Here is a 173024-nt window from a genome sequence, read left to right as displayed (position 1 = left end):
GACTGCCTCCTTTCGATGAGAAATGCTTTCCCCTAGTGTACCATAAATCCCAAAAGTTTTCCACAGACAAAAAAACTAATTCACATTGTTTAAAAAAGTTTTCCACAATATGTGGAAAATATAAAAAAGACTGGTAAGACCAGCCTTTTCTGCTTCTTTTGTCTGTGTACAAGCCTGTCGATGAAAAATTTCCACTCACAGGGTTATTTTAAGTTGTTGATAAGTCTTTCTAATTCTTCTAGGTTTGAAAAGTGGATGGATAGCTTTCCTTGCCCATTTGCTTTTTGGTGAATCTGAACCAGAGTTCCAAAACGCTTGCGCAGTTGGTTTTCGATTTCTTGTTTGAACAGATCTTGTTTAGCTACTCCTTTTTTCTTTCGAGGAGCCAAGATACTTTCTAGTTTTCGAACACTCATTTCCTGTTTTTCAATTGTCTCAATCCAGTCTTGCTGCTCCTTTTCAGACAATCCGATGAGAAGTCGAGCATGTCCCTGGCTCAGCCTGCCACTTTCGACTGCTTCTTGACTGGCTGGACTGAGCTGCAAGAGTCTGAGGATATTGCTGATATAGGGCCGTGATTTTCCCATTTGTCCAGCAATATCGTCATGGGTCATACCCCGCTCAATGAGCCGTTGATAGGAATGGGCTTCCTCGATAGGATTGAGATCTGAGCGCTGGAGATTTTCGATAATGGCTTGATTGAGCAACTCCTTATCTGTCAGCTCCTTGACAATAACAGGAACTGTCTCTAAGCCAGCTAGTTTACTTGCTCGCAACCGTCTTTCACCAGCCAGCAATTCATAGCCATGGATAGCCGATTTTCGAACAATCAAGGGTTGAATAATCCCGTTCATCTGAATAGACTGGGCCAATTCCTGAAGCTTGTCAGGATCAAATTGTTGGCGTGGTTGATAGGGATTGGGAATAATATCAGTTGGAGATAGATAGATTAATTCTTCCATAAGGCTAATTCTAGCAAAAAAAACTCTACTTTACAATAGTGTAAAGTAGAGTTGGTCTTGACTATTCTGTCAAGTCTTCTGTTGAGTGTGTCAACTTGATGGAAACAGTTTGTTTTTGATTGTTACGATAGAAAGTCACTTCTATGCTATCGCCAATGCTGTGTTTATAAAGGGCGCTTTGTAAATCACTCTTATTTTCAATTGCTTGGCCATTAATCTCTGTAATGACATCATATTGCTTCAATACCCCATCAGCAGGAAGTCCTGCTTGTGTAGAAACGATAACAACTCCTGATGTAATGGAGAGATTGTCGAGACCAGCACTTGCTAGCTGACTAGTTGAGAGATCTGTCAAGTTGACCATATGAACACCGAGAGCCGGACGTGTGACCTTGCCAGCACTTTCCAGTTGATTGATAATAGTGACCACATCATTTGATGGAATCGCAAATCCCATCCCTTCGACAGAGACCCCAAGTCCAGAAGTTGAACTAGATGTAATTTTGCTTGAGTTGATTCCAATAACCTGTCCTTGAATATTGACTAAAGGACCCCCAGAGTTACCAGGGTTTATGGCTGTATCGGTTTGGATTGCATTTGTTGAAATGGTTTGACCATCATCAGTTTGCGAAGTGACCGTACGACTTAGACTAGAGACAATTCCCTGTGTCACAGAGTTGGCATAGACACTGCCGAGCGGGCTACCGATAGCAATTGCTACTTCTCCAACTTGAATGGTATCAGAATCTGCAAAGGTTGCTACTGTTGTCACTTTTTCAGAAGAAATTTTGATAACGGCTAGGTCAGAATAGGTATCCGATCCGACCAACTCCCCTTGGATTTTTTCGCCAGAGGCCAGCAAGATTTCAATTTTTTCAGCCCCATCAATTACGTGAGTATTGGTTACGATATAGGCAGTATCTCCATCTTTTTTATAGATGACACCAGAACCTTCACCAGCAACTTGTAATTCATCTGAACTTGCTGTATTAGTTCCAAAAATAGAAGAAAATGTTGAGGCACTTGCCTGTCGGTAGTTGATAACCGATACAACAGCATCTTGTACGTTTTCCACAGCCTGAGTGACAGAGGTTTCATTATCATAGCTGACCGTGCTGACCTGGGTCGTTCCAGCCTGTTGATTAGATGAATTCCCCTGGAAAAGACCAAGCGTTAAGGCACCAGCCAAGCCACCACCAAAACCAAATAGGAATAAAATGATATATTTGAGGTATTTTTTCATATAAGTACTCCTCCATATTTCTTAAGTTTTTCTTAATCATATAACCGTTTTCTTAATTATAACTTAAACGCTCAAAAATGCAATCCACAAGCTGTGGATAACTTTTGTGGACAAGCAGTTTAATATTTATCAGTCCAGTACTCTGAGTTTGTGGTACACTAGATATATGAAAGTAAAAGTGATTAGTGTTGGAAAACTAAAAGAAAAATATTTGAAAGATGGCTTGGCTGAGTACAGTAAACGAATTTCTCGCTTTGCCCAGCTAGAACTAATTGAGTTAGCTGATGAAAAGACACCGGATAAGGCAAGTTCAGCAGAAAACCAGGCTATTCTGAAAAAAGAAGCAGACCGGATTCTTCCTAAAATTGGAGAACGGGATTTTGTTGTTGTCTTAGCTATCGAAGGAAAACAATTTCCTTCAGAGGATTTTAGTAAACAGTTGGCCAGTGCTACCTTGCAAGGCTACTCGACCATTAGTTTTGTGATTGGAGGTAGCCTTGGTTTGGATCCTTCTGTAAAAAGCAGAGCGAATTTGTTGCTGAGCTTTGGAAAACTGACCCTGCCCCATCAGTTGATGAAACTTGTTTTGGTGGAGCAGATTTATCGAGCATTTATGATTCAACAAGGAAGTCCTTACCATAAGTAAGGTTTCACGTGAAACAAGGAAGAGTTTAGGAAATGAAAAAAACATATCGAGTCTATGAAGGATTGCGGATTGCCCTGAGTTTGACCTTTATGAGTGGCTATCTGAATACCTTTACCTACTTGACCCAAGAAGGGCGATTTGCTGGTGTGCAATCAGGAAATGTTATCTACTTAGCCTATCATCTGGCCTTAGGAAATCTCTACCAGGCCTTTAGTTTTTTGGTACCCATTATTTTTTTCTGTCTGGGACAATGGTTTACTTATCTGATGAAGAGGGCTTTCATAGAACGTAAGTGGCCTTGGCATTTTTCATCTAGCCTGGTCATCACAGGTTTGCTATTATTAGATTGTTTGTTGACACATCTCTTTCCCCCACTTTTTACGATTGCCATCCTTGCTTTTGCAGCTTCTATTCAGGTTGAAAGTTTTCGACACCTAAGAGGACATCCCTATGCCAATGTGATGATGACTGGAAATGTAAAAAATGCTTCCTACCTTTGGTTTAAAGGAGTTATGGAAAAGAATACAACTAATCTGAAACAGGGCTTGGCTATTTTTTATACAATTCTTTCTTTTATTTGTGGCGTCATCGTATCGACCCAGCTTTCTACTCGTTTTAATGAAGCGGCCCTTTATTTTCTCTTAGTACCTGCCCTCTTTATCAACTATCAATTATGGATGGAAAAACGAAAAGAGCCTTCAAAATGAAGACTCTTTTTTTGATTCCAGCAGGATTCGAACCTGCGACCGTTCGCTTAGAAGGCGAATGCTCTATCCAGCTGAGCTATGGAACCGACAACTCTTTCATTGTACATCAAAGAACTTTGGATGTCAAGTTGAGAAAAATGAAAAAAAGTGTTGACAAAGAATTTTGAATAGATTATACTAGATATTGTTCTGATTATGGTCCGTTGGTCAAGGGGTTAAGACACCGCCTTTTCACGGCGGTAACACGGGTTCGAATCCCGTACGGACTGTATCATCCGCCATAGCTCAGTCGGTAGAGCGCATGACTGTTAATCATGATGTCACAGGTTCGAGCCCTGTTGGCGGAGTAGTGCACCGTGAGGTGCTTTTTCTTTTTCAGCAGTGGAGATTGAAAAGAGGTCGAATCATTCGACCTCTTTTTTTATTGAAACATGGGGATGAGAAGACTAGGTCTGAGGCTTTAAAAGTGCCTGTTTCCATTTTCTTCTCCGCCATTCATAGAGAATAAACCCAAGCAGTCCCAGAATAGAGAGTCCTAGTCCCAGGAAAAATCCTTGAGGTATGAAGGTCAGTTGGAGTTTGCCTTGGCCAGCAGGGACATCTATTTTCATAAAGCCACCTTGTGCTTTTTTGATTGTGACAGGTTGACCATTCAATGTAGCAGACCAACCCTTATCATAAGGCAGGGTCAAGAGGACGGATGCTTCTTCTTGACTCGTGTAGGAGATGTCTACCTGATTACCTGAAACTGTTGTTGTAATGTCCTTTTCTTGTAAAACTAGGGCAGCTTCAAGAAAGTTCTGGGTATGTAGTTGGAAAAATTGAGGTTGGTCATAAGAAACCTGGCTATTTTGAGGGAAGGAGAGGGTGACTGTGATTTCTTGCTCTTCTTGGAAATAGCCTACGTTAAAGAAGGAGAAGCTATTGTCAATCCCATACTGCAGACTGGTGCTAGCAACAGAAATTTGGATGGATTCTGAGTTGCTGTTGGTAAAGGTTAGGTGTGGCAAATTGAGATAGACTTGGCTATTCGCAGGCACATGGAGTGTATAGGTAGCTGAAGCCATTTCTTGTCCATCAACTTGATTGACAGTCACACGATTTTCTAATACCTCTGTATTGCTAGAAGCTAGGATAGAGATAGGATAGAAGTAACGGAGATCAAGTCCAGTCAGCTGATTAAGGAAGTTGGTTTGGTTATCCAAGGTCATTTTGGTCAAATCAAAATCAGTGTAAACACCCTCTGTAAGAATGGCAAGTCCTTGTGCATATTGATTTTCATAGAGGCTAATGGTGTCCGTACTTTTTTCGAAAAGAAAGCCAAACTTCTCAGGATTTGTTTCATCTAAATTGTAACGAATACCAAAGAGACTGTCTGCAATGATGGTATTATTTTGGTAACGGAGGTTCAGATTGGTTCCATCTGAACGGAAGCCCAATTTGTCCAGAACAGAGCTGGAGGATCGGTTTCGTATAGAAGAAAACTGCGAAATTCCGTTATAGTTGAATTTCATACTATCATTACCAGTTTGTGGCGACAGTCTTTCCATCCGATAGAATTCTTCTTGCTCTTCTTTTGTATAGTTGACAAGATTGTCAATGTCTGTCAACTGCTCTTCATAATTGGAACGGCTTGGAAAATGCCATTCATTGGCTAGTCCAGTCACTTGATAGTAGGAGTGGAGAGAGATTTCCAAAAGACTAAAGAGTAAGCTAGACAGAGCAAAGAGCTGGAAAGAAAGTTTTCGATGGACCAAGACCCAGAAAAGAACGGCATAGGCGAAAAGAAATTCAAGGGTGTAAAGGAAGTTGACAGTCTCTAAAAATGCATAATGTTCTCTGAATAAATAGGTTGCTCCGATACCTGCTAGTAAGAAGCTAAAAATAGCATAGACAGCTGATTTCGAAATATCAGAAGCCCTGTTTAAGGCAGCAGCTGCGGTAAAGATTAGTAAAAGAGAAAAGAGCCAAGCATAGCGATGAAGAAACATATTTGGCGCGTGCATTCCCTGCCATAGTAAGTCTAAGAATTGCAAATAGAAACTAGCGATGAGGACAGCAAATACACCTGCATAAGCGAGTTTAACCCGACTTGGGATTGTAGAGATTGTAAAGAAACAAAGGGCTGCAATTACAGGAAAAAGTCCAACAGAGATCATTGGAATGGAGCCAAATTTTGTGGTATCAAAGGCGCCCACTAGATTCTTGGCAATGATGTCAAGATACCAGGAGTTTTCTGTAAACGTTCTTGACAACTCTGTAAATGTCTCACCGTGTGTTTTTAAATCTAGGTAGGTTGGTAACAACATGATGAGACTAGTTAGGGCAGCTAAGAGTGAGACCAGGGTAAAGTCTAGACAATTTTTCTTCCACTGGCTTGGCTGCCAGCTAACTTGAGCTAGGAACCATAAGCAGAGAAAGAGTGCCATCATATAGCCAAAGTAGTAGTTTTGAACAAACAGGCAGGTGAGGGCAAGATAGTAGAGCTTTCTTCCCTTTCCTTGAATCAACCAGTGCAAGCCCAACAAAATCAATGGTGCCAGAATAAAGACATCCAACCAAACAGAAATTTCTAACTGACTAGTCGCAAAACTCATCAAGGAAAAGCTGGTTGACAGCAGTAGCAAGAGATTGGTCAGAATGTTTTTAAAACACTGTTTTAGACTAAAGTAGGTTGACAGTCCTATCAAGCCAAACTTGACAATGGTTAACAGGTAGATGGCATCTGGCATAGTCTCCACGTCGAAGAAAAAAACAAGAGGGGAGAGGAAAGAACCTAGATAATACGAGGAGAGGGCATAGAAATTTAGACCGAGTCCACTTGTAAAGGTGTAGAATAAAGAACCATCTCCATGTAGAGCATTCCGAAGGGCCTGATGGAAAATGACATACTGATGGAAGCCATCACTTGCTAAAATTGTCGTATCACTTCCCCACCAGATTCCCTTGCTTGCTAAAATAGCTACCATAATAGTTGCAGGTAGGAAAAATGAAAGGAAATAAGGAAAGAAGGTTGGGTATTTTTTAAAAAATTTTTTCATAGTTTATAAGAAAAGGCGAGCTGACTCGCCTTGGTTCTATCTTATTTAGGCCTTCCACAATTCCTGTACCTTTGCTTGTACTTCTGCATTTTCTAGGAATTCATCATAGGTTTCATCAATACGGTCGATGACGCCATTTTTTGAAATAACGATGATGTGGTTAGCAAGTGTTTGGATAAATTCGTGGTCATGGCTAGCAAAGATGATAGACTCTTTGAAGGCTTTCAAACCATCGTTCAGACTGGAAATGGATTCCAAGTCCAAGTGATTGGTTGGATCATCTAAGACCAAGACATTTGACTTGAGGAGCATGAGTTTTGATAACATCACGCGCACCTTTTCTCCCCCTGACAAGACGTTGACAGGTTTGTTAACCTCATCGCCAGAGAAGAGCATACGGCCCAAGAAACCGCGCAAGAAGGTATTGTCATCTTCTTCCTTGCTGGCAAATTGACGGAGCCAATCAAGGATAGATTCGTTTGTATCGAAGTCACGAGTATTGTCTTTTGGTAAGTAGGATTGACTAGTAGTGACCCCCCACTTGACAGTACCTTCATATTCAATATCGCCCATAAGAGCACGAATGAGGGCAGTTGTTTGGATATCGTTTTGACCAATGAGAGCAGTTTTGTCACCTGGACGCAGGATAAAGCTGATATTGTCAAGAATCGTTTCACCATCGATGACAACTTTTAAGTTTTCAACTGTTAAGAGGTCATTACCGATCTCACGTTCTGCCTTGAAGTTGATAAATGGGTACTTACGGCTAGAAGGAATGATTTCTTCCAACTCGATTTTGTCCAACATCTTCTTACGTGAAGTAGCTTGCTTAGACTTAGAGGCATTAGCAGAGAAACGGGCAACGAATTCTTGTAGTTCCTTGATTTTTTCTTCTGCTTTTGCGTTACGGTCTGCTTGCAAACGGGCAGCCAATTCACTGGATTGTTTCCAGAAGTCGTAGTTACCAACGAAAATCTTGATTTTTCCAAAGTCAAGGTCGGCCATGTGGGTACATACTTTGTTGAGGAAATGGCGGTCGTGGGATACAACGATAACCGTATTTTCAAAGTCAATCAAGAAATCTTCGAGCCAGTTGATGGATTGGATGTCCAGACCGTTGGTTGGCTCGTCCAAAAGAAGAACATCTGGTTTACCAAAAAGTGCCTTAGCCAAGAGGACCTTAACTTTCTCACCGTTGGTCAATTCGCTCATGTTTTGGTAGTGGAGGTCTTCTGAAATATTGAGGTTTTGGAGCAATTGAGAAGCTTCACTTTCAGCTTCCCAACCACCAAGTTCAGCAAACTCACCTTCTAATTCAGCGGCACGAACACCATCTTCATCAGAAAAATCTTCCTTCATGTAAATGGCATCTTTCTCTTTCATGATGCTGTAAAGTTGCTCATTCCCCATGATAACGACGTCAATCACGCGCTCATCTTCATAGTCAAAGTGGTTCTGACGCAATACAGATAGGCGTTCATCTGGACCGAGTGAGATATGGCCTGTTGATGGTTCAATGTCGCCTGCAAGAATTTTCAAGAAAGTTGATTTACCAGCGCCATTGGCACCAATCAAGCCGTAGGTGTTTCCAGCTGTAAACTTAATGTTGACATCGTCAAATAATTTGCGGTCGCTAAAGCGGAGCGACACGTCTGATACTGTAAGCATAGTTTCTCCTATATTCTATCTATTGGATTCATTTTACTAGAAAGTGGGTGAATTTTCAATGAATTACATTGGAATTAAAATGTCTTGATCGTAGTTTTTTTGTAAGCTGAAGCCACGGCCACGAACTTGGCTGGCAGGCATGACCACCATAAAGGCAGTTTGATCAATGTTTAAAACTGCTGTTTCAATCTTCTGAAATTCATGGATGGAAATAGTGGTCATCAGCATGCGTTTTTCCTTACCTGTAAACCCACCGACAACAGGGAGTTCGGTCACCCCGCGATCTGCTGTTTCGGTAATGTATTTTTTAATTTCAGGAAAGTTTTCTGAAATAATCATGATGTTTCGAGAAGATTCTGTACCTGACATCATACGGTTGATAACATAGGTAATGGTCATTAGTGCCAAAATCGAGTACATGACGGTGTCTGTATCAAAGGCAATAAAACCAAGTCCGACAACAATTCCATCGCTGATTGACATAGCGAGACTGAGCGGAAGAGGTGTATATTTGTGGAGCAATTGGATGACAATCCCTGTTCCTCCTGTGGAAGAATTCCCAAGGAAGACCAATCCGAGTCCAAATCCGATAATGATGCCTCCGAAAATAGCTGCTAGAAAGATATTGTCTGTCAAGGTTGGTAAACCAGCTGTCAACTTGATACAAAATGGATAAACCAAGGAACCGTAAACGGTTTTGATGAAAACAGATTTTCCTAAAAAGACCCAACAAAGTATCAAGAGGGGAATGTTGCAGTAAAGGACAAAGTCAGAAGGGTTCCAGCCCAAGAGTTTGTTGAGGGCAATAGCCAAACCTCCAACACCACCGGATACGATATTATTTCCTAAAAATAGACTATTGAACCCAATAGCCATGACAATGGAACCAGCTGTCACAAGTGCAAAGTCTTTTAGTTTTTGTTGCATAGGTCGCAATACCTCACCTTTTTTTCTTATAAACTCAATCTCTATTATCGCTGATTCAGACAGTCTCGTCAAGGCTTGGAAGTATTGACTTTCTAATTTTTAAGCGGTATAATTGTATTCAATCAGAAGAGTAGGTAATCTTCCATTTTTAGAGAGCTTGTGGTCGCTGCAAACAGGTAATGGTGATTAGTGAATGGACTGATTTTGTAATGAATTCGAACCAATAAGGATTCGGCTAGCAGGCCTTATGTGCATTGAGATGGGAGTATGTTCTCCTAAGTAAGGTGGTACCGTGTCCTTGACGCCCTTGCACAGTTTCTGTGCGGGGCTTTTTTTATGAAAATTATCAGATGAGGTGAAGGAATGACCAAACCAATTATTTTGACGGGAGACCGTCCAACAGGTAAACTCCATATCGGCCACTATGTTGGCTCCTTGAAAAATCGTGTTCTACTGCAAAATGCTGGACAGCATGAACTTTTTGTCTTTTTAGCAGACCAACAAGCTTTGACAGATCATGCAAAGGAACCGCAAAAGATTGTTGAATCCGTTGGAAACGTAGCACTAGATTATCTAGCGGCAGGACTTGATCCAGCTAAGACAACGATTTTCATCCAGAGTCAAATTCCTGAATTGGCAGAGTTGACCATGTACTACATGAACTTGGTATCTGTTGCACGTCTAGAACGCAATCCAACGGTTAAGACGGAGATTGCTCAGAAGGGATTTGGCGAAGGAATTCCAGCTGGTTTCTTGGTCTATCCTGTATCACAAGCGGCGGACATTACAGCCTTCAAGGCAAATTTTGTCCCTGTTGGAAATGACCAGAAACCGATGATTGAGCAGACCCGTGAAATCGTTCGTAGCTTTAACCATGCTTATCAGACGGATATTTTGGTAGAGCCAGAGGGTATCTATCCTGAAAATGAAGCAGCTGGTCGCTTGCCAGGTTTGGACGGCAATGCTAAGATGTCTAAGTCACTCGGAAATGGGATTTACTTGGCAGATGACATGGATACACTCAAAAAGAAAGTCATGTCCATGTACACAGATCCTAACCACATTCGTGTAGAAGACCCAGGTAAGATTGAAGGAAATATGGTTTTCCACTATCTTGATGTTTTCGGACGTGAAGAAGATAAGGCTGAGATTGAGGCTATGAAGGAGCATTACCAACGTGGTGGCTTGGGCGATGTGAAAACCAAACGCTATCTTCTTGACATTTTAGAACGGGAACTGGGACCAATCCGTGAACGCCGCTTGGAGTTTGCACAGGATATGGGACAGGTCTATGCCATGCTAGAAGAAGGCAGTCGCAAGGCCCGTCAAGTCGCAGCTACTACCCTTGATCAAGTCAAAGGGGCTATGGGAATCAACTATTTCAAATAGATTAACAATCAAAGAGCAATGTTGAAAAAACGTTGCTTTTTTCATGTTTTTTAAAAGTAAGTAAAAACCAAACGTTCGATTTTCTAAAAGAAAGTAGGAATGAATTTTCTGAATTTTTATCTAAGAAGAGATTAAAGCGAATAATGATTGACAAATGATTTCAAAATGTTATCATAATTAAAATACAAATAGCAATCATGCTACATATTAAATAAGAAAAGAGGAAGAAAATGTCAAACTGGGACACTAAATTTTTGAAAAAAGGCTTTACTTTCGACGATGTATTACTTATTCCGGCTGAAAGTCATGTATTACCACATGATATTGATTTAAAAACACAATTAGCACCAAATTTGACCCTTAATCTTCCGATTATTTCTGCTGCCATGGATACAGTAACAGATAGCAAAATGGCTATCGCTATGGCGCGTGCAGGTGGTTTGGGCGTCATCCATAAGAATATGTCTATCGCAGAGCAGGCAGATGAGGTGCGTAAGGTAAAACGTTCTGAAAATGGAGTTATTATCGATCCATTCTTCTTAACACCAGAACACACCATTGCTGAAGCTGAGAAATTGATGGCTACTTATCGTATTTCCGGTGTGCCAATCGTTGAAACATTGGAAAATCGTAAATTGGTTGGTATTATCACCAACCGCGATATGCGTTTCATTTCAGATTACTCACAGCCAATTTCGACCAACATGACAAGTGATGAATTGGTAACAGCGCCAGTTGGAACAGATCTTGCGACTGCGGAAGCTATTCTTCACAAGCATCGTATTGAAAAATTGCCATTGGTTGATGAAAATGGTCGTTTGTCAGGCTTGATTACTATCAAAGATATTGAGAAAGTGATTGAGTTCCCAAATGCTGCGAAGGATGAATTTGGTCGTCTCTTGGTTGCGGGTGCTGTTGGTGTCACATCTGATACTTTTGAACGTGCAGAAGCCCTTTTTGAAGCAGGTGCAGACGCGATTGTCATTGATACAGCTCATGGTCACTCAGCAGGTGTTCTTCGTAAGATCAAAGAAATCCGTGATCACTTCCCAACTCGTACCTTGATTGCCGGCAACATTGCCACAGCTGAAGGAGCTCGTGCTCTTTATGAAGCTGGTGTTGATGTTGTCAAGGTCGGTATTGGGCCAGGTTCAATCTGTACAACACGTGTCATCGCAGGTGTCGGTGTACCACAAGTGACAGCTATCTACGATGCAGCTGGTGTTGCGCGTGAATATGGAAAAACCATTATCGCTGACGGTGGTATCAAGTATTCGGGAGATATTGTCAAGGCACTTGCTGCGGGTGGTCATGCCGTTATGCTTGGTTCTATGTTTGCAGGAACGGATGAAGCACCAGGTGAGACAGAAATCTTCCAAGGTCGTAAGTTCAAGACCTATCGTGGCATGGGCTCTATCGCTGCTATGAAACAAGGTTCAAAAGACCGTTACTTCCAAGCATCTGTCAATGAAGCCAACAAGCTTGTTCCAGAAGGAATTGAAGGACGTGTAGCCTATAAAGGCTCTGTTGCAGATATGATTTTCCAAATGGTTGGTGGACTTCGCTCAGGTATGGGCTATGTAGGTGCTGGTAACTTGGCTGAATTGCATGAAAATGCACAATTCATCGAAATGTCAGGTGCTGGTTTGAAAGAAAGCCATCCACACGACGTTCAAATTACAAACGAAGCTCCAAACTATTCAGTTCAGTAATGATTCAACAAAAAGACCCTGATTGACAGGGTCTTTTACACTTTTGTAAACAAAATTTACAAAAGTGTAAATAATTATTCTTGTGTATCAGAGATGTTTCCAGCCTGAATATGAAAGATTTTTAAACTTTCTGGGAGATTGACTAGATGGTCTAGTGAGGTAGTTGTGATAAAGGTTTGAATGGTATTAGAAATGGTTTCGAGCAATTTTAACTGGCGCCCATTGTCCAACTCACTCATCACGTCGTCCAATAGTAAGATAGGGTACTCTCTGGTGATTTCTTTCATTAGTTCAATCTCTGCTAATTTAAGAGAGAGGACGAGACTGCGGTGTTGGCCTTGACTGCCATAGTGGGCATTCATATCGTTGATGAAAAAGGCAATATCATCTCGATGAGGCCCCACACCTGTATTTTTTTTGAAAAGGTCCCTTTTACGACAATTTGACAATTCTGTCAAGAAAGTGTCAATCAAATTGTCAGTATCTGTAAAGTTAAAGCTAGCCTGGTATTGAATGGTCAATTGTTCAATATGGTTGGAAAGTTCATAAACCTTTTGACTACCAAACTCTTCTAATTTCTTTAGAAATTCGAGTCGATGGAGAATGACACGACTGCCATATTCCGCAAGCTGTTGATCTAAGACGGAAAGAAAGTTCTCATCAACTTTTTCTGTTGATTTTAGATAGGCGTTCCGTTGCTTGAGCGTATGATTGTAGTTGGTCAAGTCAGATAGATAGATAGGTTTGATTTGGCCCAGTTCTACATCCATAAATTTTCTTCGAAGGGCTGGAGCTCCTTTAATTAGCTGTAAATCTTCTGGCGCAAACAAGACAACGTTCATATGGCCGATGTAATCGGAAAGTTTAGATTGTTTGAGATGATTGACTTTGGTGATGCGGCCCTTCTCTGTCAAATGAATGTCTAGAGGGATGGTTCCACTAGTGCGTTCTAAGACTCCTTGTAAACTGAGGGTGGACTGATTGAATTGAAGGAGATCCTTGTCTGTTCTTGTCCGGTGACTACGTGTGAGTGCTAGAAAGTAGATTGCTTCTAGGATATTGGTCTTACCTTGGGCATTTTGCCCCAAAAAGACATTTAGCCCCTGATGGAAATCAATGGTCAGTTGTTCATAGTTGCGAAAATGCTGTATTTGTAGAGATTTTAGCCACATATTAGGTACCTGGGAAGCGGACAGGTCTTCTGTCAGTTTGTTCTGAGGTATGTTTAGTTTGCCTTGGAGCCCTTGCTTGTTTTTTTCCAATCTTTGTCTGCTTTTGCAATTTGTTTTGCTTGTTCATTTCCTTCACAATCGCTGCTACGCGCGCTTTTTCAGCAAGATCATTCTCATGTTCTTGGATTTCTTCTGGACTTGGAGCCGCCAAGGTGATTGTTTTAGCCTGTTCTGGTAGTTCTACAAGGTCTCCGACTCTTAATTTTTTGCCACGACGGTTTTCTTCCTGGCCATTGACCAAGACTTGGTTTTCAGCTAAGAAGGATTTGATAGCTCCTCCAGAGTGCAACAATCCTGTTGTTTTTAATAAAGATTGTAGGGTGATGTAGTCATCAAAAAGTTTGTATTCCATATATTCTCTTACCTCGTTTCAGAATATTATACCATAAAATGGTATAATGGAGGGCAAGCAAAAGAAAGAGAGTAAAGATGAAAATTCAAGAAGGTGTTTATCTTCATTTTATCGAAAGTAAACAGTTTACAACTAATACAATCAAGGTTCGCTTTACAGCACCTTTACAGTCTTCTAGTATTGCGGATAGGGTATTAGTAGCCAATATGTTGGAACAGGCTAACCAAGATTTTCCAAATCCCTTGCAACTAAGAAGGCAGTTGGCGAAATTATACGGAAGTCAGCTTCAAACTCAGGTCTCTAAGATGGGAAATAACCATCTCGTTGATCTCAATTTGACCTATGTTCAGTCAGACTTTTTACCAGACAAATGTGATGTCACAGAGGAACTATTGGAGCTGCTTCGTGCCAGTCTTTTTAGACCCTTGAAGAAGAGGAAGGAATTTGATTCTCATCTCTTTGAGATTGAAAAGAAGAACCTCTTATCTTTTCTATTGTCGGAAGAGGAAGATAGTTTTTATCTGGCTGATCGAGGGATTCGAGATCTTTTTTATACAGAGGAAGAAATCAAATTACCGTCTTACGCAACTCCTGACTTGGTAGCAGTGACCAGTTCCCAGTCGACTTATCAGGCCTATCGCAATATGCTTCGATCCGATCGCATTGACTTTTTCTTTACAGGTCAGTTTGATCGTCAACGTATGATTGATTTTGTGGAAGCGATGGATTTTGGCTACCGAAATCCAAAACTTTCCCCGACCTTTAGACAAGAACGATCTGTTATTATTAAGGAGCGGGTGGAACGTAAGGAAGTCAATCAATCAATTTTAGAATTGGCTTACCCTTTACAGGTGGTTTACAGAGATGACCAGTACCCGGCCCTACTTGTTTTCAATGGTTTGTTTGGTGGCATGTCTCATAGTAAGCTATTTATGGATATTCGTGAGAAAAAAGGGCTAGCTTATAGCATTGACAGTTCTCTGTCAATCTTTACAGGTTTATTGAAAGTTACAGCAGGAATCGATCGTTCCAATCGTTTACCCGTGATGAAGGCAGTCCACCAATCTTTACTGGCCATTAAAAAGGGGAAGATTGGGGAAGAAGAGCTTAGTATGACGAAAAAATTATTGATTGCAGCAGCCAAGCTTGGTCGTGATAGTCAAGATCATGAAATGGAACTCTTGTATCGAAAGGAACTCTTTCAGCTGGAATCGATTGATTTGAAGGACTGGATTGCTTCCATAGAGGCTGTGACGATTGAGGATATTGTCAACTTGGCGCAACCAATTCGTTTACAGGCCATTTACTTTTTAGAAGGGGTAGATTCATGAAAACCAAACAAATTACTCTATCCTTTACACAGGAGAAAATAAGTAGTTTCGAACTTGACAACGGATTGACAGTATGGTTATTGCCTAAAAAGGGAATACAGGAATCCTATGGGATTCTAACCTGTCAGTTTGGTTCGGTTGACAAACTTGTCAAGGAAAATGGAAAAGTTATTCCTAAAGGGATGGCTCATTTTTTGGAGCATAGTCTGTTTGACATGCCAGATAAGAGAGACATGGTGAAGGAGTTTGCCCTACTCAGTAGCCAGGTGAATGCCTTTACCAGTCAGACACAGACCAGCTATTTTTATTCTACAACGGGTGAAACCAAGGAATCTCTTGCCCTTTTATTGCAACTGGTATTGACACCAGGTTTTACACAAGAGACAGTTGAAAGGGAGCTGGCAGTCATCGAGCAGGAAATTGAGATGTATCTGGATGATCCTGATCATCGATTGCATCTTGGTATCGTAGCAAGCCTGTTTCCTGAAAGTCCTTTAGCAGTTGATATTGCGGGAACCGTTGACTCCATTCAAGAAATCGATCTGCAATCTTTACAAGAAGTTTACAGTTATTTTTACCAGCCTAACAAGATGAATTTGGTTTGCATCGGAGATATGGATGTCAATGATATTGAAGCATTTTTAAGAACTTTTGAGATGCCTGCTCAGTCTTACCTAGCCAATGGTTGTCAACTTCATCATTTTGAAACAAAAGACCCAGTCGCGCATAGTCATATGGAGTTGGATGTGGCGACACCGAAGTTGGCTTTTGGTATGCGAAGTTTGGCACAACAGTCTATTCAAGAGTTACCGACCTATCGACTGGGCCTGCGTCTCTTTTTGGCTCTTCTTATTGGGTGGACGTCGGAGCGCTACCAAGATTGGTACCGTGAGGGGAAAATCGATTCTTCTTTTCAATTCTATGTTGATGTCCATCCTTCTTATCACTATTTGGTAATCAGTGGGGATACGGCGGAGCCAATTTCTCTGGCTTCTGCGATTCGTAAAACTTTGTTTTCTTTTGAAAAAAGTGCGGATTTCAGCCAAGAGCATCTAGAATTAATCAAGAGAGAGTGGTTGGGACAATTTTTGCAGTCGGTGAACTCGGTTGAATTTATCGGAACCTATCTGTCTGAACAGTCCCCTTTTTCAGTGGATTCCATTGATTTTCCAAGGATTTTAGCAGAAATTGATTTGGAAATGGTCAGGAAAATTGGTCGGGTCTTTCTTAAAGAGGCTAGCCATGCAGATTTCACGATTTTTCCAAAAAGTTAGGTACCAATCATCGAATTTTTTGTGGATTTTTGTTACAATATTGTATTGAAACTAGAGAATGTGCGAGGTTACTATGAGGCAAAAAAGTATCGGTGAAGTATTGCGTTCTGCTCGGGAAAGTCGTGACTGGTCTTTGGCGGAAGTTCAACGAATGACAAAAATTCACTCCAATTATTTGCAGGCTTTAGAATACAATGATTTTGATTATCTGCCGGACGAAGAGACGACGATTTCTGTCTTGCGCTCTTATGCAGATGTTTTGGACTTGGATGCAGATGTCTTGGTAGATGCTTTTGAACACCAAAGTCTTGTCCAGTATTTCGAGGCTGGTGAAGAAGTGGATATTGAACACAAATGGCGGAGACGTCAGAAAACTAAGCGAAAAGGCAAGTCCTTTTTACCGCTGGTTTATCTGCTTTTGTCTGCTTTGATGATTTTGATTTTTGTGACTTATGTCGTCTATCAACGTTATCAGATGCAATTGTTGGTGAATCAACAGACTTCCTCTTCATATGTGGTGTCATCTTCAAGCTCCTCAACAGCATCAAGTTCTCCTTCGAACAGTTCCAGTTCAACCAGTGCGACATCTAGTTCGACTACAACTAGTTCAACGACAAGTTTGACCAGTTCTGGAGGTGGCCAAGTCCTCTATGTGACAGTACCTCATCAAGAAACAGCGGTAACAGTCACACTATCCGTTACAGATGCAACTAGCTGGGTTAGTCTTTCCAATTCAGATATCGCTGGTGGGGTGACGTTGAGTCCAGAGAATCCCAAGGTAGAAGCAACTATTTACCAAGGAAGCACAGCAGCAGAACTTATTTTAGGTGTTGTGGACGGTGTTGAGGTGACAATTGCAGGTCAGAAGGTTGACACCTCCTCATTGAATGACACAGCTGCTAGTCTGGTTTTGACCCTAGAATAAAGGAATTTACATGAAAAAAGAAAATATTCCCAATGCCCTTACCTTAGGTCGCATTGCAATTATCCCAATTTTTATTATTAGTCTTACCCTATGGCAGTCAGGAGCTGGGATGGCCTTTGCTGCCCTTCTCTTTGCTTTGGCAAGTGCGACAGATTATCTAGATGGCTACCTGGCACGGAAATGGCAGGTTGTAACGAATTTCGGTAAGTTTGCTGATCCGATGGCGGATAAGATTTTAGTGATGACTGCCTTTATCATGTTGGTGGAACTATCCTTAGCTCCAGCCTGGGTGGTTGCGATTATCATCTGCCGTGAGTTGGCAGTGACAGGTCTGCGTCTGCTTTTAGTGGAAAATGGTGGGACGGTTTTGGCAGCAGCTATGCCTGGTAAAATTAAGACATTTTCGCAAATGTTTGCGATTATTTTCCTCCTCTTGCAGTGGCAGTTATTGGGACAAATCACTCTGTATGTAGCCCTCTTCTTTACCTTATATTCGGGTTATGACTATTTCAAAGGAGCGTCTTTCTTATTTAAGGACACGTTTAAGTAATGACAGAAATAATTCAAGTAAAAGATTTATCCTACAAATATGAAGAAGATGCTCCATTTTGGACATTGGATAAGGTCTCGTTTCACGTGAAACAAGGGGAATGGTTGTCGATTATTGGGCATAACGGATCAGGGAAATCAACGACGGTACGCTTGATTGATGGACTTTTGGAAGCCAATCAGGGTGAAATCTATATTTCAGGCGATTTATTGACCCCAGACAATGTTTGGGAAAAGCGTCGGCAGATTGGAATGGTCTTTCAAAATCCTGACAACCAATTTGTAGGGGCAACTGTTGAAGATGATGTTGCTTTTGGTTTGGAAAACCAAGGTATTCCCCTCGAAGAAATGCGTGAAAGAGTTCAAGAAGCCCTGGAATTGGTTGGGATGTCTGAATTTAAAACCAAGGAACCTGCTAGGCTATCCGGTGGTCAAAAACAACGGGTCGCCATTGCTGGAGTTGTTGCCTTGCGTCCAGCTATTATGATTTTGGATGAAGCAACCAGCATGCTGGATCCGGAAGGTCGCCTAGAGTTGATAAAGGTTGTTCAAAGAATTAAAGAAAAGTACAAGATTACGGTACTGTCCATCACGCATGATCTAGATGAGGTTGCCTTGAGTGACCGGGTTATTGTGATGAAAAAAGGGCAAATTGAGTCCATCAGTAGCCCCGGTCAACTATTTTTACGATCTGACCTGAATCAACTTGGATTGGAAGCACCTTTCACAGTCCAGTTAGCAGAAAAAATGCGGCAGGCAGGCCTTGCCCTACCATCAGGCTATTTTACGGAAGAAGAATTGGAAGAAGAAGTATGGGAATTAATCTCCAAGATGTAAGCTATATCTACCAGGCAGGGACGCCTTTTGAAGGTCGTGCCCTATTTGGTGTGGATTTGGAAATTAAAGAGGGTTCCTATACTGCCTTGATTGGGCACACAGGATCAGGAAAATCCACAATTCTACAGCTATTAAATGGCTTGCATGTGCCAACAAGTGGTAGTGTATTGGTAGATGGTGTGGAAATCCTTGCTGGATCAAAAACCAAGGATATTAAGCATATTCGGAAAAAGGTTGGTTTGGTTTTTCAATTTCCAGAAAGTCAAGTCTTTGATGAAACAGTTTTGAAGGATGTAGCATTTGGACCACAGAATTTTGGTATTTCTGAAGAAGAAGCTCAGGCTATTGCAGCAGAAAAACTGGCTTTGGTTGGTATTGGGAAAGAACTGTTTGAGAGAAGTCCCTTTGAATTGTCAGGCGGGCAGATGCGTCGGGTCGCGATTGCAGGAATTTTGGCTATGGAACCGGACTATTTGGTCTTGGACGAACCAACAGCTGGTCTAGATCCCTTGGGAAGACGTGAGTTGATGGCGATTTTCAAACAATTGCATCAAGAAGGGATGACCATTATTTTGGTGACGCATGTGATGGATGATGTCGCTGATTTCGCTGATTATGTCTATGTGATGGACAAGGGGAAATTGGTGGTATCTGGTCAGCCGAAAGAGGTTTTTCAGCAGGTTGAATTCTTGGAGTCTATCAAATTAGGTGTTCCAAAAATTACAAAATTTGCGGCTAATTTAGAACGTCGGGGGTTTGTTTTTGAACAATTGCCGATTACAATAGACGAATTTAGGGAGGTGGTGTCAGGTGGATAAACTCATTTTGGGTCGCTATATTCCAGGCAATTCTCTCCTGCATCGCCTGGATCCTCGTAGCAAACTCTTGGCTATGTTTCTCTTTTTGTTGGTGATTTTTTGGGCCAATAATTTGGTCACTAATCTGGTTTTAATCGGTTTTGTCTTCGGTCTGATTGGTTTGTCTTCCATCAAATTTTCCTTTTTCTTGAATGGTTTGAAGCCTATGATTGGTATTATTCTCTTTACCACTTTCTTTCAATTGTTCTTTACAGGTGGTGGCAGGATTTACTGGCAATTTTGGATTTTTCAATTGACCGAACACGGCGTGACTCAGGCAGCCATCATCTTTGCACGGTTCGTATTAATTATCATTTTTTCAACACTCTTGACCTTGACAACAACGCCCTTGAGTTTGGCAGATGGCATTGAGTCAGGCTTGGCACCTTTGGCAAGATTCAAGGTACCTGTCCATGAAATTGGCTTGATGCTGTCCATGAGTTTGCGTTTTGTACCGACCTTGATGGATGATACAACACGCATCATGAATGCGCAGCGGGCGCGTGGTGTTGATTTTGGAGAAGGCAATTTGATTCAAAAGGTCAAATCTGTGATTCCGATTTTGATCCCACTATTTGCGTCTAGTTTTAAACGTGCATACGCTTTAGCAACGGCAATGGAAGCCCGTGGTTACCAAGGAGGAGAGGGAAGAACCAAGTATCGCGTTCTCAAATGGACCTACTTAGATAGTCTCGCTATTTTAGTTATGCTCGGAATCAGTGCGGTCTTATTCATTTTAAAAAGTTAAAAAAGCGCTTTGTAAAGCGTTTTTTTAGTCCAATTCCAATTCAACTGTAACATTTGTTACAAATTCTACATCCAAAGGTAATAAAGGAGGCGTATGATAGGAGCAGTTGAAAGAAAGGAAACTTTTTATGATGAATTTTTCACTAAAATCAAACCTAAAACCCATTCTAACAGGAGCGGTTGCAACCATATCTTTAGCAACAGCAGGTCTTGTTAGTGCAGAAACCTATACAGTTCAAGCAGGCGATACGCTTTCTAAAATTGCTCTTCAGTACCAAACCAGTGTTGAAGCTTTGGTAGAGGAAAATAAGATCGCGGATAAAAACCTGATCCTCGTTGGTCAAGTGCTAGAAATCGGTGAATCGGAAGCAACCACACAGACAGCTACTACTGAAACAAGTAGTGAAACAACTGTTGCAACGACTACCAGCTATTCTTCTAATTTAAGTGCAGAAGATGCAGCTGCCAAAGAATGGATTGCCCAAAAGGAATCTGGCGGTAGCTATACTGCACAGAACGGAATTTATTATGGTCGCTATCAGTTGACCAATACCTATTTGAATGGTGACTATTCACCAGAAAACCAAGAACGTGTGGCAGATGCTTATGTAGCAAACCGCTACGGTTCTTGGTCTGCAGCCAAGGCTTTCTGGTTGGCAAATGGTTGGTATTAAGCTAACCAGAAGTACGTATGAGATATTCTAGGATGAGATAGCTAGGACAGGCATTTGCCTGTCCTAGCTTTTTTGAAGCAAGAAAACTTTACAAATAGGTGGATTTTGCTTATAATGTTGAAAAATTAAGGAAGAAAGTGGCAGATGAATTTACAAAAACGGATTTTTCGTCTCAATATGCTGATGTTAGGGATTTCTCTGCTTGCCATGTTAGCTATCAGTGTCTTTGTTGTCAATAACATCTATCTGAATCGGAGTAGTTTATTGTCCACCAGTCAGAAAACAGCGATGAGCCAAACCAATATTGAAGAGTTTTCGGGGACAGATTATGTCAGTCTGGCGGAGAAATTAGCAAGTGGAGGGGCTCACCTCTACGTGGAGAGCGATGGTTTTATCTTGTTTTCCAATATCCAGGAAGATGTAGAGGATGTAACAGCTGTTGCAATTAGTGAGACCACTCATTTGACCTACATTGATGAGGAAATTGTAATCAGTAGGCAATTGGAAACACAGGGACAGCTTGTTTCTCTCTATGCAGTGATTGAGGATACGGAGGACCAGCAGGATGCTAGGGAATTCCAGACCTTCCTGTTACAAATTGTGTTGATGGGTGGTACTGGCATTGTGGTTATCTTACTTTTGAACCTGATGGTTACCAAACGCATTCTGCAGGCAATTATGAAACCGATGGATGAACTCCACAAGGGGGTTGAGCGGATTCGAAAAGGAAATTACCAGGAAAATCTAGATTATAGCGGTGATCGAGAATTTGAAGAATTGACAGAAGGTTTCAACCAAATGCAGACAAGTTTGCTGGAGGCTCAAGAGAAAAATCGTCTGTATGAACAAAATCGAACCCAAATGGTAGCGGATATTTCCCATGATTTACGGACACCTCTCACATCGATTAAAGGCTATGCCAAGGGAATTTTAGACGGAGTTGCCAACACAGAAGAAAAACGGCAGAATTACCTGACCATTATCTATCAGAAATCATTGGTCATGGAGAAATTATTGGAAAAATTGTTCGTTTTCTCTCAACTAGAGACCGATAAATTGCCATTTGATACAGTAGAAGTCGATTTATGGGAGTTTTTTGAAGCTTATATCAGTGAGAAGAAGGCAGAATTGGCAGATGAAGCGATTGATTTCCGTCTAGAAGTGGCAGAAGAATTACCAGTAGAAATGGACCCAGTCCAGTTTAGACGGATTTTGGATAATCTGGTAGATAATGCACGAAAATATGCCAATACTAGTCCGCTCTTGTTGACCATTAGAGGCGCTAGAGATGGCAATCAAGTAGTCTGGACATTTGCTGATAATGGCCAAGGAGTATCTAAGGATCAACTAGGCAAACTCTTTACAGAATTTTATAGGGTAGATCAGGCCCGTCAACAAGTGGATGGACATGGTTTGGGGCTCTCTATTGTAAACAATATTGTGCATCGTCTAGGTGGCACAATCGTCGTTGAAAATAAGGCTGGCTTGATCTTTACCATTCGTCTGCCTAAGAAAGGATAAGAAATGACACGTATATTGATTGCTGAAGATGATATCGAAATTGCACAGCTTGAGCGAGATTATTTGGAAATGCAAGGTTATCAAGTTGATGTCGTAGCAGATGGTGCTCTAGTCGAAGAGCAGATTCGAACCGAAAACTACAATCTCTTGCTCTTAGATGTTATGCTACCCAATAAAACAGGCTATGATATTTGCCGCGACCTCCGCAACCAAGTAGATTTTCCCATCCTGATGGTAACATCTAAGCAAGAAACTATGGACGTCGTGCGAGGTTTAGGCTTAGGAGCAGATGACTATATCAGCAAACCCTTTGATCCCATGGAGTTGGTTGCGCGTGTGAAAGCCCATTTGACCCGCTACCAACGCCTACAACCTACCAAAGAGGAGAAGGAACTGCGGGTTGGTGATTTGGTGATTTATTTGGAGAGTTGGAAGGTAGAAAAAGCAGGGCAGCCGATCAAGTTGCCCAATAGGGAGTTTGAATTACTTGCCCACCTAGCCCAACATCCCAATCGGGTCTTTTCAAAAGATCAACTGTTTGAGACAATCTGGGGCTATGACTATGTAGGCGATAGTGCAACAGTAACGGTCCATATCAATCGATTGAGGGATAAGCTGGGAGCAGATTTGATTGAAACGGTTTGGGGAGCAGGTTACCGACTCAATGCATAAATTCTTTCGAATTTGTTTAGAAACTGTTTAGAAACTTTACCTAAAGTGTTGAGAATTGTCCTCTATAATAGACTTATCAGCAAAGAGCTGAAGAAAATAGTAAAAAAGAGGAAACACAAATGGAAAACCAAAACGAAAACAAGCAAATTATCGAGCAAGAAGTACAAACGGAAGAAAAAGCATCTCTCCTAACCAGTTTAAAAACAAAAGTAAGTAAGATGAGTAAAAAATCAATCATCTTACTATCAGCAGGAGCTCTGCTCTTAGTAACAGGAGGATTTGTCGTAGCTGAGGTCTATGAAAACCGTTTGGATGCTTTAGAAACTCAAGTTGAGCAGAGTCTAGGTCTATCAGATAACGATGATGACAATCAAGTTACGACAGCCCAGTCAGTTGTTGCAAGCTCTAACACAACAACGGCGAGCAGTACGACAGCAGCTTCTTCAGCGACTGCAACAGTAGTTACAGCTGAGCAAGTTGCAGCAAACTATGGCATTACCCTGGTTGAGAGCTCAGAGTTAGATGGTACTTATACGGCTACGGTCGGAAATGATAGCTATACCCTGACCATCAAAGGAAATCAAGGTAGTTTAGTTGAAGTTGACAATGATGGAGAACAAGATAGCGAATTGGTCGTTCTGGATCTTGAGAAGAAAATCGCCTACATTGATGGCGAAGCAGATATTTACAGCTTGAGTGGCTCAACCTTGACCTTGACAGAAGTTGACACCAATGATACTACTTTGGATAAAATCAGCTTTACAAAACAATAAGAAAAGGACCGTAATGGTCCTTTTGTCTTGACAGGATTGTCAACTTTCTCCGAAAATTTCTTGTGCGAGGCGACGCCCCGTTGGTGTTGCTGCAAGTCCACCTTCAGCAGTTTCACGGAAGGCAGTTGGGAGGGCTGAACCAACTTGGTACATGGCATTGATGACTTCGTCAACGGGGATTTTGGATTCGATACCTGCTAGTGCCATATCGGCAGCTACCATGGCGTAGCTTGCTCCCATTGCATTACGTTTGACACAAGGGACTTCTACCAGACCAGCGACGGGATCGCAAATCAGACCCAGCATATTTTTGATGACAAAGCAGATGGCTTGGCTAGCTTGGTAGGGGGTTCCACCTGCTGCAAGAGTTAACGCTGCGGCAGACATAGCAGAGGCAGATCCGACTTCTGCTTGACAGCCTCCTTCTGCACCTGAGATGGAGGCGTTGTTGGCAATGACCAGCCCAAAGGCTCCTGCTGTAAAGAGGAAGTCAAGTTGTTGGTTTTCGGTCAAGTTTAACTTGTCAATGGCTACTCCAAGAACGGCCGGTAAACAACCAGCTGATCCTGCTGTCGGAGTGGCACAGACTAAGCCCATTTTGGCGTTCAATTCGTTGACAGCCATAGCGTTTCTTGCTGCGGACAGGACAGCGGAATCTGACAGAGTTTTACCAGATTTCATATAGGCATCTAACTTGGCAGCATCGCCTCCTGTTAAACCAGATACAGATTTGCTTTCAGTAAGTCCATCTACGATGGAGGCTTTCATAACTGTCAAGTTTCTTGACATAATTGTCAATATTTCTTCGCGGCTACGACCGGTTAATTCAATTTCAGTAGCGATCATGAGTTCAGCTACATTACCAGAAAAGTTGTCTGCTTGCTGAACTAATTCTTCGATAGTATAAAACATGTCTTTCTCTTTCTAGTTGAAGAAGGTTACATTGTGCAAGTGTGGTATTTTTTCAATCTCTGCAATAGAATTTTCACATTGGCGAGCATCCACTTCAATAATCATAATGGCTTTTTCGCCAGCTTGTTCACGTGTCACGTTCATTTGGGCGATATTGATGTCATACTTAGAAAGGACATCGGTCACTTTCGCAATCATACCAGGGACATCTTGGTGAACAATGATAATGGTCGGTGTGTTCATGTTAAGATTGACAGAAAAACCGTTGAGCTCTGTTACTTGAATGTTTCCCCCACCTATGGAAACGCCTGTGGCTGAGATGGATTTTTTATCGTTTTTTATGATGATTCTGGTGGTATTGGGATGTGGGGTATTGCTGTCCTTGTTGACACGCCAGTAAACCTTAATACCTCGTTCTCTTGCAATATCAAGAGAGTCAGGAATGCGGGGATCATCCGTATCCATGCCCAGAATACCTGCTACCAAGGCTACATCGGTGCCATGTCCTCGATAGGTTTTGGCAAAGGAGTTGTAAAGTTGAAATTCAACCTCGGTTGGCTCATCACCAAAGATGGAAGACACTATTTTCCCAATGCGGACTGCCCCAGCTGTATGGCTGGAAGAAGGTCCAATCATAACAGGTCCAATAATATCAAAGACCGATTGAAATTTTAAGTTTGTCATAGTAATCCTCACGTTTTTCTTGGTACTATTATATCAAATTTTCCAGTTAGAGAATATGCCTAGATGAATGTGTTTTCTTATGTTAAAATCCTATCGCTTACCCTTTTTGTATGGTATAATACAAGTTGTTCAAAATCGTCAATCGTTTTTGGATAATCAAATTTTGGAATACGACCTTCAAATCGTTATTTCTACGAAAAGATGGGAGAAGATTATGTCAATTGACAATTCTAAAACCCGTGTTGTTGTCGGTATGAGTGGCGGTGTGGATTCATCGGTTACGGCCCTCTTGCTCAAGGAGCAGGGCTACGATGTCATCGGTATCTTCATGAAAAACTGGGACGACACGGACGAAAATGGCTTCTGTACAGCAACAGAAGACTATAAGGACGTGGCTGCAGTGGCAGACCAAATCGGCATTCCTTACTACTCTGTCAACTTTGAAAAAGAGTATTGGGACCGCGTATTTGAGTACTTTTTAGCAGAGTATCGGGCAGGCCGCACCCCCAATCCAGATGTCATGTGTAACAAGGAAATCAAGTTCAAGGCTTTCTTGGATTACGCTATGAACTTGGGTGCGGACTATGTGGCGACGGGCCACTACGCTCAGGTGTCACGCGACGAGGACGGTACCGTTCATATGCTACGTGGGGCAGACAATGGCAAGGACCAGACCTACTTCCTTAGCCAACTCTCACAGGAACAACTGCAGAAAACCATGTTTCCGCTCGGCCATTTACAAAAGCCTCAGGTAAGGGAAAAAGCAGAGCGAGCAGGCTTGGCGACCGCTAAGAAGAAAGATTCGACAGGCATCTGCTTTATCGGTGAAAAGAACTTCAAAGAATTTTTAGGGCAGTATTTGCCAGCCCAGCCCGGTCGGATGATGACGGTGGACGGTCGTGATATGGGAGAGCATACAGGTCTCATGTACTATACCATTGGTCAGCGGGGCGGGCTTGGTATCGGAGGACAAATCGGTGGGGACAATGAGCCTTGGTTTGTTGTCGGAAAAGACCTGTCAAAAAATATCCTCTATGTCGGTCAAGGCTTCTATCATGAGTCCTTGATGTCAACTTCTTTACAGGCTAGTCAAGTACACTTTACACGTGGTATGCCTGAAGAATTCACGCTGGAATGCACAGCTAAGTTCCGCTATCGTCAACCAGATAGTCAAGTAACTGTCAAGGTAAAAGGTGACAAGGCAGAAGTCATCTTTGCAGAGCCACAACGAGCAATCACACCAGGCCAAGCCGTTGTTTTCTACGACGGTCAAGAGTGTCTGGGCGGTGGCATGATCGACATGGCCTACAAGGATGGGGTGGCTTGTCAGTATATTTAATCAAAAATAAAAGCTTAGCACCCTCTGAACTGCCCCCAAAAAGTTGGACAAATAATTATTGAAAGGATTTAGTTCTGTATTGGACAGGACTAAGTCCTTTTAATTTTGCTTTTATTCGTTTGTTGTTGTAGTAAAAAATATAATCTGTAATAGCTTCTTCAAGCTCATCAAGTGATTGATAAGATGTCTCGAGTCCATAAAACATTTCAGATTTGAGAATGCCAAAGAAAGACTCCATCATCCCATTATCTGGGCTATTCCCTTTGCGGGACATGGATGGTCGAATGCCTTTGGTTTCCAAAAAGTAATGGTAAGACTGGTGCTGGTATTGCCAACCTTGATCGCTGTGGAGAATAGTCCCACTGTATAAATCTGCTGGAAAAGCCTTCGCAAGCATGGTTTGAACCTGTTTCAAGTCAGGTGACCGAGACAGGGTAAAATCAATAATCTCACTATTATAGCCGTCAAGAACAGGCGATAAGTAGAGTTTCCCTTCAGGCAAAGCAAACTCCGTCACATCGGTATAACATTTTTCATAAGGCTTAGATCCCTCAAACTGACGTTTAATCAGATTATCAGCCTTCTTACCCAACTCACCTTTGTAAGAAGCATACTTGCGCTTACGACGAATACGAGCCGCTAAGCCCATGACTGTCATCAAGCGCTGCACCTTTTTGTGGTTGATGAAGAAACCTCGATTTCTGAGTTCTAAATAAATCCGACGATAGCCGTAATTACCTTTATGGTCATCATAAATGGCTTGAATTTCAGCCTTAATGGCTTTGTTCTTGTCGGGTTTATCCAGTTGCTTGACTTGATAATAATAAGTTGAGCGAGGCATTTTAGCTGTCGCAAGTAGGAGGTCTAGTCGGAATCCTCCTTGGACCATATCTCTAATTGTTTCTGCTGTTCGCGCACTAGTGTTTCGTCCCTCAAGCGAAGTTCTCTCAACTTTTTTAGGAAGGCCACCTCAGTTCGAAGACGTTCATTTTCCTCTTGAAGGCGCTCTAATTCCGTCATCTCTTCCCAGGTTTTCTTGCGTTTACGTCCCATCTTGCTCGGTCTCCCTCTTGGTTTTTCAAGAATAGTATACCCGTTTTTCTTGTATTGTGCTATCCAATTGGGAAGCATTCCTCGATTTGGCAAGGCATAATCAAGGGAAACTGAGAGTTGAGAACACCCATGAATCAAGACCTTATCCATTATTTCTTGCTTTAATTCAGGTGAATAATACCTATTTTTACCTTTTTCAACGCTTTCCACGCCATATCGATCCATGAGTTTTATCATGTATGTGAGATTGGCAATAGTGACCTTGTATATCTGGCTAAGGTTGACCCACGACACGCCACTCTTTCTCAGCTCATATATTTCTAGTTTATCTTCATAACTTAATTTCATAAGAAAAACACCCCAATCGTTAGATTTTGTGTCTAACTTTTGGGGTGCAGTTCACCTCGTGCTGAGCTTTTTATCTTATCCCCAGAAAGCATCTTCGGCTTTTTGGTCGGCTGAGAAGAGCCAAACTTCCTTAATTTTGCCATCTTCAATACGGAAAAGGTCGATGCCATTCATGTTTAGTTCTTCACCATCTGTTCGAGTACCGAGGAATGTTACGTTAGCGGCAACAAGAGTATCATTATCGGATACCCAGTTTGTCACTACTTTGAAAGTTCCATTTGTTTTTTCGGCGAAAGTTGCTAGATGTGCTCCGAGTACTTCCTTACCAATTTTAGCACCAGATGTTGAATGATTTCCGGGTTGATGCCAGATAATGTCGTCTGCCATTGTTTCAAAAAGAGCTGCAAAATCACCAGCGATGAGAGCATTGTTATAGGCATTAAAAATTTCCAAGTTTGTTGACATTTGATGTCCTCCATTTTTTTGATATAGTACAATTATAGTGGAAGTAATCAATTATACAAGTAGGTACTTTTGCATTTGTTGGTATCAAAAGTGATACTATTGTGATAAATAAAGGAGAATTTTTTTGAAAAAAGTTAGTGAATATGGTATTTGCCCTTTTGCAACAACACAAAAAGTCTTGACTGGTAAGTGGGGATTGGTGATTATCTACCAACTCAGTACAGGAACGAAACGCTTCAATGAATTACAGCGACTGATTCCAGGTATTACTCAAACCATGTTAACAAGGCACCTTAGACAATTGGAGGAGGATCGCATTATTAGTCGCACGGTCTATGCAGAAGTCCCCCCTCGTGTAGAGTATAACTTGACTGAAATGGGCGAAAAATTTCGTTCGGTACTGGATGCTGTTGAGGCTTGGGGCTTAGAATATATTGAAACGTTAACGTAACACCAGATTTGAAATTCTACAAATCTTTTGATAGAATAAGGGTAACAATTATCATGATGGTCAAAGCTCATGGGAATTGTAGGCTTTTTGTCCTGCAGTTTTCGAGAGTTTTGGCTATTTTTTACTATTGGGGAGAGAAGATGGATTTCAGAACGAGACACGACAATCAAATCTTCGGTGTTCGTGCGACGGGATTGTTAGTAAAAGATGAGAAACTATTTCTTGTAAGGGCACCGGAGGGGAACTACTACACCTTGGGCGGAGCCATTCAGCTCGGTGAAACAACTGAAGAGGCTGTGCAACGGGAAATGCAAGAAGAACTTGGAATTGATGTGGAGGTTGGACCGCTGGCTTTCATCGTTGAAAATCAGTTTAGTTTGCAGGAGAAATCCTATCATCAGATTGAATTTCTTTATCTTGTTACCCCACTGTCTGATCCAGTTACCTATCTGGAAGAAGGTGATTCTATCCGTCAGTGTGAGTGGATTGCCTTTGCAGACTTGAAAAATCTTGACCTTAACCCTGCCTTTCTCAAAACGGAACTAGCCACTTGGAAGGGACAGTTGCAGCATTTTACTAATCGGGAAAGCTAGACTATCTAAATGAAATTTTAGAAAAGAGAAGGAAGAATGGATTTTAGGACCAGAATTGACAATCAGATCTTCGGTGTTCGTGCCACTGCATTGCTTATAAAAGACGGAAAAATATTTCTCACCAAGGACTCTAAGGGGCGTTATTATACCATTGGCGGTGCAATAGCAGTCAACGAAACGGCACAAGATGCGGTTGTTCGAGAAGTCAAAGAAGAATTAGGGGTTGACAGCTGTGTCAATCAACTAGCCTTTGTCGTTGAAAATCAGTTTACATATGAAGGAATAGATTTTTACAACATCGAGTTTCATTTTATCGTCGATCCTATTGGAGAAATGCCTAAGGAGATGATTGAAGATAGCTTGAAACAAGCTTGTGAATGGATTGAACTTGACAAGATTGTCAATCTAGATGTCGTACCAGCTTTTCTGGCTCAAGAATTGCCAAACTGGAATGGGCAAGTCAAACATATCATGAACATAAAGGAGAAATAAAAATGACACACACATTTGCAGAAAACTACGATGTCATCGTGATTGGAGCGGGGCACGCGGGTGTAGAAGCAGGCTTGGCAGCCAGTCGAATGGGCTGTAAGACCTTGCTTGCGACCATTAACTTGGATATGGTGGCCTTTATGCCCTGTAATCCCTCTATTGGTGGCTCTGCCAAGGGGATTGTGGTACGGGAAATTGATGCCCTGGGTGGCGAAATGGGTCGCAACATTGACAAGACCTATATTCAGATGAAGATGCTCAATATGGGCAAGGGGCCAGCTGTACGTGCCTTGCGGGCTCAGGCAGACAAGTCAGAATACGCAGCGGAGATGAAGCGGACGGTGGAGCGTCAGGAAAATCTGACCCTGCGTCAAACCATGATTGATGAGATTTTGGTGGAAGACGGTAAGGTTATCGGTGTCCGTACGGCTACCAACCAGAAATTTTCAGCCAAGGCAGTTGTGGTGACGACGGGTACAGCCTTGCGTGGCGAGATTATCATCGGTGATCTCAAGTATTCGTCAGGGCCAAACAACAGTTTAGCTTCCATCACGCTGGCGGATAATCTGAAAGAATTAGGACTTGAAATCGGTCGTTTCAAGACAGGAACGCCACCGCGTGTCAATGCTCGCACCATTAACTACGAGGAGACAGAAATTCAACCAGGCGATGAAAAGCCAAATCACTTTTCATTCTTGTCCAAGGACGAGGATTATTTGCAGGACCAGATCCCTTGCTGGTTGACCTATACCAATGCGACCAGCCATGAGATTATCAACAGCAATCTTCACCGGGCGCCTATGTTTTCGGGCATTGTCAAGGGGATTGGGCCCCGTTATTGTCCGTCAATCGAGGACAAGATTGTCCGTTTTGCCGATAAGGAACGTCACCAGCTTTTCCTAGAGCCAGAAGGCCGCAACACCGATGAGATCTACGTTCAAGGCTTGTCAACCAGTCTGCCAGAAGATGTGCAGCAGGACTTGATTCACTCTATTAAGGGCTTGGAAAATGCCCAGATGATGCGGACGGGTTACGCCATTGAGTACGATATGGTTATGCCTCATCAGTTGCGGGCGACGCTGGAAACCAAGAAGATTTCTGGGCTCTTTACAGCAGGTCAGACCAACGGAACCTCAGGCTATGAAGAAGCGGCAGGTCAGGGAATTGTCGCTGGTATTAATGCCGCCCTTAAGGTGCAGGGCAAGCCTGAATTGATTTTGAAACGAAGCGACGGCTACATTGGTGTTATGATTGATGACCTGGTAACCAAGGGAACGGTGGAGCCTTATCGCCTCTTAACCAGTCGGGCAGAATACCGCCTGATTCTGCGTCATGACAATGCCGATATGCGTCTGACGGAAATCGGTCGTCAGGTTGGCTTGGTAGATGATGAACGCTGGCAGGTCTTCCAAATCCATAAAAACCAATTTGACAATGAAATGAAACGCTTGGAATCTATCAAACTCAAGCCAATCAAGGAAACCAACGAAAAAGTTGTTGCTATGGGCTTCAAGCCCTTGACAGACGCTTTGACCGCCAAGGAATTCATGCGTCGTCCAGATGTGACCTATGCGGATGTGGTAGCCTTCGTTGGTCCTGCGGCAGAGGAATTGGATGCTAAAACCATTGAATTGATTGAAACGGAAGTCAAGTACGAGGGGTACATTGCCAAGGCCTTGGATCAGGTGGAGAAGATGAAACGCATGGAAGAAAAACGCGTTCCAGCCGACATCGACTGGGATGACATTGATTCCATTGCGACCGAGGCTCGCCAGAAATTCAAGCTGATTTCACCAGAAACCATTGGCCAGGCTAGTCGGATTTCCGGTGTCAATCCAGCGGATATATCCATTCTTATGGTTTACTTGGAAGGACGCAGTCGTTCCATTTCTAAAAACAAATCAAAGGACAGTCACTAAGGCTGTTCTTTTCTTCTGATAGGCTGGAGAAAGCTAGCAATTTAGGCCTATTTGTGGTAGAATGGCAGGAAGAGGTTTATAATGAAAAAATTTCGGTTTGTAACACTTCATTTTGTGATGATCGGTGTCATACTGTTTGGACTATTGGCAACTATCAGTAGTCTTTTTCCTGCGTCTAGCTTGATGCTACTCGCTCTCTTTGTCACCCTCCTACTCCTGATTGTTTTGTTTATCTACCAAAAGCATTCCTACGAGTTCAGTGAAATTGAGCAAATTGAATACTTAAACAATCAAGCCAATTCAGGCTTGATGCAACTTTTGGATAAGATGCCCGTTGGTGTGATCAAGGTGAGGATGGACAGCAACCAGGTAGAGTGGTTTAATCCCTATGCAGAGCTCATTTTTGCTCAGGAAAATGGGACCTTTGATCAGAAGAAACTGCGTGAAATTATCGATGTTGGGCTGGACCAAGATCGGATTTATGCTAATTTTTCCGGTAAACGGTACGCTGTCAATGTGGACTTTGAACAGGGGCTCTTTTACTTTTTTGATGCATCAACTGAGTACAAGGCAACGACCCACTTGATTGGAAGTCGTCCAGTTATCGGTATTATCTCTGTCGATAATTATGATGAACTTGAGGATAATTTTACCGATTCGCAGATTAGCCAGGTCAATTCCTTCTTGGCTCAATTTGTATCGGATTTCTGTCATGAGTACGACATTTACTACCGTCGGGGAACCATGGACCGGTTCTATTTCTTCACGGACTATGGTGTCTTGGAAAGTTTGATTGAAAGCAAGTTTTCTGTAATTGATAAGTTTCGTGAAAAAGCTAAAAATTTGGAACTTGCCTTGACCCTTAGTATGGGCTTGGCTTATGGCGATGGGAACCATCATCAGATTGGTCAAGTTGCTCTTCAAAATCTTAACATGGCTGAGGTTCGTGGAGGTGACCAAGCCGTCATCAAGGAAAATGATGAGAGCAAGCAACCGATATTCTTTGGTGGGGGCTCAGCTTCCTCTGTCAAGCGGACTCGCACCCGTACCCGTGCCATGATGACGGCGGTGTCTGACAAGCTTAAGTCTGTGGATAGTGTGTTTGTCGTTGGGCATAAAAATCTAGATTTGGATGCTTTGGGTTCGGCTGTGGGGATGCAGTATTTCGCCCAAAATATCATGAATAATGCCTATACGGTCTATAATCCCAATGAAATGGCGCCAGACATTGCCCGTGCCATTAAAAAACTATCGGATGAAAACTGTTCTAACCTCCTAACCGTTGAAGAAGCGATGAAGAAGGTGACCCATCAGTCTCTCTTGATTATGGTTGATCATTCGAAAACTAGTTTGACCCTTTCCAAGGAACTCTACGAAGAATTTAGTCAAGTGGTTGTGGTGGACCATCACCGAAGAGACTCAGACTTCCCGACAAATGCTATTTTGACCTATATTGAGAGTGGCGCTAGTTCAGCCAGCGAGTTGGTGACAGAATTGATCCAGTTCCAAAATGACAAGCACCATAAACTCAATCGTCTTCAGTCTAGTTTGCTGATGGCGGGGATGATGTTGGATACCCACAATTTTACTTCGAGGGTGACCAGCAGGACCTTTGACGTGGCTAGCTATCTCCGTAGTAGGGGGAGTGATAATCTGGAAATTCAACAGATTGCGGCAACGGACTACGAAGAGTATAAGCAAATCAATGAGTTAATCTTGCGCGGTCAAAAGGTGACGCCCCATATCGTTGTAGCCTGTGGGGATGAAAAGCGAACCTATGATAGTGTCGTAACCAGCAAGGCGGCAGATACTATCTTGGGCATGTCTGGTATTGAGGCGGTCTTTGTGGTGACGAAAAATAGCAAGGGCTATATAGCTGTCTCCGCTAGAAGTCGTAGCAAGGTCAATGTTCAGCGTATCATGGAAGAGATGGGAGGGGGCGGTCACTTTAACTTGGCTGCTGCTCAAATCTACGACCAGTCCATGACTGAGATTCAGGCTAGCATTATCGATAAGATACAAGAACTATTAAAAGAAAGTTAGGTAAAGCAGATGAAAGTTATTTTCTTAGCAGATGTAAAAGGTAAGGGGAAAAAAGGTGAAATCAAGGAAGTGCCGACAGGCTACGCCCAAAACTTTTTGATCAAGAAAAACCTTGCAAAAGAAGCAACCAACCAAGCTATTAGCGAATTGCGTGGCCAAGAGAAATCAAAAGAAAAAGCCCACGCTGAGATGGTGGCTGAGGCAGAAGCAATTAAGGCAAAATTGGCTGATGAAGCGACCTTAGTGCAATTTGTGGAAAAGGTTGGTCCAGATGGACGGACATTTGGTTCGATTACCAGCAAGAAAATTGCTGAAGAGTTAGGCAAACAATTTGGAATCAAGATTGACAAGCGCCACATCCAATTGGATCACCCAATTCGTGCCTTGGGCTTGATTGAAGTCCCTGTTAAAATCTACCAGGACATCACTGGTGAGATTCGTTTGAGCGTAAAAGAAGCCTAATACAGTCAGTTCAATGGAGAGGATGGAGGAGGTGAGAACTTGGCAGAAATTGATGAATTACGGGTTCAGCCCCAGGATATTTTAGCGGAGCAGTCGGTCTTAGGTGCCATTTTCATTGACGAAGGCAAGTTGGTCTTCGTTCGAGAATACATTGAGGCTGAGGATTTCTTCAAACATGCCCATAAGCTGATTTTCAAGGCCATGATTGCCCTGTCTGACCGCAATGAGGCCATTGATGCGACGACTATGCGCAACTATTTGGCCAATCATGGTGATTTGGAGAGTATTGGTGGCTTGGCTTATTTGGCAGAAGTCATCAACTCTGTACCGACATCCGCCAATGCGGAATATTATGCCAAGATTGTCGCGGAGAAATCAAACCTCCGGAAACTGATTGAGCGGTTGACGGATGCCGTCAACTCTGCCTATGAAGGTGCGGATGAGTCAGATGAGATTATCGCCCAGGCAGAGAAGGCCTTAATCGATGTTAGTGAGGGGGCTAGTCGAAGCGGCTTTAAGCGGATTGATGATGTCCTCAATACCAACTTTGAAAATCTAGAAATCCGGTCGCGGCAGACATCGGATATCACAGGGATTGCGACGGGGTATCCTGCTCTTGATGCCATGACAACGGGTCTGCATGAAGAAGAATTGATCATCTTGGCGGCTCGCCCAGCCGTTGGTAAGACGGCCTTCGCCCTCAATATTGCTCAGAATATCGGGACCAAGCTGGGCTTGACAGTTGCCATCTTCTCTCTGGAGATGGGTGCGGAGAGCTTAGTGGACCGTATGTTGGCGGCAGAAGGAGTTATCAATTCGCGTTCTATTCGTACTGGTCAGTTGTCGGATGAAGAATGGAAGAAGTTGACCATTGCCCAGGCTAATCTGGCGCGTGCGAGTATTTATATCGACGATACGCCTGGTATCAAGATTACAGAGATTCGTTCGCGTTCACGCAAGTTGGCTCAGGAGACTGGAAACCTTGGTTTGATTTTGATTGACTATCTCCAGTTGATTACAGGTACTGGTCGGGAAAATCGTCAACAAGAGGTTTCGGAGATTTCCCGTCAGTTGAAGATTTTGGCTAAGGAATTGAAAGTGCCAGTTATCGCTCTTAGTCAGTTGTCGCGTGGTGTGGAACAACGTCAGGACAAGCGTCCCGTCTTGTCCGATATTCGTGAGTCTGGGTCTATTGAGCAGGATGCGGATATCGTTGCCTTCTTGTATCGTGATGATTACTATGAGCGTGGTGAGCAAGAAGATGGTGGTATTCCAAACAATACGGTTGAAGTGATCATTGAGAAAAACCGTTCCGGTGCGCGTGGTACCGTGGAACTCATGTTCCAAAAAGAATACAATAAATTTGCAAGTATTTCCAAGAGAGAGGATGGATAGAGAATGAGTGATGCATTTACAGATGTTGCTAAAATGAAGCAAATTAAACAAGATATTAAAGACCATGAGGGACAAATTGTTGAATTGACCCTTGAAAATGGTCGTAAGCGTGAGAAGAATAAGCAGGGGCGTATTGTGGAGGTATATCAATCTCTCTTTATCGTTGAGTTTGAAGATCCAAACAATACCTTTGTGGAATCTTATACTTACTCGGACATTTTGACAGAAAAGATTTTGATTCATTATTTAGACTAATGTGATGACATGATGAAGTGTTTAAAACGGGCAGTTCTCCTACTGGTTAGCTGCATGCTCTTGGTAGGCTGTGTAGTAAACAACAATTCGGTTGCTCCTTCAGGTCAGCAAAGAACTGATATTTATAGATTGGTATCAGATGAAGCAGATAATGCTTGGACTTATTTCAGTATGACTCATGAGCAGGATGCTGTTCATCGATTCAAGGTCTATTACGAGGTGGAACTAACTGATGCCTATCTCGGTGAAATAGGAGCATCGAGTCCAAAAGAAGCTGGAGATATGTTAGAGGAGTTATTTTATGAGTACTCCCTTCCTGAATTGGCAGAGCTGGAAACAGTTGATGGAGTTGAGGTAGCAAGCCATTTTCCTAGGGAAAGAGTGTGGCGTCTGGTCATTGACATCGACCCTGCGATTGCTGATTTTAACATGATTTCACAAATTGTTGGAGAAGGTGATTTGGAAATGTTAGCGGATATCGAAACGACCACGGCTAGTGAGTTTGCTACGATCTTTTACTTTCTCGGATTTGAAAAAATGAATGACTAAAAGGCTTTACAGAGCCTTTTTTTTGTGATATACTAATCTTTGTGCGAAATAACAGCAGAGCAAAATGAAGCTCGTCAACAGAAGGTCAGCAAGAAGAGTAATCGTTGCTGTTTCGATGAAGGCCTCCTGCACGAATCAGGTTTGCTTAAAACGTTATTTCCTACAATAATATTTTTTTATTCTAGGAGGACATAGCTATGTCACGTTATACAGGACCATCTTGGAAACAAGCTCGTCGTCTTGGCTTGTCATTGACAGGTACAGGTAAAGAATTGGCACGTCGTAACTACGTACCAGGTCAACACGGACCAAACAACCGTTCTAAATTGTCAGAATACGGTTTGCAATTGGCTGAGAAACAAAAATTGCGTTTCTCTTACGGTTTGGGTGAAAAACAATTCCGTAACTTGTTCGTACAAGCTACTAAAATCAAACAAGGTACTCTTGGTTTCAACTTCATGCTTCTTTTGGAGCGTCGTTTGGATAACGTCGTTTACCGTCTTGGTTTGGCAACTACTCGTCGTCAAGCACGTCAATTCGTAAACCACGGTCATATCCTTGTTGACGGCAAACGCGTTGATATCCCATCATTCCGCGTTGAAGTTGGTCAAGTGATCTCAGTTCGTGAAAAGTCAATCAAAGTTCCAGCTATCCTTGAAGCTGTTGAAGCAACTCTTGGACGTCCAGCTTTCGTATCATTCGATGCTGAAAAATTGGAAGGTTCATTGACTCGCTTGCCAGAACGCGACGAAATCAACCCAGAAATCAACGAAGCTCTTGTCGTAGAATTCTACAACAAAATGTTGTAATATTTTAATGAATATGATAGGCTGTAAAGCCTTGAAATTAAGCACTTTAGGCCTCTATCCTAGAGTGCTTTTTTGATTTTACTACCCTTTTAGCTATCCCTAGCTAATTTTTGGTATAGTAAGAGGGTAGCCCTAAAGTGGGACACCCTTATTTTTTATAAATTGCTGATAGCTGCCTCAAAGATTGAGACGGCTTTTTTTGCACCTTCCCTGGTGGCGTGAACGTAAGTATTTAAGGTCATGGCAATATTTGAATGACCAAGCCTATATTGTAAGTCTTTGGCCTCTATTCCAGCGTAGAGCATAATAGTAGCGTGAGTATGGCGGAAACCATGAAAACTAATATCAGGAACGCCAGCAGCCTTAAAATGCTTTTGTAGTCTTTTTCTGAGTAGGCAAGCGTAGGCGTATTTGGTAGTAAATGGAGTGAATACAATACTTACAGACCTCCCCAACTTCCAAGCCTGAGCCTGCTGACGCTTTTTATATTGCTTGAGTAGTAATACAGTAGCCTTGTCTATTTCAATATCCCGTAGCCCTGATTCAGATTTTGGGGTATTCGTTTCTTGGTATCGATTGAGCGTTTTTGTTACGCTAATTGTACCGCTATCTAAGTCAATATCAGACCATTCTAACGCCAGAGCCTCACCGATACGGCAACCAGTGGCCAGTAAAGTCTTGTAAAGAACGTAGTCAAAGAAATCGCCATAATTTGACTGATCCAAGCTATCCAGGTAATCAAGAAACTGTTTCAATTCCTGATTGCTGAAGAACTTGACTTTTTGCCCTTTATTCTGCTGCTTACGTGGCACAATAACATCACGGGCTGGGTTATGTTGCAGCAGTTGCATAGTCACACCATATTGAAGAATACGGCGATTGATATTGTTTAGAAAACTGTAATTAGCATAAGCCCCTTTGACACCTCTATTGGCGTTGTCAGCCCATTTATTGACTTGTTGCTGGATGATAGGGGTAGATAGCCTATCTAGCTTGTAATCTCCAAATACAGGCAAAATATGAAGTCTAACAATGCCTTCCATAGATTGCTGGGAGTTTGGCTTGATGGTATTCTTGTAACTTTCCCACCACAGAGCGACAAGCTCCCGATAAGTAGTAATAGCTGGTTTCTCTTTGACACAATGACCGTTTTTCTCAAACTCTAGTTGTACTTGCCTAGCCTTGACCTTAACACCCTTTTTAGTGCTAGCCGTGACTGTAGTTCTAGCCTTTTTTCCTGTTAGTCTATCAACTCCTAAATAAACGCTAGTGCGGTACACGATAGTACCGTTTTTCTTTTTGTATTCTGTAATATTCATGATCATACCTTTCTAACATCAGTAAGCAAGTATGGGATTTAGTTAAGTATTTATGAATATTAGTGTTTATATGGCGCTGAGCGTTACGAGAACGCCCCTATTTTCGTTTGTATTAGGTAAGATGATAATTTATATTACTGAACGTTAAAATCGCTTAGAGGGCGTTTTAGGGGTTGTTTTCTTTGTTGAAATCTTCCAAAGCCTTCAAATCTTTAGCGTAAGCTAACAGTTTTTGTTTGCTCTCCTCAGAAAGGGCATTGATTAAATCTCTTAATTCTGAATGGCTGATAGAGTAGCCAATTATCTCAGGGATTGAGACACCGAAGTAGTCTGATAATCTTTCCAGCTGTTCGGCAGTATACCCTCCGCTATTACTTTCCCACTCCTTAATAAGAGTTAAAGGGATAGCAGTATCTTTTGATAATGTTTCTTGGCTGATACCTCTTTCTTTTCTAAGATTTGCTATGTTATCCTGCCAAACTAGATATTTAACAGGTTCTTTATATCCATAGCCTAGTAGGATTGGAACAGATACACCTAGCAATTCTGCTAACTCTTCCGCTTTATTAGGTTTGATATCAGTTTCTAAGTTTTCCCAACGGGAAACTGTTTTTACTGATATATTAAGTTCTTTTGCTATATCAGCTTGTGATAATCCTATCTTTTTTCTAAGTTGCTTTAATTTATTCATAGTCTTGCTACCTTTCAAAGAGCATTATAACACACTACGGCAAAAAAAGACAAAAAAGTCTGTTTTTTTGATTTTAATTCTTGACAAAGGACAAAAAAGTCTGTATTATATAATCGAAATCGGACAAAAAAGTCTGATTAGAAAGGAGATATCAATGCTAATTACAACTGAGTTAGCTGAAAAAGTACGTGTCAAACGTGCTAAAAATCAGCAAACGAAAAAAGCAGTTGCTGAAATTCTAGGGATTAAGCCGCAAACTTATACCAAGGTAGAAAATGGCGACTACGACGCTCCAAAGCGTATCTATCAGGCAGTTATGAGCTGGCTAGTAGAAGATTTATAAGATTTCTTGCTACCTTTCACTTAAAGAAATCTAGATAACAAAAAAGCCTTAGCAGTCGGCAAACTCACAAGGCTTTTCAATCAAATAACTAAAACCACAAAAAGCAAGTATGGGATTTAGTTAGGTATTTATTTAATTATATCACAAAAATAGTGATATGTGTTCAGACGGAGGGCGCTATCCCTTAAAACTAGACAGGGCAAAAGTATTAGATGCTGGTATCGGCATTAGGTTGTCATGGACCCAGAGCAACCTAAACCACCCTAAGAAAATTACACACAGCAAGGCTATTATTTTGGCACAGGCTTACTTGATAAGTCTGGAGCGGGTAACCGCTGGGAATAGTCTAGGCTTTGGATAATAAGGCTGCAGGAAAACATTCAAAAATCTTTTTGAACTCACGGAGAAAGCCCGCAAGGGTCACTACACAGATAAAATAAAATTATATCGAGGAAAAACATCATGACTGAAACAACTTACGACATCATTACTAAAAGTCTAGATAGAATTAGCAGAGAGTTGCACCTAGCAGATGAAAACAATGATTTTTCTAGGATATGGCTTTTATCAGGACAATTAGGAGCGCTCAAAGAAGACTTACAGCGTTTGCTATGGGTTGAACTTCCAGAGTTAAACGAAGCACAAAAACTAAGGGTGCTTTCTCAAAATACAACAGGAATGATTTTTAACCCTGGTATCTTTGAATTTGACGCTATGAGACAAGCATTTTTCAAAAGGCAAGCTAAAACATTCTTTGAAACCGAAGAGGAGCAACAAGCTTATATTACTTTCACAGAGGAGCAGTATTTAGGAGCTACACTCAATCTAAAAGAGATATATTTCAATGCTAAGCAGACAAACTCTAAAATTAGCTATCACGAAAAGATAACACAAGTAAAATCGGAGTTTGTGGAGGCTATGAACAGATGAACGAATTAAACACGACAATAAGGCAAACACCATAAAAGGAGAGGTATAAAATGCAGCTATTATCACGAGAAGCAGAGCTAGAGCTGCTGGAAAAAGTGGGCAACCACTTAGAAAAACGGCTTGAGCTTGAGAAACAGCATAATGACGGCTGGGATTTAATTTCTAGAGCTGATTTACTGGAGAAGTTAGGAATTAGCGGAACAACACTCAATAATTGGGAAAAACATGGGCTTAGGCCATATCAATCACCATTTGAGAATAGCAAGAAAATATATTATCGCAAAAGTGATATATACAATTTTTTGGCAGTTGAATAGGAGGGAAAAGAATGGCTAGAGAGAAAAAGGAATGGAAACCTAAAATCACTAACTTACGTAAAGTAATTGTTGATGGTAAAGAAGAGTGGGTAGAGTTTGATCCAGCAACTTATGTCATTCCAGCAGGTCATCCCTATTATGACATCATTGTAGGAATGCACAGGGGGAAATAATGGGAAACAGAAGAATGATAAGCAAGACAGTAACCCAAACTCAGCGCTTTTTACGCCTTCCATTAGAGGCACAGGCTCTATATTTTCACTTGATCCAGAACTCAGATGATGATGGGGTAGTAGAGGCTTTTCCTGTAGTCAGAATGATAGGGGTTAGTGAAGATAGCTTGGGCCTTTTGATAGTCAATGACTTTATCAGACCACTTAATGAAGAGATGGTGTATTTCATTACTGATTTTCATGAACAGAATACAGTTAGAAAAGATAGATATAGCCCTAGTATTTATAAACATTTACTGGAGAAACCACCTGAGAAAACCAACGGTTTACCAACGGACAACCAAACGGAAACCAATGGTTCACCCAATATAAGTCAATATAAGTCAAGTCAATATAATTTAAGTCAATCTAGGTCAAGTCAAAAAGACGAGGACGACAAAGGTAAAAATCTAATCTTTGAAAAACTAAAGTCAGCTTTTGGTGAAATGTCGGTTAATGGGACAATGATAGCAGAGGTAGAGGACTTGTTAAAAATTCATGGCCAATCATTGCTATTGTACGCTCTTGAAGTAACGATCTTGAACGCAGGTAAGTCAATCAGATATACTAGGACAATTCTTGCAAATTGGCAAGGACAGGGGCTGAGAACTGTAGAGCAAGTTAAGCAGCACGAGGAAAAACGACAACAACAAAAACAGTCCAACAATCAATCAGAGCCTACTAACTTTGAAGACTGGAAACCAACACAAGAAAACCCATTTTAGAAAGGAGTGACTATATGCTGACACAATCAGAAATTATCGCAGGAATAAAGACATTAGATGAACTTTGTCCCATTCACAAAACCAATCTGATACAGCTTGACAGAGTTGTCAAAATTGCAGGCGAGGAGAAACCACGGAAACCCTCTCCATTTTGTCCAGAATGTATAAAAGAGCAAAATGAAAAGCAAGAGCAAGAAGAGGTAGAAAAACACTTGAACGCAGGTATTTATCAGAAAACCTATAATGTGTTTATGCGAGACAGTACAATTCCTGAAAAATTAAATGACGCGACCTTTGATAATTTTATTGCTGAAACAGCCGAGGAAAACAAGCTACTAGTTTTTGCTCAAGGACAGGTAGATAAATATCTTGACGGTATGACTGGCAATACGCTTATAACAGGCTCTCCAGGCATTGGAAAAAGCCATCTAAGTATTGCAATAGCTAAGGCTTTGAACGAGGGATATAGATCTAAGGGAGAGCCTAAGAGCGTGCTCTTTGTAAACCTAACTGAAAAAATTAAACAGATTAAAGAGGGGTGGAATTATGGCAAAGGTGCAAGCTTGACAGAATTTGAGTTAGTGGATCAGCTGAAAAATGTTGATTTTCTTATCTTAGATGATTTAGGGGCTAAGAATGCAGTAGTAAGCCCTAAAAGTGACTGGGAGCAAGATTTATTATTTGATGTGCTGAATAGCCGTGAGAATACGATCATTAATACAAATCTAAACGCCGCAGAACTAAAAACAGTTTACAACGAGCGGAATTATAGCCGTATCCTACAGGGACTAGAAGGTAATTCTTTCAAATCATTTACAATCAAGGATAAGCGTTACTCAATCAATAGCTTAAAGGCTAAAATCGCTCAAAATTGAGCGAAAGTACACTAAAAAGGGTAGTAAAAAACGTTGAATAGCTGAGAATTTCAGCTGTATCAACGCTTTAGAACTACTGAGATTACAATAAGTTCATATATTTCAAGTAAAGGAGTAATCAATATGACAAATTACAAAGAACAGCACTGTTTCAGTTATAAGTTTGAAAATACTGAACACGCAAAGGCAAACAAAATAGCTGAGGTGGCAAATATTGCTATTCACGGTTATTTTATTGGAATTGGAGAAACTCTAGTAACAGAAACAACTATTAGTGGAGATGGGACAATCACAGTTGATTATCAAGGAGAAAGAGCAAAGGGTGCAGCCTTGGAGCGTATTTGTTTAGGTTTTGCTAACTACTATGAACATACTACAGAGGAGGTTTAGTATGATACAAAAGACAGAACAGCTTAAAGATTTGCTTGATAGAGGCTTTGTGTTATTCTCAAAAAATGGTATAATAAAGTCAGCCAAGTTACCAGAGTTTGGTAGTCTAATTATCACAACACAAGACGGTAAACCCATTCAAAAGGAGACAAGGCAAAAAGAAAAAATTTAGCTGCTGACTAGAAAACTAGAGGCATGATATAAGAGTTTTATCGCTCTTTGTCATGTCTCTTTTGTTTTGGTCTGGAAAGGAGGAAACTTTGGGAACTGGAGTGAAGGTAAAGATAGACTTAAAGGGTATTGAGCGCAAGGTATCACCCATGACTCTTGCTAGAGCTAAGGAGGCAGTGACTAATCAAATGATTATAGATATGCACCGCTTTGTACCTAGGAGATCTGGGGAACTTAGGGGAAACCTAACAAAGTTAAACGGGAAAATAATCTATAACGCTCCTTACGCAAGAATACAATTTTACGGTATGAAACGTAAAGGATTTGTTTCTGAGAAACAGCGTAAGTTTTTCTTTGCCAATAAAGAGGAATTACTTAAACATAAACCTATGCCTGGAACGGGCCCACGTTGGGACAAGAAGGCTAGTGCTCTATATTCTAGGCAATGGGAGCAGGTGGCAAAAAGAGCACTGAACTTAAAATAAGGAGAATTAACATGACACTACAACATATCAAAGCACAGATCGATAACCTAGGAACACGTAAGCAACAGCAGATTGAGGCTTATGGCACTATGAAGAAAGAACTTTCAGAAAAAGTTCGCAACCAACAGATGTATCAATCTGAGGCTGAGTTACGCCTAGAGAATTTCAAAAAAGAGGCAGAAAACTTTTCTAATACCGAGTACTCAAGTATTCTGGGGAAACTGGAGGCGATTGAAAAAACAGAGTTAGAGGCAATCAAATCAGAATATGAGACTGTTACAGCTGATAATGTAGCAGAGTTGAGCTTGCTAGGTACTATGAAAGTGTCGGAGCAAGAATTATTAGGTTACCTAGAGAAGTTCAAGCGTAACCCACTGGCCATTAAGAAATTACATGAAATCGGAGAGGCTAACAATATCACTTTACCTGGCTATATCATGAAAGAAGATAGACTGGCCAACTTACTACGGATTTTCAAACAGTATGCTAAGGATTATCACAATACCCCAATTATTGACAGCAACGGATCAGCAAGCGACCTGGCTTTCACGTTGGTTTTAGCTGGTGATGAAATGGCCACAGCCTTGGAAGAATATTCTAATCACTTTGATACAGCTCTAGGGCTTTCTGAGAGTTGATAAATCAATCAAAAGTATCAGTGATAAAATGCTGGTACGCTTTTTTAGAACGGTTTACGGAACGTTTGGAGCGTTCCAATGAAGTATAATTTACGAAACGAACACGGTGAAAGGGTGCTGCATGGAGAGAGATAATGGAGGACGTTTTTTACATGGTAATCAAGTAGCTAGAGGTAATCGAGGTAACAGAAAGCCGAAGTATGGTAATAATAACGCTATGAAACATGGTTTATATAATCGTTATACGGGTGTTTTACGCAGTAGAGGAGGCGGGCTGTCAATTTATAATAACGGGGTATATTTAGGCTCATTACCTGAGAAATACTACCACACTACAGAAACAGGGGAGCTAATGATAGATATTCTAGCTGTACAGTGTCTAGTAGAGGTTTTCGGTTTGCCTGGCAGTCTTTTCGGAGAACCTGAGTATGTTGAATATTATGAGTAAAGTTCATTTTTGAACATAACTAACAAGGAGGCACTATGAATGAATGTTGATGAAGTTAGAATTAAGCTAGAGGGAATTAAGTGGTTAGATGAAGAAATGAGGGGGCTACAGCTTGAATTACAGTACCTTGAGCAGGGGCTTTTTAAGAAGTCATCACTTACACAAACAAAGGTACAGACTAGTAGGGTAAACAATGCTGAAAATGAAGTAGTTTATGCTATTAAGCTAAAGCAAGATATAGAGGAAAGGCTGGCTGAAATTATTTCAGAGCGTTTAGAGAGTTCAAGACTGATAGATAAAGCAAGCAATCCACTAGAAAGGGCTGTTTTGAGAATGGCTTACGTTAACCGCTTAGAAATATGGGATATAGAGAAGAGAGTGAATAGGTCTAAAACCACTATTTACAAAATAAAGAGAGATGGTATAGAGAGTATTGCTAGAGCTATGAAAAATACTTAAAAATATTTTAGAAAGTTATTAAATATTTAGGATTATTTACGAATCAATTATGTAGATACTTCTAAAATTTTTAGGAATGGTATAAAATGTATACTAAAAATAGTGACAAAGTTTATTAATAAGTGTATAATTGACTGTGTATAGGGTTTTAAACTATATAATTCATTGAAACAAGGAGGCAAATCATGAATAACAAAACAACTTTTTTAGTTGCCAAAAATGATTTTATGTCAGGTATGTCTAGGGTTCTTGATATTGCATCCACAAGAAATAAAAGAATCTATAATACATCAAAATCTGGAGATGAAGCTGATAAAAAAGCCATTCTAAATGATTGGTATATGATTGGTAACGATATTAGAGGTGCATATGAGCAGTTCAAAAAAGAAAACAAAGCGCAAGCCTAACTCAGTTACTGTACATCAAGTTACGGAATTCATTGAGGAACAACCAGATGATATTCCAGAAGAAGTTGTGAAAGAATTGATAGCTCGTCGCTTTGAAAGTATGACCTATTCTGGGCCGATACCTCATCCACAACTATTAAAAGAGTTTAATGATGTCATCCCTAATGGTGCGGACAGGATAATGACGATGGCAGAGAAGCAATCTGGACATCGTATTATTTTGGAAGAAAAAGTAGTCAATGCAAATAACAGAGATAGCTTTCTAGGTGTTGTTTTTGCTGGGGTTATTGCCTTGCTTATTGTGCTAGGGGCGATATTTCTAATTTATAATAACAAAGATATACAAGGGTTTAGTTTATTGATTGGTACCTCAGTAGCATATATTAGTGTATTTCTTAAGAGTAAGTCGAGAGATGACAAAGACCTTAAGGAAAAAGAGTAAGAGCGCCGATATGGTGCTTTTTTTGTAAGCTTTTGCTATAATATTGTTTAGGAAATGAAGTAGAAAAATATCGGACGCACACGCACCCGAAAGGGTATCTGGGAGGTGGGAAATGTCCGTCCCACCATTTCCTATTGAGGCTATAAGCCTCTTTTTTAGAATTGAATGGGTGGAATTATGGAATTATCAGAGGCAATGGCTCAAATAGACGCTTTGAATTTGAAGAAGTCAGAAAAACTTATCCCCTCTAAGATGACAAATGAAGAACTGGCTAGACTACGGTTTACCTGGGTTTCTCCTGAGGAGGAAGAATTAGTAATAGCTGAACTTAGAAAAAGAGGTTTAGCATTATGAAATACAGTCAACAAGTCTTAGATATGCTAGAGCAGGCAGTCAGTGGTCAAATTGGTAATTTCTGGAATTTTTCTTTTGACTTTAACGCTCTCTTTGGCGAGAACGAAGAATTTGCTGACGCTTGGGAGGCTGAAAACCCTGAAATGTTTGATGCTCTCAATGATGTTGAATTGATGATGTTCCTAGAGGAACATGACCCAAGCGATAAACAGGGCTTTATCAATTTTCTAACGCCTTACTACGAAAAGGCGAAGCAATTAAATAAAAAGCACCCTTAACAGGTGCAATTTACTTGCTTACTGAACTCATCTTTTTAATTCCCTTTTTAGTTACCCTTTATGTTTCCTGTACTTGTCCAAGCGTTTGATTTTTTGATAGAATAGAGATAAACTCCAGTCAAAATAACCCCTATTTGTAGGTGCTGAAACATTGTCAGATAACAAAATGCTCTAAGATTTATATCTGTTTTTTCAAACCAGTCTATCTCAGGCTGGTTTTTTTGTTGCTCCTACTATTTTGATTATTTTTGTGAAAAAGTAAACAAAACTGCTTGAAAATCGCCTCTAAATTCTGTACAATCAAGTTACATAATAATATAACAGGAGGTCTTTTTATGAAAAAAAGATACTGGTTGGGCTTGCTTCTCAGCTTTATTGGAATTGTCTTTCTAGCTGCTTGTAGCCAGACTCAGTCCGATCAATCCAGTGCCCAGTCCTCAACTTCGACTTCTTCATCCAGTAAGGAAGAAACGGTTTCTGGTGCATCAGAAAAGGTTTATACAGATCCTTCGGAACTCAAGGATAGTTACGATGTCATTGTAGTGGGCTCTGGCGGTGCAGGTATGGCAGCGGCTATTTCAGCTAAGGATGCTGGTGCAGACGTTGTGATTTTGGAAAAAATGCCCGTTATCGGGGGCAATACAGCCAAATCCTCTGCAGGGATGAATGCTTCTCAGACCAAGTTCCAAGAAGCAGAAGGCATTGCGGATAGCAACGACAAATTCTACGAAGAAACCCTCAAAGGTGGCGGTGGAACAAATGACCCAGAATTGCTTCGCTACTTAGTGGACAATTCTGCCGCTGCTATTGATTGGCTAGATGGGCTTGGGATTACTCTCAGCAATATTACGACAACTGGAGGTATGAGCGAAAAACGGACCCACCGACCAGCAGATGGCTCAGCAGTTGGCGGCTACTTGGTGAACGGCCTCTACTACAATCTTGTTGAGAGAGAAGTACCGATTTTCGTCAATGCTGAAGTAACAGATCTACAAGAAGAAGCAGGTAGCGTGACAGGTGTTGAAGTGGAGATTGCTGGCGAAAGCAAAACTATCACAGCTAAGTCAGTTGTTTTGGCAACAGGTGGCTTCGGGGCAGACCTAGACATGGTTGCCAAACTCAATCCAGCCTTGGAAGGTTACGTGACGACTAACCAGGAAGGGTCAACTGGTGATGGTATTGCTCTTGCGGAGGACAAGGGGGCAGCAACCGTTGATATGGAACAAATCCAGATTCACCCAACTGTTGAGCAAGAAACTTCCTACCTGATTACAGAAGCCGTACGTGGCGAAGGGGCTATATTGGTCAATGCCAAAGGTGAGCGCTTCGTGAATGAACTAGAAACGCGAGATAAGGTTTCCGCGGCCATTAACTCCCTAGACCCCAACTATGCCTATGTCATTTTTGACGATGCCCTCAAGGATCGTGTGAAAGCCATCGCACAGTATGAAAGCAAAGGGCTGGTAAAAACAGCTGCGACCGTAGAAGAATTAGCTAAAGAAATCGATCTTCCAGCTACTACGCTACAAGCTACCTTGGATAGCTGGAATCAAGCTGTGACAGACAAGAATGACCCAGCATTTGGCCGAAGTTCTGGTATGGACCATGCCTTGAATACAGGAGCCTATCATGCCATCAAAGTCGCACCTGGTGTTCACCACACCATGGGAGGTGTGAAGATCAACACCAATACCCAAGTGTTAAAAGCAGACGGACAAGCAATTCCTGGTTTGTACGCTGCGGGTGAAGTCACAGGCGGTGTCCATGGTAAAAACCGAATTGGTGGCAATGCAGTTGCAGATATTATCGTATTCGGACGTCAGGCTGGAGAACAAGCGGCTACATTTGCGAAATAAGAGAAAAAGACCCAGACGGGTCTTTTTTCAAGCCTTTTTTGGAAAACTGTGGAAAAGTTTCGCTATTTTTCTGGGAATTACAGGCAAACATCTCTTAAATAAGCAGTAAAAAGGGAAGGAAAGGTTTGGATTGACGGGATTTATTCTATTTGTTCACAGACTTATCCACAGGCTGTGCATAAGTAGTTTTCCTCAAAAGAAGCTGAGCCTTATTTTAAAAAATGTGATAAAATAGTAACAAATTGTGCCAAGACGGAGAGAAAGATGACCCTACTAACCATTGCTATTCCCAGCTACAACGCCCAAGATTACCTGCACTACTGCGTTCACTCGCTGGTCATCGGCGGGGATGCGGTCGAGATTTTGGTTATCAATGACGGATCGAGCGATCAGACCCAGGCCATTGCCGAGGATTTAGCGGCCCGCTACCCAAATGTGCGTGCCATTTATCAGGATAATAAGGGACATGGCGGAGCGGTCAACACAGGGATTCGTGAGGCCAAGGGACGTTATTTCAAGGTCGTGGATTCAGACGACTGGGTTGATAGCAGAGCCTATCTGAAGATTTTGGAAAAACTACAGGTCTTGGAAGCAGAACATACGCCTGTTGATGCCTTCATTTCCAACTTTGTCTATGAAAAAGAAGGCCAGTCACGGAAAAAATCCATGTCCTATCAGGATGTTCTACCAGAAAATCGCATTTTTGGCTGGGAGGATGTGGGTGCCTTCTCTAAGGGCCAGTACATGATGATGCATTCTCTTATTTACAGGACAGACTTACTACGAGAAGTGGGTCTGGTCCTGCCAGAGCATACCTTCTATGTGGATAACATTTTTGTCTTTACACCTTTACAGGCAGTTCAGACCATGTACTATCTGCCAGTGGATTTTTACCGCTACTTTATCGGACGAAATGACCAATCTGTCAACGAATCCGTCATGATCAAACGGATTGATCAGCAGATCAAAGTCAATAAAATCTTGGTGGACCAGTTGGAGCTGGACCAGTTGACCAATCCTGACTTGCGGAGCTATCTGCTCAATCATGTGGAGATTACCACCATTATCTCCTGTGCCCTGCTCAACCGTGGCGGAACAGTTGAGCATATGATGAAGAAGCAGGAACTCTGGCATTACATTCGGGACAATAATCCAGCCCTTTTCAAGATTGTTCGCAAAGGCTTGTTGGGGCAGTTGACCAATCTCTATGGCTATCCAGGTCGTAAGATCTCCAACGCCGTTTATAAGATTGCCAAACGGATTTATGGATTTAATTAAGGAATGAAGGAAGCTGAACAACTGGGCTTTCTTCTTTTATTTTTCTGGAAGCAGGTTATTTCTGTTGACAAAGAAAAACGACAAGTGTAGAATAATAAAAAGAAAAGAGGATTTCACAAATGAATGAATTGAAACGATTGCCAGATGCGGAATTTAATGTATTGCGCGTCATTTGGCATTTACCCAACCCAGTAACCTCAGCACAGATTATCGGTCATTTAGGAGAGGATAATCACTGGAAACCACAAACCCTACTGACGATTTTGGCTCGTCTGACAGAAAAGGGTTTTTTGAAGAGTGAGCGAAATGGGCGCGAGCGCCACTATACAGCGATTATTTCTGAGGAAGAATACATGGCTGTTGAAACATCAAACTTTTTAGATCGTTACCAAGGTAACTCCTTAGGAGGATTAGTGAAGACTCTCTTCTCATCGAATGCCTTGTCAGAAGATGAGTTGGATGAGCTAAGGGGATTGTTGAACAAATAGGAAAAAGAATAATTGGGGGATTATTATGGCGTCGGCACTACTGTCTTTTTTGCTGATCAGTTTATATAAATCATTTTTGATTTTATTGTTTAGTGGGCTTTTTATCGTACTGAAAAATCGTGTGTCAGCTCGGGTTCGTTACTTGACCTGGTTGGTTCTATTGGTTAGCTTGATTTTTCCTTTCCGTCCACGATTTGGACAAGGATTGGTCACGATTGAACATGGTCAGAATCTAGCGACAAGCGCAGCAAGAGGTGTTAGCCAAACAGGGACAGAAGTAGCTACCGGTCAACCTAGCCTTTGGGAACTTTTCTTGGGGTTACCATGGGTAGAACTGTTTTTGCTTGTTTGGTTGGCGGGGTTCCTAGTGGTGATTGGTCGTGCAATCTTTGCCTATGTAAAATTTCGGAATTTGTTGAAACGATGGGGAAATCCAATTGCGGATGCTCGTATTTTAGCTAATTTCCAAGCTATTAAAGCAGAATTTGGAATTCAGAAGTCGATTCGACTTTTCCATTATCCGCAGGTCTCAAGTCCGATGCTCTTTGGCTTACGCAATCCAATCATTCTTCTTCCTGCAATAGATTATACGGACGAAGAGCTTGATTTGATCTTTGAGCATGAACTAACTCATTACCGCCACCGAGATATCTATGTCAATCTCTTGGTTCTACTGGTAAAAGCTGCCCATTGGTTTAATCCGATTGTGGCCTTTGCCTGTAAGGAGGTTCAAGAAGCTGCAGAGAGCTACTGTGATCATAGTGTCCTACATGAAAGAGACCAGGCTTATCGCTCCTTCTATGGCGAGACGATAATTACCATGATTCATAAGAGTCAGCAACCGATTTTGTTGTCTAGCTGTTTTTACTCAAATAAGTTCAATCTCAAGCGTCGGATTATTGGTATTATGGATAGCCGCTTACCAAAGCCTTCTCTTGCTATTCTTGTCACTTTTGTCACTAGCTGTGCCTTGATTTTCTCGGGTTCGATATTTGTAGTGGCTATGAGTGAAACGCAATTATATCAAGCACAGGAAGCAACCTTTACACAAGAGGATGCCATTCAAATATCCCTAAGGGACCAATCTCTCGAAGCGTCAGCTGTGACTGATGTCCACGCTAGTGACCAAGGAGATTATTACCTAATTGAATTTTCCCATGAAGAGACTCTATACCGTGTTCAAGTGGATAAGGCTAGTAGGTCAATAACAAAAATAGAAAAAGAGACACTAAAGCTAGTGGCAGAGTCTTCATCTTCTTCCACCTCAACTAGTAGTAGCCAAGCGAGTCAAACTGTTTCAGAAATGAGCAGTCAGCCGACAATTGCTTCTACTACTCAAACTGTAACAACAAGTAATCAACCCCAAACAACAGTATCTACTCCTGCTTCAACAAGTAGTCAGTCCACCCCAACCCCAACCCCTATTCCCCCAGTTGAAGAACCTGATACGGATGATGTGGAAGATACTGAAACAGAGGATGTGGAGGACTAGTTTGGTTTGAGATGCTTTTTTGTAGAAGATTAGTAGGAGACTACTGATCTTTTTTATTGAAATTGAACAGACAAAAATATTTGAAGCATAAGACTTGACTTTGTAAAACGACAAGTGTAGAATATAGTTATACTACAGATGTAGAAAGTGGAGTGGGAAACCACTCTATTCTAAAAAACTACTTACTACAAATGTAGAAATAACATCTTGGAGTTCTATATGAAACACTTAAAATTACTAACATTGACAGCACTAGTCGCAACATCAGTTGGTTTGCACCAAACCGTATCTGCTGCTCAAATCAAATCAGTAGAAGCAGCAAAATCCATCGCTTTAAAGGATCTAGGTTTATCAGCCAGGCAAGTTCGCTTCAAAGAAGTTGACCTTGAAAAAGGTGTTTACGAAGTTGATTTTGTGGCCAATAATGTGGAATATGATTATGACATTGATGGAATAACAGGGAAGGTTATCAAGAAAAAGATAGAATCACAAGTCGCTAAAACCACCAGTTCCCCCAAAAATCTAGTAGTGACCCCACAGCCCCAAAATGCTTCTGCTTTGCCAACTCTTACTGTTGAGCAAGTGAAAAAACTTGTGCTGAAAGATTTAGACCAGGCAGCCAATAATGTACAATTTAAAGAAGTTGACCTTGAAAAAGGGATGTATGAAATTGAGGTTGTTACGAATAACTCCGAATTTGATTACAAGATTAACGGAATAACCGGTCAAATTATGAAGAAAAAAGTGGAAGCAAAAAAGCTGGAAATAGATAAATGTCACAAGGAGTGGGAAACCACTCTTCTCTTAACACAATAAAACGACAAATATAGAAAAAAGGAGAATAGTATGTCGAAGAAAGTAGAAACCAAATTTAAACGAATTGAAACCAAGTATATTTTAGACCGTAAGCAGCTTGCAGCAGTTTTAGATGATTTTAAAAATCATTTAGTGGAAGATGACTATCCAACCTCTACCATTTCCAATATTTATTTTGATACCCCAAGCTATCAAATGATCCAAGATTCTGCAGAGAGATTGTGGAAACGGGAAAAAATTCGGATGCGGACCTATGATGCCTATCCGACAGAAGATAGTCAGGTATTTTTAGAAATTAAGAAAAAAGAAAATGGCGTAGGATTGAAGGATCGGTTGACTTCTCGTCCAAAATCGGTTTTGGATTTTATTCATCATTCGATTGTGGATGAAACGATTACCAATCCGACACTATTGGAAACAATGGCAGAATTGCGAGCACGCTATGGAAAAATTGAGCCAATGATGTATATCTACTATGATCGTTTTTCTATGAAGGGCATTGAGGATAAGAAGGTGCGCGTGACGATTGATCAAAATATTCTATATCGTCCATACGATGTTAGCTTGTTTGCAGGAAAGTATGGTTACCCATTGTTGGATGAAAATCAGGTTATTATGGAAATCAAGGTTCCAGAAGTCTACCCAACCTGGTTACAGGCCATCATCGATAAGTATGGCTTGGAAAGAGTTTCATTTTCAAAATATGGAACAGCACACACAAAATTGGAAGAAGAGTTAGCAGAGGAGAAATTAGTTGAAAGAGCAGTTGTTTAAGAGTGTTTTTGACAGTGCTTCAGGGGTAGCCGATCCCATTCAATTAGCTCTTAGTTTAGTGGTTAGTTTAGCATTGGGGATTTTGCTAGCGCTTGTTTACAAACACAAGACCCTCTATTCAAAGGAGTTTGTCATTACCCTGACCATGTTGCCGATGTTGATGGCGATGATTATTTTTATGGTCAATGGCAATTTGGGAACCAGTGTTGCGATCGCAGGAACTTTTGGGATGATTCGTTTTCGTTCCGCAGCAGGTGGAGCTAAGGAGCTCTTATCAGTGTTTATTGCGACAGGAATTGGCTTAGCTTGTGGCATGGGTTTTTTGGTCTTAGCTGTAATTTTTACAGTCTTTGTCTGTTTTGTACTCTTGATATTGGAGAATACAAGCTTTGCAAGGGTGAGTCAAACAAGACGGCAAATTACCATACGTGTTCCCCGAGATTTGGATTACGAGCTTTTATTCGAAGCGACTTTCGTCAATGCCTGCAAGTATGTCGAGCTAGTTGGCATTAAAAACGTAAAAAAATCCAACACGTTGGAATTATCCTACAATGTTGATTTGGATGCTTCTCTAACAGACAAGCAAGTCATTGACCGTCTTTTGGCAATTAATGAAGACATTGAAATCAATATTAGCAAGCTGGCACAAAAGAAAAAAACCTTGTAAGAGATTGGCAACAATCTCTTTTTTCGTATATAATGAAGTCAGAATAGGAGGCAATCACATGCAACAATTAGGACAAACAGGATTGGAAGTATCGCGGATTGGTCTGGGCTGTATGCGAATGGCCAGCTTAAGCGAGCAAGAAACGGCTAAGGTATTAGAAACCGTGGTGGAGCAGGGAATTAACTTCTTTGACCATGCCGATATTTATGGCGGCGGTGAGTCAGAAATCCGCTTTTCTCAGGGAGCCAAGTTGGCAGGACTCAAGCGTGAGGACATGATTCTCCAGTCAAAATGCGGCATTCGTAAGGGCTATTTTGACTTTTCCAAGGATTACATCTTGGAGTCTGTGGACGGCATTCTCAAGCGGCTGGGAACGGACTATCTGGATGTTTTGGCCCTCCACCGACCAGATGCCCTTATGGAAGCAGAGGAAGTGGCAGAAGCCTTCCGTTTCTTGAAGCAATCAGGCAAGGTCCGACACTTTGGAGTCAGCAACCAGAACATATACCAAATGGAGTTGCTCCAGTCCTATCTAGACCAGCCCCTAGCGGTCAACCAACTCCAACTATCCCCTGCCCACACGCCTTTGATTGATGCGGGGCTTCACGTCAATATGAAAGATGATGCGGCGACCATGCGGGATGGCGGCCTCATCGACTACTGTCAACTAAAAAAGATTACCATTCAGGCCTGGTCTCCCTTCCTGATTGACTTGCAGCAGGGGATTTTCGCCAACCACCCTGACTATGCATCCCTTAATCAGACCCTTGGGGAAATAGCAGAGCGGTACCATGTTTCACATGAAACCATTGTCGTAGCTTGGATTTTGAGACATCCATCTAAAATTCAAACCATTGTTGGCTCTATGAATCCAGATCGCCTGAGAAAGATTGCTCAAGCAAGCCAGATTACCCTAACTAGACCAGAATGGTACGAGATTTATAGAAGTGCCGGCAACATCTTGCCATAAGGAGAAAGAAATGAAGTGGAGCTTATGTAGCTTTGACCAACTGACCTTGGACCAGCTATACGCTATCCTAGCCTTGAGAACAGATGTCTTTGTAGTGGAGCAAGCCTGCCCCTATCCAGAAATAGACGGCAAAGACCCAGCCTCTTACCACCTTTTTGCCGAAGAAGCAGGAGAAATGATCGCCTATCTCCGTATCTTGCCAGCTGGACTAAGCTATGAGGAGGCATCGATTGGGCGGGTAGTCATCAGGGGAAGTCACCGCGGAAGAGGATTGGGTAGGCCTATGATGCAAGAGGCGATTGACTATATTGTCCAAGACTTGCAAGAAAGTCAGATTAAGATCGGAGCCCAAGCCCACCTAGAAGATTTTTATCGGTCACTGGGCTTTGAGCCAGTTTCGGAAGTCTATCTGGAGGACGGCATTCCTCATCTGGATATGTTGTATGTAAAACCAGCTTTATAAGGCTGGTTTTGTAATTTTCTTGCCAAATTCCCCCAAAAATCAACCGTTTTATGATAGAATGAATGAGTATATTAAAGAGTAAAAGAGGAAGAAAATGAAACGTTCTATGTATGCAGGACGTGTTCGGACAGAGCACATCGGACAAGACATAACTTTGAAAGGTTGGGTTGGGCGTCGCCGTGACTTAGGCGGTCTGATTTTCATCGATTTACGTGATCGTGAAGGGATTATGCAGTTGGTGATTAATCCTGAGTCAGTAGATGCAGAATTGATGGCAAAAGCAGAGGGGCTTCGCTCTGAATTTGTTATTGAGGTGACAGGAACTGTTGTAGCGCGTGAGCAGGCCAATGACGCCATTCCAACAGGAGCGGTTGAGCTACAAGTAACCAGCTTGACAGTTTTGAACACGGCTAAGACAACTCCATTTGAAATCAAGGATGGCATTGAAGCCAGCGATGATACCCGTCTTCGTTACCGTTATTTGGATCTTCGCCGTCCAGAAATGCTCAACAACTTCAAATTACGTGCGGCTGTAACCCACAGCATTCGCAATTATCTGGATGACTTGGAATTTATTGATGTGGAGACGCCAATGTTGACCAAGTCAACACCAGAAGGTGCGCGTGACTACTTGGTGCCATCTCGTGTGTCCAAAGGTCATTTCTATGCCCTTCCACAGAGCCCACAGATTACCAAACAGCTCTTGATGAACGCTGGTTTTGACCGTTACTACCAAATCGTTAAGTGTTTCCGTGATGAGGACTTGCGTGGGGACCGTCAACCTGAGTTTACACAGGTGGACTTGGAAACCTCATTCTTGAATGAAGTTGAAATCCAAGATATCGTAGAAGGCTTGATTGCTAAGGTCTTGAAAGATACCAAAGGAATCGATGTGACCTTGCCATTCCCTCGTATGGGCTATGATTATGCTATGAACTTCTACGGTTCAGATAAACCAGATACTCGTTTTGAAATGCTTTTACAAGACTTGACAGAACTTGTCAAGGAAGTTGACTTCAAAGTCTTCTCAGAAGCACCAGTTGTTAAAGCCATTGTGGTCAAGGGTGCGGCGGATAGCTACTCACGTAAAGACATTGATAAATTAACAGAATACGCCAAACAATTTGGTGCCAAGGGACTTGCTTGGGTTAAAGTAGACAAGGGAGAATTAGCGGGTCCAGTTGCTAAGTTCTTGACAGGTATTACAGATAAGTTGACAGCAAGTTTACAACTTGAAGATAAGGACCTGGTTCTCTTTGTGGCGGATGAATTGGAAGTAGCCAATAATACCCTGGGAGCTTTGCGTAACCGCTTGGCAAAAGAGCAAGGTTTGATTGACGAAAGCAAGTTTAACTTCCTTTGGATTGTAGACTGGCCAATGTTCGAGTGGTCTGAAGAGGAAGGTCGCTACATGAGTGCACACCACCCGTTCACCTTGCCGACGGAAGAAACAGCTCATCATTTGGATGGTGATTTGGCGCAGGTACGTGCAGTTGCCTACGATATTGTTTTGAATGGTTATGAATTGGGTGGCGGTAGCCTTCGTATCAACCAAAAAGACATGCAAGAGCGGATGTTCAAGGCACTTGGTTTCTCAGCTGAGGATGCCCATGAACAGTTTGGTTTCCTGTTGGAAGCTATGGACTACGGTTTCCCACCACACGGAGGTTTGGCAATCGGCTTGGACCGCTTTGTCATGCTCTTGGCTGGTGAGGACAATATCCGTGAAGTTATTGCCTTTCCGAAGAACAACAAGGCGTCTGATCCGATGACCCAGGCTCCAAGTACAGTTGCCTTAGCTCAATTAGAGGAATTAGCATTACAGATTGAACTTGAAAATGAATAGATTTTTCAGAAAACAACGAGTTGTTTTTTTGAGGATGGCTAGAAAGAACAAGTTCTGGTCGATTCTATCAGGAATCTCCAAAGAACGCTATGCGGAACGGATATCGGGGTCCATTATATATGGACTCCTATCTAGTATTGCGGTCAATTTCTTTTTTCGGCCAGGACAGGTGTATTCCTCAGGCGTAACAGGATTGGCTCAGATTGTTTCTGCTCTGGCTGAAACCTATGCCAACCTGGACCTTCCCATTGCCTTGGTCTACTACGGGCTCAATATTCCACTTTTGATCCTGGCTTGGCGAAAGATTGGCTACAAGTTTACCATTTTTACCTTTATCACCGTTACCTTTAGCTCGCTCTTTATCCAGTTCATGCCCCATGTGACCTTGACAACGGATCCCTTGGTCAATGCAATTTTCGGGGGGCTGATGTTGGGGACTGGGATTGGATTTGCCCTGCGGAATAACGTGTCTAGCGGTGGCACGGACATCGTGTCCATTTTGATACGGAAGAAGACGGGACGTCAAGTTGGCTCCATTTCCTTGATTGTCAACATTATGATTATGTTGATTGCAGGGATGACCTTTGGCTGGCAATATGCCCTATATTCAATGGTTGCGCTGTTTATCTCCAGTCGGATGACAGATGCTATCTTTGTCAAACAAAAGCGGATGCAGGCCATGATTATCACCAATCAGCCTGATCGGGTCATTAAAAAGATTCACAAGAAACTCAATCGTGGTGTGACCATTATCAACGGTGCAGAAGGAGCTTATAATCATGAGCAAAAAACCATTCTCATCACCATTATCACCCGTGCCGAGTTTAACGATTTCAAGCAGATTATGAAAAAGGCCGATCCCAAAGCCTTTGTATCTGTCGCAGATAATGTCAACATCATTGGACATTTCGTGGAAAGTGACTAATTGACAAAACACTACATATAGGAGTACAATAGTATTCGTATTCTATATGTAGTGTTTTTCTTTGGAGAGGAGACTTATGAAACCGACCATTTACCTCGTCTATATTAGCTTGAGTGGCAATACAGAAAGTTTTGTCAAACGCCTGAAAGGCTTTTTCCAATTCCAGACCGACTGGCAGGTGGAGCCCGTTCATGTCAAGGACCTGGTTAAGCAGGACATTCCCTTTTACCAGCTGGATGCTCCTTTTGTCGCCTTTCTTCCCACCTATCTGGAAGGCGGAAACGGTGTGGATAACGGAGATGTGGAGATTCTGACCAATCCCCTGGGCGATTTTATCGCTTTTGGGGACAATGCAGAGCTCTGTCTGGGAGTTGTGGGATCGGGCAATCGCAATTTCAACAACCAATATTGCTTGACTGCTAAGCAATATGCCGAGCGATTTGGCTTTCCTGTGATTGATAACTTCGAACTCCGTGGCCTTCAAAATGATATTGAACGAATCGGTCATAAGATTATAGCCCTCATGGAAGAAAAAGCATAGACGCAAAAAACTCACCGAGTAATCGGTGAGTTTTTAAGGAGATTATGAAAAATATTTAGGATTGACTATAGTATAACCAATCTCGCTCTCCATTTCCTCCGTCTCAAGTCCTATTTTAGCCATTTAAGACACAAATACTTTGTCCGGCAATGGTCAGGATTTGTTGGTCTGGATCATCTACAGCAGGGTAATTGAAGAGGACAGCCTTGTCTTCTTCTTTTTCATAGGTAAAATCGCTTGTAGCAAAGTTGATGATAAATTGGAGAACACCATCTGCTGTCTTGATCTGATAGCGGAGGACAAATTCTGTTAACCAGTAGAAATCACAGCTTCTCTCAATGGTCGTATAAGATGCTTGACTGAGTTCAGGGTACTGCTTGCGAAGAGCAATCAAGGCGCGGATGAACTGGATATGCTCTTGATAATGAACAGCACGGGTCCAGTCCAGGTGGTTAATGGCATCGGTGACATTGTAGGTATTGTCAATCTCATCTTTTGTCCGGAAGAACTCCTGTCCAGCATGGATAAAGGCCAAACCTTGCGAAATCAAGACAAGTTGCAGACCAAAGCTGGCAGCCCGTTTTTGCTGCTGCGGTGTCCAGTCAGGGTTTTCAATATGGAGATAATCAAAGACAGTCGCATTGTCATGGCACTCCAGATAGTTGACAGACTGGTCAGGCGACAGGAAGTGGCTGTAATGGCTACCTGCCAGCAGATGCTGGATTTTCTCATGCAAGTTCTTTTCTACCAGACGTTGCGGGTTGAGCAGGAGCTTCTTGAAGGTATCGCGGTAGTCATCATTGAAGAAACCAAGGTCTTCCATTTGACCAGCATTATACTGATGAGCTAGCAGGTCAAAGTCCAAACCAGTCCCCATTTTCCAACCTTCACCGTAGAGGTAGATGTTTGGGTGAAGTTCTTTGAGTTCCGCCGCAATCTCATTCATGGTCTGGATATCCAGGATACCCATGAGGTCAAAGCGGAAGCCGTCAAAACCATAGAGGCTGGTCCATTGACGGAGGGACTGCTTGATATAGTTGCGGACCATGCTTCGTTCGCTGGCGACATCGTTGCCACAGAAGGTTCCGTCCGTCCGGAAACCGTCTTGGTTGTAACGGTAGAAATAGCCGGGAACAATGCGTTCAAAGGCATATTCTTCTGCATGATACACGTGGTTGTAAACCACATCCATGATGACAGAAATATCCGCATCATGATAGGCCTGAATGGCAGTTTGTAATTCGCGAATGCGGGCATAGGGATCGTTTGGCTGGCTGGAGAAAGATCCTTCAGGAACATTGTACTGAACAGGGTCATAGCCCCAGTTGTAAACAGCTTGGGGTTTATTTTCATCCACACTACCAAAGTCATAAAGAGGCAGGAGTTGGATATGAGTTACACCCAGCTGTTTGATATAGTCCATGCCCAGTTTCATACCGTCTAGGACAGGTGATTCGGTCAAGCCAGCAAATTGACTGCGGTGTTGGAAACCAGCCTCTCTTTGTTGTGAAAAGTCTCGGACGCTCATTTCATAAACAATGGCTTGGGACATCGGAAGCTGTGTTTTTGCCCGACTTGGTTTAGCCAGTTTTTTGAGATCGATGATGTAGGAATCACCAGAATTGACTTTGGAAGATAGAGCATAAGGGTCGTGGACAGAAAGCCATTGGCCGTTGACCTTGTGGAGATAGTGGTAGGACTTGCCTTCCAAATCCCCTGTCACCTGCGCCTGCCAGACACCTTTTTCTGTCAGGGTCATGGCATGGGGCTGGCCCTCCACCACGACAAAGACAGCCTTGGAAATCGGACCCCAGAACTTGAAGGAGGTTTCTTGGGCAGTGTAGCTAGCTCCTAGGTCATTGCCTGAATAGGTAAAGGTCTTTTCAAATAAAGTAGAGCGGACAATAGCCCCATAGCCCAATTCCACAGCATTGCGGTCTTGGTCGTAGAGAGTATAATTCTCTTGAAGATTGAGGGCGTGAAGGCTGGTCAGATAGTAAATAACCTGCTGGTCATCTTCCAATCGGGAGTGGATAAAGAGATCTACATGTGATTTGGAATTTTCCAAAGAGAAGGACATGGAATCAGAGTCGAAACGCTTTTCCATCACCAAACGGATGCTTGCAACATCCTCTAGATATGCTTGAAATACACGAAGTGCCATGAGCCAAAAGGCTCCTTTCTAAGTTAGAGTTCAGTAATAGTATGTGGAATCACACGACGGTAGCAGACTTGCTTATTTTCTTTGCTATCGTTGATGATTTGGTGGAGAGTATTAAAGGCTACCCGGCCCAATTTAATGGCATGGACATCGACGTAGGCATCGATTGCTAGTTTTGGTTTGACAGAGTCAAAGGAAATAATGGGCAGTTTTACGCCGATTTCTGTGAGATATTGGACAATCCCTTCTGCAACAGAGGTATCGGTGGTCACAATAGCATCCGGTTTTTGCTTGATGAGCTTCCGTGTGATTTTATAGGCGCTATCTTCCAACAAGAAACCAGAGGTAAACTTGACCTTGTTTTCATCCAAGGGGATATTGTGGGCCTTGAGGGCATTTTTATAGCCTTGATAACGGTCTTGTGATACAACTAATTCTTTGTTACCTGCCACAAATGCGATATTTTGAAAACCTTTGTTGATGAAGTAGGTCGTCGCCTCGAATCCTGCTTGAATATTGTCATTATCGACTAAGGAAACAAACGGAGAAGAAGCCTTCCCTAGAATTAAGAAGGGGAAGTTATGCTGAATCGCCAGTTGTACAAGAGGATCATCCGGCTTGGAATAGAGAAAAATCAGCCCGTCAACACGCTTACCGTAGACCATTTGAGAAATAGCTTCTAGGCGCTGCTCTTCGTCCTTACCAGTACTGATCTGGATGGCGTAGTTGTAATCTGCAGCGACCTGAGAGATTCCTCGCAAGGCAGTTGGGAAGAAGGGGTTCTGGTAGAAAATATCCGAATCATCTGGCAAGACAAGGCCGATGACTTGAGTATAACTAGATACCAGACTCCTGGCATTGAGGTTGGGGTGGTAATTGAGTTCCTGCATGGCCTTGCGGACATGGTCCTTTGTTTTTTGGCTGATAGCAGGGCTGTTTTGAATGACCCGTGTTACGGTAGAAGGGGAGACTCCCGCCAATTTGGCAACATCTTTAATTGTTGCGCGCATAAAAACCTCCTAAACTTGATCTCTGAATTTTGTTTTGAAAAAGACCCAAATCAATACCAGAACAAAACAAATGTTTTGCAGGGTTAAGACGGTCGTGACAGCTTGTCCGAAAATCCCCACTAAACAAGCCAATAAGGTTGGCAAACCAAGGCAGTTTAGGCTGAGATTGTAAGCTTCTCGGAAAGAACCGATATGGAAAAAACGTGATTTTTTGGTCAGATAGAGGAATACGCTCGCACCGACAAGGATGAAGAGGAAATTGGTAGCCAATATCGAGGCAGATAGCAGGGTGATGGACAGACTAATTAGTAAAGGATACTCTTGAAACCAAGCCTTTGAGAGGCTAGCTGTCAGTTTTTCCTTACTATCGAAACTGCTGGCTGTGAACACTTGGTAGGGCAATTCTGCAAGAACATCTGTGCCACTACGAATGATTACCTTCTGTTTGCCGAATTGGTAGGTAAAACCACTAGCAGTGCTGACTTGCTCCCCGAATGTGACACTATCTGTCACACCTTGTCCTGTATAGGTTAATTCCTGATTGGTGAGTTGGGCATGCTCCTTAAGGTCTGCGACAACTGCTTCTGTAAGTGGTGTATAGACACCCTGAACAAAATTTTCCATAGGATAGGTGTCCCAAGAAAGAGGTTGCAAGGAGGCAGGAATGACCAAGAGAGCGATTAGAAAAATAGTCGTAAATAGCCCTTGCCAGACAGTCATTAGCCGGCGATTGGCAAACATCTTTCGAGGCTGGAAGATACTAGCAAAGTAGGAAAAGGGGTAAGGGAACATAAGCACCTTTCTCAATCATGTGGGGCGCTACTCTTATACAACAGTAAAAAACAACATATCAAGAGTAGGAAAAGGGAAAAGGTGGGACAAGGTTACCCCTTGTCGCCACCACTTGTTAAACCAGATACAAAGTTCTTTTGTAGGAAGAAGAACAAGATACAGATCGGAAGGGCAATCAGAATCGCACCTGCTGAGAAATAAGCAATCTTCAAGTTTTTCACATCACTAATGAAGGTTTGCAAACCAACAGCAACTGTATAGAATTCTTTTTCACGAAGCAAGAATTTTGATAGGATGTAATCTCCAAATGGTCCCATGAAAGCCCAAAGCGCCTGTACCGCAATCATTGGGCGAACAAGAGGAAGAACGATTTGCCAGAAACGTCTGAAGTGACCAGCACCATCGAGTTTTGCAGATTCATCGAGGGAAATTGGCACCGTATCGAAGTAACCTTTCATGAGCCAAGCGTTCATTGGGATACCACCACCGACATAGAGGAAGATGAGGAACCAGCTTTGGTTGAGCGCGTTGAGCATGAGGGCCATAACGAAGAAGGCAGTAAGAGCCGCCATGGTTGGCACCATTTGAATAATCAAGAAGAAGACCAAACTTTGCTTACGAGCCAAGAAGTTATAGCGGCTATAAGCATAACCGGCCAAGACCACAATGCTGGTTTGAACCGCCATGGTCACGAGGGCAATAATCAAGGTATTGAGGTACCAAGTGCCGTAAAGAGTTTCGCTAAAAAGTTTGCTGAAGTTTTCAAGGGTAAAGTTAACAGAACTATCTAACTTGAAGGCCACCACATTCCCTGTCTTGAAGGCTGAAAGAATCGTAATCAAGAGTGGGTAGATGATGATGACTGAGAGGGTAATCAAGTAGAGATAGGTCAAGGTCTGGTTGAGACGACGTCTAAATTTCACAGATAATTTCATCCTACACGTCCTCCATTTCAAAGGCATTTAATTTCTTAAAGGCAATCATAGAGATACTGATGACAATCATAGAGATAATCAAGGTTACCGCTGCAGCCATTGAATACTGAGGTGCAGTACCTGTTGTCAATTTATAAATCCATGAAATCAAGATATCAGTTGAACCAGCTCCCCCACCGACGCTACCAGGTCCACCGTTGTTGAAGAGGTAGATGATAGAGAAGTTGTTGAAGTTGAAGGTGTATTGACTGATAAGAGTTGGTGCAGCTACAGCCAAAATCATTGGCAAGGTGATGCTACGGAATTTTTGAATCGGTCCCGCACCATCGATATAAGCTGCTTCATACAAGTCGTTTGGAATAGACTGCAAAATACCCAAGGTCAATACGTAAATATAAGGGAAACCAAGCCAAGCCTGCATCATGATGAGGGCAACTTTTGTCCAGAATGGATCTGTCTTCCAAGGGATGAGGAAGTTATCAATAAATGGCAAGAACTTACTCAAAAATGGCAAGACTTGTGTGTTAATCGCGCCGACACTATCGTTAAACATGTTACTGAAAGTCAAGATAGTTACGAAGGCTGGTACAGCCCAAGGGAGCAAGAAGATAACACCGAAGATTCGTTTGCCCTTGATAAATGGCTGGTTGGCAATAATAGCCGTTAAAATACCGATGACAATTTGAGCGGTTGAAGCAGACAAGGCCCAGATAATTGTCCAAGATAGAACAGAGCCAAAGGCTGCACGGAAAGTGCTCAATTTCCAGATATTGGTAAAGTTGGTCAAACCAATCCAATCCAAGAGTTTTCCAGGAGGAAGATGTTGGAAATCGTAGTTGGTAAAGGCGATAAAGAGCGTTACGACAACAGGGAAGATAATCGCAAAGGTCATGGCAATGTAAGAAGGGATAATCAAAAGATATGGGAAGCCATTCTCATAGATACCTTTGACCATGTCGTTAAAGCTAGTAGCAACTGGGAAGCCGTTATTCCAACGCTTGGCTGTATCGTGTGCATCTTTCAAATTCAGAGCATAGAAAGCGAGGTACACGACGGTGATAATCAAGTGGAAGGAACCACGGATCAACATAAAGAGGGAATTGTCACGGCCACGCATGTCTCCCAAGGTAATCAAATTGCCCAGCTCACCTGCAGCAATCGTTACAAAGTAGAGAAGGAAAGCGATGGTGACACCCAAGAAAATGAACCCTTTGGCCTTCTGTTTGTTATAGATTTGTCCAAGTCCGGGAATAAGGGACAGGAGCAGGGCCTTACCTGGATTTTGTTTTGTCATCATAAAACTCCTTTTTTTGAAATGATCTGGAAAAAAACTTCAAGAAAGTCTTGCCAAATCAGCGCTAGTCAACAGAATTGTTCGGAAACTTCCTCTGTCTATTATAGCAAAATCTGTCTTATAAATAAAGGGGACTGGTCCTATCCAGCCCCGCTTCATTTACCATTTTTACTCGATGAATCTCCAGATGATTGGCAATCATCTGTGATATTAGTGAGTATTATTCACCGTATTTTTGTGCAATGGTATCTTTGATCAATGCAACTGCGTCGCTAGCAGCAGTTTTAGCGTCTTTCGCACCGCTAGCTGCTTCGAAGAGCATGTTACCAGCTGGTTCCCAAACTGTGCTCATTTCAGAAATGTTTGGCATTGGTTGTGCGTTTGCAAATTGATCGATAACAGCTGTTGTCAACTCATCGTTTTTGCTTACTGCATATTTACGAGCTTCTGTGTTAGCAGGAACTTCGTTTGTTGCGTCGTACAATGCTTGTTGTTGTTCTGTTGAAGTCAAGTAGTCAACGAATTTTTGAGCCATTTCAGGGTTTTGTGAACCTGCTGGGATAACCCAAGCCTTACCACCACCGAATGCTTCATAAGCGTTTCCGTTTGGAAGAGTAGGAATCATTGCAACACCGTAGTTCACGCCTGCATCTTTGTAAGACGCAGCTTTCCATGGACCTTCGATGATTGCAGCAGCCTTACCTTCAGTAAATTGTGTGTTGATCAAGTTGTTAGCAGCTGTGCCGTCTTGGAGACCTTGAGGCCATTTTTCATACCAAGTTTTTGCATATTCAATCGCTTGAACTGCACCTTCGTTTGCAAGACCGATATCAGATGGATCTGTACCGTTTTCACCAAATACATAACCACCGTAACCAGCTAGGAGACCGTAAGTGTAGTAGAAGTTTGTCCAGTCAGCAAGGAAGGCAGTTGTTTTACCACTTTCGCCCTCAAAAGCGTACTTGCTATCTTTTGCCAATGTTTCCAATTCAGCAAATGTCTTAGGAGCTTCTGTAATCAAGTCTTTGTTGTAGTAGAGAACAAGAGTTTCGATAACTGCTGGTGAACCATAGACTTTACCATCGTTTGTAACAAGAGCAGTTGTTGTTTCATCAACCATGCTTGTTTCAGCAAGTGTTACTTCGTTCAATTGTCCTTCTGCGCCAAGGCTACCTACTCGGTCGTATGGTGCCATCATCACGTCTGGAGCTGAACCAGATTGGTTGTCGAGTGACAAGTTGTCCAAACCAGTCAAGGCGTCACCAGTTTTAACGGTTACATCAACGCCATTTTCTTCTTCAAATGTTGTTGCAGCAGCCTCAACATAATCTTTGTAGCCTTCATCAACGTAAATCGTTAATGTTTGAGCCTCTTCTGTAGTTGACTCAGATGAGCTAGATGATGAAGAAGAGCATGCAGCAAGAACAGCAGTAGATGCAGCAAGAAGAGCAGCGCTCTTGAGCAATTTGTGTTTCATGGGATTTCCTCCAAGAATAAAATTTGATGATCTTCGTTCACTAACGCAAACGTTTTCTTAACTTGACATCATTATACACCAAAATGTATCCGCTTGCAAGCGTTTTTAAAAAAATTTTAAAAAAATTTTTTAAGGAGATACTAATTTAGGTGTAATATATAGAAGAAAGTTATCCTTTCGTTTTATTTTCAGGAAAAAATGGCAATTTTCCCTTGATTTGTTAGCGCTGTCATTATATAATGAAAAAGCGGAAACGTTTGCGCTTTCTTGTGCGCAAATACAAAAGGAGAATGCCTATGAAAAAGAGACAAAGTGGCGTATTAATGCACATCTCATCCTTGCCAGGAGGTTACGGAATCGGAAGCCTTGGTCAGGTTGCTTATCAATTTGTAGATTTTTTAGAACGAACCAAGCAACGGTATTGGCAAATTTTGCCTTTGGGACCAACAAGTTACGGAGACTCGCCGTATCAGTCCTTTTCTGCTTTTGCAGGAAACACACATTTTATTGATTTGGATGCCTTGATTGAAAAAGGTTGGATTTCCAATGAAGATTTGGTTGGTGTGGATTTTGGCCAAAATGAGGTAGAGGTCGATTATGCCAAATTGTTTGAGAATCGTCGCCCTATTTTAGAAAAGGCAGTGCAGAGGATGAAGGCGGAAGGACTGCCGGCTGACTATTGGTCTTTTGCAGAGGAAAATGGTTTTTGGTTGCATACCTTTGCGGAGTACATGGCGATCAAGGAGTATTTTGACCTCAAACCTTGGACGGAGTGGGAAGACCAGGGGGCTCGCCTACGATACCACGATACTCTAGAGTATTACCGTCATCTTTTGGCGGACCAGATGGATTATCACCGCATCACCCAGTTTTTGTTCTTCAGCCAGTGGCATGCTTTGAAGGCTTACGCCAATGCCAAAGGGATCGAGTTTGTTGGGGATATGCCAATCTATATTGCGGCTGATTCAGCTGATATGTGGGCCAACCCACACTTCTTCAAGACAGATGAAGAAGGTAGACCGAGCGTGGTTGCAGGATGCCCACCAGATGCCTTTTCCGAAATCGGCCAGCTTTGGGGCAATCCTATCTATGATTGGGAAGCCATGAAGCAGGACGGCTTTACTTGGTGGGTGGCTCGCTTGCGAGAATCCTTCAAGATTTATGACATGGTACGTATCGACCACTTTATCGGCTTTGCCTCTTTCTGGGAAATTCCAGCAGGCGAAGAGACAGCTGTCAATGGCTATCGTGTAGAAGCGCCTGGCTTTGAGTTATTTGAGACCATCAAGCGGGAGTTGGGTGATTTGAACATTATCGCTGAAGATTTGGGTTCTGTAACTGATAAGGTTATTCAGTTGCGTGAAACAACCGGCTTCCCTGGTATGAAAGTGCTCCAGTTTGCATTTGATCCAGAAGGGGACAGTATCGAAATGCCGCACAATCACCGTAACAATGTTGTGGCCTATACAGGTACCCATGATAACGATACAATTTTAGGTTGGTACCAATCAGATACTAGTCCAGCATCACGCGCATTTCTGGACCGTTATAGCAATCGAACAGAAGGTGAAACGGTTAACCACGCTCTCTTCCGACTTCTCTTTGGCTCCCCAGCCTTTATGACAGTAGTAACCATGCAGGATTTGCTGCATTTGGATGGTGCTGCGAGAATGAATTTACCAAATACCTTGGGAGGAAACTGGGCTTGGAGAATGACTGCTGAACAGTTGACATCAGAGGTTGAATCTATGTTGTTAGATCTGACGACAATCTACCGACGCGAAAATGTGAAGATAGCAGAAAAGTTGTCCTAGAGCTATTTTGTGTCGTTATAGTGCTATTTCTTGACCAATTTTTTGTAAAAGTGTATACTGGATATATCCAGTATTTGTTGTTCAAAACAAATACATGAATGGAATCTTTTTTAGAAAAAACGTGAAAAACCGGTTTTCCTAAAAATGGTTCCGGATATAAAGGTATTCGTTAGAGTTCCTTTCCTATCATTCCCTCAAAAAAACTGACCATAGGTCAGTTTTTTTGTTGCCTAGGTGTAATTGATTGCATAGAAAAAAAGCTGAGTAATCAGCTTTTTTCTTACATTTTTTCAGGAGCTTGCACACCTAGGAGACGAAGAGATTCTTTGAGGACAAGGCCTGTTGCATAAGCCAGAGCCAGTCGGCTATCGCGTTCAGGGCTTTCATCCAAGATACGAGTGTGTGCGTAGTACTTGTTGAAGGCTTGCGCCAGGTTAATAGCATACTTAGCGATGAGTGATGGATCAAACTTATTGCCAGCACGTTCTACAACAGTTGAGAAGTTTTGGATGTGTTTGATGATTTCCCAGCTTTCTGCGTCAGCTAGTTTGTAGTCATTTTCTGCGATTGGGATAAAGTTTGCTTTGCGCAGGATAGACTGGATGCGGGCGTATGCGTATTGCACATAAGGACCTGTCTCACCTTCAAAGGAAACCATGGCTTCCAGGTCAAAGTCGTAGCCGTTGTCACGGTCGGTTTTAAGATCGTAAAACTTAACAGCGCCGACACCAACTGCGTGCGCCACTTCTTCCTTGTTTTCAAGGTCAGGGTTTTTGGCCTCGATTTGAGTGAGGGCACGTGAAATGGCTTCGTCAAGAGTTGGCTCGAGCAGGATGATGTTTCCTTTACGAGTAGAGAGCTTTTTCTTATCCTTGGTCACCAAACCGAAGGTGATATGTGTCATATCGTCGCTCCAGTCGTAATCCATTTCTTTCAAAACGGCCTTCAGTTGTTTGAAGTGATTGATTTGCTCTTGGCCAACGACATAGAGGCTTTTCACGAAGTCATAGGTTCGTTTGCGGTACATAGCTGTCGCCATATCACGCGTGATATAAAGAGTCGCACCGTCTGTTTTTCGGATGAGAGCTGGTGGAAGATTGTAGCTCTCAAGGTCAACGATTTGTGCGCCTTTTGATTCTTTAAGGAGTCCTTTTTCTTCTAGGATTTGGATGCCTTCATCCATCTTGTCGTTATAGAAGGCTTCGCCATTGAAACTGTCGAATTGGACACCTAGCTTGTCGTAGATGCGGTTAAATTCGACCAAGCTTTCATCACGGAACCACTGCCATAATTCCAAGGCTTCTTGGTCACCATCTTCCAATTTTTTGAACCATTGGCGTGCTTCTTCATCCAATTCAGGTTTTTCTTCAGCTTCAGCATTGATTCGAACATACAGTTTGAGCAACTCAGCGATTGGATTAGCTTCGACGGCGGCCTTATCACCCCAGAGTTTGTAAGCAACGATCAACATACCAAACTGCTTGCCCCAGTCTCCCAAGTGGTTGATACGGATAGGATTGTAGCCTAGCTTTGCATGGATGTTGGCAAGGGCATCTCCGATAACGGTTGAACGTAAATGCCCAACTGAGAAAGGCTTGGCAATGTTTGGGCTAGACATGTCGATGGTAACATTGTGGCCTTGACCGATGTTGGCTTGACCGTACTGCTCTTTTTCAGTGATGACTTGGGTCAAAACCTGATGAGAGATTGCTGCTTTATCGAAGAAGAAGTTGACATAAGGACCAGTTGCAAGGACTTTTTCAAAACCAGAGGTGTCTAGTTTTTCAACGATATCTGTTGCAATGGCTTGTGGTGCCCTACGTTCGATTTTTGCCAAGGAGAAGGCGGGAAAGGCTAAGTCACCCATTTCTGATGATTTTGGTGTTTCCAGTAGAGAATAAATGGTTTCTAATTCTAGATTGGGTAAAACAGCTGCCAAACGTTCAGCAACTACTTGTTTTTGATTCATAATTCTTCCTCCAATTTCATTCTTCTATTCTACCACAAAATGTCAACAGATAGCGTAAAAAATGATATAATGGCACTATAAATAGACAGCAAGAGGTAGAAAAATGAGCAAGCGAATTCGTCACCAACGAATTAAGAAAATGATTACAGAGCAAAAGATTGGTCGCCAGGCAGACATTCAATTAGGGTTAGAGGCTGAAGGGATTCGAGTGACTCAAACGACCCTTTCGCGCGACTTGCGAGAACTGGGGCTGATTAAGCTCTATGAGGAGGGTCAGGCTTACTATGCCTTGCCAGAGAAAGAAGAAGTGACTGTTTTTGGACAACGCTTGGCCAAGTATGCCGTCAAGCTTGAACGCGCCAGCTTTATCCTTGTCTTGCACTGCGAAGTGGGAGAGGCTGCCCTGATGGCAAATATTATCGATGCTGAAAAGCCTGCCCATATCTTGGGGACCTTGGCGGGAGCAGATACGCTGTTGGTTATCTGTCGTGATGAGGCAGCTGCTCAGCAGGTAGAAGATGAAATCAGTGTTTATATTGATGGGGGAAGAGGGTAGGCTATGGCAGTAGAGAAAATTTCCCCAGGCATGCAGCAGTATCTGGATATAAAAGCACAGTATCCAGATGCTTTTTTGCTTTTCCGTATGGGAGACTTTTATGAGTTATTTTATGAAGATGCGGTAGAAGCGGCGCAGATTTTGGAACTGTCCCTGACCAGTCGTAATAAGAATGCGGAGAATCCGATTCCTATGGCGGGGGTACCGTATCACGCGGCACAACAGTATATCGACACACTTGTTGAATTGGGGCATAAGGTCGCAATTGCTGAGCAGATGGAAGATCCTAAGCAGGCAGTCGGTGTGGTCAAGCGGGAAGTGGTGCAGGTCATTACTCCTGGTACGGTAACAGACTCGTCCAAAATGGGAGCAGACAGTAACTATTTAGTTGCGATTGACCGTCAGGGAGTGCAGTTCGCACTTTCTTATATGGATGTGTCAACAGGTCAATTTTTCGTGACTAGTTTGGATGATTTTACTAGTCTTTGCGGTGAAATCCGCAATTTACGAGCACGTGAATTGGTCATCGGCTATGCTTTGTCGGAGGAAGAGGAGCAGGTCTTCTCCAATCAGATGAACTTGTTGCTGTCTTTTGAAGATGAGGTGACGGAGGATGTTCAGCTGATTGATAACTCCTTGACAGACTTGGAAAAGGCTGCGGCTGGGAAACTCCTCAGCTACCTGCACCGGACACAGATGCGGGATTTGAGCCACTTGCAGAAGGTGGTCCATTATGAAATCAAGGACTATCTGCAAATGGACTATGCAACCAAGTCCAGTCTGGACCTGCTTGAAAACGGTCGGACAGGCAAGAAGCATGGTAGTTTGTACTGGTTGCTAGACGAAACCAAGACAGCCATGGGTATGCGACTATTGCGGACATGGATTGATCGTCCCTTGATTGACCTTAAGCGGATTGAGAATCGTCAGGCTGTCGTTCAGGTTTTTCTGGATTACTTCTTTGAACGGAGTGACTTGGTCGAGGCTTTAAAAGGTGTCTATGACATCGAACGTTTGGCCAGTCGGGTGTCTTTTGGAAAAACCATGCCCAAGGATCTCTTGCAGCTCTCCCAGACTCTAGGAAATATCCCAGCAATCAAGAATATCTTGCTACAAATCAATGAGCCTGCTCTAGGCAATCTGGTAGCTGGATTGGACCCAATTCCAGAACTGCACGCTCTCATCAGCTCTGCTATTGACCCAGAAGCCCAAGGGACCATCACAGATGGAAACATCATCCGTACGGGCTTTGATGAAACGCTGGATCAGTACCGTCTGGTCATGCGTGAGGGAGCGGGTTGGATTGCGGAGATTGAGGCCAAGGAGCGTGAAGCGTCTGGTATCAACAATCTTAAGATTGATTACAATAAAAAAGACGGTTACTATTTCCATGTGACCAATTCCAATCTGGGCAACGTGCCGGACCATTTTTTCCGTAAGGCGACCTTGAAAAACTCGGAGCGCTATGGAACGGAAGAGTTGGCTAAGATCGAAGGGCAGATGTTGGAGGCGCGTGATAAGTCTGCTAATTTGGAGTACGAGATTTTCATGCGGATTCGCCAAGAGGTTGAGAAGTATATCGGTCGCTTGCAGAAGTTGGCTCGGACCATTGCAACTATCGATGTTTTGCAGGCCTTTGCAGTTGTGGCAGAGCAGCAACATTTGGTTTGTCCACGCTTTACAGATCAAAGAGAATTGACCATTGACCGTGGTCGTCATGCGGTGGTGGAGAAAGTCATGGGCAAGCAGACCTACATTCCCAACTCTATTCACTTGGATACGGATACGCATATGCAATTGATTACTGGTCCAAACATGAGTGGTAAGTCTACCTATATGCGGCAGTTGGCGGTTATCGTCATCATGGCGCAGATGGGTTCCTATGTGCCTGCGGATCAGGCTGCATTGCCGATTTTCGATGCTATTTTTACCCGTATTGGGGCGGCAGACGACTTGGTCAGCGGACAGTCTACCTTTATGGTTGAGATGATGGAGGCCAATAAGGCGGTCCGTCTGGCGACAAATCGTTCGCTCATACTCTTTGATGAGTTGGGACGGGGGACGGCCACCTATGACGGCATGGCTCTGGCCCAGTCTATCATCGAGTACATCCACGACAAGATTGGTGCCAAGACTCTCTTTGCCACCCACTACCATGAGTTGACAGACCTTAGTCAGACCTTGGAACACTTAGAGAATGTCCATGTATCGACCTTGGAGAAGGACGGCCAAGTCACATTCCTCCACAAGATTGCCCAAGGCCCAGCTGATAAGTCCTACGGGATTCATGTGGCTAAGATTGCGGGAATGCCAGAGGAGCTATTGCAGCGGGCGGATAGGATTTTGCAGACGCTTGAAAACCAAGCCCCTACTGCACCAACTCACCCAGCTCCGTCAGTTGTGGAAGAGCCGTCTGGTCAAATCGACCTCTTCGCAGACACGCCTTCTCACCCAGTCCTCGATGAACTGGAAAAACTAGACATCTACAATATGACCCCAATGGAAGTCATGATGAGGGTGGCAGAATTGAAGAAAAAACTATAATATAGTCATTTAGTTTGCTTTATTACTTCGTTAACTCACTTTGCCGTACTCCAGTACTGTCTGCAGCTCGTTGCCTAGTACTAAAAGCAAACTAAAAGACTATACATTGAAAGTCAGGACAGCTGTTCTGGCTTTTTTCCGTTTAGTGCAGGAAATCGACCACATAGCCAAAAGCCCTTGAAACCACTAGAAAAATGGTGTTTAATAGGGACAGAGGGAAAGAGAAAGGAGAACAGATGAAAGTAAAACTAGCTATTTCACCAGAGATTTTGGAAGATTTGGTGACTATTGAAGCACAGGCTATGTCTGAGCAGATTACTAACTTGGTGGCCTATGTTCAAAACCTAGACAAGCAGACTTCCAGATTGACAGTCAAAAAAGGAGAGCAGGTTTATCTTTTGGAGCATGGTGAGATAGTCAGACTCTACTTGGAAGACAAGGTTTTGCAGGTGGAAACGGTGGGAGATTCCTTCACTTCCAACTTACGCTTGTATCAGGTTAAGGAGGAATTGCCAGTCAATTTCTTACAAATTTCCCAGTCGGAAATCATTCACATCAAGCAATTGGATCACCTCAAGTTGACAGCCAATGGTCTGGTCAAACTAGTCATGAAAAATGGCTCTGTCACCTACTCGTCCCGTCGTTATTTAAAATCCATCAAAGAAAGGTTAGGACTATGAAAAAATACATCTTATCAGCCAGTTTAGGCCTTACAATCGGAACAATGATTTCTATCATCACATCGGCCGTCTTTGGACAGGGAGCTTATCTTCCGCTCAATCCTTTTTCAACCATGGGGGCTTACTACCTAAGCAATTTTAATCAGGTAACCGTCATGTTAATCTGTGTGCTGACTTGGGCAGCAATCGGTATCTTGTTTCAGCTGGCAGACAAGATTTTTGAACAGGATTGGAGCCTTTTGCGAATGACTGCAACGCATTTTTGCATCACAGCTTTAGGCTTCACACCGTTGAGCATTTTGGCTGGCTGGTTTCCGCTCAATCTTGCCTCTCTTCTCTTCTTCTGGTTTATCTTTGTCTTGGTCTACGTTTCTCTCTTTTTCCTAAATTATCGGAAAATGGAGCGGCACATCGAGGAGATCAATGGAAAATTGTAGGCGGAGGGCAATCTGTGGTATAATGGCTAGAAAGATTGGAGTGTTTATGAAAGTATTATTAACCATTTTATATAGCGTGGCTATCGGATACAACCTCTTGTACTTGGCTTATAATGTCCAGCGGACGTCGATGTTCAACCTCTTGTGGTCGGTGGTCATTATCATCGCCTGTTCGATCAACCTCTACTTTCTTTGGAAAAACAAGCAGCAGTCCGAATAGGGACTGCTTTTGCTTTGTGGTATAATAGGACTATTAAATATACAGGAAGAATATCATGTCACAAATTATTGAATTACCAGAGATTTTAGCCAACCAGATTGCGGCGGGCGAGGTGATTGAACGTCCAGCCAGCGTGGTCAAGGAGTTGGTGGAGAACTCGATTGATGCAGGTGCGAGCCAGATTGAGATTCGCATTGAAGAAGCTGGACTCAAATCCATTCAAATCACAGACAACGGAGAGGGGATTGCTCCTGACCAGGTGGCATTGGCCCTGCGACGTCATGCGACCAGTAAGATTAAAAATCAGGCAGACCTTTTCCGCATTCGGACCTTGGGTTTTCGTGGTGAAGCCCTGCCGTCGATTGCCTCTGTCAGTCACATGACCATTGAAACGGCGACAGATCAACATACTCATGGTTTGCGTCTGGTTTCCAAAGGCGGAGTGATCGAGTCGGAGGAGCCGATCAGCCGCCCAGTCGGCACCCAGATGACTGTTTCGGACCTGTTTTACAATACACCAGCCCGTCTCAAGTATGTCCGCAGTCAACAAGCGGAGTTATCGCATATCGCAGACATCATCAACAGACTGAGCCTGGCCCATCCTGAAATTTCCTTTACCCTAGTTAACGAAGGGCGAGAATTGATGCGTACAGCAGGAACAGGCAAACTTCGTCAAGCTATTTCAGGCATTTACGGCATCGCTTCTGCCAAAAAAATGGTGGAGATTGAGGCGGAAGACCTGGATTTTCGTGTATCGGGTTATGTTTCCTTGCCAGAATTGACTCGTGCCAACCGCAACTATATTTCCATTTTCATCAATGGACGCTATATCAAGAACTTTCTGCTAAACCGTGCCATTTTGGAGGGCTACGGTAGCAAGCTCATGGTAGGTCGTTTTCCGCTGGCTGTGATTTCCATTGAGATTGACCCCTATCTCGCTGATGTCAATGTCCATCCGACTAAGCAAGAGGTCCGCATTTCCAAGGAAAAGGAACTCATGACCCTGATTCGCGAGGCTATTATCAAGGCTCTCAAGGAACAGGATTTAATTCCCGATGCCCTTGAAAACCTAGCTCAGTCTAGCACCCGTCCGAGAGTAAAGGTCAAAGCAGAGCAGGGAACCTTGCCCCTCAAGGAAAGCAATCTCTACTATGATGCCCTTAAGCAGGATTGCTACTTAAAACCAGAAGTAGTTGCCGAGGAAATCAAACCCTTGGAAGAAGACACCAACTTGACAGAAAAGACAAAAGAAGTTGACAAGTCTGTCAATATCAAATTTGCGCAGAGATTAGAAGAGGAACTGGAAGATTTCGACCATCCCCACCTGTCTTCAAAAGAATTGGCTAAATTAGCAGATAAATTAGACCAAGAGGAAACCTCAACATTTCCAGAATTAGAATACTTTGGGCAGATGCACGGTACTTACCTGTTTGCACAAGGGAAAACGGGGCTCTATATCATCGATCAGCACGCCGCACAGGAGCGGGTCAAATATGAATATTATCGTGAAAAGATTGGTCAGGTAGATAACTCCGCCCAGCAGTTATTAGTACCGTATATCTTTGAATTTCCTCAAAATGATGCCATGAATCTGACTCACAAAATGGACGCCCTCCGTCAAGTTGGTGTCAACTTGGAAGAGTATGGTGTCAACCAGTTTATCTTGCGGGAGCATCCTATCTGGATGAAGGAAGAGGAGATTGAGTCAGGCATTTATGAGATGTGCGATATGCTGCTCTTGACAGACCAGGTGTCTATTAAGCAGTATCGGGCAGAACTGGCAATCATGATGTCTTGTAAACGGTCAATCAAGGCCAACCATGCCTTGGATGACTATTCAGCACGCGACTTGTTGCGGCAATTATCTCATTGTCAAAACCCTTATAACTGCCCGCACGGCCGTCCAGTTTTAGTTCATTTTAGCAAATCGGATATGGAGAAGATGTTCCGTCGCATTCAGGAAAATCATACGAGTCTACGTGAACTAGGCAAGTATTAACATAGTTGACAAAGAGTTGACACACTAGTAAAGGAAGTATATGTACGACTATATCAAAGGAATTTTAACAAAAATCACTGCAAAGTATATTGTAGTAGAAACGCATGGAGTTGGTTATCTTTTACAGGTAGCCAATCCCTACGCTTACTCTGGGCAGGTCCAGCAAGAAGTGACTGTCTATACGCATCAAGTGATTCGTGAAGATGCTCATTTGCTTTACGGATTTATGACAGAAGCCGAAAAATCTGTTTTTCTCAGCCTGATTTCTGTTTCAGGCATCGGTCCGACAACAGCTCTAGCGATTATTGCAGTTGATGATAACGACGGTCTGGTGCGGGCTATTGAGCAGAAGAATATTACCTATCTGACCAAGTTTCCAAAAATAGGCAAGAAAACAGCCCAGCAGATGATTTTGGACTTGGAAGGCAAGCTTGTCATGAGCGAAGAAGCGGGTCCTGTTCAACAAGTAGCACCATCCAGTGAAAATATCGCTCTTGATGAAGCTATGGAAGCCATGGAAGCCCTTGGTTACCGACCAGCCGAACTCAAGAAAATCAAGAAATTCTTCGACGGTACCAACGACACCGCAGAAAACTACATCAAGTCAGCCCTTAAAATGTTGATGAAGTAATAGGATACCAAGGCGTTAAGCGATACAAAGCAAAATAGGAAAGCTGACGCAGATGCTTTAGCATCTAGGAAGTCTTTATCTTTTTGCAAAGTATCGTAGCCGTGTTCGAGTAATAAGATACAAAGGACGTAAAGGACAAAGAGAAAATAGACGGCCGAACAGAAATTTTGCTAGAAATTTCGTTGTGAGACCTCCGCAATGACAGCTAGGTAAGAGGCGAGTTTTAACGACGCCTCTTGCCAGATATCAACTGCGTTATTCGGTGATATTTAGGATTTAGGGTTATGTTTCTCACAGTCCTTAGTCCGTGTTCAATTACCGTACCAGTATGATGGTTGCTTAAGCAACTCATCATACTACGGCAATCGCTATTGGCGACTTGCCTAGGTACCTTACTAACTCGCAACAAAAATAATATCGATTTTTGTGGCTCATGTCGTGTCCAGATACAAAGGAGTTAGGTGATACGAAGCAAGTAGAGACTCTCTTTGTTTTTACTGCAACTTTTAGCAAGTGTCCAGTTGTTTTTGATCTAGCATCTCAGTTTTTCTTACAAAAAGGAGATATTATGTCCCGTTGTGCTTGGGTCAATCCCAACAATCCACTCTATATTGCTTACCATGATGAAGAATGGGGCAAGCCGCTACATGATGAGCAGGCTCTATTTGAGTTGCTCTGCTTGGAGTCCTACCAAGCTGGACTTTCCTGGGAAATTGTCCTCAACAAACGCCAGGCTTTCCGCTCTGCCTTTTTCAACTACGATGTTCAAAAGGTGGCAGCTATGATAGACAGCGAGTTGGATAGACTTCTGGCTAACCCAGATATTATTCGCCATAAGGCCAAGCTGTATGCGACCCGTGCCAATGCTCAGGCCTTTCTTCGAGTACAGGAGGAGTTTGGGACTTTTGAACACTATATCTGGTCTTGGGTTGACTTTACACCGATTGACAACCCTGTCAAGTCCTTCCGAGAGCTACCGACAAAGAGTGACCTATCCGAACGCCTGTCCAAAGATTTGAAAAAACGAGGCTTCAAATTTGTCGGTCCTGTCTGTGTTTATTCCTATTTACAAGCGGCGGGTTTACTGAATGAGCATGAGGTAAATTGCCAATATCAATAAAATGAGCGGAATAATCCAGCTCATTTTTTGTAGAATTTTTCCAACTCGATACGCATGGTTTCTAATAAAGTTTCTTCCTGAGTTAATTCAAGAATTGTCAATCCTTAATCAATTAATTCCTGATTGTTCTGACAGATTCCCAGTCGAATGGAAGAAAATCATATTTTCAAACTTAGGCATGGATTGATTGTTCTCAATTTTAGCAAGAGTTGTCCGTGAAAGAACATTTCCACAGACTTGTTCCTGTGTCAGTCCCTTGGACTCTCTAATCATTTTATAAATACTTCCAAAATCCCAACGCATAATGCCTCCAAAATGTGAATAAAGTGTACAAATTTACTAATCACTACAGTTCTATTGTATAATAATATATAAAAAAGAGGTGAAATTTATGAACTGGTTCAAGAAAAAATTTCCATTTGTTTTAGCCTATCTGCTGGTACCTACCCTAGTTTATGAGTGGCTAGGTATGACAGGTGTAAATTATGCTTCGGAGTATTCAGTCGTGTATGCCATGCACTGTCTCGTTCTCATTATCGCGATAACCTTTGTTTACCTCACTCGTTTTCATCGATGAAAGGGATAGGCTGGAATCGATGAAATAAACTCTATAATTTATCAAAATCTCTTGAAAATTCAAGAGATTTTTGACATTTTATGATACAATGAACCAGATTGTGACGGATTTACGAATGAATAAATGAGCAGGTAACTGTATCTTTATCAGAGGAGGAATATGAAAGCAGAACTAATCGCGGTTGGGACAGAGATTTTGACAGGTCAAATCGTTAATACAAACGCCCAGTTTCTTTCGGAGAAATGTGCAGAGCTGGGAATTGATGTTTACTTCCACACAGCTGTGGGGGATAATGCAAACAGGCTTTTGTCTGTTCTGGAGGTGGCTAGCCAACGCAGTGATTTGGTTATCTTGTGTGGAGGTCTGGGGCCAACGGAAGACGACTTGACCAAGCAGACCTTGGCGGCCTTCTTAGGTAGAAACTTGGTTTTTGATGATGAGGCTATGGCAAAATTAGACCGCTTTTTTGCCAGTCGGCCAGGTCGTGTCCGTACGCCTAACAATGAACGTCAGGCACAGATTGTTGAGGGAAGCTTTGCCTTGCAAAATCCAACTGGTTTGGCAGTTGGAGGCATGATTGAGCAAGATGGGGTGTCCTATGTTGTCTTACCTGGTCCGCCTAGCGAACTTAAGGCTATGTTTACAAGAAGTTTACAGCCCTTGCTTATTCAGTCAAGTCAACAACTATACTCTCGTGTCCTACGCTTTTTTGGAATAGGGGAAAGTCAGTTGGTGACTGTTTTAGCAGATTTGATTGACAAGCAAACAGACCCGACTCTTGCTCCGTATGCAAAAGTGGGAGAGGTCACGCTTCGATTATCTACCAAGGCAACTAGCCAAGAAGTTGCAGATCAACGTCTGAATCAGTTGGAAGAAGAAATCTTGCAACGTGACAAACTGGCAGATTACTTCTATGCCTACGGTGAAGAAAATAGCCTGGTACAAACGGTAGCGGTTCGGTTGGTGGCGAAACAAGAAAGCATAGCCATCGTGGAGCAGGGTACAGGTGGCCTCTTGCAGGCTGAATTGAGCCTGGCTCTGGAAAATCAGGCTTATTTTAGCGGTGGGAAAGTCATCGGTCAGCAGGGAACGGGTTCGGGCAGGTGCTGGGAAGAAGCTGGTCGCATTCGGCAGGATTTGCAAGCGGATTTGGGGTTGTCTGTGTCGGTGCTTATCAAGCCAGAATCGACAGAGGACAACGTCCTTGCCAAGGTTTGTCTTGCTCTGGCAAGTACCTCTGGGATTGCCCAAATGGAGGTGGACCTGGGAGGGTATTCCTGGAGTCACATTCGTCAATTGGCGGTGATGCAGGCTCTTGATTTCGTACGAAAAACTTTGTGAAACAGTAAAACTTTGCTATAATGGATTGACTACAAAAGAGGAGAAAGAAATGGCAAAAAAACCTGGTAAAAAATTAGAAGATATTACGAAAAAATTTGGTGATGAGCGTAAAAAAGCGCTCGATGATGCCTTAAAAACAATTGAAAAGGATTTTGGTAAAGGTGCCATTATGCGCCTTGGTGAGCGGGCTGAGCAAAAAGTGCAAGTCATGAGTTCAGGTAGCTTGTCCATTGATATTGCCTTGGGTGCTGGTGGTTATCCTAAAGGCCGTATCATTGAAATTTATGGCCCTGAGTCATCAGGTAAAACAACCGTTGCTCTTCATGCGGTTGCACAGGCGCAAAAAGAAGGTGGAATTGCTGCTTTTATCGATGCGGAGCATGCCTTGGATCCAGCTTATGCGGCAGCTCTTGGTGTCAACATTGACGAGTTGCTCTTGTCACAGCCAGACTCTGGTGAGCAAGGTCTTGAAATCGCAGGAAAGCTGATCGACTCTGGTGCAGTTGACTTGGTTGTTGTGGACTCTGTTGCTGCCCTAGTCCCACGTGCAGAAATCGATGGTGATATTGGTGATAGTCACGTTGGTTTGCAGGCTCGGATGATGAGTCAGGCTATGCGTAAGTTATCGGCTTCTATTAACAAAACCAAAACCATTGCAATCTTTATCAACCAGTTGCGTGAAAAAGTGGGTGTTATGTTTGGTAACCCTGAAACAACACCTGGTGGCCGTGCGCTGAAATTCTATGCATCAGTTCGTATGGATGTTCGTGGTAATACACAAATCAAGGGTACTGGTGACCAGAAAGATCAAAACGTCGGTAAAGAAACCAAGGTTAAGATTGTGAAGAACAAGGTAGCTCCTCCATTTAAGGAAGCTGTCGTGGAAATTATGTACGGTCAGGGGATTTCACAAACTGGTGAATTAATTGAAATCGGTAGCAATCTTGGCATCATTCAGAAAGCAGGAGCTTGGTACTCTTACAACGGTGATAAGATTGGTCAAGGTTCTGAAAATGCTAAGAAGTTCTTGGCAGAAAATCCAGCTATTTTTGAAGAAATTGATCGCAAGATTCGTGTGCATTATGGCTTGATTGAAGATGACCAAGCGGAAGTTCAAGAAGAAGCTGCTCCAGCTATCGACAGCGTTGAAGATGTTGTTTTGGACTTGGATGGCGGCATCGAATTGGAAGATTAAGGAAGAAGTTTGGGGAAACCTAAACTTTTTTCTCTCATTTTTTAGGAAAACGGTTGAAAAAGGGGAAATTCTCCTAAAAAATCTAAAGAAATCGAAAAATAGGTCTTCAGACTGAGTTAGAATGTGGTATAATGGGCTATAATGTGTATAGGACGATGTAGCAAAGGAGTGCCTACATGATTAAAATTTATACTGTTTCTAGTTGTACAAGTTGCAAAAAAGCAAAAAATTGGCTGAATGCTCACCAGCTATCTTATAATGAGCACAACCTCGGTAAGGAATCCATTACCAAGGAAGAAATTTTGAATATCTTAACAAAAACAGAAAATGGGATTGCTTCAATCGTTTCTTCAAAAAACCGCTATGCCAAAAGTTTGGAATGCGATATTGAAGAATTGAGCGTCAGTGAAGTGATTGATTTGATTACTGAAAATCCGCGTATCTTAAAAAGTCCAATCTTAATTGACGAGAAACGCCTGCAGGTTGGTTATAAAGAAGACGATATTCGCGCTTTTCTTCCTCGCTCTGTTCGGAATGTTGAAAACGCCCAGGCAAGAATGCGGGCAGCTCTATAAGATGGATGGAAAGAACTCTGTTTTAAAGGGTTCTTTTCTGCGTTCTTATTGAGTTTTAAGCGCTTTTATGCTATAATGAATAGAATATAATAAAGAAGAAAGAAGGTGTGTGTATGGGATTTACAGAAGAAACTGTCCGTTTCCGTTTAGATGATACCAATAAACAAGAAATCAGTGAAACCTTGACCAATGTGTATCGCTCGTTAGACGAGAAAGGGTATAATCCAATCAACCAGATTGTTGGCTATGTATTGAGTGGAGACCCAGCTTACATACCACGCTACAATGACGCTCGTAATCAAATCCGTAAGTATGAGCGCGATGAAATCGTAGAAGAATTGGTTCGCTTCTACTTGAAGAACAACGGGATTGACCTCTAATGAGGATTATGGGATTAGATGTCGGTTCAAAGACAGTTGGTGTTGCCATTTCAGACCCACTTGGATTTACCGCCCAAGGTCTGGAAATCATCGCAATCGATGAAGAAAAGGGTGTCTTTGGATTGGACAGACTGCGTGAGCTGGTTGAACAATACAAGGTAGAAAAATTTGTTATTGGCTTGCCCAAGAACATGAACAATACAAGTGGTCCCCGAGTGGAGGCCAGTCAAGCCTACGGTTCCTTGGTTGAAAAGGAGTTTCAACTCCCAGTTGATTACCAGGATGAACGTTTGACTACAGTGGCTGCCGAGCGTATGCTGATTGAACAGGCAGATGTCAGCCGCAATAAGCGCAAAAAAGTTATTGATAAGTTGGCTGCCCAGCTGATTTTACAAAATTATTTAGATAGAACATTTTAAGGAGAATACCATGTCACATCATCATCATGACCATGACCACGATCACAACCACGACGAGCGCGAAATGATTACCCTCGTTGACGACCAAGGAAATGAAACCCTGTTCGAGATTCTTTTGACTATCGATGGCCAAGAAGAATTTGGTAAAAACTATGTCTTGCTTGTTCCTGCTGGAGCAGACGAAGATGAGAACGGCGAGATTGAAATTCAAGCTTACTCATTCATTGAAAATGAAAATGGTACGGAAGGCGATCTTCAACCAATCCCAGAAGATGCGACCGCAGAGTGGGATATGATTGAAGAAGTTTTCAACAGTTTCATCGAAGAAGAAGGCTAAACAGAAACGGTTGCGAAAGCAATCGTTTTTTGTGTAAATTTCAGAAAATCATCTTGTCGATACTGGATTACTTTAGTATAATATTAAAGAGAAAAAGGTTTTGGAGTAGTGCTATGGACGACAAGGAATTCGGAAGACGCTTGCGGCAATTGCGGCGTGAAAAGGGCTTGACCATGGAACAGCTGTGCGAGGATGAAAAAGAAATCTCTGTCCGTCAATTGGGAAGGATTGAGGCTGGAAAATCCAAGCCAACCCTATCTAAGATGAATAGTATTGCCAAGCGCTTGGGAGTCAGTCTCTATCAGTTGATGCCTGACTACAAACCCTTGCCTGCCGCCTATCTCCAAATCAAGTATGACTTGCTGCGGACACCGACTTATGGTCATCCAGACTTGCTGCAACAGCGGGCGGACTTGCTTCAGACGGTGTATGAGGACTACTATGATGACTTGCCTGAGGATGAACAGGTCGCCTTGGATGCCCTCCAATCCACCTATGATGTGATCGAGACCAAGACCAGTGATTTTGGGCATGGCATCATTGCTGAATATTTTCATCAAATTCAGATCAAGGATCGATTTAGCCTCAATGACTTGCTGATTATCCGACTGTTTGTGGAACATGTGCGCTATCATCCAGATTATTCAAACGCCAAAGAGCAGCTTTTGGCACTGATTAAGACCTTGCTGACGCAGCAAAATCATTTGGCCAAGGCCGATTTGTTTGTTTTGCGAGACCTCTTGTTTGCGATTGTTGGTCTTTTGGGAAATTGGCATGTCCACCATCCGATGCCGGATCTATTTGAAGCGATTGATCGTATCATGCAAGCCACCCAGGATTTTCAGAAAAAAGCTATCTTGTCCATGTTGCGCTGGAAATACGCCCGACATGTGGAAAAATCAGAAGAGCAAGCCTTTCATTATTATCAAGAAGCCATTGCTTTTGCTCAGTTGATTGGGAATTCGCATTTGGTAGAGCAATTGGAAGAAGATTGGAAAGAGGAAACCCAGTAACAGGACATTTATGTCCTGTTCTTTTTGTTATGGAAACAGTACACTAGTGGCAAAAAGAAAAGGAGTTTGCTTCTCATGTTTGTATTCTTATCTAGTCTGACAGCTGTATTGACCAATTGGAAGGATTGGTGGATTTCTTAGTTGACCTTTCTTTTGCAAAATTACCCGCAACTTGCTAGTATAGTAGGATGGAGGTGGCAGGTGAAAGAATGGTTAGATGGAAAACAAGGTCAGGTTTTCCGCTTTAAAGAAGAAAAGATGCGCTATGCCTTGGAACTCTTGGGCAATCCGCAGGAGAAGGTGCCACTTGTTCATGTGGCTGGTACCAACGGAAAAGGGTCGACCCTTGCTTTCTTGCAAAAAATCCTAGAAAGCCATGGACTCCGTGTGGGGCGGTTTGTCTCCCCCCACATGGTGACCATCGAGGACCGTATCTTGATACAATCAGAGCCGATTCCTACTCCTCGATTTTGGGAATTGGTTAGGCAAGTGCATGATTTAGAGGTAGCAGTCGCGCAGGTCTATGAGGGCTTTCGATATTTTGAAGTAATGGTTCTGGTCATGTTTCTCCATTTTCAAGACCAGGATTTGGACCTAGCGCTGATTGAGGTGGGCATTGGTGGTCTGCACGATTCGACCAATGTCATTGATCCGCTAATGAGTTTGATTACTTCAATCGGTTTGGATCATCAGGACTTGTTGGGGGAGACGATAGAAGATATTGCTTATCAAAAAGCAGGGATTATCAAACCACATCGTCTAGTCCTCCTGGGTGATTTGCCGCTAGAAGCCCAGCAGGTATGTCTGCAAGTTGCTAGCGCTAAGGAAGCGGAAGTCTATCAATTTGGTCGTGATTTTGGTTGGAATGAAGATTTATTCTGGTCAGAGGGTGTAGAAATCCATTTGGATCAACTTGGTTTGCAGGGGGATCATCAGCGCAAGAACGCAGCACTTGCTGTGGAGGCCAGTCGTTTGCTCTTGCCTTTGTTGGGGAAAGAATGGAAGAGAGAATGTATTGCGTTAGCTTTGGCAGAGACAAGCTGGATGGGGCGCTTGGAATTGTTAGTGTCAGAACCCGCAATTTATCTAGATGGTGCCCATAATCTGTCGGCTATTGAGAGTTTAGTGGCTTTTATCAAAGAGGAGGATGGGCCTCAGACGATTCTTTTTTCGGCTTTGAAACGCAAGGATTTTCAAGAAATGCTAGCTTGTTTAGAAAGAGAATTGCCGGATGTGACGCTTGTTTTAACAAGTTTTTCATATGATGGGGCTGTAAAAAAAGATGATTTGCAGTGGCAGGGGGCCTGGGCTGAGGACTACCAAGGTTGGTTAGCAACCTGGCTCAAAGAGGGGCAAGGCAGACTGTTTGTGACGGGTTCTCTCTATTTTATCTCAGAAGTTCGAAAATGGCTTTTGGATCAAAAAAAATAAGAAGATGGATGGCGAATGTCATCCTTTTTTCGAATAGATAAGTATGGAAACAAGAATACCCTATCAAACTGAGTCCCAGCCAAAGGTGACGGGATGGTATAGCTTTCGCCAGTTGGAACAATTGGCCCTGGTAAGGGAAATCAGGGAGAAGAGTGACAAGGAGCAGTCTTTTTGATATAATGATTGAGATTATAGCAAGGAGAAAACTATGACGGAATTCATTGCTTCTCATTCAGAAGATAGCCATTTGTCACGTACAGAAAGAAGAAAAAGGGCAAGCCGTGCTGTTGAAGAACCTACGGACTTCAACCCCAAAGATTACAAGGTCGCAGTTTGGTTGCCACTTTTTTGGAGCTTATTGTTGAGTCTTTTGAGTGTTGCCAATCCCTTTTTGACCTTTTTAGCGTCTAATCTTCAAAGCCAGAATCTGTATGCTGGTGTAGCCATGCAAGCTGGCCAAGTTCCTTACAGTGATTTCTTTGGGACTAGCGGGATTCTGTTTTATCTATTGACCTACTTGGGGAGCTTTTTTCAAACCAGCATCGGTTTAGCGCTTCTCCAATTTTTCTGTCTGGTCATTGCAGGGATTTATCTTCATAAGATTTTAGCCTATTTTGCGCGTTCAAGAGAGGTTGCGAATCAGTTGCTTAGCTGGTTCTACCTGTTGATTGGAGCCCTGAACATAGGTGGGATTACGGCTCCTTTGTATGCCTTGCCGTTTGTCTTGACCTCGGTATGGTTCTTGGTGCGGTATTTCGAAAGGGCTGTAAAGGATGAGAGCTTTATCCTATTTGGAATTGATGCAGCCTTGGTTTTCTTGATTTATCCCAAGGCCACTATCCTCTGGGTGGTGTCTCAGTTGGTCCTTTTGGTCTTCAATACCCGTCACCGTCAGCTTGCAAGGGGGATTTATCAAACCTTAGCTTCTATTTTTGGCTTCCTTTTGGTCCTATACTCTGTCGGCTACTATACCTTTATTGAACAGATTTTGGGTTTGGCTATCCAACAGACCTTCCTCTTTAACTTTGACTTTAGCTTCCAGTTGCAGTCTTCGCTCTATCTGGCTATCTTTTTGCTGGTTTCAGGTATTTTTAGAGGAATTTTCCAACCTCTTTTCCTCCCCAATCGTGCCTCAAATGCCTTTATTCGCGTATTTGTCCTACTGACCATGCTTTTGCAGACTGTTTTCATCGTCTATAATGCCAATGGTGACTGGAGTCAGGCGACGGTTTTGGTACCTTATGGCCTCATTTTGATTGCCATGAGTCTTAAGAAAGAGGAGGAGAGAGAAGACTTTTCTTACCTTGGCTGGTCCTTCTATCTGCCCCTTCTAGTCGTTGGATTTTTCATCGGGCAGCCGGTTTACCAGTACATTACTCAGGATTATGTTCGTGAAGAGCGACAAGAGGTGGCGCGGTATATTCAGGAAAATACTAGCCAGAGCGACCTTATCTTTGCTTGGGACGACAGTGCCCTTCTGTATCTAGATGCCCAGCGCTTTTCATCGGCAACGGTTATCACCGCTGAACCTTATTTGGAAACGGAGTTGAGCAAGTCAACCCTTGTCTATGATTTGAACCGGACCAATGCTAAGTATATCTTGGTCAACAAGGATATACCGGTTTTGGAGGAAGTTCAGGCTACCTTGGACTCCTCTTATTCGGAGTTGGATTTGAATTTGACGCAGTTCCGTTTATATGAAAAAAATAATTGAAAAATGATTGCAAATGCAGTCATTTTTTGCATTTTGAAACTATATATAGTGCATGTCGAACATTTTTAAAAAAAATTCCACAATATATTGATTAATTGTTTGTGAAATGTTACACTATAACCAGTGAAAAAATGGAGGCCAGTCAGATGAATGTGCGAGAAAACGACTTAGAAACCTTGGATTTGGTTGTCTTGAAACGAGATGGTCGGACGGTGTCTTTTGATGAGCAAAAGATTTTTTCTGCTCTTTCGCGGGCCAATCAGGAGTTAGAACACCCAGTGTCAGAGGCTGGTTTGCAGCTGGTTTTAGAGGCAAGCTTGCAAGAGATTGGACGCCGTTTTACAGGCGATATCCAAATTTATGAAATCCAAACCATTGTGGAGCAGGAGTTGCTCAAGGCTCATTTGTATGAGTTGGCAGAGCGGTATATTCAGTACCGGACCCAGCGGGATTTCCGTCGGCATCAGGCGACCGATATTAACTTTGAAATTCACAAGTTGCTGAGCAAGGATCAGGCCTTGGTCAATGAAAATGCCAATAAAGATGCGGATGTGTTCAATACCCAGCGGGATTTGACAGCAGGGATTGTTGGAAAATCCATTGGCCTCAAACTCTTGCCTGCCCATGTGGCCAATGCTCACCAAAAAGGTGATATTCATTATCATGACTTGGATTACAGTCCTTACACTCCCATGACCAACTGTTGCTTGATTGATTTCAAGGGGATGTTGGCTCAGGGCTTTAAGATTGGGAATGCGGATGTGGAGAGTCCCAAGTCGATTCAGACGGCTACGGCACAGATTTCGCAGATTATCGCCAATGTATCCTCTAGTCAGTACGGAGGTTGCTCAGCTGACCGCATCGATGAGGTGCTAGCTCCCTATGCGGAACTCAATTACCAGAAACATTTGAAGGAAGCAACAGACTGGGTTTTGCCAGACAAGCAGGAAGATTATGCCCGTGCCAAGACTCAAAAGGATATCTACGATGCCATGCAGTCTTTGGAGTATGAGATTAACACCCTCTTTACGTCCAATGGGCAAACGCCGTTTACTTCGCTTGGTTTTGGCCTCGGAACTTCCTGGTTTGAACGGGAAATTCAAAAGGCCATTCTCAATATTCGTATCAAGGGTCTGGGTCGGGAAGGTCGTACAGCTATTTTTCCAAAGCTGATTTTCACAGTCAAGCGGGGCTTGAACTTGGAGCCTGATTCGCCAAACTATGATATTAAGCAGCTGGCAGTGGAGTGTGCAACCAAGCGGATGTATCCAGATATGCTGTCTTATGACAAGATTATCGAGCTGACCGGCTCCTTCAAGGTACCAATGGGGTGCCGTTCTTTTCTTCAAGGTTGGAAGGATGAAAATGGCCAAGATGTGACATCTGGTCGTATGAACCTAGGTGTCGTGACCGTCAATCTGCCACGGATTGCTATGGAGTCTGCAGGAGCTATGGATAAGTTCTGGGAAATCTTTGCAGAACGCATGGCCATTGCCCAGGATGCCTTGGCTTATCGTGTGGAACGAGTAAAAGAGGCGACACCTGCCAATGCACCGATTTTGTATCAATATGGGGCTTTCGGCAAGCGACTGGCCAAGACCGATGCGGTGGATGAGGTTTTCAAAAATCGCAGAGCGACCATTTCGCTGGGCTATATCGGACTTTATGAAGTGGCGGCAGTTTTCTACGGTGGTCAGTGGGAGGCTAATCCAGAAGCCAAGGACTTTACGATTGCCATTATCAAGCGGATGAAGGAATTGACAGAGGCTTGGTCGGACCAATACGGCTATCATTTCTCTGTTTATTCGACCCCGTCTGAGAGCCTGACGGATCGTTTCTGCCAGTTGGATACGGAGAAGTTTGGTCTGGTTGAAAACATCACCGACAAGCAGTATTACACCAACTCCTTCCACTACGATGTTCGGAAAAATCCGACTCCCTTTGAAAAACTGGACTTTGAAAAGGTCTATGTAGAGGCAGGTGCCAGCGGTGGCTTTATCCACTACTGTGAGTACCCTGTCTTGCAACAAAATCCCAAGGCCTTGGAGGCTGTTTGGGACTATGCCTATGACCGTGTGGGCTATTTGGGCACCAATACTCCGATTGATCATTGTTACGCCTGTGATTTTGAGGGGGACTTTGAGCCGACAGAGCGTGGTTTCAAGTGCCCAAACTGTGGCAATAGCGACCCTAAAACAGTTGACGTGGTCAAGCGGACCTGTGGTTATTTAGGAAATCCGCAGGCCAGACCAATGGTCAAGGGTCGACACAAGGAAATTATTTCCCGTGTCAAACACATGAATGGGTCTAGTTTATAAAGAATGGACATGAGGGCTTCCGTAGTTTTGAGGAACTACGGAAGTTTGTTATAATAGTGGAAACAATTAATAGCTCTGCTATTTCATCGTCATCCAGTTTATCTTTTATTATGTCGTTAACTCGCTTTGCCGTACGCCAGTACTGCCTACAGCTCGTTGCCTAGTACTAAAAGTAAACTGAACGACTACATAAAAAGGAGAAAATAATGGGAAAATACCAATTAGACGACAAGGGCAAGGCCTTGGTGGCACGCTATCATGAGAAGCATTCCAATGTCAAACAGGACAAGAAGGCGCGTGTGCAGGAATTGCTCAAGCAAGCCAAGAATAAGAAAAAATAATATGGACTTTACAGATATCAGCATTCTCCATACCAACGATATGCATTCCTACATGGAGAATTTTCCAAAGAAGGCACAGCTGATTGCGGATATTCGAGCTCGTAATGAGCAAAAAAGGGTTCCGACCTTTGTCTTTGACAGCGGCGATCTTTTTTCGGGCAATATCTTTTTCAATATGTACCGAGGGGTCAAGGAAATCGAGCTAATGAATCAAATTGGTTGCCAGGCCATGACCTTGGGGAATCATGAATTTGACCATGGAGATGAGTTGCTCAGTCGCTTGGATGACTTTGCCCAGTTTCCAATTGTGTCTTCTAATCTCTGCTACCGTGACGAGGAGGCGGCTGATGAATTGGTGCCGCTTGAGGATATCCTTGAGTTTGATATGAATGGGAAAAGCCTCTATGTCCTCGGTTTGACTACCTTGGAAACCCAGGAGGTTGCGTCACCGTCGGAGAATGTGATTTTTGAAGACCATAGACAAGCTCTGCGGCGATTGGTGGATCAGATTGTGAGTCAGAATCCCTCGGCTCATCTGGTCGTACTCAGCCACCTAGGCTATGATGAAGATGTGAATCTGGCCAAGGATTTCCCTGAGGTCAATGTGATTTTGGGTGGGCATACTCACACAATCTTGAAAGAACCAACTCAAGTAGGGAGCGTCAGCATTTGCCAAGCTGGTCAATACGGTCGTTTTGTCGGTCATCTATCCCTGCGGTGTTTTGCAGACGGGCGACATGAAGTCCTGGCCTATGACTTGATTGAGGTGGAGAAACTGACCCAAGAAGACAGGGCGGTCAAGGCCATTATCGACCAGATGAAATCGGAACGTGACGCAGCTTTTTCCAAACCGATAGCGACTTTACCTCAGGCGCTAGACGGAGAGCGGGATAGCATCCGTCAAGGCCTGTCCAGTCTAGCTCCTGTCATCTGTCAGGCTCTTTTTGAGCGGGCTGGTCAGTTGGGGTTGCAGGCGGACGGTGCGGTCATCAACGGCTTTGGCATTCGGGCCTCCTTATCGGCGGGACCGATTTACTACTCAGACTTGGTTAAGGTCTTGCCCTTTTCCAAACGTGTCCTTCTGGTTGCTATCAAGGGCAGTGATTTGGTGGCTAGCTTGCAGACCGGCCTCCACCCTCAGATGTGGGGCATTATCCCAGACGGTGAGGGTTTTATGGTCAATGGCAGAGCAGTCGAGCCAGACAAGGTCTATCAGATTGTGACCAATTCTTTTGTCTGGAGCGGCAAGGACAACTATGATGATTTTCACAAGGCAGAAATTGTGCAGGACTTGGGACTGGATAGTGACATCATCAGCGAATTTTTCAAGAGACAATATGGAGGCTAGTATGGAACTAAGAAGACCGACTGTGGCGGATAAGGAAACGATTTTGGATATGTTGGCCGAGTTTGAAGCAGCAGGCTCTGCTATGGACGGAGGCTTTATCTCCAAAGATGTGGACTTTGAAGACTGGATTTTGCGAAACCAAGATTATGAAGCAGGCCTAAACCTGCCAGACGGTTTTGTTCCTTCCATTCAATATGTATCATTTGACCAAACAGGTCGAGCCCTTGGTTTTCTTAGTTTACGCCTACGACTCAACGATTTCCTGCTCAAAAAAGGCGGTCATATTGGCTATTCCATTCGCCCGACCGAGCGTGGCAAGGGCTATGCCAAGGAACAACTGCGACTTGGTTTGCAGGAGGCGGCTAGTAAAAATATCACCAAGGTCCTTGTGACCTGCTCGACAAACAATCAAGCCAGTCGCTGCACGATTGTGGCTTGTGGCGGTAGCCTAGAAGACGTCCGCGAAGGAGTAGAACGTTACTGGATTGGCTAAAAGAAGGAGGCAGCTATGACGGAACAGACCTGGAACAATCCCAAACCAGGCGAGTGGAAGAGCGAGGAACTCAGTCAGGGACGGATTATGGACTACAAGGCCTTTAATTTTGTGGACGGCGAAGGCGTGCGATGCTCCCTCTATGTCAGCGGCTGCCTTTTTCACTGTCCCGGTTGTTACAACGTCGCTACCTGGTCCTTCAAGGCCGGCATTCCCTACACCAAGGAGCTGGAAGATCGCATCTTAGCGGACTTGGCCCAGCCCTATGTACAGGGCCTGACCCTCTTGGGTGGCGAGCCCTTTCTTAATACAGGTACGGTCCTCCCACTTGTCAAGCGAGTTCGGGAGGAATTACCAGACAAGGATATTTGGTCCTGGACAGGTTACACATGGGAAGAATTGATGCTGGAAACGTCAGACAAGCTAGAGCTGCTCAGTCAGTTGGATATTCTCGTAGACGGCCGCTATGACAAAAACAAACGCAACCTCATGTTGCAATTTAGAGGCTCATCCAACCAACGCATCATTGATGTGCAAAGGTCGCTCAAACAAGGACAGGTAGTTATTTGGGAGAGGTTGGAGAAATGATGGGTATTCATTTCATTTATTTCCCAGATACTTGGAGTGAGTAGCAAAATTAAGGTAAATAAAAGCATAGTTCTAGGGAGGCAGTTGCCTCTTTTTACTTGTCCTTCTGCAAAAAAAGATTATAATAATATTCAAAATAAATTATATTGAGAAAGTGAGGAAATCTATGTTAGTGGTGAAAATTGACCAGTTTTCTTACGGTAAAAAGCTCATTTTCAAAGATATTCATATGGAAGTCCCGTCCTCGAAAATCATCGGTCTGGTTGCACCTAACGGGACAGGGAAGTCAACCTTGGTTCGAATTATTTCTGGGCATATTACTGGATCAGGGATAGAGGTGAACTATCATGGAAAGAGCTATCAAAAGGACAAGCAATATATGCGTCAACAAATTGTAAAAATGCCTGACCAGGCAGATTTGTACGACGAACTGACTGGCTTACAGCACTTGGAATTTTATGCTGCCATGTGGGGAGTAGATGTCACTTATCCACAAGAAATAGTGACGGTCTTAAATATGGGGACCTATATTCATAAAAAAGTTGGGACCTATTCATTGGGAATGCGTCAGCGCTTGTGTTTTGCTTTGGTAGTAGTGACTCAGGCTAGCTACATGCTCTTAGATGAAGTCATGAATGGTTTGGACCCAGACAATGTAGAAATGATTTCAAGTTTATTGAAAGACTTGCGGGCCCAGGGAAAGACCATGCTTATTGCTTCTCACTTGTTAGATAATTTAGACAGTATTGCTGACAGTATTTACTTTATCAAGGATGGTCATTTTTCAGTTGTTTACCACCCCCAGGAGCAGGCTTTGGAAACCGTATTGCTTTCCTTTTCATCTAAAAATGTGGTGCAGGAATTTTTAGCCTTAAATCCACACTTTACTTGTGTGAATAATGAGGAATGTCAAGCTACTATTCAACTGGATGAGCTGGGGGGAAGTCTTTCTGATGTTTTGGATTGGGCAAGTCGCAACCTAGATGATGTGAGAGAGATAAAGGTCGGTCGAAAAGGTAGTTATCTCATATATAAGGAATTATATGGGACCGAGGAGGAGGGAGATTAGTGGTGCGGACTTTGAAAACACAATTCCTGCTCATCATCAACAATCGTTTATTGAAGATGCAGGCTATCGGAATGCTTCTATGCTTGCCAATGTTGATCTTGTTCCTTTTTAGCTCTTTGGAACATCAGTCGATTCAGTATGCTGAAGATGTAGCTAGACAGAGTGAATATGCGCAAGAAGATATAGAGTGGATGAAAACGACCTATGATGCGTCCTTGCAAGAAAAACATGCAAGAGAATTCCAGTTAGATAGTATGGTGGTACAAAAGGCAGAGTATTTTGCAAAGGGACAGTATGTCAGTTATCTACAAGAAGCAGTCAATAGCTGGAAATTATTTTTCTCCCTCCAGAAGGTGAGAGGCTACAATATAACGGAAAGTCAATTTCCTGCACTTCATTATGGAACAAATATGGCCTTTGATGATGTTAAACGAGCTACTTTAAACATCAATTTTGCTAGGCAAAGAGTGGCCATTTTCGAAGGAATGCTAGCTTCTACCAAGGAGGTTACAATCAATGAACTTGTTGGTATTACTGCCAGAGGGCAATTTTATCGCTGGTTGGGTCACGCAGGCCCTGAGGTTTTGTATCTGCCCCTATTTTTCCTGCTGACACTTTTGTTTTCAAGTCCCATTTTTTTAGATGATAAGCAACATGAGAGCCTCTTGGAAGTAAAACCGATTAGTCACTTGAAGTATTTATTGGATAAAATCATTAGTTACTGGTTGCTGATCAGCGGTTTTGAAATCTTCTTGCTAGCCATCATTCTTTTTGCTATCAGTAGCAGGTTTGGAGCTGGCGATTGGACGCTAGGCATTTTGACCTTCGTGGGGCAAGAAGAAGTGCAGATTTCTTCAATGGAGTTTTATGGAAAAGCAGTTCTATTTTTCCTTTTAATCAATTTTTTTCTGATTACATGTTTGGCTTCTTGCAATAAGATTTTCTCCAACAAGCCCCTGACGGTCTGTCTAAGTGGACTTGTCCTATTTTTAGAACCACTTTTGCGTTTTTTGCAGATAAACTTTTTGGGGCAAGATCTTCTCCCTAGTTATTACATTAGTTTTGGTCCAGTCTTACATGGTGTGAAAGATTATTTTTTCTATAGAGGAGATTTTTCGGTTGAAAAAGGATGGATTGTTCTATCTCTTTGGACGCTAGTTCTATTTACAATGATGTATCTTAGTGTTCTTGTAAGGGAAAGGTTTCGACAGGAAAGAGGGAGAATATGGGGATAACAAAGATAGATTGGAATTTCTTGTGTTCAAAAAATTTTATTTTAAAGGCAATGTTATCAATCGGCTTCTTATTTTTGCTATTTGTAGGCTATAGTCTTTTTTTCCCAAGTCCAAGTCCTCGAGACTTAGTTGATCGCCAATTCAAAGTAATGGATAGTTTAGTGACCATTTATAAAAGCGACACGGAGCTGACTGCTGAAAGAAAGGAAGAAATAAGAGAACAAACTAACCGTATTTTTCAAAATTATGCCCAAGAAGATATGGTATATGTTTCAAATGATTCGGTTGAAAAATTAGTCCCAATCTTTGAAGAGCGCCTGACATTACTGGAGGAGTATGAACAACTATTTCCAGAATATTATCAAGAATATTTGCCAGATAAGAAATATGTAGAGCAAGAATTTATGGTGGTGCAATTTCTTGTTAAGCGTCATCAAGATTATACAATTTATAAGCTCTATGGTCCCTTCTTTGAAAAACTCTTGATCTTTTTGGGTTATGGGGGCAGTCTGCTGATTTTTACTTTATTGACTGGCTCCTATTTTCAGAGAAAATATGCTCATTATACTTTGTTGGAAATTCTTCCTGTCACGAGAAAAAGAGAAGTTCTTATAGAACTCCCCTATACAATCGTATTGTTTTATCTATTTCCGACATCCTTAATTTTTTTGTATGCTGGGCTGTACTCCATTTTCATAGCTAAGACCAATCTGTTTACCTATCCCGTCTATCAAATGAGGACCGAAGGACAAGTATTATTGTCCATGGCTGAACTTTCTATCACCTATCTCTTATTTCCATTTCTATCTTGTTTATTGATTTATATTTTACAAGATTATTTAATCGGGTGGATGAAAGATAGTACGGTGACTACCATTCTAATTTATGCTATTTCACTACTGTCCATATGGAATAAACACTTTTGGTCACCCTTGTTCCACATGTTTCCCTTGCCGATTTTACAGTCGGATACAAATATGTGGCTAAGCCTTGTAATTCTTTTGATAACGACTCTTGTTTTGCTTATAGGGAGAGAATATTTGTCGGTTAGGTCATTCCTCTTTCCAAACTAGTATAGCGTCTAGGCTATTCTAGAGGGAGTACTTTGACTGCACTGTTTCTAACCTCTAGCGATCTCCCAGATAGTTGGAGTTAAAAGCAAACAATAATAACCAGTTGTCCTCTTTGCCTGGGCAGCTGGTATTTTTTGACCAAAGATGACCAAATAGACATTTTGACACGCAAAAAGCCTTGTAGAACAAGGCTTAGGAGATATATGAAAATCCTCCCTGTAGGGATCGAACCTACGACCCACGGATTAAGAGTCCGCTGCTCTGCCAGCTGAGCTAAGGAAGGGCAAAATAAAAATGCTGTATTGGTACCGGTTATTCAAAGATTGTATTGATCCCGCACGCTAAAAGCAGGTGGGTGACGTGTTTCTGACTTAGTTGCTTCTGGGTGAACCAGCCTGCATACTGTCAAAAGATCTTTGTCTCCCTAGTAATACAAAAATAGTCGGTCAACACATAGGTATGAATTCGTATACCACAGCAGTTCTTATTTATGATTTAATATTACCATATTTTTTGGAAAAATCAAGAGAAAATCGGCAAAAAATGTAAGCGGTGTCACAAAAACTGGTAACACTAGCTTTTGGGGCTAACTTTTCCCTTTCAGTTGTTTGATTTTTTCTTGGGTCATGCCCAAGGCACGCTCGTATTTGCCGGTGTCGTTGGCGGTGAAGTAGTCCGCATTCAGTAACGTATCGGGCAGGTATTGTTGGTCCACCCATTTTTCAGGATAGGCATGCGGATACTGGTAGCCAGTAGCATTTCCCAGCTCCTTACTACCAGCATAATGGCCGTCCCGCAGGTGATTTGGAATAGGCAGATGACCGTTTTTCCGCAAATCAGCCAGAGCTGCATCCATAGCTAGATAGGCAGAATTGGACTTGGGAGAAAGAGCCAAATCGACTACTACATTGGCAATCAAAATCCGTGCCTCTGGAAAGCCGATTTTCTGGGCGGCTTCAAGGGCCGTCACCGTATGAATCTGAGCCTCTGGATTGGCCAAGCCGATGTCTTCGTAAGCAATGACCGTCAAGCGACGAGCCAGACTAGGCAGGTCTTCCGCCTCAATCAAACGGGCGGCGTAGTGGAGGCTGGCATTGACATCGCTACCCCGAATGGATTTTTGTAGGGCTGAGAGGATGTCGTAGTGGGCATCGCCGTTCTTGTCCATGCTGATGTAGGACTTTTGCAGGCTATTTTCCACGGCATCCAGGTCAATGTGGCGGCTACCGTCGTCGCTTTCTTTGGTCGAAAGCACAGCCAGTTCTAGCGAATTGTAAGCAGCACGAAGGTCACCGTTGGTGGCATTAGCTAGGAAGTCCAGAGCCTCAGGCTCAATGGTAATAGGGAAGTCAAAACCACGTTCGCTGTCTGTCAGAGCCAGTTCCAAGGCTTGTTGGATGTGGCTGGTTTGCAAAGGCTGCAATTCAAAAATCTGTACCCGACTGCGAATGGCAGGTAAAATTGAGAAGAAGGGATTTTCAGTCGTTGCCCCAATCATGATGATATTGCCATTTTCCAAAAGAGGAAGCAGAAAGTCCTGTTTGGTCTTGTTGAGGCGATGAATCTCATCGAGCATGAGGACCAGGCCACCAGAAAACTTGGCTTCTTCAGCGATTTCCTGCAGGCGTTTTTGGTTGTCGGTCGTGGCATTAAAGGTCCGAAAGGCATACTTGGTCGTGCCAGCAATGGCAGATGCAATCGAGGTCTTGCCAATCCCCGGCGGACCGTAGAGAATCATGGACGACAGCATATTGGCATCAATCATGCGACGGATAATCTTTCCAGGACCGACCAGGTGTTCCTGACCGATGACGTCATCAATGGATTTTGGCCGCATACGAAGGGCGAGATTGGCTGGCATAGGCTTCCTTTCGTTTCTTTTGTTAGCTGAATATGGTACACTTATTATAACACAAAATCGAAAGAGGACTGACATGGCAAAACATGGCTTTTTAGATGTGCTGGAAGCGGCACTGGATAAACATTTTACCTACGATTATGAACTTAACTGGGACAAGAAAAACCACGCAGTTGAGATGGCTTTTATCTTGGAAGCACAGAACTCGGCTGGGGTTGAAACAGTAGATGACGAAGGCAATGCCTCTGCGGAGGATATTTTCCTAGAGGAGTATGTCCTTTTCTACAACCAGGACAAGTCTCGCTTTGACGAGGAAGACTACCTAGTCGCTCTGCCATTTGACGCCAAGAAGGGCTTTTCAGCTGAGTTTCTGACCTACTTCGCAGGTTTTCTCAAGGACACCGCCGATCAAGGTTTAGACGACCTCATGGACTTTTTAGCGGACCCAGAAGCCCAAGAATTTGCGATTGTATGGGATAGCGAGGCCTTTGAAAAAGGCAGAGCAGACTTGGTGGAGGGAGAATTTTACCCATATCCGAGGTATTAGGAGGCGAGATGACTGTAAGCTTGGGTATGTGTCCCGAATTGGGAGAATTGAATAAATATCATTAAGAGAACGTGAGAAGCGTTCTCTTTTGTTTTTTATCAAATCCCTAGGAGGTCTGAAATGTCACCTAAAGAAAAAGAATCACGTGAAGCTATTATTTCATTCTTGATGAAGCAAACAGGCTTAACACGACAAGAAACTATTACGAGCATTACTGAATTGGAATCTTTTGGACTGATTAGCTTTAACTCAAAAGGTGACTTCAGATTGAAAGAGGTATAAGTCATGAAAGAAATTCAGATGATTAGTGCTAATGAGTATCAAACTTCAGAACGTTTTTATGCACTACCTAAAATTCTCTTTGAGAGTGATTACTACAAGGAAATGAGACTTGACACAAAAGTAGCTTATTCTGTTCTCAAAGATAGATTAGCACTTTCTCTAAAAAACAATTGGATTGATGAAGCAGGTTATATTTATCTGATGTATTCAAATTCAAAATTGATGGAGATTCTTAGTTGTTCAAAATCCACCCTTTTGAGAATTAAAAAACAGTTAAATGAATACGGCTTGATTCGTGAGGTTCAACAATCTACAAGTAAGTCAGGAAACCTTGCTAATCGTATTTATCTTGGTCAATTACAAGATGACCCAACCGTTAGAAACGTTGAAAATGCTGGTGATTCCAGTTTTGAAACTAGGGGGGTGTCAAATTTAGACCAGGGGGGTGTCAAAAAAACACTAGGGGGGTCTCAAATTGAAACCAGGGGGGTGTCAGTTTCAGCCCCTAATGATACTGAACTTAGTGATACTGAACTTAGTGATACTAAATTGATTATTTCTGAGGACGAGGAAGAAAAAGCAATTCAAAATCCTGAAGAAAAAAATCAAGATTCACTTTCTAGAAAAGTTGATAAAGTGACCAAGTATGATAAAGACTATATTTGGGATTTGGTTTATGACCAACTACTCAAAGAAAATTTATCCCCTTCAGTTGCAGATTACGCTATGATTCATTTTGATAACCGCTATCAGTATGCTTTAGAAAATATGAAATTTGCCCGTTCATCAGAAATGGTTGCTGAGTACGTCTTTAATGGCATCATGTCAGAATGGAACCAAGCAGTTAGAAAACAACAAGCAAAAGGGGTGATCTGATGGAATTGATTTCATTACCTCTCATTATCGCAGGAGTTCTGACTTGGTTGTTCTTACCAGATTTCCTTTTCAGAAAATTCAAGAACAGAAAGAAATAGATACTTTGACCTGAGCAAGTCATTAAACTACTTGAGTTCATTGACAACTGAATATCCCCTCTGCCCTGATACAGCGTGACTATGAGATACAAAATTGGGGGCGGAGTGTAAAGCTAGTAATCTAGTCTCAGTCACACATTGCATTATCGCAGGTTTGCCGTTTTGACCTTAAACGGTGCGTATGAAATACGGATATAACCAAGGAGGTTATACAGCATGGGTGTAAATCAACCTAAATTTATTCGAGAAGGAGAAAAGAATGAATAAATTTAAAGAACTAGCAAACAATGACGTTTGCATAAGAGATTTAAAACAGTTAGGTCGTGAAGGTGGTGCTTCAGCCTATCTTGATACAGGTGAAATCATGGTATTGAAACCAAAGTATGGCACGGTCTCAAGAAAAGGTTATGTAGCAGGAAAGTCTATGACCGTTGAGTTGAAAGTTGAATATAAAGACGTTTTCTCAGCAATTCGCACGATTGAAAGAAATGGAATTTTAGTTGCGAGAAGATGTCGGTTCGGACTGACTAGCGTTCTTAGATTAACTGGTACAGGCTATCACCGCACTAGAAAACAAAAAACAGGAGGTAGTACATGACGGATTGGCAAGCAGAAAAAGGTTGGAAAGACCAACAAGACAAAAATCAGTCAAGCCGTCATCCAACAAAAGATAATGATGAGCCTATCCGTTTCAAGGTTGTAGAACATATTGCCACGTTATCAACCAGTGAAACAGGATGGCACAAAGAATTAAATAAAGTTTCATGGAATGATGCCGAGCCCAAATATGATATTAGGTCATGGAAAGATGACTATTCACGAGTAGGCAAAGGTGTCACACTTTTTGAGGATGAAATGAAAGTCCTCGCAAATGCAATACAAAACTTAGAAGAAAAGAAAAAGGAGTAATTCTTATGGCAACAGCAATTTATGTATTTCGTGTAGTTCAAATCGTAGTAGGTGTAACAGGTCTTGTATGGGTTCTTTCAGGAGCTCTTGACTTCTTCGGTGGTCGTAACAACAATGACTCAATGCGCCAAGAAAAAGGCTCAAACGGTATGGTCAATGGTGGTGCTATTGGTCTTATCGGTACTTCAGTTTGTCAAGCAATTATCGCTTTGCTTGGAACAATTAGCTAAGACTGAAAGGAGCTAGAGTGAATGGATAATATCACAAATTCTCTAGCTGAATATAGTTCAACAGTCAATCAGTATGCCGATAAAATCAATGGTGCATTATTACCAGTTGCATCCGTCTTGATTCTGACCTTCTTTCTCTTTGATATTCTGTCATGGAATAGAAGGTTAGGACAAGAAGGAGGAGGGTTGACAGCTCAACTTTGGATGGAAGTAGCCTTGGGATATATTATCGCCTTTATCCTGGTTTACAATATTTCAGAAATTTTTGATTTCATCGTATTTGTCTTTAATAGAGCTATTGCTCTTGTTGATAGTGTTCTTCCCAAAACAGCATATAAGGCTGAGGTTGATACATCAGGTGTCAGTGGTTGGATAATGAAGCAGATAGTCAAATTAGTTGGTTGGGCTGCAGAATTTGTTGGGAATGTTAGCGCTAAAATTTTAGTCTTTATGAGATTTTTCCAAATGTATATTTTGAAGGCTGTCTCACCACTAATTGTCGCTTTCTTTATGTCAGAGCAGACAAGACCTGTGGCTATAAATTTTCTAAAGCATTTTTCAGCTTATGCTTTTCAAGGACTCTTACTTGTCATTATAGTCAAGCTCTATCCTGCTTTAATTACAGATGATATGCTAAAAGCAGGGAGCGGTGATTGGGTGACAGCTTTTGCATCAATCGCAAAAAGCATTGTTTATATTATAGCTTTGTTTGGTAGCCAACGTTTGGCAAAATCACTCTTAAATGCCATGTAAAATCAATCAAAATTTGGTACAATAGACTGATAGGAGGTGAGGATATGTCAGAAACAAAATATCACTTTAAACGGGAAGGAAATCACGTCAAAGTGAGTTCTCAAGCAGAATTATCCGTTCAATCTATTCCAACTGAACCTATTACTTCTAAACAGGTAAAGCGTTCAATTTGGTCTAAAATCGGAGCATTCTTTGGTGTACTTTTTTCAGGAATCATGATGATTCTAGGATTTCTGATAGCAACTCCTTTCTTCATTCTAAGCGTATTATATCATTGGCTAGTTATGTTTATTGGGCTCTCAATTTTTTGGGTAATTGCTTTTTTTGCCTATCAAGTATTTATTTTAGATGCAGAAACAGCAGGGAATCCATTTGATTCGGGTTGGACTGTATTGGCACTTCTGATACTCGCTTTGATTGGTGCTATTATGTCAAGTTTGGCTGAATAGAAATAAAACTGAATATGTTGAACAAACACTTTGCACGGCAAGGTGTTTTTATTTTAGCTAGAAAGAGGTTGTATGAATAAATTAGGAAGTGAGTTCCTGAAAGAGTTTGACAACTACGAAAGACCAGTAGCCTTTGGGTTAACTAAACGCCTACTGGTTTTGTTTTTAGGAATAGCGATAGTTGTTTCTTTAACAATTACAATTTCCTTGATGGAACTCTCAGATATTTTTACGTATCTTGTAACACTTATCATTGCCCCACCCTTCATTATCTATGGGTTAGGCTTTGATGAAGCTGTTAAGGACAAGGTCATGTTTAATCTCAAGGTTCAGAAAAGAGCCTTTCTAACAGAATTTGGGGAAGGAGATGAGTTTACAAAAGATGATTTTAAATCTTGGAAAAAAATCAAAGAATTTGACGAAAGCTGAAAAGGAACGTAAGGCACGCCTGAAACGTTCTTTAAAGGCTTCAACACAAAACACAATTAAATATAACAGTCTTTTTGAAAATGGGCTGATGCACATTGCCAAAAATGAATGGTCTCGGACTTATCGCCTGGGAGATGTTGCTTATATCTCAGCTAACCAGGAAGAAAAAATTGACGTGATTGATACACACGCTGAAGCCCTCAATTCACTAGATGCAGGGACGACTTATCAACTTTTGGTCATCAATCGCAGAATTGAAGATAATGCCGTTGAACAAATCAAATATGAAGAGGTCGGGGATGGCTTCGATAATTTCCGCAGGGAATACAATGAAATGATTGAGTCTCGCTTCTCAAGCGACTCAAAAAATTTCCAGGTTGAAAAGTATGTCACGCTGAAGACAGAAGCCTATAACAGAGGTCAAGCAGATGCAAACTTAAGCGAACTTGGAAACTCTCTTGAAAATCAGTATTCTCAGATGGATATTTCTTTTGAGGAAATGGATGGGAAAGAACGTCTGGACGTGTTTGCGGAGTTGCTTCTTGGTAAGCGTAAACTCCCTTATACTTTTAAGGATATTGCCTTGTCAGAATTGCACACCAAGGACTTTATTGCACCTAACAGGATTCATTTTTTGGAAAATCGTTTCCGAATCAATGAAGGGGTTGCTAAAGTCATGTATGCACGTAACTTCCCAACCTTCTTGACAGACCGCATGATTAAAAACTTGACGGATATTGGTGTAGAGTTGGCTATTACGGTTCAGGCTGAACCCTATGAACCTTCAGGCTTCATGAAGAAGATTAACAACGCTGACACAACAATCAAGGCTGAAATGGTCAAGGCACAGCGTTCAGGTGCTCAAGAAGGTGTCGATCAAGAATTGGCGGTCAGCGGTCGAGCACGTGAAATTTCAGAATCTACAAGACGTTGGAAAGAAGAAATTGACGACAATGACCAAAAAGCCTTCTCAGGACTGATTGCCGTGTATTTCAAAGCAGATAGTGAAGAAGAACTCTCAAGCATTACTGATAAGGTTCAGACGGCTTCTCGTAAGGTTGGGGTTGACTTCCAGGAGTGTTACTATTACCAGGAAGAAGGACTGAACACTATCCTTCCAATTGGTCATACATTCCTAAATGTGAAACGCCGTTTTGTCCGTGATATGACCACCGCTAACCTTGCAACTCAAGTGCCGTTTACCAATGTTGACCTCAAGTCAGAAAGTGAACGGGCGCTCTATTATGGTCAAAATCAACTGTCCAACAACGTCATCACAGTTGACCGTAAGGCTGACCTCAATACTGGTTCGGGAGTGGTGCTTGGTTCTTCAGGTTCAGGGAAATCTGTTACCGTGAAGACTATGGAAATTATCCCAACCTATCTGAAGAACCCTGAAGACCGTATCATTATTGTTGACCCTGAAGATGAGTATTCAGATATTGGGCGAGAATTTGGAGCGCAGTTGGTTGATATTTACATTGGCTCAAAATCTCACTTGAACTTGATGGATTTGCCTGATGTCAGTCAACTGAAGGATGGGGATGATGACCCTATCGGTGACAAGTCAAACTTGCTCATGGGTCTGTTTGAGTCTATCCTTGATGAAGTTGGGGACGTTCAATATACCATCATTGACCGTGTCACCCGTGAAACCTACAAGCGCTTTGCAGGTAGTGATAAGACTCCAACCCTTAAAGATTGGCATGATATTTTGGAAGAACAGCCTGAACCTGAAGCCCAGGAGCTAGCGCTTAAATCAGAAATCTATGCTAAAGGGTCGCAAAATATCTTTGCTCATGAGACTAATGTTGATATTACTGACCGTTTCGTAGTCTTTAACCTGAAACGTCTGTCAGGTAAACTCAAACCATTTGCTATGATGGTTATTCAAGACTATATTTGGAATCAGGTTGTTGCTTCTCAAGGAAAATTGACAACTCGCATCTACTTTGATGAAGTTCAGCTTTTCTTTAAAGAAGAAGCACAAGCTATCTTCTTTACTGAATTGTATTCACGGGTTCGTAAATATGGGGCGATTGCCACAGCCATCACTCAAAATATTGAAACCTTGATGAACAAGGAAGAGGGGCGTAAGCTCGTTTCAAATAGTGAGTTCATGATACTCTTGAAACATAAGAAATCTGACCTTTTAGCACTATCAAAAGCTATTACGTTGACCCCAACTCTTATCAGGTACATTGAAAAACCAAAAGCAAAGGGAACGGGCTTGATTGTTGCAGGTCAGATTGTTGTTCCTTTTGAAAATCCTATCCCTAATCACACAAGACTTTATGAACTTGTGACCACAGATGCTTAGGAGGTGTAACGTTGTCAAGAAAAACAAGACAAGACCTCCGAGATGCCAAGCGTGACTACAAGGAAGCCAAGTCTGACCTCAAGACAACGAAAAACAGCTATAAGCAGGCTGAAAAGAGGGAGTCTAGGCTTCTAAAACCCAAGACGGATGCTGAAAAGCGGTACTTGGGGCAGAAACAAAAGGCAAGACGGCAGGTCGCTAGCAAAGAATTAGCTACCCTGAAAGAAAAGAAGAAAACGACTAAGACCAAAAAGCGCCAAGCCATCCAACGTAACGGTGGGACTGGCGTTCAGAAGGTCGGAAGGGTTGCACATTACCAGGCTTCTCACTTTGTTGATTCTGCTTTTCAGGATAATGACGTTCTGGAAGATATTGCTTCAGCACGTCAAAATATCAGGCGTACACACGCTGAAATCAGGCAAGCTAAGAAGATTGGCAGTTACACTGTCAAAATAGGTAAAGGAGCGACTAGGGACGTTTATGGGGCAGGAAACCGCACCTATAATCTTGCCCGTGGTCGTGGGTTTACCAGGACTCCTATTTCTAATCGATGGGAAACCAAATTTAAAAACAAGTATCAGCGTTTGCGTGCAAGATTAAGAGTATCAAAAGCAGGCAAGACCGCTAGAACCACTAAGAAGGTTGCAAGCACTGTTAGCAAACCTATCTTGACCGTTCTCAAGAATCCGCTATCTGCTAAAGCCTATCTGATTATGTTTTTAGGCTTCTTGATTATCGCTCTTCTAGGAGTCGTCACAGGTGGCGGAAGTTCAACGGTTTCACAGAATGAATTTGACCTAACGGAAACTTGGACATACCTTTCCAAGATTGACCGTGAGAAGTCGAATGACAAGGTGGACTATTGGACAAATATTGATGAAATCATGATGTTCATGGGGTATAAGCATGAAGACTTTACCCTTAATAGCAATTATGATTCCAAGGATAAGAAGTGGTATCAGTTCAAACATTCTTATAAGGAACTTTTGTCTGACCTTTGGAAAGACCTGAACGGTGACAAAGACAACCTGAAAACAATGGCTGATATTTACACGTCAACCAAAAACAAGTATCTCAAACTCAGCAAGGATGAGATAAAGGACTATAATGAAATCTTGGAACAGGCAAAAGAAGTTGGCTACTATGTAACCTATAATGACCTGGACAACACTTTTACTAATAAGGCTGATGATGAGAAGCTAGACCCTATCCGAATTGATAAGCGCTTTGGCTACGTCTCCAAAAACAAAATGTATAACGGTTCGATTTTACAAGCGAACCAGGGAGACAAGCTCTATGCCGTCATGAGTGGTAAGGTCACAATCAAGGGAACAGACGTTACCATTAAGACCAGTTCGGCAGAGTTCACTTATAAGAAGGTGGCACGCCTTCGAGTGAAAAATGGTGATATGGTCAAAGCAGGTGATGAGATTGGTGAGGTCAGCGAGTCATCAGGTCAAGAGGTCTATTATAAGAAACTCAAGGACAAGAAAAAGAAGGAATGGGCTTGGGTCAACGTTGGCTTTTATCTTCCTAAAGTGGAGTACAATCAAACAACGTCAGTCATTTCAGATATGAATATTGAGGGCGATATTGCCAAGAAAATCAATAATATCTATAACTATCTGAAGAAACAAGACCCTAAAGTGACCAAAAATGGCGTGTCAGCCATGTTAGGGAACTTTTGGACAGAATCCTCCATCACAGCCAAACGGGCTGAAGGAGACTATCTCAGCCCTCCTGTTGGTGCTTCAGCAACTTCTTGGGATGACCCTAATTGGTTAAGCATGGGGAACATGGAAGTCTATGGCGGTAAGTATCCTAATATCGTTCATAGAGGACTAGGACTTGGTCAATGGACAGATACGGCAGACGGTTCAACCCGTCACACAGCCCTTCTGAACTATGCTAAGTCAAAAGGTAAAAAGTGGTACGATTTAGAGCTTCAGCTTGATTTCATGCTTCACGGGGATAGCCCTTATTACATTAAAATCCTGAATGACGTGCTACATTCTAATGAGGATGTCAATTCATTGACAACAACCTTCCTGGTCTATTGGGAAGGAAACTCAGGGGATAAGTTAGCTCAACGTCAGAACAACGCTCAACAAGTGCTTGCCTACCTTAAAAATCCAACGGGTGGCAGTACCAAAGGCGGAAGCTCAACCCTACAAAGCTCCTGGGGATTCCCTCAAGAGTATGCTTCAAAACTGAAAAGCTATCCATCTTCAGCAACCGTGTCCGCTTCGCTTGATGGCAATACTTATCCAATCGGTCAATGTACCTGGTATGTCTATAATCGTCTTGTAGAAGCAGGTTCACCGCACTATAATTGGCTTGGAAATGGTCAAGATTGGGTGAGAGGACTAGTCGCCAGAGGATGGACATTCAGTGACAAACCAGTTGCAGGTTCTGTTGTATCAGTAGCAGGAGGATTTGGATATTCGCTTCCACAATATGGACATGTAGCCTACGTGGAATATGTTAATGAGGATGGAACATTCCTTATCTCAGAATGTAATGTGAGTGGGATTCAAAATAAAATTCATTGGGCTGTATGGACCAACCAAACGTATTTTACTTTTGCTATTCCACCAAAATAAAGTAGAAAGATAGGAAAAATATGTTAGATGAAACAAAAATCAGGTATTTGAAAATAATTGGTTACGTTTTTTTAGTTGTGATTGCAGTCTTTATCGGAGTAGGGATTGGTCAAACCTCATCAGGTAAAACAACAAAGACGGGGGCATCTGAAACCAAACAAAGTCCAAAAGAAGAAGTTCTCACACAAGACAAGGTCGAAGAATTTCTGTTGAACTATTTCACCAAGAAAGACCTGGGTGAAAACCGCAAGCGTTATAAGGAATATATGACTGATGCGCTTTATAATCAAGAGGTTGCTAAAGAAGATGAACCAGTCAGTCAGACTTACAAAGGCTTTGTGGTTGATTTTGAATATAAGTCTTCAGAAATCTTCATCAATCAGAACAGCTTATCCGTCATCACTCAGGTAAACTATGTCAATACTTTGCTTGATGAAAAGAAGAACTATGATACCGCTCAAAAGGATGTCATGAATAAGCTCACGCTTCGTCTGACCTACGTTAATGATAATGGCACACTCAAGGTCAATAAGATTGAGTCAATCATTCTCACTGACCAAACAGGCGATTATGGCATCCTGGATAATACTACCATGTCTGAAGAGGATGAAGAAACAGAAGAGTCTTCAGAAGACAAAGAAGAGTCAAAAGAATCACAAGACAAAGTAGAAGCAAGCTCAGAAGAAGTTGCTTCTTAACTAGCTACCGAAAAGGAGAAAAAGAATGGTTACTAGAAAATCACAAGCAGAAACACTTAAAGCAAAAATCAATAAATTTGATGCTGAACTTGAAAAAATCAAAGACCAAAAAACACAGTTAGCTAATAAGGAAAGAGAGCTAAACAAACAGCTTAAAACAGCTAAGGCTGATTATATTGTCGCTTTGATGGCAGAATCAGGCAAGTCTATTGAAGACCTGGAACTCTTTGCCAAGACTGAGACAGTTGCTGAGAATGGTGGTGACGGTCATGTTTCGGATTACTAATATTCAAACCCGTCAGCAAGAAACTTGTCCTAACCGAGATGAACTGTTATCAATTATCAACGAAAAATCCGTTTGGGCTGAAGATAGGCATGAGTCTTTCACTCTTCAGCTTGAACAAGTTGCTGAAGATGGCTCACTCCTGGACAATATGACTCTTACCCTTCCCCTTCAGGAAATTGTAGAAGAAGCCCTTTCCAACTTCGGATTGAAGCGTGAGAAAAAAGGCTTCTCTTTGCTTCAGCGTAAGCCACAGGTGAGCGTTTCCGCAGAAGAGGTCACACAAAAAACTGAAGATGAGCTTGTAGAGCCAATCTCAGCACCTCAGATTGAGAAGAAAGAAGCACCTGCTTCTAAAAAAGACCTGGTTAAGCCCACTGAAAAACCTAAAAAAGAAAAGAAGGCTCAAAAGGTTTCAAAACCAAAACAAGCAGTAGCACCAAAAAAACCAAAAACTCAAAAAGCTCCAGGAGGAAACATCCTCACAAATGGGCTGATTTGGAAGGTGCTATCTCTGGGAGCTTTGGGAATGTCGGTCTTTGCTTTTAGCCTGGTACAGTCCCAAAATCAAAAACTTCAAAGCTTTGAAAATCGTTTGTCGGTTGAAGCTGACCAGGGAAAAGTTGAAGTGGTCGGCAGGTTCTTCATTGCCAACTATTACTCAGGAAACTCAGACAATCTGTCAGACTTCTTGAGTAAGGACTTGAAGGCTGAAGGTGTAGAAGCTAAAAAAGCGACTCAGGTTCAATCATCCATCTATGAAACGGTGTCATCATCAAAAGATACTATCAAAGTAACTTTTGTCGTGACAACCAAGGGAGATGATGACAGCAACATTAAGACCGTTCGTCTTACGCTTCCCTTTAAGGAAGATAAAAAATCCAAGTATGGCTATGTCCTGGTTGGTCAGCCAAATTTTTCAAGTTTTGCTGAATAAACATAGTGATTTAAATAGCTATAACTATCATTATAAACATAAATATAATTATAAATAGGAGTATCAACATGAAAAAATGGACAAAACTTATCACTTTATCATCAGTAGCGGTACTTGCTTCAGCAAGCCCCTTGACTGCATTTGCAGATGAAAACGCCCCTGTAACGTCTGATGTGCCTGCGGTTGTGACCACGCCTGAAGTGCCAACGGATACCTCTTCAGCGCCTTCAGATGATACCGTTGTTCCAACTGTTCCTGAAACCCCAACTGAAACACCAAGCACACCTGAAGATAATACTGTTGTTCCTACTGACCCTAACGTGACTGTTCCATCTACAAGTGAGCCTGCGGAAACAACACCTTCAACTGAAGTCACACCGCCATCAACTGAAGAGACCTCTCTTCCTTCGACTGAAGACAATTCAGCTAGTGAGCCATCTTCAACTGAAGCACCTACCCAGGATGCTGACACGACAACTGAACCAAAAACAAGTGAGCCTACTGAAAACACCGTGACCGTTCCAACAATTGACGGTGGGTCAACGACTCTGACTCCTGATGTCACTGTTCCAACTAACAATCCTAATATTTCAGCTCAAACAGCAGTAGATGCAGGAGCTAGTCAAGTTGGTACAACTTCAACTGTCACAGGTCAAGTGGTCTCAAATGTAGCCCCATCAGCACCAGTTTATACAAACACAGGCTATCAGATTGTGGCAACTCAAGATAGTCAAGTGATTGTCGCTTATTCAGATGGTTCAACAAGCACCCTTGCCCCTGAAGCAGTGGGAGGGACAGTTAATGCTGATAAGACCATCAGCATCACAGACCAATCAGGTAAAATGAAGACCTTGCCACACACGGGCGAGAAAGAAGAAGCGTTGATGACTCTTGCAGGGACAAGTATTCTTGCAGGACTGATGGCGTATTTCTTCAAGAAAAGAACACTTAAAAGCAACTAAGATATGACAGCGGTAGGTCAAAATCCTCACCGCTTTTCTTTTTAGAAAAAGGAGGTAAAAATGGACCAAGAACGAGTTGGAATGAAGGTCGGTGAGGTTTACAAACTCACAGGAGAATTGATGCTGAAAGCTCTCTATTATGCTATGGAAAATGGCTATCAGACAATCAAAAGCCACAGTGAAAGCAAGGTTTTCTCAGACAAGACTAACTGGAATCAGTTCATGGCAACTAAGGAAACTAAGCATTTTGAAACCTTTATGAATCATGAAGTCAACACAGAACGCCTGGAACAATACCTGAAAGGTTATGACGTGGGTTTTTCTATCAAGGACAATAGAAATGGGACAAGCACCATTGCTATCGATGCCAAAAATGTGAAGGCGCTTGAAGCAAGTTTCAAGGGTATCATCAATGATTTAACGAACCCTGACAAGGCTGAGAAGCTATCTTATAACCTGGTTAAAAGTCCTAAAAATATGACCGTGAAGGAAAAGCTCACTTATTACAAGAAGCAGGTCAAGGCTGATATTAAAGCTAAAAACCAGGTCAAAGTTCCAACGCCTAAAAAGGCGATTGCTAAAGATGAAAAGGGGTTATAGATGGTTACTGAACAGAAAAAAAGAAACTTCTTTATCTATCTGATTGTCGGGCTGATTCTCTTTTATGTGGTGCATTGGTTGGTTAAACTTTATGACCTAGCTCCTGCGACTGAAGGAGTCATCTTTTTTGATGAAGCCCGTTTAGACTGGATGAGGGCTAACTGGTCAAGCAAGTCTTTGATTGATTTTTCATTCACTCAATCTAGCCTATACGGTGGGGGGATTGCTTTTTTTATTGTCTTGATGTTTTACTTTCGAGTCAACGACAAAGGGCGTTACCGCTACGGAGAGGAACACGGATCGGCACGTTACGCAACGATTAAGGAGATAGCTTCCTTCAGAGATAAAGAACCTGAAAATGATATGATTTTCAGCCAAAATGGACGGATGGGGTTATTTAATAAGCGCCTTCCTTTCAACCGACAACTCAACAAAAATACTTTGACGGTTGGTCTGCCTGGTGATGGTAAAACCTTTACCTTTGTAAAGCCGAACCTGATGCAGATGAACAGTTCATTTGTCATCACAGACCCTAAAGGACTTCTTGTCCGAGAAACAGGTAAAATGCTTGAAGCTAACGGCTATAAAATTAAGGTCTTTGACCTGGTAAGCCTGACCAATTCTAATCAGTTCAATGTCTTTCATTATATGCATGATGAACTAGATATTGATAGGGTTGCTGAAGCCATTATTGCAGGGACAAAACGGTCTGATAATACTGGTGAGGATTTTTGGAATCAGGCTGAAATGCTCCTGATGCGTGCTTTGATAGGCTATCTCTATTTTGACGGTAAGGTTTTAAAAAAATATGAGCCAAACATTGCCCAGGTTGCTGACCTTTTAAGGAATATCAGGCGTGAGGATGAGGACACGCCTAGCGTAGTTGAAAGAATGTTTGAAGAGCTTGAAGAAGAACTCCCAGGGAATTATGCAAACAGGCAATGGGAACTCTTCAACGGGAACTTTGAAGGAAAAACCATGACCTCGGTCTTATCAGTGGCATCTTCACGATTTGCTGTCTTTGACCATGATGCAGTTAGAAACCTGACCGCACGTGATTCAATGGAAATGGAAAAATGGCAGACGGAGAAAACAGCGGTCTTCATTGCAATCCCTGAAACAGATAAATCCTTTAATTTCATTGCTACAACCATGTTTACCATGATGTTTAGACAACTTCCTAAAACGGCTGATGAGATTATTCAAGGGTTGCATCCAACCTGTAAACCTGAAGACTTACTCCATATCAGACTTATCTTAGATGAGTTTGCCAACTACGGACGTTTCCCAAATTTCACAGAAACGCTCTCTTCAGTCCGTTCACGTGAAATCTCTATTGATATTATCATTCAGGCTATTAGCCAACTGAAGGCGCTCTATAAAGACCAATGGGAAACCATCTTCAATAACTGTGCTACTCTGGTTTACCTGGGAACAAATGACAAGGAAACAATGAATTACTTCTCTATGCGGAGTGGTAAGCAGACTATCAATGTCAAGAATCAGTCCCAAACCAGGGGGGCGCAAGGCTCAAGCAGTCAGTCTATTCAAACCATCCAACGTGACCTCTTGACACCTGATGAGGTTGCCCGTATAGGCGTTGATGAAGCTCTTATCTTTATCTCGAAACAGAATGTCTTCAGGGACAAAAAGACCAACGTGCTTCAGCATCCACGGGCAAAAGAACTGGCAAATAGCCCAAGTGATGATAATTGGTATCGTTACATTCGCACCATGTCAGATATGGATGATTGGGATGCTAACGTGAACCATGATAGGGTGATTAACACCACAGAAAAACAAGTCTTAGAAGCTGACTTGCCTTTTAGTCTAGCTTCTTAAGCAAATGAGAAAACCTGTTAGGAAAGCCTAGCAGGTTTTGTTATTTTGGAGGAAATACAATGACAAGACAAGAAACAAGAGGAATAGGATACTTTGAAACCTTCTTTTCAGCCGTTGAAATGGAGACTATGGCTGAAGCACTCAAACAATTTGCCCTAGGACACCAGGTGACTGAAAAAAGTAATGAGGGCGAGGTTTTAAATGGCTTTATCGGCACGCTGATAAAGACTTTAGAGCTTGAAGAATTTCAGGCAGTTGCTCCGCAACTCTTCAGCTACCTTAGACACTATGAAGGAAGCCTGGAGGTAGAATCGATTGGGGCTTCAAAAGAAGACCTGAGTTATCTGAAGGACAACATAGACAGACTTCTTCAGGAGGAAATAGAGGTGATGTGAAATGAAATACCTGGTACTGGCTGAAAAGCCTGACCAAGCCAAGAAATATGCTCATGCCCTGGGACAAGCTAAGAATGAAAAAGGGGCTTGGAAAGTCACAACAAACTTGATAGACGGTCAAGTGACGGTGGTTTCAGCCGTTGGTCACTTGGTCGAGATAAAGAATCCTTATCAGAACTATGAAAATTGGGACTTGGCAAACTTGCCCGCTTTTCCTGAGACCTTCGAGTATGAGGTCAAGGCAGATAAGAAGAAGCAATTTAACCTGATAAAACGTGAGGTCAATCAAGCAGATTGCATCATCATAGGGACAGATGCAGACCGTGAGGGTGAGTCTATCGCTTATCTGATTTTGAGACTGATTCCAAATGCTCTGAAGAAGGTCAAATATAGGTTATGGGTCAACTCTCTGACGGATTCAGGAATTGTCAAAGCCTTCAAAAGCCTGAGACCTGCTGAAGAAACCCGACAATATGCTGAAGAAGCTGAAGCACGTGCCAAATCAGATTGGTTGGTTGGCTTTAATTTTAGCCCTTGGACATCATTGAAGCTCCAGGAGTTAGGTTATTTAGGGGAGAAGGAGAAGAAGTTTTCAGTTGGTCGAGTACAGACACCGATTGTTTCTCTAATCGTTGAAAATGACCTGGCTATTGATTCTTTTGAGCCTAGGCCGTTTTGGAAGGTAGAACTGATTGATGATGCAGGGACAATCTTCAAAAACAACACCAAATTTGAGACCCTAGAGAGCGCACAGGAGGCTCTAAAGGTTCTTGGGGGATATTCGGTCGTTCAATCTATTCAAAGCGAAAATAAGGCGGTTTCTGCGCCAAATTTATACCATTTGACAAGTCTTCAATCAGAAATGAGTAAGAAATATCACTTTGATTCAGCTTATACCCTTGAAATAGCTCAAAAGCTCTATCAAAAAGGGGTTACGTCTTATCCACGTACTGACCACAAATTGATTACCCCTAATGAATTTGAATACCTAGTTAAACACCTTGATGATTATAAAGCAATCCTGGGCATTGAAGCTGATTTACCTAACGTTAAGCCACGGAAGAAGTTTGTGCAAGATAAACAGATGGAACACTATGCCATCATCCCAACGGAAAACACGTCAGACGTGAGTTCACTTGAAGGAGATGAAAAAATCATCTATACGGAAATCCTCAAGAGAACGCTCTTGATGTTTGCTCCTGATTACCGTTACCAAGCAACACAAGTGACACTTGATAGCAATGGGAATACCTTCAGCGCTAAAGGAAGTGTGATGACTAATGAGGGGTGGACAAAACTAGCTGAAAAGGAAAATAAGGATTCCGTCTTACCTATCTACCAGGAGGGGGCTAGAATAGCCACTGAAGCCCAAATTAAGGAAGATAAGACAAAACCACCTGCAAGGCTAACAGAAAGCAGTCTGCTTGATGACGTGCTTCCTAAGTACAATTTAGGAACACCTGCAACACGAGCAGGCATCATTAAGACCATTATTGACCGTGACTATATCACACGTGACAAGAAGACAGGTCAACTTTTCCCAACAGATAGGGGGAAAATGCTTGTCCTTTTCCTGGATAATCTTGAAGTGATGTACACCAATCCTGAAACAACTGGAAAGTGGGAAACAGCCCTTCAGTTAGTTGGTCAAGGTCAAAAGTCTAAAGATTGGTTTATCGAGCAAACCAAAAAAGCCATAAGAGCACAATTAGAGAAAGGAGCAGGATAGATGGCAAGTATTGAAGAACTGAAGCAGTTATCCATTTTAGAGGTAGCTGAGAGCTTGGGAATGCAACTACACCGAACAGGAAGCCATACTTACGCCTGGCAAGAGCATGATTCCTTTACCATCAATACCAGGGATAACTATTTCAATTGGTTTGCCCGTTCTACTGGTGGTGATGTGATAAAAATGGTCCAGGTTGTCCAAGAGGAAACGTCAGGACAAGCCATTTCTTTTAAGCAAGCCAAGCATTTCTTGGAAGATGGGAGCTTTGATGCAGTGGATGTGACTGCAATCCCTGAAAAAGAACCTTTTCATTATTATCTTGAACCCTATGAAACAGAGTTTAAAGAGGGGAGAGAATACCTGAAGGACGTCAGGGGCTTGTCTGATGAGACGATCGATTTTTTCGCAGAAAAAGGCGTCTTATCACAAGCCACTAAAAAGACGGGTGACTACTTTGAACCTGTCCTAGTTTTTAAGAGTCTGGACACTCAAAATGAAATTATAGGGGCTTCTTTGCAAGGGATAAGGGAAAACTTAGACTTGTACGAAAGAGGGCGCTTAAAACAAATTATGAGGGCTTCAGATGGCTTGACAGGGATGCACATTGATATAGGGACACCATCTCGTCTAATCTTTGCAGAAGCCCCAATAGACCTGATGAGTTACTATGAACTCAAAAAGGACACCCTGAAGGATGTCCGATTAGTTGCTATGGATGGCTTAAAAGAATCAACTGTGAGTCGTCACGTGGCGGAACTCTTATCTGAAGTTGGTGAACTTAATGGCGAGGTTGACCAGGAGAAAAAATCTTCCTTCCTGGCTGATATGGCTAGAGTAACCACTTTCTTTGAAGATGGAAAACACCAGGATTTAATTACCCTTGCCGTTGATAATGATGAAGCAGGTCATACCTTTATTGAGCGCCTGACTGCTAAACAAATTGAAGTCACCCTTGACCTTCCACCAATAGCAGAAGACCAGGACAAAATGGACTGGAATGATTACTTGAAAGAATCTAAGTACCCAACAGTTAAGACACAAGAAAAAGCTCCTGACCGAAGTCAAGAGCCATCTAACACTGGGGGCGAATTGTTCAATCGCAATTTCAGTTCTTTAGAAACCGAAGTTTCAGGGATAGCACTGCAACCCGAAGAGTCAAAGACTCAACCTGATTTTCCTGCCAATGTTCAATTACATTTTAACATTGACAAGTCAGTTAAGTCAAGTTATAGGCTACGTGGTGGCTACAAATATCCTGAAGATAAGGACATAAGGACTCTAAACAACTATGCGGATAGTTTGCAACGGTCAGCCCAACAGTATTTAGACAGCTTTTCCAACCAAAAAATCATTTATGCTTTTAACGAAGATGACCAACTTAACTTTTTAGAGGTCGGCTTTGAAAAGAGACACTGGATGCACCTGACAGGAATAATGCCAATCTATGACGAACACTTGCCTTCAGTTGCTGAGAAATTTATTGATGAAGTGGCTTCAGGTCATCTGTCATTTCAGAATGTGACACTTGGTCAAGGCTATAACGATAAAATCAAAGTCTTGCCAATGTTACCTGAGCTGTTAGACTCCAAAGCCTTCACCTTTAATGACTTAAGTTCGGTCCAAAAGTTCAAGCGTTTGGAATTAGAAAAAGGAATTAAACCCGAAAATGAAGACCTCATTTTAGCTCTAAAAATGGATGACAATTCAGCCGTTCCTGCTTCATTGATGAAGCTAACTCATAAAGCTTATCAGACGATTGAGCCATCTCAAAGAACGGTATTAGGTGTGTTTGCTGAAAAGGATAATCAGATTAAAACACTATCCATCAATCATGATTTTATCAAGGATGATGGAAAAGAAATGCTTGAGACTTTGCGAAAAAGTCGAGAGATAGAACCACTTAAAGATGAACCAAATTTAAAACATGGAGGATTAACAATGCCAACTAATCAAGACTTAAATTTAAGAAATCGTTTTGACCAAATTCTCAGAGAAGAAGAGGAGAGAAAGAAAGACCAGGCACGAAAAGATGAACGTGAACGTGATTCAGATGGTGATGGGATTTCTGATGAAGTTGAAAAAAATCAAGGCACAAGTCCTTACAATGCTGATACAGATGGGGATGGAAAATCCGATAATGAAGAAATTGGTTACGGTTCAAATCCTTTGGATGTTAACCATCCAAACAATCAAAATCAATCCTCTTCAGCTCCAACAAGAAGTGTTGCAGAATTGATTGAAGCAAAAGATAGCAAGGGTCTTTCTCAGGTTTTAAGAGAAGGAGTCAAAAGTTATTTTGAGTCTGATACCTACAAACAATACTTGACCACCATGAGCAAGTTTCACAATTATTCCCCTGGGAATATTCAGTTGATTTACATGCAAAATCCTGAAGCTACACACGTGGCATCTTTTAAAAAATGGAAAGATGACTTTGAAAGAAATGTCAATAAGGGTGAAAAAGCCTTACGGATTTTTGCGCCAATTACCCTTAAAAAGAAAGACCCTAAAACGCATGAACCCCTTCTTGATGAAAATGGAAATGAACAAACCTACACGTCCTTTAAACTTGTTCCTGTCTTTGATATTTCCCAAACAAACGGAAAAGAATTAGCTAAACCCATCTATGAACTCGAAGGGACTTATGAAGATTATGGCAATCTTTATAAGTCAGCTAAAGAGGTTTCGGAAGCTAATGGCGTTCCCCTTTCTTTCAGTGATGATACAGGAAGGGCAAAAGGGTATTACTCACCAACCAACAATGAAATTGTTATTAAGAAGGGACTATCGGAGCAACATACGCTTAAAACCATTTTCCATGAAATGGCACATTCTGACTTGCACAACATGGAAAAAATTCAAGAAAATCCACTAAAAAGAAGTACCGCAGAATTACAAGCTGAGTCAGTTGCTTTTGTCGTTGCTAGTCACTATGGACTTGATACGAGTGATTATAGTTTTGGATATTTAGCGAACTGGACGGATGACCCTCAAGGTCTGACTGACCTAGAAGGTCAAATTAAAATTGTACAAAAAGAAGCTAATAGCCTGATTTCAAGAATTGATAAAGCCCTTGAAAAGTATCAAAGTAAAGAAGTTACAAAAGATGTTTTTCAAGATAAAATTAACCGCTTGAAACAAGAAGCTAAAGAAAAACCCGTTGAAGCTAAAAAGGAAGAGCAGGCGAAAGAAGAGCCAAAAAAATTACAAAAGAGCGACAACGAGATGAACCTGTAAAAGACCTTGTCGCTCAATTATCCGCAGGCTTTATGAATCGTAGAAAACAATCGGAGGACTAAACTATGAATGACACAATCGAAACAACTTTACTTTTGAACCTACTCTATTTTGAGAATGGCATATACACCAGGAATGAAAATTTTATCGAAGCCAAGCGCAGAAAAGCCATTGCTCTTTTAGATGAAGATGCTGACGAGCTAAAAGACATTGACCCTGATTTAGCTCAAGAATATGCTGAGACAATCACCTATCTTGAAACTCTTTCTGATGAAGAGTATCAAACCAAAAAGGAAGAATTGCTTCAACAAGTTGAAGTCAATTAAGGTCCGAAGGACGACTTAGGGGCTTGGGGATATTCCCCAAAACTTTGAAAGATTGACCCGCTCAAAATTGGCACTTTGCCAGTTTTGAGTTTTGGGAAAATCTTTTAAATATTGCTAGGTGGTACCACCTTGCTATGCTTGCCAGTTTGAAAAGTATAGCGGGTGACAGCGCATAAGCCAAATAAAATGAACGAGGTTTATTATGAGTGATGAAAAGAAACTATACAGACAAATTCAAAGAAAGTTCCGTGTTACCCCTGAAGAAAATGAACTAATCAAGAGTAGAATGGAGTTACATAATTTTTCAAATTTTAACACATACGCTCGTTATATGCTTTTGACTGGTGAGGTGGTAACGGTTGATTATTCTGAGTTGATAAAATTGAGAACAGAGATAAATAGAATTGGTACAAATATCAACCAACTTGTAAAATATGTCAACACGAATGAAGAAGTTAGTCTTGAAAATTATCGAACTTTGCAGGAATCACTAGCAGAGGTTAAGCGCTTGGTTGATGAAAATTTTAACCGAGAAATTGCCCATATTGAAAAAGTCTTGAAGGAAAGAAAGGAGTAAATTGATTTGGTAGTAACAAAAGTCAAACAGATAAAATCAGTCAATAAATTATCTGATGGTATCAAGTATATTGAAGATGGTGCTAAAACCATTGGAGCTGAATTACTTGATTCAGATTTAAACTTTCCTATCAAGTTTGTAAATGGTCAACCTGTCTCTCAGTTGGTTTCAGGAAATCTGATAATTGATGTAGAGTCTGCTTATTCAGAAATGATGCAACTGAAGCAACTTGCCAATTTAGAAAAAGGCAGACCAATCAATAATGAGGAGTTGGTCAAAAATGACGTTTTAGCCCACCATGTTATTCAATCATTTTCCCCTGAAGATAATCTGACACCTGAACAGGTACATGAAATTGGACGAAAGACGGCACTTGAGTTGACAGGTGGAAGTCATCAATTTGTGATTGCCACTCACATGGACAAGGGGCATCTACACAATCACATTTATATCAATTCCACTAACTCAGTAACTCTTAATAAATTCAGATGGCAGAAGGGCACAAAAAAAGCCCTGGAGCAAATTTCTGATAAGTATGCTGATTTAGCAGGAGCAAAAATCCTTGAAAATAAAAATCAATTTGGTCACAAAGAATACTCAGCTTATCAGAAAGAAAATATCTTCAAATTAGAAATCAAGTCCCGTCTTGAATTTTTGCTGAAGCACTCAGTTAACCTATCAGATTTTCAAGAAAAGGCAAAGGCGCTTAATCTTGCAGTGGACTTTTCGGGCAAATATGCCAAGTATAAATTACTTGATAAAGACCAAAAGAGAAATACCCGTGACAGTACCTTGTCAAAAAAGGGACGTTACTCTTTGGAACAAATTCAAGAGCGACTAGCTAAAAATGAAATCGTGCATCCGCTAGAGTCAATTAAAAGCGAGTATGACAAATTACAAGCCGAGAAAGCTGAAGATTTTGAAATCAGGGTCAAAATTGAACCGTGGCAGATCGAGCATGAAACAGACACAGGGATTTATCTTCAAATGCAGTATGGGATAGCCAATCAAGGAACAGTTAAAATTCCAAGTCGCTTAGTTGATAAACAGGATGACGGGAGCTTTGATGTCTTTATCAAGAAATCTGATTTTTTCTATTTCATCAATCCTGACAATTCAGCAAGTAACAAATTTATGAAAGGGTCAACGCTTATCAATCAGCTTGCTTATGAGAGTGGAGAATATATCTTGACCAAGAACCCTAATATTTCCAAGTTGGATTTACTGGTCAAGGAATATAATTACCTAGTCAGTCATAATGTATCTGATTCTGACCAGTTTCATGAACTACGTGACCGCTTCATTGCTCAAATCGAAGAAACACAAGATTCATTAGATAGGCTTGATGACAAAGTGGAACGCTTGAACAAGATTGCTTCAGCGCTTGAAGATATTCATTCAGAAAGTCCGATTGATGCAAAAATAGCTTATCAAGTTTTGGAAGAACTCAATATCTCATCTTCAGTCAATCCAAAAGAGATTGAAAAACAGGTTGTCGAGGTTTCAATCGAGCGAAAAGCCCTGAAGGAAAAATTTGATAGTATTGTTAAAGACTTTACTCAATATGAAAAACTTGAGAAACACGCTCAAGCAAGAAGACAAGAAACTTCCTATCAGACAAAAGCCCCTGAAGAAATAGAAAGATAGGCTAAGAAAAATCACCGCCAACGGCGATCGATTTTTCGGTGAAATAAAATTCTAAAACAAGGCAAGGAGATTATAAACTTTTATTTGAAAAGGATAGAGAAAATTTAGAAAGATAATAGACAAAAACATATATAGGAGTATAATAAAACTAAAAATGTTATAAAGTTTCTTTGAGGTACTATATGGAAAAAACAACATTAAAAGATTTTCTTGGTCAATTAGAAGGAAATGACTGGAAATGTACTTACACGGTAACATATCGTAGCCCAGGTAAATCACCTCTAACTATGTCTGGTAATGCTAAACTTATTAATTATCGAGGCAGTCTGTTGATTAAGTGGGATAATGAATACAGTTTAGAAAGGGAATTTGGTCAGATTCCAGTATCAAGTTTTTCTCTCTATCAAGATATCGAGTATGATGCTCGAGAAAATGAGTATAGTAATGCTCTCTCATTTGCAATAAAAACTCCCACATGGGATATGTATTTTATTTTGTAAATAGAAAAATGGTCATGTCTATTAGATATGGTCATTTTCTATTTATTTTATTAAATAACGTGGACAATAGAGTATACTTATTTGTCCTATAAACTATTTAGCAGCATAATAGATTTATTGAATAGGTCATTTAAGTTGAGCATATTAGAGGAGGAAAATCTTGGAGAAATATTTGAAGAACCCGATTACATGGATTGGATTAGTTCTTGTGGTTACGTGGTTTTTAACTAAAAGTAGTGAATTTTTGATTTTTGGTGTGTGTGTCTTGTTGTTAGTATTTGCTAGTCAAAGTGATTAAATAGAATTCATATCCAATTTATTTTTTTCTTAACAAGGGAGGTGTTTTTTAACATGACTAAAGTAGGGTATGCACGTGTCAGTAGCAAAGAACAGAACTTAGATAGACAACTGAAAGCGTTAGAGGGCGTTTCTAAGGTCTTTTCAGACAAAGCAAGCGGTCAATCGGTCGAACGCCCACAATTACAAGCTATGCTTAACTATATTCGTGAAGGGGATATAGTTGTTGTTACTGAATTAGATCGATTAGGACGAAATAATAAAGAATTAACAGAATTGATGAATCAAATTCAAATTAAGGGGGCAACCCTGGAAGTCTTAAATTTACCCTCAATGAATGGTATTGAAGATGAAAATTTAAGACGGCTGATTAATAATTTAGTGATTGAATTGTATAAGTACCAAGCGGAATCTGAACGCAAACGAATTAAAGAACGCCAAGCCCAAGGAATTGAAATTGCTAAGAAAAAAGGAAAATTCAAAGGGCGACAACTGAAATTCAAAGAAAATGATCCACGTTTACAACACGCTTTCGATTTGTTTTTGAACGGTTTATCCGATAAAGAAGTTGAAGAACAAACTGGAATTAATCGCCGAACGTTTAGAAGGTATCGATCAAGATACAACGTGACAGTCGATCAAAGAAAAAACAATGAAAAGAGGGATAGTTAATGAGTACGGTTATTTTAGCTGAAAAACCAAGCCAGGCATTAGCCTATGCAAGTGCTTTAAAACAAAGCACCAAAAAAGACGGTTATTTTGAGATCAAAGACCCAATCTTTGCAGATGAAACGTTTATCACGTTTGGTTTTGGGCATTTAGTCGAGTTAGCAGAACCAGGTCATTATGACGAAAAGTGGCAAAATTGGAAACTTGAATCATTGCCGATTTTTCCTGATCGATACGATTTTGAAGTGGCAACAGATAAAAAAAAGCAGTTTAAAATTGTTGCTGAACTTTTAAAACAAGCAAATACAATCATTGTCGCAACAGATAGCGACAGAGAAGGCGAAAACATTGCCTGGTCGATCATTCATAAAGCAAATGCCTTTTCTAAAGATAAAACGTATAAAAGACTATGGATCAATAGTTTAGAAAAAGATGTGATCCGTAGCGGTTTTCAAAATTTGCAACCAGGAATGAATTACTATCCCTTTTATCAAGAAGCGCAAACACGCCAAATTGCCGATTGGTTGATCGGCATGAATGCAAGCCCTTTGTATACGTTAAATTTACAGCAGAAGGGCGTACAAGGTACATTTTCACTAGGACGTGTTCAAACGCCCACCTTATATCTTATTTTTCAGCGCCAGGAAGCCATAGAAAACTTTAGAAAAGAACCTTTTTTCGAGGTGGAAGCTAGTATAAAAGTAAACCAAGGGTCATTTAAGGGCGTTATAAGCCCCACACAGCGCTTTAAAACCCAAGAGGAGCTTTTAGCTTTTGTTTCTTCTGAACAAGCTAAAATAGGCAATCAAGAGGGGATAATTGCTGATGTTCAAACCAAAGAGAAGAAAACGAATAGTCCGAGTTTGTTTTCTTTAAGTAGTTTGCAATCAAAAGTTAATCAGCTTTATAAAGCGACAGCGAGCCAAACTTTAAAAGCTATGCAAGGACTGTATGAAGCAAAATTATTGAGTTATCCAAGAACAGATACACCATTTATTACAGAGAACGAATTTGCTTATTTAAAAGCGAATTTTGGCAAATATAGCGGTTTTTTAGGACTTGATCTTGAAATGGTTCAAACAGAGCCTAGAAAGCGTTATGTGGACGGTAGTAAGGTACAGGAACACCACGCCATTATCCCAACAAAACAAGTACCTACCGAATCTGCATTAGCGAAAATGGACGATTTACAACGAAAAATATATGCTTTAGTCGTTAAAACGACCGTTGCCATGTTTCTACCTGATTATTTGTATGAAGAAACTAAGATACAAACCAAAGTAGCCGACTTACTTTTTCAATCAATAGGCAAGACACCAAAGCAAGAAGGGTGGAAAATTCTTTTTAAACAGCAAAACAAAGAAGAAAAAGAGGACGTTCAAACGTTACCCTTGGTTATCATTGGAGAACATGCCGAGGTTGACGTTAAGAGTGCCGAAAAAGAAACACAACCACCGAAAGCTTTTACAGAGGGTACATTATTAACTGCTATGAAAACCGCTAATAAAACGGTTGATGATGAAGAAGCAATCAAGATTTTACAAGAAGTCGAGGGAATCGGAACAGAAGCGACAAGAGCAAGCATTATTGAAGCCTTGAAACAAAAAGAATATATCCAAGTCATTAAAAATAAACTTGTTGTGACTGAAAAAGGTAAATTATTGTGCCAGGCAGTCGAAAGTCAGCACCTCTTAACGAGTGCTGAAATGACGGCTAAATGGGAAACGTATTTAAAGAAGATTGGTAAAAGAGAAGGCAATCAAGAAAACTTTATTAATAATATCAAGAAGTTTATCGTTCATTTATTGGAAAATGTACCTACCGATATAGAGAAATTAAGTTTTGCTGATTACCAGGAACAGAAAGAAAAAGAAGCAGAAAAAAATATTGTTGGAAAATGTCCTAAGTGTGGCAACAATATTGTATTAAAAAAATCGTTTTATGGTTGTTCAAATTATCCTGAATGTAAGTTTACTTTAGCTGAACATTTTAGAAAGAAAAAACTAACCAAAACAAATGTAAAAGAATTACTAGAGGGAAAAGAAACCCTGGTAAAAGGAATCAAAACGAAAGATAAAAAGTCCTACAATGCCGTTGTAAAAATTGGAGAAAAGGGATATATTGATTTTATATCTTTCTCAAAATAAACATAAAAGCCCTTTAAATAGGGCTTTTATATATTAATCACAAATCACTTATCACAAATCACAAGTGATTTGTGATAAAATAAGAATAAGAAGAAATAGAAAGAAGTGAGAGATCGTGGGAAATTTAGGCGCACAGAAAGCAAAACGAAATGATACGCCAATCAGCGCAAAAAAAGATATAATGGGGGATAAGACGGTTCGTGTTCGTGCTGACTTGCACCATATCATAAAAATCGAAACAGCAAAGAATGGCGGAAACGTAAAAGAAGTTATGGAAATAAGACTTAGAAGCAAACTTAAGAGTGTGTTGATAGTGCAGTATCTTAAAATTTTGTATAATAGGAATTGAAGTTAAATTAGATGCTAAAAATTTGTAATTAAGAAGGAGGGATTCGTCATGTTGGTATTCCAAATGCGTTAACAAATGCGTTATGTAGATAAAACATCTACTGTTTTGAAACAGACTAAAAACAGTGATTACGCAGATAAATAAATACGTTAGATTAATTCCTACCAGTGACTAATCTTATGACTTTTTAAACAGATAACTAAAATTACAAACAAATCGTTTAACTTCTGTATTTGTTTATAGGTGTAATCACTTCAGGAGTGATTACATGAAAAAAAATATAAAATATTCTCAAAACTTTTTAACGAGTGAAAAAGTACTCAACCAAATAATAAAACAATTGAATTTAAAAGAAACCGATACCGTTTACGAAATTGGAACAGGTAAAGGGCATTTAACGACGAAACTGGCTAAAATAAGTAAACAGGTAACGTCTATTGAATTAGACAGTCATCTATTCAACTTATCGTCAGAAAAATTAAAACTGAATACTCGTGTCACTTTAATTCACCAAGATATTCTACAGTTTCAATTCCCTAACAAACAGAGGTATAAAATTGTTGGGAATATTCCTTACCATTTAAGCACACAAATTATTAAAAAAGTGGTTTTTGAAAGCCATGCGTCTGACATCTATCTGATTGTTGAAGAAGGATTCTACAAGCGTACCTTGGATATTCACCGAACACTAGGGTTGCTCTTGCACACTCAAGTCTCGATTCAGCAATTGCTTAAGCTGCCAGCGGAATGCTTTCATCCTAAACCAAAAGTAAACAGCGTCTTAATAAAACTTACCCGCCATACCACAGATGTTCCAGATAAATATTGGAAGCTATATACGTACTTTGTTTCAAAATGGGTCAATCGAGAATATCGTCAACTGTTTACTAAAAATCAGTTTCATCAAGCAATGAAACACGCCAAAGTAAACAATTTAAGTACCGTTACTTATGAGCAAGTATTGTCTATTTTTAATAGTTATCTATTATTTAACGGGAGGAAATAATTCTATGAGTCGCTTTTGTAAATTTGGAAAGTTACACGTTACTAAAGGGAATGTAGATAAATTATTAGGTATACTACTGACAGCTTCCAAGGAGCTAAAGAGGTCCCTAGCGCCTACGGGGAATTTGTATCGATAAGGGGTACAAATTCCCACTAAGCGCTCGGGACCCCTTGTAGGAAAATGTCCTAAGTGTGGCAACAATATTGTATTAAAAAAATCGTTTTATGGTTGTTCAAATTATCCTGAATGTACCTTCACTTTAGCTGAACATTTTAGAAAGAAAAAACTCACCAAAACAAATGTAAAAGAATTACTGGAGGGAAAAGAAACCCTGGTAAAAGGAATCAAAAACAAAGAGAAAAAGCCCTACAATGCCGTTGTAAAAATTGGGGAAAAGGGATATATTGATTTTATCTCTTTTTCAAAATAAACATAAAAGCCCTTTAAAGAGGGCTTTTATATATTAATCACAAATCACTTATCACAAATCACAAGTGATTAATCACAAATCACTTGTGATTTGTGATTCTTAATGATACAATATTACTATACAAAAAAAGAATGGGGCGTAGTTATGGAGAAGGAAAAACTAAAAATACTTGAAGAATTAAGACGTATTTTAAACAATAAAAATGAAGCAATTATTATCTTGAATAATTACTTTAAAGGTGGTGTTGGAAAGTCCAAATTATCGACTATGTTTGCTTACTTGACAGACAAATTGAATTTAAAAGTTTTAATGATCGATAAGGACTTACAGGCAACATTGACAAAAGACTTAGCAAAAACTTTTGAGGTAGAATTGCCACGTGTCAATTTTTATGAAGGCTTGAAAAATGGAAACTTGGCTTCTTCTATTATTCATTTGACTGATAATTTAGACTTGATCCCTGGCACGTTTGATTTGATGTTACTGCCAAAATTAACTCGCTCATGGACGTTTGAAAATGAAAGTAGATTGCTTGCTACTCTTTTAGCACCTTTAAAAAGTGACTATGATCTTATTATTATTGATACTGTACCAACGCCAAGCGTTTATACAAATAATGCAATCGTGGCGAGTGATTACGTTATGATCCCTTTACAAGCAGAAGAAGAAAGTACAAACAACATTCAAAACTATATTTCCTATTTGATTGATTTGCAAGAACAGTTTAACCCTGGACTAGATATGATTGGTTTTGTTCCTTATTTAGTTGATACGGACAGCGCAACGATAAAATCAAACCTGGAAGAACTGTACAAAGAACATAAAGAGGATAATTTGGTTTTCCGAAATATTATCAAGCGAAGTAATAAAGTAAGTACTTGATCTAAAAATGGCATTACAGAACACAAAGGCTATGACAAAAAAGTTTTGTCTATGTATGAGAACGTATTTTTTGAAATGCTTGAGCGAATCATTCAATTAGAAAACGAAAAAGAATAGAATCACAAATCACAAGTGATTAATCACAAATCACTTGTGATTTGTGATTGTTGATGATAAAATAAGAGTAAGAAGAAATAGAAAGAAGTGAGTGGTTGTGGGAAATTTAGGCGCACAAAAAGCAAAACGAAATGATACACCAATCAGTGCAAAAAAAGATATTATGGGGGATAAGACGGTTCGTGTTCGTGCTGACTTGCACCATATTATAAAAATCGAAACAGCAAAGAATGGCGGAAACGTAAAAGAAGTTATGGATAAAGCCTTAGAAGAATATATTCGGAAATATTTACCTGACAAACTTTAAAAGGAGTGAAAATGAAATGGCAGTTACTTATGAAAAAACATTTGAAATAGAGATCATTAACGAATTATCGGCAAGCGTTTATAATCGAGTATTAAACTATGTTTTGAATCATGAATTAAATAAAAATGACTCTCAATTATTGGAAGTCAATTTATTAAACCAATTAAAGCTTGCAAAACGTGTAAATCTTTTTGATTATTCTTTAGAAGAATTACAAGCCGTTCATGAGTATTGGCGGTCAATGAATCGCTATTCAAAACAAGTTTTGAATAAAGAGAAAGTGGCTTAATATGGCAAATATAGTCAATTTTACTGACAAACAATTTGAAAATCGCTTAAATGATAATTTAGAAGAATTGGTTCAAGGAAAAAAAGCGGTTGAATCGCCAACCGCTTTTTTACTTGGTGGGCAACCAGGGTCAGGGAAAACGAGTTTGCGATCAGCAATTCTTGAAGAAACACAAGGGAATGTTATTGTCATTGATAATGATACCTTTAAACAACAGCACCCTAATTTTGATGAACTAGCGAAACTTTATGAGAAAGACGTAGTAAAACACGTTACCCCTTATTCTAATCGCATGACAGAAGCGATCATAAGCCGTTTAAGCGATCAAGGCTATAACTTGGTGATTGAAGGTACAGGACGAACAACAGACGTTCCCATTCAAACCGCAACAATGCTTCAAGCCAAAGGTTATGAAACAAAAATGTATGTCATGGCAGTACCTAAAATCAACTCATATTTAGGAACAATTGAACGATATGAAACCATGTATGCAGATGATCCAATGACAGCCAGGGCAACACCAAAACAAGCGCATGATATTGTTGTCAAAAACTTACCGACCAATTTAGAAACCCTTCATAAAACGGGCTTATTTAGCGATATAAGGCTTTACAATAGAGAAGGAGTGAAACTCTATTCAAGCTTAGAAACGCCTTCCATTAGTCCGAAAGAGACCTTAGAAAGAGAATTAAATCGTAAAGTATCAGGGAAAGAAATTCAACCGACTTTGGAGAGAATAGAGCAAAAAATGGTTCAAAATCAACACCAAGAAACCCCTGAATTTAAAGCAATTCAACAAAAAGCTAATAAAGACCGCCCTCAGTTACAAGCTATGCTTGCTTATATACGTGAAGGTGATATAGTGGTTGTGACAGAATTAGAACGCCTGGGTAGGAATAACAAGGAGCTAACTGAGGTCATGAATGATATTCAAGCCAAGGGGGCAACCTTGGAAGTCTTAAATCTTCCCACTCTTCGAGGGATTGAGGATGACAACCTGAGACGGCTCTTGAACAATCTTATCCTGGAACTCTACAAGTACCAGGCACAAGCTGAAAGGGAACGCATAAAGGAACGGCAACGCCAAGGGATAGCTATTGCCAAGACTCAAGGAAAGTACAAAGGCAGAAAAGCCATTTTTTCAGAAGATGACAGCAGGCTTCTTCATGCCTTTGACCTTTACCTTGAAGGTCTATCAGATAAAGACGTTGCCAAGCTAACAGGTATCAACGAACGTACTTTTAGGCGGTATCGTGAAAAGCATAAGATAAAAAGATAAACATAATTATAATTATAAACATAATTATGTTGACAATTATAATTATAGTGGTATAATAGAAGTATAGAAAACAGGAGGGATTTCTGATGAAGATTATTACATTTTCAGCTATCAAGGGTGGGGTTGGGAAGACAACTCTTGCCTATAATTATGGTGAGTGGTTAGCTAGTAAAGGAAAGCAGGTCTTGTTTATTGACCTTGACCATCAATGCAACTTAACCCAAACTTATGATGTTTTTAATAACGAGGGAACAGTCGCTAATATTTTTAGAGGGAAAGGTGATGTTGCTCTTTTGAATGTTAAGGAGAACATTGACTTAATTCCAGGCTATCTCCGTCTTGATAGGTTAGAAAAAGAACTTGAGACCAAAGCCTATAAAGATATGTTACTCTATATGTGGCTAGAGGATAACTATGATGATAAAGGAATTGAGAAGTACGATTATGTCATCATAGATTGCCATCCTGATTTTTCAACGGCAACTCGTAACGCTATCATTGTTAGCCATGCAGTGTTAAGTCCTGTGATTCCGTCAGAGCATGGTTACCAGGCAAAATTTAACCTTCAGGAGCGACTAGAAGAATTTAAAGCTGAAGCGTTCGATTTTAAAACCCGTGAAAGCTATGTGACAGCAGAACTTTTCTTTTTAGGAAATATGATTAAGCACAATACCAAATCATCCAAAGAATTGGTAGCATCTCTTAAGAATGAGGAAAATGTCCTTGCAATGATTCCTCAAAAAGAACTCTTTAATAGGTCAACGCTTGATAAAGTTTCTCTTTCAGATATGATGAGGGATAAAGAGCTGACCAGGGGAAATAAGGCATTTTTCAAGGATATTGACTTTACTTTTCAGAAAATAACTGATAGAATATCATTATAAATATAAACATAAATATAGTTATAAATATATTGATAAAGGAGATACCATGGCATTTGAATCTAAGAAAAAGCAAATCAGCAAATCCCTTCAGGAAACCTTGAAAGAGGTTACGACACCTTCAGCAGTTGAGACGTTTGAACGGACCAAACAATATCAGTTTACTCTTCAGCCATCAGTCCGTGAAAAAATAGACAGCCTGGCAAAAGAGAAAGGCTATCGTTCAGCATCTTCATTTATTAACGACTATTTCAAAAATTTATAAACATAAATATGTTTATAATTATAATGTGAAGGACGACCTTTCCCTTTAGATGTGACCCCGATTGATGACCAAAATATATAGACCTTTCCTGATGGAGAGGTCATTTTTTTAATACCCAAAATCCTGACTTATCGCTATAATAGGCTTTATTATTTCAAAGTGGGGTGAAGTAGATGGATGTAGCTATTCTTGACGAAAGAGAATTTTCAAAACAGTTGAACCAAAATAATCAGCGTGCATTCCTGAAGATGATTGAAGCCTATGAGAAAAAGATTGCGCCTAGCATGAGAGCGCAGGGATATAAAAGAATTAACCAAAAAGAACGTACTGTGATTTTCTCCTTTGGTGAAATGACCTTTACCCGTAGCAGATGGAAGAAGGGAGATACGGTTAGAATCCCTGTTGATGAAAAGTTAGGTTTAGAACCACGTCAACGCTTCTCCCAGGAGCTCCTTTATCAGCTTACTGAGCTATCAAATTATATGCCTTATCGGAAAGTAGTTGCTGTGATGGAGTTGTTGAAGAAAATCTATATCACTAAAAACACCGTTCAGCACGCCTTAGAGGTGGCAGGGCAACTGATTAACGAGAAAGAAGAATATGACTCTCTATCTGTTCAAAGTTGGACCGAGGAAGAAAAAGAGAAGGTCAAGCCCAAAATTTTGTATGTTGAAGGTGATGGGGTTTGGGTTAAACGTTCAACGGACAAGAAGAAAAAATCCCTTGAATTGACTCACTTTGTCGTCCATTCAGGAAGTAAAAAAGGCAAAAGAAATGTCCTGATGGATAAACTAGAAGTAGTATCAACACACTATCAACGTGCAAAAGATAAACTCCTAGACCTTATTTATCAGCATTATGATATTGATTCTAATACCATGATTGTTACTAATTCAGATGGTGGTAAGGGCTATTCTCCCAAAGTATTTAAGGAGCTTGCAGATGCTTTCAATCCCAAAAAACACTTTCATTTTTGGGATGCTTTTCACGTGAATCAAGCATTAAAAAAGAACCTGAGTCCTTTTCCTTCAGGTTTGGTCAATCAAGCCTTTAAAGCGATCAAAAACCGAGACAAGTCAGGGTTGAAGACGGTGCTTGATACCGCAGAATCATTTATTGAGTCGGATGAGAAACTAGAAGCCTTTCAACGCTTCAGCAGGCAACTGATGAAAAATTTCAGGTTTACTGATAAGCCTGAGTCTTTTGGACTGAGTTCAAATGGTATAGGTATCATGGAATCGCAACACCGAAAAATCACGTATAGGATGAAAAACAGGGGGATGTATTGGAGTAAGAAGGGGGCTAACGCCATGAGTCAGACTATTCTTTTAAGCCACACAGGAGAGTTGAGAGACCTCTTTTTCGGTGAGTGGAGAAGTCACTTTGACACAATGAAAGACCAAGAGAAAAATACTTCTGGTCTGCCTTGTCATGATGAAAATAAAAACTATACCTTGCCACAACTCAAACGGACGAACGTTAAGAAAAAATGGGGAGAACATATGATAGAGGAACGGGACTAAAAACAAAAAAACCTTGAATTGTCAAGGCTTCTTGTAAAAAAATTATAGAAATTGCTTGCATTTGAATCTAATTATGATATAATAGAGTTATAGAAAAACACGAAGAAAAGGCGCTAGGTGCGACAACACCTAAACGCCAACCGATTAAACAACTACCACTTGTTCAATCAGTAATAGTATTGTATCATCATCAAGACGATAAATCAAGACTGGGACAGGGAAAAAGTTGAAAGTTTCGGTCTTTATTTGCGTTCGATTGATGATTTTTCATTTTCTCCCAAAAACAGACACACTCTAAGCTTGGTTCTGACTTGACTACGGGCGAAACTTTTGCTATTATAAAAATAGAAAAGGTGTTGAGTTCCAGCTCAACGCCCAGTAGGACCGCTAAACGGTGGTTCAGTTCGTTAGATTAAATAACCGTCAGAACTGTGTCAAAGTTTGCTGACGGTTATTTTTTATCTCGAATAGCTAAAATGGTGACGATTATCAAGCTCAGTATTTCAACAAGTAGACTTGATAAATATAAATCCAGAGATCTCCGACGCTCGAGTTTTGAAACGATATTTTTCAAAACTCGAGCTAGTGCGAGCCCTAGACAAATCTTATAGGATTTGTCGTTGCCAGATGAGTAAGTTAACTTACCATCTGGCATGGGCTAGCCTTTCTAGCAGATTTGCTGTCCACTTCCATGGGCATCACCTCCGTTCAGAAACTTGGAACCACCGTCTCAAACTTTCCTACACATGTTTATTCGCAGTGCGATTAGAAAATTTTCGAAAAAGTATTATTAGGGCTCCATCGCGTAACATTAACTTGTAAAATAGGCTAGAAATCGGTACAATAATACAGTGATTGACGCATAGAAAAGAAAAGGAAAACAAACATGAACTCATGGCAAGAATTAACCATTCACGTGCATCGTGATGCAGAAGAAGCAGTTTCAAATCTGATGATTGAAACGGGCAGTCAGGGGGTGGCGATTAGCGACTCGGCTGACTATGTGGGACAGGAGGACCGTTTCGGTGAACTTTATCCCGAGGTGGAGCAGTCGGATATGATTGCGATTACGGCCTATTATCCTGACACTGTGGATATTGAGGAAATTAAGGCAGATTTGGCAACTCGCCTGGCGGATTTGACCGGCTTTGGCTTGGAAACTGGTCAGGTCAGCCTAGAAAGTCAGGAACTGGCAGAGGAAGACTGGGCGGACAACTGGAAGAAATACTATGAGCCAGCCCGCATTACCCACGATTTGACCATTGTGCCGTCTTGGACCGACTATGAGGCGACTGCTGGTGAGAAGATTATCCGCCTGGATCCAGGCATGGCTTTCGGTACGGGAACTCACCCGACGACCAAGATGAGCCTCTTTGCTCTTTCTCAGGTCTTGCGTGGTGGCGAAACAGTCATTGACGTCGGTACAGGATCAGGCGTCCTCTCTATTGCCAGTTCTCTCTTGGGCGCCAAAGAGATTTACGCCTATGACTTGGATGAAGTGGCGGTGCGTGTGGCTCAGGAAAACATTGACCTCAACGCCCATACTAGCAATATTCATGTTGCGGCAGGTGATCTCCTTCGTGGCGTTGATATTAAAGCAGAAGTTATCGTTGCCAACATCTTGGCGGATATTCTCATCCATCTGACCGAGGATGCCTACCGTCTGGTCAAGGACGAGGGCTACCTGATTATGAGCGGTATCATCGCGGACAAGTGGGACATGGTGCGAGCATCTGCGGAGGCGGCGGGCTTCTTCCTTGAGACCCACATGATTCAGGGCGAGTGGAATTGCTGCGTCTTCAAGAAAACGGCTGACCGCTCAGGTGTGATTGGAGGCTAGGATGCAGCAGTATTTTGTCAATGGCAGAGCACCGCAGGGCCTTTTCCAGATTACCGATAAGGACACTGTCAAGCACATGTTTTCTGTTATGCGATTGCAGGCAGACGACCAGGTTGTCCTGGTCTTTGATGACGGCATCAAACGCCTGGCGCGGGTAGTGGACAGCCAGAGCCAGTCTGTTGAGATCATCGAAGAACTAACAGACAATGTTGAATTACCTGTTTCCGTGACCATCGCCATGGGCTTTCCAAAAGGAGATAAGCTCGAATTTGTCGCCCAAAAGGCAACGGAATTGGGCATGGCAGCCCTCTGGGCCTTTCCAGCTGACTGGTCCGTGGTCAAATGGGACGGTAAAAAACTGGCAAAAAAAGCAGAAAAGTTAGAAAAAATTGCCCAAGGGGCCGCCGAGCAAAGCAAACGCAATCGCATTCCAGCTGTTCGATTATTTGAGAAAAAAGCGGATTTCCTAGCGCAACTAGCAGGATTTGACCAGATTATCTTAGCCTATGAAGAGGCCGCAAAAAAGAGCGAACAAGCCAATCTAGTGAAAATCTTGTCTGGCTTAGACGCTGGTCAATCAGTCCTTGTCATCGTTGGTCCAGAAGGTGGCGTGTCGCCTGAGGAAGTCGCTGCATTTGAAGGAGCAGGAGCGGTCAAGACAGGTCTTGGTCCTCGTATCTTACGAGCGGAAACGGCTCCCCTTTATGCCCTTTCTGCCATTAGCTACGCGACGGAATTGTTGAGGTAGCCCATGTTTGCCTTAGGAACGATTATCAATACGGTGGCCATTGCCCTAGCAGGTTTGCTAGGGTCTTGGTTTGGACATTTACTGAAAGAACGGCATCAGTCTGGTCTAACCTTGGCCAGCGGCGTTGCTATTCTATTTTTAGGGATTTCAGGAACGCTGACGGGTCTTTTAAGAGTGGAAAATGGTCAACTGGTCACCCAGAACACCCTGCTCTTTGTGCTCAGTCTGGCTTTTGGGACCTTTCTAGGCGAAGTCCTTCATATCGAAGGTTGGTTTGAGCGCTTGGGTATCTGGCTGCGTGAAAAGTCTGGCAATGGTCAGGATTCACAGTTTTTAGATGCTTTTCTAACCGCATCCCTTACTGTTTGCATCGGTGCCATGGCCATTATCGGTTCTATCCAAGATGGCTTGACGGGGGATTATACCCTCCTCGCCATTAAGAGTATTCTGGACTTTATCATCATCTTTATCATGACGGCCAGCTTGGGCAAGGGGGCTGGCTTTTCAGCAGTACCGGTTTTGATTTTTCAAGGCTCTGTGACTCTTTTGGCGCGCTTGATTGAGCCTCTGATGACGGATCAGGCCCTTGCCAATCTCTCCTTTATCGGCTCCGCCCTCATCTTCTGTGTCGGTGTTAATATCGTTTGGGACAAAAAGATTCGCGTGGCCAATATGTTGCCAGCTATTCTCATTGCGGTTGTTTGGTCATTTTTAAATTAGAAAGAAAAGGGCTCGGTTACTTATCCGAGCTCTTTCATATGTAACATTAGTTTTCTTTTTTCTTGCGGAATGCACCAACAAAACCAATCAGGCTGAAGCCGATTAGGCTAAGGAGTGAAGTGGCTTGACCAGTAGCTGGTAAAGCTTTGCTTGCTGCTGAGGTAGTAGTCGCTAGCTTGTGTTTTGGTGCGGGTGCTGCTGTTTTTTCAGCTGGAAGAGTAATAACCTGACCAGACGGAAGTGTGATTTGAACGCCAGTTTGACCAGTTGCTGTATTCGTATTGGTATCTGTTTGACCAGTTGGAGGTGTCACTACTTTTGGCTCGATATAGATAAAGCGGAACTCACCGAAACCTTCATTTGCAGAAGAGGCTTGGAGGTAAACCAGGCCTTCTTGATCCGCTAGCAAGTCTTTTGCACGATCTGCCGTCAAGAAGCGGAGGTCTAAGCCCTTGATGCTATCGGTAAAGGTCCAGTTATGGTCTGCAGTTGGGTTGATGACCTTTTCAGCGATGATGTAGTTGATGATCGCTTGGCGGTTTTCCAGATTGAGTAAGTAGTTGACAGAGGCGTCTTTGACACCTGGGAAGGTACCATTTGCACGGTAGTTGTTGGTCACCACGATGAACTCTTGCTCATCTGTGACAGCCTGTCCATTGTACTGAAGGTTGCGAACACGACTGGCAGTTTCGTTAACCACCTTACCGCTGCGGTCGTACTTGTTTGGCTGGGTGATGTCGTATTGGTAGGTTACGCCGTCAATGACATCGAAGTTGTAGGTACGATAGTCAGTATTGATGAGATTTTGTGGCTCAGTAGAGCTTGGATCTACTTGATTGAACTGACCTGCAGACATTTCCAACCATTCTTTTAGTTGGGCACCGTTGACCTTCAAAATAGCTGCGACATTATCGTAGAGGTAGAGGTCTGCTACGTTCTTGATAGCGATTGGGCCAGCAGGAATGTCTGTGTAGGCTGTTGCATCGCCACGGGTTCCAGCCTTAAATGGGGCTGCTGCAGAAAGGATTGGTAGGCCAGCTTCAGGCGTTCCTGCTAGTTGCTGTTTGGCATACCAGATTTGGGCATTGTTGACGATTTGAACAGATGGGTCATCTTGCACCAAGGCAAAGAAGCTGTTGATTGGTGCAGTTGTTTCACCGACTTGCTGGCGGACATAGTTGATGGTTTCTGTGTGAGCTTCTTTAGCAAGGTCAATGATACGGCTGTCGGCCACAGATGACTTGGTGTCAATCTTGCGGATGGTAGCCTTGCTAGAAGTTGTGGTCCATTTACCGTCAGTATAAGTCAAGTTTAGGTCGATCACCCCAAGGTGGTCACCGTATTTTCCAGCCATAGTGACAGGAGTGCCATTGATTTTACCATTTGTGTCGTCCACGCCAGTATATTTAGCGTAGAAGCTTGGTTTTTCAGCTGTTCCTGGAAATTCTGCGTGGGAATGACCTGTAATCACCGCATCAACTCCAGATAGGCTGGCGATTTGGTAACCGACATTTTCTTCGCCGACTTCATACTGGTCATCACCGATACCCGAGTGAGAAAGAACCAAAACGATGTCTGCGCCATTTTCACGAATAACAGGAACAATGTCACGGACTGCTTCAACCGCATCGCGCACGATGACCTTGCCTTCCAAGTAGGCCTTGTCCCAGTTGAGGATTTGTGGCGGAACGATTCCTGTGATACCAACTTTCAGGCTGACAGCCTTGCCAGTTGTATCTGTAAAGGTCTTGTCAATGATGGTATAAGGCTGGTATAGGAAGTCTTTGGTTGTAGGGTCGAGGACATTGGCATTGAGAAGGGGCATGCCAGCAGTTGAAATCACCTTGCGGAGATAGTCTAGACCGTAGTTGAACTCATGGTTGCCGAGGGTGCCGGCATCGAAGCCTAGCGTATCCAAGGCAGTGTACATAGGGTGTTGTTCGCCTTCTTCAATCGGATCAATGAGAGACTTGTAATTTCCAAGAGGTGTTCCTTGGATGGTGTCACCGTTATCCACAAGGATGACGTTTGGATTTTCAGCCTTGGCAGTTTCAATGAGCACGGCAGTTTTGGCCAAACCGAGGGTTTCCACAGGCTTGTCTTGGTAATAGTCGTAGTTGACCAAGTTGGTATGGAGGTCCGTTGTTGCGAGGATACGGACATCGACAGATTGGCCTTCGACAGGAGTTGTTGTTTCCGTCGCAGCTGCGCGTGTTTCAGTTGTAGGGCTAGTTGTTGTCTCGTCGCTAGTTGCTACAAGGCTAGCTGGAGTGCTAGTTTCAGTCGTTGTTTCGGTGCTCGCTGGATTTTCAGTGGCTGGGGTAGACTCCACTGTTGGGGCAACTGTTTCAGAAGGAGCGGTTTCAGTTCCAGTTGCGACAACGGAGCTGCTCGTTTCTGTTTGTACTGCTTCAGCATTTAAGACAGGGGTCTCTGTGTTGGTTTCTTCAGCAGAGACAAGGGCGGTGTTGGTGCTAGCCAGTAAAGCTAAGCTGAGGGCTAGGGTACACTTACTAAAACGAAATTTCATGAGAACCTCCATTTGATATAATCTCAAGAATATTATACCGATTGAAAACGGAATCAGCAAGGTTTTTTCTTAAATACCCAAGAAAACAGATGGAAAATTTTCAGAAAGGCAAGAAAAACCCGAACGATGCGCGAGGTAAGGCTAGGGGAATCAAGCACTATCAGGCATTTTTCAGGCTGAGCAAGTGGGAGGAAGCGGCGCTTCCCTTTTTCTTTTGCCCCTAAAGTGGTACAATAAAAGGAAACAGTTTCTGATGAGGGAAGAAGATGAAAGAAGTTAATTTTACGGGGGAAGAGGTTGTTGCGCTAACGGCCACCTATCTTCCAGCCGAGGATGTTCGTTTTGTTGAAAAAGCCTTGGAATTTGCGACGGAGGCACACAAGCCACAATTTCGCAAGTCAGGAGAGCCTTATATTGTTCACCCAATTCAAGTAGCGGGAATTTTGGCAGGACTCAAGCTAGATGCTGTGACGGTTGCCTGTGGTTTCTTACATGATGTGGTTGAGGATACGGAAGTTACCCTGGATGAGATGGAGGCAGAATTTGGTCCAGAGGTTCGCCATATTGTCGGTGGTGTGACCAAGCTGGGTAAGGTTGAGTATAAGTCTCATGAGGAGCAGTTGGCTGAAAACCACCGAAATATGCTGATTGCTATGTCTCAAGATATGCGGGTTATTCTGGTTAAGCTGGCAGACCGTCTCCACAATATGCGGACCCTCAAGCACTTGCGCAAGGATAAGCAGGAACGTATTTCACGTGAAACAATGGAAATCTATGCACCGCTTGCCCACCGTCTAGGTATTTCTTCTATCAAGTGGGAATTGGAAGACATGTCTTTCCGCTATCTCAATGAGATTGAATTCTACAAGATTACTCGAATGATGAGTGAGAAGCGTCGTGAACGGGAAGAGTTGGTCAATGAAGTTGTTGATAAGCTAAGAGATTATACAGAAGAGCGCCATCTACATGGTCAGATTTACGGTAGACCCAAGCATATTTACTCTATCTATCGCAAAATGCACGATAAGAAAAAGCGGTTTGATCAACTCTATGATTTGATTGCCATTCGGTGCTTAATGAATACCCCAAGCGATGTCTATGCCATGTTGGGCTATATCCATGAACTATGGAAGCCGATGCCTGGCCGATTCAAGGACTACATTGCCAGTCCAAAAGCCAATGGCTACCAGTCCATCCATACGACAGTTTATGGTCCAAAGGGACCGATTGAGTTCCAGATTCGGACGGTGGAAATGCATCAGGTGGCGGAATACGGGGTGGCAGCTCACTGGGCTTACAAGCGAGGTGGCAAGGCAACTGCTAGTGAAAAAGAGTTGCGCTGGATTAACAACCTGATTGAACTCCAAGAAGGAGCAGGGGATGCGCAAACCTTTGTCAATTCTGTCAAGGACGATATTTTTACAGAGCGTATTTACGTTTTCACGCCAGATGGCGCAGTGCGTGAATTGCCCAAGGACTCCGTACCGATTGACTTCGCCTATGAAATTCACACTAAGGTAGGCGAGCGGGCGACAGGTGCCAAGGTTAACGGCCGTATGGTGCCTCTGACAACCAAGCTTAAGACAGGTGATCAGGTGGAAATCATCACCTCTGCCAACTCTTTCGGTCCAAGTCGTGACTGGGTCAACCTGGTTAAAACCCACAAGGCCCGCAATAAAATCAAGCAGTTCTTCAAGAATCAGGACAAGGAACTATCTGTTTCCAAGGGGCGTGAGATGCTTCAGAACCTACTCCAAGAAAATGGCTACGTTCCCAACCAATACCTGGACCGTCGCCACATGGATGAGGTCCTGCAAAAGACCAGCTATAAGACCGATGAAGCTCTCTTTGCAGCGGTTGGTTTTGGGGAAATCTCTGCCGTGTCTGTCTTTAACCGTCTGACAGAAAAAGAACGCCGAGAAGCTGAGCGGGCTAAGGCCAAAGCTGTCGCGGATGAATTGGTCAACGGTGGCGAAGTCAAACACGACAACAAAGATAGTCTGAAAATCCGTCACGAAGGTGGTGTGGTCATTGAAGGGGCGTCAGGCTTGCTGATACGGATTGCCAAATGTTGTAATCCAGTACCTGGCGATGAAATTGTTGGCTACATCACCAAGGGGCGTGGGGTAGCCGTTCACCGTGTAGACTGTATGAATCTCAAGAGTCAGGAAAACTATGATGTCCGCCTGATTGATGTCGGTTGGGAGGATGAAAATTCGACCAAGGAATACATGGCAAACATTGACATCTATGGTCTCAACCGTTCAGGTCTCCTCAACGATGTTCTCAAGGTTTTGACCAATGCCAGCAAGAACATTTCTTCGGTCAATGCCCAGCCAACCAAGGATATGAAGTTTGCGACCATCCACGTTTCCTTTGGTATTTCCAACCTGGCAACCTTGACCAGTCTGGTGGACAAGATTAAGTCGGTGCCAGAAGTTTACTCAGTGAAAAGGACCAACGGATAAGATGAAAATTGTACTACAACGTGTATCACAGGCCAGTGTGACCATCGAAGGAAGTATCCATGGGCAAATTGAACAAGGGCTTTTGCTCCTAGTCGGTGTGGGGCCAGATGACAGCCAGGAAGACCTGGACTATGCTGTTCGAAAAATTGTCAATATGCGGATTTTTTCAGATGAGGCAGGCAAGATGAACAAGTCTGTTCAAGATGTGGCGGGCAAGATTTTATCCATTTCCCAGTTTACTCTTTTTGCGGATACCAAAAAAGGCAATCGCCCGGCCTTTACAGGAGCGGCAGCTCCTGCCCTAGCCAGCCAACTCTATGATGCTTTTAACCAGGCCTTGTCGGCCTTTGTGCCTGTTGAAGTGGGCGTTTTTGGGGCGGATATGGCGGTTAGCCTGGTCAATGATGGGCCGGTGACCATTGTTTTGGATACGAAAAATCGCTAGTCGTCTATACTTTTTATGTCTATTTTGATATACTAAAAGAGAATTAGACGTGGAGGTTTGCCATGAAAAACTTACTGACCAATCATTTTTTCTACCTAACGGTGGCTTTCACCTTGATTTTGGTGATTTACTTTAGTGGAATCGATAAGCGATGGATTATCTTAGCGAGCTTTCTCTATTTTATCCCTTCGCAGATTTTGTACCGTCGTCGCCTTAAAGAACGACTCCAAGAAGACCAGCCCAAGTAGGCTGGTTTTTTGATGTGTAAATTGGACTACAATTCTTTATTAAATATGCTATAATAGTTTTTGCAGAAAAGTAAAGACGGTGGCTCTAATTTCTGAAAGGTAGGTGGTGCCTATGGGCAAATCATCAAAATCTAACAGAAAGGCTAGCCCAAGCCAGCTGGTAAGTGAACTTATTCATCTGGCAACGACAAATCCTATAAGATTTGTCTAGGGCTCGCACTAGCTCGAGTTTTGAAAAATATCGTTTCAAAACTCTCACGTCGAAAGTCTTAGCTTGTCAACCTTTGAGGTCTTAACACTCATGTTTGTAGCTGGTAACTTTGTTATCGCTCTCGTGATGTTAGTGCTTGAATTGGTAAAATCGACAAAAAAATAACCGTCTGTAACTTTGGCGAGTTCACGGTTATTTTTTAATAATTTATATTAAGCCACCGTCTTAAACGGTTCTGCAAGGGGTAGTTGTTTCCAGCAACTACCTTTTTCTATGTTTATTATACATTGGCAGGTCTATCAAGTCAAGTTGGACACTTATCTTTTGTCTAAATATGCTATAATAACGATTAGAACTTACAAAAGTTTAGGAGATAGCTATGCTTAATATTTTTGTATTAGAAGATGATTTTTTTCAGCAGAGCAGGTTAGAAAATGCTATTAGGCGGTGTGTTGAAGAAACGTCAGTAAGGTATAAATTCCTAGAAGTTTTTGGTAAATCAAATCAATTATTGGAATCAATCGAGGAAGCGGGGAATCACCAATTTTTCTTTTTAGATATTGAAATAAAAGGAGAAGAAAAGAAAGGAATGGAAATCGCTAAAGAAATCCGTGCTCGCGATCCTTATGCTGTTATTGTCTTTGTAACAACTCACTCAGAATTTATGCCGGTAACGTATCGTTATCGGGTTTCTGCTTTAGATTTTATAGATAAAGGCCTAGAGGATAGTGACTTTCAAAAGGCAGTATCAGATGTCTTAGTGCATGCTTTTGAAAATATTGATCATACTGTAGCTGAAAATTCTTTTGTATACAAAACTGAAACTGCTCATATTCAAGTTCCTTTTAGTGACATCCTTTATTTTGAAACATCATCAACAATACATAAAGTCATTTTAAAAACGAAAACAGGTCAGACTGAATTTTACGGGAAAGTATCGGATTTAGCGAAAGCTGACGAACGACTTTACCAAGCACATCGTTCTTGTGTAGTGAATCCATTAAATATTAGCGTGTTAATTACAGCCGTTTTATTTGCTTTTGTACATAGTTATGAAATTTCTTTGAGTTTCTGGTCGGCACTTTTTCCAGGATTTTTGTTTTCTTGGATTTACTATAAAACGAACCATCTCAAATATCCGATAGTGGCACATATCTTGTCGAATAGTATTGTGACCATTTTAAATGTTATAAGTGTTTAAAGGTGTGAACATTGTGAAAAACAATTGAGTAGGTTATAAATGACAATGGAAAGGAGAGAGAATATGAAAATAATAAAATCCATCGGTTTAGCTGTGGGTACCTTGTTGCTCACTTTGCTCATTCAATTTCCAGTTTATGTGGGGATAACAGCCTTTCAAGAGAATGTGCTACTAAAACTTGCAGTCATGATAGGACTTGGTCTTGCAATATTGGCACTACTTTCTGTCATCAGACGAGGAATGGTAAAGAATCAAGTCTTTTCAAGAGAGAAGCTGAATATTTTTAAAATAGTCGGTATGACAGCACTGGTATTTACTGGACAAACTTTCCTGAACCTCCTTTGGCAATATTTGAGGCTTAGCCCTAGTGATTCTAATGCTTTGGATACAGCCAATCAGTTAAATTCGGATAATTTTTGGGTGATGGCTCTCTCAGTTGTCTTGTTTGCTCCAGTTTTAGAAGAATTTCTTTACAGGGGGATTTTGTTAGAAAAAACAGCCCAATATTTTCCTAAGCATCCTCAAATGGTCATCGTATTTTCTGCCCTTCTATTTGCTTATTGTCATACCTGGAACTTTTCAGTGGCATTTTTAGGTCACTTTATCACAGGGGCTTATCTGGGCTATCTGTATATGTGCAATAGACGAATGACGGATACTATACTTGCACATAGCTTCTATAACGCCTCCATTTTATTCCTCCAAATTTTATTTGGTTTGGTGCAGATTGGTGGATAAAAATTGACAGTAGACATTTTGTGGAAATGCCTGTATACTGAGAGGAAGTTGGCAATTTTATAATTGCTAACTATCAAGTGCAGAGGTGGGCAGAAATATGAGAAAATTTTTTCAAGACCTTAATCAAGAGTATCTGGAAACCAGAAGTTCAGTTGGAGAAGATTGGCTGGAATGGTTGATTCAGAGAAAGATGACCTGGGGCATGCGGTGGGGCTTGGTAGGGATTCTCATGTTTGTCTTGCAACCTTTAACCTATAACCCTCACTTTTTATTGGGCTGTTTTTATATAGGTTTCCTACTTTGGTTAGTGTATGTATGTGGGCAACTATTTTTTGCAGCCAGATCTATTTTCCGTAATGTGAGAAAAAAATAATCGCTCAGCTTGTTTAGGCTGGGCGATTGCTTTTTTCGATGAATAATTGTTGAGCGATGGCTGTTGGGACGGCGAGCTCTTTGTCCTTGTACTGGATGGTGATGGTTTGGGCAAAGTGGTCGAAGTCTGTGACGGTTAGTAAATCGCCGACAGCTAATTCATGTTGTTCCAAGTACTGAAGGAGTTGATAGAAGTCATGGATACGGACAAGCTGGTAGTTCCCTGTCTCAGTTAGCTGTGACAGCCGTGTCTGGTAGCGTTCGATGAGCGGTTGTCCTGCTTGAGGAATGCTTCCCCCGTGAGGACAAGTTTGAGGCTGTTCCAGTAGCAGGTCTAGGCGATTGATAAAGCGATCTGAAACGGTGTGTTCTAAAATCTCAGCCTCTTCATGTACTTCTTCTGGAGAGTAGCCAAGTTGCTCAACTAAGAATACCTCAATCAAGCGGTGTTTGCGATAGAGGCTGGCTACCATTTCAAGGGCAGTTTGGCTGAGGAGATAACCTGCCTTGGCATCCTTAGAAATGAGCTCTTCGGCTACCATTTTTTTGAGCATTTCGGAAACGGCTGGTGCGGAGAAGGCCATCTTCTCTGCAATGAGTTTATTGGTAATTTTTTGGTCTAATTGACCCAGTTCATAAATACATTTTAGGTAATCTTCTTTGTTTGGTGTCATGAGAACTCGCTTTCTACTGAAACTATTATATCAAAAAATTTAAAAATCAGTTGACAAAATGAATTTTTTAGCTTAATCTAATTATATAGTTAGGTATGCTTAATAAAAATAAAAGGAGAACCTATATGAAGAAAATGTTGTTCAGTTTTGCTCTGCTATTGTCCCTAATAGGGCTAGGAGCTTGTCGTCCATCGCAAACCACAGAAGGCTCTAGCAAGCCAAGAGTGGCTGTGACTACTTCCTTCCTCAATGACATGGTCTATCAGTTGGCGGGTGATGAGGTGGAACGTGATTTGCTGATTCCAGCAGGAGAAGACCCTCATTTGTACGTAGCCAAATCTAGTGATTTATCAAAATTACAAAAGGCTGACCTCGTTCTCTACCACGGTTTGCACTTTGAAGGTAAAATGGTTGAAGCTTTGGAGAAGACCGGAGTAGCAGTATCTAAGAACTTTAATGCAAAAGACTTGAATACGATGGATGAGGATGGAGAAGAGATTGTCGATCCGCACTTCTGGTTTTCAATTCCCTTGTACAAGTCAGCTGTAGCTGTAGCTTCAGAGGAACTACAAAAACTCTTACCTGCTAAAGCTGAGATGATTCAGAAAAATGCAGAAAAATACCAAGCGCAGCTAGATGATTTGCATGCCTGGGTAGAAAAAGAATTAAGTGTGATTCCAAAAGAAAGTCGCTATTTGGTAACACCACATGATGCCTTTAATTACTTTGCTGCTAGTTATGACTTCACTCTCTATGCTCCTCAAGGCGTGAGCACCGACTCAGAAGTGGCTAACAGTGACATGATTGAGACAGTTAACCTAATCATTGACCATAATATCAAGGCTATCTTTACAGAGTCTACAACTAATCCAGAACGCATGGAGAAATTGCAAGAGGCAGTAAAAGCCAAAGGCGGTCAGGTTGAAGTTGTTACTGGCGAAGGTAAGGAGTTATTCTCAGATTCTTTGGCACCAGAAGGCGAGGAAGGTGATACCTTTATCGACATGTACAAACATAATGTTAAATTGATGGTTAAATATCTGAAATAGTACAGGTCGAACGGACTTGCTATTCAATGAAGACTAGAGATATTACCGAAGATAGAGTTGATAGGTACCGATATGAGGGATAATCAATTGTTTCGAGCACAAGCAGTATAGGACTCTTTCTATTGGAGGTGGCAACGCTTGGGGGAGGATAGGCGTTAGTAGCAAATCACACCAGTTATTGAGGTCCTTGACTAGAAATACTGTTTGTAGACCTCGGTGCTGTTGGTTCACAGCGAGACATTATATATCAGTAGTCTGTGCGTGAATAGGGATTTCAAATGAGTAGTAAAAAGGACTCGGTCTAGGTCGAGTTCTTTCCGTTTTTGGACCATTTTTAACAGATTGATAAACATACGATTGAAGGAAGCATTGGTGCTCTACGAAAAAAATTTATGTACTGATGTGTTGAAATAAGCGATATATAGGGTTTGCCAGCAATTTGTTGGTACGGTATCTTAATCTTATCGACTTTCTCAGCTTGGTAGGTTGGTCTGATTTTGATTTTCATTGAGTATGAATGAGGTATATCGTTTTTAAAAATAGGAGGAAATATGTCAGCAATCATTGAATTAAAAGATGTCAATTTAGCATATACAGCCAGCCAGACCATGGCTTTAGAAGATGTCAATTTGGTGATTCCCAGAGGGAGTCGGACGGCTATTGTTGGACCAAATGGTGCTGGGAAATCCAGTCTATTCAAGGTCATTTTGGGGTTGGAAAAACCTGACACAGGGCAGGTTCGCTTGCTTGGTCAGGAGGCAGGTCTAGAGAGGTTGATTGCTCAAAAAGTAGCCTATATTCCCCAGTCTAGTCAAGTAAACTGGCAATTTCCTGCAACAGTCTTTGAAATTGTTCTGATGGGACGCTTCGCTCATAGTAAGGGGATGTTTAGAAGACCGACTAAGGCTGATAGACAGATTGTTGAGCAGGCTCTAGAACGGTTAAAAATTACGGATTTACGCCATCGTCAGATTGATCAGCTTTCAGGTGGGCAGCGTCAGCGGGTATTTTTAGCGAGAGCCCTGGCACAGGAAGCAGAATTGTATCTTATGGATGAGCCTCTAGCAGGGATTGATCAGGCAACAGAAATCATGATCATGGATATGCTCAAGGAGTTCCAATGTGAAGGGAAAACTTCCATTGTCATTCATCATGACTTAACGACGCTGGATGCCTACTTTGATCACCTTGTCTGGCTTCATAAGCATGTGATTGACTCTGGTCCGATGGATGAGACTTTGACAAGTGAGAATTATCAGGCGACCTACGGCATAGGAAATGGGCTGTTTTTAGGAAATGCCAAAGGAGGCAGTCATGTTTGAGGTTTTCAAAGAGTATTCTTTCTGGACAGTTGCTTTAGGGACCGTCAGCCTAGCTGTGGCAGCCAGTACTATCGGAAGTATATCTGTTCTTACTAAACAGAGTTTGCTTGGGGATGCTCTTGGGCATGCTTCTTATCCTGGAGTGATTGTCTCTTTCATGATTTTTCAGTCGCGACATCCTCTCTACTTGCTGTTAGGAGCAGTGTTGTCAGGCTACTTTTCTTATGCGCTTGTTCATTGGCTGCGTCGAAAAGGTGGTCACAGCCTAGTCAATGCCCTTTCATTGGTGTCTGCTTCTTTCTTTGGTTTGGGAATGGTCTTGAAAAATGCTATTCAGGGAAATGAAGCCTTTGCAGGGGCTTCCCAGGCTGGCTTGCAAACCTATCTATTTGGACAGGCAGCCTTTATTCAGCTGGATGATGTGATACTGATCGGAATTATTTCTCTATTGGCTTTGGTATTGTTTGCTTTCTTTTATCAAGACTATAAGCTATATCTGTTTGATCAAACTTTTGCAAGGGTTATTGGTGTTCGTGTAAAGTACTTGCAGCAGTTGACGATGTTTTTGATGATTTGCCTAATTGCAGTAGGATTAAAGTTAGTCGGAGCTATTTTGATGAGTAGTTTTTTGATTGCACCAGCTGTCTTTGGCTTGATGCTGGGAAAATCGTATCACAAGAGTCTATTACTGGCAGGAATCGTTGCAATTGGGTCGGCTTTCGTAGGGACCTGGATTAGCTCCAGTGTATCTGGTTTGTCGACCGGACCGACTATTATCGTCTGTCTGACAGGTCTGACCCTGTCTGCATTTGTGTATGTTACCTATGTCAGAAAGGAGAATGGTCGTGTTTGAAGTATTACTCATTTTGATGGTTATTGCTAGTTCTTGTGGTTTGATCGGCTCGATACTGGTTGTAAAAAATCAATCGATGTTGGCAGATGCGCTATCGCATTCTGTCTTGCTTGGGATTGTTCTGGGATTTTTTATTAGTCATAGTTTGGATTCGCCATTGCTAATAGTTGGTGCCAGTCTGTTTGGGTTATTATCGGTTCTTGCCATTGACCGTCTGCATAGTCGAAAGATAGCGCATGATGCCGCAACAGGTCTAGTTTTTTCTTGCTTTTTTGCAGTGGCGGTTTTGCTTATTTCTCTTTTTGCTCGCAATGTTCACTTGGATGTGGATCTGGTTTTGCAGGGGGAAGTACTTTTTGCTCCGCTCCATCGTATGGATGTTCTAGCCTGGTCACTCCCTGTTAGTCTGGTCAAGTCGAGTTTGGCTTGGTTGGTTATTGTTCTATTTTTTGTTTGGGCTTACCATCGTTTACAAGTGTACCTATTTGATAGCAACCATGCTCGTTTGTCTGGCTTACGAACAAGGATTTTAGAAATGGTTATTTTGATTCTAGTTTCCTTAACTACTGTTCTGGCCTTTGAAGCGATTGGCTCGATGACTGTTATTGTTTTCTTGGTAGCACCAAGTATGGCTGCCCTACGTTGGGTCAAATCCTTTTGGCAATTGCTGCTTTTAGGGCAAGGTATCGCTATTCTAACGGTTGCGCTAGGTTTTTTAGTGGCCAATCAACTGGATTTAACTATGTCAGGGACCTGTGCCGTTGTCAGCCTTCTTGTAGTTTGTTCGAGTATTATTCTAAAAAATACTTGGTCACGGTCATCTGATAAGTGAAATTGTCAGAATTTTTTGTTACTATAGTCATTAAGAAAGACAAAGGAGAAAATCAATGACACGTTTACAAGATGATTTTTACGAATACGTCAATGGTGAATGGGCAAAAACAGCTGTGATTCCAGACGATAAGCCAAGAACAGGTGGTTTCACGGACTTGGCGGATGAGATTGAAAAGCTCATGATTGACACGACAAACGCTTGGTTGGCGGGAGAAGATGTCCCAGAAGATAGCGTTTTGCAAAACTTCGTGGCTTTTCACAAACAAGTAGCCGACTATGAAACCCGTGACCGTTTGGGGGCAGAACCTGCTCAGGCCTTGATTGCAGAGTACAAGGCTCTCAACTCTTTCGAAGAATTTACCAGCAAGTTGGCAGAATATGAGTTGGCAGGCAAGCCAAACCTCATGCCTTTCGGTGTGGCACCTGACTTTATGGATGCGACCACCAATGTCCTCTGGGCAGATTCTCTAGGCATTATCTTGCCAGATACGACCTACTATGAGGAAGGGCATGAAAAAGGTGCAGAATTGCTCAAGACTTGGCGTGAGAGCCAGGAAGCCCTCCTGCCTAAGTTTGGTTTCAGTGATGAGGAAATCAAGGATCTCCTAGATAAACGTTTGGAACTAGATGCCATGATTGCCAAGTATGTTCTGTCAAATGAAGAGGGTTCTGAGTACGCCAAACTTTACCACCCCTACGAGTGGGCAGATTTTACTGCCTTGGCACCAGAGTTGCCTTTGGATGATTTCTTCACAGCGATTTTAGGTCAAACGCCAGACAAGATTATCGTGCCTGAGGGACGTTTCTGGCAGGCTGCCAAGGACATTTACAGTGCGGATAATTGGGAGCTTTTGAAGGCGACCTTGATTTTGAAAGCGGCTGGCGCCTATACTGCCTTCCTGTCGGATGAAATCCGTATTTTAGCAGGAGCCTACAGCCGTGCTCTTTCTGGTACACCGCAGGCTCAAAACCAAGAAAAAGCAGCCTACAACTTGGCACAAGGCTACTTTAACCAGGCCCTCGGTCTTTGGTATGCTGGAGAAAAATTCTCACCAGCAGCCAAGGCCGATGTGGAAGCAAAAGTTGCTAAGATGATAGATGTCTACAAGTCTCGTTTGGAAACGGCAGACTGGTTGGCTCAGGAAACGCGTGACAAGGCCATTGTCAAACTCAATGTTATCAAGCCTTACATCGGCTACCCAGAAGCCTTGCCAGAGCGTTATTATAAAAAGATTGTTGACCCAAGCAAGTCTTTGGTGGAAAATGCCATCGAACTAAACAAGATTGACATTGCTCATGGTTGGAGTAAGTGGAACAAGCCTGTGGACATTAAGGAATGGGGCATGCCAGCTCACATGGTCAATGCCTACTACAACCCACAGAAAAACTTGATTGTCTTTCCAGCAGCCATTTTGCAGGCACCATTCTACTCGCTAGAGCAGTCTTCATCAGCTAATTACGGCGGTATCGGTGCCGTGATTGCCCACGAGATTTCCCATGCCTTTGACTCCAACGGAGCTTCCTTTGATGAGCATGGCAGTCTAAACAACTGGTGGACAGAGGAAGACTATGCAGCCTTTGAAGCCCGTACCCAGCAGGTTATCGACCAGTTTGAGGGTCAGGATTCTTACGGTGCCAAAATCAATGGTAAGTTGACCGTGTCAGAAAACATTGCTGACCTTGGAGGGATTGCAGCGGCCTTAGAAGCAGCCAAGTCAGAAGATGACTTCTCCGCAGAGGAATTCTTCACTAACTTTGCCCGTATCTGGCGAATGAAGGCTCGTCCTGAGTTCATGCAGATGTTAGCTAGTGTCGATGTCCATGCACCAGGTCACCTACGCACCAACATCCAGTTGCCAAACTTCGATGAATTCCATGAAACATTTGGCGTTCAAGAAGGCGACGGCATGTGGCGTGCAAAAGAAGACCGTGTGATTATTTGGTAAAAATGGGAAAACAGCTAGTGAAAACTGGCTGTTTTTGTCTTTCCCAATTCCCCAAAAACGTGATATAATGGTAAAGATAATTTATTGACATGGAGAAATGACATGAGCTTCTACAATCACAAGGAAATCGAGCCCAAATGGCAGGAATTTTGGGCAAAAAATCATACTTTTAAGACAGGGACAGATGCGGACAAGCCAAACTTTTATGCCCTAGATATGTTCCCTTATCCGTCTGGTGCGGGCTTGCACGTTGGTCACCCTGAGGGCTATACGGCGACGGACATTCTCAGCCGTTACAAGCGTGCCCAAGGTTACAACGTTCTTCACCCAATGGGTTGGGATGCCTTTGGTCTGCCAGCTGAGCAGTACGCTATGGACACGGGCAATGACCCAGCTGACTTTACAGCAGAAAACATCGCCAACTTCAAACGTCAGATTAACGCCCTTGGCTTTTCTTACGACTGGGATCGTGAGGTCAATACGACAGACCCTAACTACTACAAGTGGACCCAGTGGATTTTCACCAAGTTGTATGAAAAAGGCCTAGCCTACGAGGCAGAAGTGCCTGTAAACTGGGTGGAGGAATTAGGAACAGCTATCGCCAATGAAGAGGTCCTTCCTGACGGAACATCTGAACGTGGTGGCTACCCTGTTGTCCGCAAGCCAATGCGCCAATGGATGTTGAAAATCACAGCCTATGCAGAGCGTTTGCTTAACGACTTAGAAGAAGTTGATTGGCCAGAGTCAATCAAGGATATGCAACGCAACTGGATTGGTAAGTCAACCGGTGCCAATGTGACCTTCAAAATCAAGGACACAGACAAGGACTTCACTGTTTTCACAACTCGTCCTGACACCCTTTTCGGTGCGACCTACGCAGTTCTTGCTCCTGAGCATGACTTGGTGGATAGTATCACATCAGCTGAACAAGCAGAAGCTGTGGCAGAGTACAAACGCCAAGCTTCTCTTAAATCAGACCTAGCCCGTACAGACCTAGCAAAAGACAAGACAGGTGTTTGGACAGGTGCCTACGCCATTAACCCTGTAAACGGCAAAGAAATCCCAATCTGGATTGCGGACTATGTGCTGGCAAGCTACGGAACAGGTGCTATCATGGCTGTTCCTGCTCACGACGAGCGTGACTGGGAATTTGCTAAGCAGTTTAATTTGGAGATTATTCCAGTTCTGGAAGGTGGCAATGTAGAAGAAGCCCCTTACACAGAAGATGGCATTCATATCAACTCTGACTTCTTAGACGGTCTTAACAAGGAAGAAGCTATTGCTAAAATGGTGGCTTGGTTGGAAGAAAATGGTGTCGGTCAGGAGAAAATTTCTTACCGCCTCCGCGACTGGCTCTTCAGCCGTCAACGTTATTGGGGTGAGCCAATTCCAATCATCCACTGGGAAGACGGCACTTCCACAGCAGTACCAGAAAATGAGTTACCTCTGGTATTGCCAAAAACCTCAGACATCAAGCCTTCAGGTACAGGGGAGTCACCTCTTGCTAACTTGACAGACTGGTTGGAGGTGGTGCGTGAAGACGGTGTTAAAGGTCGCCGTGAGACCAACACTATGCCACAATGGGCGGGCTCTAGCTGGTACTACCTCCGCTACATCGACCCCCACAACGACGAGAAATTGGCAGACGAAGAGCTTCTCAAGGCTTGGTTGCCAGTGGATATCTACATCGGTGGTGCCGAGCATGCGGTCCTTCACTTGCTTTATGCTCGTTTCTGGCATAAGTTCCTTTACGACCTTGGCGTTGTGCCGACCAAAGAGCCTTTCCAAAAACTCTTTAACCAGGGCATGATTTTGGGAACTAGCTACCGCGACAGCCGTGGTGCCCTTGTAGCGACAGATAAGGTTGAAAAACGTGATGGTTCCTTCTTCCACATCGAAACTGGTGAGGAGTTGGAGCAGGCACCTGCTAAGATGTCTAAGTCCCTTAAAAACGTGGTCAACCCAGACGATGTAGTTGAACAGTTTGGTGCGGACACGCTTCGTGTTTATGAAATGTTTATGGGTCCACTTGATGCGTCAATCGCTTGGTCAGAAGAAGGCCTTGAGGGCAGCCGTAAGTTCCTTGACCGTGTTTACCGCCTGATTACAACGAAGGAAATTTCTTCGGAAAATAGCGGAGCGCTTGATAAAGTTTACAATGAAACTGTGAAGACGGTGACTGAGCATATTGAAGACCTGAAATTCAACACGGCTATCGCCCAGCTCATGATTTTTGTCAACGCAGCCAACAAGGAAGACAAGCTTTACGTCGAATACGCCAAAGGCTTTGTCCAATTGATCGCTCCATTTGCGCCACACTTGGCAGAAGAACTCTGGCAGGGTCTGGCAGCAACAGGCCAGTCAATCAGCTATGTCGCATGGCCAACATATGATGAAAGCAAACTAGTAGAAAGCGAAGTGGAAATTGTTGTCCAAATCAAAGGGAAGGTAAAAGCTCGCTTGACCGTTGCCAAAGACCTGTCACCAGCAGAGCTTGAAAAAGTAGCTCTGGCAGACGAAAAAGTCCAAGCTGAAATCGCTGGGCAAACAGTGGTGAAGGTGATTGTTATTGCAAACAAACTCGTCAATATCGTTACCAAGTGACGATTGCCTCGTTTGTTTCTCCATTTCCAACCTCCAACAGCCTATCCGTAGACTGTTGGAGCCAACTAAATTGGTGAATATTGTTGTGAAATAACCAAACTAGTGAATATCCTAGCGAAATAAATGTAAATAATAAGAAAACGACTTCCGTATTGGAGGTCGTTTTTGGCTGTTTATAGATAAGCTTTTTCGCTCAACCAAGCGTGAATAACAGAGAGGGTTTTGTCTTGGAATTTGCCGGATTCATACATATGGTCTGCTCCTGTCAGAGAAACCAGGACAGAATCTTGGTAGTTTTTAGCTGTTTTTTGGGCAATGGCAGAAACGGTCATCTTGTCCTCGCTACCTGTGATGACTAGAACAGGTCCTGTAATCTTACTGAAATCCACATAGCCTGCTCTGCTTTTGTCAAAGAAAGGAAATGCCATCTGAGTATAAACCTTGCCAGACTCGGGCACCAGGGTCTTGAAGATCTCTTCTTTGAGGGAAGGCTCCTGAACGTTAAGGCAGTAGCGGAAGAATTCGTCTTTATAAGGTGGCATGGGCTTTTTCCAAAATCCCCAGCGTAAGAAGTGGCGGATAAAACAACGAATCATGGTTGGGTAGAGAGCGAAGATGTCAGCTGTAGGAGCGGGTCCCATGAGAATCATACCAGTCACCTGAGTGCGTTCCGCGACCATTTGTGCTAAGAGACAGCCAAGAGAGTGCCCCAAGAGCAGCGGTGGCTCGTCTAGGCTCTCAACCAAGGCGACCAAATCATCAGCATAGTCTGTCAGGCTGACGGCACCGACCTTTTCCATGACTTCATCATAAGGTAGGTCGTGGTAGCGCAAGCTAGGGGTGTGGACCCGCAAGCCCATTATTTCTAATTTACGGACAAAATCTCCCCAGACGGAACCGTCACACCAAGTTCCGTGAATTAAAACGATATCTTTCATCATTGACCTCCATTTTTTATCAGTATAGCATAGAAATAACCCGGAAAAAAGAGGGCTTTTTTCTACCATTTGTCAAGCCTATCAAGGTATTTGATGAAAAATATTTTGAGTTCAATAGTCAAAATAAGGAAATTGTTTTCTTTTGGACTAAAGTTTCGTGTAAAAAAGAGTACACGAAATTAACACCTTATGTTGAAAATTTTTGATAAGGTGTTACAATAATATTGCATAAACAATCTTACTGATTTTGGGTTAAAGTGTAATCGTAAAGTTTGTTATGCGTTATGAGGTAATACATTGTCCGAATGAGACGATGTATGGAGGCAATCGTGTGTGGCTTTGTAGAAGTCGTTTGCGATTGTCTTTTTCGTTTCTCATAAAAGTCGGCGATATGGCAAGGATTGGTGTGACTGGCTGAAGCGATATTGTGAATGCATTTGAACAGAATCTTTCTAGCGTAGGGATTGCCACGCTTGGTAATGTGTTCCTTAGCGAGGAAGTTACCAGATTCATAGTGTCTCAGGTCAATACCGATAAAGGCATTGATTTGATTGGCAGACTGAAAACGGCGAATATCTCCCAGTTCACCAATAATACTTGTTGCAGTAGTCTCAGCTATTCCAGGAATAGAGAGCAGAATGTCATATTCAGGTAATGGCTGAGCTAGTTCCACCATTTGGTCTAGGACAGTTTGTCTCTGTTCAGAAAGCCGAAGCAATTCTTTTCCATAGTAACGCACCTCTTCCAGCATTGGAGAGGTTTTCTTGACGGCACAATAAGATTGATTAGCTAGTGCTATCAGCTTCTCAGCTAAGTACGCCACACGCTTGTCAGAAATCCGTTTTGAGGTGGACTGACGAATGCTCTCTGAGAGTTCGTCCTTGCTTAAATGAAGCACGAAGTCCTTGCAAGGAAAAGCTATGACCAGGTTCCAGTATTGTTCGCCAGATGGTGTTGATAAGATATTTTCCAATTCAGGAAAAGTGACTTGTAAGACCTTGTGCAGACGGTTTTTAGCTCGAACAATGTCCTCGGTCAGATTCTGATAGAAACGGCTAAGATCCCGCAAGTTTTGGTAGACTTCTTCTTGGACATAAGTGGGTTTACGATTCAGCACAAATTGAGATTGAGCCAGTTTTTCGGCGTCAATTTGATCTGTTTTCCGCACACGCAAGCTATCCAGTTGCTTCTTAGCTTCTAAGGGATTAAGCCGTGTATAAGCATAGCCATTATCTTCTAGAAAAGTTTGGAGACGGCGAGAGTAGACACCTGTTGCTTCAAAGATGATTTCTGGCTTATGGACGGTTCTCAAATCGCCAAGTAGCCAAGCAAAGCCTAAGGCGTCATTGGATATGGTATAGCCATGAACTTTCTCACCATTGACTAGAATGGCCACTTCTGAACTTACCTTACTCACATCAATCCCAAAAACTGCACGCATGATATTACCTCTTTGTCTTGAATGATTCCTTGTTTTAGTGATGTCATTTTCAATACTCGACGTCTGGCGTCCCACATACTTTGATAACATTCTTTCTAAAACAGGTGTCTTGCCAGTTTTTGTTGCGACGTCTAGCGTCAAAAAGCCCTACGACTTAACAAGACACCTCTACTTTATCATAAAGAAAAAGTAGTGAGTACTCTCTCCCGTCGGAGATTTCCTCACTACTAATCTTAGTATGTTTTTGAAAAAGACCGTCTGGGATCGTTTTAAAATGTATTTGTTATTGACCTGCAAGTTTGCTGTAACAATTGTTACATTTCCTTAAGTTTCCTGCAAGTTTTCTCCTTTAGGATAGAATGCATGACAAAAAGGTAAAGGAAAGAAAACAGATGAAGACACAATTATTACAACAAAAAATCAAAATGGGGATGCTGGCTGCAACCGCCAGTTTTACCCTAGGTCTAGCAAGCTTGACTGTCCAAGCGGCTACCAGTAGCACAGATAGCCCAACGGTAGCCCAGCTGACCCAGCAAGCTGAAGAAAAAGCCGCTGCAAAAGCTGCAGCAGAGGCCAAGGCAGCGGCAGAAGCTAAAGCTGCAGCCCAAGCAGCTCTTGCAACCAACCTGGTATCAGAAGTAACAGTCACTTATACGGCCAATACTTATCCCGTTGGGCAGTGTACCTGGGGAGCTAAGGAAGTAGCCACTTGGGCAGGCAATAACTGGGGCAATGGTGGCGACTGGGCAGCCAGTGCCGCTGCTGCAGGATTTGAAGTTGGAACGACACCGAAAGTAGGGGCCATTATGGTGTGGACCGATGGTGGTTACGGGCATGTGGCAGTTGTGACAGATGTTAGCAGTGATGGTCGAGTACAGGTTCTGGAATCAAACTATGCGGGTAATATGACGGTGGCCAACTACCGTGGTTGGTTCAATCCAGCCAATGAAGGGGCGCAGATTTCCTATATTTACGCACCAGCGGATGTTTAAAACGGATTGTTCCTTTAAGTTTTATGAAAGGAAGAAGAGCTATACTATCCTTAAGAAAACGAGAGAAGGAAGTATTTATTATGAATTCAGTAAAAATTGGTTTAACTGCAGCCCTTGCATCTGTTACCATGATTGGAGCAGGACAATTGGTCCAGGCTGATACGACTTATATGGCTCAGACTTATTCAACACTTGAGCAAGCCTCTGTTAAAAGCCCGGTTCAAGGCCAAACGATTACAGTTCCAATCGAGTTTGTAAGCTAATTATTAGAGGCTGGGCTCAAGCCCAGCTCCACTTCTCAGAGTTCGTGTCAACATCTCAGCGCAGTGGTTGATTGGCTTTAACAGTCCAGTGGACTGTTAAAGGTTGGAGATAAGATTTGCGAAGCAAATCTCAGCAATTCGTGTTTCCCACTCCAAATCTGGCCTTTACGACTGATGCGAACAGAGTTCGCCTTATTTCCAACCTCCAACTGTCTCCCAGACAGTTGGAGCTGTACGGGGGTGGGAGTAAAATAGTCCAGTGGACTATTTTAGCCCGAACCTAAATGTTTGGAAGTGAGGGGAACTCTTTTTTGACCTAGTCGAGTTCTTTCCCACTCCCTTTTCTATGCCATAGTTTTTTTTAATGACCTTGATAAAGAATTTATATTGGTCAAGTCGAGCTGGTCATGATAAGATATCTAAATGATAAGTTGAAAGAATTTGTTTTGTTTCATGAAAGAACAAGGTGGTTTTTCAACGTAGTACACTATGTTACAGCATGAGGTAGAAAATATGAAAAAAATGGCATTGTTCACTAGTTTCGTCCTTGCAAGTTTTGCCTTGGCAGCTTGCAGCACGAGCTCATCGACGAGCACCAGTTCAGATCAAACCCTTTATGAGCAAATTCAAGCAGAAGGTGTCATTCAGATTGGTACAGAAGGTGCCTATGCTCCTTATTCTTACCATGATGAGAGTGGAAAGCTTGTCGGTTACGATGTTGAAGTTGCAGAAGCTGTCGCAGCAAAATTGGGGCTTGAAGTTGAGTTTGTTGAGACAGAGTGGGATGGTATGATCGCAGGCTTGGATGCAGCTCGATTTGACACTGTAGCAAACCAGGTGAGCATCACCGATGAGCGCAAGGAAAAGTATGATTTTTCTACACCATACACCTACATTTACGGTGCCTTGGTGACTCAGTCTTCCAACCAGGATATCACGCAGTTTGAAGATCTTTCAGGAAAAAAATCTGCCAATAGTTTGACCAGTAACTGGGCAACGGTTGCTGAAAGCTATGGAGCAGAAGTGGTGGGGGTAGATGGTTTCCAACAGGCTGTTGAATTGTTGACGGCGGGTCGTGTAGATGCAACCATCAATGACAATGTTGTATATTTAGATTACTTGAAGCAACATCCAGATGCAGCGATCCAGGTCGTTGCTCTAACTGAGGATGTGCAGACAACCGCCTTTCCAGTTGTAAAAGGCAATGAAGAATTGGTTGCAGCGATCGACCAAGCCTTGGCTGATTTGGCTGCGGAAGGAAAATTGACAGAAATTGCTGAGAAATATTTCGGCGAAGATGTTTCGACAGCAGCAGAATAAGGAGAAACGATGACAGATAGATTATGGCAGTTGTTAGTGGACTCATTTGTCCAAATTCTTGTACCAGGATTGTTGGTGACGATTCCCCTAACGATTCTGTCATTTTCTATTGGTCTTCTGATTGCAATTGGGACTGCCTTGGTGCAAATTGCTGGAGTTCCAGTCTTGAAGCAGCTGGCACGATTCTATATATGGATCATTCGGGGGACACCACTTTTGGTCCAACTCTATGTGATTTTCTATGGTTTGCCAAGTTTGGGACTGGTGATTGATGCCTTTCCCTCTGCGGTTCTGGTCTTTTCTATCAACACGGGAGCCTATGCTGCGGAAACCATTCGTGCCTCCATTGAGGCAGTGCCCAAGGGACAGTTGGAAGCGGGATATACAGTTGGTTTGAGCTTTGGCCAAACCATGCGGCGGATTATATTGCCACAGGCCTTTCGTGTCGCCTTTCCCCCTCTGTCCAATACTTTGATTGGCTTGGTGAAAGATACATCCTTGGCAGCCAATATCACGGTCTTAGAAATGTTTATGGCCACCCAGCAGATTGCAGCAAGGACCTATGAACCCTTTGCACTCTATTGTGAAGTTGCCTTGATTTACCTCTTCTTCTCGACCATTCTGACCAAGTTGCAGGCTTATGGTGAAAAGAAACTGGCTACCTATTAGGAGGACAAAATGCTACAAGTTGAACAACTAAATTTGTCCTTCAAGGGACAGCAGGTGATTTATGATTTGGATATGGGGCTTGAAAGTGGACAAGTAGTAGTAATTCTGGGGCCATCTGGCTCTGGGAAAACCAGTCTCTTGCGGTCCTTGAATTTCTTAGAAGAAGCAGATAGCGGCCGTTTGACCTTTGGAGGCGAAAGCTATGATTTGGCTAAGATGTCAAAGAAAGCTATTGCAGCCATTCGTAAACGGACTGGCTTTGTTTTCCAGCACTATAATCTTTTTGCCAATAAAACAGCGCTTGAGAATGTCACAGAAGGCTTGATTGTCGGACGAAAATTGAATAAGGAAGAAGCCTTGCGAATTGGTCGCTCTGCCTTGGACAAGGTGGGGTTGGGAGATAAATACCAGGCCTATCCAAGTCAGCTTTCAGGTGGTCAACAGCAACGGGTCGGTATTGCACGTGCCATTGCTACCAATCCAGAAGTGATTTACTTTGATGAGCCGACTTCGGCTTTGGACCCGGAGTTAATCGGAGAAGTGCTGGAAGTCATGGTGGAATTGGCTAAGGAAGGTATGACCATGCTGGTTGTAACGCATGAGATGGGATTTGCGCGTGCTGTGGCAGATAAGGTCATTCTGATGGACCAGGGTCGGATTGTGGAAGTAGGCAGTCCTGAGCAGATTTTTGACCATCCAAAAGAAGAACGGACCAAGCAGTTCTTGGCTCGGATTCGTCAAGAAAGTACAGACCAAGGTTAAGCCTTGGTCTTTTTTTAACTTTTCAGCAGGTCTTTTTTGGGTTATAATAGAGAAAACGTTTGCGTAAAAATGAACAAGGAGGATGAGGATGGTTAGTCTTGCAGAAGTTGCCCGTCGGGCAAATGTGTCCAAAATGACGGTGTCTAGGGTATTGAATCATCCAGAAAAAGTGAGCCAATCCTTGAGGGAATTGGTCGAACAGGCGATGAAGGACTTGAATTACCGTCCCAATATTCAGGCTCAAGCCTTGGCGCAAAAGCGGACCCGGATTATTCAGGTGATGATTTTAGAAGAGATGGCGCTGGTGGAGCCCTATTATGCTGCGCTTTTGGCAGGAATTGCCCAGGCTGCTCAGACCAATCAATACAGCATGCACCTGGCAACGGCAAAGGAGGCCCTGTCGGATCAGTGTGATGGCTATATCGTGATGGGAGCCCGTCAGTCTGACTATGAATGGCTGGCTTCTCTGACTAAGCCCTTGGTTCTTTTCGGGGAAAATAAGGCAGGTTTCTCCTTCGTGGATACGGATAATCGCGCAGCTACCTATCAGGCAAGTTTGTTTGCCCATCAGCAGGGGTATGACCAGCTGATCTATGTTGGACTGGATTTGGAAGAGTCTTTTGCTCATTCTCGGCAGGCGGGCTATGTAGCTGCCATGGAGGACTTGGGATGTTCTCCTCAGCTCTACAAGTTAGAAAATCGATCCCGTGTTAGCCAAGCCTTGTTGGATGGTCTGGAGCTTTCTAGCGATGTCAAAACCGCCTTCATTTGTGGGTCGGACCGCCTTGCGCTGGGCTTGGTTCGAGGGTTGGAAGCAAGAGGGAAACGGATTCCTGAGGAGGTTGGGGTGATTGGTTTTGATGGATTTTTCCTAGATAAGGTTTCTAGACCTAGTTTGACCACTATGGAGCAGCCGCTCAGTCAAATGGGGCAGGCCTGCCTCGAACAACTCTTGCAAGCCATCCAGAGCCAGCAAGATGAACCGACCTCCCTGTTTTTCCCAGCCAAATTGATTCAAAGAGAAACCACGCTTTAGGTTTCTCTTTTTTTTTAATGTAAAAATGTTATCGGTAACATTTAAGAAAACGTTTGCAAAAAATAATTTCTCTTTTATACTATATAGTATAAAGATATAAACAGGGAGGAAACTATGAAACAGAAAATGGGAGAAAAACGCCTCCATTTTGGCATTCGCACCTTGTCCGTTGGCGTTGCATCCATCGGTATTGCGAGCAGTCTCTTTTTTGCAGGACCAGCCTATCAGGTAGAAGCAAATGAGTTGGACACAACCACGGTGGCAGCAATAGATACAGGAGCGACAGAAGCTAATCAGGCAGGAGACAGTCTTGATACGGCTTCATCTATTAGCCCCTTAGCTGTTGAAGAAGGGGTAAGCCAGCCAGCTGTTTCAGAAGAAGCAGTTCTTCCGACAGCAACTGAGTCAGTTGAGCCTGTAACAGCTACAGAAGAAAATACTTCTTCAGCAGAAACCCCTATCGAAGAAGGCAGCATTCGTCTGCACTTTGAAAATGTAGATGAAACAGCACCAGAAAGCCAAGGACTGTGGACTTGGGGAGGAGTGGCAGAGCTGTCCGATGGTAATCAATGGCCAAGGGATACAGCGAATTTTTCAAGCAGTCAGGTAGATGACTACGGCCATTACGTTGATATTAAAAAATCTGAGACACCAGGAACGATTGGCTATCTGGTCCTCAAGAATGGGGAAAAAATAACAGAATCGGACCAAAAAGTGGAGCTTCTTGTTCCGGAACAGAATGAAGCCTGGATCGCTAGTGACTACAGCGTGTCTAGCTATGAGCCGCTCAAAGATGAAAATGTTCTCCGCATCAATTACACACGTGAAGACAACAATTATGAAGGTTGGGGCGTATGGACTTGGGGCGATACGACTGAAGCAAGTGATGGCTGGCCAACAGGTGCCGTTGATTTTAAACTTGGCAAATATGGCGCCTATGTTGACATTCCTCTATCGAATGGTTTAGATTCTAAGCTTGGATTTCTACTAATCAATCAGAATAATCCAGATCTTGCGGGCAATAAATCGATTGATTTAGCCTTTGCAGATCGTAAACGGCATAGCCAAATTTTCCTTCGAAATGGTGACGACAAAGTCTATACAAATCCATATTTTATCGAAGAGAAAGTAGAACTCGATACCAGCAAGGCGACTCCAGGGACAAAAAATGTGACCCTTGAGGCAAGTGTGAAAGCACCATTCAACTACAATGAAAGCGGCTTGGTATCTGTAACTGTCACCAACCCTGAAAATGCTGAGATTGTCAAAATGGAAGTCGATACAAGTGCCATCGGTGGAGGCCTTGTGCCAATCTCTACTGAGCTCAATCGTGTGACCATTAAAGCGACGTCTAGCACAGCGCCAGGTACATATAGTCTTCCTGTAAAAGTCTATGATAAAGACAATGGTTACTACGAAACAAAATTGGATGTGACCATTATAGAGCGTATCAAGGCAGATGGTGAAAAAGACTGGGACGAGCAAGTCATCTACTTCATGATGACAGACCGTTTCTACAATGGGGACACCAGCAATGACAAGCTAGTGGAAGGAACAGCCTCCAACCCACGCGGTCTTTACCAAGGCGGAGACTTCAAAGGAGTGACAGCCAAGCTAGACTATCTGAAAGAATTGGGTGTGGATTCTATCTGGTTGACTCCGATTGTGGAAAATGTTCCACAGAATGTTGGTAGCGCAACAGATGGAGATTACTATGCTTACCATGGTTATTGGGCATCCAATTTTGAGAAACTAAATCCGCATTTGGGAAGTTTAGCCGACTTCCACGAATTGATTGATGCTGCGGCAGAAAAAGGAATAAACATTGTTGTCGATGTGGTTCTTAACCATGCTGGCTATGGCACAGAAGAAACCTTTGCAGGTATGGTACGGACTAAGGAAGAAGACAAGCAGGGAGATGACCAGCTCGGTTCGCTTGCAGGACTGCCTGACTTCAAGACAGAAGAAGCTGCGGTTCGCAATCAGTTGGTTGCTTGGCAGGCATCTTGGTTGGAACGCTCAACAACTGCTAAAGGTAATTCAATCTATGGTTTCCGTGTCGATACAGTCAAACACGTTGATGATACCACATGGCAACATTTCAAAAATGAATTGGTGGATAGAGATCCTGACTTCCACTTGATTGGGGAAACTTGGGGAGCTAACTATAAAGATACCAAGGGTGACTTGGGAATCGGTACGATGGACAGTCTGTTGGACTTTGGCTTCAAGGATATTGCTAAATATCTGGTCAATGGTCAACTGAAAGCAGCTGGAAAAGAGCTGGAAGAACGTAGCAAGGTTCTGACTAGTGCAGCTTCTCTGGGTCAATTCTTGGGTAGTCATGACGAAGATGGTTTCCTTTACAGTCTCGGTGGCGCAGAAAAAGAAGGAAATCTGGATAAACTGAAATTGGCTGCTAGTCTTTTGATTACTGCTAAAGGTCAGCCAGTCATCTACTACGGTGAAGAATTAGGTCAATCTGGACAAAACAACTGGCCAGTTTATGACAACCGGTACGATTTCGATTGGAGCAAGGTAGAGACTAGCGACATCGCAGACCACTATCAAAAATTGTTGGCTTTCCGTAATGCCAATTCAACATTGCTCTCACGTGGTGATACAAGCACCCTTGCTGGAAATGATAGCCAAGGTTGGCTTATCAGCAAACGCAGTTACCAAGATCAAGCTGCCTATCTTGTCTTCTCAACCAATACCGAGAGCAAGGAAATAGCGCTTGAAGTATCTGGTAAGGATGTAGTGGTCACAGATGCCTACACAGGAAAAACGTATCAAGCTATTGAGAAAGACGGTAAATGGGTTGTTCAAGTCGAACTTCCAACTATCGGTCAAGGTGGCACCATGCTCCTTCAGACTCAAGCAGGTGACATCGTCAATGCAAGTGTGCAAGGAGCGACTGAAGAGCCAATTGAAGCAGGCTACTTCCGTGTTCACTTCAAAACCTTACCATCTGATAATTTATCTAGTCTAGGTCTATGGACATGGGATGATGTCGAAAAACCATCGTCAGATGTTGGTGCTTGGCCAACGGGTGCAACCAATTTCAGTACCGCTAAACAGGATGACTATGGCTATTATCTGGACATCAAGATGAAAGACGAAACAGCTAGCAAGATTAGTCTGTTGATTAATAACACTTCTGGTGATAACATCACGGGTGACAAGACCATTGAACGGATTAGCACCAAGATGAATGAAGCTTGGTTTGATGAAAACTACCAACTCAGCCTCTATCAACCGCTTAAAGAAGGCTACATCCGTATCAATTACTTCCGTACCGATGGCAATTATGACCAAAAAGGTCTCTGGATCTGGGGAGATGTGACTGATGTTGCCTTGGGTGACTGGCCAAATGGTATTGATTTTGAAAACCAAGGCAAGTACGGTGCCTATATTGATGTCAAATTGACAGATTTACCAAGTTCCATTGGCTTCCTGCTATTGGATGAAAGCAAGTCAGGAGATGATGTGAAGATTCAACAGAAAGATTATAGCTTTAAAGATTTGAAAAATCAGACACAAATCTTCCTCAAGGATGATGATGCGACTATTTACACCAACCCTTATTTTGTCAATAATGTCCGTGTGACAGGTGTTTCTCATGTTAGCCTAACAGCTCTAGAAGCAGCCTTTACAAGGCTGGAAGGTGCTGATAAGGATAGCATCTTGGAGAAATTGTCTGTAACAGATAAGAATGGTCAGACAGTTGCTGTGACGGACCTTGTCTTGGATGCTACAAGCAACAAGGTGCGAGTCCTCGGGGATTTCAACCAAGAAAATGCGGGCTATACCCTCAAATATGGCAATGATAGTTTCACAACAACTATGAGCTGGCAATTGAAGGATGAGCTCTATGCTTATGGTGGAGAGCTTGGTGCACGTGTGCATCAGGCTGGTAGTGTCGTTGATATGACTCTCTGGTCTCCAAGCGCAGACAGTGTAGCAGTTGTTCTTTATGATAAGGATGACCAGTCTAAGGTGGTCGGTAAATTGGCTATGATCAAGGGAGATAAGGGACAATGGGACCTCGAATTGAACAGTCAATCAGGTCTTGGTATCGCGGACTATCGTGGTTACTACTACCATTATGAAATCACTCGTGGGGATCAAGCTGTTCTGGTCTTGGACCCATATGCTAAGTCTTTAGCTGAGTGGAATAGTGATTTGGCAGATACAGATCCATCTTATCGGATTGCAAAAGCTGCGATTGTGGATCCATCAGAAGTTGGTCCAAGTGGTTTGGACTATGCCACAATTCCTAACTTCAATCAGCGTGAAGATGCTATTATCTATGAAGCACATGTTCGTGACTTCACATCAGATCCTGCTATTTCTGATGAATTGACAGCTCAGTTCGGTACCTTTGCGGCCTTTGCAGAGCGACTCAGCTACCTTAAGGACTTGGGTGTGACCCATATTCAGCTGCTCCCAGTTATGAGCTACTATTATGTCAATGAATTGAAAAATGCAGAGCGGATGAGCGAGTACGCTTCTAGCAACAGCAACTACAACTGGGGCTATGATCCACAGAGCTACTTTGCCTTTACAGGTATGTATTCTACAGATCCGACCGATCCAATGAAACGCATTGAAGAGTTCAAAAATCTGGTCAATGAAATTCACAAACAAGGCATGGGTGTGATTTTGGATGTGGTCTATAACCACACTTCTAAGACCTTCTTGTTTGAAGATTTGGAGCCAAACTATTATCACTTCATGGAGGCTGATGGTACGGCTAAATCAAGCTTTGGTGGTGGTCGTCTGGGAACCACTCACTACATGAGCCGTCGTGTCTTAGTTGATTCCATCAAGTATCTTGTGGATGAGTTTAAGGTAGATGGTTTCCGTTTCGATATGATGGGGGACCATGATGCCGAAGCAATTGAGCTGGCCTTTACTGAAGCTCAAAAACTCAATCCAAACATTATTATGCTTGGTGAAGGATGGAGAACCTTTACAGGTGATGCCAATCAGCCTGTTCAGCCAGCGGACCAAGACTGGATGAGTTCAACAGATACGGTTGCGGTATTCTCAGATGAGATTCGTAACACACTTAAATCTGGTTATCCAAACGAAGGTCAGCCAGCCTTTATCACAGGCGGTGCTAAGAGTGTTGAGTCTGTCTTCAATAACATCAAGGCACAACCAGGCAACTTCTTGGCAGATGATCCAGGCGATGTGATCCAGTATATTGCTGCGCATGATAACTTGACCCTCTTTGATATTATCGCTCAGTCCATCAAGAAGGATCCATCAATCGCTGAAAACTATACTGAAATTCACCAACGTCAACGCTTGGGTAACTTGCTAGTCTTGACTGCTCAAGGAACACCGTTTATCCATTCTGGTCAGGAGTATGGACGGACCAAACAGTTCCGCCATCCTGATTACAAGGAGCCAGTTACAGAGGACAAGGTACCAAACAAGGCGCATTTGTTGACCAATGCAGATGGAACGCCATTTGACTATCCATACTACATTCATGATTCTTACGATTCATCGGATGCGGTCAACAAGTTTGACTGGACCAAAGCGACAGATGAGGCGCTCTATCAAGAGAATACCCGTACTCAGGCCTTTACAAAAGGATTGATTGCCCTGCGCAAATCTACAGATGCCTTCCGTTTGGGAACAAAAGAAGAAGTTGAGCAGAAGGTTAGCTTGATTTCAATTCCAGGTCAAAATGGCATTGCCAAAAATGATGTGGTCATTGCCTATCAAACCATTGCAAGCAATGGGGACCGCTATGCTGTCTTTGTTAACGCAGATAACAAGGAGCGCAGCTTTGTTCTTTCAGATAGTTACAAAGAATTGCTGAAGGGTCAAGTGCTGGTCGATGGTAAGCGGGCTGGAATAGCAGCGCTGACTGATTTGGTAGGTGTGACATTGACAGATGATGCAGTTGTACTTGCACCTTTGACTGCAACGGTGATTCGCTTGGAGTCTGAACTAGTGACCTGGGTCCCAGATGAGGCGCCTTTAGCGGAGGCTTTGCCAGAAGGACACTTGGATCTGGTTCCGGATACGGCTCCAACAGCTCCTGTTTTACCAGAGGGGCATATGGAAACACCTTCTGATTCTGAACAAGCAGCTAGTCCGCTTCCAACCAGTGTCCCTGTTTCAGAGGCTGAGAGCCAGTCTTCATCTGTTCTGCCAAGTACAGGTGAGCAGGCTGATGGAGCAGCCATCTACCTGGGCTTAGCTGGCCTTGCAGCTTCAGCTGTCTTGCTCAAACAGAAAAAACGGGAAGAATAGGATTTCCTCCAACAGCTTCGATTTAATCGGAGCTGTTTTTTAATTTCACATATGAACATACAATTTTTTGATTTTCGAAATAATTTTCCGTATAATAGAGTTGGAAACGTTTTCGATATCATTTTTTTCTTTAGTAAGAAAGGAGAATACTATGAAAAAGTCACTTGTTACCTTGTCTGGTCTTGCTCTTTTAACAGTCTTGGCTAGTCCTGTATTTGCTTTGGAACCTGGCACAACCATCGATCCAAACAATCATTCCGCTATTGAAGCGCCTACAGCTGAAGTACTTCCAACTTTGGATATTGAAGCGTCATTGGCGGCAGGTGAGTCTGTTTATGTACAAGTTCCAGCTGAAGCACCAACTACATCAGATCATACTGCTGAGTTGAAATATGAAGCGACTGTTGTGGATGGCGAAGTGTTGATTACAGCGGTTCCTACAACAGCACCTACTAAAGAGGCATTGAACCTGAAGGGTGCGATTGATAAGGATGGTAAGGGCTATGTATATGGCATTGCAACGGATGTGGAAGTTCCAACTGAAGCACCAGCTGCAAAAGTATTGCCTAAAACAAGCGTAGCGAAATAAGTTGCCCATCACCCATTCTGATAAATAAGGTTGCCAGCTCTTGGCAACTTTATTTTCATTCATAATAGGAGCCTACTACGATGAAGAGATCTAAAGTCCTACCCCTACTGCTAGGTCTGTTGGCCCTTGTGTCCCTTGCTTTTATCTCCTTTACCTTACTAAGCACGCAAACAAGTCAGGTAGAGAGAACTCAGTCATCGGTGACCAAGTCCAGCAGTCAGGCAGAGAAGCCTCCTTCTTCTTATCAGGTTTCAGAGGAAGAAAAAGCCAACCTGGCCAGTCAGTTTGCAAGCCTACAGGCTATCAACCCAGAGACAATCGCCTATATTTATGCACCAGGAACCATGTTGGATGAACCTGTGGTGCAAACGGGTGACAATGCGACCTATCTATCAAAGACCTTTGATGGGGGATATGATCCCTATATGGGGACGGTCTTCATGGATATGGATAACAGGAGCGATTTCAGCGACCAATTGACTTGGCTATTTGGGCATGCTAGGGGTACAGCTGTTCCAGACCATCGGATGTTTAATGATGTCAATTTCTATGATAACCAGGAATATTTTGATCAACATCCTTACATTGTCATTCAGACACCTGAACGAATCTACTACTATCAGGCGGCTTTTTTGATTATCGTTCCGGAGACGACTGCTTTTTATCGTACAAGTTTTGAAGATGATAAGCAATTTGTAACCCAGTTGGCTATGGTGAGTCGCGATGCGGTGACACGAAACCCATCCATTACTATCCAATCAACGGACCGCTACATTGTCTTGTCAACATGTCGAGAAGAGGATGTGACGATACGGGCTAATCTTTATTGTCGCCAGATTCCTGATTCAGAGATGGTTGAGTTTCTCAAAAACCATCAGTCCGAACTGGTTTATCAGGCGACACGTTAGGCTTCTATTCTTTCTATGATCATAGAGTGGCAGACCGCTAGAGGGAGCGGTCTGTTTTTTTCTTGGGGTAGAGGAAGGAGGAGAAAAAGTAGGGCTGAGGCTGAAAATGGGCTTTGTTCGGGAAATGGTCCAAGAGTGAACACAAGCCTGTGTTTTATTTGGTCTTTTTGTTTGCGCTTTCAAGAATTATAATAAAGCCATAAAAATCATTTCAAAAAGGAGAATGAAAAATGGATTTTCTTCAAACCCCATTAAACTGGTTCTCGCAAAACATCTTGCAGAATCCAGCTTTCTTCGTAGGTCTTTTGGTATTGGTGGGTTATGCCCTCTTAAAGAAAAAGCCTCATGATGTCTTTGCAGGGTTTATCAAAGCAACGGTCGGCTACATGATTTTGAACGTAGCTGCAGGTGGTTTGGTAACAACCTTCCGTCCAATCTTGGCAGCCTTGAACTACAAGTTCCAAATCGATGCGGCGGTTATTGACCCTTACTTCGGTCTTGCAGCGGCAAACGGAAAAATTGCGGAAGAGTTTCCTGATTTCGTATCAGCAGCAACGACAGCTCTCTTGATCGGTTTTGGTGTCAATATCCTCTTGGTGGCACTTCGTAAGGTCACAAAAGTACGGACTCTGTTCATCACTGGTCACATCATGGTTCAACAGGCTGCAACTATTTCCTTGATGGTGCTTTTCTTGATTCCAGGGCTCCGTAATGAATTTGGTACAGCAGCTATCGGTATCATCTGCGGTATCTACTGGGCGGTTAGCTCAAACATGACCGTTGAAGCAACGCAACGCTTGACAGGTGGAGGTGGATTTGCCATCGGTCACCAACAACAATTTGCTATCTGGTTTGTAGATAAGATTGCTCCAAAACTTGGTAAAAAAGAAGACAACTTGGATAACTTGAAGTTGCCTAGCTTCCTCAACATCTTCCATGATACAGTTGTTGCATCTGCAACCTTGATGTTGGTCTTCTTCGGTGTAATTTTGTTCATCTTGGGTCCAGAAATCATGGCAAACCCAGAAGTCATCACTTCAGGCACACCATATAACCCAGCAAAACAAGCCTTCTTCATGTACGTTGTTCAAACAGCTTTCACTTTCTCAGTTTATCTCTTCATCTTGATGCAAGGTGTCCGCATGTTCGTAGCAGAATTGACAAATGCCTTCCAAGGTATCTCAAGCAAGTTGCTTCCTGGTTCATTCCCAGCGGTGGACGTTGCAGCTTCTTACGGCTTCGGCTCATCTAACGCAGTTCTTTCAGGCTTTGCCTTCGGTTTGATTGGTCAATTGATTACCATCGTTCTCTTGATTGTCTTCAAGAGCCCAATCCTCATCATCACCGGTTTCGTACCAGTATTCTTTGACAATGCCGCTATCGCGGTTTACGCAGACAAACGTGGTGGTTGGAAAGCAGCAGCAATTCTTTCCTTCCTCTCAGGTGTTCTTCAAGTTGCCCTTGGTGCAGTCTGCGTCGGCTTGCTTGAATTGAGCGGTGGTTACCACGGAAATATCGACTTCGAAATCCCTTGGTTGCCATTTGCATATAGCTTCAAGTACCTTGGTATTGCTGGCTTCATTCTTGTCTGCCTCTTCTTGTTGGCAATTCCACAGTTGCAATTTGCTAAAGCAAAAGATAAGGAAGCTTACTATCGCGGTGAGGCGCAAGCAGACTAACACTCTTCGAAAATCAACAGAACAAAACTTTATTTATTACTTGGTTCATTAAAAAAACAAAATATATTTTATAAAAACACAGGAGAAAACAATATGGTTAAGGTATTAACAGCTTGTGGTAATGGCATGGGTTCATCCATGGTTATCAAGATGAAGGTTGAAAACGCTCTTCGTCAACTCGGTGTAACAGATTTCCAATCGGCTTCTTGCTCAGTAGGTGAAGCAAAAGGTTTGGCAGCAGGATACGATATTGTGGTTGCATCCAATCACTTGATTGCTGAATTGGAAGGTCGTACGAAAGGTCATTTGGTTGGTCTTGACAACCTCATGGACGACAACGAAATCAAGACTAAACTTAGTCAAGTATTGTAATGAATAGGGGACGGGATTTCTTCCCATCCCCTTTCAAATAGGGAGGAACGAGTATGAATTTACAAAAATCATTTACAGAAAACAATTCCATTCGCTTGGGATTGACGGCGGAAACCTGGCAGGAGGCTGTTCACAAGGCTGTTGAACCGCTGATTGAAAGTGGTGCTGCGACAGAAGAATACTATGATGCCATTATTGCTTCGACCGAAGAATATGGTCCCTACTATGTGCTCATGCCCGGCATGGCTATGCCTCATGCCCAAGCGGGTGTCGGTGTCTTGAAGGATTCCTTTGCCTTGATTACCTTAACAAAACCAGTAGCCTTTTCAGACGGTAAGGAGGTTTCTGTTCTGTTGACCTTGGCTGCGACAGATCCAAAGATTCACACGTCAGTAGCTATTCCACAAATTATTGCTCTCTTTGAATTGGAAAATTCCATTGAGCGTCTGGTAGCTTGTCAGACACCGGAGGAAGTCTTAGCAATGGTGGAAGAATCAAAAAATAGCCCGTACTTAGAAGGTTTAGACTTGGATAGCTAGGAGGAAGAAAAGATGACAAAACATATCCCAAATTTACAGGTTGCCCTTGACCATTCAGACTTGCAAGGAGCGATTAAAGCGGCTGTCTCCGTTGGTCATGAAGTGGATGTTATTGAAGCAGGAACGGTTTGCTTGCTCCAAGTTGGTAGCGAGTTGGTAGAAGTGCTTCGTAGCCTTTTCCCAGACAAGATTATCGTTGCGGATACCAAGTGTGCGGATGCTGGTGGTACGGTTGCTAAAAACAATGCTGTTCGTGGTGCGGACTGGATGACTTGTATCTGTTCTGCAACTATTCCAACTATGGAAGCAGCTTTGAAGGCCATCAAGGAAGTTCGTGGTGACAAGGGTGAAATCCAAATCGAGCTTTACGGTGATTGGACTTATGAACAGGCTCAACTCTGGTTGGATGCAGGTATTTCCCAAGCGATCTACCACCAATCTCGTGATGCCCTCCTTGCTGGCGAAACTTGGGGCGAAAAAGACCTCAATAAAGTGAAAAAATTGGTTGATATGGGCTTCCGTGTTTCTGTAACAGGCGGTTTGGATGTTGATACGCTCAAGCTTTTCGAAGGTGTAGATGTCTTCACCTTTATCGCAGGCCGCGGTATTACAGAAGCGGCAGATCCAGCAGCTGCGGCGCGTGAATTTAAAGACGAAATCCGTCGTATTTGGGGGTAAGACCCATGGCACGACCAATCGGAATATATGAAAAGGCAACACCCAAGCACTTCACATGGAAGGAGCGTTTGGAGTTTGCCAAAGAATTAGGTTTCGACTTTGTGGAAATGTCGGTGGATGAGAGCGATGCTCGCCTAGCTCGCTTGGAGTGGACCAAGGAAGAGCGTTTGGAGATGGTCAAGGCCATCTATGAAACAGGTGTTCGTATTCCAACTATTTGCTTCTCTGGTCACCGTCGCTATCCGCTTGGCTCCAATGACCCTGCTCTTGAAGCCAAGTCCCTAGAAACCATGAAGCAGTGTATCGAACTGGCTCAGGATTTGGGGGTTCGGGTCATCCAGTTGGCTGGCTATGACGTCTACTATGAGGAAAAATCACCTGAAACCAGAGAGCGTTTCATAAAGAATCTTCGTCAGGCTTGCGACTGGGCAGAACAGGCTCAGGTCATGTTGGCTATTGAGATCATGGATGATCCATTTATCAACTCCATTGAAAAATACCTAGCCGTTGAAAAAGAAATCGACTCGCCTTATCTCTTTGTCTATCCAGATACTGGAAATGTGTCTGCTTGGCACAATGACATTTACAGCGAATTTTACCTGGGACACCGTTCCATTGCAGCCCTTCACTTGAAAGATACCTATGCAGTAACTGAAAACTCCAAGGGTCAATTCCGTGATGTCCCATTCGGTCAGGGCTGTGTGGACTGGGAGCATATGTTTGCAGTCTTGAAAAAGACCAACTACCAAGGTCCATTCTTGATTGAGATGTGGTCTGAAAACTGCGAAACAGTTGAGGAAACACGAGCTGCTATCAAGGAGGCACAAGATTTCCTCTATCCATTGATTGAGAAAGCGGGGTTGAACTAATGCCAAAAGATTTACAGGAAATGCGCCAACGGGTCTATGAAGCCAACATCGCCCTACCTACTCATGGACTTGTCAAGTTTACGTGGGGCAACGTATCAGAAGTCTGCCGAGAACTTGGTCGCATCGTCATCAAGCCCTCTGGTGTGGACTATGAAAAATTGTCCCCAGAAAACATGGTCGTTACGGACTTGGATGGAAATGTAGTGGAAGGTGATCTTAATCCTTCATCTGACTTGGCGACTCACGTTGCCCTCTACAAGTCTTGGCCAAATGTCCATGCTGTTGTGCATACGCATTCGACAGAGGCAGTGGGTTGGGCTCAGGCTGGTCGTGACATTCCATTCTATGGGACAACTCATGCGGACTATTTCTACGGCCCAGTACCGTGTGCCCGTTCTTTGACAGCTGAGGAAGTAAACTCGGCCTATGAAAAAGAAACAGGTGCAGTTATCATCGAGGAATTCGAGCGTCGAGGCATTGACCCAGTTGCTGTTCCAGGCATTGTTGTTCGCAACCACGGACCATTCACCTGGGGCAAGGATCCTGCTCAGGCAGTTTACCATAGCGTTGTCCTTGAGGAAGTGGCTCGGATGAACCGCTACACCGAACAAATCAATCCACGGGTGGAGCCAGCGCCAAGCTATATCATGGACAAGCACTACCTCCGTAAACATGGTCCAAATGCCTACTACGGACAGAAGGGTGATGCTCACTAAACTTGATTTCTAGAAAAAGGATTAGAAGAATGAGAAAAGAGCTCTCCTCATTCTTCTTTTTTTGAAAGGAGAGGATATGAGAAAATTTTTACAAGACAGTCTGACAGAGATTGCCTACTATCTTGAGTTGATCTTGTCTGCCATTTTAGGCC

The 173024-nt window shown here is 42.4% G+C and carries 171 protein-coding genes, 4 tRNA genes, 1 other RNA gene, 6 pseudogenes and 1 other annotated feature (1 of these 183 only partly in view); of the genes and pseudogenes, 153 read left to right on the top strand and 29 right to left on the bottom strand.

Going from position 1 to position 173024, the window contains the following annotated elements; translation table 11 throughout:
- Positions 1 to 203: 203 nt before the first annotated feature.
- Positions 204 to 962: a ParB/RepB/Spo0J family partition protein gene (locus tag PXH68_RS09855; protein ID WP_205030876.1), complete on the bottom strand. Its 759-nt coding sequence runs from the start codon at positions 960 to 962 to the stop codon at positions 204 to 206.
- A gap of 61 nt (positions 963 to 1023) precedes the next feature.
- On the bottom strand, positions 1024 to 2223 hold the full coding sequence (locus PXH68_RS09850; protein ID WP_248028570.1) for a S1C family serine protease: 1200 nt from the start codon (positions 2221 to 2223) through the stop codon (positions 1024 to 1026).
- Positions 2224 to 2371: 148 nt separating this feature from the next.
- On the opposite strand from PXH68_RS09850, the gene rlmH reads away from it, so the two are divergent.
- On the top strand, positions 2372 to 2851 hold the full coding sequence (rlmH, locus tag PXH68_RS09845; protein WP_172043794.1) for a 23S rRNA (pseudouridine(1915)-N(3))-methyltransferase RlmH: 480 nt from the start codon (positions 2372 to 2374) through the stop codon (positions 2849 to 2851).
- A gap of 32 nt (positions 2852 to 2883) precedes the next feature.
- Positions 2884 to 3558 carry a YoaK family protein gene (locus tag PXH68_RS09840; RefSeq protein WP_248028563.1) on the top strand — a complete coding sequence of 225 codons (675 nt, stop codon included), beginning with the start codon at positions 2884 to 2886 and terminating at the stop codon, positions 3556 to 3558.
- Positions 3559 to 3570: 12 nt separating this feature from the next.
- On the opposite strand, the gene PXH68_RS09835 is transcribed toward PXH68_RS09840, so the two are convergent.
- A tRNA-Arg gene (locus PXH68_RS09835) sits at positions 3571 to 3644 on the bottom strand.
- Positions 3645 to 3755: 111 nt separating this feature from the next.
- On the opposite strand from PXH68_RS09835, the gene PXH68_RS09830 reads away from it, so the two are divergent.
- Both PXH68_RS09830 and PXH68_RS09825 read left to right on the top strand, forming a co-directional pair.
- Positions 3756 to 3827: transfer RNA gene (locus PXH68_RS09830), tRNA-Glu, on the top strand.
- Positions 3828 to 3832: 5 nt separating this feature from the next.
- A tRNA-Asn gene (locus tag PXH68_RS09825) sits at positions 3833 to 3905 on the top strand.
- A gap of 99 nt (positions 3906 to 4004) precedes the next feature.
- Here PXH68_RS09825 and PXH68_RS09820 read toward each other — a convergent pair.
- From PXH68_RS09820 to PXH68_RS09810, 3 genes are all read right to left on the bottom strand, one after another.
- Complete coding sequence (locus PXH68_RS09820) at positions 4005 to 6599, bottom strand: YfhO family protein (RefSeq protein ID WP_316715722.1); 2595 nt, start codon at positions 6597 to 6599, stop codon at positions 4005 to 4007.
- Between the two features lie 45 nt (positions 6600 to 6644).
- Positions 6645 to 8267: an ABC-F family ATP-binding cassette domain-containing protein gene (locus tag PXH68_RS09815; RefSeq protein ID WP_248028561.1), complete on the bottom strand. Its 1623-nt coding sequence runs from the start codon at positions 8265 to 8267 to the stop codon at positions 6645 to 6647.
- A gap of 63 nt (positions 8268 to 8330) precedes the next feature.
- On the bottom strand, positions 8331 to 9194 hold the full coding sequence (locus PXH68_RS09810; RefSeq protein ID WP_248028560.1) for a YitT family protein: 864 nt from the start codon (positions 9192 to 9194) through the stop codon (positions 8331 to 8333).
- 108 nt (positions 9195 to 9302) lie between these two features.
- Positions 9303 to 9506: a binding site (T-box leader), on the top strand.
- 51 nt (positions 9507 to 9557) lie between these two features.
- Between PXH68_RS09810 and trpS the strand changes: the two genes are divergently transcribed.
- Together trpS and guaB are read left to right on the top strand one after the other, a co-directional pair.
- Complete coding sequence (gene trpS, locus PXH68_RS09805) at positions 9558 to 10583, top strand: tryptophan--tRNA ligase (protein ID WP_205030880.1); 1026 nt, start codon at positions 9558 to 9560, stop codon at positions 10581 to 10583.
- Between the two features lie 230 nt (positions 10584 to 10813).
- Positions 10814 to 12295: an IMP dehydrogenase gene (guaB, locus tag PXH68_RS09800; protein ID WP_105129924.1), complete on the top strand. Its 1482-nt coding sequence runs from the start codon at positions 10814 to 10816 to the stop codon at positions 12293 to 12295.
- Positions 12296 to 12369: 74 nt separating this feature from the next.
- Here guaB and recF read toward each other — a convergent pair whose 3' ends face one another.
- Both recF and yaaA read right to left on the bottom strand, forming a co-directional pair.
- Positions 12370 to 13467 carry a DNA replication/repair protein RecF gene (gene recF, locus PXH68_RS09795; RefSeq protein WP_248028559.1) on the bottom strand — a complete coding sequence of 366 codons (1098 nt, stop codon included), beginning with the start codon at positions 13465 to 13467 and terminating at the stop codon, positions 12370 to 12372.
- 1 nt (position 13468) lies between these two features.
- Positions 13469 to 13879: a S4 domain-containing protein YaaA gene (gene yaaA, locus PXH68_RS09790; protein ID WP_248028558.1), complete on the bottom strand. Its 411-nt coding sequence runs from the start codon at positions 13877 to 13879 to the stop codon at positions 13469 to 13471.
- A gap of 77 nt (positions 13880 to 13956) precedes the next feature.
- On the opposite strand from yaaA, the gene yfmF reads away from it, so the two are divergent.
- The 11 genes from yfmF (at position 13957) to PXH68_RS09735 (ending at position 24039) form a co-directional block, all read left to right on the top strand.
- The gene (yfmF, locus tag PXH68_RS09785) at positions 13957 to 15210 is read left to right on the top strand and encodes an EF-P 5-aminopentanol modification-associated protein YfmF (protein ID WP_248028557.1); all 1254 of its coding nucleotides are present in this window, start codon (positions 13957 to 13959) and stop codon (positions 15208 to 15210) included.
- Positions 15207 to 16484 (top strand): EF-P 5-aminopentanol modification-associated protein YfmH, encoded by a 1278-nt coding sequence (gene yfmH / locus PXH68_RS09780; RefSeq protein ID WP_248028556.1) that lies wholly within the window; start codon positions 15207 to 15209, stop codon positions 16482 to 16484. Before yfmF ends, yfmH begins: the two co-directional genes overlap by 4 nt.
- A gap of 73 nt (positions 16485 to 16557) precedes the next feature.
- Positions 16558 to 17409, top strand: coding sequence for a helix-turn-helix domain-containing protein (locus PXH68_RS09775; RefSeq protein ID WP_158456150.1), 852 nt, complete (start codon positions 16558 to 16560; stop codon positions 17407 to 17409).
- A 10-nt stretch (positions 17410 to 17419) separates the two neighbouring features.
- The gene (gene pgsA / locus PXH68_RS09770; RefSeq protein ID WP_158456152.1) at positions 17420 to 17959 is read left to right on the top strand and encodes a CDP-diacylglycerol--glycerol-3-phosphate 3-phosphatidyltransferase; all 540 of its coding nucleotides are present in this window, start codon (positions 17420 to 17422) and stop codon (positions 17957 to 17959) included.
- Positions 17959 to 18795, top strand: a complete 837-nt coding sequence (locus PXH68_RS09765; RefSeq protein ID WP_205030886.1) for an energy-coupling factor ABC transporter ATP-binding protein — start codon at positions 17959 to 17961, stop codon at positions 18793 to 18795. The genes pgsA and PXH68_RS09765 overlap by 1 nt, the downstream gene beginning before the upstream one ends.
- Positions 18771 to 19613, top strand: a complete 843-nt coding sequence (locus PXH68_RS09760; protein ID WP_248028555.1) for an energy-coupling factor transporter ATPase — start codon at positions 18771 to 18773, stop codon at positions 19611 to 19613. The genes PXH68_RS09765 and PXH68_RS09760 overlap by 25 nt, the downstream gene beginning before the upstream one ends.
- Positions 19606 to 20400, top strand: coding sequence for an energy-coupling factor transporter transmembrane component T family protein (locus PXH68_RS09755; protein ID WP_158456158.1), 795 nt, complete (start codon positions 19606 to 19608; stop codon positions 20398 to 20400). The genes PXH68_RS09760 and PXH68_RS09755 overlap by 8 nt, the downstream gene beginning before the upstream one ends.
- A gap of 130 nt (positions 20401 to 20530) precedes the next feature.
- The gene (gene apf / locus PXH68_RS09750) at positions 20531 to 21073 is read left to right on the top strand and encodes an aggregation-promoting factor (protein ID WP_248028569.1); all 543 of its coding nucleotides are present in this window, start codon (positions 20531 to 20533) and stop codon (positions 21071 to 21073) included.
- Between the two features lie 144 nt (positions 21074 to 21217).
- Positions 21218 to 22594, top strand: coding sequence for a sensor histidine kinase (locus tag PXH68_RS09745; RefSeq protein WP_248028554.1), 1377 nt, complete (start codon positions 21218 to 21220; stop codon positions 22592 to 22594).
- A 3-nt stretch (positions 22595 to 22597) separates the two neighbouring features.
- The gene (locus PXH68_RS09740; RefSeq protein ID WP_248028553.1) at positions 22598 to 23266 is read left to right on the top strand and encodes a response regulator transcription factor; all 669 of its coding nucleotides are present in this window, start codon (positions 22598 to 22600) and stop codon (positions 23264 to 23266) included.
- Between the two features lie 119 nt (positions 23267 to 23385).
- A complete protein-coding gene (locus tag PXH68_RS09735; protein ID WP_248028552.1) occupies positions 23386 to 24039 on the top strand; it encodes a hypothetical protein in 654 nt (217 codons plus the stop codon).
- A 39-nt stretch (positions 24040 to 24078) separates the two neighbouring features.
- Here PXH68_RS09735 and sdaAA read toward each other — a convergent pair whose 3' ends face one another.
- Together sdaAA and sdaAB are read right to left on the bottom strand one after the other, a co-directional pair.
- Positions 24079 to 24951 (bottom strand): L-serine ammonia-lyase, iron-sulfur-dependent, subunit alpha, encoded by an 873-nt coding sequence (gene sdaAA / locus PXH68_RS09730; RefSeq protein ID WP_205030891.1) that lies wholly within the window; start codon positions 24949 to 24951, stop codon positions 24079 to 24081.
- A gap of 12 nt (positions 24952 to 24963) precedes the next feature.
- Complete coding sequence (sdaAB, locus tag PXH68_RS09725; protein WP_024393077.1) at positions 24964 to 25635, bottom strand: L-serine ammonia-lyase, iron-sulfur-dependent subunit beta; 672 nt, start codon at positions 25633 to 25635, stop codon at positions 24964 to 24966.
- Positions 25636 to 25849: 214 nt separating this feature from the next.
- Between sdaAB and mnmA the strand changes: the two genes are divergently transcribed.
- A complete protein-coding gene (gene mnmA / locus PXH68_RS09720) occupies positions 25850 to 26974 on the top strand; it encodes a tRNA 2-thiouridine(34) synthase MnmA (RefSeq protein ID WP_248028551.1) in 1125 nt (374 codons plus the stop codon).
- Between the two features lie 55 nt (positions 26975 to 27029).
- Here mnmA and PXH68_RS09715 read toward each other — a convergent pair.
- A protein-coding gene (locus PXH68_RS09715) for an IS3 family transposase (RefSeq protein ID WP_316715495.1) occupies positions 27030 to 28375 on the bottom strand; the annotation gives its coding sequence in 2 pieces (ribosomal slippage) (positions 27030 to 27934 and positions 27934 to 28375; 1347 coding nt in all).
- Positions 28376 to 28450: 75 nt separating this feature from the next.
- Complete coding sequence (locus tag PXH68_RS09710; protein ID WP_014638838.1) at positions 28451 to 28840, bottom strand: nuclear transport factor 2 family protein; 390 nt, start codon at positions 28838 to 28840, stop codon at positions 28451 to 28453.
- A 124-nt stretch (positions 28841 to 28964) separates the two neighbouring features.
- On the opposite strand from PXH68_RS09710, the gene PXH68_RS09705 reads away from it, so the two are divergent.
- The 10 genes from PXH68_RS09705 (at position 28965) to rpsD (ending at position 37808) form a co-directional block, all read left to right on the top strand.
- Positions 28965 to 29291 carry a winged helix-turn-helix transcriptional regulator gene (locus PXH68_RS09705; protein ID WP_024382638.1) on the top strand — a complete coding sequence of 109 codons (327 nt, stop codon included), beginning with the start codon at positions 28965 to 28967 and terminating at the stop codon, positions 29289 to 29291.
- Between the two features lie 140 nt (positions 29292 to 29431).
- A complete protein-coding gene (locus tag PXH68_RS09700; RefSeq protein ID WP_248027901.1) occupies positions 29432 to 29884 on the top strand; it encodes an NUDIX hydrolase in 453 nt (150 codons plus the stop codon).
- A 36-nt stretch (positions 29885 to 29920) separates the two neighbouring features.
- Positions 29921 to 30376, top strand: coding sequence for an NUDIX hydrolase (locus tag PXH68_RS09695; RefSeq protein WP_248027899.1), 456 nt, complete (start codon positions 29921 to 29923; stop codon positions 30374 to 30376).
- Between the two features lie 2 nt (positions 30377 to 30378).
- Positions 30379 to 32295 (top strand): tRNA uridine-5-carboxymethylaminomethyl(34) synthesis enzyme MnmG, encoded by a 1917-nt coding sequence (gene mnmG, locus PXH68_RS09690; protein WP_248027896.1) that lies wholly within the window; start codon positions 30379 to 30381, stop codon positions 32293 to 32295.
- An 81-nt stretch (positions 32296 to 32376) separates the two neighbouring features.
- Positions 32377 to 34338, top strand: a complete 1962-nt coding sequence (locus tag PXH68_RS09685; protein WP_158456176.1) for a DHH family phosphoesterase — start codon at positions 32377 to 32379, stop codon at positions 34336 to 34338.
- 9 nt (positions 34339 to 34347) lie between these two features.
- Positions 34348 to 34800 carry a 50S ribosomal protein L9 gene (gene rplI / locus PXH68_RS09680; protein ID WP_158456178.1) on the top strand — a complete coding sequence of 151 codons (453 nt, stop codon included), beginning with the start codon at positions 34348 to 34350 and terminating at the stop codon, positions 34798 to 34800.
- 39 nt (positions 34801 to 34839) lie between these two features.
- The gene (gene dnaB / locus PXH68_RS09675; protein ID WP_158456180.1) at positions 34840 to 36195 is read left to right on the top strand and encodes a replicative DNA helicase; all 1356 of its coding nucleotides are present in this window, start codon (positions 34840 to 34842) and stop codon (positions 36193 to 36195) included.
- A gap of 3 nt (positions 36196 to 36198) precedes the next feature.
- Entirely contained in the window at positions 36199 to 36450 is a 252-nt protein-coding gene (locus PXH68_RS09670) for a Veg family protein (RefSeq protein ID WP_002938218.1), read from the top strand.
- Between the two features lie 9 nt (positions 36451 to 36459).
- Entirely contained in the window at positions 36460 to 36999 is a 540-nt protein-coding gene (locus tag PXH68_RS09665; protein ID WP_205030897.1) for a hypothetical protein, read from the top strand.
- Between the two features lie 197 nt (positions 37000 to 37196).
- Complete coding sequence (gene rpsD / locus PXH68_RS09660; RefSeq protein ID WP_024407736.1) at positions 37197 to 37808, top strand: 30S ribosomal protein S4; 612 nt, start codon at positions 37197 to 37199, stop codon at positions 37806 to 37808.
- 155 nt (positions 37809 to 37963) lie between these two features.
- Here rpsD and PXH68_RS09655 read toward each other — a convergent pair whose 3' ends face one another.
- On the bottom strand, positions 37964 to 39127 hold the full coding sequence (locus PXH68_RS09655; protein ID WP_248027894.1) for a tyrosine-type recombinase/integrase: 1164 nt from the start codon (positions 39125 to 39127) through the stop codon (positions 37964 to 37966).
- 166 nt (positions 39128 to 39293) lie between these two features.
- A complete protein-coding gene (locus PXH68_RS09650; RefSeq protein WP_248027892.1) occupies positions 39294 to 39818 on the bottom strand; it encodes a helix-turn-helix domain-containing protein in 525 nt (174 codons plus the stop codon).
- Between the two features lie 154 nt (positions 39819 to 39972).
- On the opposite strand from PXH68_RS09650, the gene PXH68_RS09645 reads away from it, so the two are divergent.
- The 29 genes and pseudogenes from PXH68_RS09645 (at position 39973) to nrdI (ending at position 59408) form a co-directional block, all read left to right on the top strand.
- The gene (locus PXH68_RS09645) at positions 39973 to 40161 is read left to right on the top strand and encodes a helix-turn-helix domain-containing protein (protein ID WP_248027890.1); all 189 of its coding nucleotides are present in this window, start codon (positions 39973 to 39975) and stop codon (positions 40159 to 40161) included.
- A 157-nt stretch (positions 40162 to 40318) separates the two neighbouring features.
- Positions 40319 to 40522 (top strand): hypothetical protein, encoded by a 204-nt coding sequence (locus PXH68_RS09640; protein ID WP_248027888.1) that lies wholly within the window; start codon positions 40319 to 40321, stop codon positions 40520 to 40522.
- 101 nt (positions 40523 to 40623) lie between these two features.
- Entirely contained in the window at positions 40624 to 41091 is a 468-nt protein-coding gene (locus tag PXH68_RS09635; protein WP_248027886.1) for a hypothetical protein, read from the top strand.
- A 50-nt stretch (positions 41092 to 41141) separates the two neighbouring features.
- A complete protein-coding gene (locus PXH68_RS09630; RefSeq protein WP_024381269.1) occupies positions 41142 to 41408 on the top strand; it encodes a hypothetical protein in 267 nt (88 codons plus the stop codon).
- An 11-nt stretch (positions 41409 to 41419) separates the two neighbouring features.
- A complete protein-coding gene (locus PXH68_RS09625; protein ID WP_172634737.1) occupies positions 41420 to 41581 on the top strand; it encodes a BOW99_gp33 family protein in 162 nt (53 codons plus the stop codon).
- A complete protein-coding gene (locus PXH68_RS09620; protein WP_248027885.1) occupies positions 41581 to 42345 on the top strand; it encodes a DnaD domain protein in 765 nt (254 codons plus the stop codon). The genes PXH68_RS09625 and PXH68_RS09620 overlap by 1 nt, the downstream gene beginning before the upstream one ends.
- Positions 42346 to 42359: 14 nt before the next feature.
- Positions 42360 to 43220: an ATP-binding protein gene (locus PXH68_RS09615; protein ID WP_248027883.1), complete on the top strand. Its 861-nt coding sequence runs from the start codon at positions 42360 to 42362 to the stop codon at positions 43218 to 43220.
- 123 nt (positions 43221 to 43343) lie between these two features.
- Positions 43344 to 43610: a hypothetical protein gene (locus PXH68_RS09610; RefSeq protein ID WP_248027881.1), complete on the top strand. Its 267-nt coding sequence runs from the start codon at positions 43344 to 43346 to the stop codon at positions 43608 to 43610.
- A 1-nt stretch (position 43611) separates the two neighbouring features.
- Positions 43612 to 43782 carry a DUF2292 domain-containing protein gene (locus PXH68_RS09605; RefSeq protein ID WP_014637597.1) on the top strand — a complete coding sequence of 57 codons (171 nt, stop codon included), beginning with the start codon at positions 43612 to 43614 and terminating at the stop codon, positions 43780 to 43782.
- An 88-nt stretch (positions 43783 to 43870) separates the two neighbouring features.
- Positions 43871 to 44266 (top strand): minor capsid protein, encoded by a 396-nt coding sequence (locus tag PXH68_RS09600; RefSeq protein ID WP_014637598.1) that lies wholly within the window; start codon positions 43871 to 43873, stop codon positions 44264 to 44266.
- An 11-nt stretch (positions 44267 to 44277) separates the two neighbouring features.
- Positions 44278 to 44904, top strand: coding sequence for a hypothetical protein (locus PXH68_RS09595; RefSeq protein ID WP_248027879.1), 627 nt, complete (start codon positions 44278 to 44280; stop codon positions 44902 to 44904).
- Between the two features lie 121 nt (positions 44905 to 45025).
- Positions 45026 to 45352 carry a hypothetical protein gene (locus PXH68_RS09590; RefSeq protein WP_014637600.1) on the top strand — a complete coding sequence of 109 codons (327 nt, stop codon included), beginning with the start codon at positions 45026 to 45028 and terminating at the stop codon, positions 45350 to 45352.
- Between the two features lie 39 nt (positions 45353 to 45391).
- Positions 45392 to 45811 (top strand): DUF1492 domain-containing protein, encoded by a 420-nt coding sequence (locus PXH68_RS09585; protein WP_248027877.1) that lies wholly within the window; start codon positions 45392 to 45394, stop codon positions 45809 to 45811.
- 185 nt (positions 45812 to 45996) lie between these two features.
- The gene (locus PXH68_RS09580) at positions 45997 to 46218 is read left to right on the top strand and encodes a hypothetical protein (protein ID WP_248027875.1); all 222 of its coding nucleotides are present in this window, start codon (positions 45997 to 45999) and stop codon (positions 46216 to 46218) included.
- On the top strand, positions 46181 to 46660 hold the full coding sequence (locus PXH68_RS09575; RefSeq protein WP_248027873.1) for a DUF2335 domain-containing protein: 480 nt from the start codon (positions 46181 to 46183) through the stop codon (positions 46658 to 46660). The genes PXH68_RS09580 and PXH68_RS09575 overlap by 38 nt, the downstream gene beginning before the upstream one ends.
- Before the next feature lie 177 nt (positions 46661 to 46837).
- Positions 46838 to 47014: a hypothetical protein gene (locus PXH68_RS09570; protein WP_248027871.1), complete on the top strand. Its 177-nt coding sequence runs from the start codon at positions 46838 to 46840 to the stop codon at positions 47012 to 47014.
- Positions 47011 to 47292 carry a hypothetical protein gene (locus PXH68_RS09565; protein ID WP_105115100.1) on the top strand — a complete coding sequence of 94 codons (282 nt, stop codon included), beginning with the start codon at positions 47011 to 47013 and terminating at the stop codon, positions 47290 to 47292. The genes PXH68_RS09570 and PXH68_RS09565 overlap by 4 nt, the downstream gene beginning before the upstream one ends.
- 335 nt (positions 47293 to 47627) lie before the next feature.
- Positions 47628 to 49148: a flavocytochrome c gene (locus tag PXH68_RS09560; protein ID WP_248027869.1), complete on the top strand. Its 1521-nt coding sequence runs from the start codon at positions 47628 to 47630 to the stop codon at positions 49146 to 49148.
- Positions 49149 to 49412: 264 nt separating this feature from the next.
- Positions 49413 to 50426: a glycosyltransferase family 2 protein gene (locus PXH68_RS09555; protein ID WP_248027867.1), complete on the top strand. Its 1014-nt coding sequence runs from the start codon at positions 49413 to 49415 to the stop codon at positions 50424 to 50426.
- 119 nt (positions 50427 to 50545) lie between these two features.
- The gene (locus PXH68_RS09550; RefSeq protein WP_158456187.1) at positions 50546 to 50914 is read left to right on the top strand and encodes a BlaI/MecI/CopY family transcriptional regulator; all 369 of its coding nucleotides are present in this window, start codon (positions 50546 to 50548) and stop codon (positions 50912 to 50914) included.
- Positions 50915 to 50990: 76 nt separating this feature from the next.
- Positions 50991 to 52406: a M56 family metallopeptidase gene (locus tag PXH68_RS09545; protein WP_316715721.1), complete on the top strand. Its 1416-nt coding sequence runs from the start codon at positions 50991 to 50993 to the stop codon at positions 52404 to 52406.
- Positions 52407 to 52625: 219 nt separating this feature from the next.
- Positions 52626 to 53222 carry a PepSY domain-containing protein gene (locus tag PXH68_RS09540; protein ID WP_248027862.1) on the top strand — a complete coding sequence of 199 codons (597 nt, stop codon included), beginning with the start codon at positions 52626 to 52628 and terminating at the stop codon, positions 53220 to 53222.
- A 30-nt stretch (positions 53223 to 53252) separates the two neighbouring features.
- On the top strand, positions 53253 to 53996 hold the full coding sequence (locus tag PXH68_RS09535; protein ID WP_248027860.1) for a polyphosphate polymerase domain-containing protein: 744 nt from the start codon (positions 53253 to 53255) through the stop codon (positions 53994 to 53996).
- Entirely contained in the window at positions 53977 to 54663 is a 687-nt protein-coding gene (locus PXH68_RS09530) for a DUF4956 domain-containing protein (protein WP_205030904.1), read from the top strand. The genes PXH68_RS09535 and PXH68_RS09530 overlap by 20 nt, the downstream gene beginning before the upstream one ends.
- Before the next feature lie 58 nt (positions 54664 to 54721).
- Entirely contained in the window at positions 54722 to 55633 is a 912-nt protein-coding gene (locus PXH68_RS09525) for an aldo/keto reductase (protein WP_248027858.1), read from the top strand.
- A gap of 10 nt (positions 55634 to 55643) precedes the next feature.
- On the top strand, positions 55644 to 56096 hold the full coding sequence (locus PXH68_RS09520) for a GNAT family N-acetyltransferase (protein WP_248027856.1): 453 nt from the start codon (positions 55644 to 55646) through the stop codon (positions 56094 to 56096).
- Between the two features lie 94 nt (positions 56097 to 56190).
- Positions 56191 to 57942, top strand: coding sequence for an aspartate--tRNA ligase (gene aspS / locus PXH68_RS09515; protein ID WP_248027854.1), 1752 nt, complete (start codon positions 56191 to 56193; stop codon positions 57940 to 57942).
- A gap of 64 nt (positions 57943 to 58006) precedes the next feature.
- Positions 58007 to 58867 (top strand): annotated as a pseudogene (locus PXH68_RS09510) (YitT family protein); the annotation flags it as partial.
- 76 nt (positions 58868 to 58943) lie between these two features.
- Positions 58944 to 59408 (top strand): class Ib ribonucleoside-diphosphate reductase assembly flavoprotein NrdI, encoded by a 465-nt coding sequence (gene nrdI, locus PXH68_RS09505; protein WP_158456205.1) that lies wholly within the window; start codon positions 58944 to 58946, stop codon positions 59406 to 59408.
- A gap of 115 nt (positions 59409 to 59523) precedes the next feature.
- Here the strand turns inward: nrdI and pulA are convergent, their stop codons facing one another.
- The 6 genes from pulA to PXH68_RS09475 form a co-directional block, all read right to left on the bottom strand.
- Complete coding sequence (gene pulA / locus PXH68_RS09500; protein ID WP_248027852.1) at positions 59524 to 61572, bottom strand: type I pullulanase; 2049 nt, start codon at positions 61570 to 61572, stop codon at positions 59524 to 59526.
- Between the two features lie 23 nt (positions 61573 to 61595).
- Positions 61596 to 62579, bottom strand: coding sequence for a LacI family DNA-binding transcriptional regulator (locus tag PXH68_RS09495; protein WP_158456209.1), 984 nt, complete (start codon positions 62577 to 62579; stop codon positions 61596 to 61598).
- A 9-nt stretch (positions 62580 to 62588) separates the two neighbouring features.
- A complete protein-coding gene (locus PXH68_RS09490) occupies positions 62589 to 63320 on the bottom strand; it encodes a hypothetical protein (RefSeq protein WP_316715719.1) in 732 nt (243 codons plus the stop codon).
- 143 nt (positions 63321 to 63463) lie between these two features.
- A complete protein-coding gene (locus tag PXH68_RS09485; protein WP_158456213.1) occupies positions 63464 to 64306 on the bottom strand; it encodes a sugar ABC transporter permease in 843 nt (280 codons plus the stop codon).
- 1 nt (position 64307) lies between these two features.
- Positions 64308 to 65600 (bottom strand): carbohydrate ABC transporter permease, encoded by a 1293-nt coding sequence (locus PXH68_RS09480; RefSeq protein WP_398582982.1) that lies wholly within the window; start codon positions 65598 to 65600, stop codon positions 64308 to 64310.
- Between the two features lie 220 nt (positions 65601 to 65820).
- Positions 65821 to 67077, bottom strand: coding sequence for an extracellular solute-binding protein (locus tag PXH68_RS09475; protein WP_248027847.1), 1257 nt, complete (start codon positions 67075 to 67077; stop codon positions 65821 to 65823).
- A gap of 296 nt (positions 67078 to 67373) precedes the next feature.
- Here PXH68_RS09475 and malQ point away from each other — a divergent pair, with 296 nt between their 5' ends.
- A complete protein-coding gene (malQ, locus tag PXH68_RS09470; RefSeq protein WP_248027845.1) occupies positions 67374 to 68891 on the top strand; it encodes a 4-alpha-glucanotransferase in 1518 nt (505 codons plus the stop codon).
- A 280-nt stretch (positions 68892 to 69171) separates the two neighbouring features.
- Here the strand turns inward: malQ and argS are convergent, their stop codons facing one another.
- A complete protein-coding gene (gene argS / locus PXH68_RS09465; protein WP_248027843.1) occupies positions 69172 to 70860 on the bottom strand; it encodes an arginine--tRNA ligase in 1689 nt (562 codons plus the stop codon).
- A 103-nt stretch (positions 70861 to 70963) separates the two neighbouring features.
- Here argS and argR point away from each other — a divergent pair, with 103 nt between their 5' ends.
- The 8 genes from argR to PXH68_RS09425 all read left to right on the top strand — a co-directional run bounded on the left by argR (position 70964) and on the right by PXH68_RS09425 (position 79047).
- Positions 70964 to 71416: an arginine repressor gene (argR, locus tag PXH68_RS09460; protein ID WP_248027842.1), complete on the top strand. Its 453-nt coding sequence runs from the start codon at positions 70964 to 70966 to the stop codon at positions 71414 to 71416.
- A gap of 3 nt (positions 71417 to 71419) precedes the next feature.
- A complete protein-coding gene (gene mutS / locus PXH68_RS09455; RefSeq protein ID WP_248027840.1) occupies positions 71420 to 73960 on the top strand; it encodes a DNA mismatch repair protein MutS in 2541 nt (846 codons plus the stop codon).
- Positions 73961 to 74196: 236 nt separating this feature from the next.
- Positions 74197 to 74640, top strand: a complete 444-nt coding sequence (locus PXH68_RS09450; RefSeq protein WP_248027839.1) for a LytTR family DNA-binding domain-containing protein — start codon at positions 74197 to 74199, stop codon at positions 74638 to 74640.
- Complete coding sequence (locus PXH68_RS09445) at positions 74637 to 75077, top strand: DUF3021 domain-containing protein (protein WP_248027837.1); 441 nt, start codon at positions 74637 to 74639, stop codon at positions 75075 to 75077. Before PXH68_RS09450 ends, PXH68_RS09445 begins: the two co-directional genes overlap by 4 nt.
- A 46-nt stretch (positions 75078 to 75123) precedes the next feature.
- On the top strand, positions 75124 to 75297 hold the full coding sequence (locus PXH68_RS09440; protein ID WP_205030916.1) for a hypothetical protein: 174 nt from the start codon (positions 75124 to 75126) through the stop codon (positions 75295 to 75297).
- A 55-nt stretch (positions 75298 to 75352) separates the two neighbouring features.
- Entirely contained in the window at positions 75353 to 77296 is a 1944-nt protein-coding gene (mutL, locus tag PXH68_RS09435; RefSeq protein ID WP_248027835.1) for a DNA mismatch repair endonuclease MutL, read from the top strand.
- A gap of 40 nt (positions 77297 to 77336) precedes the next feature.
- Positions 77337 to 77927, top strand: coding sequence for a Holliday junction branch migration protein RuvA (ruvA, locus tag PXH68_RS09430; RefSeq protein WP_248027833.1), 591 nt, complete (start codon positions 77337 to 77339; stop codon positions 77925 to 77927).
- A 568-nt stretch (positions 77928 to 78495) separates the two neighbouring features.
- Positions 78496 to 79047: a DNA-3-methyladenine glycosylase I gene (locus PXH68_RS09425; RefSeq protein ID WP_248027831.1), complete on the top strand. Its 552-nt coding sequence runs from the start codon at positions 78496 to 78498 to the stop codon at positions 79045 to 79047.
- 129 nt (positions 79048 to 79176) lie between these two features.
- On the opposite strand, the pseudogene PXH68_RS09420 reads toward PXH68_RS09425, so the two are convergent.
- Positions 79177 to 79350 (bottom strand): annotated as a pseudogene (locus PXH68_RS09420) (helix-turn-helix domain-containing protein); the annotation flags it as partial.
- A 433-nt stretch (positions 79351 to 79783) separates the two neighbouring features.
- Here PXH68_RS09420 and PXH68_RS09415 point away from each other — a divergent pair.
- From PXH68_RS09415 to PXH68_RS09335, 17 genes are all read left to right on the top strand, one after another.
- The gene (locus PXH68_RS09415) at positions 79784 to 80965 is read left to right on the top strand and encodes a competence/damage-inducible protein A (RefSeq protein ID WP_248027827.1); all 1182 of its coding nucleotides are present in this window, start codon (positions 79784 to 79786) and stop codon (positions 80963 to 80965) included.
- A 49-nt stretch (positions 80966 to 81014) separates the two neighbouring features.
- Positions 81015 to 82160 carry a recombinase RecA gene (gene recA / locus PXH68_RS09410; RefSeq protein WP_248027824.1) on the top strand — a complete coding sequence of 382 codons (1146 nt, stop codon included), beginning with the start codon at positions 81015 to 81017 and terminating at the stop codon, positions 82158 to 82160.
- A gap of 176 nt (positions 82161 to 82336) precedes the next feature.
- Positions 82337 to 82735 carry a transcriptional regulator Spx gene (gene spx, locus PXH68_RS09405; protein WP_158456245.1) on the top strand — a complete coding sequence of 133 codons (399 nt, stop codon included), beginning with the start codon at positions 82337 to 82339 and terminating at the stop codon, positions 82733 to 82735.
- Positions 82736 to 82848: 113 nt separating this feature from the next.
- Positions 82849 to 83115 carry an IreB family regulatory phosphoprotein gene (locus PXH68_RS09400; protein WP_158456247.1) on the top strand — a complete coding sequence of 89 codons (267 nt, stop codon included), beginning with the start codon at positions 82849 to 82851 and terminating at the stop codon, positions 83113 to 83115.
- The gene (ruvX, locus tag PXH68_RS09395) at positions 83115 to 83534 is read left to right on the top strand and encodes a Holliday junction resolvase RuvX (RefSeq protein WP_158456249.1); all 420 of its coding nucleotides are present in this window, start codon (positions 83115 to 83117) and stop codon (positions 83532 to 83534) included. The genes PXH68_RS09400 and ruvX overlap by 1 nt, the downstream gene beginning before the upstream one ends.
- Before the next feature lie 10 nt (positions 83535 to 83544).
- The gene (locus PXH68_RS09390) at positions 83545 to 83871 is read left to right on the top strand and encodes a DUF1292 domain-containing protein (protein WP_205030924.1); all 327 of its coding nucleotides are present in this window, start codon (positions 83545 to 83547) and stop codon (positions 83869 to 83871) included.
- 113 nt (positions 83872 to 83984) lie between these two features.
- Positions 83985 to 84884, top strand: a complete 900-nt coding sequence (locus PXH68_RS09385) for a helix-turn-helix domain-containing protein (protein WP_248027822.1) — start codon at positions 83985 to 83987, stop codon at positions 84882 to 84884.
- Between the two features lie 201 nt (positions 84885 to 85085).
- Positions 85086 to 86315 carry a bifunctional folylpolyglutamate synthase/dihydrofolate synthase gene (locus PXH68_RS09380; RefSeq protein ID WP_248027820.1) on the top strand — a complete coding sequence of 410 codons (1230 nt, stop codon included), beginning with the start codon at positions 85086 to 85088 and terminating at the stop codon, positions 86313 to 86315.
- 208 nt (positions 86316 to 86523) lie between these two features.
- Positions 86524 to 88029 (top strand): quinol oxidase, encoded by a 1506-nt coding sequence (locus PXH68_RS09375; protein WP_248027818.1) that lies wholly within the window; start codon positions 86524 to 86526, stop codon positions 88027 to 88029.
- A gap of 146 nt (positions 88030 to 88175) precedes the next feature.
- The gene (nrdD, locus tag PXH68_RS09370) at positions 88176 to 90347 is read left to right on the top strand and encodes an anaerobic ribonucleoside-triphosphate reductase (protein WP_248027816.1); all 2172 of its coding nucleotides are present in this window, start codon (positions 88176 to 88178) and stop codon (positions 90345 to 90347) included.
- Between the two features lie 206 nt (positions 90348 to 90553).
- On the top strand, positions 90554 to 90688 hold the full coding sequence (locus tag PXH68_RS09365) for a hypothetical protein (protein ID WP_044687968.1): 135 nt from the start codon (positions 90554 to 90556) through the stop codon (positions 90686 to 90688).
- 1 nt (position 90689) lies between these two features.
- Entirely contained in the window at positions 90690 to 92036 is a 1347-nt protein-coding gene (locus PXH68_RS09360; RefSeq protein WP_248027814.1) for a bifunctional metallophosphatase/5'-nucleotidase, read from the top strand.
- A 1-nt stretch (position 92037) separates the two neighbouring features.
- Positions 92038 to 92529: a GNAT family N-acetyltransferase gene (locus PXH68_RS09355; RefSeq protein WP_248027812.1), complete on the top strand. Its 492-nt coding sequence runs from the start codon at positions 92038 to 92040 to the stop codon at positions 92527 to 92529.
- A gap of 15 nt (positions 92530 to 92544) precedes the next feature.
- On the top strand, positions 92545 to 93117 hold the full coding sequence (nrdG, locus tag PXH68_RS09350) for an anaerobic ribonucleoside-triphosphate reductase activating protein (protein ID WP_248027811.1): 573 nt from the start codon (positions 92545 to 92547) through the stop codon (positions 93115 to 93117).
- Between the two features lie 166 nt (positions 93118 to 93283).
- Positions 93284 to 94186 (top strand): ABC transporter ATP-binding protein, encoded by a 903-nt coding sequence (locus PXH68_RS09345; RefSeq protein ID WP_248027809.1) that lies wholly within the window; start codon positions 93284 to 93286, stop codon positions 94184 to 94186.
- A gap of 2 nt (positions 94187 to 94188) precedes the next feature.
- Positions 94189 to 95421 carry a hypothetical protein gene (locus PXH68_RS09340; RefSeq protein WP_248027807.1) on the top strand — a complete coding sequence of 411 codons (1233 nt, stop codon included), beginning with the start codon at positions 94189 to 94191 and terminating at the stop codon, positions 95419 to 95421.
- Positions 95412 to 96494 (top strand): hypothetical protein, encoded by a 1083-nt coding sequence (locus tag PXH68_RS09335; protein ID WP_105106735.1) that lies wholly within the window; start codon positions 95412 to 95414, stop codon positions 96492 to 96494. Before PXH68_RS09340 ends, PXH68_RS09335 begins: the two co-directional genes overlap by 10 nt.
- 210 nt (positions 96495 to 96704) lie before the next feature.
- Here the strand turns inward: PXH68_RS09335 and PXH68_RS09330 are convergent.
- The 3 genes from PXH68_RS09330 to PXH68_RS09320 form a co-directional block, all read right to left on the bottom strand.
- Positions 96705 to 96777 (bottom strand) — tRNA-Lys (locus tag PXH68_RS09330).
- A 7-nt stretch (positions 96778 to 96784) separates the two neighbouring features.
- Positions 96785 to 96978: non-coding RNA, 6S RNA (ssrS, locus tag PXH68_RS09325), on the bottom strand.
- A 102-nt stretch (positions 96979 to 97080) separates the two neighbouring features.
- Positions 97081 to 98355, bottom strand: a complete 1275-nt coding sequence (locus PXH68_RS09320; RefSeq protein WP_248027805.1) for a replication-associated recombination protein A — start codon at positions 98353 to 98355, stop codon at positions 97081 to 97083.
- 73 nt (positions 98356 to 98428) lie between these two features.
- Between PXH68_RS09320 and PXH68_RS09315 the strand changes: the two genes are divergently transcribed.
- The 41 genes and pseudogenes from PXH68_RS09315 to PXH68_RS09115 all read left to right on the top strand — a co-directional run bounded on the left by PXH68_RS09315 (position 98429) and on the right by PXH68_RS09115 (position 135330).
- The gene (locus PXH68_RS09315) at positions 98429 to 98899 is read left to right on the top strand and encodes a DUF3013 family protein (RefSeq protein ID WP_248027803.1); all 471 of its coding nucleotides are present in this window, start codon (positions 98429 to 98431) and stop codon (positions 98897 to 98899) included.
- 120 nt (positions 98900 to 99019) lie between these two features.
- Positions 99020 to 99181, top strand: coding sequence for a hypothetical protein (locus PXH68_RS09310; RefSeq protein WP_053866472.1), 162 nt, complete (start codon positions 99020 to 99022; stop codon positions 99179 to 99181).
- A gap of 12 nt (positions 99182 to 99193) precedes the next feature.
- Positions 99194 to 100057 (top strand): replication initiator protein A, encoded by an 864-nt coding sequence (locus PXH68_RS09305; RefSeq protein WP_053866477.1) that lies wholly within the window; start codon positions 99194 to 99196, stop codon positions 100055 to 100057.
- Between the two features lie 357 nt (positions 100058 to 100414).
- On the top strand, positions 100415 to 100753 hold the full coding sequence (locus PXH68_RS09300) for a hypothetical protein (RefSeq protein WP_053866473.1): 339 nt from the start codon (positions 100415 to 100417) through the stop codon (positions 100751 to 100753).
- Positions 100750 to 101064, top strand: coding sequence for a YdbC family protein (locus tag PXH68_RS09295; protein WP_079739438.1), 315 nt, complete (start codon positions 100750 to 100752; stop codon positions 101062 to 101064). The genes PXH68_RS09300 and PXH68_RS09295 overlap by 4 nt, the downstream gene beginning before the upstream one ends.
- A 5-nt stretch (positions 101065 to 101069) precedes the next feature.
- Entirely contained in the window at positions 101070 to 101294 is a 225-nt protein-coding gene (locus PXH68_RS09290; RefSeq protein WP_053866474.1) for a hypothetical protein, read from the top strand.
- A gap of 21 nt (positions 101295 to 101315) precedes the next feature.
- The gene (locus PXH68_RS09285; protein WP_053866475.1) at positions 101316 to 102047 is read left to right on the top strand and encodes a type IV secretion system protein; all 732 of its coding nucleotides are present in this window, start codon (positions 101316 to 101318) and stop codon (positions 102045 to 102047) included.
- Between the two features lie 44 nt (positions 102048 to 102091).
- Positions 102092 to 102496, top strand: a complete 405-nt coding sequence (locus PXH68_RS09280; protein WP_079739439.1) for a lactose transporter — start codon at positions 102092 to 102094, stop codon at positions 102494 to 102496.
- Positions 102497 to 102568: 72 nt separating this feature from the next.
- Positions 102569 to 102925 (top strand): PrgI family protein, encoded by a 357-nt coding sequence (locus PXH68_RS09275; protein WP_248027801.1) that lies wholly within the window; start codon positions 102569 to 102571, stop codon positions 102923 to 102925.
- Positions 102879 to 105245 (top strand): VirB4-like conjugal transfer ATPase, CD1110 family, encoded by a 2367-nt coding sequence (locus PXH68_RS09270; RefSeq protein WP_053866476.1) that lies wholly within the window; start codon positions 102879 to 102881, stop codon positions 105243 to 105245. The genes PXH68_RS09275 and PXH68_RS09270 overlap by 47 nt, the downstream gene beginning before the upstream one ends.
- A gap of 11 nt (positions 105246 to 105256) precedes the next feature.
- Positions 105257 to 107848 carry a phage tail tip lysozyme gene (locus PXH68_RS09265; RefSeq protein WP_248027799.1) on the top strand — a complete coding sequence of 864 codons (2592 nt, stop codon included), beginning with the start codon at positions 105257 to 105259 and terminating at the stop codon, positions 107846 to 107848.
- Positions 107849 to 107868: 20 nt separating this feature from the next.
- Positions 107869 to 108546: a hypothetical protein gene (locus PXH68_RS09260; protein ID WP_053866483.1), complete on the top strand. Its 678-nt coding sequence runs from the start codon at positions 107869 to 107871 to the stop codon at positions 108544 to 108546.
- Between the two features lie 25 nt (positions 108547 to 108571).
- Positions 108572 to 108832, top strand: a complete 261-nt coding sequence (locus PXH68_RS09255) for a hypothetical protein (RefSeq protein ID WP_053866484.1) — start codon at positions 108572 to 108574, stop codon at positions 108830 to 108832.
- On the top strand, positions 108816 to 109766 hold the full coding sequence (locus PXH68_RS09250) for a hypothetical protein (protein WP_053866485.1): 951 nt from the start codon (positions 108816 to 108818) through the stop codon (positions 109764 to 109766). Before PXH68_RS09255 ends, PXH68_RS09250 begins: the two co-directional genes overlap by 17 nt.
- 68 nt (positions 109767 to 109834) lie before the next feature.
- Positions 109835 to 110728, top strand: a complete 894-nt coding sequence (locus PXH68_RS09245; protein WP_053866486.1) for an LPXTG cell wall anchor domain-containing protein — start codon at positions 109835 to 109837, stop codon at positions 110726 to 110728.
- A 60-nt stretch (positions 110729 to 110788) separates the two neighbouring features.
- The gene (locus PXH68_RS09240) at positions 110789 to 111328 is read left to right on the top strand and encodes a hypothetical protein (RefSeq protein ID WP_053866487.1); all 540 of its coding nucleotides are present in this window, start codon (positions 110789 to 110791) and stop codon (positions 111326 to 111328) included.
- Positions 111329 to 113170: a VirD4-like conjugal transfer protein, CD1115 family gene (locus PXH68_RS09235; RefSeq protein WP_053866488.1), complete on the top strand. Its 1842-nt coding sequence runs from the start codon at positions 111329 to 111331 to the stop codon at positions 113168 to 113170.
- A 59-nt stretch (positions 113171 to 113229) separates the two neighbouring features.
- A complete protein-coding gene (locus PXH68_RS09230) occupies positions 113230 to 113565 on the top strand; it encodes a hypothetical protein (RefSeq protein WP_248027797.1) in 336 nt (111 codons plus the stop codon).
- Between the two features lies 1 nt (position 113566).
- Entirely contained in the window at positions 113567 to 115294 is a 1728-nt protein-coding gene (locus PXH68_RS09225) for a DNA topoisomerase (protein ID WP_061286134.1), read from the top strand.
- On the top strand, positions 115295 to 118531 hold the full coding sequence (locus tag PXH68_RS09220) for a PBECR4 domain-containing protein (protein ID WP_061286132.1): 3237 nt from the start codon (positions 115295 to 115297) through the stop codon (positions 118529 to 118531). It abuts the gene before it with no gap.
- A gap of 65 nt (positions 118532 to 118596) precedes the next feature.
- Entirely contained in the window at positions 118597 to 118857 is a 261-nt protein-coding gene (locus tag PXH68_RS09215; RefSeq protein ID WP_061286130.1) for a hypothetical protein, read from the top strand.
- 202 nt (positions 118858 to 119059) lie between these two features.
- Complete coding sequence (locus PXH68_RS09210) at positions 119060 to 119434, top strand: plasmid mobilization protein (protein WP_061286128.1); 375 nt, start codon at positions 119060 to 119062, stop codon at positions 119432 to 119434.
- A gap of 6 nt (positions 119435 to 119440) precedes the next feature.
- A complete protein-coding gene (locus PXH68_RS09205; RefSeq protein ID WP_105183081.1) occupies positions 119441 to 121081 on the top strand; it encodes a helical hairpin domain-containing protein in 1641 nt (546 codons plus the stop codon).
- Positions 121082 to 121263: 182 nt separating this feature from the next.
- Entirely contained in the window at positions 121264 to 121581 is a 318-nt protein-coding gene (locus PXH68_RS09200; RefSeq protein ID WP_053866439.1) for a hypothetical protein, read from the top strand.
- A 351-nt stretch (positions 121582 to 121932) separates the two neighbouring features.
- Complete coding sequence (locus PXH68_RS09195; RefSeq protein WP_002321671.1) at positions 121933 to 122550, top strand: recombinase family protein; 618 nt, start codon at positions 121933 to 121935, stop codon at positions 122548 to 122550.
- Complete coding sequence (locus tag PXH68_RS09190) at positions 122550 to 124694, top strand: type IA DNA topoisomerase (RefSeq protein WP_248027795.1); 2145 nt, start codon at positions 122550 to 122552, stop codon at positions 124692 to 124694. Before PXH68_RS09195 ends, PXH68_RS09190 begins: the two co-directional genes overlap by 1 nt.
- Before the next feature lie 115 nt (positions 124695 to 124809).
- On the top strand, positions 124810 to 125043 hold the full coding sequence (locus PXH68_RS09185; RefSeq protein WP_020220349.1) for a peptide-binding protein: 234 nt from the start codon (positions 124810 to 124812) through the stop codon (positions 125041 to 125043).
- 75 nt (positions 125044 to 125118) lie between these two features.
- Complete coding sequence (locus tag PXH68_RS09180) at positions 125119 to 125187, top strand: 23S rRNA methyltransferase attenuation leader peptide (RefSeq protein ID WP_213044451.1); 69 nt, start codon at positions 125119 to 125121, stop codon at positions 125185 to 125187.
- Positions 125188 to 125311: 124 nt separating this feature from the next.
- Positions 125312 to 126049: a 23S rRNA (adenine(2058)-N(6))-methyltransferase Erm(B) gene (gene erm(B) / locus PXH68_RS09175; RefSeq protein ID WP_167787034.1), complete on the top strand. Its 738-nt coding sequence runs from the start codon at positions 125312 to 125314 to the stop codon at positions 126047 to 126049.
- A gap of 169 nt (positions 126050 to 126218) precedes the next feature.
- Positions 126219 to 126479: pseudogene (locus PXH68_RS09170) on the top strand (topoisomerase C-terminal repeat-containing protein); the annotation flags it as partial.
- Positions 126480 to 126581: 102 nt separating this feature from the next.
- Positions 126582 to 127478 (top strand): annotated as a pseudogene (locus PXH68_RS09165) (ParA family protein).
- A 91-nt stretch (positions 127479 to 127569) separates the two neighbouring features.
- Positions 127570 to 127785 carry a peptide-binding protein gene (locus tag PXH68_RS09160; protein ID WP_002321610.1) on the top strand — a complete coding sequence of 72 codons (216 nt, stop codon included), beginning with the start codon at positions 127570 to 127572 and terminating at the stop codon, positions 127783 to 127785.
- Positions 127786 to 127801: 16 nt separating this feature from the next.
- Positions 127802 to 128074, top strand: a complete 273-nt coding sequence (locus PXH68_RS09155) for an antitoxin (protein ID WP_000301765.1) — start codon at positions 127802 to 127804, stop codon at positions 128072 to 128074.
- A gap of 1 nt (position 128075) precedes the next feature.
- Positions 128076 to 128894, top strand: a pseudogene (locus PXH68_RS09150) (zeta toxin family protein); the annotation flags it as partial.
- Positions 128877 to 129353 (top strand): annotated as a pseudogene (locus tag PXH68_RS09145) (recombinase family protein); the annotation flags it as partial. The pseudogenes PXH68_RS09150 and PXH68_RS09145, both read left to right, overlap by 18 nt.
- An 86-nt stretch (positions 129354 to 129439) precedes the next feature.
- Complete coding sequence (locus tag PXH68_RS09140) at positions 129440 to 130237, top strand: ParA family protein (RefSeq protein ID WP_053866438.1); 798 nt, start codon at positions 129440 to 129442, stop codon at positions 130235 to 130237.
- A gap of 46 nt (positions 130238 to 130283) precedes the next feature.
- Positions 130284 to 130499 carry a ribbon-helix-helix domain-containing protein gene (locus tag PXH68_RS09135; protein ID WP_053866437.1) on the top strand — a complete coding sequence of 72 codons (216 nt, stop codon included), beginning with the start codon at positions 130284 to 130286 and terminating at the stop codon, positions 130497 to 130499.
- Between the two features lie 173 nt (positions 130500 to 130672).
- Positions 130673 to 132022: an ISLre2 family transposase gene (locus PXH68_RS09130; protein WP_053866436.1), complete on the top strand. Its 1350-nt coding sequence runs from the start codon at positions 130673 to 130675 to the stop codon at positions 132020 to 132022.
- An 886-nt stretch (positions 132023 to 132908) separates the two neighbouring features.
- Positions 132909 to 133862, top strand: a complete 954-nt coding sequence (gene prmA / locus PXH68_RS09125) for a 50S ribosomal protein L11 methyltransferase (RefSeq protein ID WP_248027791.1) — start codon at positions 132909 to 132911, stop codon at positions 133860 to 133862.
- A gap of 1 nt (position 133863) precedes the next feature.
- Entirely contained in the window at positions 133864 to 134610 is a 747-nt protein-coding gene (locus PXH68_RS09120) for a 16S rRNA (uracil(1498)-N(3))-methyltransferase (RefSeq protein ID WP_248027789.1), read from the top strand.
- Positions 134611 to 134613: 3 nt separating this feature from the next.
- Complete coding sequence (locus PXH68_RS09115; protein ID WP_248027787.1) at positions 134614 to 135330, top strand: DUF554 domain-containing protein; 717 nt, start codon at positions 134614 to 134616, stop codon at positions 135328 to 135330.
- A gap of 46 nt (positions 135331 to 135376) precedes the next feature.
- On the opposite strand, the gene PXH68_RS09110 is transcribed toward PXH68_RS09115, so the two are convergent.
- On the bottom strand, positions 135377 to 137860 hold the full coding sequence (locus PXH68_RS09110) for a bifunctional 2',3'-cyclic-nucleotide 2'-phosphodiesterase/3'-nucleotidase (RefSeq protein ID WP_248027785.1): 2484 nt from the start codon (positions 137858 to 137860) through the stop codon (positions 135377 to 135379).
- A gap of 266 nt (positions 137861 to 138126) precedes the next feature.
- Here PXH68_RS09110 and PXH68_RS09105 point away from each other — a divergent pair, with 266 nt between their 5' ends.
- From PXH68_RS09105 to PXH68_RS09075, 7 genes are all read left to right on the top strand, one after another.
- A complete protein-coding gene (locus PXH68_RS09105) occupies positions 138127 to 140328 on the top strand; it encodes a RelA/SpoT family protein (protein WP_248027784.1) in 2202 nt (733 codons plus the stop codon).
- A 1-nt stretch (position 140329) separates the two neighbouring features.
- Positions 140330 to 140773 carry a D-aminoacyl-tRNA deacylase gene (gene dtd, locus PXH68_RS09100; RefSeq protein ID WP_044670146.1) on the top strand — a complete coding sequence of 148 codons (444 nt, stop codon included), beginning with the start codon at positions 140330 to 140332 and terminating at the stop codon, positions 140771 to 140773.
- 62 nt (positions 140774 to 140835) lie between these two features.
- A complete protein-coding gene (locus PXH68_RS09095) occupies positions 140836 to 141021 on the top strand; it encodes a hypothetical protein (protein ID WP_024407687.1) in 186 nt (61 codons plus the stop codon).
- 301 nt (positions 141022 to 141322) lie between these two features.
- Complete coding sequence (locus PXH68_RS09090) at positions 141323 to 141397, top strand: hypothetical protein (RefSeq protein ID WP_238596331.1); 75 nt, start codon at positions 141323 to 141325, stop codon at positions 141395 to 141397.
- Positions 141398 to 141611: 214 nt separating this feature from the next.
- Entirely contained in the window at positions 141612 to 142433 is an 822-nt protein-coding gene (locus tag PXH68_RS09085; protein WP_248027781.1) for a LytTR family transcriptional regulator DNA-binding domain-containing protein, read from the top strand.
- A gap of 63 nt (positions 142434 to 142496) precedes the next feature.
- Entirely contained in the window at positions 142497 to 143171 is a 675-nt protein-coding gene (locus PXH68_RS09080) for a CPBP family intramembrane glutamic endopeptidase (RefSeq protein ID WP_172064871.1), read from the top strand.
- A gap of 97 nt (positions 143172 to 143268) precedes the next feature.
- On the top strand, positions 143269 to 143544 hold the full coding sequence (locus PXH68_RS09075; protein ID WP_161946774.1) for a hypothetical protein: 276 nt from the start codon (positions 143269 to 143271) through the stop codon (positions 143542 to 143544).
- Positions 143545 to 143557: 13 nt separating this feature from the next.
- Here PXH68_RS09075 and PXH68_RS09070 read toward each other — a convergent pair whose 3' ends face one another.
- Complete coding sequence (locus PXH68_RS09070) at positions 143558 to 144217, bottom strand: metal-dependent transcriptional regulator (RefSeq protein ID WP_105150781.1); 660 nt, start codon at positions 144215 to 144217, stop codon at positions 143558 to 143560.
- 125 nt (positions 144218 to 144342) lie between these two features.
- On the opposite strand from PXH68_RS09070, the gene PXH68_RS09065 reads away from it, so the two are divergent.
- The 6 genes from PXH68_RS09065 (at position 144343) to leuS (ending at position 152825) form a co-directional block, all read left to right on the top strand.
- Entirely contained in the window at positions 144343 to 145266 is a 924-nt protein-coding gene (locus PXH68_RS09065; protein ID WP_222379754.1) for a metal ABC transporter solute-binding protein, Zn/Mn family, read from the top strand.
- Between the two features lie 551 nt (positions 145267 to 145817).
- Positions 145818 to 146588, top strand: a complete 771-nt coding sequence (locus PXH68_RS09060) for a metal ABC transporter ATP-binding protein (RefSeq protein WP_172090252.1) — start codon at positions 145818 to 145820, stop codon at positions 146586 to 146588.
- Entirely contained in the window at positions 146581 to 147441 is an 861-nt protein-coding gene (locus PXH68_RS09055; protein ID WP_172007000.1) for a metal ABC transporter permease, read from the top strand. Before PXH68_RS09060 ends, PXH68_RS09055 begins: the two co-directional genes overlap by 8 nt.
- The gene (locus PXH68_RS09050) at positions 147434 to 148273 is read left to right on the top strand and encodes a metal ABC transporter permease (RefSeq protein WP_248027779.1); all 840 of its coding nucleotides are present in this window, start codon (positions 147434 to 147436) and stop codon (positions 148271 to 148273) included. The genes PXH68_RS09055 and PXH68_RS09050 overlap by 8 nt, the downstream gene beginning before the upstream one ends.
- Before the next feature lie 55 nt (positions 148274 to 148328).
- On the top strand, positions 148329 to 150221 hold the full coding sequence (locus tag PXH68_RS09045; protein ID WP_248027777.1) for a M13 family metallopeptidase: 1893 nt from the start codon (positions 148329 to 148331) through the stop codon (positions 150219 to 150221).
- Between the two features lie 102 nt (positions 150222 to 150323).
- Positions 150324 to 152825, top strand: a complete 2502-nt coding sequence (gene leuS / locus PXH68_RS09040; RefSeq protein WP_248027775.1) for a leucine--tRNA ligase — start codon at positions 150324 to 150326, stop codon at positions 152823 to 152825.
- A gap of 173 nt (positions 152826 to 152998) precedes the next feature.
- Here the strand turns inward: leuS and PXH68_RS09035 are convergent, their stop codons facing one another.
- Both PXH68_RS09035 and PXH68_RS09030 read right to left on the bottom strand, forming a co-directional pair.
- A complete protein-coding gene (locus PXH68_RS09035; RefSeq protein ID WP_316715689.1) occupies positions 152999 to 153766 on the bottom strand; it encodes an alpha/beta fold hydrolase in 768 nt (255 codons plus the stop codon).
- Positions 153767 to 154001: 235 nt separating this feature from the next.
- Complete coding sequence (locus PXH68_RS09030) at positions 154002 to 155204, bottom strand: IS110 family RNA-guided transposase (protein WP_316716070.1); 1203 nt, start codon at positions 155202 to 155204, stop codon at positions 154002 to 154004.
- 392 nt (positions 155205 to 155596) lie between these two features.
- On the opposite strand from PXH68_RS09030, the gene PXH68_RS09025 reads away from it, so the two are divergent.
- From PXH68_RS09025 to PXH68_RS08950, 16 genes are all read left to right on the top strand, one after another.
- Entirely contained in the window at positions 155597 to 156196 is a 600-nt protein-coding gene (locus tag PXH68_RS09025) for a CHAP domain-containing protein (RefSeq protein WP_248027018.1), read from the top strand.
- Between the two features lie 80 nt (positions 156197 to 156276).
- Entirely contained in the window at positions 156277 to 156459 is a 183-nt protein-coding gene (locus tag PXH68_RS09020) for a hypothetical protein (protein WP_248027020.1), read from the top strand.
- Between the two features lie 513 nt (positions 156460 to 156972).
- Positions 156973 to 157779, top strand: coding sequence for an amino acid ABC transporter substrate-binding protein (locus PXH68_RS09015; RefSeq protein WP_205030950.1), 807 nt, complete (start codon positions 156973 to 156975; stop codon positions 157777 to 157779).
- A 9-nt stretch (positions 157780 to 157788) separates the two neighbouring features.
- On the top strand, positions 157789 to 158448 hold the full coding sequence (locus PXH68_RS09010) for an amino acid ABC transporter permease (protein WP_158456307.1): 660 nt from the start codon (positions 157789 to 157791) through the stop codon (positions 158446 to 158448).
- A gap of 9 nt (positions 158449 to 158457) precedes the next feature.
- A complete protein-coding gene (locus tag PXH68_RS09005) occupies positions 158458 to 159210 on the top strand; it encodes an amino acid ABC transporter ATP-binding protein (RefSeq protein ID WP_158456309.1) in 753 nt (250 codons plus the stop codon).
- Positions 159211 to 159298: 88 nt separating this feature from the next.
- Positions 159299 to 160246, top strand: coding sequence for a LacI family DNA-binding transcriptional regulator (locus PXH68_RS09000; protein ID WP_208561886.1), 948 nt, complete (start codon positions 159299 to 159301; stop codon positions 160244 to 160246).
- Between the two features lie 114 nt (positions 160247 to 160360).
- The gene (locus tag PXH68_RS08995) at positions 160361 to 166522 is read left to right on the top strand and encodes a pullulanase (RefSeq protein WP_248027022.1); all 6162 of its coding nucleotides are present in this window, start codon (positions 160361 to 160363) and stop codon (positions 166520 to 166522) included.
- Between the two features lie 151 nt (positions 166523 to 166673).
- Positions 166674 to 167111, top strand: a complete 438-nt coding sequence (locus PXH68_RS08990; protein ID WP_208561884.1) for a hypothetical protein — start codon at positions 166674 to 166676, stop codon at positions 167109 to 167111.
- 80 nt (positions 167112 to 167191) lie between these two features.
- On the top strand, positions 167192 to 168019 hold the full coding sequence (gene srtB / locus PXH68_RS08985) for a class B sortase, LPKTxAVK-specific (RefSeq protein ID WP_208561883.1): 828 nt from the start codon (positions 167192 to 167194) through the stop codon (positions 168017 to 168019).
- A gap of 230 nt (positions 168020 to 168249) precedes the next feature.
- Complete coding sequence (locus tag PXH68_RS08980; protein WP_208561882.1) at positions 168250 to 169698, top strand: PTS ascorbate transporter subunit IIC; 1449 nt, start codon at positions 168250 to 168252, stop codon at positions 169696 to 169698.
- 93 nt (positions 169699 to 169791) lie between these two features.
- Positions 169792 to 170070, top strand: coding sequence for a PTS sugar transporter subunit IIB (locus PXH68_RS08975; protein WP_002939872.1), 279 nt, complete (start codon positions 169792 to 169794; stop codon positions 170068 to 170070).
- Between the two features lie 53 nt (positions 170071 to 170123).
- Positions 170124 to 170609, top strand: coding sequence for a PTS sugar transporter subunit IIA (locus PXH68_RS08970; RefSeq protein WP_105107426.1), 486 nt, complete (start codon positions 170124 to 170126; stop codon positions 170607 to 170609).
- 12 nt (positions 170610 to 170621) lie between these two features.
- Positions 170622 to 171287 (top strand): 3-keto-L-gulonate-6-phosphate decarboxylase UlaD, encoded by a 666-nt coding sequence (locus PXH68_RS08965; RefSeq protein ID WP_024376144.1) that lies wholly within the window; start codon positions 170622 to 170624, stop codon positions 171285 to 171287.
- A 5-nt stretch (positions 171288 to 171292) separates the two neighbouring features.
- On the top strand, positions 171293 to 172156 hold the full coding sequence (locus PXH68_RS08960; protein ID WP_172015336.1) for an L-ribulose-5-phosphate 3-epimerase: 864 nt from the start codon (positions 171293 to 171295) through the stop codon (positions 172154 to 172156).
- On the top strand, positions 172156 to 172872 hold the full coding sequence (locus PXH68_RS08955) for an L-ribulose-5-phosphate 4-epimerase (RefSeq protein WP_172015337.1): 717 nt from the start codon (positions 172156 to 172158) through the stop codon (positions 172870 to 172872). The genes PXH68_RS08960 and PXH68_RS08955 overlap by 1 nt, the downstream gene beginning before the upstream one ends.
- A gap of 76 nt (positions 172873 to 172948) precedes the next feature.
- Positions 172949 to 173024, top strand: partial view of a hypothetical protein gene (locus PXH68_RS08950; RefSeq protein WP_158456326.1) — the 5' portion only. It continues 542 nt past the right edge of the window; 76 of the gene's 618 nt are visible here — the first part of the coding sequence; the start codon lies at positions 172949 to 172951; the stop codon falls past the right edge of the window.

Origin of the sequence: Streptococcus sp. 29896 (assembly GCF_032594915.1) — a bacterium.
GTDB lineage: Bacteria > Bacillota > Bacilli > Lactobacillales > Streptococcaceae > Streptococcus > Streptococcus suivaginalis.
Note: the sequence above shows the minus strand (reverse complement) of the source record. Positions and strands in the feature narration are given on the sequence as shown.

Excerpts from the sequence above, each read along its gene's own strand:
- PXH68_RS09855 (WP_205030876.1), bottom strand. The coding sequence starts at position 962 with ATGGAAGAATTAATCTATCTATCTCCAACTGATATTATTCCCAATCCC.
- rlmH (WP_172043794.1), top strand. The coding sequence starts at position 2,372 with ATGAAAGTAAAAGTGATTAGTGTTGGAAAACTAAAAGAAAAATATTTG.
- PXH68_RS09840 (WP_248028563.1), top strand. The coding sequence starts at position 2,884 with ATGAAAAAAACATATCGAGTCTATGAAGGATTGCGGATTGCCCTGAGT.
- PXH68_RS09820 (WP_316715722.1), bottom strand. The coding sequence starts at position 6,599 with ATGAAAAAATTTTTTAAAAAATACCCAACCTTCTTTCCTTATTTCCTT.
- PXH68_RS09815 (WP_248028561.1), bottom strand. The coding sequence starts at position 8,267 with ATGCTTACAGTATCAGACGTGTCGCTCCGCTTTAGCGACCGCAAATTA.
- PXH68_RS09810 (WP_248028560.1), bottom strand. The coding sequence starts at position 9,194 with ATGCAACAAAAACTAAAAGACTTTGCACTTGTGACAGCTGGTTCCATT.
- trpS (WP_205030880.1), top strand. The coding sequence starts at position 9,558 with ATGACCAAACCAATTATTTTGACGGGAGACCGTCCAACAGGTAAACTC.
- guaB (WP_105129924.1), top strand. The coding sequence starts at position 10,814 with ATGTCAAACTGGGACACTAAATTTTTGAAAAAAGGCTTTACTTTCGAC.
- recF (WP_248028559.1), bottom strand. The coding sequence starts at position 13,467 with ATGTGGCTAAAATCTCTACAAATACAGCATTTTCGCAACTATGAACAA.
- yaaA (WP_248028558.1), bottom strand. The coding sequence starts at position 13,879 with ATGGAATACAAACTTTTTGATGACTACATCACCCTACAATCTTTATTA.
- yfmF (WP_248028557.1), top strand. The coding sequence starts at position 13,957 with ATGAAAATTCAAGAAGGTGTTTATCTTCATTTTATCGAAAGTAAACAG.
- yfmH (WP_248028556.1), top strand. The coding sequence starts at position 15,207 with ATGAAAACCAAACAAATTACTCTATCCTTTACACAGGAGAAAATAAGT.
- PXH68_RS09775 (WP_158456150.1), top strand. The coding sequence starts at position 16,558 with ATGAGGCAAAAAAGTATCGGTGAAGTATTGCGTTCTGCTCGGGAAAGT.
- pgsA (WP_158456152.1), top strand. The coding sequence starts at position 17,420 with ATGAAAAAAGAAAATATTCCCAATGCCCTTACCTTAGGTCGCATTGCA.
- PXH68_RS09765 (WP_205030886.1), top strand. The coding sequence starts at position 17,959 with ATGACAGAAATAATTCAAGTAAAAGATTTATCCTACAAATATGAAGAA.
- PXH68_RS09760 (WP_248028555.1), top strand. The coding sequence starts at position 18,771 with ATGGGAATTAATCTCCAAGATGTAAGCTATATCTACCAGGCAGGGACG.
- apf (WP_248028569.1), top strand. The coding sequence starts at position 20,531 with ATGAATTTTTCACTAAAATCAAACCTAAAACCCATTCTAACAGGAGCG.
- PXH68_RS09745 (WP_248028554.1), top strand. The coding sequence starts at position 21,218 with ATGAATTTACAAAAACGGATTTTTCGTCTCAATATGCTGATGTTAGGG.
- PXH68_RS09740 (WP_248028553.1), top strand. The coding sequence starts at position 22,598 with ATGACACGTATATTGATTGCTGAAGATGATATCGAAATTGCACAGCTT.
- PXH68_RS09735 (WP_248028552.1), top strand. The coding sequence starts at position 23,386 with ATGGAAAACCAAAACGAAAACAAGCAAATTATCGAGCAAGAAGTACAA.
- sdaAA (WP_205030891.1), bottom strand. The coding sequence starts at position 24,951 with ATGTTTTATACTATCGAAGAATTAGTTCAGCAAGCAGACAACTTTTCT.
- sdaAB (WP_024393077.1), bottom strand. The coding sequence starts at position 25,635 with ATGACAAACTTAAAATTTCAATCGGTCTTTGATATTATTGGACCTGTT.
- mnmA (WP_248028551.1), top strand. The coding sequence starts at position 25,850 with ATGTCAATTGACAATTCTAAAACCCGTGTTGTTGTCGGTATGAGTGGC.
- PXH68_RS09710 (WP_014638838.1), bottom strand. The coding sequence starts at position 28,840 with ATGTCAACAAACTTGGAAATTTTTAATGCCTATAACAATGCTCTCATC.
- PXH68_RS09700 (WP_248027901.1), top strand. The coding sequence starts at position 29,432 with ATGGATTTCAGAACGAGACACGACAATCAAATCTTCGGTGTTCGTGCG.
- PXH68_RS09695 (WP_248027899.1), top strand. The coding sequence starts at position 29,921 with ATGGATTTTAGGACCAGAATTGACAATCAGATCTTCGGTGTTCGTGCC.
- mnmG (WP_248027896.1), top strand. The coding sequence starts at position 30,379 with ATGACACACACATTTGCAGAAAACTACGATGTCATCGTGATTGGAGCG.
- PXH68_RS09685 (WP_158456176.1), top strand. The coding sequence starts at position 32,377 with ATGAAAAAATTTCGGTTTGTAACACTTCATTTTGTGATGATCGGTGTC.
- rplI (WP_158456178.1), top strand. The coding sequence starts at position 34,348 with ATGAAAGTTATTTTCTTAGCAGATGTAAAAGGTAAGGGGAAAAAAGGT.
- PXH68_RS09670 (WP_002938218.1), top strand. The coding sequence starts at position 36,199 with ATGAGTGATGCATTTACAGATGTTGCTAAAATGAAGCAAATTAAACAA.
- PXH68_RS09665 (WP_205030897.1), top strand. The coding sequence starts at position 36,460 with ATGATGAAGTGTTTAAAACGGGCAGTTCTCCTACTGGTTAGCTGCATG.
- rpsD (WP_024407736.1), top strand. The coding sequence starts at position 37,197 with ATGTCACGTTATACAGGACCATCTTGGAAACAAGCTCGTCGTCTTGGC.
- PXH68_RS09655 (WP_248027894.1), bottom strand. The coding sequence starts at position 39,127 with ATGAATATTACAGAATACAAAAAGAAAAACGGTACTATCGTGTACCGC.
- PXH68_RS09650 (WP_248027892.1), bottom strand. The coding sequence starts at position 39,818 with ATGAATAAATTAAAGCAACTTAGAAAAAAGATAGGATTATCACAAGCT.
- PXH68_RS09645 (WP_248027890.1), top strand. The coding sequence starts at position 39,973 with ATGCTAATTACAACTGAGTTAGCTGAAAAAGTACGTGTCAAACGTGCT.
- PXH68_RS09640 (WP_248027888.1), top strand. The coding sequence starts at position 40,319 with ATGTGTTCAGACGGAGGGCGCTATCCCTTAAAACTAGACAGGGCAAAA.
- PXH68_RS09635 (WP_248027886.1), top strand. The coding sequence starts at position 40,624 with ATGACTGAAACAACTTACGACATCATTACTAAAAGTCTAGATAGAATT.
- PXH68_RS09630 (WP_024381269.1), top strand. The coding sequence starts at position 41,142 with ATGCAGCTATTATCACGAGAAGCAGAGCTAGAGCTGCTGGAAAAAGTG.
- PXH68_RS09625 (WP_172634737.1), top strand. The coding sequence starts at position 41,420 with ATGGCTAGAGAGAAAAAGGAATGGAAACCTAAAATCACTAACTTACGT.
- PXH68_RS09620 (WP_248027885.1), top strand. The coding sequence starts at position 41,581 with ATGGGAAACAGAAGAATGATAAGCAAGACAGTAACCCAAACTCAGCGC.
- PXH68_RS09615 (WP_248027883.1), top strand. The coding sequence starts at position 42,360 with ATGCTGACACAATCAGAAATTATCGCAGGAATAAAGACATTAGATGAA.
- PXH68_RS09610 (WP_248027881.1), top strand. The coding sequence starts at position 43,344 with ATGACAAATTACAAAGAACAGCACTGTTTCAGTTATAAGTTTGAAAAT.
- PXH68_RS09605 (WP_014637597.1), top strand. The coding sequence starts at position 43,612 with ATGATACAAAAGACAGAACAGCTTAAAGATTTGCTTGATAGAGGCTTT.
- PXH68_RS09595 (WP_248027879.1), top strand. The coding sequence starts at position 44,278 with ATGACACTACAACATATCAAAGCACAGATCGATAACCTAGGAACACGT.
- PXH68_RS09590 (WP_014637600.1), top strand. The coding sequence starts at position 45,026 with ATGGAGAGAGATAATGGAGGACGTTTTTTACATGGTAATCAAGTAGCT.
- PXH68_RS09585 (WP_248027877.1), top strand. The coding sequence starts at position 45,392 with ATGAATGTTGATGAAGTTAGAATTAAGCTAGAGGGAATTAAGTGGTTA.
- PXH68_RS09580 (WP_248027875.1), top strand. The coding sequence starts at position 45,997 with ATGAATAACAAAACAACTTTTTTAGTTGCCAAAAATGATTTTATGTCA.
- PXH68_RS09575 (WP_248027873.1), top strand. The coding sequence starts at position 46,181 with ATGAGCAGTTCAAAAAAGAAAACAAAGCGCAAGCCTAACTCAGTTACT.
- PXH68_RS09570 (WP_248027871.1), top strand. The coding sequence starts at position 46,838 with ATGGAATTATCAGAGGCAATGGCTCAAATAGACGCTTTGAATTTGAAG.
- PXH68_RS09565 (WP_105115100.1), top strand. The coding sequence starts at position 47,011 with ATGAAATACAGTCAACAAGTCTTAGATATGCTAGAGCAGGCAGTCAGT.
- PXH68_RS09560 (WP_248027869.1), top strand. The coding sequence starts at position 47,628 with ATGAAAAAAAGATACTGGTTGGGCTTGCTTCTCAGCTTTATTGGAATT.
- PXH68_RS09555 (WP_248027867.1), top strand. The coding sequence starts at position 49,413 with ATGACCCTACTAACCATTGCTATTCCCAGCTACAACGCCCAAGATTAC.
- PXH68_RS09550 (WP_158456187.1), top strand. The coding sequence starts at position 50,546 with ATGAATGAATTGAAACGATTGCCAGATGCGGAATTTAATGTATTGCGC.
- PXH68_RS09540 (WP_248027862.1), top strand. The coding sequence starts at position 52,626 with ATGAAACACTTAAAATTACTAACATTGACAGCACTAGTCGCAACATCA.
- PXH68_RS09535 (WP_248027860.1), top strand. The coding sequence starts at position 53,253 with ATGTCGAAGAAAGTAGAAACCAAATTTAAACGAATTGAAACCAAGTAT.
- PXH68_RS09525 (WP_248027858.1), top strand. The coding sequence starts at position 54,722 with ATGCAACAATTAGGACAAACAGGATTGGAAGTATCGCGGATTGGTCTG.
- PXH68_RS09520 (WP_248027856.1), top strand. The coding sequence starts at position 55,644 with ATGAAGTGGAGCTTATGTAGCTTTGACCAACTGACCTTGGACCAGCTA.
- aspS (WP_248027854.1), top strand. The coding sequence starts at position 56,191 with ATGAAACGTTCTATGTATGCAGGACGTGTTCGGACAGAGCACATCGGA.
- nrdI (WP_158456205.1), top strand. The coding sequence starts at position 58,944 with ATGAAACCGACCATTTACCTCGTCTATATTAGCTTGAGTGGCAATACA.
- pulA (WP_248027852.1), bottom strand. The coding sequence starts at position 61,572 with ATGGCACTTCGTGTATTTCAAGCATATCTAGAGGATGTTGCAAGCATC.
- PXH68_RS09495 (WP_158456209.1), bottom strand. The coding sequence starts at position 62,579 with ATGCGCGCAACAATTAAAGATGTTGCCAAATTGGCGGGAGTCTCCCCT.
- PXH68_RS09490 (WP_316715719.1), bottom strand. The coding sequence starts at position 63,320 with ATGTTTGCCAATCGCCGGCTAATGACTGTCTGGCAAGGGCTATTTACG.
- PXH68_RS09485 (WP_158456213.1), bottom strand. The coding sequence starts at position 64,306 with ATGAAATTATCTGTGAAATTTAGACGTCGTCTCAACCAGACCTTGACC.
- PXH68_RS09480 (WP_398582982.1), bottom strand. The coding sequence starts at position 65,600 with ATGACAAAACAAAATCCAGGTAAGGCCCTGCTCCTGTCCCTTATTCCC.
- PXH68_RS09475 (WP_248027847.1), bottom strand. The coding sequence starts at position 67,077 with ATGAAACACAAATTGCTCAAGAGCGCTGCTCTTCTTGCTGCATCTACT.
- malQ (WP_248027845.1), top strand. The coding sequence starts at position 67,374 with ATGAAAAAGAGACAAAGTGGCGTATTAATGCACATCTCATCCTTGCCA.
- argS (WP_248027843.1), bottom strand. The coding sequence starts at position 70,860 with ATGAATCAAAAACAAGTAGTTGCTGAACGTTTGGCAGCTGTTTTACCC.
- argR (WP_248027842.1), top strand. The coding sequence starts at position 70,964 with ATGAGCAAGCGAATTCGTCACCAACGAATTAAGAAAATGATTACAGAG.
- mutS (WP_248027840.1), top strand. The coding sequence starts at position 71,420 with ATGGCAGTAGAGAAAATTTCCCCAGGCATGCAGCAGTATCTGGATATA.
- PXH68_RS09450 (WP_248027839.1), top strand. The coding sequence starts at position 74,197 with ATGAAAGTAAAACTAGCTATTTCACCAGAGATTTTGGAAGATTTGGTG.
- PXH68_RS09445 (WP_248027837.1), top strand. The coding sequence starts at position 74,637 with ATGAAAAAATACATCTTATCAGCCAGTTTAGGCCTTACAATCGGAACA.
- PXH68_RS09440 (WP_205030916.1), top strand. The coding sequence starts at position 75,124 with ATGAAAGTATTATTAACCATTTTATATAGCGTGGCTATCGGATACAAC.
- mutL (WP_248027835.1), top strand. The coding sequence starts at position 75,353 with ATGTCACAAATTATTGAATTACCAGAGATTTTAGCCAACCAGATTGCG.
- ruvA (WP_248027833.1), top strand. The coding sequence starts at position 77,337 with ATGTACGACTATATCAAAGGAATTTTAACAAAAATCACTGCAAAGTAT.
- PXH68_RS09425 (WP_248027831.1), top strand. The coding sequence starts at position 78,496 with ATGTCCCGTTGTGCTTGGGTCAATCCCAACAATCCACTCTATATTGCT.
- PXH68_RS09415 (WP_248027827.1), top strand. The coding sequence starts at position 79,784 with ATGAAAGCAGAACTAATCGCGGTTGGGACAGAGATTTTGACAGGTCAA.
- recA (WP_248027824.1), top strand. The coding sequence starts at position 81,015 with ATGGCAAAAAAACCTGGTAAAAAATTAGAAGATATTACGAAAAAATTT.
- spx (WP_158456245.1), top strand. The coding sequence starts at position 82,337 with ATGATTAAAATTTATACTGTTTCTAGTTGTACAAGTTGCAAAAAAGCA.
- PXH68_RS09400 (WP_158456247.1), top strand. The coding sequence starts at position 82,849 with ATGGGATTTACAGAAGAAACTGTCCGTTTCCGTTTAGATGATACCAAT.
- ruvX (WP_158456249.1), top strand. The coding sequence starts at position 83,115 with ATGAGGATTATGGGATTAGATGTCGGTTCAAAGACAGTTGGTGTTGCC.
- PXH68_RS09390 (WP_205030924.1), top strand. The coding sequence starts at position 83,545 with ATGTCACATCATCATCATGACCATGACCACGATCACAACCACGACGAG.
- PXH68_RS09385 (WP_248027822.1), top strand. The coding sequence starts at position 83,985 with ATGGACGACAAGGAATTCGGAAGACGCTTGCGGCAATTGCGGCGTGAA.
- PXH68_RS09375 (WP_248027818.1), top strand. The coding sequence starts at position 86,524 with ATGACGGAATTCATTGCTTCTCATTCAGAAGATAGCCATTTGTCACGT.
- nrdD (WP_248027816.1), top strand. The coding sequence starts at position 88,176 with ATGAATGTGCGAGAAAACGACTTAGAAACCTTGGATTTGGTTGTCTTG.
- PXH68_RS09365 (WP_044687968.1), top strand. The coding sequence starts at position 90,554 with ATGGGAAAATACCAATTAGACGACAAGGGCAAGGCCTTGGTGGCACGC.
- PXH68_RS09360 (WP_248027814.1), top strand. The coding sequence starts at position 90,690 with ATGGACTTTACAGATATCAGCATTCTCCATACCAACGATATGCATTCC.
- PXH68_RS09355 (WP_248027812.1), top strand. The coding sequence starts at position 92,038 with ATGGAACTAAGAAGACCGACTGTGGCGGATAAGGAAACGATTTTGGAT.
- nrdG (WP_248027811.1), top strand. The coding sequence starts at position 92,545 with ATGACGGAACAGACCTGGAACAATCCCAAACCAGGCGAGTGGAAGAGC.
- PXH68_RS09345 (WP_248027809.1), top strand. The coding sequence starts at position 93,284 with ATGTTAGTGGTGAAAATTGACCAGTTTTCTTACGGTAAAAAGCTCATT.
- PXH68_RS09335 (WP_105106735.1), top strand. The coding sequence starts at position 95,412 with ATGGGGATAACAAAGATAGATTGGAATTTCTTGTGTTCAAAAAATTTT.
- PXH68_RS09320 (WP_248027805.1), bottom strand. The coding sequence starts at position 98,355 with ATGCCAGCCAATCTCGCCCTTCGTATGCGGCCAAAATCCATTGATGAC.
- PXH68_RS09315 (WP_248027803.1), top strand. The coding sequence starts at position 98,429 with ATGGCAAAACATGGCTTTTTAGATGTGCTGGAAGCGGCACTGGATAAA.
- PXH68_RS09310 (WP_053866472.1), top strand. The coding sequence starts at position 99,020 with ATGTCACCTAAAGAAAAAGAATCACGTGAAGCTATTATTTCATTCTTG.
- PXH68_RS09300 (WP_053866473.1), top strand. The coding sequence starts at position 100,415 with ATGAATAAATTTAAAGAACTAGCAAACAATGACGTTTGCATAAGAGAT.
- PXH68_RS09295 (WP_079739438.1), top strand. The coding sequence starts at position 100,750 with ATGACGGATTGGCAAGCAGAAAAAGGTTGGAAAGACCAACAAGACAAA.
- PXH68_RS09290 (WP_053866474.1), top strand. The coding sequence starts at position 101,070 with ATGGCAACAGCAATTTATGTATTTCGTGTAGTTCAAATCGTAGTAGGT.
- PXH68_RS09285 (WP_053866475.1), top strand. The coding sequence starts at position 101,316 with ATGGATAATATCACAAATTCTCTAGCTGAATATAGTTCAACAGTCAAT.
- PXH68_RS09280 (WP_079739439.1), top strand. The coding sequence starts at position 102,092 with ATGTCAGAAACAAAATATCACTTTAAACGGGAAGGAAATCACGTCAAA.
- PXH68_RS09275 (WP_248027801.1), top strand. The coding sequence starts at position 102,569 with ATGAATAAATTAGGAAGTGAGTTCCTGAAAGAGTTTGACAACTACGAA.
- PXH68_RS09270 (WP_053866476.1), top strand. The coding sequence starts at position 102,879 with ATGATTTTAAATCTTGGAAAAAAATCAAAGAATTTGACGAAAGCTGAA.
- PXH68_RS09260 (WP_053866483.1), top strand. The coding sequence starts at position 107,869 with ATGTTAGATGAAACAAAAATCAGGTATTTGAAAATAATTGGTTACGTT.
- PXH68_RS09255 (WP_053866484.1), top strand. The coding sequence starts at position 108,572 with ATGGTTACTAGAAAATCACAAGCAGAAACACTTAAAGCAAAAATCAAT.
- PXH68_RS09250 (WP_053866485.1), top strand. The coding sequence starts at position 108,816 with ATGTTTCGGATTACTAATATTCAAACCCGTCAGCAAGAAACTTGTCCT.
- PXH68_RS09245 (WP_053866486.1), top strand. The coding sequence starts at position 109,835 with ATGAAAAAATGGACAAAACTTATCACTTTATCATCAGTAGCGGTACTT.
- PXH68_RS09240 (WP_053866487.1), top strand. The coding sequence starts at position 110,789 with ATGGACCAAGAACGAGTTGGAATGAAGGTCGGTGAGGTTTACAAACTC.
- PXH68_RS09235 (WP_053866488.1), top strand. The coding sequence starts at position 111,329 with ATGGTTACTGAACAGAAAAAAAGAAACTTCTTTATCTATCTGATTGTC.
- PXH68_RS09230 (WP_248027797.1), top strand. The coding sequence starts at position 113,230 with ATGACAAGACAAGAAACAAGAGGAATAGGATACTTTGAAACCTTCTTT.
- PXH68_RS09225 (WP_061286134.1), top strand. The coding sequence starts at position 113,567 with ATGAAATACCTGGTACTGGCTGAAAAGCCTGACCAAGCCAAGAAATAT.
- PXH68_RS09220 (WP_061286132.1), top strand. The coding sequence starts at position 115,295 with ATGGCAAGTATTGAAGAACTGAAGCAGTTATCCATTTTAGAGGTAGCT.
- PXH68_RS09215 (WP_061286130.1), top strand. The coding sequence starts at position 118,597 with ATGAATGACACAATCGAAACAACTTTACTTTTGAACCTACTCTATTTT.
- PXH68_RS09210 (WP_061286128.1), top strand. The coding sequence starts at position 119,060 with ATGAGTGATGAAAAGAAACTATACAGACAAATTCAAAGAAAGTTCCGT.
- PXH68_RS09200 (WP_053866439.1), top strand. The coding sequence starts at position 121,264 with ATGGAAAAAACAACATTAAAAGATTTTCTTGGTCAATTAGAAGGAAAT.
- PXH68_RS09195 (WP_002321671.1), top strand. The coding sequence starts at position 121,933 with ATGACTAAAGTAGGGTATGCACGTGTCAGTAGCAAAGAACAGAACTTA.
- PXH68_RS09190 (WP_248027795.1), top strand. The coding sequence starts at position 122,550 with ATGAGTACGGTTATTTTAGCTGAAAAACCAAGCCAGGCATTAGCCTAT.
- PXH68_RS09155 (WP_000301765.1), top strand. The coding sequence starts at position 127,802 with ATGGCAGTTACTTATGAAAAAACATTTGAAATAGAGATCATTAACGAA.
- PXH68_RS09140 (WP_053866438.1), top strand. The coding sequence starts at position 129,440 with ATGAAGATTATTACATTTTCAGCTATCAAGGGTGGGGTTGGGAAGACA.
- PXH68_RS09135 (WP_053866437.1), top strand. The coding sequence starts at position 130,284 with ATGGCATTTGAATCTAAGAAAAAGCAAATCAGCAAATCCCTTCAGGAA.
- PXH68_RS09130 (WP_053866436.1), top strand. The coding sequence starts at position 130,673 with ATGGATGTAGCTATTCTTGACGAAAGAGAATTTTCAAAACAGTTGAAC.
- prmA (WP_248027791.1), top strand. The coding sequence starts at position 132,909 with ATGAACTCATGGCAAGAATTAACCATTCACGTGCATCGTGATGCAGAA.
- PXH68_RS09120 (WP_248027789.1), top strand. The coding sequence starts at position 133,864 with ATGCAGCAGTATTTTGTCAATGGCAGAGCACCGCAGGGCCTTTTCCAG.
- PXH68_RS09115 (WP_248027787.1), top strand. The coding sequence starts at position 134,614 with ATGTTTGCCTTAGGAACGATTATCAATACGGTGGCCATTGCCCTAGCA.
- PXH68_RS09110 (WP_248027785.1), bottom strand. The coding sequence starts at position 137,860 with ATGAAATTTCGTTTTAGTAAGTGTACCCTAGCCCTCAGCTTAGCTTTA.
- PXH68_RS09105 (WP_248027784.1), top strand. The coding sequence starts at position 138,127 with ATGAAAGAAGTTAATTTTACGGGGGAAGAGGTTGTTGCGCTAACGGCC.
- dtd (WP_044670146.1), top strand. The coding sequence starts at position 140,330 with ATGAAAATTGTACTACAACGTGTATCACAGGCCAGTGTGACCATCGAA.
- PXH68_RS09095 (WP_024407687.1), top strand. The coding sequence starts at position 140,836 with ATGAAAAACTTACTGACCAATCATTTTTTCTACCTAACGGTGGCTTTC.
- PXH68_RS09085 (WP_248027781.1), top strand. The coding sequence starts at position 141,612 with ATGCTTAATATTTTTGTATTAGAAGATGATTTTTTTCAGCAGAGCAGG.
- PXH68_RS09080 (WP_172064871.1), top strand. The coding sequence starts at position 142,497 with ATGAAAATAATAAAATCCATCGGTTTAGCTGTGGGTACCTTGTTGCTC.
- PXH68_RS09075 (WP_161946774.1), top strand. The coding sequence starts at position 143,269 with ATGAGAAAATTTTTTCAAGACCTTAATCAAGAGTATCTGGAAACCAGA.
- PXH68_RS09070 (WP_105150781.1), bottom strand. The coding sequence starts at position 144,217 with ATGACACCAAACAAAGAAGATTACCTAAAATGTATTTATGAACTGGGT.
- PXH68_RS09065 (WP_222379754.1), top strand. The coding sequence starts at position 144,343 with ATGAAGAAAATGTTGTTCAGTTTTGCTCTGCTATTGTCCCTAATAGGG.
- PXH68_RS09060 (WP_172090252.1), top strand. The coding sequence starts at position 145,818 with ATGTCAGCAATCATTGAATTAAAAGATGTCAATTTAGCATATACAGCC.
- PXH68_RS09055 (WP_172007000.1), top strand. The coding sequence starts at position 146,581 with ATGTTTGAGGTTTTCAAAGAGTATTCTTTCTGGACAGTTGCTTTAGGG.
- PXH68_RS09045 (WP_248027777.1), top strand. The coding sequence starts at position 148,329 with ATGACACGTTTACAAGATGATTTTTACGAATACGTCAATGGTGAATGG.
- leuS (WP_248027775.1), top strand. The coding sequence starts at position 150,324 with ATGAGCTTCTACAATCACAAGGAAATCGAGCCCAAATGGCAGGAATTT.
- PXH68_RS09035 (WP_316715689.1), bottom strand. The coding sequence starts at position 153,766 with ATGATGAAAGATATCGTTTTAATTCACGGAACTTGGTGTGACGGTTCC.
- PXH68_RS09030 (WP_316716070.1), bottom strand. The coding sequence starts at position 155,204 with ATGCGTGCAGTTTTTGGGATTGATGTGAGTAAGGTAAGTTCAGAAGTG.
- PXH68_RS09025 (WP_248027018.1), top strand. The coding sequence starts at position 155,597 with ATGAAGACACAATTATTACAACAAAAAATCAAAATGGGGATGCTGGCT.
- PXH68_RS09020 (WP_248027020.1), top strand. The coding sequence starts at position 156,277 with ATGAATTCAGTAAAAATTGGTTTAACTGCAGCCCTTGCATCTGTTACC.
- PXH68_RS09015 (WP_205030950.1), top strand. The coding sequence starts at position 156,973 with ATGAAAAAAATGGCATTGTTCACTAGTTTCGTCCTTGCAAGTTTTGCC.
- PXH68_RS09010 (WP_158456307.1), top strand. The coding sequence starts at position 157,789 with ATGACAGATAGATTATGGCAGTTGTTAGTGGACTCATTTGTCCAAATT.
- PXH68_RS09005 (WP_158456309.1), top strand. The coding sequence starts at position 158,458 with ATGCTACAAGTTGAACAACTAAATTTGTCCTTCAAGGGACAGCAGGTG.
- PXH68_RS09000 (WP_208561886.1), top strand. The coding sequence starts at position 159,299 with ATGGTTAGTCTTGCAGAAGTTGCCCGTCGGGCAAATGTGTCCAAAATG.
- PXH68_RS08995 (WP_248027022.1), top strand. The coding sequence starts at position 160,361 with ATGAAACAGAAAATGGGAGAAAAACGCCTCCATTTTGGCATTCGCACC.
- PXH68_RS08990 (WP_208561884.1), top strand. The coding sequence starts at position 166,674 with ATGAAAAAGTCACTTGTTACCTTGTCTGGTCTTGCTCTTTTAACAGTC.
- srtB (WP_208561883.1), top strand. The coding sequence starts at position 167,192 with ATGAAGAGATCTAAAGTCCTACCCCTACTGCTAGGTCTGTTGGCCCTT.
- PXH68_RS08980 (WP_208561882.1), top strand. The coding sequence starts at position 168,250 with ATGGATTTTCTTCAAACCCCATTAAACTGGTTCTCGCAAAACATCTTG.
- PXH68_RS08975 (WP_002939872.1), top strand. The coding sequence starts at position 169,792 with ATGGTTAAGGTATTAACAGCTTGTGGTAATGGCATGGGTTCATCCATG.
- PXH68_RS08970 (WP_105107426.1), top strand. The coding sequence starts at position 170,124 with ATGAATTTACAAAAATCATTTACAGAAAACAATTCCATTCGCTTGGGA.
- PXH68_RS08965 (WP_024376144.1), top strand. The coding sequence starts at position 170,622 with ATGACAAAACATATCCCAAATTTACAGGTTGCCCTTGACCATTCAGAC.
- PXH68_RS08960 (WP_172015336.1), top strand. The coding sequence starts at position 171,293 with ATGGCACGACCAATCGGAATATATGAAAAGGCAACACCCAAGCACTTC.
- PXH68_RS08955 (WP_172015337.1), top strand. The coding sequence starts at position 172,156 with ATGCCAAAAGATTTACAGGAAATGCGCCAACGGGTCTATGAAGCCAAC.